This window comes from Acidovorax sp. T1 (genome assembly GCF_002176815.1).
In the GTDB taxonomy this organism is placed as follows: Bacteria; Pseudomonadota; Gammaproteobacteria; order Burkholderiales; family Burkholderiaceae_C; genus Acidovorax.
Genome location: NZ_CP021648.1, coordinates 791,614 through 1,015,486, shown reverse-complemented (window position 1 = coordinate 1,015,486; position 223,873 = coordinate 791,614). Strand labels below are relative to the sequence as shown.

The 223,873-nt window shown below is 62.4% G+C and carries 219 protein-coding genes, 7 tRNA genes and 3 pseudogenes (2 of these 229 running past the window's edge); 103 read left to right on the top strand and 126 right to left on the bottom strand.

Annotated features, from left to right (window positions below; all coding sequences use genetic code 11):
- Together CCX87_RS04870 and CCX87_RS04865 are read left to right on the top strand one after the other, a co-directional pair.
- A protein-coding gene (locus CCX87_RS04870; RefSeq protein ID WP_087744227.1) for a multidrug effflux MFS transporter crosses the window boundary here: on the top strand, positions 1-1,080 show its 3' portion. The gene continues 153 nt to the left of window position 1, outside the view; only the last 1,080 of its 1,233 coding nucleotides appear in the window; its start codon lies off the left edge, out of view; its stop codon occupies positions 1,078-1,080.
- A gap of 110 nt (positions 1,081-1,190) precedes the next feature.
- Positions 1,191-2,375, top strand: a complete 1,185-nt coding sequence (locus CCX87_RS04865; protein WP_232476487.1) for an HD-GYP domain-containing protein — start codon at positions 1,191-1,193, stop codon at positions 2,373-2,375.
- Positions 2,376-2,445: 70 nt separating this feature from the next.
- Here CCX87_RS04865 and CCX87_RS04860 read toward each other — a convergent pair whose 3' ends face one another.
- Positions 2,446-4,311: a DEAD/DEAH box helicase gene (locus CCX87_RS04860; RefSeq protein WP_087744225.1), complete on the bottom strand. Its 1,866-nt coding sequence runs from the start codon at positions 4,309-4,311 to the stop codon at positions 2,446-2,448.
- Positions 4,312-4,627: 316 nt separating this feature from the next.
- On the bottom strand, positions 4,628-5,206 hold the full coding sequence (orn, locus tag CCX87_RS04855; protein ID WP_087748185.1) for an oligoribonuclease: 579 nt from the start codon (positions 5,204-5,206) through the stop codon (positions 4,628-4,630).
- 38 nt (positions 5,207-5,244) lie between these two features.
- Here orn and CCX87_RS04850 point away from each other — a divergent pair, with 38 nt between their 5' ends.
- From CCX87_RS04850 to rsgA, 3 genes are read left to right on the top strand one after another with little or no spacing between them, the layout of a single operon-like run.
- A complete protein-coding gene (locus tag CCX87_RS04850) occupies positions 5,245-6,552 on the top strand; it encodes a M48 family metallopeptidase (protein ID WP_087744223.1) in 1,308 nt (435 codons plus the stop codon).
- On the top strand, positions 6,549-6,884 hold the full coding sequence (locus CCX87_RS04845) for a 4a-hydroxytetrahydrobiopterin dehydratase (protein WP_086913114.1): 336 nt from the start codon (positions 6,549-6,551) through the stop codon (positions 6,882-6,884). The genes CCX87_RS04850 and CCX87_RS04845 overlap by 4 nt, the downstream gene beginning before the upstream one ends.
- Positions 6,885-6,902: 18 nt before the next feature.
- Complete coding sequence (rsgA, locus tag CCX87_RS04840; protein WP_086913115.1) at positions 6,903-7,847, top strand: ribosome small subunit-dependent GTPase A; 945 nt, start codon at positions 6,903-6,905, stop codon at positions 7,845-7,847.
- A 42-nt stretch (positions 7,848-7,889) separates the two neighbouring features.
- Here rsgA and CCX87_RS04835 read toward each other — a convergent pair whose 3' ends face one another.
- The 6 genes from CCX87_RS04835 to rpsP all read right to left on the bottom strand — a co-directional run bounded on the left by CCX87_RS04835 (position 7,890) and on the right by rpsP (position 11,959).
- Positions 7,890-8,876, bottom strand: a complete 987-nt coding sequence (locus CCX87_RS04835) for a CobD/CbiB family protein (RefSeq protein ID WP_087744221.1) — start codon at positions 8,874-8,876, stop codon at positions 7,890-7,892.
- 56 nt (positions 8,877-8,932) lie between these two features.
- Positions 8,933-9,652, bottom strand: a complete 720-nt coding sequence (locus CCX87_RS04830) for a CoA pyrophosphatase (protein ID WP_232476486.1) — start codon at positions 9,650-9,652, stop codon at positions 8,933-8,935.
- A 95-nt stretch (positions 9,653-9,747) separates the two neighbouring features.
- The gene (gene rplS / locus CCX87_RS04825) at positions 9,748-10,134 is read right to left on the bottom strand and encodes a 50S ribosomal protein L19 (protein ID WP_086913118.1); all 387 of its coding nucleotides are present in this window, start codon (positions 10,132-10,134) and stop codon (positions 9,748-9,750) included.
- Between the two features lie 140 nt (positions 10,135-10,274).
- The gene (gene trmD, locus CCX87_RS04820) at positions 10,275-11,033 is read right to left on the bottom strand and encodes a tRNA (guanosine(37)-N1)-methyltransferase TrmD (RefSeq protein WP_087744217.1); all 759 of its coding nucleotides are present in this window, start codon (positions 11,031-11,033) and stop codon (positions 10,275-10,277) included.
- Positions 11,034-11,062: 29 nt separating this feature from the next.
- Positions 11,063-11,632 (bottom strand): ribosome maturation factor RimM, encoded by a 570-nt coding sequence (gene rimM / locus CCX87_RS04815; protein ID WP_087744215.1) that lies wholly within the window; start codon positions 11,630-11,632, stop codon positions 11,063-11,065.
- A gap of 75 nt (positions 11,633-11,707) precedes the next feature.
- Positions 11,708-11,959 (bottom strand): 30S ribosomal protein S16, encoded by a 252-nt coding sequence (gene rpsP / locus CCX87_RS04810; RefSeq protein ID WP_087744213.1) that lies wholly within the window; start codon positions 11,957-11,959, stop codon positions 11,708-11,710.
- Between the two features lie 147 nt (positions 11,960-12,106).
- Between rpsP and CCX87_RS04805 the strand changes: the two genes are divergently transcribed.
- Together CCX87_RS04805 and CCX87_RS04800 are read left to right on the top strand one after the other, a co-directional pair.
- On the top strand, positions 12,107-12,628 hold the full coding sequence (locus tag CCX87_RS04805) for a GNAT family N-acetyltransferase (RefSeq protein WP_087744211.1): 522 nt from the start codon (positions 12,107-12,109) through the stop codon (positions 12,626-12,628).
- Between the two features lie 90 nt (positions 12,629-12,718).
- Positions 12,719-13,165: a hypothetical protein gene (locus tag CCX87_RS04800; protein ID WP_087744209.1), complete on the top strand. Its 447-nt coding sequence runs from the start codon at positions 12,719-12,721 to the stop codon at positions 13,163-13,165.
- Positions 13,166-13,246: 81 nt separating this feature from the next.
- On the opposite strand, the gene CCX87_RS04795 is transcribed toward CCX87_RS04800, so the two are convergent.
- The 10 genes from CCX87_RS04795 to CCX87_RS04750 form a co-directional block, all read right to left on the bottom strand.
- Positions 13,247-14,257, bottom strand: a complete 1,011-nt coding sequence (locus tag CCX87_RS04795) for an inorganic phosphate transporter (RefSeq protein ID WP_086913123.1) — start codon at positions 14,255-14,257, stop codon at positions 13,247-13,249.
- Positions 14,258-14,274: 17 nt separating this feature from the next.
- Complete coding sequence (locus CCX87_RS04790; protein WP_086913124.1) at positions 14,275-14,922, bottom strand: DUF47 domain-containing protein; 648 nt, start codon at positions 14,920-14,922, stop codon at positions 14,275-14,277.
- 148 nt (positions 14,923-15,070) lie between these two features.
- Positions 15,071-15,433, bottom strand: a complete 363-nt coding sequence (locus tag CCX87_RS04785; protein ID WP_087748184.1) for a DMT family protein — start codon at positions 15,431-15,433, stop codon at positions 15,071-15,073.
- A 184-nt stretch (positions 15,434-15,617) separates the two neighbouring features.
- Positions 15,618-16,346, bottom strand: a complete 729-nt coding sequence (locus tag CCX87_RS04780; protein WP_087744206.1) for an ABC transporter ATP-binding protein — start codon at positions 16,344-16,346, stop codon at positions 15,618-15,620.
- 2 nt (positions 16,347-16,348) lie between these two features.
- Entirely contained in the window at positions 16,349-17,131 is a 783-nt protein-coding gene (locus tag CCX87_RS04775) for an ABC transporter ATP-binding protein (protein WP_087748183.1), read from the bottom strand.
- A gap of 20 nt (positions 17,132-17,151) precedes the next feature.
- Positions 17,152-18,228 (bottom strand): ABC transporter permease subunit, encoded by a 1,077-nt coding sequence (locus CCX87_RS04770; protein ID WP_087744204.1) that lies wholly within the window; start codon positions 18,226-18,228, stop codon positions 17,152-17,154.
- Between the two features lie 12 nt (positions 18,229-18,240).
- Positions 18,241-19,170, bottom strand: coding sequence for a branched-chain amino acid ABC transporter permease (locus CCX87_RS04765; protein ID WP_087744200.1), 930 nt, complete (start codon positions 19,168-19,170; stop codon positions 18,241-18,243).
- A 347-nt stretch (positions 19,171-19,517) separates the two neighbouring features.
- Entirely contained in the window at positions 19,518-20,885 is a 1,368-nt protein-coding gene (locus CCX87_RS04760) for a replication-associated recombination protein A (RefSeq protein ID WP_087744198.1), read from the bottom strand.
- A 104-nt stretch (positions 20,886-20,989) separates the two neighbouring features.
- Positions 20,990-21,622 (bottom strand): outer membrane lipoprotein chaperone LolA, encoded by a 633-nt coding sequence (gene lolA / locus CCX87_RS04755; RefSeq protein ID WP_087744196.1) that lies wholly within the window; start codon positions 21,620-21,622, stop codon positions 20,990-20,992.
- Between the two features lie 54 nt (positions 21,623-21,676).
- Positions 21,677-24,013 carry a DNA translocase FtsK gene (locus CCX87_RS04750; protein ID WP_087744195.1) on the bottom strand — a complete coding sequence of 779 codons (2,337 nt, stop codon included), beginning with the start codon at positions 24,011-24,013 and terminating at the stop codon, positions 21,677-21,679.
- Between the two features lie 336 nt (positions 24,014-24,349).
- Between CCX87_RS04750 and trxB the strand changes: the two genes are divergently transcribed.
- The 3 genes from trxB (at position 24,350) to rpmG (ending at position 25,905) form a co-directional block, all read left to right on the top strand.
- On the top strand, positions 24,350-25,303 hold the full coding sequence (gene trxB, locus CCX87_RS04745) for a thioredoxin-disulfide reductase (protein WP_087744193.1): 954 nt from the start codon (positions 24,350-24,352) through the stop codon (positions 25,301-25,303).
- A gap of 186 nt (positions 25,304-25,489) precedes the next feature.
- Complete coding sequence (rpmB, locus tag CCX87_RS04740; RefSeq protein ID WP_086927950.1) at positions 25,490-25,723, top strand: 50S ribosomal protein L28; 234 nt, start codon at positions 25,490-25,492, stop codon at positions 25,721-25,723.
- Between the two features lie 11 nt (positions 25,724-25,734).
- Entirely contained in the window at positions 25,735-25,905 is a 171-nt protein-coding gene (rpmG, locus tag CCX87_RS04735) for a 50S ribosomal protein L33 (protein ID WP_008904999.1), read from the top strand.
- Positions 25,906-26,023: 118 nt separating this feature from the next.
- Here the strand turns inward: rpmG and CCX87_RS04730 are convergent, their stop codons facing one another.
- Together CCX87_RS04730 and CCX87_RS04725 are read right to left on the bottom strand one after the other, a co-directional pair.
- The gene (locus tag CCX87_RS04730; RefSeq protein ID WP_087748182.1) at positions 26,024-27,238 is read right to left on the bottom strand and encodes a DesA family fatty acid desaturase; all 1,215 of its coding nucleotides are present in this window, start codon (positions 27,236-27,238) and stop codon (positions 26,024-26,026) included.
- Positions 27,239-27,394: 156 nt separating this feature from the next.
- Complete coding sequence (locus CCX87_RS04725; protein ID WP_087744191.1) at positions 27,395-28,669, bottom strand: RsmB/NOP family class I SAM-dependent RNA methyltransferase; 1,275 nt, start codon at positions 28,667-28,669, stop codon at positions 27,395-27,397.
- A 133-nt stretch (positions 28,670-28,802) separates the two neighbouring features.
- Between CCX87_RS04725 and CCX87_RS04720 the strand changes: the two genes are divergently transcribed.
- Positions 28,803-29,069: a DUF1653 domain-containing protein gene (locus CCX87_RS04720; protein WP_087744189.1), complete on the top strand. Its 267-nt coding sequence runs from the start codon at positions 28,803-28,805 to the stop codon at positions 29,067-29,069.
- A gap of 81 nt (positions 29,070-29,150) precedes the next feature.
- Here the strand turns inward: CCX87_RS04720 and purN are convergent, their stop codons facing one another.
- Positions 29,151-29,732 (bottom strand): phosphoribosylglycinamide formyltransferase, encoded by a 582-nt coding sequence (gene purN, locus CCX87_RS04715; protein WP_087744187.1) that lies wholly within the window; start codon positions 29,730-29,732, stop codon positions 29,151-29,153.
- Between the two features lie 24 nt (positions 29,733-29,756).
- Between purN and CCX87_RS04710 the strand changes: the two genes are divergently transcribed.
- From CCX87_RS04710 to CCX87_RS04700, 3 genes are read left to right on the top strand one after another with little or no spacing between them, the layout of a single operon-like run.
- A complete protein-coding gene (locus CCX87_RS04710; protein ID WP_087744185.1) occupies positions 29,757-30,458 on the top strand; it encodes a YceH family protein in 702 nt (233 codons plus the stop codon).
- Between the two features lie 47 nt (positions 30,459-30,505).
- Positions 30,506-31,687 carry an acyl-CoA dehydrogenase family protein gene (locus CCX87_RS04705; RefSeq protein ID WP_087744184.1) on the top strand — a complete coding sequence of 394 codons (1,182 nt, stop codon included), beginning with the start codon at positions 30,506-30,508 and terminating at the stop codon, positions 31,685-31,687.
- Between the two features lie 24 nt (positions 31,688-31,711).
- The gene (locus CCX87_RS04700) at positions 31,712-32,827 is read left to right on the top strand and encodes an acyl-CoA dehydrogenase family protein (protein WP_087744183.1); all 1,116 of its coding nucleotides are present in this window, start codon (positions 31,712-31,714) and stop codon (positions 32,825-32,827) included.
- Between the two features lie 77 nt (positions 32,828-32,904).
- On the opposite strand, the gene CCX87_RS04695 is transcribed toward CCX87_RS04700, so the two are convergent.
- Together CCX87_RS04695 and CCX87_RS04690 are read right to left on the bottom strand one after the other, a co-directional pair.
- Entirely contained in the window at positions 32,905-33,846 is a 942-nt protein-coding gene (locus tag CCX87_RS04695) for a bestrophin family protein (protein ID WP_087744180.1), read from the bottom strand.
- Between the two features lie 96 nt (positions 33,847-33,942).
- Positions 33,943-34,500 carry an HNH endonuclease gene (locus CCX87_RS04690; protein WP_087744178.1) on the bottom strand — a complete coding sequence of 186 codons (558 nt, stop codon included), beginning with the start codon at positions 34,498-34,500 and terminating at the stop codon, positions 33,943-33,945.
- 256 nt (positions 34,501-34,756) lie between these two features.
- Here CCX87_RS04690 and CCX87_RS04685 point away from each other — a divergent pair, with 256 nt between their 5' ends.
- The 3 genes from CCX87_RS04685 (at position 34,757) to lspA (ending at position 39,269) form a co-directional block, all read left to right on the top strand.
- Positions 34,757-35,806 carry a bifunctional riboflavin kinase/FAD synthetase gene (locus tag CCX87_RS04685; RefSeq protein WP_087744176.1) on the top strand — a complete coding sequence of 350 codons (1,050 nt, stop codon included), beginning with the start codon at positions 34,757-34,759 and terminating at the stop codon, positions 35,804-35,806.
- A gap of 108 nt (positions 35,807-35,914) precedes the next feature.
- A complete protein-coding gene (ileS, locus tag CCX87_RS04680) occupies positions 35,915-38,758 on the top strand; it encodes an isoleucine--tRNA ligase (RefSeq protein ID WP_087744174.1) in 2,844 nt (947 codons plus the stop codon).
- 1 nt (position 38,759) lies between these two features.
- Complete coding sequence (lspA, locus tag CCX87_RS04675) at positions 38,760-39,269, top strand: signal peptidase II (RefSeq protein ID WP_087744172.1); 510 nt, start codon at positions 38,760-38,762, stop codon at positions 39,267-39,269.
- 42 nt (positions 39,270-39,311) lie between these two features.
- Here the strand turns inward: lspA and lolD are convergent, their stop codons facing one another.
- Complete coding sequence (gene lolD / locus CCX87_RS04670; RefSeq protein WP_442857478.1) at positions 39,312-40,046, bottom strand: lipoprotein-releasing ABC transporter ATP-binding protein LolD; 735 nt, start codon at positions 40,044-40,046, stop codon at positions 39,312-39,314.
- Entirely contained in the window at positions 40,039-41,292 is a 1,254-nt protein-coding gene (locus tag CCX87_RS04665) for a lipoprotein-releasing ABC transporter permease subunit (RefSeq protein WP_087744169.1), read from the bottom strand. Before CCX87_RS04665 ends, lolD begins: the two co-directional genes overlap by 8 nt.
- Positions 41,293-41,372: 80 nt before the next feature.
- On the opposite strand from CCX87_RS04665, the gene CCX87_RS04660 reads away from it, so the two are divergent.
- From CCX87_RS04660 to pstS, 11 genes are all read left to right on the top strand, one after another.
- Entirely contained in the window at positions 41,373-42,329 is a 957-nt protein-coding gene (locus CCX87_RS04660) for a phosphoglycerate mutase (RefSeq protein WP_087744167.1), read from the top strand.
- Positions 42,326-44,098, top strand: coding sequence for a single-stranded-DNA-specific exonuclease RecJ (gene recJ, locus CCX87_RS04655; RefSeq protein WP_087744165.1), 1,773 nt, complete (start codon positions 42,326-42,328; stop codon positions 44,096-44,098). Before CCX87_RS04660 ends, recJ begins: the two co-directional genes overlap by 4 nt.
- A gap of 164 nt (positions 44,099-44,262) precedes the next feature.
- Complete coding sequence (locus CCX87_RS04650) at positions 44,263-45,126, top strand: 3',5'-nucleoside bisphosphate phosphatase (protein ID WP_087744162.1); 864 nt, start codon at positions 44,263-44,265, stop codon at positions 45,124-45,126.
- Positions 45,127-45,151: 25 nt separating this feature from the next.
- On the top strand, positions 45,152-45,787 hold the full coding sequence (locus tag CCX87_RS04645) for an L-threonylcarbamoyladenylate synthase (RefSeq protein WP_087744160.1): 636 nt from the start codon (positions 45,152-45,154) through the stop codon (positions 45,785-45,787).
- Between the two features lie 101 nt (positions 45,788-45,888).
- Positions 45,889-46,551 (top strand): site-2 protease family protein, encoded by a 663-nt coding sequence (locus tag CCX87_RS04640; protein WP_087744158.1) that lies wholly within the window; start codon positions 45,889-45,891, stop codon positions 46,549-46,551.
- Positions 46,552-46,587: 36 nt separating this feature from the next.
- Positions 46,588-47,892 (top strand): tryptophan--tRNA ligase, encoded by a 1,305-nt coding sequence (locus CCX87_RS04635; protein ID WP_087744156.1) that lies wholly within the window; start codon positions 46,588-46,590, stop codon positions 47,890-47,892.
- Between the two features lie 110 nt (positions 47,893-48,002).
- Positions 48,003-49,094 carry an IS630 family transposase gene (locus CCX87_RS04630; protein WP_087744154.1) on the top strand — a complete coding sequence of 364 codons (1,092 nt, stop codon included), beginning with the start codon at positions 48,003-48,005 and terminating at the stop codon, positions 49,092-49,094.
- 99 nt (positions 49,095-49,193) lie between these two features.
- Entirely contained in the window at positions 49,194-49,628 is a 435-nt protein-coding gene (locus tag CCX87_RS04625) for an acyl-CoA thioesterase (RefSeq protein WP_087744152.1), read from the top strand.
- A gap of 92 nt (positions 49,629-49,720) precedes the next feature.
- Entirely contained in the window at positions 49,721-51,700 is a 1,980-nt protein-coding gene (locus CCX87_RS04620; protein ID WP_232476485.1) for a phosphate transport regulator, read from the top strand.
- Complete coding sequence (locus CCX87_RS04615) at positions 51,697-53,328, top strand: PEP/pyruvate-binding domain-containing protein (RefSeq protein ID WP_087744148.1); 1,632 nt, start codon at positions 51,697-51,699, stop codon at positions 53,326-53,328. Before CCX87_RS04620 ends, CCX87_RS04615 begins: the two co-directional genes overlap by 4 nt.
- A gap of 613 nt (positions 53,329-53,941) precedes the next feature.
- Positions 53,942-54,958: a phosphate ABC transporter substrate-binding protein PstS gene (gene pstS, locus CCX87_RS04610; protein ID WP_232476484.1), complete on the top strand. Its 1,017-nt coding sequence runs from the start codon at positions 53,942-53,944 to the stop codon at positions 54,956-54,958.
- Positions 54,959-55,102: 144 nt separating this feature from the next.
- Here the strand turns inward: pstS and CCX87_RS04605 are convergent.
- Together CCX87_RS04605 and serS are read right to left on the bottom strand one after the other, a co-directional pair.
- Positions 55,103-55,192, bottom strand: a tRNA-Ser gene (locus CCX87_RS04605).
- 33 nt (positions 55,193-55,225) lie between these two features.
- Positions 55,226-56,542: a serine--tRNA ligase gene (gene serS, locus CCX87_RS04600; protein ID WP_087744144.1), complete on the bottom strand. Its 1,317-nt coding sequence runs from the start codon at positions 56,540-56,542 to the stop codon at positions 55,226-55,228.
- A gap of 149 nt (positions 56,543-56,691) precedes the next feature.
- Between serS and CCX87_RS04595 the strand changes: the two genes are divergently transcribed.
- Complete coding sequence (locus CCX87_RS04595; RefSeq protein ID WP_087744142.1) at positions 56,692-57,390, top strand: CBS domain-containing protein; 699 nt, start codon at positions 56,692-56,694, stop codon at positions 57,388-57,390.
- A gap of 93 nt (positions 57,391-57,483) precedes the next feature.
- Here CCX87_RS04595 and ispH read toward each other — a convergent pair whose 3' ends face one another.
- A complete protein-coding gene (gene ispH, locus CCX87_RS04590; protein WP_087744140.1) occupies positions 57,484-58,479 on the bottom strand; it encodes a 4-hydroxy-3-methylbut-2-enyl diphosphate reductase in 996 nt (331 codons plus the stop codon).
- A gap of 3 nt (positions 58,480-58,482) precedes the next feature.
- On the bottom strand, positions 58,483-58,947 hold the full coding sequence (locus tag CCX87_RS04585; protein ID WP_087748181.1) for an FKBP-type peptidyl-prolyl cis-trans isomerase: 465 nt from the start codon (positions 58,945-58,947) through the stop codon (positions 58,483-58,485).
- Between the two features lie 90 nt (positions 58,948-59,037).
- Between CCX87_RS04585 and radC the strand changes: the two genes are divergently transcribed.
- The 4 genes from radC to CCX87_RS04565 all read left to right on the top strand — a co-directional run bounded on the left by radC (position 59,038) and on the right by CCX87_RS04565 (position 61,546).
- Complete coding sequence (gene radC, locus CCX87_RS04580) at positions 59,038-59,748, top strand: RadC family protein (protein WP_087748179.1); 711 nt, start codon at positions 59,038-59,040, stop codon at positions 59,746-59,748.
- 65 nt (positions 59,749-59,813) lie between these two features.
- The gene (locus CCX87_RS04575; protein WP_087748180.1) at positions 59,814-60,464 is read left to right on the top strand and encodes a Smr/MutS family protein; all 651 of its coding nucleotides are present in this window, start codon (positions 59,814-59,816) and stop codon (positions 60,462-60,464) included.
- A gap of 206 nt (positions 60,465-60,670) precedes the next feature.
- Positions 60,671-61,360 (top strand): DUF3334 family protein, encoded by a 690-nt coding sequence (locus tag CCX87_RS04570; RefSeq protein WP_087744136.1) that lies wholly within the window; start codon positions 60,671-60,673, stop codon positions 61,358-61,360.
- A gap of 98 nt (positions 61,361-61,458) precedes the next feature.
- A tRNA-Ser gene (locus CCX87_RS04565) sits at positions 61,459-61,546 on the top strand.
- Positions 61,547-61,692: 146 nt separating this feature from the next.
- Here the strand turns inward: CCX87_RS04565 and CCX87_RS04560 are convergent.
- From CCX87_RS04560 to CCX87_RS04550, 3 genes are all read right to left on the bottom strand, one after another.
- Positions 61,693-63,024 carry a hypothetical protein gene (locus CCX87_RS04560; RefSeq protein ID WP_087748178.1) on the bottom strand — a complete coding sequence of 444 codons (1,332 nt, stop codon included), beginning with the start codon at positions 63,022-63,024 and terminating at the stop codon, positions 61,693-61,695.
- Between the two features lie 152 nt (positions 63,025-63,176).
- Positions 63,177-63,788, bottom strand: coding sequence for a hypothetical protein (locus CCX87_RS04555; protein ID WP_087744132.1), 612 nt, complete (start codon positions 63,786-63,788; stop codon positions 63,177-63,179).
- 3 nt (positions 63,789-63,791) lie between these two features.
- A complete protein-coding gene (locus CCX87_RS04550) occupies positions 63,792-64,118 on the bottom strand; it encodes a type I restriction endonuclease subunit M (RefSeq protein ID WP_087744129.1) in 327 nt (108 codons plus the stop codon).
- Here CCX87_RS04550 and CCX87_RS20715 point away from each other — a divergent pair.
- On the top strand, positions 64,117-64,482 hold the full coding sequence (locus CCX87_RS20715) for a hypothetical protein (RefSeq protein ID WP_143218412.1): 366 nt from the start codon (positions 64,117-64,119) through the stop codon (positions 64,480-64,482). The two genes, CCX87_RS04550 and CCX87_RS20715, sit on opposite strands and share 2 nt — an antisense overlap.
- A 331-nt stretch (positions 64,483-64,813) precedes the next feature.
- The gene (locus CCX87_RS04545; protein WP_087744127.1) at positions 64,814-65,086 is read left to right on the top strand and encodes an H-NS histone family protein; all 273 of its coding nucleotides are present in this window, start codon (positions 64,814-64,816) and stop codon (positions 65,084-65,086) included.
- Positions 65,087-65,218: 132 nt separating this feature from the next.
- Here CCX87_RS04545 and CCX87_RS20710 read toward each other — a convergent pair whose 3' ends face one another.
- The 3 genes from CCX87_RS20710 to CCX87_RS20705 are packed head-to-tail and all read right to left on the bottom strand — an operon-like array spanning position 65,219 to position 69,511.
- Entirely contained in the window at positions 65,219-65,956 is a 738-nt protein-coding gene (locus CCX87_RS20710) for a hypothetical protein (protein WP_143218413.1), read from the bottom strand.
- Between the two features lie 5 nt (positions 65,957-65,961).
- Entirely contained in the window at positions 65,962-69,000 is a 3,039-nt protein-coding gene (locus CCX87_RS04540) for an HsdM family class I SAM-dependent methyltransferase (protein ID WP_087744125.1), read from the bottom strand.
- The gene (locus tag CCX87_RS20705; protein ID WP_143218414.1) at positions 68,987-69,511 is read right to left on the bottom strand and encodes a hypothetical protein; all 525 of its coding nucleotides are present in this window, start codon (positions 69,509-69,511) and stop codon (positions 68,987-68,989) included. The genes CCX87_RS04540 and CCX87_RS20705 overlap by 14 nt, the downstream gene beginning before the upstream one ends.
- 280 nt (positions 69,512-69,791) lie before the next feature.
- Between CCX87_RS20705 and CCX87_RS04535 the strand changes: the two genes are divergently transcribed.
- Positions 69,792-70,712 (top strand): restriction endonuclease, encoded by a 921-nt coding sequence (locus tag CCX87_RS04535; RefSeq protein ID WP_087744123.1) that lies wholly within the window; start codon positions 69,792-69,794, stop codon positions 70,710-70,712.
- Between the two features lie 18 nt (positions 70,713-70,730).
- On the top strand, positions 70,731-71,219 hold the full coding sequence (locus CCX87_RS04530) for a DUF4124 domain-containing protein (RefSeq protein ID WP_232476483.1): 489 nt from the start codon (positions 70,731-70,733) through the stop codon (positions 71,217-71,219).
- A 1-nt stretch (position 71,220) separates the two neighbouring features.
- Here the strand turns inward: CCX87_RS04530 and CCX87_RS04525 are convergent, their stop codons facing one another.
- A complete protein-coding gene (locus tag CCX87_RS04525; RefSeq protein ID WP_158212003.1) occupies positions 71,221-72,873 on the bottom strand; it encodes a flagellin N-terminal helical domain-containing protein in 1,653 nt (550 codons plus the stop codon).
- Positions 72,874-73,255: 382 nt separating this feature from the next.
- Positions 73,256-73,867, bottom strand: coding sequence for a hypothetical protein (locus tag CCX87_RS04520; protein WP_087744119.1), 612 nt, complete (start codon positions 73,865-73,867; stop codon positions 73,256-73,258).
- A 127-nt stretch (positions 73,868-73,994) separates the two neighbouring features.
- Between CCX87_RS04520 and CCX87_RS04515 the strand changes: the two genes are divergently transcribed.
- The 7 genes and pseudogenes from CCX87_RS04515 to CCX87_RS04485 all read left to right on the top strand — a co-directional run bounded on the left by CCX87_RS04515 (position 73,995) and on the right by CCX87_RS04485 (position 80,494).
- Positions 73,995-74,303, top strand: coding sequence for a helix-turn-helix domain-containing protein (locus tag CCX87_RS04515; RefSeq protein WP_087744116.1), 309 nt, complete (start codon positions 73,995-73,997; stop codon positions 74,301-74,303).
- Between the two features lie 218 nt (positions 74,304-74,521).
- Complete coding sequence (locus tag CCX87_RS04510) at positions 74,522-76,033, top strand: recombinase family protein (RefSeq protein WP_255378705.1); 1,512 nt, start codon at positions 74,522-74,524, stop codon at positions 76,031-76,033.
- A complete protein-coding gene (locus CCX87_RS04505) occupies positions 76,030-76,917 on the top strand; it encodes a plasmid partitioning protein RepB C-terminal domain-containing protein (RefSeq protein ID WP_087744114.1) in 888 nt (295 codons plus the stop codon). The genes CCX87_RS04510 and CCX87_RS04505 overlap by 4 nt, the downstream gene beginning before the upstream one ends.
- The gene (locus tag CCX87_RS04500; RefSeq protein WP_087744113.1) at positions 76,914-77,552 is read left to right on the top strand and encodes a ParB/RepB/Spo0J family partition protein; all 639 of its coding nucleotides are present in this window, start codon (positions 76,914-76,916) and stop codon (positions 77,550-77,552) included. Before CCX87_RS04505 ends, CCX87_RS04500 begins: the two co-directional genes overlap by 4 nt.
- Positions 77,553-77,657: 105 nt before the next feature.
- Positions 77,658-79,241 (top strand): annotated as a pseudogene (gene istA / locus CCX87_RS04495) (IS21 family transposase); the annotation flags it as partial.
- A 79-nt stretch (positions 79,242-79,320) separates the two neighbouring features.
- The gene (gene istB / locus CCX87_RS04490) at positions 79,321-80,085 is read left to right on the top strand and encodes an IS21-like element helper ATPase IstB (protein WP_056269326.1); all 765 of its coding nucleotides are present in this window, start codon (positions 79,321-79,323) and stop codon (positions 80,083-80,085) included.
- Positions 80,086-80,134: 49 nt separating this feature from the next.
- The gene (locus CCX87_RS04485; protein WP_257789736.1) at positions 80,135-80,494 is read left to right on the top strand and encodes a plasmid partitioning protein RepB C-terminal domain-containing protein; all 360 of its coding nucleotides are present in this window, start codon (positions 80,135-80,137) and stop codon (positions 80,492-80,494) included.
- Between the two features lie 25 nt (positions 80,495-80,519).
- Here the strand turns inward: CCX87_RS04485 and CCX87_RS04480 are convergent, their stop codons facing one another.
- The 7 genes from CCX87_RS04480 to CCX87_RS04450 all read right to left on the bottom strand — a co-directional run bounded on the left by CCX87_RS04480 (position 80,520) and on the right by CCX87_RS04450 (position 90,150).
- Entirely contained in the window at positions 80,520-81,269 is a 750-nt protein-coding gene (locus CCX87_RS04480; RefSeq protein WP_087744109.1) for a M48 family metallopeptidase, read from the bottom strand.
- A gap of 2 nt (positions 81,270-81,271) precedes the next feature.
- Complete coding sequence (locus CCX87_RS04475) at positions 81,272-84,586, bottom strand: type I restriction endonuclease subunit R (RefSeq protein ID WP_087744106.1); 3,315 nt, start codon at positions 84,584-84,586, stop codon at positions 81,272-81,274.
- Complete coding sequence (locus CCX87_RS04470) at positions 84,583-85,884, bottom strand: restriction endonuclease subunit S (RefSeq protein ID WP_087744104.1); 1,302 nt, start codon at positions 85,882-85,884, stop codon at positions 84,583-84,585. The genes CCX87_RS04475 and CCX87_RS04470 overlap by 4 nt, the downstream gene beginning before the upstream one ends.
- The gene (locus CCX87_RS04465) at positions 85,874-86,971 is read right to left on the bottom strand and encodes a virulence RhuM family protein (RefSeq protein ID WP_087744102.1); all 1,098 of its coding nucleotides are present in this window, start codon (positions 86,969-86,971) and stop codon (positions 85,874-85,876) included. Before CCX87_RS04465 ends, CCX87_RS04470 begins: the two co-directional genes overlap by 11 nt.
- Positions 86,964-88,505 (bottom strand): type I restriction-modification system subunit M, encoded by a 1,542-nt coding sequence (locus tag CCX87_RS04460; protein ID WP_087744100.1) that lies wholly within the window; start codon positions 88,503-88,505, stop codon positions 86,964-86,966. Before CCX87_RS04460 ends, CCX87_RS04465 begins: the two co-directional genes overlap by 8 nt.
- Positions 88,506-88,527: 22 nt before the next feature.
- Positions 88,528-89,133 (bottom strand): restriction endonuclease subunit S, encoded by a 606-nt coding sequence (locus CCX87_RS04455; RefSeq protein ID WP_087744098.1) that lies wholly within the window; start codon positions 89,131-89,133, stop codon positions 88,528-88,530.
- A gap of 177 nt (positions 89,134-89,310) precedes the next feature.
- Complete coding sequence (locus tag CCX87_RS04450) at positions 89,311-90,150, bottom strand: hypothetical protein (protein ID WP_087744096.1); 840 nt, start codon at positions 90,148-90,150, stop codon at positions 89,311-89,313.
- Between the two features lie 279 nt (positions 90,151-90,429).
- Here CCX87_RS04450 and CCX87_RS04440 point away from each other — a divergent pair, with 279 nt between their 5' ends.
- Complete coding sequence (locus tag CCX87_RS04440) at positions 90,430-90,747, top strand: helix-turn-helix transcriptional regulator (protein WP_335622380.1); 318 nt, start codon at positions 90,430-90,432, stop codon at positions 90,745-90,747.
- 282 nt (positions 90,748-91,029) lie between these two features.
- Positions 91,030-92,424 carry a hypothetical protein gene (locus CCX87_RS04435; protein ID WP_087744093.1) on the top strand — a complete coding sequence of 465 codons (1,395 nt, stop codon included), beginning with the start codon at positions 91,030-91,032 and terminating at the stop codon, positions 92,422-92,424.
- A gap of 133 nt (positions 92,425-92,557) precedes the next feature.
- Here CCX87_RS04435 and CCX87_RS04430 read toward each other — a convergent pair whose 3' ends face one another.
- From CCX87_RS04430 to CCX87_RS04415, 5 genes are all read right to left on the bottom strand, one after another.
- Positions 92,558-93,577, bottom strand: coding sequence for a hypothetical protein (locus CCX87_RS04430; RefSeq protein WP_087744091.1), 1,020 nt, complete (start codon positions 93,575-93,577; stop codon positions 92,558-92,560).
- Between the two features lie 30 nt (positions 93,578-93,607).
- The gene (locus CCX87_RS21065) at positions 93,608-94,105 is read right to left on the bottom strand and encodes a hypothetical protein (RefSeq protein WP_198314816.1); all 498 of its coding nucleotides are present in this window, start codon (positions 94,103-94,105) and stop codon (positions 93,608-93,610) included.
- Entirely contained in the window at positions 94,096-94,350 is a 255-nt protein-coding gene (locus CCX87_RS04425; RefSeq protein WP_232476482.1) for a helix-turn-helix domain-containing protein, read from the bottom strand. Before CCX87_RS04425 ends, CCX87_RS21065 begins: the two co-directional genes overlap by 10 nt.
- Before the next feature lie 121 nt (positions 94,351-94,471).
- The gene (locus CCX87_RS04420; protein ID WP_087744089.1) at positions 94,472-95,314 is read right to left on the bottom strand and encodes a KilA-N domain-containing protein; all 843 of its coding nucleotides are present in this window, start codon (positions 95,312-95,314) and stop codon (positions 94,472-94,474) included.
- 184 nt (positions 95,315-95,498) lie between these two features.
- Entirely contained in the window at positions 95,499-96,731 is a 1,233-nt protein-coding gene (locus tag CCX87_RS04415; protein ID WP_087744087.1) for a tyrosine-type recombinase/integrase, read from the bottom strand.
- 497 nt (positions 96,732-97,228) lie between these two features.
- On the opposite strand from CCX87_RS04415, the gene CCX87_RS21255 reads away from it, so the two are divergent.
- Both CCX87_RS21255 and CCX87_RS04405 read left to right on the top strand, forming a co-directional pair.
- Positions 97,229-99,580, top strand: coding sequence for a putative bifunctional diguanylate cyclase/phosphodiesterase (locus CCX87_RS21255; protein WP_232476481.1), 2,352 nt, complete (start codon positions 97,229-97,231; stop codon positions 99,578-99,580).
- On the top strand, positions 99,577-100,452 hold the full coding sequence (locus CCX87_RS04405) for a phosphate/phosphite/phosphonate ABC transporter substrate-binding protein (protein WP_157667104.1): 876 nt from the start codon (positions 99,577-99,579) through the stop codon (positions 100,450-100,452). Before CCX87_RS21255 ends, CCX87_RS04405 begins: the two co-directional genes overlap by 4 nt.
- A gap of 26 nt (positions 100,453-100,478) precedes the next feature.
- Here the strand turns inward: CCX87_RS04405 and arsB are convergent, their stop codons facing one another.
- The 5 genes from arsB to CCX87_RS04380 form a co-directional block, all read right to left on the bottom strand.
- Complete coding sequence (arsB, locus tag CCX87_RS04400) at positions 100,479-101,504, bottom strand: ACR3 family arsenite efflux transporter (RefSeq protein ID WP_087744082.1); 1,026 nt, start codon at positions 101,502-101,504, stop codon at positions 100,479-100,481.
- A 70-nt stretch (positions 101,505-101,574) separates the two neighbouring features.
- Complete coding sequence (locus CCX87_RS04395) at positions 101,575-102,075, bottom strand: arsenate reductase ArsC (protein WP_087744080.1); 501 nt, start codon at positions 102,073-102,075, stop codon at positions 101,575-101,577.
- Between the two features lie 150 nt (positions 102,076-102,225).
- On the bottom strand, positions 102,226-103,470 hold the full coding sequence (arsJ, locus tag CCX87_RS04390; RefSeq protein ID WP_198314763.1) for an organoarsenical effux MFS transporter ArsJ: 1,245 nt from the start codon (positions 103,468-103,470) through the stop codon (positions 102,226-102,228).
- Between the two features lies 1 nt (position 103,471).
- Positions 103,472-104,515: an ArsJ-associated glyceraldehyde-3-phosphate dehydrogenase gene (locus CCX87_RS04385; protein ID WP_087744076.1), complete on the bottom strand. Its 1,044-nt coding sequence runs from the start codon at positions 104,513-104,515 to the stop codon at positions 103,472-103,474.
- Positions 104,516-104,625: 110 nt separating this feature from the next.
- Positions 104,626-104,949 carry an ArsR/SmtB family transcription factor gene (locus tag CCX87_RS04380; RefSeq protein WP_087744073.1) on the bottom strand — a complete coding sequence of 108 codons (324 nt, stop codon included), beginning with the start codon at positions 104,947-104,949 and terminating at the stop codon, positions 104,626-104,628.
- Between the two features lie 92 nt (positions 104,950-105,041).
- Between CCX87_RS04380 and arsA the strand changes: the two genes are divergently transcribed.
- Both arsA and CCX87_RS04370 read left to right on the top strand, forming a co-directional pair.
- On the top strand, positions 105,042-106,802 hold the full coding sequence (gene arsA / locus CCX87_RS04375) for an arsenical pump-driving ATPase (RefSeq protein ID WP_087744070.1): 1,761 nt from the start codon (positions 105,042-105,044) through the stop codon (positions 106,800-106,802).
- A gap of 216 nt (positions 106,803-107,018) precedes the next feature.
- Complete coding sequence (locus tag CCX87_RS04370; RefSeq protein WP_232476480.1) at positions 107,019-107,369, top strand: I78 family peptidase inhibitor; 351 nt, start codon at positions 107,019-107,021, stop codon at positions 107,367-107,369.
- Between the two features lie 148 nt (positions 107,370-107,517).
- On the opposite strand, the gene hemW is transcribed toward CCX87_RS04370, so the two are convergent.
- From hemW to CCX87_RS04345, 5 genes are all read right to left on the bottom strand, one after another.
- The gene (gene hemW, locus CCX87_RS04365; RefSeq protein WP_087744067.1) at positions 107,518-108,768 is read right to left on the bottom strand and encodes a radical SAM family heme chaperone HemW; all 1,251 of its coding nucleotides are present in this window, start codon (positions 108,766-108,768) and stop codon (positions 107,518-107,520) included.
- Between the two features lie 7 nt (positions 108,769-108,775).
- Positions 108,776-109,375: an RdgB/HAM1 family non-canonical purine NTP pyrophosphatase gene (rdgB, locus tag CCX87_RS04360; protein WP_087744065.1), complete on the bottom strand. Its 600-nt coding sequence runs from the start codon at positions 109,373-109,375 to the stop codon at positions 108,776-108,778.
- A 45-nt stretch (positions 109,376-109,420) separates the two neighbouring features.
- Positions 109,421-110,149: a ribonuclease PH gene (gene rph, locus CCX87_RS04355; protein ID WP_087744064.1), complete on the bottom strand. Its 729-nt coding sequence runs from the start codon at positions 110,147-110,149 to the stop codon at positions 109,421-109,423.
- A 110-nt stretch (positions 110,150-110,259) separates the two neighbouring features.
- On the bottom strand, positions 110,260-111,162 hold the full coding sequence (locus tag CCX87_RS04350) for a PP2C family protein-serine/threonine phosphatase (RefSeq protein WP_087744061.1): 903 nt from the start codon (positions 111,160-111,162) through the stop codon (positions 110,260-110,262).
- An 82-nt stretch (positions 111,163-111,244) separates the two neighbouring features.
- The gene (locus tag CCX87_RS04345) at positions 111,245-112,261 is read right to left on the bottom strand and encodes a serine/threonine protein kinase (protein WP_087744059.1); all 1,017 of its coding nucleotides are present in this window, start codon (positions 112,259-112,261) and stop codon (positions 111,245-111,247) included.
- A gap of 76 nt (positions 112,262-112,337) precedes the next feature.
- On the opposite strand from CCX87_RS04345, the gene CCX87_RS04340 reads away from it, so the two are divergent.
- The 4 genes from CCX87_RS04340 (at position 112,338) to CCX87_RS04325 (ending at position 116,507) form a co-directional block, all read left to right on the top strand.
- Positions 112,338-113,255, top strand: coding sequence for a YicC/YloC family endoribonuclease (locus CCX87_RS04340; protein ID WP_087744057.1), 918 nt, complete (start codon positions 112,338-112,340; stop codon positions 113,253-113,255).
- Between the two features lie 36 nt (positions 113,256-113,291).
- Entirely contained in the window at positions 113,292-113,912 is a 621-nt protein-coding gene (gene gmk / locus CCX87_RS04335) for a guanylate kinase (protein ID WP_087744056.1), read from the top strand.
- Positions 113,913-113,928: 16 nt separating this feature from the next.
- The gene (gene rpoZ / locus CCX87_RS04330) at positions 113,929-114,132 is read left to right on the top strand and encodes a DNA-directed RNA polymerase subunit omega (RefSeq protein ID WP_005794722.1); all 204 of its coding nucleotides are present in this window, start codon (positions 113,929-113,931) and stop codon (positions 114,130-114,132) included.
- A gap of 95 nt (positions 114,133-114,227) precedes the next feature.
- Positions 114,228-116,507, top strand: coding sequence for a RelA/SpoT family protein (locus tag CCX87_RS04325; protein WP_087744054.1), 2,280 nt, complete (start codon positions 114,228-114,230; stop codon positions 116,505-116,507).
- A 25-nt stretch (positions 116,508-116,532) separates the two neighbouring features.
- Here CCX87_RS04325 and greB read toward each other — a convergent pair whose 3' ends face one another.
- Entirely contained in the window at positions 116,533-117,105 is a 573-nt protein-coding gene (gene greB / locus CCX87_RS04320) for a transcription elongation factor GreB (RefSeq protein WP_087748173.1), read from the bottom strand.
- A gap of 80 nt (positions 117,106-117,185) precedes the next feature.
- Positions 117,186-117,262: transfer RNA gene (locus CCX87_RS04315), tRNA-Arg, on the bottom strand.
- 431 nt (positions 117,263-117,693) lie between these two features.
- On the opposite strand from CCX87_RS04315, the gene CCX87_RS04310 reads away from it, so the two are divergent.
- From CCX87_RS04310 to CCX87_RS20695, 6 genes are all read left to right on the top strand, one after another.
- Positions 117,694-119,025, top strand: coding sequence for a tyrosine-type recombinase/integrase (locus CCX87_RS04310; protein WP_087744050.1), 1,332 nt, complete (start codon positions 117,694-117,696; stop codon positions 119,023-119,025).
- A 50-nt stretch (positions 119,026-119,075) separates the two neighbouring features.
- Complete coding sequence (locus CCX87_RS20700; RefSeq protein ID WP_143218320.1) at positions 119,076-119,516, top strand: hypothetical protein; 441 nt, start codon at positions 119,076-119,078, stop codon at positions 119,514-119,516.
- A 356-nt stretch (positions 119,517-119,872) separates the two neighbouring features.
- Positions 119,873-120,352 (top strand): hypothetical protein, encoded by a 480-nt coding sequence (locus CCX87_RS04300; protein ID WP_087744047.1) that lies wholly within the window; start codon positions 119,873-119,875, stop codon positions 120,350-120,352.
- Positions 120,345-123,029, top strand: coding sequence for a hypothetical protein (locus CCX87_RS04295; protein ID WP_143218321.1), 2,685 nt, complete (start codon positions 120,345-120,347; stop codon positions 123,027-123,029). Before CCX87_RS04300 ends, CCX87_RS04295 begins: the two co-directional genes overlap by 8 nt.
- Positions 123,030-123,579: 550 nt before the next feature.
- Positions 123,580-124,317, top strand: coding sequence for a hypothetical protein (locus tag CCX87_RS04290; RefSeq protein WP_087744042.1), 738 nt, complete (start codon positions 123,580-123,582; stop codon positions 124,315-124,317).
- A gap of 202 nt (positions 124,318-124,519) precedes the next feature.
- On the top strand, positions 124,520-125,023 hold the full coding sequence (locus CCX87_RS20695; RefSeq protein ID WP_143218322.1) for a hypothetical protein: 504 nt from the start codon (positions 124,520-124,522) through the stop codon (positions 125,021-125,023).
- Between the two features lie 54 nt (positions 125,024-125,077).
- On the opposite strand, the gene CCX87_RS04285 is transcribed toward CCX87_RS20695, so the two are convergent.
- Positions 125,078-125,362, bottom strand: coding sequence for a hypothetical protein (locus tag CCX87_RS04285; protein WP_087744040.1), 285 nt, complete (start codon positions 125,360-125,362; stop codon positions 125,078-125,080).
- Positions 125,363-125,669: 307 nt separating this feature from the next.
- Between CCX87_RS04285 and CCX87_RS04280 the strand changes: the two genes are divergently transcribed.
- Entirely contained in the window at positions 125,670-125,933 is a 264-nt protein-coding gene (locus tag CCX87_RS04280) for a hypothetical protein (protein WP_143218323.1), read from the top strand.
- A 157-nt stretch (positions 125,934-126,090) separates the two neighbouring features.
- Here the strand turns inward: CCX87_RS04280 and CCX87_RS04275 are convergent.
- Both CCX87_RS04275 and hrcA read right to left on the bottom strand, forming a co-directional pair.
- A tRNA-Ile gene (locus tag CCX87_RS04275) sits at positions 126,091-126,167 on the bottom strand.
- A 48-nt stretch (positions 126,168-126,215) separates the two neighbouring features.
- Positions 126,216-127,220: a heat-inducible transcriptional repressor HrcA gene (gene hrcA / locus CCX87_RS04270; RefSeq protein WP_087744035.1), complete on the bottom strand. Its 1,005-nt coding sequence runs from the start codon at positions 127,218-127,220 to the stop codon at positions 126,216-126,218.
- Between the two features lie 28 nt (positions 127,221-127,248).
- On the opposite strand from hrcA, the gene CCX87_RS04265 reads away from it, so the two are divergent.
- From CCX87_RS04265 to rapZ, 3 genes are read left to right on the top strand one after another with little or no spacing between them, the layout of a single operon-like run.
- Positions 127,249-128,145, top strand: a complete 897-nt coding sequence (locus CCX87_RS04265; RefSeq protein ID WP_087744033.1) for an NAD kinase — start codon at positions 127,249-127,251, stop codon at positions 128,143-128,145.
- A gap of 2 nt (positions 128,146-128,147) precedes the next feature.
- Complete coding sequence (gene recN, locus CCX87_RS04260; RefSeq protein WP_087744031.1) at positions 128,148-129,812, top strand: DNA repair protein RecN; 1,665 nt, start codon at positions 128,148-128,150, stop codon at positions 129,810-129,812.
- A 5-nt stretch (positions 129,813-129,817) separates the two neighbouring features.
- Entirely contained in the window at positions 129,818-130,681 is an 864-nt protein-coding gene (gene rapZ, locus CCX87_RS04255; RefSeq protein ID WP_087744028.1) for an RNase adapter RapZ, read from the top strand.
- Positions 130,682-130,712: 31 nt separating this feature from the next.
- Here the strand turns inward: rapZ and mutY are convergent, their stop codons facing one another.
- From mutY to mutM, 3 genes are all read right to left on the bottom strand, one after another.
- Positions 130,713-131,765 carry an A/G-specific adenine glycosylase gene (mutY, locus tag CCX87_RS04250; RefSeq protein WP_087744027.1) on the bottom strand — a complete coding sequence of 351 codons (1,053 nt, stop codon included), beginning with the start codon at positions 131,763-131,765 and terminating at the stop codon, positions 130,713-130,715.
- On the bottom strand, positions 131,762-133,723 hold the full coding sequence (locus tag CCX87_RS04245) for a dynamin family protein (protein ID WP_087744025.1): 1,962 nt from the start codon (positions 133,721-133,723) through the stop codon (positions 131,762-131,764). The genes mutY and CCX87_RS04245 overlap by 4 nt, the downstream gene beginning before the upstream one ends.
- A gap of 105 nt (positions 133,724-133,828) precedes the next feature.
- Complete coding sequence (mutM, locus tag CCX87_RS04240; protein ID WP_087744023.1) at positions 133,829-134,644, bottom strand: bifunctional DNA-formamidopyrimidine glycosylase/DNA-(apurinic or apyrimidinic site) lyase; 816 nt, start codon at positions 134,642-134,644, stop codon at positions 133,829-133,831.
- A 29-nt stretch (positions 134,645-134,673) separates the two neighbouring features.
- Between mutM and CCX87_RS04235 the strand changes: the two genes are divergently transcribed.
- From CCX87_RS04235 to pth, 7 genes are all read left to right on the top strand, one after another.
- Positions 134,674-136,458, top strand: a complete 1,785-nt coding sequence (locus CCX87_RS04235) for a tetratricopeptide repeat protein (RefSeq protein ID WP_087744021.1) — start codon at positions 134,674-134,676, stop codon at positions 136,456-136,458.
- Positions 136,458-136,994: a lipoprotein insertase outer membrane protein LolB gene (locus CCX87_RS04230; protein WP_086913203.1), complete on the top strand. Its 537-nt coding sequence runs from the start codon at positions 136,458-136,460 to the stop codon at positions 136,992-136,994. The genes CCX87_RS04235 and CCX87_RS04230 overlap by 1 nt, the downstream gene beginning before the upstream one ends.
- A gap of 9 nt (positions 136,995-137,003) precedes the next feature.
- A complete protein-coding gene (ispE, locus tag CCX87_RS04225) occupies positions 137,004-137,867 on the top strand; it encodes a 4-(cytidine 5'-diphospho)-2-C-methyl-D-erythritol kinase (RefSeq protein WP_087744019.1) in 864 nt (287 codons plus the stop codon).
- A 23-nt stretch (positions 137,868-137,890) separates the two neighbouring features.
- Positions 137,891-137,967: transfer RNA gene (locus tag CCX87_RS04220), tRNA-Gln, on the top strand.
- A 47-nt stretch (positions 137,968-138,014) separates the two neighbouring features.
- Positions 138,015-138,989: a ribose-phosphate pyrophosphokinase gene (locus CCX87_RS04215; protein WP_087744017.1), complete on the top strand. Its 975-nt coding sequence runs from the start codon at positions 138,015-138,017 to the stop codon at positions 138,987-138,989.
- Positions 138,990-139,169: 180 nt separating this feature from the next.
- Positions 139,170-139,808 carry a 50S ribosomal protein L25/general stress protein Ctc gene (locus CCX87_RS04210; RefSeq protein ID WP_087744014.1) on the top strand — a complete coding sequence of 213 codons (639 nt, stop codon included), beginning with the start codon at positions 139,170-139,172 and terminating at the stop codon, positions 139,806-139,808.
- 103 nt (positions 139,809-139,911) lie between these two features.
- Complete coding sequence (gene pth, locus CCX87_RS04205; protein ID WP_087744012.1) at positions 139,912-140,520, top strand: aminoacyl-tRNA hydrolase; 609 nt, start codon at positions 139,912-139,914, stop codon at positions 140,518-140,520.
- 59 nt (positions 140,521-140,579) lie between these two features.
- Here the strand turns inward: pth and CCX87_RS04200 are convergent, their stop codons facing one another.
- Complete coding sequence (locus tag CCX87_RS04200) at positions 140,580-140,837, bottom strand: YfhL family 4Fe-4S dicluster ferredoxin (RefSeq protein WP_087744010.1); 258 nt, start codon at positions 140,835-140,837, stop codon at positions 140,580-140,582.
- A gap of 220 nt (positions 140,838-141,057) precedes the next feature.
- Here CCX87_RS04200 and CCX87_RS04195 point away from each other — a divergent pair, with 220 nt between their 5' ends.
- The 7 genes from CCX87_RS04195 to CCX87_RS04165 all read left to right on the top strand — a co-directional run bounded on the left by CCX87_RS04195 (position 141,058) and on the right by CCX87_RS04165 (position 148,647).
- Entirely contained in the window at positions 141,058-142,020 is a 963-nt protein-coding gene (locus tag CCX87_RS04195; protein ID WP_087744007.1) for an ABC transporter permease, read from the top strand.
- A 142-nt stretch (positions 142,021-142,162) separates the two neighbouring features.
- Positions 142,163-143,035 carry an ABC transporter permease gene (locus CCX87_RS04190; RefSeq protein ID WP_087744005.1) on the top strand — a complete coding sequence of 291 codons (873 nt, stop codon included), beginning with the start codon at positions 142,163-142,165 and terminating at the stop codon, positions 143,033-143,035.
- Between the two features lie 27 nt (positions 143,036-143,062).
- The gene (locus tag CCX87_RS04185; protein WP_087748171.1) at positions 143,063-144,070 is read left to right on the top strand and encodes an ABC transporter ATP-binding protein; all 1,008 of its coding nucleotides are present in this window, start codon (positions 143,063-143,065) and stop codon (positions 144,068-144,070) included.
- Positions 144,067-145,008 carry an ATP-binding cassette domain-containing protein gene (locus CCX87_RS04180; RefSeq protein ID WP_087744003.1) on the top strand — a complete coding sequence of 314 codons (942 nt, stop codon included), beginning with the start codon at positions 144,067-144,069 and terminating at the stop codon, positions 145,006-145,008. Before CCX87_RS04185 ends, CCX87_RS04180 begins: the two co-directional genes overlap by 4 nt.
- Positions 145,009-145,085: 77 nt before the next feature.
- Positions 145,086-146,576: an ABC transporter substrate-binding protein gene (locus CCX87_RS04175; RefSeq protein ID WP_087744001.1), complete on the top strand. Its 1,491-nt coding sequence runs from the start codon at positions 145,086-145,088 to the stop codon at positions 146,574-146,576.
- An 18-nt stretch (positions 146,577-146,594) separates the two neighbouring features.
- Positions 146,595-148,004, top strand: a complete 1,410-nt coding sequence (locus CCX87_RS04170; RefSeq protein WP_087743999.1) for an amidase — start codon at positions 146,595-146,597, stop codon at positions 148,002-148,004.
- A 7-nt stretch (positions 148,005-148,011) separates the two neighbouring features.
- On the top strand, positions 148,012-148,647 hold the full coding sequence (locus CCX87_RS04165; RefSeq protein WP_087743996.1) for a hypothetical protein: 636 nt from the start codon (positions 148,012-148,014) through the stop codon (positions 148,645-148,647).
- On the opposite strand, the gene CCX87_RS21245 is transcribed toward CCX87_RS04165, so the two are convergent.
- The 18 genes and pseudogenes from CCX87_RS21245 to CCX87_RS04080 form a co-directional block, all read right to left on the bottom strand.
- Positions 148,634-148,744 (bottom strand): histidine phosphatase family protein, encoded by a 111-nt coding sequence (locus CCX87_RS21245; protein WP_232476478.1) that lies wholly within the window; start codon positions 148,742-148,744, stop codon positions 148,634-148,636. The two genes, CCX87_RS04165 and CCX87_RS21245, sit on opposite strands and share 14 nt — an antisense overlap.
- A gap of 66 nt (positions 148,745-148,810) precedes the next feature.
- Positions 148,811-149,461 carry a LysE family translocator gene (locus tag CCX87_RS04160; protein WP_087748170.1) on the bottom strand — a complete coding sequence of 217 codons (651 nt, stop codon included), beginning with the start codon at positions 149,459-149,461 and terminating at the stop codon, positions 148,811-148,813.
- Between the two features lie 59 nt (positions 149,462-149,520).
- Positions 149,521-150,363 carry a DUF429 domain-containing protein gene (locus CCX87_RS04155; protein WP_087743993.1) on the bottom strand — a complete coding sequence of 281 codons (843 nt, stop codon included), beginning with the start codon at positions 150,361-150,363 and terminating at the stop codon, positions 149,521-149,523.
- A gap of 212 nt (positions 150,364-150,575) precedes the next feature.
- Complete coding sequence (locus CCX87_RS04150) at positions 150,576-150,998, bottom strand: BLUF domain-containing protein (protein ID WP_087743991.1); 423 nt, start codon at positions 150,996-150,998, stop codon at positions 150,576-150,578.
- A gap of 1 nt (position 150,999) precedes the next feature.
- Entirely contained in the window at positions 151,000-151,725 is a 726-nt protein-coding gene (folE, locus tag CCX87_RS04145) for a GTP cyclohydrolase I (RefSeq protein ID WP_087743989.1), read from the bottom strand.
- Between the two features lie 115 nt (positions 151,726-151,840).
- A complete protein-coding gene (gene clsB, locus CCX87_RS04140) occupies positions 151,841-153,049 on the bottom strand; it encodes a cardiolipin synthase ClsB (RefSeq protein ID WP_369825235.1) in 1,209 nt (402 codons plus the stop codon).
- Between the two features lie 16 nt (positions 153,050-153,065).
- On the bottom strand, positions 153,066-153,815 hold the full coding sequence (locus CCX87_RS04135) for an endonuclease/exonuclease/phosphatase family protein (protein ID WP_087743985.1): 750 nt from the start codon (positions 153,813-153,815) through the stop codon (positions 153,066-153,068).
- On the bottom strand, positions 153,812-154,294 hold the full coding sequence (gene nudB, locus CCX87_RS04130; protein ID WP_087748169.1) for a dihydroneopterin triphosphate diphosphatase: 483 nt from the start codon (positions 154,292-154,294) through the stop codon (positions 153,812-153,814). Before nudB ends, CCX87_RS04135 begins: the two co-directional genes overlap by 4 nt.
- A gap of 66 nt (positions 154,295-154,360) precedes the next feature.
- Complete coding sequence (gene aspS, locus CCX87_RS04125; protein WP_087748168.1) at positions 154,361-156,175, bottom strand: aspartate--tRNA ligase; 1,815 nt, start codon at positions 156,173-156,175, stop codon at positions 154,361-154,363.
- Positions 156,176-156,215: 40 nt separating this feature from the next.
- Positions 156,216-156,842 (bottom strand): DUF502 domain-containing protein, encoded by a 627-nt coding sequence (locus CCX87_RS04120; protein WP_087743982.1) that lies wholly within the window; start codon positions 156,840-156,842, stop codon positions 156,216-156,218.
- Between the two features lie 8 nt (positions 156,843-156,850).
- Positions 156,851-157,192, bottom strand: coding sequence for an FmdB family zinc ribbon protein (locus CCX87_RS04115; protein WP_087743980.1), 342 nt, complete (start codon positions 157,190-157,192; stop codon positions 156,851-156,853).
- A 71-nt stretch (positions 157,193-157,263) separates the two neighbouring features.
- A complete protein-coding gene (locus CCX87_RS04110) occupies positions 157,264-158,709 on the bottom strand; it encodes a sodium:solute symporter family protein (RefSeq protein ID WP_087743978.1) in 1,446 nt (481 codons plus the stop codon).
- Positions 158,710-158,770: 61 nt separating this feature from the next.
- Complete coding sequence (gene ubiB, locus CCX87_RS04105) at positions 158,771-160,336, bottom strand: ubiquinone biosynthesis regulatory protein kinase UbiB (RefSeq protein ID WP_087743976.1); 1,566 nt, start codon at positions 160,334-160,336, stop codon at positions 158,771-158,773.
- Complete coding sequence (locus tag CCX87_RS04100) at positions 160,333-160,950, bottom strand: hypothetical protein (protein WP_087743973.1); 618 nt, start codon at positions 160,948-160,950, stop codon at positions 160,333-160,335. The genes ubiB and CCX87_RS04100 overlap by 4 nt, the downstream gene beginning before the upstream one ends.
- 39 nt (positions 160,951-160,989) lie before the next feature.
- Complete coding sequence (locus CCX87_RS04095) at positions 160,990-162,000, bottom strand: Tim44 domain-containing protein (protein ID WP_087743971.1); 1,011 nt, start codon at positions 161,998-162,000, stop codon at positions 160,990-160,992.
- Between the two features lie 43 nt (positions 162,001-162,043).
- Complete coding sequence (ubiE, locus tag CCX87_RS04090; protein WP_087743968.1) at positions 162,044-162,775, bottom strand: bifunctional demethylmenaquinone methyltransferase/2-methoxy-6-polyprenyl-1,4-benzoquinol methylase UbiE; 732 nt, start codon at positions 162,773-162,775, stop codon at positions 162,044-162,046.
- Positions 162,776-162,989: 214 nt separating this feature from the next.
- Positions 162,990-163,412 (bottom strand): gamma-butyrobetaine hydroxylase-like domain-containing protein, encoded by a 423-nt coding sequence (locus CCX87_RS04085; protein ID WP_087743965.1) that lies wholly within the window; start codon positions 163,410-163,412, stop codon positions 162,990-162,992.
- Positions 163,413-163,676: 264 nt separating this feature from the next.
- Positions 163,677-164,775 (bottom strand): annotated as a pseudogene (locus tag CCX87_RS04080) (IS5 family transposase).
- Between the two features lie 52 nt (positions 164,776-164,827).
- Here CCX87_RS04080 and CCX87_RS04075 point away from each other — a divergent pair.
- Positions 164,828-165,019 (top strand): annotated as a pseudogene (locus tag CCX87_RS04075) (helix-turn-helix domain-containing protein); the annotation flags it as partial.
- A gap of 112 nt (positions 165,020-165,131) precedes the next feature.
- Here the strand turns inward: CCX87_RS04075 and CCX87_RS04070 are convergent.
- From CCX87_RS04070 to serA, 5 genes are all read right to left on the bottom strand, one after another.
- Positions 165,132-165,650 (bottom strand): GNAT family N-acetyltransferase, encoded by a 519-nt coding sequence (locus tag CCX87_RS04070; protein ID WP_087743963.1) that lies wholly within the window; start codon positions 165,648-165,650, stop codon positions 165,132-165,134.
- Between the two features lie 7 nt (positions 165,651-165,657).
- Positions 165,658-165,933, bottom strand: coding sequence for a type II toxin-antitoxin system TacA family antitoxin (locus CCX87_RS04065; RefSeq protein ID WP_087743961.1), 276 nt, complete (start codon positions 165,931-165,933; stop codon positions 165,658-165,660).
- Between the two features lie 179 nt (positions 165,934-166,112).
- Positions 166,113-166,529 (bottom strand): HIT family protein, encoded by a 417-nt coding sequence (locus CCX87_RS04060; RefSeq protein ID WP_087743958.1) that lies wholly within the window; start codon positions 166,527-166,529, stop codon positions 166,113-166,115.
- Positions 166,529-170,443: a DUF3683 domain-containing protein gene (locus CCX87_RS04055; RefSeq protein ID WP_087743957.1), complete on the bottom strand. Its 3,915-nt coding sequence runs from the start codon at positions 170,441-170,443 to the stop codon at positions 166,529-166,531. Before CCX87_RS04055 ends, CCX87_RS04060 begins: the two co-directional genes overlap by 1 nt.
- A gap of 190 nt (positions 170,444-170,633) precedes the next feature.
- A complete protein-coding gene (gene serA, locus CCX87_RS04050) occupies positions 170,634-171,863 on the bottom strand; it encodes a phosphoglycerate dehydrogenase (RefSeq protein WP_087743955.1) in 1,230 nt (409 codons plus the stop codon).
- On the opposite strand from serA, the gene CCX87_RS20690 reads away from it, so the two are divergent.
- The 6 genes from CCX87_RS20690 (at position 171,862) to ugpQ (ending at position 177,371) form a co-directional block, all read left to right on the top strand.
- On the top strand, positions 171,862-172,014 hold the full coding sequence (locus tag CCX87_RS20690; protein ID WP_157667103.1) for a hypothetical protein: 153 nt from the start codon (positions 171,862-171,864) through the stop codon (positions 172,012-172,014). The genes serA and CCX87_RS20690 overlap by 2 nt on opposite strands.
- 157 nt (positions 172,015-172,171) lie before the next feature.
- Positions 172,172-173,488 carry a sn-glycerol-3-phosphate ABC transporter substrate-binding protein UgpB gene (gene ugpB / locus CCX87_RS04045; protein WP_087743953.1) on the top strand — a complete coding sequence of 439 codons (1,317 nt, stop codon included), beginning with the start codon at positions 172,172-172,174 and terminating at the stop codon, positions 173,486-173,488.
- Between the two features lie 137 nt (positions 173,489-173,625).
- Positions 173,626-174,507, top strand: a complete 882-nt coding sequence (gene ugpA / locus CCX87_RS04040) for a sn-glycerol-3-phosphate ABC transporter permease UgpA (RefSeq protein ID WP_087748167.1) — start codon at positions 173,626-173,628, stop codon at positions 174,505-174,507.
- Positions 174,508-174,681: 174 nt separating this feature from the next.
- Entirely contained in the window at positions 174,682-175,530 is an 849-nt protein-coding gene (gene ugpE, locus CCX87_RS04035; RefSeq protein ID WP_087743951.1) for a sn-glycerol-3-phosphate ABC transporter permease UgpE, read from the top strand.
- Between the two features lie 76 nt (positions 175,531-175,606).
- Complete coding sequence (locus tag CCX87_RS04030) at positions 175,607-176,611, top strand: sn-glycerol-3-phosphate import ATP-binding protein UgpC (protein ID WP_087743948.1); 1,005 nt, start codon at positions 175,607-175,609, stop codon at positions 176,609-176,611.
- 13 nt (positions 176,612-176,624) lie between these two features.
- A complete protein-coding gene (ugpQ, locus tag CCX87_RS04025; protein ID WP_087743946.1) occupies positions 176,625-177,371 on the top strand; it encodes a glycerophosphodiester phosphodiesterase in 747 nt (248 codons plus the stop codon).
- Between the two features lie 5 nt (positions 177,372-177,376).
- On the opposite strand, the gene CCX87_RS04020 is transcribed toward ugpQ, so the two are convergent.
- On the bottom strand, positions 177,377-177,655 hold the full coding sequence (locus tag CCX87_RS04020) for a hypothetical protein (RefSeq protein ID WP_087743944.1): 279 nt from the start codon (positions 177,653-177,655) through the stop codon (positions 177,377-177,379).
- Positions 177,656-177,727: 72 nt separating this feature from the next.
- Here CCX87_RS04020 and hemA point away from each other — a divergent pair, with 72 nt between their 5' ends.
- From hemA to CCX87_RS03990, 6 genes are all read left to right on the top strand, one after another.
- Positions 177,728-179,056, top strand: a complete 1,329-nt coding sequence (gene hemA / locus CCX87_RS04015; RefSeq protein ID WP_087743939.1) for a glutamyl-tRNA reductase — start codon at positions 177,728-177,730, stop codon at positions 179,054-179,056.
- Between the two features lie 111 nt (positions 179,057-179,167).
- The gene (gene prfA / locus CCX87_RS04010) at positions 179,168-180,256 is read left to right on the top strand and encodes a peptide chain release factor 1 (protein WP_087743937.1); all 1,089 of its coding nucleotides are present in this window, start codon (positions 179,168-179,170) and stop codon (positions 180,254-180,256) included.
- Positions 180,257-180,327: 71 nt separating this feature from the next.
- Positions 180,328-181,170, top strand: a complete 843-nt coding sequence (prmC, locus tag CCX87_RS04005; RefSeq protein ID WP_087743935.1) for a peptide chain release factor N(5)-glutamine methyltransferase — start codon at positions 180,328-180,330, stop codon at positions 181,168-181,170.
- A gap of 49 nt (positions 181,171-181,219) precedes the next feature.
- On the top strand, positions 181,220-181,543 hold the full coding sequence (gene grxD, locus CCX87_RS04000; protein WP_087743933.1) for a Grx4 family monothiol glutaredoxin: 324 nt from the start codon (positions 181,220-181,222) through the stop codon (positions 181,541-181,543).
- 169 nt (positions 181,544-181,712) lie between these two features.
- On the top strand, positions 181,713-182,720 hold the full coding sequence (locus CCX87_RS03995; RefSeq protein WP_087743931.1) for an AAA family ATPase: 1,008 nt from the start codon (positions 181,713-181,715) through the stop codon (positions 182,718-182,720).
- 127 nt (positions 182,721-182,847) lie between these two features.
- Positions 182,848-184,188 (top strand): hemolysin family protein, encoded by a 1,341-nt coding sequence (locus tag CCX87_RS03990; RefSeq protein ID WP_087743929.1) that lies wholly within the window; start codon positions 182,848-182,850, stop codon positions 184,186-184,188.
- 42 nt (positions 184,189-184,230) lie between these two features.
- On the opposite strand, the gene CCX87_RS03985 is transcribed toward CCX87_RS03990, so the two are convergent.
- Both CCX87_RS03985 and CCX87_RS03980 read right to left on the bottom strand, forming a co-directional pair.
- Entirely contained in the window at positions 184,231-184,917 is a 687-nt protein-coding gene (locus CCX87_RS03985) for a lytic transglycosylase domain-containing protein (protein ID WP_232476476.1), read from the bottom strand.
- Positions 184,914-186,656, bottom strand: coding sequence for a proline--tRNA ligase (locus CCX87_RS03980; RefSeq protein WP_087748165.1), 1,743 nt, complete (start codon positions 186,654-186,656; stop codon positions 184,914-184,916). The genes CCX87_RS03985 and CCX87_RS03980 overlap by 4 nt, the downstream gene beginning before the upstream one ends.
- A 92-nt stretch (positions 186,657-186,748) precedes the next feature.
- Here CCX87_RS03980 and CCX87_RS03975 point away from each other — a divergent pair, with 92 nt between their 5' ends.
- Positions 186,749-187,429 carry an RNA pyrophosphohydrolase gene (locus CCX87_RS03975; protein WP_087743927.1) on the top strand — a complete coding sequence of 227 codons (681 nt, stop codon included), beginning with the start codon at positions 186,749-186,751 and terminating at the stop codon, positions 187,427-187,429.
- 94 nt (positions 187,430-187,523) lie between these two features.
- Here CCX87_RS03975 and proB read toward each other — a convergent pair whose 3' ends face one another.
- The 4 genes from proB to rplU all read right to left on the bottom strand — a co-directional run bounded on the left by proB (position 187,524) and on the right by rplU (position 190,582).
- Positions 187,524-188,666 carry a glutamate 5-kinase gene (proB, locus tag CCX87_RS03970; protein WP_087743925.1) on the bottom strand — a complete coding sequence of 381 codons (1,143 nt, stop codon included), beginning with the start codon at positions 188,664-188,666 and terminating at the stop codon, positions 187,524-187,526.
- Positions 188,667-188,759: 93 nt separating this feature from the next.
- Positions 188,760-189,830 (bottom strand): Obg family GTPase CgtA, encoded by a 1,071-nt coding sequence (gene cgtA / locus CCX87_RS03965; protein WP_087743922.1) that lies wholly within the window; start codon positions 189,828-189,830, stop codon positions 188,760-188,762.
- Between the two features lie 167 nt (positions 189,831-189,997).
- Positions 189,998-190,255 (bottom strand): 50S ribosomal protein L27, encoded by a 258-nt coding sequence (gene rpmA / locus CCX87_RS03960; protein ID WP_087743920.1) that lies wholly within the window; start codon positions 190,253-190,255, stop codon positions 189,998-190,000.
- Positions 190,256-190,270: 15 nt separating this feature from the next.
- On the bottom strand, positions 190,271-190,582 hold the full coding sequence (rplU, locus tag CCX87_RS03955) for a 50S ribosomal protein L21 (protein ID WP_024814187.1): 312 nt from the start codon (positions 190,580-190,582) through the stop codon (positions 190,271-190,273).
- A gap of 230 nt (positions 190,583-190,812) precedes the next feature.
- On the opposite strand from rplU, the gene CCX87_RS03950 reads away from it, so the two are divergent.
- From CCX87_RS03950 to CCX87_RS03915, 8 genes are all read left to right on the top strand, one after another.
- Positions 190,813-191,742, top strand: coding sequence for a polyprenyl synthetase family protein (locus CCX87_RS03950; protein ID WP_198314762.1), 930 nt, complete (start codon positions 190,813-190,815; stop codon positions 191,740-191,742).
- Positions 191,743-191,788: 46 nt separating this feature from the next.
- A tRNA-Pro gene (locus CCX87_RS03945) sits at positions 191,789-191,865 on the top strand.
- A gap of 124 nt (positions 191,866-191,989) precedes the next feature.
- A complete protein-coding gene (gene pilB / locus CCX87_RS03940) occupies positions 191,990-193,726 on the top strand; it encodes a type IV-A pilus assembly ATPase PilB (protein WP_087743918.1) in 1,737 nt (578 codons plus the stop codon).
- Between the two features lie 20 nt (positions 193,727-193,746).
- A complete protein-coding gene (locus tag CCX87_RS03935; RefSeq protein ID WP_087743915.1) occupies positions 193,747-194,967 on the top strand; it encodes a type II secretion system F family protein in 1,221 nt (406 codons plus the stop codon).
- On the top strand, positions 194,967-195,839 hold the full coding sequence (locus tag CCX87_RS03930) for a prepilin peptidase (RefSeq protein WP_087743913.1): 873 nt from the start codon (positions 194,967-194,969) through the stop codon (positions 195,837-195,839). The genes CCX87_RS03935 and CCX87_RS03930 overlap by 1 nt, the downstream gene beginning before the upstream one ends.
- Before the next feature lie 2 nt (positions 195,840-195,841).
- Positions 195,842-196,450, top strand: coding sequence for a dephospho-CoA kinase (coaE, locus tag CCX87_RS03925; RefSeq protein ID WP_198314761.1), 609 nt, complete (start codon positions 195,842-195,844; stop codon positions 196,448-196,450).
- A gap of 83 nt (positions 196,451-196,533) precedes the next feature.
- Positions 196,534-197,289 (top strand): cell division protein ZapD, encoded by a 756-nt coding sequence (zapD, locus tag CCX87_RS03920; protein WP_087743909.1) that lies wholly within the window; start codon positions 196,534-196,536, stop codon positions 197,287-197,289.
- A 13-nt stretch (positions 197,290-197,302) separates the two neighbouring features.
- Positions 197,303-197,521: a DNA gyrase inhibitor YacG gene (locus CCX87_RS03915; protein ID WP_087743907.1), complete on the top strand. Its 219-nt coding sequence runs from the start codon at positions 197,303-197,305 to the stop codon at positions 197,519-197,521.
- Positions 197,522-197,611: 90 nt separating this feature from the next.
- Here CCX87_RS03915 and CCX87_RS03910 read toward each other — a convergent pair whose 3' ends face one another.
- The 4 genes from CCX87_RS03910 to secA form a co-directional block, all read right to left on the bottom strand.
- Positions 197,612-198,046 (bottom strand): NUDIX domain-containing protein, encoded by a 435-nt coding sequence (locus CCX87_RS03910; RefSeq protein WP_087743906.1) that lies wholly within the window; start codon positions 198,044-198,046, stop codon positions 197,612-197,614.
- Positions 198,024-198,896 (bottom strand): ATP-binding protein, encoded by an 873-nt coding sequence (locus CCX87_RS03905; protein ID WP_087743905.1) that lies wholly within the window; start codon positions 198,894-198,896, stop codon positions 198,024-198,026. Before CCX87_RS03905 ends, CCX87_RS03910 begins: the two co-directional genes overlap by 23 nt.
- Before the next feature lie 56 nt (positions 198,897-198,952).
- Positions 198,953-200,182: a bifunctional glutamate N-acetyltransferase/amino-acid acetyltransferase ArgJ gene (argJ, locus tag CCX87_RS03900; protein WP_087743903.1), complete on the bottom strand. Its 1,230-nt coding sequence runs from the start codon at positions 200,180-200,182 to the stop codon at positions 198,953-198,955.
- A 97-nt stretch (positions 200,183-200,279) separates the two neighbouring features.
- Positions 200,280-203,033, bottom strand: coding sequence for a preprotein translocase subunit SecA (gene secA / locus CCX87_RS03895; RefSeq protein ID WP_087743900.1), 2,754 nt, complete (start codon positions 203,031-203,033; stop codon positions 200,280-200,282).
- Positions 203,034-203,261: 228 nt separating this feature from the next.
- Between secA and CCX87_RS03890 the strand changes: the two genes are divergently transcribed.
- Positions 203,262-203,561 carry a hypothetical protein gene (locus CCX87_RS03890; RefSeq protein ID WP_086913258.1) on the top strand — a complete coding sequence of 100 codons (300 nt, stop codon included), beginning with the start codon at positions 203,262-203,264 and terminating at the stop codon, positions 203,559-203,561.
- A gap of 48 nt (positions 203,562-203,609) precedes the next feature.
- Here the strand turns inward: CCX87_RS03890 and CCX87_RS03885 are convergent.
- The 6 genes from CCX87_RS03885 to petA all read right to left on the bottom strand — a co-directional run bounded on the left by CCX87_RS03885 (position 203,610) and on the right by petA (position 207,816).
- A tRNA-Thr gene (locus CCX87_RS03885) sits at positions 203,610-203,685 on the bottom strand.
- Between the two features lie 52 nt (positions 203,686-203,737).
- The gene (locus tag CCX87_RS03880) at positions 203,738-204,253 is read right to left on the bottom strand and encodes a ClpXP protease specificity-enhancing factor (RefSeq protein ID WP_086913259.1); all 516 of its coding nucleotides are present in this window, start codon (positions 204,251-204,253) and stop codon (positions 203,738-203,740) included.
- A gap of 46 nt (positions 204,254-204,299) precedes the next feature.
- On the bottom strand, positions 204,300-204,911 hold the full coding sequence (locus tag CCX87_RS03875) for a glutathione S-transferase N-terminal domain-containing protein (RefSeq protein ID WP_086913260.1): 612 nt from the start codon (positions 204,909-204,911) through the stop codon (positions 204,300-204,302).
- 101 nt (positions 204,912-205,012) lie between these two features.
- Positions 205,013-205,774, bottom strand: coding sequence for a cytochrome c1 (locus tag CCX87_RS03870; protein WP_087743898.1), 762 nt, complete (start codon positions 205,772-205,774; stop codon positions 205,013-205,015).
- Between the two features lie 18 nt (positions 205,775-205,792).
- Entirely contained in the window at positions 205,793-207,208 is a 1,416-nt protein-coding gene (locus CCX87_RS03865; RefSeq protein WP_086913262.1) for a cytochrome b, read from the bottom strand.
- A gap of 11 nt (positions 207,209-207,219) precedes the next feature.
- Positions 207,220-207,816 (bottom strand): ubiquinol-cytochrome c reductase iron-sulfur subunit, encoded by a 597-nt coding sequence (gene petA, locus CCX87_RS03860; RefSeq protein ID WP_086913263.1) that lies wholly within the window; start codon positions 207,814-207,816, stop codon positions 207,220-207,222.
- A 144-nt stretch (positions 207,817-207,960) separates the two neighbouring features.
- Between petA and mscL the strand changes: the two genes are divergently transcribed.
- The gene (mscL, locus tag CCX87_RS03855) at positions 207,961-208,389 is read left to right on the top strand and encodes a large conductance mechanosensitive channel protein MscL (protein WP_086913264.1); all 429 of its coding nucleotides are present in this window, start codon (positions 207,961-207,963) and stop codon (positions 208,387-208,389) included.
- Between the two features lie 78 nt (positions 208,390-208,467).
- On the opposite strand, the gene pdxA is transcribed toward mscL, so the two are convergent.
- Positions 208,468-209,496: a 4-hydroxythreonine-4-phosphate dehydrogenase PdxA gene (pdxA, locus tag CCX87_RS03850; RefSeq protein ID WP_086913265.1), complete on the bottom strand. Its 1,029-nt coding sequence runs from the start codon at positions 209,494-209,496 to the stop codon at positions 208,468-208,470.
- Between the two features lie 97 nt (positions 209,497-209,593).
- Complete coding sequence (locus tag CCX87_RS03845) at positions 209,594-210,346, bottom strand: Nif3-like dinuclear metal center hexameric protein (protein ID WP_087748163.1); 753 nt, start codon at positions 210,344-210,346, stop codon at positions 209,594-209,596.
- Positions 210,347-210,482: 136 nt separating this feature from the next.
- On the opposite strand from CCX87_RS03845, the gene CCX87_RS03840 reads away from it, so the two are divergent.
- A complete protein-coding gene (locus tag CCX87_RS03840) occupies positions 210,483-211,628 on the top strand; it encodes a S1C family serine protease (protein ID WP_087743896.1) in 1,146 nt (381 codons plus the stop codon).
- Between the two features lie 136 nt (positions 211,629-211,764).
- Here CCX87_RS03840 and tatC read toward each other — a convergent pair whose 3' ends face one another.
- From tatC to hisD, 16 genes are all read right to left on the bottom strand, one after another.
- On the bottom strand, positions 211,765-212,562 hold the full coding sequence (tatC, locus tag CCX87_RS03835) for a twin-arginine translocase subunit TatC (protein WP_087743894.1): 798 nt from the start codon (positions 212,560-212,562) through the stop codon (positions 211,765-211,767).
- Between the two features lie 56 nt (positions 212,563-212,618).
- Positions 212,619-213,080, bottom strand: coding sequence for a Sec-independent protein translocase protein TatB (gene tatB, locus CCX87_RS03830; RefSeq protein WP_087743892.1), 462 nt, complete (start codon positions 213,078-213,080; stop codon positions 212,619-212,621).
- Positions 213,081-213,100: 20 nt separating this feature from the next.
- Positions 213,101-213,343 carry a Sec-independent protein translocase subunit TatA gene (gene tatA, locus CCX87_RS03825; RefSeq protein ID WP_086913273.1) on the bottom strand — a complete coding sequence of 81 codons (243 nt, stop codon included), beginning with the start codon at positions 213,341-213,343 and terminating at the stop codon, positions 213,101-213,103.
- Positions 213,344-213,432: 89 nt separating this feature from the next.
- On the bottom strand, positions 213,433-213,789 hold the full coding sequence (locus tag CCX87_RS03820) for a histidine triad nucleotide-binding protein (RefSeq protein ID WP_087743890.1): 357 nt from the start codon (positions 213,787-213,789) through the stop codon (positions 213,433-213,435).
- A 42-nt stretch (positions 213,790-213,831) separates the two neighbouring features.
- Positions 213,832-214,863 (bottom strand): patatin-like phospholipase family protein, encoded by a 1,032-nt coding sequence (locus tag CCX87_RS03815; RefSeq protein ID WP_087743888.1) that lies wholly within the window; start codon positions 214,861-214,863, stop codon positions 213,832-213,834.
- On the bottom strand, positions 214,856-215,242 hold the full coding sequence (locus CCX87_RS03810; protein WP_087743886.1) for a DUF4870 family protein: 387 nt from the start codon (positions 215,240-215,242) through the stop codon (positions 214,856-214,858). The genes CCX87_RS03815 and CCX87_RS03810 overlap by 8 nt, the downstream gene beginning before the upstream one ends.
- The gene (locus CCX87_RS03805) at positions 215,239-215,613 is read right to left on the bottom strand and encodes a phosphoribosyl-ATP diphosphatase (protein ID WP_087748161.1); all 375 of its coding nucleotides are present in this window, start codon (positions 215,611-215,613) and stop codon (positions 215,239-215,241) included. Before CCX87_RS03805 ends, CCX87_RS03810 begins: the two co-directional genes overlap by 4 nt.
- A gap of 20 nt (positions 215,614-215,633) precedes the next feature.
- On the bottom strand, positions 215,634-216,023 hold the full coding sequence (hisI, locus tag CCX87_RS03800) for a phosphoribosyl-AMP cyclohydrolase (protein WP_087748162.1): 390 nt from the start codon (positions 216,021-216,023) through the stop codon (positions 215,634-215,636).
- Between the two features lie 122 nt (positions 216,024-216,145).
- Positions 216,146-216,946 (bottom strand): imidazole glycerol phosphate synthase subunit HisF, encoded by an 801-nt coding sequence (hisF, locus tag CCX87_RS03795; protein WP_087743884.1) that lies wholly within the window; start codon positions 216,944-216,946, stop codon positions 216,146-216,148.
- Positions 216,947-217,024: 78 nt separating this feature from the next.
- Entirely contained in the window at positions 217,025-218,047 is a 1,023-nt protein-coding gene (gene galE / locus CCX87_RS03790; RefSeq protein ID WP_087748160.1) for a UDP-glucose 4-epimerase GalE, read from the bottom strand.
- A 221-nt stretch (positions 218,048-218,268) separates the two neighbouring features.
- The gene (locus CCX87_RS03785) at positions 218,269-219,147 is read right to left on the bottom strand and encodes a D-hexose-6-phosphate mutarotase (protein ID WP_087743882.1); all 879 of its coding nucleotides are present in this window, start codon (positions 219,145-219,147) and stop codon (positions 218,269-218,271) included.
- Positions 219,137-219,883: a 1-(5-phosphoribosyl)-5-[(5-phosphoribosylamino)methylideneamino]imidazole-4-carboxamide isomerase gene (hisA, locus tag CCX87_RS03780; RefSeq protein WP_087743880.1), complete on the bottom strand. Its 747-nt coding sequence runs from the start codon at positions 219,881-219,883 to the stop codon at positions 219,137-219,139. The genes CCX87_RS03785 and hisA overlap by 11 nt, the downstream gene beginning before the upstream one ends.
- A 67-nt stretch (positions 219,884-219,950) precedes the next feature.
- Positions 219,951-220,628, bottom strand: coding sequence for an imidazole glycerol phosphate synthase subunit HisH (gene hisH, locus CCX87_RS03775; RefSeq protein WP_087743877.1), 678 nt, complete (start codon positions 220,626-220,628; stop codon positions 219,951-219,953).
- A gap of 52 nt (positions 220,629-220,680) precedes the next feature.
- The gene (hisB, locus tag CCX87_RS03770) at positions 220,681-221,316 is read right to left on the bottom strand and encodes an imidazoleglycerol-phosphate dehydratase HisB (protein WP_087743875.1); all 636 of its coding nucleotides are present in this window, start codon (positions 221,314-221,316) and stop codon (positions 220,681-220,683) included.
- Complete coding sequence (gene hisC, locus CCX87_RS03765) at positions 221,313-222,449, bottom strand: histidinol-phosphate transaminase (protein ID WP_087743873.1); 1,137 nt, start codon at positions 222,447-222,449, stop codon at positions 221,313-221,315. Before hisC ends, hisB begins: the two co-directional genes overlap by 4 nt.
- Positions 222,450-222,540: 91 nt before the next feature.
- Positions 222,541-223,873, bottom strand: partial view of a histidinol dehydrogenase gene (gene hisD, locus CCX87_RS03760; protein WP_087743871.1) — the 3' portion only. It continues 38 nt past the right edge of the window; 1,333 of the gene's 1,371 nt are visible here — the last part of the coding sequence; its start codon lies off the right edge, out of view — the gene reads right to left on this strand; the stop codon is at positions 222,541-222,543.

Here is a 223,873-nt window from a genome sequence, read left to right as displayed (position 1 = left end):
ATGCAGCAGACCCTGTCCGCCTATTTGTTCGGCTTTGCCTTCATGAATCTCTTTCATGGCGCGCTGGCAGACAGCTTTGGCCGCAGACCCGTTGTGCTGACGGGTATTGCCATCTTCACCATCGCATCGGCTGGGTGTGCACTCTCCCAGAGCATTGCGCAACTGGTGTTCTTTCGCGCCTTGCAGGGCCTTTCCACCGGCGCAGGCATTGTGGTGTCACGCGCCGTCATCCGTGACATGTTCCCGCCTGCCCAGGCACAGCAGGTCATGAGTCAGGTCACCATCTACTTTGGTGTTGCGCCGGCCCTTGCACCCATCGTGGGCGGCTGGCTTTTTGTGCATCTGGGCTGGAACAGCATTTTTTGGTTCCTGACGCTGGTGGGCGTGGCACTCTGGATCGCCAATCTGCGCTTCCTGCCAGAGACGCTGCAAGCGAGCCATCGCCAGCCCTTCAACATACCGCACCTTCTTCGAGGCTACTGGGAGCTGGGGTCGAGCATGCGCTTTCTCCTGCTGGCCTTCGCCAGCGGGGTGCCGTTCAATGGCATGTTCCTGTATGTACTGGCAGCCCCGGCTTTTCTGAGTGACCACCTGAGGCTTGCACCCACGCAGTTTTTCTGGTTCTTTAGCCTGACCATCTGCGGCATCATGGGTGGCGCGTGGCTAAGCGGTCGGCTGGCCGGGCGCATTGCGCCCAAGCGGCAGGTCCGGCATGGTTTCGTGATCATGTGCGTGGTGGCGGTTGCCAACGTGATCGCCAATGCATTGTTTACAGCGCATGCCAGCTGGGCACTGCTCCCCATTGCCGTTTTCGCTTTTGGCTGGGCACTGATGGTGCCAGTGGTGACCTTGCTGGTGCTGGACCTGTACCCGCAGCGGCGCGGCATGGCGTCGTCGCTGCAGGCGTTCGTCGGCTCCGCTGCCAACGGCGTGGTGGCCGGCGTGGTGGCCCCGCTGGTCATGCACTCCACGGTTTGGCTAGCGGTGGCATCGTTCTTGATGATGGGCGTGGGCATGCTGGCCTGGATCTACCTGCACCATCGCTGGCCCGAGATCGGACGCATCTCCGCCCGTGCCTGACGACGGTGCCACGGCCAATCGTCGGCCACTCTGCAACAATCGTTGGGAGAGACACCACACCGATGTGAAAGATTGACGACACAGATGACGCGATCAACCAAGGGCCGGCCGTGCAATTATTGAAACTGGTGGAGTCCGAAATCCAGATGGACGCTCCGCTACCGTGGAACGTTCGCAATCATGATTGCACGCTGCTTCTCGCACGCGGGCATGTCATCAGCAGCGAGACCCAAATGCAGGCACTGCTAGAGCGTGGCATGTACGTGGACCTGGAGGAAAAGAGGGCGGTAGAAGCCCTTGCTTCGCCCAAGCCTGCGCCCACCAAGAGCATCTATGTGCACTGGACGGATGCCATCGACACCCTGGAGTCGCTGCTGCACAACCTGCCAGATGCACCTGACTTCCTTGCAAAGATAGATGCACTGGCCCAGGAGTTGATCACATTGGCGGAACTGGATGCCGACATTGCCATCTTCATGGCCGTCCGCCAGGACCAGGCAAGACACCTGCGGTACGGCTTCAGCCACAGCGTCTACACCGCGCTGCTGACCATCCTCATGGCACAACGCATGGAATGGACTACTGCAAACATTCGCCTCGTCACGCTGGCCGCGCTCACCATGAATGCCAGCATCGCCGACCTGCAGGGCCAGATGGCGAGCCAAGACTACCCCATGCTGGATCGACAGCGCGCCCAACTGCGCGCCCATCCCTTCGACAGCGCTGCATTGCTCGTCCAGGCGGGCATCACCGACACCCAATGGCTGAATGCGGTGCGCCAGCACCATGAACAAGCCAATGGCAAAGGCTACCCCACCGGCACCACACAAATCAGTGAACTGGCGCAGATGCTGCGCATGGCCGATGTTTTCATGGCGCGCATCAGCCCCCGCGTGATCCGTCCGCCGATGAGCGTCCAGGATGCCGCCCGCCAGATGTTTCGGGACGACAAGGGGGGAGCGATGTCGTCCGCCATCATCAAGGTGTTGGGGATTTACCCGCCGGGGAATCTGGTGAAACTTGCATCCGGAGAGCTGGGCGTGGTGATGCGCCGCGGCGCAGAAGCCCGCACACCTCTGGTGGCAGCCGTTACCGATGCACAGGGACGAAGCGTCACCACCACCCTGCACCGCAACACTGCCGAACCTGCCTTTGCCATCACCGGCCCCGCAACAAACGACAAAAACCTGCTGGCGCGAGTGCCGCCCGAGCGGCTGTATGGCTATGCCCAGAGGGTGCCCAGCGGCCCTGACCCGAGCACGCATCGGAGGGACGGCAGCACCCATGACGGATAAAAAAGGGCTGGCTCCTTACGGAACCAGCCCTTTTCAACGTGTCAGTGAGGCCTGAGCAGTCGTTGATGACTCAGCGTGCAGGGCGCGCAGGGCGCTTGCGGGCATCATGGGGCACAAATGGCTTGCCGCCACCAGCACCAGCTGGCTTGGAGAAAGCGGGCTTGCGGGGAGCGAAGTCGCCGCGCGGTGCGCCCGCATCGCCACGGGGAGCGAAACCACCCCGGCCAGCGTCGCCAAAGCCGGGCTTGCGGCCATAGGAGTCGCCATCACGGCGGAGAGCAAAACCACGATCACCGCCGCGGTCGTCACGGCCAGCGAAACCGCCACCTTCAGCACGGGCAGGAGCGCCGCGGTTATCGCGACCGGCAAAGCCGCCGCCAAAACCACCACCGAAGCCGCCACGGTCATTGCCACCACGGGCAGGGCCGCCAAACTTGCGCTCACGGCTATCGCGGTCGTAGCCACCACCACCTGCGCGACCACGGCCGCCAAAGTCACCACCGCGGGGGGCCTGGGGTGGGCGCGCCGACGGCTCCATGCCCGGAATCACTTCGGCCTTGAACTGCTGGCGGCTGTACGACTCAATGTCGTAGATCTTGCGGCGATCGCGGAACTCGGCAAAGGTGATGGCCAGACCATCGCGGCCCGCACGGCCGGTGCGGCCGATGCGGTGGGTGTAATCCTCGGCCTTCATGGGCAGGCCAAAGTTGAACACGTGGGTGATGGTGGGCACGTCAATACCACGTGCCGCCACATCGGTTGCCACCAGGATCTGCACCTGACCGGCGCGCAGTGCCATCAAACGGCGGTTGCGCAGGCCCTGGCTCAGGGCACCGTGCAGCGCCACGGCCGAGAAGCCTTCTTGCTGCAGGTCGTTGGCCAGGCCGTCGCACTCCACCTGGGTGCTGGCGAAAACGATGGCCTGGTTGATCGTGGTGTCACGCAGCCAGTGGTCCAGCATCTTGCGCTTGTGTTGGGCGTTGTCGGCCCAGTACAGCATCTGCTTGATGTTGGCGTGCTTCTCTTGCGGAGAATCGATGGTCACCTTTTGCACCGACGAACCACCGTCGTGCATCACACGCATGGCCAATTGCTGGATGCGTGGCGCGAACGTGGCGCTGAACATCATGGTCTGCTTGCGCTGGCTGGTCAGCTGGTTCAGCTCGGCCAGGTCGTCCGAGAAGCCCAGGTCGAGCATACGGTCGGCTTCGTCCACAACCAGGAACTGCACCTTGTCGAGCTTGATCTGCATTGAACGCTGCAGGTCCAGCAGGCGGCCAGGCGTGGCCACTACGAGGTCGGCGTTCTGCAGCTTGGCGATCTGCAACTGGTAGGGCATGCCGCCCACCACGTTGGCCACGCGCAGGCCACGGCAATGCTTGACCAGGTCGATGGCGTCGTGTGCGACCTGTTGCGCCAGCTCACGCGTGGGGCACAGGATCAGGGCGCCGGGGGTGGCGGCCTTGAAGTTGCGCGAGCTGGTAGGGTCCTTGCGCTTGGCGCGCTTGGGAGCGGGTTCGCCACGGGCAGCGGCCTCGGCCACGGAGCGGTCGAACGCAGCGCGTTCTTCAGCTTCGGCGGCCGCCTGCTGGTTGATCAGCGTATTGAGCACCGGCAGCAGGAAGGCGGCGGTCTTGCCGCTGCCGGTCTGGCTGGAGACCATCAGGTCGATGAAGTGCTTGGCATCCGCGCCAGCGCCCATGGCCAGGGGGATGGCCTTGAGCTGCACGCTGGTCGGCTGGGTGTAGCCCAGATCGGCCACGGCTTGCACCAGTTCGGGGGCCAAGCCCAGTTCGATGAAGCCATTGGGCTCGGCAGTGACTGCCTCGCTGGTGGATTCCACAGAAGATTCAAGGGTGGACTGCACGGAAATATCGGCAGCAATAGAAGTGTCTGCAGGCGCGAAATCGCCCTGCACCAAAGAGGTGTCGGTCATGAATTTTTCTCTCACGAAGACGGTCGCAAGCGCAGCCTGCGATGGCTTCGTCAATGGTTAAAAAACATCAACCATCAAACGAAGCCTGCATGCGCTCTGGGCGGATGCTGGTGGGCGTTGTTCGCCAGTCCTGCGCTGTCTGAGACAGCCGGCTGGCAAGCCCGGTGTGTGAGGGGAGATGCACAATCTGCGTACAGTTTCCTGCGCAGCTCGCAATTATGGCACGGATAGGGGTTTCCCCGCAAGCCCCTACTCCTAACATACCGCCATGACAGAGGATTGAAGTCCGCCGCGGCAACGCGGCGTCCAGCCACCATCAAACCGACAGCAGCTGCTTGCGATAGTGCGCCAGCTCGTCAATGCTTTCATGCACATCGGCCAGCGCCGTGTGCTTTTGCGCCTTTTTGAAGCTGCTGTAGGCCTCGGGCTTCCAGCGTTTGGCAAGCTCCTTGAGAGTGCTCACGTCCACATTGCGGTAGTGAAAGAAACGCTCCAGCCTGGGCATATAGCGCACCAGAAAGCGCCGGTCCTGGCCAATGCTGTTGCCACACATGGGCGCGACCCCCTTGGGCACGTAACGGGCCAGAAAATCCAGTATCTGCTGCTCGGCCTCGGCCTCGGTCACCGTGGAGGCTTTGACCTTGTCGATCAGGCCGCTACGGCCATGCGTGCCCTTGTTCCAGGCGTCCATCTTGTCCAGCAGTTCATCCGCCTGGTGAATGGCCAGCACCGGGCCTTCGATGCGGGGCTCCAATTGGGGGCCGGTCACGATCACGGCAATTTCCAACAGGCGGTCGGTATCGGGCTCCAGGCCGGTCATCTCGCAATCCAGCCAGACCAGGTTCTGGTCCGATTTGGAAAGCACGGGGGGTACGGGGTTGTTGGCTTCAGACATGGCGGGCATTGTCGCTGATGGCCTAAACTCGCCCCCACATGCCCATTTCCGACGCCGTTTCGCCCTCCACCGCCCTCACACTCGCCTTTGCTGCGGTGATCTGTGCCGGCCTGTTGCTCAAGTTCTGGCTGGCTTCGCGCCAGATTCGCCATGTGGCCCAGCACCGGTCCAGCGTGCCCGAGGCCTTTGCCACGCGCATTGCGCTGGCCGCCCACCAGAAGGCTGCCGACTACACCATCACCAAGGCCCGTTTCAGTCTGCTGGAGATGGCGCTGGGCGCCGCCGTCTTGCTCGGCTGGACACTGCTGGGCGGGCTGGATGTCCTGAACCGGGCCCTGCTGGACGCCCTGGGCGGCGGCATGTGGCAGCAACTGGCCTTGCTGGCCGCGTTCGTGGTCATCAGCGCCGCCATCGACCTGCCGGTAACGCTGTACCAGACCTTCGTGATCGAGCAGCGTTTCGGCTTCAACAAGATGACGCCCGCACTGTGGCTGGCCGATCTGGCCAAGTCCGCCCTCGTGGGCACCCTGATTGGCCTGCCCGTTGCGGCGCTGATCCTGTGGTTGATGGGGGCGGCTGGCCCGCTGTGGTGGCTGTGGGCCTGGTGCTTCTGGATGGGATTCAACCTGCTGCTGATGGTGATCTATCCCACCTTCATCGCGCCGCTGTTCAACAAGTTCCAGCCACTTGCAGATGAATCGCTCAAGGCCCGCGTCACGGCGCTGATGCAGCGTTGCGGCTTTGCGGCCAAGGGGCTGTTCGTGATGGATGGCAGCCGCCGCAGCGCCCACGCCAATGCCTATTTCACGGGCTTTGGCGCCGCCAAGCGCGTTGTTTTCTACGACACCCTGCTGCGCCAACTCTCGCCGGGCGAAGTCGAAGCCGTGCTGGCCCATGAGCTGGGGCACTTCAAGCACCGCCACATTCTCAAGCGCGTGGTAAGTCTGTTTGCCCTGAGCCTGGCCGGCTTTGCCCTGCTGGGCTGGCTGTCCGCCCAGGTGTGGTTCTACACCGGGCTGGGAGTGCGCCCCAACATTTCGCTGGACCTGACCGTAGCCCCGGCGCCCAATGATGCGCTGGCCCTGCTGCTTTTCCTGCTGGCCGTGCCTGTTTTCACGCTGTTCATTGCGCCCCTGTTTGCCCAGCTGTCGCGCCGCCACGAGTTTGAAGCCGACGCGTATGCCGTGGCCCAGGCCAACGGGGGCGACCTCGCTGCGGCGCTGCTCAAGCTCTACGAAGACAACGCCTCCACGCTCACCCCCGACCCGGTGTATGTGAAGTTCTACTATTCGCACCCGCCCGCTTCCGAGCGGCTGGCGCGCATGCCATCACCCGCCCAACCATGACCACGATGTTGAAGAAAAAAGACTGGTTAGCGCACACTCGCCGTGCGCTGACAGCTACAGAAATAGTAGCAAATCTGGCCAAGATCGAAGGCTGGTCGCTGGCTGGCGATGGCGCCCAGGTGGCCATCGAAAAGACCTTCCATTTCGCCAATTACTACGAAACCATTTCGTTCGTGAATGCCGTGGCCTTTGTTGCCAATGCACAAGACCACCACCCCGACCTGTCGGTGCACTACAACCGCTGTGTGGTGCGCCTGAACACGCACGACGTGCAGGGCATCTCCGCCACCGACTTCGATTGCGCGTCCCGGTTCGACGCCCTGCTGGCATGAGCATCGCCGCCCGCCCCCATGACTGAACGCAGCGCCCTGATGGAAGGTTTCGTCGTGGCCGGCCACGGGCGCCACTGCATGGTGGAGACCGCCGACGGGCAGCGCCGCATCTGCCATCCGCGGGGCAAGAAGAGCCAGGCCGTGGTGGGCGACAGGGTGCTGTGGCAGGCCCCTCCCAAGGGACAGGGCGAGGAAGGCACCATCGAAAAAGTGCTGGAGCGGCGCAACCTGTTCTACCGCCAGGACGAGATCCGCACCAAGTCCTTCGCCGCCAATCTCGACCAGATCCTGATCCTGATCGCCGCCGAACCGGTGTTCTCGGAAAGCCAGCTGGCCCGCGCGTTGATCGCGGCCGAGGCTGCCGGCATCCAGCCGCTGATTGCACTCAACAAGAGCGACCTGGTGGAGCCCTTTGCCCGCGCCTGGGAGCGCCTGCTGCCCTACCGCCACATGGGCGGCGGGCACCACTATGGCGTGCTGCCGCTGTCGCTCTCGCTGTCGGGCGACGTGGACCGCGCGCTGCTGATGCAGCACCTGCAAGGCAAGACCACGCTGGTGCTGGGGCCCTCGGGATCGGGCAAGAGCACGCTGATCAACCTGCTGGTGCCCGGCGCCACCGTGCTGACGGGCGAAATTTCACAGGCTCTGAACTCGGGCAAGCACACTACCACCAGCACCAACTGGTACTGGGTGGACAGCGCCCGCACCACGGCCCTGATTGATTCGCCAGGTTTTCAGGAGTTTGGCCTGCAGCACATCGCCCCGATGCAGCTGGCCTCCTGCATGCCCGACATCGCTGCCCACGCCACGGACTGCAAGTTCTACAACTGCACCCATCTGCACGAACCGGGCTGCGGCGTACTCAATGCGCTCCAAAATGGCTCTGGCGCAGATGGAATAAGCGCAAGTCGCTATCGAATTTATAGCGACCTGTTTGCCGAATTGAGTCACACCCGCTACTGACCCACTACCACATCGGCCACACGGCCGTGGAAAGCCGGCCGATCAGCCGAGCAAACGCGCCAGGGTCAACAGCGCCAGCAGCAGCATCCACACCACCACGGAGCGCCAGACGAGGCCCACCACGCTGCGCAGATGCCCCACCTCGGGCTCGCGGCCGGGGGTGCTGTCGCTGTCGCCCATGTCGGCCTCGATTTCCAGCCCCTGCGGTGTCTGCAGATCGGCGCGGGCACGCAGGGCCTCGCCACCCAGCCGCACGTTGATCGCGCCCGCCGTGGCGGCCAGCACCACGCCGTCGTTGTCATTGGGAAAGCGCTGCGCATGAAAGCGCCAGCCTTCAATGGCCTCTTCAAAGCTGCCCACCACCGCGAAGCTCAAGGCGGTCATGCGCGTGGGCAGCCAGTCCATCAGGGTCCAGGCCCGGGCCGAGGCGCGGCGCAACGCCGGGCTGGCCAGTTGAGCGCCCGTGCGCTCCTTGTACTGCCAATAGCGCGAAACAAATTCGGCCATCCGGTACAGCACCGCGCCGGTGGGCCCCAGGCCCAGCGCCGCCAGCACAGAAAACCACGCCAGCACGCCAAACACATGGCGGTGTGCCGACAGCACGGAATACTCAATCACATGGCGCACGATCTCGCTGCGTGGCAGCGCACCGACGTCCACCTGCTGCCAGTCAGCCAGACGCTCGCGCGCGCGGTCTTCATCGCCTTCTTCAAGCGCATCGCGAATGCCGGTGAAATGGTGGCTGAACTGGCGAAACCCCAGGGTGACATACAGCACCGCCACGCTCCAGACCACCGCAAACGGCCAGCCCAGTGCCAGCATCAGCAGCCAGTGCATACCCAGGGTGACCAGGGCGGGAACGATGACCGCGAGGCTCCAGGCCACCCAGCCGTGGTGAGGCTTGCCCGCGTCGAAATTGCGGCTGACCGATAAGGCCCACGCCCGCAGTCCCGCATGTATGGGGTTGGTGCGGGCCAGGGGACGGGCCTGCTCGATCAGCAGCGCGAACAGGATGGCGAAGAAGCTCATGGAGGGCAATGATACTGGCGTGGCGCGTATTTGGGCCACACAGCATCGCCGCGCCCTCACGCCTGCATGAAGCGATAAAAGTTGCGCAGCATGCCGGCCGTGGCGCCCCAGATGTAGCGGCTTTTGTCGCCATCCTGGTAGGGCATGGAAAACCACTCGCGGCGAATGCCTTGCCACTCAAAAATGTGGCGCTGGTGGTGGGCCGGATTGAGCAAAAACGCCAGCGGCACCTCGAACACATCGGCCACTTCATAGGGATTGGGGTGCAGCGCGCAGTCTGGTTGCACCAGCGCGACCACCGGCGTGATGATGAACGAAGAGCCGGTGACATAGGTGGGCAGCACGCCCAGCACTTCGACAAAGCGCCGCTCCAGCCCCACTTCTTCTTCGGCCTCGCGCAAGGCGGTGTCGGCCGTAGAGGCATCTTCCGCATCCGCCCGCCCGCCCGGAAAGGCCACCTGGCCTGAGTGGGTGGACAGATGCGCCGTGCGCTCGGTGAGCAGCACCATGGGCTGGTCGCGCAGCACGATGGGCACCAGCACGGAGGCATGGGCCGGTTCGCGGTTCATGAATTTCTTTTCCAGCACCACCTCGGGCGTCCACACAGGCGGGTGGGCAAAACGCGCCCGCAGGGCCTGTGGCGTCTGGGCCTGTGCCGGTACGGCGGGCAGATGCGCGTCCACCCCCACCACCGGGACGGCGCGAGGGTCGAAATCGGGCAGCGTTGACAGCGACACAGGGAGGGCCGATGGAACAGAGGTGGGCAACGGATTCACGACAAGCCTGGAACACAAGACCCAAGGGGCCGCAAAAACAAAAAAGCCGCTACAGGCAGATGCTGTAGCGGCTCCGGTCAGGGATAGCCAGTGCCTTATGCGGCGACGGGGGCTGCCACCTTGACGCGCGAAGGCAGCTTTTCCTTGATACGCGCCGACTTGCCGCTGCGTTCACGCAGGTAGTACAGCTTGGCGCGGCGCACATCACCGCGGCGCTTGACTTCGATGTTGGCGATCAGCGGGCTGTAGGTCTGGAACGTGCGTTCCACGCCTTCGCCGCTGGAGATCTTGCGCACGGTGAAACCGCTGTTCAGGCCGCGATTGCGCTTGGCAATCACCACGCCTTCGTAGGCCTGCACGCGCTTGCGCGTGCCTTCAACCACGTTCACGCTCACGATAACGGTGTCGCCAGGGGCAAACACGGGAATCGTCTTGTTCAAGCGGGCAATTTCTTCCGCTTCCAGGGTCTGGATCAGGTTCATTTGGGTATCCAACGATCTTGTCCGCGCCAAAAATGGCAGCGTCGGGATTGACGATTCAGGGTTTTGCGGCAGGCTTTGCAGGCAAAGCCTCTGGGCAAAACGGCCGGCCAGAGGATCGAAAAGCCTTTGATTATAGCAATTCAGGCCAGCTTGGCCAAGAACGCCTCATCGGCGGGCGCAAGGCGCCCCGCTTTGCGTGCAGCATCGATCAGGTCGGGCCGGTGCTGGGCGGTGATGGCCAGGCGCTGGTCGCGCCGCCAGCGCTCGATCTGGGCATGGTGGCCAGACATCAGCGGCGCGGGCACCGGACGCCCCGCCCACTCCTCGGGGCGGGTGTAGTGGGGGCAATCGAGCAGGCCATCGAGCGCGGGGTTGAAGCTGTCGAGCTGGTGGCTGCCCTCGTCATTGAGCACGCCCGGTTGCAGGCGGGCCACGGCATCGAGCAAGGCCATGGCGGCAATTTCACCGCCCGACAGCACGAAATCACCCAGGCTCATCTGCAGATCGACATGGGCATCGATAAAGCGCTGGTCGATCCCTTCGTAGCGCCCGCACAGCAAAACAGCGCCGGCACTGGCCGACCAGCGCTCCACCGCAGCGTGGTTGAGGGTGTCGCCGATGGGCGAAAAAAGAACCAGCGGCGCCTGGCCGTCTTCAGGCTCGCCGCGTTCGGCCCGGATGGCCACCAGGCAACGCGCCAGCGGCTCGGCCAGCATCACCATGCCCGGGCCACCGCCAAAGGGGCGGTCGTCCACGCGGCGATAGTTGCCCTCGGCATGGTCGCGTGGATTCCACAAATGCACATCGACCTGCCCGCTGGCGTAGGCGCGGCGGGTCACACCGCTGGCCAGAAACGGCGCGAACAACTCCGGAAACAGGGTGATGATGTCAAAACGCATGGTGCGCGGCGCGCCAAGGCGCGGGCCGATCAGTAGTCCGGCTGCCAGTCCACCGTGATGCGCTTTTCGGGCAAATCCACCTGGTCAACAAACGCCGAGACGAACGGAATCATGCGCTCCTGGGTCTTGCCGTCTTGCGCGTAGGCCAGCACCAGCACGGTCTGCGGTCCGGTGGACATCAGCTCCTGCACCTGGCCCAGCGCCACACCTTCGCGGTTGACGACCGAGAGGCCGATCAGATCCACCCAGTAGTACTCGTCTTGCGTGGTGGCAGGGAAGCCCGACCGCGGCACAAAAATGCGCGCGCCCCGCAAGGCCTCGGCGGCATCGCGGTCGTCAATGCCCTGCGCCCAGGCCACCACTGTGTCGGAATGGTCCTTGGCCTGGCGAATCTGCAACTGCACCGTGCCGGAAAACGTCTTGGCACCGCGCTCGGATGGCTGCAGATACCAGCGCTTGGCGGCAAACAGGGCCTCGGGCGTGGTGCTGTGCGACACCACCTTGAACCAGCCCTTGACGCCCCAGGCATCGGCAATGCGCCCAACCTCGACGGCATCGGCAGGGAGTTCGGCGGGTTCGAGCGTCAGGGGTGCAGCCATGGTGTATTTCGTGCAAAAAAGAAAAGGGCGGGTTCCGCCGGGCAAGCCAACGGAACCCGCCCTTTTCGGGGAGCTTTAAGCAGTCTTCTTGGCGGCTTGCTTGATCAGGCGGTCCACCGTGGGCGAGGACTGGGCGCCCACGCTTTGCCAGTACGTCAGACGGTCTTGCACGATGCGCAGGCCTTCTTCGGATTCCTTGGCGGTGGGGTTGTAGAAGCCGATGCGCTCGATGAAGCGGCCATCACGGCGCACGCGCTTGTCAGCAACGACGATGTTGAAAAAAGGACGACCTTTGGAGCCGCCGCGGGAAAGTCGAATGACGACCATGATTTATCCTTCGGGTGGTGAACTCCGGCAACATTTGCCTTGAGCCACAGTATTTGCAACCATATTCGCAACGCTTGAGACACGCGACATGGCCACCCGGCCAGCGACACGCTGCAAAGCCCGCGATTATATCCATTTCCCTCCTCCATGCCCATTATTCGTCCAAGTGCCGACAGCGACCTGCCCGCGATCACCGCCATCTATGCCCACCATGTGCTGCACGGCACGGGCACGTTCGAGATCGACCCACCCTCCGAAACCGACATGGCTGCACGCCGCGCCGACGTGCTGGCGCGCGGCCTGCCCTGGCTGGTGGCCGAAAAAGATGGCCAGATTCTGGGTTTCGCCTATGTCAACTGGTTCAAGCCGCGCCCGGCCTACCGCTTCTCTGCCGAAGATTCGATTTATGTGGCCGACAGCGCACGCGGCATGGGTGTGGGGCGCAAACTGCTGGCCGAACTGGCGGTGCAGGCCGAGGCTGCCGGCGTGCGCAAGCTGCTGGCCGTGATTGGCGACTCGGCCAACGCGGGCTCGATCGGATTGCACCGCGCGCTGGGCTTCACCGACGTCGGCGTGCTGCGTTCAATGGGCTGGAAATTCGGTGCCTGGCGCGACATCGTGCTGATGGAAAAGACCCTGGGCGCCGGTGACACCACTTCACCGGAATAATCGGGACATGAACAATAACCCCCACGCTCCCCACTTCGTGTGGTCACTGCCCCAAAAGTGGGCCGCTTTTCATCTTGGGGCGGCCCGGCGATGAAAAACAAGACCGTGGCCGCCTGGCTCGCCTTCGTGGGCGGGCCTTTGGGCCTGCATCGCTTTTATCTTCATGGCCTTGGCGACATGCTCGGCTGGCTGCTGCCCATTCCCACGGCGCTGGGCCTGTATGGCATCCAGCGGGTGCAGGAGCTGGGGCAGGACGATCATTACAGCTGGGTGCTGATCCCGCTGCTCGGGTTCACCATCGCCGGCTGCGCCCTGCAAGCCATTCTGTTTGGCCTGACGACGCCGGAAAAATGGAACGCCCGCTTCAACCCGACGGCTGCGCCCGATGTGCCTGCCGGCCGCACGCGGTGGGCCACGATTTTCGCCATCGGCCTGGCGCTGATGTTCGGAACGACCGTGCTGATGGCTAGTCTGGCCTTCAGCTTTCAGCGCTATTTCGAGTACCAGATCGAGGAAGCCCGCAAGATCTCGCAATAGCGACGGATTTCAAGGAAAAAGAGCTTCCAGCGCTTGTGTATCAAACGCTGGAAGCTCTTTTTTTAATAGCATCTTGCGGCTTCAGTACAGCTGCAGGCTGACCCAGTAGGCAATGGCCGCAACGAAGGCGCTGGCCGGAATCGTCAGCACCCAGGCCCAGATGATGTTGCCCGCCACGCCCCAGCGCACTGCGCTCGCGCGCTGCGTGGAACCCACGCCGACAATGGCGCCGGTGATGGTGTGGGTGGTGGACACGGGAATCCCCAGCGCGGTGGCCAGGAACAGCGTCAGCGCCCCGCCCGTTTCCGCGCAGAACCCGCCCACGGGCTTGAGCTTGGTGATCTTCTGCCCCATCGTCTTGACGATGCGCCAGCCGCCGAACATGGTGCCGAGGCCAATGGCCACGTAGCAACTCGCGATGGTCCAGGTGGGCGGCGAGGCGTCCGACGCCGACGCATACCCCGTGGCAATCAGCAGCAGCCAGATGATGCCAATGGTCTTTTGCGCATCATTGCCACCATGCCCCAGGCTGTAGGCCCCGGCGGACACCAGTTGCAGGCGGCGAAACCACTTGTCCACCTTGCTGGGACGGGCGCGCCGGAAGATCCACGACACCGCCACCATCATGAGCGAGCCGAGCAGGAACCCCAGCAGCGGCGACACAAAAATGAAGGCCACCGTCTTCAGGATGCCCGAGGACACCAGCGAACCAGACCCCGCCTTGGCGATCACGGCGCCCACAATGCCGCCGATCAGCGCATGCGATGAGCTGCTGGGAATGCCGTAATACCAGGTGATCACGTTCCAGGTGATGGCCCCCACCAGCGCGCCGAACACCACATGGGTGTCCACCACGCCGGGCTGGACAATGCCCTTGCCCACCGTGGCCGCTACGCTCAGGTGGAAGACAAAAATGGCCACCACGTTGAAAAACGCGGCAAACAGGACGGCCTGGGCCGGCTTGAGCACGCCGGTGGACACCACCGTTGCAATCGAATTGGCAGCGTCGTGAAACCCGTTCATGAAGTCGAACAGGATGGCCAGCGCCACGAGCAGGACCACAACCCACAGGGCTGTTTGTGCGGTTTGCATGTTTCAGGCCCGGCAGATCAGGAGTTTTCGAGGACGATGCCCTCGATGCAGTTGGCCACGTCCTCGCACTTGTCGGTGATGGTTTCCAGCAACTCGTAGATGGCCTTGAGCTTGATCACCTCGCGCACATCGGGCTCTTCGCGAAACAGCTTGCTCATGGCACTGCGCATCACGCGGTCGGCGTCGCTTTCGAGCCGGTCGATCTCTTCACAGGTCTTGAGCGCGGCCTCGGCCACGGCCGGGTCGGCGATGGTGCCGAGCAGCTTGACGGCATCGCGAAGGCGCTCGCAGCATTTCACGCTCAGATCGGTCAGGCGCGTGATCTCCTCGGTCATGTGGTGCACGTCATACAGCGCCATGGTTTCGGCCGAATCCTGGATCAGGTCGGCCACGTCGTCCATGGTGTTGATGAGCGTGTGGATCTGCTCACGGTCGATGGGCGTGATGAATGTCTTGTGGATCAGGCGGTTGACGTCCTGGGTGACGCGGTCGGCGGCACGCTCGGCGTTGTCCACGTCCTGGTTGTACTTGTCGCGCAGGTGCAGATCGTTGTAGTTCGCCACCAGCTGCGAAAAGGCCCGGGCAGCCTCGACGATGCGGTCCGCATGCTGGTTGAACATCTCAAAAAAATTGCCTTCGCGCGGCAACAGTTTGCCAAACAGCATGGGGGGCTCCTAGGGCGGAATCGGAATAAAAATGGCCACTTAACACCCGTTCGTGACGGGCGAGTGACCAATTTGTGAAATTTACCAAGCCCCCGAGTTTAACCGCCCGCCGCTCCACACCCCTCGCGCCCTGCCATCGCCGCCGCCGTCAGCCCCCGCGGAAGATGAAATACACCGCGCCGAACATGCACAGGCCGGCCCACAAATAGTCCCATTTGAGGGGCTGATCGAGATACAGCACGGCAAACGGCACAAACACCGACAGCGTGATGACTTCTTGCAGGATCTTGAGCTGCCCCACATTGAACTGGGTGTAACCAATGCGGTTGGCGGGCACCTGCAGCAGATATTCAAACAGCGCAATGCCCCAGCTGACCAGCGCCGCCACGTACCAAGGCGAGGTGGCCAGGTTCTTCAGGTGGCCATACCACGCAAAGGTCATGAAGATGTTGCTGGCCACCAGCAACACGATGGTTTGCAGGCTGACGGGAAGCGATTGCAGAGAGTTCATGGACACCATGCCACAGGGCAGCAAATACAAAAATACAAGCCAAATAGCGCTCTATCCCTTGCTGGATAAGCGGAAATAGCTATCAATTATGAAGCTTTTTACACATACCGCGCGACCAACAAAAAAGGCACTGCCGCCAGTGCAGTGCCTTTCAAAACAACACCAGCGCCCGCAGGCGCCGCGTTCACTCGCCCAGGTAGGCGGCGCGCACGCGCGGATCGCTCAGCAGCTCCTGGCCGGGGCCGGTCATGGTGATGAGGCCCGACTCCATGACGTAGCCACGATCGGCAATGGCCAGCGCGCGGCTGGCGTTCTGTTCGACCAGCAAGATGGTGACGCCCAGCGCGTACACGTCGCGCACCACCTCGAAGATCTTGTCCACCATGATGGGCGACAGGCCCATGGAGGGCTCGTCCAGCAGCAGCACCTTGGGCTGGCTCATCAGCGCGCGACCCATGGCCAGCATCTGCTGCTCGCCGCCCGACATGGTGCCGGCCAGCTGGTCCTTGCGTTCGCGCAGGCGCGGGAAGATGGTGAACATCTTCTCGATGTCGGCCGCAATGCCCGCCTTGTCGTTGCGGATGTAGGCGCCCATCTGCAGGTTCTCGGTGATCGTCATGCGGGCAAACACGCCGCGGCCCTCCGGCACCATCACCAAGCCTTTCTTGACCAGATCCCAGGCGCCCTTGCCCTTGATGCTTTCGCCCAGGTACAGGATATCGCCATCGTTGATGGGCAGCGTGCCGGTGATGGCCTTCATGGTGGTGGTCTTGCCGGCGCCGTTGGAGCCGATCAGCGAGACCAGCTCACCTTCGCGCACTTCAAAGTCCACGCCCTTCACGGCCTGGATACCGCCGTAGGCCACCTTCAGCCCCTTGACCCGCAGCAGTACCTTGTTGGATTTTTCGGCCATTCTCAATGTCCTCCGGTGCCCAGATAGGCCTCAATCACTTTTTCGTTCTTCTGCACGGTCGCAGGCGTGCCTTCGGCGATCTGCTTGCCGTAGTCGAGCACGGTCACGCGGTCGCACAGGCCCATCACCAGCTTCACGTCGTGCTCGATGAGCAAGATGGTGCGGTTGTCGTTGCGGATGCGGTCGATCAGCTCGCGCAGCTGCACCTTCTCGGTGGCGTTCATGCCAGCGGCGGGCTCGTCCAGGGCAATCAGCTGCGGGTCGGTGGCGAGCGCCCGGGCAATCTCCAGGCGGCGCTGGTCACCGTAGCTCAAGGTGCGCGCCTTGTAATCGGCAAACTTGCCGATGCCCACGTAGTCGAGCAGCTCTTGCGCGCGCTTGGCGATGGCGGCTTCTTCCGCCTTGAAGCCCTTGGTGCGCAGCACGGCGCCCAACAGGCCCGATTGGGTACGAATGTGGCGGCCCACCATCACGTTTTCCAGCGCCGTCATTTCTGCAAACAGGCGTATGTTCTGGAAGGTGCGGGCAATGCCCGCCTTGGCCACTTCATGCACGGTCGTGGGCTCGTAGGGCTTGCCGGCCAACTCGAAGCTGCCGCTGTCGGGCGTGTACAGGCCGGTGATCACGTTGAAAAAGGTGGTCTTGCCCGCGCCGTTGGGGCCGATCAGGCCATACACCTGGCCCCGTTCGATGGTGATGCCCACGTCGGACAATGCCTGCAAGCCGCCAAAGCGCTTGGAGATGCCGGCAACCCGCAGCACCACATCTTTGTTTTGTTCTGCCATGTTTTCGCTCTCTGTGGTGTTCAGGTCTTCTGCGTGAGGCTCTTGCCGCGCTCGGGCGCTGGCCACAAACCACGGGGACGCAACAGCATGATGATGATCATGGCCAGCGCAATCAGCAGCTGGCGCAGGATGGCCGAGTCGATGCGGCCGTCGGTCATGGCCTGCAGCGGGCCGGCCACATAGCGCAGCACTTCGGGCAGGGCCGACAGCAGCACCGCGCCCAGAATCACCCCAGGAATGTGGCCAATGCCGCCCAGCACCACCATGGCGACGATCATGACCGACTCCATCAGGCTGAACGACTCGGGCGAGACAAAGCCCTGGAACGCACCAAACATGGCGCCCGACACGCCGCCGAACGAGGCCCCCATGCCAAAGGCCAGCAGCTTCATGTTGCGGGTGTTGATGCCCATGGCCTTGGCGGCGATTTCGTCTTCGCGGATGGCCATCCAGGCACGGCCGATGCGCGAGTCCTGCAGGCGGTAGCAAATGATGACGGAGATAACCACCAGCACCAGGAACAGGTAGTAATAGAGCGTGACGGAATTGATGTCAAAACCGAACAGCTCCAGCCGCTTGCCCAGATCGAGCCCGAAGATCTTGACCGAGTCGATCTGGCCCATGCCCTTGGGGCCGTTGGTCAGGTTGACGGGGTGGTCCAGGTTGTTCAGGAAGATGCGGATGATCTCGCCAAAGCCCAGCGTCACGATGGCCAGGTAGTCACCGCGCAGCTTGAGGGTGGGCGCGCCCAGCAACGCCCCGAAAAACGCCGCCACCAGCGCGGCCAGCGGTATGACGATCCACAGCGAGGTGTGCAGCCCGTTGGGAAACATGGCGGCAAAGGCCGCAAAGTTATCGGCCAGGTGCGGCGAGGCCATCAGGGCGAACAGGTAGGCGCCCACGGCGTAGAACGCCACATAGCCCAGGTCCAGCAGGCCGGCGTAGCCCACCACGATGTTCAGGCCCAGGGCCAGCATCACATAAAGCAAGGCCAGGTCCGCAATGCGCACCCAGGCGTTGCCAAAGTACTGCAACAGCAGTGGCAGGACCAGCAGGGCGATAGCGCCCAGGATCCAGTTGATTTTGGTGTTCTTCATGGCAATAGGTCCTCAGGCACGGTCGGCCACGCGTTCACCCAGCAGGCCCGAGGGGCGCAGCGTGAGAATGATGATGAGCACGATGAAGGCAAAAATGTCGGTGTAGTGGCTGCCCAGAACGCCGCCCGTGAGGGTGCCGATATAGCCCGAACCGATGGCCTCGATCAAGCCCAGCAATATGCCGCCCACCACGGCGCCGGCCAGGTTGCCGATGCCACCGAACACCGCCGCCGTGAAGGCCTTGAGCCCCGGCAGAAAGCCCATGGTGTGCTGTGCCGTGCCGTAGTTGGAGGCATACATGATGCCGGCGATGGCGGCCAGGACGGCGCCGATGATGAAGGTGGCCGAGATCACCATGTCGGGCTTCACGCCCATGAGCGAGGCCACGCGGGGGTTTTCTGCCGTGGCACGCATGGCGCGGCCGAGCTTGGTGTAATTCACCAGGTACATAAGCGCAGCCAGGGCCACCACGGTCACGCCCAGAATCAAAATCTGGGTGGATGTGATGACCGCCCCGCCCACCTGGAACGGCGCGGCCGGCAGCAAGGTGGGGTACGACTTGTAGTTGGGCTTCCAGATGATCATGGCCAGCGTCTGCAGCAGGATCGACATGCCGATGGCCGTGATCAGCGGCGCCAGGCGCGGGCTGGTGCGCAGCGGTTTGTAAGCAACCTTCTCGATCACGAAATTGAGCGTGGCAGCCACCACGCAGGCAATGATGGTGGCCAGCAGCAGGATGAGCCAGCCGGGGGCGCCCGGCATGGCGTCCTGCATGAGCCCTATGCAACTCCAACTGGTGAGAGCGCCGACCATGAGCACTTCGCCATGGGCAAAATTGATCAGCTGAATAATGCCGTACACCATCGTGTAGCCCAAGGCTATCAAGGCGTACATGCTGCCGAGAACCAGACCGTTGATGATCTGCTGCAGCAAAATGTCCATAAGAGAAGTCCTTCGTTTGTGACGTACCCACCGCTTTGGCACCGAAATCGGTACAGCCTTGTGGGCCCGACTGCCATGTAGCAAAAAACCCGCCAGGAGTGCAGCTGTGCGGGTTTGAGGACGGGATTGTAGCGAGTAGTCTGTGGCCGCCCGGGCCCCGGTCGGCGGGGTTTTCCCTTGGGTTTCAGGCCCATCAGCCAGGGACGCCGTGCATAAGCAAGGTTGATGGACCTACCGCACAAGACGTTCAGATTTATCACCGCAAGCGTACCCATGCGGCCGCCACACCGCCAACGCCCATCGCGGCGTCTGCGGCCATGGCATTCAGTGCAGCCCGCAGGTTGCGTTCAAGGCGTCTGCGGATCCGGGTCGATGGCAGCGGCTGTGACAGCGACGGCCGCATTGCGCGCGCGCATGTCCCGCAGCTTTTGCGCAATCTTGATTTCCAGGCCCCGCTCGACCGGCTGGTAGAAGCCCGGCTCGTCCATGCCGTCAGGCAGGTAGCGCTCGCCGGCGGCAAAACCGCCCTCCTCGTCGTGCGCGTAGCGGTAGCCCTTGCCATAGTCCAGCGCTTTCATGAGCTTGGTGGGCGCGTTGCGCAGGTGCATGGGCACGGGGCGCGTGCTGTCCTGCTTTACCAGGGCGCGGGCGGCGTTGTAGGCCTTGTAGACGGCGTTGGACTTGGGCGCCACGGCCAGGTAGACCACGCATTCGGCCAGCGCCAGCTCGCCCTCGGGGCTGCCCAGGCGCTCGTACACCTCGGCGCAGTCGAGTGCCAGGCGCAGCGCGCGCGGGTCGGCCAGGCCAATGTCTTCACTGGCCATGCGCACCAGGCGGCGCGCCATGTAGCGCGGGTCGGCGCCGCCGTCGAGCATGCGCACCAGCCAGTACAGCGCCGCGTCGGGGTCAGAGCCGCGCACCGATTTGTGCAGCGCGCTGATGGTGTCGTAGAACTGCTCGCCGCCTTTGTCATAGCGTCGCATGCGCTCGCCCAGCACCTTGAGCAGCCAGGCGTCGGTGATCTCGGTCAGTTTTTCCTGCGCGGCCGCCATGGCCAGGGTTTCGAGCGTGTTGAGCAGACGCCGCGCGTCGCCATCGGCGTAGGCCACCAGCCGCTCGATTGCTCCCTTTTCGATAGCTTGAAGCGCTTGCTCTGATTGGGCCAGGGCCACAATTTGCTTCAAATCCTGTTCCGAGAGCGGCTGCAGCACATACACCGCCGCACGCGACAGCAGCGCGGAATTGACCTCGAACGACGGGTTCTCGGTGGTGGCGCCGATGAAGGTGAACAGCCCGCTTTCGACATGCGGCAAAAAGGCGTCCTGCTGGCTCTTGTTGAAGCGGTGCACCTCATCGACGAACACGATGGTGCGCTGCTGCATCAAGCCATCGCGGGCGGCCTCGGCGCGCTCCACGGCCTCGCGGATGTCCTTGACCCCACCCAGCACGGCGCTGATGCTGATGAACTGCGCATCGAACGCATCGGCCATCAAGCGCGCAATCGTGGTCTTGCCCACGCCCGGTGGGCCCCACAGGATGCAGCTGTGCGGTCGGCCCGATTCAAAGGCCAGGCGCAGCGGCATGCCCGGCCCCAGCACATGCTGCTGGCCAATGACTTCAGAGAGCCGGCGCGGGCGCAGGCGCTCGGCCAGGGGCCGGTGCGCGGGGTGTGCGTTGTGCGCGTGCGAGGGTGCGGAGGCACTGCGTGCTGCCATGTTCTTGTCCCGTTTACATCACGCTGTTTTTTGAGCCAAATGTGCCTCTAGCGCTTTACCAGAAAGCGCTTGAAGCTATCATTTACGTAGCATTTACGTAGCATTTACTGCTTCACCACGTCTGCCCCTTGCGGCGGCCTGAACTGGAAGCTGGCCGCTGGCAGCGCGGCGTTGGTCTGCATGCCGGTAAAGCGGATGGCCGAGCGCTGACCGAAGCTGTCCAGGATGTCAAGCGCGGCCAGTTGCTCGCCCGCAAAGCCCACACGTACGCTTTGCAGCTGGCCGTCTTTGGCCTTGGGGCGAGCCAGCACCCATTGCAGGCCATCCTGGTCGGGTGCGGCTTCAAGCGTGAAATCTGCCCGCAAGGCCGACAGGTCGGGCGCCGATGCCAGCAGCGCGGCGGGCGTGCTGCCCAGGGCCTGGGACTGCGAACGCTGCGTGACCTGGTTCAGGTCCACGTCGTAAAGCCACAGCGTCTGCCCGTCGGCCACGATGGTCTGCTCGAAAGGCTTTTTATAGACGAACCTGAAACGCCCCGGCCGCTGGAACTCGAAGGTGCCGCTGCTGGTTTTGGTGCGCGCGGCCTGGCCGTCCTTTGGGGGCGAGGTGACGACCTGGGTGAAGTCGGCGCGGCCCGTCTGGCTGCCCTTCATGAAGGATTCGAGGCTTTTTAGCCCGTCGGCGCTTGCCAGTGTTGCGCTAGCAGCTATCAAAATTGCAGTAACGATCTTTTTCAACAAAAACTCCTTGGTTTGGAGACCCACGGAACCAGGCCCGTCGCCCTGCCCGGGTCATTCGCTGCGTGCGGGCACCAGCACTTCGCGCTGGCCGCTGGTGGTCAGGCCGCTCACCAGGCCCGCCTTTTCCATGTCTTCGAGCAGACGCGCCGAGCGGTTGTAGCCAATGCGCAGCTTGCGTTGCACATACGAGATGCTGGCCTTGCGGTCTTTCAGCACCACTTCGACGGCCTGGTCGTACATGGGATCCTTCTCGCCGCCATCGCCACCGCCGCCTTCTCCTGACAGATCACCGTCGCCGTCCACAGTTCCGCCTTCGAGCACGCCCTCGATGTAATCGGCTTCGCCCTGGGTCTTGAGGTAGCTCACCACGCGGTGCACTTCCTCGTCACTGACAAAGGCGCCGTGCACGCGAATCGGCAGACCGGTGCCGCTGGCCATGTAGAGCATGTCGCCCATGCCCAGCAGCGCCTCGGCGCCCATCTGGTCGAGAATGGTGCGGCTGTCGATCTTGGAGCCCACCGAGAACGCGATGCGGGTGGGAATGTTGGCCTTGATCAGGCCGGTGATCACGTCCACGCTGGGGCGCTGGGTGGCCAAAATCAGGTGGATGCCGGCCGCGCGCGCCTTTTGCGCCAGGCGGGCGATCAGTTCTTCGATCTTCTTGCCCACGACCATCATCAGGTCGGCCAGCTCGTCGATGATGACCACGATGTGTGGCAGGCGCTGCAGCGGCTCGGGCTCTTCGGGCGTGAGGCTGAAGGGGTTGTAGATGAACTCCTCGCGCGCCTTGGCCTCGTCGATCTTCTGGTTGTAGCCAGCCAGGTTGCGCACGCCCAGTTTGGACATGAGCTTGTAGCGTCGCTCCATCTCGGCCACGCACCAGTTCAGGCCATGGGCGGCCTGCTTCATGTCGGTGACCACGGGCGCCAGCAGGTGCGGAATGCCTTCATAGACCGACATTTCCAGCATCTTGGGGTCGATCATCAAGAGGCGCACATCGCGTGCCTCGGCCTTGTAGAGCAGCGAGAGGATCATGGCGTTGATCCCCACCGACTTGCCCGAGCCCGTGGTGCCGGCCACCAGCACATGCGGCATCTTGGCCAGGTCGGCCACCACCGGGTTGCCCACGATGTCCTTGCCCAGGCCCATGGTGAGCATGCTCTTGGCCTCGTGGTAGATGTGCGAACCGAGGATTTCGGACAGCCGGATCGACTGGCGCTTGGCGTTGGGCAGCTCCAGCGCCATGAAATTCTTGCCTGGAATGGTTTCCACCACGCGGATGGACACCAGGCTGAGCGAGCGCGCCAGGTCCTTGGCCAGGCCCACGATCTGCGAGCCCTTGACGCCGGTGGCGGGCTCGATTTCGTAGCGCGTGATCACCGGGCCGGGCATGGCGGCCACCACGCGCACTTCCACGCCGAAGTCCTTGAGTTTTTTCTCGATCAGGCGGCTGGTCATCTCCAGCGTCTCGGGCGCCACGGTTTCCTGGCGCTGCAGCGGGCCGTCGAGCAGGTCCACCAGGGGCAGCTTGCTGTCGGGCATTTCGGTGAACAGGGGCTTTTGCCGCTCTTTCACCACACGGGCGCTTTGCGGCACATCGGCCAGCACCGGCTCGATGATCTGCACCGGCTGCGGGTGGTGCTCTTCACTCTCGGTGCGCTCTTCCAGCACCACCACGGCGCGCTCGCGCGCGGCCTTGCGGCCCACGGCCACGTCCTTGGCCACCTCGCGTCGGGCCAGACGCGACTGCACCAGGGCATCAATGCGCGCCCCCAGCACCTCGGCCACATGCCCCCAGGAAAAGCGGAACACCAGGGCGGCCCCCAACACCAGCGCCACGATGCCCAGCAAGCCCGAGCCGGTAAAGCCCAGCCATTTCACGCTGGCGGGCCCCACCAGGAAACCCAGCACGCCACCCGCGTGGCCGGGCAGGAAGCCTTCAAGGCGATACAGGCGCGACCATTCCAGCGCCGTGCTGGCGCACATCAGCAGCACCAGCCCGCCCCAGAACAACGCACGGCGCGCGAAGGGGCTGGCAGCACCCGCCGCCAGTTCACCACCGCGCATCCACCGCGCCAGCGAAGCGATCCAGGCACGCACCCCTGCCGCCACGCACCACCACACCGAAAACCCCAGCGCGAAATAGCTGCCATCGGCCAGCCAGGCGCCCGAACGCCCTGCCCAGTTGGCCACCAGCAGGTCGCCGCGCGTGCCCGAGGTGGACCAGGCTGCGTCCTGTGCGGAATAGCTGGTCAGTGCCAGCAGCCAGAAAACCAGCGCCAAAAGGCCGACAACAAGGCCTATTTCCTGGCCGAAGCGGGCGGCGCCAGTGCGTGGCGCGGACTTGGCCGCAGAGGATGCATTCAGGGTATTGAGGGAGTAGGTCATAAGCGTGCCGGGCAAGCTTACCCCATGCATGGCAGGGGTAACGCCACCCTGCAGCCGTGCGCCGAGCTGGGCCATTCACATCCTGTAACGCCCGTGACGCAATCTTGCCGCTTTATTGCTTGCGGCCACTGGACGCCCGCACATCGCGACTTGCAGCAACACCAGCCGCGACACCACGCAACCGGTGCCGCAACGGGGTTTTCATGGGTTCTTACAATCGCGGTGATTGATAAGGGCCCACCTGAAGAGGCCGCACACGGTGGATACTTCGCCACCGATCCCGAATTTTCTCAACAGCATCCGCTCTGTGGCGGATGCAACACACAGGTTTTTTCCATGTCCACCACCCAACACGCGAAAGTTCTGATCCTCGGATCTGGCCCCGCAGGCTACACGGCGGCCGTCTATGCGGCACGCGCCAACCTGAACCCGGTGCTCATCACCGGCATCGCCCAAGGCGGCCAGCTCATGACCACCACCGAGGTGGACAACTGGCCGGCCGACGTGCACGGCGTGCAGGGCCCGGACCTGATGCAGCGCTTTCTGGAGCACGCCGAGCGCTTCAAGACGCAGATCATTTTTGACCACATCAACAAGGTCGATTTCAGCCAGCGCCCCTTCACGCTCACGGGCGACAGCGGCACCTACACCTGCGACTCGCTCATCATCGCCACCGGTGCATCGGCCAAATACCTGGGCCTGCCCTCGGAAGAAGCGTTCATGGGCAAGGGTGTGTCGGGCTGCGCCACCTGCGACGGTTTCTTCTACCGCGACCAGGACGTGTGCGTGGTGGGCGGCGGCAACACGGCCGTGGAAGAAGCCCTGTATTTGTCGAACATCGCCCGCAAGGTGACGCTGGTGCACCGGCGCGACAAGTTCAAGGCCGAGCCCATCCTCGTGGACAAGCTCCATGAAAAAGTGGCCGCCGGCAAGATCGAGCTCAAGCTGTTCCACACCCTCGACCAGGTGCTGGGCGACAACACGGGCGTCACGGGCATCCGCATCAAGAGCACGCAAGATGGCAGCACCCAGGACATCACGCTGCAGGGCTGTTTCATCGCCATTGGCCACGCGCCCAATACCGAGATCTTCCAGGGCCAGCTCACCATGGAAAACGGCTACATCGTCACGCAAGGCGGCCTCAAGGGCTTTGCCACTCAGACCAGTGTGCCCGGCATCTTTGCCGCGGGCGACGTGCAGGACCATGTCTACCGCCAGGCCATCACCAGCGCCGGCACGGGGTGCATGGCAGCCCTTGATGCGCAGCGCTTCCTCGAACAAGAGGCTTGATGAAAAAATAAGCTGCAGGTTATAATCTGCGGCTTTGCTGAATTCGGGCCGGTTTTTCAATCGCGCTTACGGGCAGGCAAATCGGGTTACCGCCACCCTTTCTGGCGAGGTGAGGCCGCAAGCAGGCCTTCGGGATCAAGCCCGGGGGCGCCAGCAAACGGCCGTTAAAAAGTATCGGATGTCCTCATGGCACGCGTCTGCGACGTAACGGGCAAGAAGCCCATGGTCGGAAACAATGTTTCCCACGCCAACAACAAAACCAAGCGCCGGTTCCTGCCGAACCTGCAATACCGCCGTTTCTGGGTCGAGACCGAAAACCGTTGGGTGCGCCTGCGCATCTCCAACGCCGGTCTGCGTCTGATCGACAAGAACGGTATTGATTCTGTGCTCGCAGACCTGCGCGCACGTGGCCAGGCTTAAGGAGAAACACCATGGCAAGCAAAGGCGGACGCGACAAAATCAAGCTGGAATCCACTGCGGGTACCGGCCACTTCTACACCACCACCAAAAACAAGAAGACCATGCCCGAGAAGATGCTGATCATGAAATTTGATCCAAAAGCTCGCAAGCATGTGGAATACAAGGAAATGAAGCTGAAGTAATTCAGCCTCCGATCTTTCGGAAAAACCGCCCTGCCGCAAGGTTGGGCGGTTTTTTCATGCCCGCGCCCAACCCACCCAAATGACCCACCACCTTCACAGGCTGCGGGCGGGCATGAAATCAGGCCTTGGCAGCGCGCAAGCGCATCGAGAAATCACGCAGTGCCGCAATGCCGCTGTCTTCGGCCCGGCGGCACCAGGCCTGCAGGTCCGCCGTGAGCTGCTCGCGCGAGTGCGAGGTGTTGAGCCACAGCTGGCGCAGCTCTTCACGCATGGTGATCATCGTGTCGAGCACCGGTGACGCGGCGCACGCCTGGGCCAGCTGCGGCAAAGCCACGGCGGGCACCTTCTCCGCATCCCGGTGCAGCCAACGCCTGGCCGCCTGGAGCACCGACGCATCGGCCTGGCGCGCTTGCAGCGCGGCCATCTCGGCCTTGCAGGCCTGGCGCACACCGCGCGCATAGGCGGCCATGACCTCGTAGCGGTTGGCTATCAGGGCCTCCAGCGTCTTTTCATCGGCCACGGGCTTCACCTCGCCCAATTGCAGCCTGGGTGGCACCTTCTTCACCGTAGCCCAACCGATCACCTGCATCAGGCGGATGTAGGCCCAGCCAATGTCGAACTCGTAGGGCTTGACCGAGAACCTGGCCGATGTGGGATAGGTGTGGTGGTTGTTGTGCAGCTCTTCGCCGCCGATGATGATGCCCCAGGGCGAGAGGTTGGTGCTGGCGTCGTGCGCCTCGAAGTTGCGGTAACCCCAGTAATGGCCCACGCCATTGACCACGCCGGCCGCCCAGAACGGAATCCAGACCATCTGTACGGCCCACACGGCCGCGCCGAGCGCGCCGAACAGTGCCAGATCCAGGACGAGCATGAGCGCCACCCCCTGCCAGCTGAAGCGGCTGTACAGGTTGCGCTCGATCCAGTCGCCCGGCGTGCCATGGCCGAACTTTTGGAGCGTTTCCAGGTTCGTCGACTCGGCGCGGTACAGCTCGGCGCCGCGCCACATCACGGTGGCCAGGCCTCGCGTCTGGGGGCTGTGGGGATCGTCCACGGTTTCGCATCGGGCGTGGTGCTTGCGGTGGATGGCCACCCATTCCTTCGTCACCATGCCCGTGGCAAGCCACAGCCAGAAGCGAAAGAAATGCGCGGGAATGGCGTGCAGATCCAGCGCACGGTGCGCCTGGGCGCGGTGCAAAAAGATCGTGACCGCCGCAATGGTGATGTGGGTGGTTGCCAGGGTGTACAGCACGATCTGCCACCAGGTCAGGCGCCACAAGCCATGGCCCAGCCAGTCAATGGCGGCGTTCAGGACAGCCCAATCGGGTAACAGCATAGTCAAATCACCTTGCTCCAGAAGAAACATCCCCCAACACGGTGGGATGCTGGCGTTGGAATGCCGCACCCCGCTGGAGTTCGGGGCGCGGCGCTGTTTTCAGGACCATTGTGCGGCCGACGGGGCGGGCACATTCATGCCCCCGCCAGCGCCACCTCAGGGCTTTTTAACCCAGACCGCTGCAAAAAATCCGTCCGTCTGGTGCAAATGGGGCCACAGGCGCAAATAGCCAGTGCCCGAGGCGCCGCCGCTGCACAGGCTGCGGGCGTCCGCCACCTTCAGCTGCTCCAGCAATTCGCCGACATCGAGCATCTCGAAATCCGGGTGCGCGGCACTGAAGGCCTCGGCAATGGCCTCGTTTTCCTGGGGCAGGATGCTGCAGGTGGCATACACCAGGCGCCCGCCTGGCTTGAGCAAGCGCGCGGCGCTGTCGAGGATGGCCGTTTGCTTGGCCACCAGCTCCTGCACGCTTTGGGCCGACTGGCGCCATTTGAGGTCAGGGTTGCGGCGCAGCGTGCCCAGGCCCGAGCAGGGGGCATCCACCAGCACCCGGTCGATCTTGCCGGCCAGGCGCTTGATGCGCTCGTCCCGCTCATGGGCGATGGCGGCAGGGTGCACATTCGACAGGCCACTGCGCGCCAGCCGCGGCTTGAGCGCATCGAGCCGGTGGGCCGACACGTCAAACGCATACAGGCGGCCCGTGCTGCGCATGGTGGCGCCAATGGCCAGCGTCTTGCCGCCCGCGCCGGCGCAAAAATCCACCACCATCTCGCCGCGCTTGGCGTCCAGCAGCAGGGCCAGCAGCTGCGAGCCTTCGTCCTGCACCTCGATGGCGCCGCGCGTGAAGGCATCCAGTTTGGTCAGAGCGGGCTTGTCGTCAATGCGCAGGCCCCAGGGCGAATACGGTGTGGGACTGGCCTTGATGCCCGCCTTGGCCAGTTCTTTTTGCACATCGGCGCGCTTGTCCTTGAGCGCGTTGACGCGCAGATCGAGCGGGGCCGGTTGCGACAGGCTCTGCGCCAGCGGCCAGAAACCCGCGCCCAGCTGCTCCTTGAGGGGCTGAACCAGCCACTCGGGCAGGTTATGGCGATGGCGCTCCATCAGGTCATCGGGCTTGACGGCGTCGCACTGGGCCAGCCAGTTTTTTTCCTGCTCGGTCAGGCCGCCCAGCAAAAAATCGCGCGGGCCATGGAAGCCCAGAATGGCCAGGCGCCGCTCTTTGGGGCCGGAACCCGAGGGGGCCATGTGGTCAAACAGCAGCTTCTTGCGCAGCACGGTGTAGACCGTCTCGGCCAGCGTGGCCCGCTCGCGGGGGCCCAGGCCCCGGTTATCGCGAAAGAAACGCGACACCACGGCATCGGCGGGGTGTTCAAAGGTGAGGGTGAGCCTGATGAGTTCTGCACAGGCATCGATAAGTACTTTGGGGTGCATGCCCCGATTGTCCCACCGACACCGCGATCGGCACGCACACACCACCCCAGCGGCAAAGCCGCCACAGTCCACCGGCAGGCGCGCACAATCGGCGCATCCTCTCTCTGCGGCCCCTACGGCCCGCTCTTGCCACATGACCGACGACGACCTGCCCACACTCATCCACACGCCGCCGGGCCTGTACCGGCACTACAAGGGCGGGCTTTATGAAGTGATCGACACCGTGCGCCACAGCGAAACGCTGGAGCCCATGACGCTGTACCGCGCGCTATATGGCCAACGGGGCCTATGGGTGCGGCCTGCGGCCATGTTTCTGGAAAACGTGTCGTTCAACGGGCAGATGCGGTCGCGCTTTGAGCGGTGCAGCGAAGGCGCAACCCCTGGCAACGAATTTGAATGAAAACAGGCTCTAGCGCTTATAAATCAAACGCAATATGCTACTAATTAGATAGCATTTCATGCTGCCACCCCGCGCTCAAGATCACAGCGCCTGCACCAGCGCCCGCACGGCGCGGGGGTAGATCACATGCTCCTGGGTGAGCACGCGGGCCGCCAGCGTTTCGGCGGTGTCGCCTGGCAGCACCGGCACCACGGCCTGGTCCAGGATCGGGCCCACGTCCAGCTCGGCGGTCACCTGGTGCACCGTCACGCCCGCGAACTTGCAGCCCGCATCGATGGCGCGCTGGTGCGTGTGCAGCCCAGTGAAAGCGGGCAGCAGCGAAGGATGGATGTTGATCAGCCGCCCGGCGTAATGCGCCACAAAACCCGGCGTGAGGATGCGCATGAACCCGGCCAGCACCACCAGCGCGGGCTGGTGGCGGTCGATGGTTGCGGCCAGCTCGGCATCGAACGCTTCGCGGCTGGCAAAGGCCTTGTGGTCCAGCACGGCAGTGGCAATGCCCTGCTCGCGGGCAAAAACCAGCCCTGCGGCATCGGGCTTGTTGCTGATGACGGCCGCCACCTGGGCGCCGTAGCGCCGGGCCCAGTTCTCTTGTTGTGCGGTGCGAACGATGGTGGCCATGTTGGAGCCGCCGCCAGAGATCAAAATGACGATGTTCTTCATAAATTGCCCCGGATTATCCCTGCCATGCCTTTTGATCCTGCGACCCGTCCCCTCACTCCCAACGAAGCCCGCGTGCTCGCCACCCTGATGGAGAAGGCCCGCACCGTGCCCGACAGCTACCCCATGTCGCTCAACGGCCTGCTGACGGGCTGCAACCAGAAAACCAGCCGCGACCCGGTGATGAACCTCAGCGACGCTGAGGCGCAAGAGGCGCTGGATTCGCTCAAGCTGCTGACCCTGGCGTTTGAGAGCAGCGGCAACCGCACCACGCGCTGGGAACACAACTTTCAGCGCGGCGTGGGGGTGCCCGAGCAGTCGGCCGTGCTGCTGGGCCTCTTGATGCTGCGCGGCCCGCAGACGGCGGGCGAGTTGCGCATCAACGCCGAGCGCTGGTACCGGTTTGCCGACATTTCGTCAGTCGAAGCCTTTCTGGACGAACTGCAGGAGCGCAGTGCCGAAAAGGGCGGCCCGCTGGTGGTGCAGTTGCCCCGCGCCCCCGGCGCCCGCGAGCAGCGCTGGGCGCACTTGATGTGCGGGCCGGTGGACACCACCGCCAGCCATGCGCCCGCAGGCAGTGCGGGCTCCAACCCATCGCCCGCATTGCATGCCCGCGTGGACGCCCTGGAGGCCGAAGTGGCGAGCCTGCGCAACACCGTGCAGCGGCTGTGCGCCGAGCTGGGTATTTCACCTGACTTCAGTCCAATGTCACCACCCGGACAGGCCTAAAACGAACGACCGTGCTACAAACACAGAATCATTAGGAGACGCACCGCATGGATCTCGCATTCACCCCCGAAGAGCAGGCCTTCCGCGAAGAAGTTCGCGCCTGGGTTCACGCCAATCTGCCCAAAGAAATCTCTCACAAGGTCCACAACGCCTTGCGCCTGACCCGCGCAGACATGCAGGGCTGGGCCAAGATTCTGGGTAAAAAAGGCTGGCTGGGTTTTGGCTGGCCCAAAGAGTTTGGCGGCCCCGGCTGGACGGCTGTGCAAAAGCACTTGTTTGAAGAAGAGTGCGCGCTGGCTGGCGCGCCCCGCATCATCCCCTTCGGCCCCGTGATGGTGGCCCCGGTGATCATGGCGTTTGGCAATGCCGAGCAGCAAAAGCGCTTCTTGCCCGGCATCGCCAGCGGCGAGGTGTGGTGGAGCCAGGGCTACAGCGAACCCGGCTCGGGCTCGGACCTGGCCAGCGTCAAGACCCGCGCCGAGCGCGTGGGCGACAAGTACATCGTCAACGGCCAAAAGACCTGGACCACCCTGGGCCAGCACGGCGACTGGATGTTCAACCTGGTGCGCACCAGCACCGAGGGCAAGCCCCAGACCGGCATCTCCTTCCTGCTGCTGGACATGAAGTCAAAGGGCGTCACTGTGCGCCCCATCAAGCTGCTGGACGGCGAGTGCGAAGTCAACGAAGTGTTCTTCGACAACGTCGAAGTACCTGCCGAGAACCTGATTGGCGAAGAAAACAAGGGCTGGACCTACGCCAAGCACCTGCTGAGCCACGAGCGCACCAACATCGCCGACGTGAACCGCAGCAAGCGCGAACTGGAGCGCCTCAAACGCATCGCCAAGACCGAAGGCGTGTGGGACGACCAACGCTTCCGCGACCAGATCGCGCTGCTCGAAGTGGACATCGTCGCGCTGGAAATGCTGGTGCTGCGCGTGCTATCCAACGAGAAGTCGGGCAAGAACTCGCTCGACATCGCGGGCCTGCTCAAGATCAAGGGCAGCGAGATCCAGCAGCGCTACGCCGAGCTGATGATGCTGGCCGCTGGCCCCTTTGCCATGCCCTTCATCGAAGAGGCCATGGAGGCCGGCTGGCAGGGCAACTTCCCTGGCGGCGTCACCGCCAACGCCCCGCTGGCGTCCACTTACTTCAACCTGCGCAAGACCACGATTTACGGTGGCTCCAACGAAGTGCAGCGCAATATCGTGGCTCAGACCGTCCTCGGCTGATCCCAAGTTCCAGGAGACAAGAACATGGATTTCGATTTTTCTGACGACCAGGAACAACTGCGCGACGCCGTGCGCAAGTGGGTGGACAAGGGCTACACCTTTGAGCGTCGCCGCGCCGCGGTGGCCGCTGGCGGTTTTGACCGCGCCGCCTGGAACGAGCTGGCCGAGCTGGGCCTGACCGCCCTGACCGTGCCCGAAGCACACGACGGCATGGGCCAGGGCGCCATCGACGCGATGGTCGTGGCCGAAGAGCTGGGCCGCGGCATCGTGCTGGAGCCCATTGCCCAGGCCTTCATGGCCAGCAGCGTGCTGTCGCACTACGCCCCCGCCGACGTGCAATCGGCCTGGCTGCCCCGCGTGGCCAGTGGCGAGGCGCTGGTGGTGCTGGCGCAGCAGGAGCGCAAGGCGCGCTACCGTTTGGACGTTTGCGAGGCAAAAGCGGCCCCAGCGCAATCAGGATATGCGGTAACAGCTATCAAAAGCGTAGTGGCAGCCGGTGACAAGGCCGACGCCTTCATCGTGCCCGCACAGCTCGGCGGCCAAATCGCCCTCTTCCTGGTCGAGCGCACGGCCACTGGCGTGACCACGCAGGGTTACGTCACGCAAGACGGCAGCCGCGCCGCCGAGTTGAAGCTCAACAACGCCCCCGCCACCCTCATCACCACCGACGGCCTGGCCGCGCTGGAGCTGGCTGTGGACACCGGCATCGCCGCCACCTGCGCCGAGGCCGTGGGTGTGATGGACAAGACCGTGGCCATCACCGTCGAATACATGAACCAGCGCAAGCAGTTCGGCGTGTTCATTGCCAGCTTCCAGGCCCTGCGCCACCGCGTGGCCGACATGAAGATGCAGCTCGAATTGGCCCGCTCGATGAGCTACTACGCCAGCCTCAAGCTGGGCGCCCCCACCGCCGAACGCCGCGCCGCCATGGCCCGCGCCAAGGTGCAACTGGGCCAGTCGATGCGCTTTGTGGGCCAACAGGCCGTGCAACTGCATGGCGGCATCGGCGTGACGGACGAATACATCGTGAGCCACTACTTCAAGAAGCTCACCCAGCTGGAAGTGACCTTTGGCGACACGCTGCACCACCTGGGCGAAGTGTCCGCTCGCATGCAAGACACCGCAGGCGTGTTTGCCTGAAAGTGCGGGTCTGGCCCAACGGAAAACCGCCCGAGGGCGGTTCTTCGTTGCCGCGCCACCCCGCCCGCAGCCATCGTTCAGGTCAGCCTGAAATTCACGGGCAGCAAGGGCGCCGGCAGGTCTTTCTCGCCCAGCGATTCCCGCAAATTGATCTCGATGGCCCGGCACAGGGTGTCGAGCGGTAGGTCGTTGCTTTCCAGACCGAAGGGCTCCTCGATCTCGTCGCCCAGCGCATCCAGGCCAAAGAAGGTGTAGGCCACGATGCCCACCACAAAGGGCGTCATGAACCCCGTGGTATCCACCAGCCCGAAGGGCAGCAAAAAGCAATACATGTACGCCGTGCGGTGCAGCAGCAGAGTGTAGGAAAACGGCACCGGCGTGTTCTTGATGCGCTCGCACGATGCGCCAGCAGCGGTGAGGGACGACAGCGTGGCATCCACCGATGCCGCCAGACAAGGCTCGATCTGGCCCCGGCGCACGCACTCGCCCAGGTCGCGCCCCATGTGCAGCATGATGGTGTCGGCGGGGTTCGACGTGCTGCGCGCCTTTTCAAACTCGGCTGCAGTCAGCCAGCGCTGCAGCACCGCGTCATCGCGCTGATCGCGCAGTTGCAGCCGCAGCGCATGCACAAAGGCAATGGCCCGGTGCACCATGCGCACCCGCACATCGTCGTCACGCCGGGCGGCGTCCAGCGGCGCGGGCAGGTTCATCAGGCCCAGGCACTGGCGCGACAGCGAGCGGGTGCGGTGCACGATCTCGCCCCACAGCTTGCGGGCTTCCCAATAGCGGTCGTAGGCGGTGGTGTTGCGAAACCCCAGAAAAATGGCCAGTGGCAGGCCAATCAGGGTGAAGGGAATGGCAGTGAGCGTGATCTTGAGCGTGAACAAGTTGCCATGCAGCAGGGTGACCAGCGTCGCCAGCAGGATGTTGAGCAGCAGGGTGAGGCGAATGCGCTGCAGCACCGAGCCGCGCAGCACCAGAAACAACCGTAGCCCGGAGGGGCGATCACGAACGATCATGCCAAAAAACCAAGGGAAAACGCCTATTGGACCACAGCCAAACGGCCTGGGACGAAGGCCGTGTGCGCCGCAATAAACAGGCGGCCGGCAGCCCCTTCACACCAGCAGGCGCGACGATTTGGGCACATGCGCCATCAAAAACTCCATCTGGTCGGCCAGGATGCGCCGGTTGCGCAGGATGAAGTCTTCCCACAGGCTGGGCACATAGGGCGCATACAGCAGCGGCATGTGGGCCTGCTCGGGCGTGCGCGGGCCCTTGCGGTGGTTGCAGGGGCGGCAGGCGGTGACCACGTTCATCCAGTGGTTCTGCCCGTTGCGCGCAAAAGGCACGATGTGCTCGCGCGTGAGGTCTTCTTCGTGAAAGTGCCCACCGCAATAGGCGCAAATGTTGCGATCGCGCGCAAACAGCTTGCTGTTGGTGAGGCTGGGCTTGAGATCGAAGGGGTTGATGCCCGGCACGCCACGCGTGCCGATGATGCTGTTGACGGCAATCACCGATTGCTCGCCCGTGATGGCGCTGTAGCCGCCCCGGAAACGGGCGATCTGTCCGCCCGATTCCCAGCGCACCTCTCCGGCGGCATAGTGAATCACCGCCTGCTCCAACGTGATCCACGATTGGGGCAGCCCTTGGGCTGACAGCTTCAAGACCTTCAAAACACGCCTCCTGGAACAAAAGTACACAAGGACATGACTTACGCAAAACAGGACTCTCACAAGTGGCTCGCCCCTGGGAAAAGGCGGTTGTTGCATCCCGAATTGCGCAAGTCCTAAAGGATTCTGAACGCAGATGTCTCGCGGGCAGCCCTGCGCGGGGCAAGCCATGGGTCACAATATACTCCGATTTCATGACAAATTGGCGTCTCGTGCTTGATGCATCAGCGCAAGCTGCTATCAAAACAATATCAAACCGATGAAGATTTTTCGCGGCTTTCACCACCCGGGCATCGCCCGCGCCTGCGCGCTGACCATTGGCAATTTCGACGGTGTGCACCGGGGCCACCAGGCCATGCTGGCCTTGCTGAACAGCGAAGCTGCGCACCGGGGCGTGGAAAGCTGCGTGCTGACCTTCGAGCCCCATCCGCGCGACTATTTCGCGGGCGTGCACCACAAGCCCGATCTGGCCCCGGCACGCATCGGCACGCTGCGCGACAAGCTCACCGAACTGCAGCGCTGCGGCGTGCAGCAAACGGTGGTGCTGCCGTTCGACGCCCGGCTGGCTGCCCAGCCGCCCCAGGCCTTCATCGACGAAGTGCTGGTGCGCGGCCTGGGGGCACGCTATGTGCTGGTGGGCGATGATTTCCGCTTTGGCGCCCAGCGTGCGGGCGACTACGCCATGCTCGACGCCGCCGGCCCAGCCCAGGGCTTTGACGTGGCACGCATGAACAGTTACGAGGTGCACGGGCTGCGCGTGTCCAGCTCGGCCGTGCGCGATGCCCTGCAGCGCGGCGACATGGCTGCCGCTGCCCGCCTGCTGGGCCGGCCCTACACCATCAGCGGCCATGTGGTGCATGGGCGCAAGCTCGGGCGTGCCCTGGGCGCCAGCAACGCCGAGGCCGGGGATGGTTTTCGCACCCTCAACCTGCGCTTTGCCCACTGGAAGCCCGCCGCCAGCGGCATCTTTGCCGTGCTGGTGCACGGCCTCGGTGACGCGCCGCTGCCAGGTGTGGCCAACCTGGGCGTGCGCCCCTCGCTCGATCCGGCAGATGTGAACGGGGGCCGCGTGCTGCTTGAAACCCATTGCCTGACCTGGCCCGCCAATCTGGGGCCCGAAGGGGCGTACGGTAAAATCATCCGCGTGGAACTGCTGCACAAACTGCACGACGAGCTGAAATACGACGGTCTCGATGCCCTGACGGCGGGCATTGCCAAAGACTGCGCCGATGCGCGTGCCTACTTTGCCTCGGCCCACGCCCCCTCCGATACCGAGACCCGGCGCCAGACCACGCGCGACCGAATTTGAGGTGGCTGCCCTGCGCAGCGCCTGCTCGGGCGACCCCCTTCGCCTCTCTTGCCCTCTTCCCGTTTTGACCCGGGCCCGCCCCGCAATGCCCCGCTTTAAGGCTTATCCATGTCCGACAACGCCAGCCCCGCACCCACCGACTACCGCAGCACGCTGAACCTGCCCGACACGCCCTTCCCAATGCGCGGCGACTTGCCCAAGCGCGAGCCAGGCTGGGTCAAGGAGTGGGAAGACCAGGGCATCTACAAAAAGCTGCGCGACGCGCGCTGCGGCAAGCCCAAGTTCATCCTGCACGACGGCCCGCCCTATGCCAACGGGCAACTGCACATCGGCCACGCGGTCAACAAGATCTTGAAGGACATGATCACCAAGGCGCGCCAGCTCGAAGGCTTTGACGCGCTGTATGTGCCCGGCTGGGACTGCCATGGCCTGCCGATCGAGAACGCCATCGAAAAGCTGCATGGCCGCAACCTGCCGCGCGACGAGATGCAGGCCAAGGGCCGCGCCTTTGCCACCGAGCAGATCGCGCAGCAGATGGCCGACTTCAAGCGCCTGGGCGTGCTGGGCGACTGGGACAACCCCTACAAGACCATGAACTTCGCCAGCGAGGCGGGCGAGTTGCGCGCCTTGAAGCGCGTGATGGAGCGCGGCTACGTGTACCGCGGCCTCAAGCCCGTGTACTGGTGCTTTGACTGCGGCTCGTCGCTGGCCGAGTTCGAGATCGAATACCAGGACAAGAAAAGCCAGACGCTGGACGTGGCCTTCAAGGCGCACGACCCGGCCCGGCTGGCCGCCGCCTTCGGCCTGTCCGCGTTACAGAAAGACGCCTTCGCCGTCATCTGGACCACCACCGCCTGGACCATCCCCGCCAACCAGGCGCTCAACCTCAACCCCGATCTGCCCTATGCGCTGGTCGACACCGAGCGCGGCCTGCTGATCGTGGCCGAAACCCTGGTCGAATCCTGCCTGCAGCGCTGGAACCTGCAAGGCCAGGTGCTGGCCGTGGCCCAGGGCGAAAAGCTCGCGGGCATCGAGTTCGAGCACCCACTGCACGATGTGGATGCCGGCTACCGCCGCCTGTCGCCCGTGTACCTGGCCGAATACGCCACGGCCACCGACGGCACGGGCCTGGTGCACTCGTCGCCCGCCTATGGCGTGGAAGATTTCAACTCCTGCATGGCGCACGGCATGCCGTACGACGACATCCTCAACCCGGTGCTGGGCAACGGACGCTATGACGAATCGCTGGCGCTGTTCGGCGGGCTCAACATCTGGAAGGCCTGCCCGATCATCATCGAGGCGCTGCAGGCCGCGGGCCGCCTGCTGGGCACCACCACCATCACCCACAGCTACCCGCACTGCTGGCGCCACAAGACGCCCGTGATCTACCGCGCCGCCGCCCAGTGGTTCGTGCGCATGGACGAGGGCGAAGGCGTGTTCACCACCGACAAGGCCCCTGGCACGCTGCGCCAGACCGCCCTGGCCGCCATCGAGCAGACCCACTTCTACCCCGAAAACGGCAAATCGCGCCTGCGCGACATGATCGCCGGCCGGCCCGACTGGTGCATCTCGCGCCAGCGCAGCTGGGGCGTGCCCCTGCCGTTTTTCCTGCACAAGGATTCGGGCGAGCTGCACCCGCGCACCATGGAGATCATCGACCAGGCCGCGTCCATCGTCGAGGAGGGCGGCATCGAGGCCTGGAGCCGCATGACGGCCGAGGAAGTGCTGGGTGCTGAGGACGCCGCGCACTACACCAAGAGCACCGACATTCTCGAAGTGTGGTTCGACTCGGGCTCGACCTTCTGGCATGTGATGCGCGGCACGCACGGCAGCATGCACCATGACGAAGGCCCCGAGGCCGACCTGTACCTCGAAGGCCACGACCAGCACCGCGGCTGGTTCCACAGCTCGCTGCTGCTGGCCAGCGCCATCTATGGCCGCGCGCCCTACCGCGGCCTGCTCACGCACGGCTTCACGGTGGACGGCCAGGGCAAGAAGATGAGCAAGTCGGTCGGCAACACCGTCTCGCCGCAAGAAGTGAGCGGCAAGCTCGGCGCCGAAATCATCCGCCTGTGGTGCGCCGCCACCGACTACTCGGGCGACCTGGCCATTGACGACAAGATCCTGGCGCGCGTGGTCGATGCCTACCGCCGCATCCGCAACACGCTGCGCTTCTTGCTGGCCAACGTGAGCGACTTCGACCCCGCCAACGATGCCGTGCCGTTCGAGCAGATGCTCGAAATCGACCGCTATGCGCTGGTGCGCGCCGCGCAGTTCCAGGAGAACATCCTGGCCCATTACAAGGTGTACGAGTTCCACCCGGTGGTCGCCAAGCTGCAGCTGTATTGCTCGGAAGACCTGGGCGGCTTTTACCTGGATGTGCTCAAGGACCGCCTCTACACCACCGCCCCCAAGAGCCTGGCGAGGCGCAGCGCCCAGACCGCGCTGCACCAGATCACGCACGCCATGCTGCGCTGGATGGCGCCATTCCTGAGCTTCACCGCCGAAGAGGCGTGGAAGATCTTTGGCGATTCCGAGTCGATCTTCCTGGAGACCTTCTCGGCGCTGGGCCAAAGCGACGACGGCCTGCTGGCCAAGTGGAGCCGCATCCGCGAGATCCGCGATGCGGTGAACAAAGAAATCGAAGCCCTGCGCGCCGCCAGCCAGGTAGGCTCGTCGCTGCAGGCCCGCGTCACGCTGACGGCGGCACCCGAAGACCACGCCCTGCTCGCCAGCCTGGGTGACGACCTGAAGTTCGTCTTCATCACATCCACTATCGAATTAATAGCTGGAGACGCTTTGCAGGTAAGCGCCAGTGCCAGTTCTGATGCCAAATGCGAGCGCTGCTGGCATTACCGCGACGACGTGGGCCACGACGCGGCCCACCCCACGCTGTGCGGGCGCTGCACCAGCAACCTGTTTGGCAGCGGTGAAGACCGCAAGGTGGCCTGAGATGGCCCGGGGCAACACCTCGCTCGTGCGCGGCTCGGGCGCCAGCCTGTGGCCCTGGCTGGCCTGGGCGGTCATCATCCTGATCGCCGACCAGTTCACCAAGACGCTGATCCTGGGCTACTACCAGTTGGGCGACACCACCACCATCACCAGCTTCTTCAACATCGTGCGGGCGCACAACACCGGCGCGGCCTTCTCGTTTCTGGCCGACGCGGGCGGCTGGCAGCGCTGGCTGTTCACGGGCATCGGCGTGGCCGCCACGCTGTTCATCGTCTGGCAACTGCGCGCGCACCCAGGGCAAAAGCTGTTCTGCTTTGCGCTGTCGAGCATCCTTGGCGGCGCCGTGGGCAACGTGGTGGACCGGCTGATGCACGGCTATGTGGTCGATTTTCTCGACGTCCATGTACGCGGCTGGCATTTCCCGGCGTTCAACATTGCCGATGCAGCCATCACCGTGGGTGCGATCTGCCTGATCCTGGACGAGCTGCTGCGCGTGAGGAACGCGCGCTAAGGGCCACCGGCCCTACGCCACTGGCCAACGACGCCTACGCCCTCACTCGCTCAGGTGCCCTGCCACCAGCCGCACCACGCGGTCGCAGCGGGCGGCGAGCGACTCGTCGTGCGTCACCATCACAAACGCGGTGCCCTGGTCGCGCGCCAGCTGCAGCATCAGGTCAAACACGCCATCGGCCGTGCTGCGGTCGAGGTTGCCGGTGGGCTCGTCGGCCAGCACGCAGGCCGGCCGCGTCACCAGCGCGCGGGCAATGGCCACCCGCTGGCGCTCGCCGCCCGACAGCTCGGCCGGGCGGTGCTGCAGGCGGTCTTTCAAACCGACGGAGGTAAGCACCCGCTCGGCCTCTGCACGGCATTGCGCCAGCGGCAGGCGGCGGATGCGCAGCGGCATGGCGACGTTGTCGAGCGCGCTGAACTCGGGCAGCAGGTGGTGGAACTGGTAGATAAAGCCCAGGTGCTGGTTGCGCAGCTGGCCCTGGCGTTCGGCCGACAGCGCGGACATTTCTTCGCCCTTGAGGCGCACCGTGCCCGAAGTGGGCGCATCCAGCCCGCCCAGCAGGTGCAGCAAGGTGCTTTTGCCCGAGCCCGAGGCGCCCACGATGGCCAGCGTTGCGCCGGCATGGATCTGCAAGTCCACGCCCTGCAGCACGGTCACATCCAGGCGGCCTTCGGTGAAGCGCTTGGTCAGGCCCTTGGCCTCCAGCACCACGTCATTTTTCAAGCCATTTTGGCCTTTGGCGCTTTCTGGATAAGCGCTAGCAGCTACATTATTCATAGCGAAGTGCCTCGGCGGGATTCACACGGCTGGCGCGCCAGCTGGGGTAGAGCGTGGCCACGAAGGCCAGCACGAGGGAGATGACCGTGATCGGCACGATGTCGCTGCTCTGTGGCTCGCTGGGCATCTTGCTGATGAGGTAAATATCCTTGGGCAAAAAGCTGGCATTGAGCGCGCGCTCGATGGCGGGCACGATCACGTCGATGTTGCTGGCAATGGCCAGGCCCAGCAGCAGGCCGGACAGCGTGCCGATCACGCCCACCATGGCGCCCTGCACGACAAAGATGCCCATGATGCTTTTGGGGCTGGCGCCCAGCGTGCGCAGGATGGCGATGTCGGCGCGCTTGTCGGTCACCGTCATCACCAGCGTGCTCACCAGGTTGAACGCGGCCACGGCCACGATCAGCGTGAGGATGATGAACATCATGCGTTTTTCGAGCTGCACGGCGGCAAACCAGGTGCGGTTTTGCTGCGTCCAGTCGCGGATCAGCAGCTGGTCGCTCAGGCTGCCCGCCAGTTGCTGGGTCACCTCGCGCGCCTGGTGCAGGTCCTTGAGCTTGAGGCGAATGCCCGTGGGGCCCTCAAGGCGGAAGATGCGCTGCGCGTCCTCGTGGTGCAGCAGCACCAGCGCCGCGTCGTATTCATAGTGGCCCGAATCAAACGTGCCCGCCACCGTCATCTGCTTGAGGCGCGGCACCACACCGGCGGGCGTGACCTGTCCGGCCGGTGCGATCAGCGTCACGGCGTCGCCCGCGCGCACGCCCAGGGCGCGGGCCAGCTCGCCGCCCAGCACCACGCGAAACTCGCCGGGCACCAGCAATTTGAGCGTCTCTTCGTTGGTGGCTGCCAGATCGGTCACCGCGCCTTCGAGCGCCGGGTCGATGCCGCGCACCAGCGTGCCCTTCATGTCCTCGCCGCGCGCCAGCAAGGCCTGCGCGCCCACAAAGGGCGCAGCGCCGATCACGTTGGGGTTTTGCTTGGCCTCGGCCAGCGTGCGCGCCACATCGGGCAGGGCCGCGCCCTGGGGCGCAAAAATCTCAATATGCGAGACCACGCTCAGCATGCGGTCGCGCACCTCTTTCTGAAAGCCGTTCATCACACTGAGCACGATGATCAGCGCCGCCACCCCCAGCGCAATGCCCAGCATGGACACGCCCGAGATGAACGAGATGAAACCGTTGCGCCGCGTGGCGCGGCCCGCGCGCGTGTAGCGCCAGCCCAGGGCCAGTTCGTAGGGAATTTGCATGGTTTGAAAAGAAGGTCTGCGCCCTACGCGGATGGCAAGCGCCAGACAGATCCGATTGTGGCATCCCGGACAATAGAGCCATGTCGGACACCACCCATTTGCTCATTCCCTACGCCGCCAGTGCTTCCGAGGGAAGCCAGCAAGCCCTGCAGGGCCTGAGCCTGCCCCACCTGGACCGGCTGCTTGCCCGGCTCAGCCCCCACACACCCCACATCCATACCGGCGAGGAAACCAGCTTCTCCGCCCCGCACGAGCGCGCACTGGCGCAAGCCCTGGGCCTGCCCGTTGAAGATGGCCGCATCCCCTGGGCCGCCTGGCACCGCCACCAGCAGGGCCAGCCCACCGACGGCCAGGCCTGGGCCTTTGTCACGCCCTGCCAGTGGCATGTAAGCACCGACCACATCACCCTGCGCGACCCCGAGCACCTTGCGCTGGATGAAGCCGCCTCGCGCGCGCTGCTGGCCATCGTGGCGCCCTGGTTTGCCGACGATGGCGTCACCCTGCACTACGACCAGCCCACGCGCTGGCTGGCCAGCGGCGCGCTGTTTGCCGACCTGACCACCGCATCGCTGGAGCGCGTGCTGCTGCGCGACGTGCGTGCCTGGATGCCCGATGCGAAACAGGCCCGCACCCTGCACCGCCTGCACAGCGAGATGCAGATGCTGCTCTACACCCACGCCTTCAACGGCGAGCGCGCCGCGCGCGGCCTGCCGGAGGTCAACTCGTTCTGGGTGCATGGCACGGGCCCCCTGCCCACGCCCGCCCCGGCAACCACCACCGCGCCCACGGTGGCCACCACGCTGCGCGATGCGGCGCTGCGCGAAGACTGGCGCGCCTGGGCCACGGCCTGGGCGGCACTCGACGCCGGCCCCGTGGCCGAACTGCTGCGCCAGGCCGAAAGCGGCGCGCCCGTGCAACTCACGCTGAGTGGCGAGCGCCATGCGCTGGGCTTCCGCAACGCGCCGCGCGGCCTGGCACAACGCATTCAAGGCTTTTTCAGGCCCCAGCGCTTTATCGACCTGCGCAATAAGCTATGAAAATAGTAGCAAGAGACATTCCCCCCCGCGCCGCCTGGGCGCTGGAACAGGCCGGCGTGCACCCGCTGCTGGCGCGCCTGTATGCCGCGCGCGGCGTGCGCGCGAAAGACGAGCTCGACGATGGCCTGGCCCGCCTGTTGCCCCCCAGCGGCTTGAAAGGCATCGACGCCGCCGCGCGGCTGCTGGCCGACGCCATGGCACACCACAAGCGCCTGATGATCGTGGCCGACTACGACTGTGACGGCGCCACCGCCTGCGCCGTGGCCGTGCGCGGCCTGCGCCTGCTGGGCGCAACCAACGTGGACTATCTGGTGCCCGACCGCGTGACCGATGGCTACGGCCTCACCGCTTCCATCGCCCGGCGCGTGGCCGAGCGCGGCGCCGACGTGCTGATCACCGTGGACAACGGCATCGCCAGCGTGGAGGGCGTGGCCGAGGCCAAGGCGCTGGGCCTGCAAGTCCTCGTCACCGACCACCACCTGCCCGGCCCCGAGCTGCCGGTGGCCGACGCCATCGTCAACCCCAACCAGCCCGGCTGCACGTTCGAGAGCAAGTCCATGGCCGGTGTGGGCGTGATGTTCTATGTGCTGCTGGCGCTGCGGGCCGAGCTGCGGGCACGTGGGGTTTTTGACGTGCCGAGCGCCCCCTCGGGGGGCAGCGAACCACGCGCAGCGGGGAGCGTGGGAGCGCACAAGCCCTTACAACCCAAGCTCGACCCGCTGCTCCCCCTCGTCGCCCTGGGCACCGTGGCCGACGTGGTCAAGCTCGACGCCAACAACCGGCGCCTGGTGGCACAGGGCCTCAAGCGCATCCGCGCGGGCCAGATGCCCGCCGGCGTGGCCGCGCTGTTCACCGCCGCTGGCCGCAAGACGCCCGTGGCCACCACGTTCGACTTCGGCTTCGCTTTGGGCCCGCGCATCAACGCCGCAGGCCGCCTGGCCGACATGACACTGGGCATCGAATGCCTGCTGACCGACGACGCGGGCCGCGCCGCCGAGCTGGCCGCCACGCTCGACGGCATCAACCGCGAGCGCCGCGAGATCGAGGGCGGCATGCGCGACCAGGCCCTGCTGATGGCCGAAAGCCTGTTTGACGAGAGCGAGGAGCCCCCGCCCGCCATCAGCGTGTTCAACCCCGACTTTCACGAAGGCGTGGTCGGCATCGTGGCCTCGCGCATCAAGGACAAACTGCACCGCCCCACCTTCGTGTTCGCCGCCAGCAGCGCGCCGGGCAAGGCGCACGAGCTCAAGGGCTCGGGCCGCTCCATCCCCGGCTTTCACCTGCGCGATGCGCTGGATCTGGTGGCCAAGCGCCATCCGGGCGTGCTGCTGAAGTTCGGCGGCCATGCCATGGCGGCCGGCTGCACGGTGGCCGAAGAAGCGTTTGACGTGTTCGAGCAGGCCCTCGCCCAGGTGGCGCGCGAATGGCTCGATGGGGCCGCGCTCACCCGCCGCATCGAAACCGACGGCCCGCTGGCGCCCGAATACTGCCGCGCCGACATGGTGGACACCCTGCACCGCGAGGTCTGGGGCCAGGGCTTTGCACCGCCCACCTTCAGCGAAGAAGTGCAGGTGCTGAGCCAGCGGCTGGTGGGCGATGGCAAGAACCACCTGTCCATCAAGCTCATCCATCAGGGCCACCCCATCGACGCCATCTGGTTCGGCCACACCGAGCCCCTGCCCGCGCGCGTGCTGCTGGCCTTTCGGCTCGACGTGAACGAGTGGAAGGGCGAGCGCAAGGTGCAGTTTCTGGTGGAAGGGGCGGGTTGAATATGCGATGAAAAATGCCTGTAGCGCTTACTGGTAAAGCGCCTACAGCTATTAATTCAGAAGCATTCTGGCATCTCGCGCATGCCCGGTTTGCGCAGGCACCATGGCGGCGGCGCGGGTCGCCAACGCCAGCGCCCGCTGCAGCAAACCCGTAGAATTGATCAGTGACCACTTACCTCAACGCCGACCTGCACTCCCACTCCGTGGTATCGGACGGCACCATGGCACCCGAAGACTTGGCCGCGCGTGCCAAGGCCAACGGCGTAGAGCTGTGGGCCCTGACCGACCACGATGAGATCGGCGGCCAGCACCGCGCCGCCGCAGCCGCCCGCGCCCTGGGCATGGCCTACCTCACCGGCACGGAAATCTCTGTCAGCTTTGCCAGCGCCACGGTGCACATCGTGGGCCTGGGGTTCGACCCCGACAACCCGCAGCTTGCGCAAGGCCTGGCCGCCACCCGGGGTGGCCGTGGCGGGCGTGCCCGCGAAATGGCCGCGCAGCTGGCGCAGGTGGGTATCCACGGCGCCTACGAGGGCGCCCTGCAGTTCGTGGGCAACCCCGAGCTGGTCTCGCGCACGCACTTTGCGCGTTTTCTGGTGGACACCAAGGTCTGCCGCGACACCTCGGAGGTGTTTCGCAAATACCTGGTCGAAGGCAAGCCGGGCTATGTGCCGCACCGCTGGGCGGCGCTCGGTGATGCGGTGCGCTGGATCACCGAGGCCGGGGGTGTGGCGGTGATTGCCCACCCGGCCCGCTACAAGCTCACGGCCAATGAGGAATACGCGCTGTTCTCCGAATTCAAGGCCCATGGCGGCCAGGGGGTAGAAGTGGTCACCGGCAGCCACAGCGCGGCCGAATACATCACCTACGGGGCCATGGCACAAGAATTTGGCCTGGCTGCCTCGCGCGGCAGCGACTTTCACAGCCCCGACGAATCCCACACCGACCTGGGCGCCCTGCCCCTGCTGCCCGGCACCCTGACCCCCGTGTGGGAACTGCTGGCCGAGCGGGTGCGCCCGGCCGCCTGACAACTACCTGGAGGCGTTGGCTGCCATGGCCCAGTATTTCGAAGTTCACCCCGAAAACCCGCAACCGAGGCTGCTCAAGCAGGCGGCGGCCCTGCTGCAAAAAGGCGGCATCGTGGCCGTGCCCACCGATTCGAGCTACGCCCTGGTGTGCCACCTCGATGACAAGGACGCCGTTGATCGCCTGCGCCGCATCCGCCAGGTGGACGACAAGCACCACCTGACCCTGCTGTGCCGCGACCTGTCGGAGCTGGCCAACTACGCGCGCGTCGATAACCGGCAATACCGGCTGCTCAAGCTGGGTACGCCGGGGCCCTACACCTTCATCCTGGAAGCCACCAAAGAGGTGCCGCGCCGCGTGAGCCACCCTTCGCGCAAGACCATCGGCCTGCGCGTTCCCGACCGCAAGGGGCTGCAATTGCTGCTGGAGCTGCACGGCGCGCCGCTGCTGGCCACCACGCTGATTCCAGCCGGCGAGACCGAGCCGCTCAACGATCCGCAGAACATCCGCGAGCGCTACGAAAAGCTGCTGGACGCCATCGTGGACGCGGGCGCCTGCCCGCAGGAGCCCACCACCGTGATCGACCTCACGCCCATGGGCGCGGGCGGCGACCCCGAAGTGCTGCGCGAAGGCCGCGGCAGCGTGCAGGCGCTGGGGCTTTGAGCCTGTATACGAATTCAAGCAAAATCACCCTCCAGCGCTTATACAGAAAGCGCTGACAGCTCTCTTTTTTGCAGCAATCTACAGCCTGAGACAATCGCCCGGTGGAAAACATCATCCAAACTGTTCTGATCTACGCCCTGCCGGTGTTGTTTGCCATTACCGTGCACGAGGCGGCCCATGGCTACGCCGCGCGCCACTTTGGCGACAACACGGCCTATATGCAGGGCCGCATCACCCTCAACCCCATCAAGCACATCGACCCGGTTGGCACCATCCTGATGCCGCTGCTGCTGTATTTCGCCACCTCGGGCGCCTTTTTGTTCGGCTACGCCAAGCCGGTGCCGGTGAATTTTGGCAACCTGCGCAACCCCAAACGCCACATGGTGTGGGTGGCGCTGGCGGGACCGGCCTCCAACTTCATCCAAGCGGTGCTGTGGGCCATTTTGCTGGTGGTGCTGGTGGGCACGGGCGTGGACGAGCGCTTTTTCATTGAAATGGCGCGCGCCGGCGTGCTGGTCAACCTGGTGATGTGGGCGTTCAACCTGTTTCCGCTGCCACCGCTTGATGGCGGGCGCATCCTGGTGGGCCTGCTGCCCTGGAAGCAGGCGCACATGGTGTCGCGCATCGAGCCCTGGGGCTTCTTCATCGTGATGGGGCTGGTGATTGCCGGTGTGGTGGGCGCGCTGTGGCTGCGCCCGCTGATGGGCCTGGGCTACGCGGCCATCAACCTGCTTCTCACACCGCTCACCGCCCTGCTGCGCTGAAGCGTTTCTTTCCCTTTATCTGCTGATTTCGCCCCCATGAGCACCACGCGCTTTCTCACCGGCATCACCACCACGGGCACGCCCCACCTGGGCAACTTCGTGGGCTCCATCCGCCCCTCGGTGGCGGCCAGCCTCACGCCTGGCGTGCAGAGCTTTTACTTTCTGGCCGACTACCACGCGCTCATCAAGTGCGAAGACCCGGCGCGCATCCAGCGCTCCACGCTAGAGATCGCCGCCAGCTGGCTGGCTGCGGGGCTGGACCCCGAGCGCGTCACGTTCTACCGCCAGTCCGACATCCCCGAGACGACCGAGCTGACCTGGCTGCTGACCTGCGTGACCGGCAAGGGCCTGCTCAACCGCGCGCATGCCTATAAGGCTGCGCAGGACAAGAACGCCGCCGCAGGCCGCGAGCCCGACGACGGCGTGACGGCCGGCCTGTTCATGTACCCCGTGCTCATGGGTGCCGACATCCTGATCTTCAACGCCCACAAGGTGCCCGTGGGCCGCGACCAGATTCAGCACATCGAGATGGCGCGCGACATGGCGGCCAGCTTCAACCACCTTTACGGCGAGCACTTCACGCTGCCCGAGGCCGCCATCGACGAGCATGTGGCCACGCTGCCGGGGCTCGATGGCCGCAAGATGAGCAAGAGCTACGACAACACGATTCCGCTGTTCTCCTCGCGCGAGCAACTCAAAAAGCTGATTGGCGGCATCCTGACCGATTCGCGCGCCCCCGGCGAGCCCAAGGACGTGGAAGGCTCGGCCCTGTTCCAGATCTACCAGGCCTTTGCCACGCCCGCTGAAACCGAGGCGCTGCGCAAGCAATATGCCGAGGGCATTGCCTGGGGCGATGCCAAGCAATTGCTGTTCGAGCGCATCGACCGCGACGTGGCCCCGATGCGCGCGCGCTACGACGACCTGATGGCCCACCCGGAAAAGATCGAGCAAACCCTGCTGGCGGGTGCCGAGCGCGCGCGCCAGATTGCCACGCCGTTTGTGCGCTCGCTGCGCTCTGCCGTGGGCCTGCGCAGCCTGGCCCAGGCCAGCGCCGCCCCCAAGGCCGCCAAAGCAGCCAAGGCCGCACTGCCCAGCTTCAAGCAATACCGCGAAGCCGACGGCCAGTTCTATTTCAAGTTCGTGGCCGCCGACGGCCGCTTGCTGCTGCAAAGCACGGGCTTTGCCGCGCCCAAGGATGCGGGCCAGGCCATCGCCCGCCTGCAGCAGCAGGGCGAAAGCGCCCTCACCGCCCTGGCGGGCCAGCTGGCACCCGTGGAAGGCGTGCTGGCGCAGGAATTGATCGCCGCGCTGCAGCAACTGGCCGAGGCCGCCAACGCCTGACAAGTTGTCACAAAATGCTATTATTTCAATAGCTGCTAGTGTCCCGTCCTGCAAATAACTGGCATTAGTCTTGCATGCCAGTGCGGTATCTTTGAAATGGAGATACCGCGATGAGAACAGGCAGACCGAAATCTGAATTGGTACTGAGTGACGAGGAGCGATCGCAATTGCAGTTGTTTGCGCGCAGCCGCTCGTTGCCTGCGGCATTGAGCAGCCGGGCGCGCATTGTTCTTAGCAGCGCTGAGGGCGAGCCCAACAACGCGATCGCCGCGCGGCTGAAATTGACCAACGCCACCGTAGGCAAGTGGCGCTCGCGTTTCATCGAGCGGCGCATCGCCGGTCTGTACGATGACATTCGCCCCGGCGCGCCACGCACCATCGACGATGAGCGGATCGCCGAGTTGATCAACACCACGCTGCACACCAAGCCGGTAAACGGCTCGACGCACTGGAGCGTGCGCGGCGTGGCCGCAGAGACGGGCATCTCCAAGACCAGCGTGCAGCGCTACTTCCAGCTCTTTGGTCTGCAGCCGCATCGCACCGAGGGCTTCAAACTGTCCAATGATCCATTCTTTGTGGAGAAGTTGCGCGACGTGGTGGGTCTGTACCTGAGTCCCCCGGACAACGCCTTGGTCATCTGCGTGGACGAGAAAAGTCAATGCCAGGCGCTGGAGCGCACGCAGCCGATGCTGCCCATGGGCTTTGGCTACGCCGAAGGTGTCACTCACGACTACAAGCGCCATGGCACCACAACGTTGTTTGCCGCGTTGAATGTACTCAACGGCGCGGTGCTGGCCAGTTGCAAACCGCGCCATCGGCATCAGGAGTTCCTGTCGTTTCTGCGCGAGATCGAGACCGCTGTGCCACCCGAGCTCGACATCCATTGCATCGTGGATAACTACGCCACGCACAGTCACCCAAAGATCAAGGCTTGGCTGGCCACCCGGCCGCGCTGGCACATGCACTTCATTCCGACCTACAGCTCCTGGCTGAATCAGGTTGAGCGTTTCTTCGCACTGATCACCGACAAGGCCATCCGGCGCGGATCGTTCACCAGCGTCAAGCAGCTCGTGCAGCGCATCGATCAGTTCGTCGCTCACCACAACGCCAACAGCCAGCCGTTCAAATGGACGGCCACCGCAGATTCGATTCTTGAGAAGTTGCATCGACTTTGCTCACGTATCAGCGGGACAGGACACTAGCGCTTTATACATATCAGCCACAGCGGTCTTTCCCGGCTCTCTTCCCCGCCGCATAAAGCGGGCACCGGTGGCTTCACGGCGCAGGCGACAATCACCCACATGCCATGGGACTATCCACAACCGTTCACCCAGCCCGCCATGCCGCAGGCACCGGACATTGACGGACTGAACCACACCAACAACGCCGTCTATGTGCAGTGGTGCGAAAAAACCGCCTGGGCGCACTCGCGGGCCCTGGGGTTGGACCTGCACGATTACCACCGCCTGGACCGGGCCATGGCCATCCGCCGCAGCGAATACAACTACCTGCTGCCGTCGGTGGAGGGTGACGCGCTCACCTTGGGCACCTGGCTGGTGGCCAGCGACGGCAAGCTGACCATGGACCGGCGCTTCCAGCTCATCCGCAACCGCGACCAGGCCACCATCCTGCGGGGCCACTGGGAGCTGGTGTGCATCGAGCTGGGCAGCGGCAAGCCGCGGCGCATGCCCGAGGAATTCTGCCGCGCCTACCTGCCCGCCCTGACCACCCGCTGAGCAGGTGTTGACGATCTGAGGCACGCCTTGGCCCTGCCCGTGCAAGGGGGCCCTGCAGGGCTGTCATCAGCCTGCCATCCGCACGGGCGTAAATGCCCCTTGAACTTGCGGAGAATGGATCGATGCTCAAGGAAAAAGCGGTTGCAACCCTGGGGCAGCCCTCGCTTCTGATGCCCGCGTGGATCAAGGCGGCACTGGCGGCCAATGACCGGCTCAAGCTTTACCTGACCTTGCTGCAATCGGCGGCGCAGCATGCCTCGGCGCCCGATGGGCCCGTGGGGCGTTGGGAAAAGGACATCGCGCAAGGCGGGCTGCAGGACGCCCCCTGGGCCCAGGAACTGGTGAGCGGCGCTTATTACGACGACGACCTGCTGATCCTGCCCCGCATGGAGAGCCTGCTGGATGCGCTGGCCAACGATCTGACCGCCATGGCCCGCCCCGTGTGCGACACCGGGCAGGCCAGTGCCGCCCCGCTGGCTAGGCGGCGCGACCACTGGCTGCATCAACTGCACGCCCTGGCCGACGACGAAGGCTTGCGCCGCACTGCCCTGAACGAACTCACCCACGGCGACCACCAGCGCGGCGACAGCCTGCACCTGCTGGTGATGGACCTGCACAAGCAGATCAACGCCCTGTCGAGCGAACTGGCCACCGAAGATATCGACGGCGCCCACGCCTGGCAGGTGCACGACGACGACCGGCCGCTGATCCAGGCGTTCATGCGCGGCCTGCACCGCACCGCCCCCCTGAAGTTTTCACACCCCGGGCTGGACACTGCCGTCACGCGCGACGGCCAGCGGCTGCTGATCCAGAACGACATCGGCACCAACGACGTCCATGTGCTGGTCATCGAGGTGCAGGACAGCACCATCGCGTTGACCTATTCCGACCTGCACCCGGGGCGCTTCGGCTTTTTCCGGCAGATGCTCGAAGACATGGGGTTTGCCTGGAAGGTGTTCGACCCGCGGGTCTCCGAAGGGCTCAATGCCGGCAAACCCTACGTGGTGGGCCAGGCCTGTCTGGAGGCGCAGAGCAACGCCCAGCTGCAAACCGGCCTGGAAAACGTGGCCTCGCGCATCGTCTTCGTGATCGACTGGAACCGGGCGCGAAAGCGTCTGCAGCATTTCGTGGGCAAGGCCCGGGCCATCGAGCTGCTCACGCAGGCCGCGCACAACAACTGGGGGCACATGGCCTGGCTCATGGCGGGGGCCGAGCGCCTGGTCTACAACGCCATGCAGGCCGTGGACAGCGAGGCCTTCCATGTGGGCGACCGGCTCGACGACGTGCTGGGTGAGGCCGCCGCCAGCAACTATCTACTGGAGTTGCTGCGCATCTCCAGCGTGTTGCTGCGCCAGCAGCAACCCTTGTCGCTGGTGGCCGACGAAGCGCGCCTGCTGCTGGCCCGCGTGCTGCGCCAGCGCACCTTCGAATTCGACCTGCTGGCCGAACACGCCGCCTTCACCCACGCGCTGGCCGAGGGCCTGTGCGATGCCCTGGAAAACCCCGGCGACGCCGCCCAGACCCAGGCCCAGGTACTGCGCGCCAAGAACTGGGAGCGCCAGGCCGACCACCTGCTCATGGATGCGCGCCAGCGGGCCGAACGCCGGCCCCGCTGGCAGCCGGTGATGGACTGCCTGGCCAAAGCCGACGACGTGGCCGATGCGCTGGAAGAAGCCACCTTCATGCACTCGCTGACGCTGATCCATCCAGCGCCCGGCTTGCCCGCTGAAGTGCGCGCAGCGCTGTGCCAGCTGGCAGCCACCACCCTGGCGGCCATCCAGGATCAGGTCAAGGCCATCGAGATTGCCCGCCAGGTCAGCCAGCGGGCCGATGGCCCCGACAGCGAACTGTTTTTGCAGACCCTGTGGCGCATGCTGCGCGCCGAGCGCCAGTGCGACGAACTGTTTCGCCAGGCACGCGCCACCATGGTCAAGAACCTGCGCAACGCCCCGGTGGACCTGATGCTCGCCAACGACCTGGCCGCCACGCTGGAAAAAGCCACCGACAACCTGCTGCGGGTCGGCTATGCCTTACGCCAGATGGTGCTCAACAAAACGGGAATGTCGGCATGAAATCGAGCTCCAGCCTGCCCAAGCATCTGTACCTTGTTCGCACGCCGCCCAGCCAGAACCTGCACAAGCCCTCGCCCGCCACCATGGGCGGCAAGGGCTACAACCTGCACCGCATGACCCAGGCCGGGCTGAATGTTCCCGTCGCGCTGGTCATTGGAACGCACTACACCCATGCCCCGCAAGATTGCTTTTTGCCGGTGTTTTCCGTGGGCCTGCACGCGCTGGAAGAAAGCACCGGCCTGCTGTTTGGCGACGAGCGCAACCCGCTGATCCTGTCGGTGCGTTCGGGCGCCCCGGTGTCGATGCCAGGCATGCTGGAGACCCTGCTCAACATCGGCCTGAACGACCACACCCTGCCCGGCCTGGTGCGCCAGACCGGCAACCCCCGCATGGCCTGGGATGCCTACCGGCGCCTGGTGGCCAGCTACGGCGAGGTGGTGCAAGGGCTGCCTGCAGCGCTTTTCGAAGCCGAAATCGACCGCCTTACCCAGGGCGAGGACGAACGGCTGCTCGACTTCAGCCAGCTGCGCCAGCTCACGCGCACTTTTCTGGCCCTTTATGAAACCCATGCCGGCCGGCCCTTCCCGCAGGACGCCCGCGAGCAGCTCTCGGGTGCCATCGAGGCGGTGTTTGCCTCGTGGAACGCCGACAAGGCGGTGGAATACCGGCGCATCCACCAGATCGACCACGACATGGGCACCGCCGTGATCCTGCAGCGCATGGTGTTCGGCAACACCGGTGGGCATTCAGGTGCTGGCGTGGGCTTCACGCGCGACCCCAGCACCGGCGAGAGGCGCCTGTGGGTGGATTTTCTGGCCAACGCGCAGGGCGAAGACGTGGTCTCGGGCCGGCGCAATGCCCACGGCCATGCCACCCTGGCGGCGGTGGCGCCCGATGCCTGGCAGCAGCTGCAAGCCTCGGCCCAGGCACTGGAGCAGCATTTCAAGGACATGCAGGATTTCGAATTCACCGTGCAGGACGGCGTGCTGCACATGCTGCAAACCCGCGACGGCAAGCGCACCCCGCTGGCCGCCGCGCGCATTGCCCTGGACTTGCTGGAAGAAGGGCTGATCGACAGCACCGAGGCCCTGGCGCGCACCCAGGCCATCGCCATGGACGCGCTGGGCACCGTGCGCATGGTCGCCGGCGACGACCCCGACAATGCCCCCGCCCCGCTGGGACTGGCCAACCCGGCGTGCTCTGGCGTGGTGTCGGGCGCCATTGCGCTGGATGCGCAGGCCGTCGAGCGCCTGGTGCAGCGCGGCGTGCCAGCCATCCTGGTGCGCCAGGACGCCGAAACCAGCGACATCGCCGCCATGCAAGGGGCGCAAGGCCTGCTCACCCAGCGCGGCGCCCGCACATCGCACGCCGCCGTGGTGGCGCGGCAAATGGGCAAGACCTGCCTGGTGGGCTGCACGGCGCTGCACATCGACGAAGCCGCGCGCACCGTGCAGATGGGCGGCCAGACCCTGGCCGAGAACGAGCTGATCACCCTGGACGGCAACGACGGCGCCATCTACGCGGGCCAGGCCACCAGCGCCCTGGTGCCCGACACCGCGCTGCGCGCGCGGCTGGAAGACCTGCGCAACCACAACCATGACAAGAAAGCGCGCCACCACAAGCATTGATCGCAACCATCTGACGGCCTTGGGCATTGAAAACTGGCGTCCGCCCCGGCAATGAGGGCTTTTTGCCGGATTCACGGTCGCATGGCGGTGTTGAACGAACACGGCAACGAAAGGCCTGTTGCAGGGGATTTGCGGGGCGATTCTCAAGTCGAACCTGCTGCAGGGGGGGCCGCCCTGATCCCCGCTTCAGTTGACTATTGAGGTCACGCAAGGCGTGGAAAAGCACAAGGACGCTCATCGGTCCCCACCGTTGCGCACGAGGGCCAACACAGCTTGCGAGACGGTCGGCAGTCGCCGCAGCCTCGCCGCACCGTGCACGAGCCCCATTGAATCCCATTGCAACCAACCTGGTTTCCTGACCTCCACAAGGGAAATAGGGGCTCTGTTACGATTCATTTCTTCGTCATTGGCATGGCAAAAATTTCAATGCCCCATAAATGCCAGCAGGCATTCAAGTGCGCAAGATAACCTTGTCCGCACATTGACCCACTCCACCTCCATTCCAATAAAGCGTCTCATTTATTTGATGCTTTAAATACATACAGAGATTACAACAATCGTCATGAATCGCATTTGTTTCGTATTGGTTTTTATCATTTTCACGGTGGGTTCCATGAGCACAATGGCCCAAAGCATTACCGGTGCTGGCTCTTCGGCAGCCGCGCCCATCTACCGCAGCTGGGCCAAGGCGTACGCCCACGCAACAGGCGTAACGGTTGAATACGATCCCGTGGGATCATCGAGCGGCCTCCGGAAGATCCGCCAAAACGACGTGGGATTCGGAGGATCGGATGTGGCGCCTGCCGCCAAGGAACTTACCGAAGGTGGCCTGGTCACCTTCCCGGTTGCCATTACCGGGATATCACCCGTATTCAATCTGACCAAAATATCCGATGGCCAACTGCGCCTGTCTGGCGAATTATTGAGTCGCATCTACATGGGAGAAATCAGTCGCTGGAATGCGCCAGAAATCACCGCACTCAACCCCGGCGTCGCACTGCCCGACGAGGCAATCAAGGTCATAGTGCGCTCGGACGGTTCGGGCACCACCTACAACTTTGCGGATTATCTCAGCAAGGTTTCTTCCAAATGGAAGACGACCTATGGTGCAAAAACAAGCATCCAATGGGCTGACGGATTTATCGGCGCCAAAGGCAGTGACGGTGTCGCCAAGGCTCTGAAGGACACTCCGGGCTCCATTGCGTATATCGACCACGGTTATGTAAAGGAATATGGACTTGCCACCGCCCAGATGAAAAACGCAGAAGGCAATTTTGTCCGCCCATCGGTTATTGCATTCAAGGCCGCGCTGGCCAACAGCGAATGGGCCACATCCGGGTCGTTTTCAGAAACATTGACCCAGAAATCAGGCAAAGGCTCGTGGCCCATCACCATGGGTACTTTTGTTGTCGTCCCCAAGGTGGCCAACAACCCGGAGCAAACGCTGGCGGCCCTCAAATTCTTTGCCTGGGCGTTCCTCAATGGCGATACGCTGGTGCAGGAAAACAATTTCGTCCGCTTGCCAGACCGCGTACAGGCCACCGCCTTCAAGACAATCACGTCCATCAAGGACAAGTCGGGCGCCCCCATTGGCATGAACCTGATCTCATCCTTGCTGAGCACCCGGTGACGCCAAAGCCCTGCGCCGAGCGATCACAGCCACACGGCTGGATCATTGTCCAGCGGCTTTCTTCAGGCATCTGCGCAAACGAAGCCGTGCAAAAAGCAAAAAAGGTTTGCTGCTAAATATATAGCAGCAAACCTTTGTGCATACTGGCGGAGAGGGTGGGATTCGAACCCACGGTAGTGTTGCCACTACGCCTGATTTCGAGTCAGGTACATTCGACCACTCTGCCACCTCTCCTGTGTGTCGAAGCCTGCGAGTATAGCAAGGTTTTCAGGGCGCCAAAACAGCAATGCCGCCCATGTAGGGGCGGAGCACTTCAGGCACCGTCACGCTGCCATCGGCCTGCTGGTAGTTCTCCAGCACCGCCACCAGCGTGCGGCCCACGGCCAGGCCGGAGCCATTCAGGGTGTGCACCAACTCGTTTTTGCCCTGGGCGTTCTTGAAGCGGGCCTGCAAACGGCGGGCCTGGAAGGCCTCGCAATTGCTGACCGAGCTGATTTCGCGGTAGGTGTTCTGCGCGGGCAGCCACACTTCCAGGTCGTAGGTTTTGGCGGCGCCAAAGCCCATGTCACCGGTGCACAGGCTCATCACGCGATAAGGCAAGCCCAGCTTTTGCAGCACGGCCTCGGCGTGGCGGGTCATGTCCTCCAGCGCTTCGTAGCTTTTTTCGGGGTGCACGATCTGCACCATCTCGACCTTGTCGAACTGGTGCTGGCGGATCATGCCGCGCGTGTCGCGGCCATAGCTGCCGGCCTCGGAGCGAAAGCATGGCGTGTGGGCCGTGAGCTTGATGGGCAGCTCGGACTCGGTCACCACCACGTCGCGCACAAAGTTGGTCAGCGGCACTTCGCTGGTGGGGATGAGGTACAGCGCTGCGTTGTCGGGCACGGGCTCTCCGTCCTGGCCGCCCTTTTTGGCGGCGAAGAGGTCGCCTTCGAACTTGGGCAATTGCCCGGTGCCTTTGAGCGAATCGGCATTCACGGCGTAGGGCACGTAGCACTCGGTGTAGCCGTGTTCGCCGGTCTGCACGTCGAGCATGAACTGGGAGAGGGCGCGGTGCAGGCGGGCGATCTGGCCTTTCATGACGGTGAAGCGCGAGCCCGAGAGCTTGACGCCCATGTCGAAATCCAGGCCCAGCGGGGTGCCCACATCCACATGGTCCTTCACCTCGAAGGCGAAGGTGGCGGGGGTGCCCCAGCGGCGCACTTCCACGTTGCCGGATTCGTCGCTGCCCACGGGCACGCTTTCGTGCGGCAGGTTGGGCACGGCGACCAGCATGGCCAGCAGCTCGGACTGGATCTGCTCCAGGCGGGCGGCGGATTGTTCCAGTTCTGCCTTGCCCGCAGCCACCTGGGCCTTGACGGCTTCGGCGCCGTCCTTGTCGCCACGGCTCATCAGCATGCCGACCTGTTTGGACAGCTGGTTGCGCTGGGCTTGCAGCTCTTCGGTGCGGGTCTGCAGCGTCTTGCGCTCGGACTCCAGGGCCTGGAATGCGGAGACATCCAGGAAGGCCTGGGGCTTTTTGCGGGTTTCCAGCCGCGCAATGGCGGTGTCGAGGTCTTTGCGGAGGAGAAGGATGTCAAGCATGGTGGGATTTTAGGGGGTGGCGTGTCTGCCCCAGTGCAGGGTGGGCCACGCGGGGTGCAACACACCGATACACACAGCACTGCTGTGCGCGGCCGAACCTGTCGATAACATCGGTCATATGGGCTGCACGCGGCCTGCAGGAGGCATGCATGTTCTTTGTATTCGGCCCGTCGGGCCAGATGTACCGGGGCGGGCCAGAGAATCTGGCGCACATCGCGGCCGTGCGGCGGGTGGCGCGCCCCCAGGCGCTGCGCACGCGCGGCCCGGAGGTGGATGGCGCGCTTTCGCCGCCCGCACCTGCGCCCATGCCGCACTCGGCGGCCGCCACCGTCAACCTGCGCATGCAAGGCGCGGTCAGCGCTTATTCGCAGGCCGGGCAAGGTCCCCAGTTGGCACGCCAGCCCCTGACCCAAGTGCGCGACGTGATGACCACACCCCCCCTCAGCGTGCCCCCCGACCTGCGCGTGAATGATGCCTGGCAGATCCTGGCCGAGCGCCAGGTGGCGCAGGCCCCGGTGGTGGATGCGCTGGGCCGCGTGATCGGGCTGCTGCTGCGGGCCGACATGGCGCCGCTGGATTTGTTGCCCGAACCCGGTGCCGTGAAAAAGACCATCGAGCTGGCGCGCCGCCCGGTGTCCGAGGTCATGGTGAACCCCGTGCCCACGGTGGCGGCCGACACCGAGCTGCGCCGCGTGGCCGCCGTGCTGCTCGACACCGGGCTGCCGGGCCTGCCGGTGACTGACGAAGCCGGCGTGCTGTCAGGCTTCATCGCGCGCACCGACATCTTGCGGGCCGTTGCGGCCGACCCGCCGCTGGATTTGTGGAGCGGGCCTGCGGTGTTGCTGTAGCGTCATCCCGGCAGGAATTTGAACCAAACAAGCCTCCAGCGCACGTCCAATAAGCGCTAGCAGCTATCAATTCAGTAGTTGCAACCTACGGGCTCAATGCCCCGCTGGCCCCGTCTCGGGCAGGCGCTCGGAAATTTCGAGGCCGGTGGCCGCGTCGATCTTGAGGCCTTTGGGCAGCGGGAACTTGATGGTTTCCTCGATGCCGTGCATCTTGCGCACCGACACCGCGCCCAGCGCCTTGATGCGTTCGATCACCTGCTGCACCAGAATTTCGGGGGCCGAGGCGCCAGCCGTGAGGCCCACGCGGGCGATGCCGTCAAACCATTCGTGGCGCAGCTCGTCCGCACTGTCCACCATGTAGGCCGTGGTGCCCAGGCGGGCCGCCAGCTCGCGCAGCCGGTTGCTGTTGGAGCTGGTGGGGCTGCCCACCACGATCACCACGTCCACCTGCGGGCTCAGCAGCTTGACGGCATCCTGCCGGTTTTGCGTGGCGTAGCAGATGTCCTGCTGCTTGGGTTCGCGCACCGTGGGGAAGCGCGCCCGCACGGCAGCGGTGATCTGGGCCGCGTCGTCCACGCTCAGCGTGGTTTGCGTGACCACCGCCAGCTTTTCGGTCTGCCCGGGCTGCACACGGGCCACATCGGCCACGTCTTCCACCAGGTGAATGCCGTGGTCGAGCTGGCCCATGGTGCCTTCCACCTCGGGATGGCCCTTGTGCCCGATCATGATGAACTCGTAGCCCTCTTTGGCGAGCTTGGCCACCTCGACATGCACCTTGGTCACCAGCGGGCAGGTGGCGTCAAAAATGCTGAAGCCGCGCGCCTGGGCCTCTTGCTGCACCGCGCGACTCACGCCGTGGGCGCTGAACACCAGCGTGGCGCCGGGCGGCACGTCAGACAGCTCTTCGATGAAGACAGCGCCCTTGGCCTTGAGGTCGTTGACCACATAGGTGTTGTGCACGATTTCATGGCGCACATAGATGGGGCGGCCAAACTTTTGCAGCGCACGCTCGACGATCTCGATGGCGCGGTCCACGCCGGCGCAAAAGCCGCGCGGCTCGGCCAGCAATATTTCTTGAGGCTTCTGCATGGCTCAGAGCACCCCGATGATCTGCACTTCAAACGTCACCGGCTGGCCCGCCAGCGGATGGTTGAAGTCGAACAGCACGGCGCCATCTTCACGCACCTGCATCACGGCGCCCGCGTAGCTGCCCTGCCCGTCGGGCGTGGGGAACTGCACCACATCGCCCACGTTGTAGCGCTCGTCAGGGTCGCCCAGCTCATTGAGCAGCTTGCGCGCCACCCATTGCTGCATGTCGGCGTTGCGCTCGCCAAAGGCTTCGCCGGCGGCCAGCTCGAACGTGGCGTGCGTGCCCTCGGGCAGGCCCAGCAGGCGCTGCTCCATGGCGGGCGACAACTCGCCCGTGCCCAGCGACAAGGTGGCGGGCTTGTCCTCAAACGTGTTGATCACATCCCCGGCCGGACCGGCCAGACGGTAGTGCAGCGTAAGGAAAGAGCCGGACTGGACGGAGGGAAGGGAGGCAGCGGTAGATGTCATGAAATTCCCGATAAACTGGCCCATATTGTAGAAAGCCGGGCAAAGCCCTACGCCCCTCGCTCCTTGGCGGGCGCCCTGCCCTCCAGCGCCATGCCCCTCAAAGACCTGCCCGCCGATGCCCAGCCCCGCGAAAAACTGCTGGCACGCGGCCCCGCCGCGCTGGCCGATGCCGAACTGCTGGCCATCTTGCTACGCACCGGCATCGTGGGCAAGGGCGTGCTGCAGATGGCGCAAGAGCTGCTCGACCCACCCGCGGTCAATGCCACCGGCCAGCTCAGCGGCGGCTTTGGCGGCATTGCCGGCCTGCTGCACACCAGCGCGGCCGACCTGGAGCGCATCAAAGGCCTGGGCCCCGCCAAGCGCGCCGAGCTGGTCGCCGTGCTCGAACTGGCCCGCCGCGCCCTGGCGCAGCAACTGCGCGAGCGCGAGGTGTTCGACTCGCCCGACGCCGTCAAGCACTACCTGCAGCTGCACCTGGCGGCCAAGGGCCACGAGGTGTTTGCCGTGCTGTTTCTCGACAGCCAAAACCGCCTGCTGGCCATGGAAGAGCTTTTCCGGGGCACGCTCACGCAGACCAGCGTGTACCCGCGCGAAGTGGTGCTGCGCGCCCTGCACCACCAGGCCGCCGCCGTGGTGCTGGCGCACAACCACCCCAGCGGCAGCGTGCAGCCCAGCCGGGCCGACGAGGCCCTGACGCAAACCCTCAAAACCACGCTGGCGCTGGTGGACGTGCGCGTGCTCGACCATGTCATCGTGGCGCCGGGCCAGGCCTTGTCGATGGCCGAGAAAGGGCTGGTGTGATACCGTCCAGGCCTGCCGCGCCAGCCCCAACCCGCCGCACCACCCCGGCGCCGCGCCGCGCCAGCCTGCGCATCCAGGGCCTGCACGACCTGGCCAGCGTGGCCCGCCAGCTGCGCGAAGAGCGCGAGCGCGCCGAGGCGCAGGCCCAAGCCCAGCGCGAGGCCGCGGCCCGGCTGGAGGCCGAGCGCCACCTGTTCAGCCGCAGCGTGGGGCCGGTGACCGCACTGCGCAGCCCCAACCTGGCGCGCCTGCGCGATCGCCAGCCACCGCCACTGCCCGTGCAGCACTGGATGGACGAAGAGCGCGTGCTGCTCGAATCCATCAGCGACGATTTCGATGTGAGCACCCTGCTCGACACCGACGACCAGCTCAGCTTTCGCAGCCCCGGCATCGGCGTGGAAGTGACGCGCCGCCTGCGCGCCGGGCACTGGAGCATTCAGCGCCAGCTCGATCTGCACGGCCTGCGCGTGGACGAGGCCCGCGAGGCGCTGGGCCAGTTCATCCGCCACGCGCACAAAACCGGCCTGCGCTGCGTGCGCGTGGTGCATGGCAAAGGCCTGGGCTCACCGGGCAAAAGCCCCGTGCTCAAAAGCCGCGTGCAGCGCTGGCTGGTGCAAAAAAACGAAGTGCTGGCCTTTGTGCAGGCGCGGCCCATGGATGGTGGCGCGGGGGCCTTGGTGGTGCTGCTCAAGCCCGTACACAACAGAAATACATAGAAAATATGCCTCTAGCGCTTACTGGATAAGCGCTAACAGCTATACAATTAATAGCAAATACCAGCCATAATCAGTCACGCATCGGTTGACATCACCCTGGCCAGGCGCCAGCCCAGGGCCAGCACGCATATCGTTGGTGCCCCAAGCCATTCGTCACCTATGCTGTGCACACCCGTCATCTTCCAAAGCCCCCCACATTTCGCACCATGAGCACCCCAGAAACCTCCGTCGTTTACGGCACCGAAGATCTGCTGATCAGCCTGTGCAACTCGGTCACCCGCGTGCTGAACGTGGCCACTCAGGGCCAGATCCACTATTCCGGCATGGTGCAGCGCATCAGCAAGACCTGCCTCAAACCCGACATTGGCTGCTTTGTGCTGTTCGACGGCGGCTTCTCGGGCCTGGTGATCATCAACTTCTCGGCACCAGCCGCCATGGAGCTGTACCAGAGCTATCTGCTCAACATGGGCATGTCGAAAGACGACCTGGTCACGTCCTACACCTCGGACGAGGTGAGCAACGTGATGGGTGAACTCATGAACCAGGTGGTGGGCGACTTCACCGGCAAGGTGCGGCGCGAGCTGCAAACCCACATCACCCAGAACCAGCCCAAGATGCTGGTGCTGAACAAGCAGGTGATGCTGAGCGTGGACGCCAACCTGGACAAGCCCGAGGCCCGGCGCGTGACCTTTTACACCGGCAACAACAACATCTTCTATCTGGAGCTGGCCATCGACCGCACCGAATTCATCAAGCTGTATGACTTCGAGCCGCAGGAAACCCCCGATCCCGACGCACTGATGGCGCAGACCCGCGCAGATGCAGACGCAGAAGCGCCCCTGCCCCCCGTGCCCTCCAGCGACACCGACGAGCTGCTCAAGTCACTGGGCATGTGAGCCACAGGGCCTGGCGAGCGTGGCGGCCTTTGTCTGCGCCAAGGGCCGGCAACAGAAAACGGTGCAGGCGGGCAGCTAGAATATGTGGCTTCCAACCCGGAGACTTGGGTGAGTGGTTTAAACCAGCAGTCTTGAAAACTGCCGACGGGCAACCGTCCGTGAGTTCGAATCTCACAGTCTCCGCCAGATACAGCTCTAAGTTGTTGATTTTAAACAACTTTTCAGCAAGTCATCAAATCGTTATACGGCTGGTTATACGATTGCTTTCAGCCAGTAAATGGCATCGAAAGTGGCACCCACACCAGCATGAAGAAGTTCTAGCGCCCCCGGCTCTAGAACTTTTTTTCATTGCTGGCTTCCCTTTTTACATCACCAGCCACCAATGCGGCCTCCGGCCCCAGCGGCCTTCCTGCCAGCGCCACCATGCCGCGCATCAGCAGCCAGTGCTCGGCAGCGTTCAGCGCCGTATCCTGCGCCCAGCGCCTGACATCGGCCACCGCCATGTCGCGGGACATCCACACAGCTTCTTCCCAGCGCCATGTCGCCAGCCATGTGGCGCGCTGGCTACCATTTGCACTGGCATATCGCACCTGCGGCGCCCGATGCCCAGCCGCCTCAAACCGCTCGGCAATCGCCGCTTGCTGCGCAGCCGACAGCCGTCCCTCGCCCTCGATCTCCAGCCAAAGCCCCAACCCCTGGGCCCAGCTCTTCTGGCGCAGCCGCAGCGCCGTGGCCATCGGCGTATCAGTTCGCAGCGCCCGCGCCTGCGGCTCCAGCACCACCCCCGCTTCGGCGTAGCGCAATGCCGCAGCCGGTGACAGTTCGACGCGCCATTCATCGCTGTTGGCCATAGTGCCGCTTCCGGTGGCTTGGTCGGTATCGGCGGCATCAGCGGTTTGATGGCTTGTGCCATCCATATCGGCGTTGCCCAGTTCCTGGGCGATATGCATGTGCAAAGCTTCGGCGACACACTGCCACCACAACACACGCAGGCCCGGCGCATCGCCAATACTCATCGTTGCCCGTTCCAGATGAGTCACCCTGCGCGCCAGCATCAATTGCGGCGTGCCCATTGCCTCCGCCGCATCCCGAAACGCCAGCATGGCATGGCCCTCGCTGACCGAGCGCCCCAGCGCCCTGCGGGCGAACCGCAGTACCCAGGCATGGTCGGTGCGCCCTGACTTGGCTTGCCACAAAAGCACCACCGCCACAGCGCCCAGCGTATCGAGCGACTCGCGCAAGGCTTCCTCAAAACCGGGCGTGCCCATCCACGCCTGCCACTGCACCCGCTCGGTGATGTCGTACGCAGCCATGAACCACAACAGCACGCGCAGCGCACGCACATGCCCCCGGGCTTCCACATTCCAAAGCAGGCGAGCCACCTCGGCATCGCTTTCGTCACCTTGCGGGTACTGCGCCAGCAAGGCCTGCAAATCCAGCAAGGACTCCAACCCCAGGCGGTGTCGGGCATGCTGGCAGAAATACCGCACCGCCGCCATGCGCTGCGGCCACGCTGGTGGTGTGTGCAGCGCCGTATCAATCACTTCGAGCAGCAGTTGTGCCGCACCCTCACCAGATTCATGGGCCGACTGCGACGGCGGTAACTCCAGCAGTGCGGTCAGTAGCCGCTCAAACGGCTCGGGCGTCAAGGAATCGTCGAGCATGGAAAGCACCTCCAAAGAAGCGAGAAAACGCAGAAAAGAAACTCCCGCCCATGCAGCAGCGGCACCTTGCACAAAGCTCGGCGCGACCAAAGGCGGAAATCCAGAAAAGAAAAGGAGAAAGAAAACCGAAAGGACGAATGTGCCGAATCGAGTTATTCGTCCCCTTGGGCCTGCGCCACAGGCGATAGCACCAGCACGGCGTCGATGTTCACGCGTTCACTGAAGCTGGCGACCACACGCCGTGGCTGCTTGCTCGTCCAGCCAGTCAGCATGGCATTCCACGGCACCAGCGGTATCGGCGCCATGGCAGGGTCGAGGACCAGCAAATCGCTGCGCTCTCCCGCCTCGCAGCGCACCCCCACGGCCAGCACCCAGTGCATGTAGCGCTCGGTAGAAAAGCACACCAAACACAGCTTGCCTTCTTCCAAGGCATCCAAGGTGCGTTCGACCACGCGCGAGCGCAATTCCTTGCAGTGCACCCGCTCCGCATAGGGAGCCAGTTGCTGCTGAAGCTGTTCGACCTCGCAGCCATCGAAGTAGTAGCGCTGCGCCACCTTGCGCAACGCTTCGAGCCGCGCATCCTTGGTGTCCCAAATCAGCGCATTGCGCCGCACTTGGCCAAACAGCATCAGCGCCATCAATACGCAGTGGTAGCCACACGTGGCATCGACCTCGCCCTGGCGTACATGCAGCCGCTGGTTGCCCACCATGGGGCCGTGCATGCCAGCGTCCAGCCGGGGATGGCAATGGTAGGAATGCTGCATTACTCAGTATTCCTCCGGCAGCAGCAACGTGGTCGAGCGCCGGTCGGCCTCGGTGATGATCCAAAGCCGGTGGTTCGGCGGGATGTCGTAGGCGGACAGCACACGGCTGCCATACGTGAGCGCTGCAGCATTCGCTTGCTTGTCCTCGTCGCACAAGTCACCCCAATCCCCCGTGACATGGCGCAGCACGAACGGCAGTGGCGCGAGTTCGAGCGCTTCGAGCATGTCGAGCGCACCGGGCGTGATCAGCACTTGGCCCAAGGTGAACAAGGGACGGCGTTGTTGTTCGTAACGCGCCAATGCCGCGGCCTGACCAGGCGAAGAGGTCATGGAAATGCTCCTGAAAAGAAAGAGAGAAAAGGAAGTGAAAGGAAAAGACGAAAGCGCTGTGCCGAGTGCCAAGCACCGAACCACGCGCGGCGCGGCACTGCACTCGCTCCTTCCCGCTACAGACCCTGGCGCGATACGCCGCCATACCGCCACGACCACAGCGATGACCACGGCCACGGCAACGCCATGCGTGCTGTCATGGCGACAGCCGCGCGCAAGCGAGCCGCCGTGGTGGCACGGCGTTCGGTGGAATCAAACGGGGGAAATAGGCCTGGGAGTGCAGGCAGGAAGAAGGGCGATATTGATTTTTCGATTATCAACAGCAAAAAATGCAGCCAACGAAATCAATATTTACGCGAAATAATTATACCACATTCGCAATATCATCAAAATAACCAGCAAAATGCACCTTATATTCAATATATGAATTGACACATTATCCAAGCTAGCCCTTCAGCTCGGCAAATACTGCAAGCGCGCATCCTGCGCAAGAGTTGGCTGCGACTGTACTGGCGCCACTATGGAGTGGGTCAAATCAGCGATCAACGCTCGAAGCGAAATGCCGGTTTATTGTCGATCTCTGTTCATGATTCGCAGCAGTCGAGCGACTCCATGAAAAATTCATGCAGAGAGAAAGAGACCACAACGTTTGACGCTATCCTCGTCGGATTGACAGGAAATACAGACGAAGAATCATGAGTACCTACCGAGAACTGCTGGAGCAGAAAAGCGCGCTGGATCAACAGATTGCTATCGCGCGCAAGGCTGAAGCCAAGCAAGCGCTGGATGCCGTCCATTCCCTGATAGCCGAGTTCGGATTCACTGCGCAACAGGTCTTTCCGTGGAAGCCTGCAGCCAAAAAGGTTGAGGCCAAGTACCGCGATCCAAAGACAGGGCGGACCTGGAGCGGCAGAGGGAGAGCGCCGAAATGGATCGAAGGGAAAAATCGCGAGGAGTGTGTGGTGTGACCTGCACCTCATGGGACCTTGACGGCATGCATATGCCCGCTTTAGGCTGGCAGCCGACCCGTCGTGAACGACGGCATAGGCCCATATCGGTCCTTGTTACCTAGGTGATGATTCGCGAAAGCCGCTTCAAGGCTAAGAAATCGGAGTAGCGATTAGCCATAAGTGCCTGAGCGATATCACGCCCATCTTGCCACTTAAGACAGGGACAGTACGAAAGTGTTTGCTTTCGGCAACGTCGGATACATATACAGTTTTGGCCTTCTCCACCGAGGTCGGGGCGATGAATGCTCCGAGTTCGCTACCTATTGTTTTTCCTGCCTTATTGACATGAGAAAAATAATCGGTAAGAGCCGTAGTGGGTGAAATTTCAGAGCTCTCGAGCACATACGCCACCATCCCAGCGTGCGGCATGCGCCATGCGTAACGCCCTTGGGTAAACCGTTCTATGCCTTGTGACCTGTATAAGTTTAAGCCACGGGTTTTATCCAGCACCTTGCATTCATAGAACAAGGCATCATGTCGCTGATCAGCGATGTTGTGACGAGGTATCGCGGGATATATTGTTATGTCCGGCATCTGATCAATTGACTTACCGTCCCAGCTAGGTACTTTTCCGTCACGAACTGGCATACCGAATAATCCCGCATGAAATCCAGCTGGGCATTCAATACTTCTTAAGACGACAAGTTCGGTCATCAATTGATTCGTGATGGCATCTTCGTTGCCTCCAGAAACCAGCGCCGAATGATCACGAAGGAGGCGCAGCCATGCCTCACTTAATGCCTGTTCCACTACCTTAACTAGCTTTATTCCCCATGAGGGATAGGGGGCCAGTGATGAGGGCGGGACGCCGATATTTGAGAACGACACGTTTATCAAACCGTTTCGCTGAGCGAGACATCACCTTGCAGCCACTCCAGCGCTAACAAACGCGCCTGAGTTTTGCTCCAATATCTTCGTTGATCGAGATAGCCAACGACCGCACTGCCATCAGATAGCCGCACATTGAGGCGCGAAGCCCAGTAGCTTTCAGCTAATGCGGCCAATTGACGCGAATCCTTTTCCAAGATAGTTGCAGCGCCCAAATCACGCTCTGCTGTTCGTCCGATGTGGACGTGCCGCCAACCTTCAATCACAACACTATTTACATCAGCGATGCGAGTTGGCGGGGCATTATCTTCTGCGAATGGTTTAACAAGGATATTGAACGTATTTCTGAAGGCTGAGCGGTATTCAACGGTCGTTGGCATACTCGCACGTTGAGCGTTGTCGAGAAAAGGAAGCTCAAACTCCAACGTGTCGCGAATCAACTGACAGTCCCATGACGTGAGGCCGTAGAGCTCCGATACAAGTTCATCGACCTGCTTCCAGCAAGGGTCGCCCTTTCGCAAGCGGTCCGACAAGCCTCTGATTGCAGCAACTTGAGAAATGGACATTGATTCTGGGTTTACAAGTGGAAAGTCCTCTAAATCCGCCTGCAAGCTGGACTTCCGCTCCACGCCGAACTTTGGACTTGTTAGTAACTGAAAGTACAGTAGTAAATCACTGTAGGAAAGCACATGCAGCAAGTTAGCAACTGGCCGTAGCTCAGGACGCTCAGCGAGCGAGAGCCCGAAAAAAGCATTAGTGTATGCAACGTCGGTTTCATAGAACAATGCACCACGTAAATGTCTATCTCTCTTTGGCGATGCACGAAGCAAGAGCAATGGGCTCTTAAATATTCCGGAGTCACGCGGCCATTCAGCAAATGGGTAACGGAAGAGCTCACCGTTTTGTTCACTTACTCCAAACGGAGACATATCTGTCGTGACCACGGGTAGCCCGATCAGATGCTTCGCGTCACGGGTGCGTTTTTCAGGTTTACCGAGCTGGTATCCATTGGATAACTCGGTATTGTAGTGCCGTGATAAAAATTCCCGCACCGGGATCACCCTGCCACTTCGAATACGCCTTAGGAGGTCCGCACCCAATATCCCGCCCTTGTAGATGGCTCGAATCGCAAAGGGATCTTCCTGCACTGCGGCAAGCGATATTGGCGTCGCAGCACACGGGTCAATGCGGAACTGACCAGTAGCTGAAAGTTGAGACTCGTACTTAGGACTTATGAAGTAAAAACTGTCCCCATTACCGGGTAGCTCATTGCGTGCTACCAAAAGCATAAATGGGGCAGAGTTGCTTGGCCACAGTCTCGAATCTTGAGATAGGGCTGCGAAGTTCATTATCCCAGTGATACGGATCGATTTGAATACGTGTCTTCGCAATTCAAATGACTCGGGTTGGAACGCGAAGCGCGCATGTAGAGCAAAACCGAGCGCGCCCCTGGGTTTGGCCCATCTAGTGGCGGCGAGTAAGAACGGGATGTCAGGCGATCCATAACGTGCTCGCACAGTTACATTTATTTTGTCTTGGCTGGATTCGACACTTGGCTCCATCATCAAATCACCCAGCGTCTTATTAAGAGCCGTTTTACTCATGCTCTTAAAGCCAGTCCAGGGTGGGTTACCTATGACGATATCAAATTGATGCCGAAAACTATTTAGCATGATTGACGACAGGCTGCCGAGCAATGAGTCGCCATCATTGCTACCTAGCCCTTCTTGGTCCACCGCATGCAAAACGGTGCCGATCAGTTTCCGGAACTTCAGATCGGACAGTGGACTTGGCCTTGGGTCGAGTTCAAGTGCGGCCAAGTACAAGCTGAGAGCGGTAATGTTGAGGGCATCTCGATTAATGTCAAAGCCTGTGAGCTGCGTCATCAATATTTCGCGAATCACTGCCCGTGTTGGTCGTACGCCCTTTTCAAGCCAGCGTTCGGCAACAAGTCGGCGAAACGCGAGCACAAGAAATACTCCACCACCAACGGCCGGGTCAAGAACCTTCGCTTTATACGGCTGCGCGGACTGCACTGCGCTGAATGCCCCATCAAGCACTATTTCAGCCAACCGTCTTGGCGTGAAATGAATGCTCGTAGCTTGTGCCAAATCCGGTACAAACTCATGAGCGAAGTCTTCATACACTTGACTGAGCATATCGACGGGTACGTGACGGAATTCTATACCCCCCCAATCCAGCGGCAATTGACCGCCAACGGCGCGATACTGGATATTGCCTAGTTGTCGGCATACCTCATTCACCCCATCGCCAATGGTTGCTATCAGCGCTTCGTAGTCCTTGCCACCGATAGACAACAAGTCACCATTGAATGTGCTGTCCATCCAGCGACACACTTGTACGAGATTGGCCGGTGTCGAGAACATTTCGACCAGTCGATTGACATTCTTTGCAATGGCTGTCGCATCCATTTCGACCACTATTCGGCGGTCAACGAGAAAGCGAAAAAACAAAGCGCGTCCGACCAAAGCAATTACCTGCTGTTCCGATAACTTTGGAGCAACGAGCTTGATGCCACGTGCGGCGTCAGTCAGCAAGCGAAACAGCAGGGCTTCGAGCCACTGTTTAGCGATTTTTGAACTCCCGGCGTTCATATCATGCGATGCGAAAGTTGCACCAGTAAGTAGGCCCCGCAAGTCGGCGCTTTTGCTGTCACTCGGACCCGACAGCATGGCATCCGGCACATTTTCAAAGAGTCCTACAGGATAAACATCTATTGAACCGGGTTTCACTACTGCAAGAAATCGCGCATCCGAACGGCAAGCAAGAATGCGAACCAGCCCCGCGAGATGAGTTTGAGCATGGCCGGAATCACCCAGACGGTCATGACGTACGACATAAAGATATGGCTGCCCAGAAGATTCGATTACCGCGTCAGGAAACACCGTTTCGCTGTCGTCTCTCCCGCCAAGTAGGTCCAGGTAGCGGATATGTCTGGGTGTCGCAGCCTCGTCAAGGCGAACCAAACTTTCGGGCAGTACGCCTGCCTTGTTTAGCTCTTCGTAAAGGTCAACCGGCTGCATTTTTTGAACGCGGTCGTTGTTGATAATTTTTCGCCACCTTCGTCGGGCGAGTCGTCACGATAGGCAGCAAACCGAGATCAAGATTGCGCTGACCATCGACACCGACTGCTTGGTCGCCCAATAGGTAGACGTCAATCCTATTCAAAATATCACTCAATGGCACAACAGTACCTTTTCTCAAATTTGAAATGCCATCAACGTAATGAGCGCTAGGCGGATTTAGACCAACGACAAGAAGTGCATCGGTGGCTACTGACCGGAGCAAACCGAGTGCTTTGCGAATTTCCGGCACAAGTTGAGCAATAACTTCACGGCGTAACCCGTAACCATCCTCCAACTCACAGCAAACTGCAATGATCGTTAGTTCCTGACGGCTGTACTCACGCGCGACTCTTGCAGTGACTTTTTTGTCAGAATACTCTGGCAGATCTTTTAAAAAGCCCCGTAGCCGGTGACGCGAAAAGCCAGTCACTTCCACCAAGTCTGTAGATGTAATGCGGCGGGAACTCATATTTGTGAATGGTAACGCACTTCTGCGTCATTTTGACGCAGAAGTGCGTTAGAGTTACTCAGTTCTACTGATGCTTCGTGAACGTCAGCTATCGCTGCCTGCCAGTCGCTAGATGTCGCGCATCGCATACTCGCAACGAGCCCACAGAGCTCCTTCACAACCCAGCAAGCAGGTGTGCTGGAGCCATTCCGAGTTTTCGCCTGCCCCACGCTAGCCTTGAGCCATGTTCAAATGCACGCGCCAAAATAGTGCAAACACCACACCAACAACGGGAGGAAGCATGGCCAGACGCAAGAAAACCAGTCCCTTGGAGGATGTGCTGGACCTGCTTGCAATGCTCCCTTGGTGGGTCTGCGTGGTGCTCGCTGCGGTGAGCTATTTCCTGCTGCACCGCCTGGCAACTCCCATTCAAGCGTCCGACATTCAGGGTCAAGGGGGCGCCATGGTGGGGGCCATGATGCAAAAGGCCGTGATCCATGGCCTGGCAACGGCCGGTCAGTACATCGTGCCGATTCTTTGCCTCGCAGCGGCAGCTCTCTCCGCCTGGCGACGCAAACAGCGTCAAACCTTGGTCTCGAATGTGGTGCAAGCACGTAATGCCGATGCCTTGGACGGAATGAGCTGGCGGGAATTTGAGCTGTTGGTCGGTGAAGCCTATCGTCTGCAGGGATACCGCGTTACCGAAATCGGCGGCGGCGGGCCGGATGGCGGCGTCGATCTCGTACTCGCCAAGGGCAGCGAGAAATTATTCGTGCAGTGCAAGCAGTGGAAGGCCTACAAGGTGGGTGTCACCACCGTGCGCGAACTCTATGGCGTCATGGCGGCCAAGGGAGCCACGGGCGGCTTCGTTGTCACCTCGGGGCGCTTTACCGCCGATGCCAAAGATTTTGCGCAGGGTTGCAACATTGAACTCATTGACGGCCTCGGGCTCTTCGCGTTGATTCAACAAGCACGGCAGGCGCAAAGCCAACCAGCGACCGCGCAACGCGAAGCTCCAAGCACGACTGGTACCTCAGAAGCCCATGCCAGGACTGCAGCCCTCGAACCATCAGTCGCCGCCAAGGCAGTATCCCAGCCTGAATGCCCGCGTTGCGGTGCCGCCATGGCGCTGCGTACCGCTCGACAGGGTGCCAATGCGGGCAATGCATTCTGGGGGTGCTCAACCTATCCGAAGTGCCGTGGAACGATTGCGGCTGGCTAGTTTTCAGTTTGTGAATCTATGCGCTTCTTTCTATCTCCACGACTGCAACAAAACCGCCGATTTCGTTGGTTGTTCGCCCTGCTGGGCCTTCTGTGCTTTGGTTTCCATGTTCACGCGCAAAAACCCGTCTACCGCTGCGAGACGGCGGGCAAGGTGAGCTACTCGGATGCGCCTTGTGTTGGGGCCAGGGAAATCGACGCAACGCCCACGCAGGGCATGGACAAGATGACCGGCACAAGCCGCAAGGGTGCCGATGTGCGACGGGATGAACACAATGCCGTGATGGCCGATGCACTGAAGCCTTTGACGGGAATGAGCGCCGATCAATACCGCGTGTACAAACACCGATTCAAGCTCAGTCCAGGGGACAAAGCGGAATGCGCGCGACTGGACACCCATCTGCCGGAACTCAAGCAGCGCGCCGCTACGGCGCTGTCCAGCGAAAAAGCCAGGGCCGACGTGGAGCTGTACAAGGCGCGCAAACAGTTCAACGACCTGAATTGCTAGCTCAGATCCCCTTGAGCAGGGTCAAAACTTGCTCAGGCATGGAATTGGCCTGCGCCACCATTGCTGTACCTGCGTTTTGCAAAATTTGATGTCGTGCCAGTTGCGCCGTCTCCTGTGCAAAGTCGGCATCCACAATACGTGACTTTGCAGCAGCAGTGTTTTCCGATGCAATATCCAAGTTGGCAATCGTGGCTTCAAAACGCGACTGTACCGCTCCGAGTTGAGCCCTTGCGCTACTCACTGCATTTATTGCGCCATCAAATGTCAGCAGTGCAATGCCTGCCGAACGCGCATCGTCAAAGGAAATATCTTCAATTGGTTTGAGTTTGGAATCTTGGAAATCCGAAAATGGAGTGGCAACAAGTCCAAAGGTTTCACCAGTATCCCAATCCTCTACGGTGTCACCCTTTATTTTGAACTCGCCGGACGAAACGACCGACATAGAGCCAATGACGAAAGCATCGTCCTTGCCAAGCACACCCCCACCTCCAACATCTGAAATAGGATTTCCGTAGACTATGTCTGAGATAATTGAACCGTTAGGGCTGACGAAACCGTTCGAGTTCCAACCGCGTTGCTGCATCAACAACTGCGCACCGTTCCCCGAAACGTTCATGACATGTAGGTTTTCACCCTCGTCATTTACAAGCTGAAAGTAGGGTGTCAAGTTCGGGATCGGAATAGTTGTCGATTTTTCGACAGGCAGCAAGTTGTCGGCACGTACTCCCGTCTCTGCTGATACCGCGTTGATTGCTTCAACCGCAGCTTGAGCGGCAGCCGTCGAACCATCCCACGGAAAACTCACCGTTTTGGCCTTCGAGTAGTCTTCACCTGCCACGATGGTGAGCGTGAGGTTCTGACCTGCTGGTAGCGGTGCTGCACCAAAGCCCATCGTGGTCTTCGCGTAGGCGATAATCTCGGGATCGAAGGACGCCGCATTGATCTTGTCGGCGTAGGCTTTGATCGAACCGTCATTTACGTCAACAGGGATTTCGGTGCCACGGATCACCATTGAACGTGGCATAGGGTGCGAATTCATGTAGGCAATATTGCCTTCGTAGTTTTGTTCACTTACTGCTGTGAACTTTTGAGTCCACTCGGTCGCAGCCAATGAACCTTGGGCGTAAATTCCAAAGTCGAGTTGGTGATGGCCAATGTCGGTCTCTTTCAAGGAGGAGATAGAGGCATCAATGGTCTGCCCCGCATTGGCACCGACTTGGAACACCTGGGACGTGAAGCTGCCATCCAACAGATTGTGCCCATTGAAGTTTGATGTACGCGACATGCGCTCAAACTCTTGCAGCAGTTGAGAGTACTCAGCGAATAGTGCCTGTCGGTCGCTCTTGGAATTGGTGCCGTTTGCTGCCTGCACAGCCAACTCGCGGCCACGTTGCAGGATGTCGGTCATCTTCTGCATTGCCCCCTCGGCTACCTGAGCAAGCGAGATTCCATCGTTAGCGTTTCGCCTGGCAACCTCCATGCCCTTGATCTGCGTGAGCATGCGTTCACTGATGGCAAGTCCTGCCGCGTCGTCCCTGGCGCTGTTGACGCGCAGGCCCGATGACAGGCGCTGCATCGTCGTCACAAGCCCTGCTTGGTTCGCGCTCAAATAGCGCTGGGCATTCAGCGAGGGAATGTTGGTGTTAATTGTCACCACGACTGAGCTTCACCATGGCTCAGCCCATAGGCAGCGCTTGCCGCTCGCGCATCGACTTCAGGCCAAGTCCTGGACGAGGGCAAGCTCCCCCATCGCATCCACTTCATCCCCATTGCTGCCACCTTTCTCCGCCGCGTTAGGCCGTTTCGATGCCTCATCGCTGGCAAAACTACGTATTTCGTAGCTCAAAGAATACTTGGACACACTGGTGGCAATGGCATGAATTGCGCCGCAAAAACTACGCAATACGTAGCATTGCGATGAGCGAAAAACAGCGAATTGCGGGGCCCTGAGTACCAAGGCGCATGCGGTCGATCAGTGCAGGAGGTGGGTCGCGCCAGTGCCGGGAAGATGCGGGAACTCGGTGATGCGCGTACAGCTACTCCAATTCGGCCATCACCTTGAGGCGGCCTTTGCTGCGTGCCGTTAGCAGGTGGATGCACTCGTCGCGCTTGAGCTTGTTGGTGAAGGAGATATGGCGTGAACCGAACTCGCCATGGATGAACACTCGTTTGCCAGCTTGGCGCGTGATTCGATCAATGGCGCTCAGCGGCACGCTGTCCAGCGATGTGAACTGGCGCAGCAGCGGCACCACCAGAAGCATGTCTCCGATGTCCAGGCTTTCCTCGTTAGGACGGAAAAATACGACCCCCTTGTCGTAATCCACGATCACACCCAAGAAAGCGTAAGCCTGCGCCTTGCCCATCCAGATCAAAAGCACAAGCCCCAGCGGCAGCGTGAGCACCAGCGTCAATGGGACGTAGTGCCACAGCACCACGGCAATCATGTAATACAAATAGCCCAACACACCGCTGACGAGAAGGGACGTGCCTTGCGCTCCGATGTCAAAAATGCGACGGGCATGCGGACCCGTCAGGTACTGCTTCTTTAGACGCGAGAAGTAGTACAGCGAAAACACCAGCGTCGCCAGGACCGCTGGAACGATGAGGAACAGGAAAACGCCATCGTGTTCGTCCTTCTTGGTTGCCATCTTTTCCCTCTGTATTTATTTGATGCCCGAGCACCACGGCGCAGCCCCATGCCGCCACGTAGCTACGTAACTCGTAGTATCGAGAATAGCGCAGAACTACGAGTCTCGTAGCCTTTTAAGGCGCGAGATGAGCGATGCGGATCAACAGTGGGGCGCGAGGCTGAAGCAAGCGAGGCTGGCGGCGGGCCTGTCCCAGAAGATGCTGGGGATCGAGGCGGGGATTGATGAATTCGTGGCGAGCGCGCGGATCAACCGCTATGAGCTGGGCGTGCACCGGCCAGATTTGCTCACGGTGCGCAAGCTGGCCCAAGTGCTGGGCGTTCCGATGGCATACTTTTATGCCGATGAGGAAGACGAGATCGCGGAGCTGCTATTTCGCTACGGCAAGGTCGAACCAAGTGTGCGCAAGGCGGTTCGGAAACTGCTGGCAGAGTAGCAGGAGTACATTGATCAACTCCATGGACACTCGCCACAAGCAAAGATTCAGAAAACGTTACACAAGAAAATGTTTGTGTTGCATGCGGTTTTTTATACCCTTTTCCTTGAATATATTGCCATACTGAATAACCACTGACATCCCTCGCCAGTTGGGAGGTCAGTTTGACCCATCTAAATGCCACAGCGGAGACAACCGAGACTCACGGCCTGATACCGATGGCTGCGTATGTGCGCATGTCAACCGACCATCAACGGTACTCCACGGAGAATCAGACCCTCGCGATCAATCAGTATGCCGAAGCCCACGGCATGGTTGTCGTAAAAATCTATGCCGACGAAGGTAAGAGCGGTTTGAACGTTGGAGGGCGTGAACAGTTTCGGAAATTGCTCATTGACGTACAGGGTCGTCACGCCGTGTATCGCGGAATCCTTGTGTATGACGTGAGCCGTTGGGGTCGATTTCAAGACACCGACGAAAGCGCGCATTACGAATATCTCTGCACCCAAGCTGGTGCCCCCGTCTCCTATTGCGCGGAACCCTTCGATAACGATGGGACACCAATGGCCGCCGTTTTCAAAAACTTCAAGCGGTCCATGGATGGTGAGTTCAGCCGAGTGCTATCCACGAAAGTCTTCATTGGCCAGTGCAATCTCGCCGGACGAGGTTTTTATCAAGGGGGAATCCCTGGCTATGGTTTACGCCGTGAATTGATCAACGAGCAACGCGAGTCGAAGGGGCAGCTCCAATCAGGGGAGCACAAGAGTATTCAGACGGATCGCGTGATCCTGGTGCGTGGCCCGCCCGAAGAAGTTTCCGTGGTGCATCGCATCTATCACGACTTCATTGAGATTGGTAAACCGGAGCGGGAGATCGCCAGTGCACTCAATGCCGAAGGTCTGCTCACGGACCTGGGAAAGGCATGGACACGTGGCACCGTCCACCAAATCCTGACTAACGAAAAATACATCGGCAACAACGTCTACAACCGTCGGTCATTCAAGCTGAAACAAGTGCGAGTTCGGAATGCGCCCGAACTATGGATTCGTTGCGACGGCGCCTTCGAGGGGATCATCTCGGCATCTCTATTCGAGAGAGCGCGCGAGATCATTGTGGCGCGCTCGCATCGACTCGATGATTCGCAGATGCTGGCGCTCCTTCGCGAGCTACTGACACGGGCTGGTACGTTGTCAGGCCTGATCATCGACGAGCAGGAGGACATGCCCTCTAGTTCTGCCTATCAGGAGCGATTTGGCGGACTGATCACCGCTTACGCATTGGTCGGATTTCACCCTGATCGGGACTACCGCTATCTGGAAATCAATCGAGCACTTAGAAAGCAACGCCCCGATTTGGTGGGCCAGATCATCCAGCGACTGCATGAAGTCAACGCTGATGTTCATCGCGATGCAGGCACTGATTTACTCACCATAAATGGGGAATGGACCGTCTCCTTGGTCATTGCAAGATGCCAAACAACGCCAGTTGGAACACTGCGTTGGCGGGTCCGCTTCGATACCAGTCTGGAGCCCGACGTCACCATTGCGGTACGGATGGACAGCTCGAACACAAATGTCAGGGACTACTACCTTATTCCACGCATCGACACTGGCGCATGGCCTGAGAGGCTCAGCGAAGAGAACTATGGGCTGATTGACAGCTACAGGTTCGACACTCTAGACATCCTGAACGAGATGGCTGCCAGATACAGCCTGAAGGACGCAGCATGACTCATCAAAGCGTGGAGATGATTCCCATCAATTTGGTTGACGTCCTCAACCCTCGTACACGCAACAAACGGCAGCACGAGGCTATCGTGGAGAACATTCGCTGTGTCGGCCTCAAGCGGCCAATAAAGGTAAGCCGTCGAGCGCTGAAAGATGGTTCGTGTCGATACGACCTGATATGCGGCCAAGGCCGCCTAGAGGCTTTTCAGATGCTGAACCAGGGGGAAATTCCTGCATTTGTGACAGACGCTCCAGAGGACGACTGCTTGGTGATGAGTCTGGTTGAAAACATTGCCCGACGGCAGCATCGTCCTATCGACCTGATGCGCGAAGTGGGCAGCCTCAAAGAACGCGGCTTCAACGACACCCAGATAGCGCAGAAAATTGGCGTTACCCCATCCTGGGTGAACATGATCAGCGGCCTACTGCACCGCGGAGAAGAGAAGCTGCTTGTTGCAGTAGAGAATGGGGCAATTCCTCTGAGCATGGCAACGACCATTGCCAGGAGCAGTGCGAGCGAAATTCAAGACCTGCTTTCCGACGCCTACGAACAGGGGTTTCGCGGCAAGAAGCTATCCACACTACGCCGACTTCTAGAACAGAGAGCAAATCGCAGCAAGTTGGTTGGCAATGCCCCGCTTGGGAGAACTGCCAAACGCAAGAAACTAACCCCACTTGAACTGAGGCGTATCTTCGAGCGCGAGGCGGAAAACCAGCGGCTCGCTGCAAAAAAGGCCGATTTCACGCACGACAAGTTGATTTTTGCGACCCAAGCGTTGAAGGAGCTATTTGCAGATAACGGCTTTGTTTCCATTCTTCGCGCCGAGAAAATGGACTCAATTCCGAAGCTCATCAAAGATCGTATGGCGGCTGGAGACAGACCATGAGCAAGAGGGACAACGATGCCGACGATGGGCAATCTACCGCTCCATCGGATAAAACCAAAGCCGCCTTCTTGAAAGATTGCGTGGTGATTCCCCTGCCGAATCTCATCTACCTTAAAACACTACGGCCCCGCGTCAAGGACAGCATCACCTTCCAGCAGATCCTGTCATCAGTGAAAGACGTCGGCTTGGTCGAACCCCCAGTAGTTTTTCCCGACCCGAGTCACAAAAGTCATTACTTCGTGATGGATGGGCATCTGCGCATTGAAGCACTGAAGGCTTTGGGAGCCACTGAGGTGGCTTGCCTGATTGCAACCGATGGCGACACATACACCTATAACAAGCGTATCAATCGAATGACGGTTGTCCAGGCACACAAGATGATCGTCAAAGCCATGGAACACGGCGTCTCTGCTGAGCGACTAGGAAAGACACTGCATCTCTCACCGTCAACGATCAAGAATCACTTCCGACTGCTGGATGGCATTTGCCCGGAGGTCATTGAACAGTTGCAAGACAAACCCTGTCCAGCCAAGACATTCACGATACTGCGTCGCATGAAGCCCATCAGGCAAATTGAAGCGGCCGAGTTGATGTCTGGCCAGAACAACTTCACCACTGCTTTCGCGAACCCCTGATGGCCACCCAAATTCCCCCGTCTATGGCCACCTCAAACTCCCCCACCTGAACTGATCGGGGATAGGGGTTTAACGCCGGCGTCGTCGGCACCTGTTGGCAGGACATTGATCCAGTCTTCCCCGAGGGAAGGCCAAGGAGTGAATGTCTTGAAGTCCAACCAACGCGCCACCATAGAGACACTGCTGGAGCGCAACACATCGCAACGCGAGATCGCCCGCATCACGGGCATCGACCGCAAGACGGTCAGGAGCTACCACCAGCGCTGGCTGGAGCAACTGCAGTCAAATTCCCCCGGGGTGGCCACCGGCTCGGCAGGTCAAATTCCCCCACCCTGGCCACCGGCTCCTGGGCCGGTGGCCACCTCCCTGTGCGAACCCTGGCGCGAGTTCATCGAAGCCCAGCTGCGGCTGAAGCGAAACGCCACGGCCATCTACCAGGACCTGGTCGACCAGCACGGCTTTGATGGCCAGTACAACTCGGTCAAACGCTTCTGTGCAAAGTTGCGGCACAAGGAGCCCGAGCAGTTCGATCGCCTGTCCTTCCTGCCCGGCGAGGAGATGCAGGTGGACTACGGCGAGGGCGCGCCCACCCGCGTGCCCGGCAGCGACCGGTACCGCAAGCCCCGCCTGTTCGTGGCCACCTTGCGGTATTCCCGTGCCAGTTTCCGGTGCGTGGTCTGGAAGTCCAGCCAGCAGATCTGGGCCGAGCTGCACGAGCGGGCCCTGCGGTACTTCGGGGGCTGCCCCCAGTACGTGGTGCTGGACAATCTGAAGGAAGGCGTCCTCAAGCCCGACCTGTACGAGCCCGATCTCAACCCGGTGTACGCCGCCGCCCTGGCGCACTACGGCGTGGTGGCCGACCCGGCGCGGGTGCGAGACCCCAACCGCAAGGGCACGGTGGAGCATGCCATCGGCCATACCCAGGCCACGGCCTTGAAGGGCCGGCGCTTTGAGTCCATCGAGGCCCAGAACGAGTTCCTGGCGCACTGGGAGAAGAGCTGGGCATCCAAGCGCATCCACGGCACCGAGCGACGCCAGGTGCAGGCCATGTTCGAGGAAGAGCGCAGCCACCTCAAACCCCTGCCAGTGCTGGGAATGCAGTATTTCGACGAGGCGGTGCGCACCGTCTGCGACGACAGCTGTGTGCGGGTGGATCACAGCAGCTACGCCGCTCGCCCGGCGAACATCGGCTCCAAGGTGTTGGTGCGCATCTACGCCCAGCGCATCGAGATTCGTGACATGCACACCCGTGCCTTGCTGCGCACCCACGCCAAGGCCGAGCGTCCCGGCACGGTGATTCTGCCCATGGAGGAGCGGGTGTTCAATCCGTCTCGCGAGACCCGCCTGATCCTGCGTCAGGCCGGCGAGATTGGTGAGCACGCCAGCCGGCTGTGTGAGCTGCTCTTTGCCATCGAGGGTCGTGTCGGGCAGCGCAAGCTCTGGGGCATTGTGGGACTCATGCGCCGTTACCCGGCGCACTGCATCAATGCCGCCTGCGCCCAGGCCCTGGAGCAAGGGGTCTACAGCTACAAGCGCGTGCTGGCGCTGACCGAAGCCCTCTTTGCCCAGGCGATGGCGGCCATCGAGGCTACCTGCGGCGAAGCACCCGCCGCCGGTGCCCACGCGCTGACGCAGCAGCATGAGCTCATCCGAGACGCTGAGGAGTACAGCGATCTCTTCGCGCTCGCCGCCGCCACGGCAAACACCACCACCACCACCACCACCACCACCAACAACAACACCACCAAACGCCACCGGGAGTTCAGCCATGAACATGATCGAGATCGAACGCGCGCTGCGCGAGCTGCGCCTGTCCGGCATCGCCGAGACCCTGTCCACCCGCGTGATGCAGGCCCAGGCCGCCCAGCAGCCTTTCCTGGAGACCTTCGCCGCCATGCTGCAAGACGAGCTGGACCGCCGGCGCTCTCGCCTGACCGAGCGCCGCTTCAAGCGCTCGGGTCTGGATGAGCGCCCCTCGCTGGCTGACTTCGACTGGCGTTTCAACCCGAAGCTGCCGCGCAGCGCCTGCTTCGAGTTGCACACCCTGAAGTTCATCGGCGAGGGGGCCAACGCGCTGATCATCGGCAAGCCGGGCACCGGCAAGAGCCATGTGGCCAAGGCCGTGGCCTACCAGGCCACGCTGCAGGGCTATGACGTGCGTTACCTGGAAGCCGACACCGAGTTCGCCCGTTACGCGCTGGCCACTACGGCAGAGCGCACCGAGCTGCTCAAGGACTGGGTCGCGCCGGACCTGCTCGTCCTCGATGACCTGTTCCTGGCCAGACGCATCAGCGAGCATGCCGCTGAAGTCCTACAGGCCATCGTGCACCAGCGCTACAAGCTGCGCCGCGCTGTTCTCATCACGTCCAACCGCGTGGTGCAGGACTGGGGCAAATACCTCGGCGACGCCACCATGGCCAGCACCATCCTGGATCGCCTCATGCACCGCTGCGCGATGCTGGAGTTCGAGGGCAAGAGCTACCGCCTCAAGGAGGCCGCTGCACGCATCGCCATCACACCCGAGTCGTCATAATCCGACCGTCCTGCCTGGGGGAATTTGGGGTGGCCAAGGGTGGGGGAATTTGACCTGGCCATCGGGGGCGAACGCACTCCTCTACAACACGCAATCAAACATGTTGGTCGCGCAAGCCGCTGCCAATGACACCATTTCAGTGGAGTCCATGGCAAAAATGGAACGCGAAATGGCTGCGCTGCAAGTACAGAACAAAGCGGTCGAAGAAACATATGGCCCTGACGTGCTACACCTCACAGTGATGAAGCGATTTTTAGAGAAGTGGATGGACTGCGCACCGATTGTTCGTTGGTTAGCAGAAAATCAGCCAGAGTACTTCAGGGAGTTTCAGAGCATCGCAGGAACGACGCAGATTGATAGCACATTGGGCGGCGCCACGTCTCAACAAAGTCGCGGAAAACGCGCTTAAAGTGCGCCACCACTGAACCAACACTTCAGGCGCGAAACACCGCTTCCACCATGTTGTCCAACTTTTCCTTCACACCACGCCAGTTCGGCATGTGCCTGTCCAAGGCCCTGTAGAACTTTGGGCTGTGATTGTGGTGAAGTAAATGACACAGCTCGTGCAGCAGAACGTAGTCAATGCACTCGCGCGGCGCTTTGACCAGCAGAGGGTTCAGCGTAATACGGCCAGAGGGTGAACAGCTTCCCCATTGAACCGTCATGAACTGGAGGCGTGTTGGCGGTAGATGCTTGACCCAGCGCAGCGGCGCGGCCACGGCTGCAAGACGAGCAGCGAACAGATCACGCGCACGCTGGCGGTACCAGTCATCCAGGGCAGTTCTGATCGTGTTCGGGGCGTGCTCCGGCACAGTCACGGTGATGAATGCGCCGCGCATGCGGGCCTCCACCTTGGCCTCGGCGTTGACGATGACACGCAGGCGATAGCGCCGACCCAGGTAATGCAGTGACTCACCGCTCACGTATTCGCGCGGGAGTACGTGGGCCATTCGCGCTTTGGCGGAGCCTACGTGCTGGCTGATCCACCGTGACCGTTTCTTGACGGCCGCCAACACGTCAGCCAAGGGGGCGGTGTCCGGCGCATCCACCAAAACACGGCCATCAGGCTCAACGTGGATCGCGATGCGTTGCACAGTGCGCGATGGCTGGCGACGCACGCTGAAAACAATGACTTCATCGCCGTAGGTCAACCGATGTTGAGAGGTGCGCTCCAGTAACGGCATGCTCAAGACTTGCTAAGACCAACGCGCGTTATCTGAATGACCTGATCTACCACCTGTTTGGCGCTGTCGAGACCCAGAGTGCCGAACAGCAGGGGCAGCAGGCCCTTTCGGATAGCCGCTTCGATGTTCTGCGGGTTGAGCGAGTTTTCAGCCACCGCGTCGCGCACCATGGTGTCCATCGCCATGGCTTGCTGCACCATGTCATCCACGGCCATGGCACTCAAGCCAGCAAAGGCTTCATCGCCCAGCACCAAGCGGATCGCACCAAAGTAGGCCTTGGCGTGCGGCTTTTCCGCCAACACGTCGGGTACGCCCGGTGTTGCGCGGGACACCAGCTTTTGCTCGAAAGACTGAAACAGTGCGTATTGCTTCAGCGGGTGGTCAAACATGGCTTCAGCCTCGGCAATGGCCTGCTTCAGCAGCTCGCCGAACACCTTTTGAGCATAGGGGTCTTCGGCCAGTTCCTGTTCGATGGTCTTGCGCAGGCGCGTGCGGATCATGTCCGTTTCGTTGCGCGTTTTCTCGTCTGACCAATCCTTCGGGTCTTCGGCTTTGCCCAACTGGTGCACCAGATACACACCCTCGGGCTCACGCACTTCGGTGCCAATCACTTGCTTGTCCACCAGCTTACGGATTTGCTCCTCATAGGCGCTGTAATCCACCGTTTCCATGGCATCGCGGCGGGCCGTCTGCCGCAGCTCGGTGAAGAATCGCAGATCGGCTTTGTAACGGGTAATCAAGCCTTCAGAAAAGCTCTTGTCCTCAAAGAAACTGCGGGAAGACAGCGCGGTTTGCAGGCAGAGGCCAAATGCGGTCAAGGCCTCATAAAAGTCATCGCGCAGCTTCTGCCGCTCGTCGTAGTCCTCACCATCTTCACCCTTGACGAACTTGGGGGTCAACAACTGGCGGTACTGTTCGCGGTCGAGCTTGTTCGCCACGGACTTGAAAAACGACCACAGCTTGTCGTGCAAGGCAGGTAGCTGCTTGTACTCGGTGCTGAACTGCTGGTAGAGGCCTTCGAGGTCGCTCACGTCAAAGCCTCCTTGGGTGCGTGTCTCCAGGTCTTGGTAGGCGCGGATGGCGGTGTCCAACTCCTTCAAGATACCTCGGTAGTCCACCAGCACGCCATACCGCTTCGCGTCGTGCAGGCGGTTAACGCGCGCCACCGCCTGAATCAGGTTGTGGCCCTTCATGGGTTTGTCGATGTAGAGCACGGTGTTACGAGGCTCGTCGAACCCGGTCAGTAGCTTGTCCACCACGATCAGCAAGTCGGGGGCGCCGTCCGTGCCAAAGTCCCTGACGATCTGCTTTTCATAAGTCTCCGGGTCATGGCCCCAACTCGACGATCCCGTGGCCATGTTTTGCTTCCACCACTTCTGCACCTCAGGCAGGGTGTCCTCATCCACATCGGAATTGCCTTCGCGCGTGTCGGGGGCCGAGATCACCACTGCGCTGGTGACCAGGCCGGTGTCGTCCAAGGCTTTCTTGTAGCGGATGGCGTCGAGCTTGCTATCCGTGGCCACTTGACCTTTCAGGCCCAGGTCGAGTTGCTTTATGTTCTCGTTGAAGTGGGTGGCGATGTCCCAAGCGATCAACTCGATGCGGTTGGCCGCGCCGTAGATAGCGCCCTTCTTGGCGAATTTCCTTTTCAGGTCGGTGCGTTGCGCATCACTGAGATTAACGGTGATCTTGTCGAACCAGCGGTTGACGGCATCTTCGTTGATGTCGAGTTCGGGCACGCGCTCTTCATACAGCAGCGGGGCCACAGTCTCGTCTTCCACGGCGCGCTGCATGGTGTAGGCATGCACGATGGGTCCGAACTTGTTGGCGGTTTTCTCGTTCTTCAGCAGGGGCGTGCCGGTGAAGGCGATGTAGGCTGCTTTGGGCAGCGCGTTCTTCATGCGCTCGTGCGTCTCGCCGCCATGGCTGCGGTGGCCTTCGTCCACCAGCACGATCAGGTTCGGCGAGTCGTTGCGACACTCCGGCAACTTGGACGCCGTGTTGAACTTGTGCACCAGCGTGAATGAGATGCGCTCCGTGCCGCTTCCGATGCGCTTGGCCAGATCCCGGCCAGACAGGCTGCGGCTCTTCTCGCCCTCCTTCTGCGTGGCAATGCTGGAGCCAAACGCACCGCCCGTCATAAAGTTGCGCGAGAGCTGGCTTTCCAGATCAATGCGGTCGGTCACCACCACCACGCGGCATTCTTTCAAGGCGTCCACCAGTAGCAGCGCCTTGGTCAGGAACACCATGGTGAAGCTCTTGCCAGACCCGGTGGTGTGCCACACCACGCCGCCCTCGCGACCACCGTCTGGTCGCAGCAGGCTGATGCGCGCCAGCAGGGCACGGATGCCAAAGAACTGCTGGTAGCGCGCCACAATCTTGCCCACCTTGCGGTCGAACAGCACGTAGCCGCGCAGGAACTCCAGCAGCCGCGCGGGCGTGAGCAGGCTCACCAGCAAGCGATCCTGGTCGGTGGCCTGCATGGGCGCACTCCACAGCGCATCGAAGTAGGCGGTCAGGTCGGCGGGCTTGCCATCAAACAATGCGGCGTGCGTTGCAGGATTCAGGGCTACGTTCTTAACGGTTTGCATGTGCGTGTCGTCGAATTCCTCTTCACGCCACTTGGCCCAGAACTTCGCGGCCGTGTGCGTGGTGCCGTAGCGCCCCTCGGTCTGGCTGATGGACAGCAGCAACTGGGCATAGCCAAACAGGTTCGGAATTTCGTCGGGCCGCTGGTTGCGCAAATGCTGGCTGATGCCCTCGTTCACCATGGCTTTGGCCGGGTGGCTGCCGCCGCCCGACTCGGGCCGTTTGGCCTCAATCACCACCAGCGGGATGCCGTTGACGTAGCACACCACATCGGGCGTGCGGTGGTGCGTTCCCTGTGCGGCCAGCACCTCCAGCTCTTCGGTCACGTCCCAGCGGTTGGCGGTGGCTTCCGCCCAGTCGATCACGTGGATCGTGGGTTGGTGCTTCTTGCCATCGGGCATGAACTCGGTCACCGTGATGCCCAGCGCCAGTTTGCCGTACAACCGCTCGTTGGCGGGCATCAACCCTTCAGCCAGACTGAGCGCCGACAACTCCCGCACGATCTGGTCGATGCCGCTGGGTGATAGCGGGTACCACTCGCCCTTGTATTCATACCTTCGGGTCTGCAACACCTCGATCAGCCGGGGCTTGAGCAGCACCTCGCGTGTGCTGCCGCGCAAGGCCAAGGCCTGGGCCGTGGTCAGGAAATTCCAGCCCAGGTTGCACAGCAGGTGCAGCGCGGGCAGGTGGGCGCTGTATTGCTCGCGGGAATTGGGCGTGGTGGTCATGCCCGCGCTTTCATTTCGGCTTCGGACAGCTTGACACGGCGCTTGCCGGTCAGCAGTTGGGCCATCAACGCGGATTTCTCGCGCTTGAGTGCCTTCAACTGCTCGGCGATAGCGACAACCTCCCGGCTCGCCGTGTCCAAGATTTCGACAATGTGCTTCTGCTGTGCCAGTGGGGGAATATTGAATGGCCAGTTGAGCCAGTGGTCGGTCTTGAAAATCATCTTTTCAACATGTACGCCAATGCTGGAGTGAAAGCACGTCTGTTGAAAGTACCGTGACTCCGACAGATATCGCAAAAACTGCAGGTCGATCTCACCGTCCGAGTTGAGAACCGCGTATTCATTGGAAACCACCGCACCGTCTAGTTCTGGCGGTACAACGCCGCACGCTCCATGCACGATCTGGCGTTTTGAAATCAGGAAATCACCCGCCTGAACATAAAACTGTGTCGGCGTTTTTACCTCGTTGCCTCGCAAGTTTGCACGCAATTCAACACCACCACGGGAGCGTTTGACAGTCACCAGCGAGTACGACTCCTCGTCCACCAGGACTACGGGGCGGCGCACTTCCCCCAGGTGGTCGCGCAGGTGAATGCGCCGCCAGCCTGAAGGTGTTGCTGGCAAGTTTGGTATGCCCGGCTGCACTGAGGCTGGGAAGCCGCCGTTGTCTGCAGGCGCCAGAGCATCGGGGTTGGCGGAAGGGAGATGCAAGGTGATGCCGATCAGCGCTTGTCTCTGCGTTCGGCTGTTGGCCAGCAACCGCTCCGAGGTGGCTATGGCTTGATCCCAGATGGAGAGAATGCGTGCGATCCGATTCTGTTCGGCAAGTGGCGGTAACAAAACAGGAAATGACTTCAACTGTGAAGAGTTGATGCTTGCCAAGTTGGTACTTCGTTTTGCACAACTAAGAAAGTACACCCGCCCGTACTCGCTCCCCGACAAAGCCGACAAAAACTGCGGATTGACCAACTCATTCCTGGCTCGGACAGAAAAAACGTGGTTCTGATGAAGGCAAGGGTCAATCTCACCGTCCCACACTGCCCCACGCCCTAACTTGTCGAAATCGCCACCCTCGGTCATCAATATGTCGCCCCGCTTTAGCGAGTAGCGTTCAACCTGTAGCCGTTCTACAGCAATGCTCTTGACCTCAGCGAGATCAATAAAACCATCTTGCACATTGGCTACCCGTAGATATGGCAATTCCACCGGATCAAGCAAACCTGTCTTGCCCTTCGCCAATCCAGTTCGTACTTCGGCAACCTCATGAAGGGGGCGACGACCCCAACCTTTAGGCAGCATCGCGCCCTCCCTTCTTCTTCGTCAGCCGTTTTGCTACCTGTCCCAGTTCGGTAAGGGTCTTTTCATCCGTTGAACCCATGCCCAGCATGCGCACGGCATACGCCTCACCGTCGGCCTCTAGCGCCGCGCGTCGTTGAGCAGCAAACTGCTCGTACTCGCCCTGCGCATGGGCCACTGCCTGCTTGTGCGACACCTTGCCAGCGCCCACCAGCACTTGCCGGTCGTTGAAGCTGAGGAAGGCGTCGAGCTTCTCGGCCCAGTCTTTCAGGAAAACCTCTTTGCGGCGCGTGGCCTGGTCTTCGGCAAAGTCCAGCCACATGGTGACGATGCGGTTGAGTTCGCTGATTTCACTCTCGGCCAGGTAGTTCTTGGCCACGCTGACATCGGCCTTTTGCACCTGACCCTTGCGGGTGGTGGTGAGGCCCATGTTGGGCTGGGTATGGTTGGCGCGGGTGCGGATGATTTCAGCCGCTGTCTGGCCGCACACGGCGTAGTGCAGCTTGTTCTGGATGGTGCGGAAGAAGGCGGTGGTTTCCGGCAGCGTGGGGGCATAGTCGGCGGCCAGGGCAAAGATTTCGCGCACACGCAGGTACATGCGGCGCTCGCTGGCGCGGATGTCGCGGATGCGCTCCAGCAGTTCGCCAAAGCGGTCGGGCACCACGGAATCACCCACAGGCGGGTTCTTCAGGCGCTCGTCGTCCAGCGTGAAGCCCTTGAGCAGGTACTCGCCCAGACGCTCGGTGGCCCAACGACGGAACTGGGTGCCACGGGCTGAGCGCACGCGGTAGCCAACGGCCAAAATGGCTTCCAGGCTGTAGTAGTCGATCTGGCGGTTGACCTGCCTAGCGCCCTCCTGGCGAACTATTCGGAATTTCCTAATAGTTGCCTCGGGTTGTATTTCGCCATCGGCAAACAGCGTTTTCAGATGCTCGTTGACGGTGGGTACAGACACCTGAAACAGATCCGCCATAAGCGCTTGCGACAGCCACAGCGAATCATCCACAAACCGGCATTCCACGCGGGTGCGCCCGTCTTCGGTTTCGTACAGCAGGAATTCAGCTCCTGGCACTGGCGTGGATTCACTCATAGCCCAGCTCCTTGAGGTACACGGCCATCTGAGCTTCCAAGCTCACCAACTGAGCCTTGAGCTGTTCGCGCTCCTTGCGCACTGCCATCAGGTCGATTTCAGCCTCTTCCTCGAAGGTGTCCACATAGCGTGGGATGTTGAGGTTGAAGTCGTTCTCGGCGATCTCAGCTGGGGTGGCAAGGTAGGCGTATTTATCAACGCCCTGCCTTGCCTGGGCTGTGCTCAGGATGCGCTGCAGGTCGACTTCCCGTAGGACATTTTGGTTCTTACCTGCCTCATAGTCGCGGCTGGCGTCGATGAACAACACCTTGTCATCCGCCTTGTTCTTGCGAAACACCAGCACAGCGGCTGGGATACCCGTGCCGTAGAAGAGCTTTTCAGGCAGGCCAATCACCACGTCGAGAAGGTTTTCTTCGATCAGCTTCTGGCGGATGCGCCCCTCGGCCGCGCCACGGAAAAGCACGCCGTGCGGAACGACGACGGCCATGCGGCCGGTGCCGGGCTTCATGGTTTCGATCATGTGCAGAATGAATGCGTAGTCTCCCTTGGTGCGCGGCGGTACGCCCCGACGAAAACGGCTGAACTTGTCGGCGTCGGCCCCTTCGAAGCCCCACTTTTCCAGACTGAAAGGCGGGTTGGCCACCACGATGTCGAAGTGCTTGAGGCTGGCTGCGCTGTCGAGCAACTTGGGGTTGCGAATGGTGTCACCCCACTCAATGCGGTGGTTGTCCTCACCATGCAGAAACATGTTCATCTTGGCCAGGGCCCAGGTGCTGCCAATGGCTTCTTGCCCATAGAGCGCGTACTTGCGCGAGCCTGTGTTCTCGCGGATCAGGCGACCACACTTCATCAGCAGCGAGCCGGAGCCACAAGTGGGGTCGCAAATTTCGTCGCCCTCTTGCGGTGCCATCAGGCGCGCCATGAGCGAGGACACCTCGGGTGGGGTGTAGAACTCGCCCGCCTTCTTGCCGCTGGTGGAGGCGAAGTTCTTGATGAGGAATTCGTAGGCATTGCCGATCACATCGAGTTGACCAACGCGGCTGGGGCGCAGGTCAAGTGCAGGCTTGGAGAAGTCTTCCAGCAGGTGGCGCAGGATGTCGTTCTTCTGCTGTTCGTCGCCCAGCTTGTTGGAGTTGAAGCTGATGTCCTGGAACACATCGCGCAGTTTCGTAATGTTGGCTTCCTCGATGGCGTGCAGGGCCTTGTCGATGCGCTCGCCATTGCCGGGGCTGTGCCGCAAAGTGTGCAGTGCGTAGAAGCTGGCGCTGGCGGGCAACACAAAGCGCTCGTTCTTGAGCATTTCCTCGATCAGTTCGGGGTGGTCGCCGTACTGCTTTTTGTAGGCGTCGTAGTGGTCTTGCCAGACGTCCGACACGTATTTCAGGAACAGCATGGTCAGGACAAAGTCCTTGTAGATGCTCGGGTCTACGGTGCCGCGAAAGGTGTCACATGCGGCCCAGACGGCGGCATTGATGTCATCCTGGCTGACCGTTGAGCTTGAAGTGGATACGGTCTGGATGGCGATGTCGTTCATGGTCTTGAATTTCCTGAGATGTTCAACGGGCGGCCTGTGCGGTGTGAGCGAGGCCTTCGGCGAGCGCTTGAAGTTGCCGCTCGCGGTTGTGAATGAGTTGGTGGAGGGCGTGGCGCTCGCTACGCGCGAGGTCGGTCAGGGCAACGATGCGCTGCTGGTCCGCCAGCGATGGCACTGAAAGCGATAGCGATTCCAGCACCGGGCGGCGGATGCTCAGTTGGCTGCTGCCCTCTGCCGCCTGTTGAAGCTGGCGCTGGAATGGTGGCTGATTAATCTGCCACGCCAGGAAGGCTGGCAGCAGAGGTGTTTGTGGGGCAACCTGGAGATGGAAGAAGTGCGGGCTACACACTGCTTGGTTGGGTGGCTCGTCGATGCAGACCGCGTAGAAGCGTGCACCTTTGGAGACAAACAGCACGTCGCCCGCCTTGAGCCAATCCGGCTGCTTTCTACCAGCGAGTGCGGTGCGCGTGACGCCGGACCAAGACACCCCATGTTCGGGGTCAACGTCCTTCATCTGAACAGCCAGGACGTGCGCGTCGGCAGCCTCCTCAATGGAGCCGCGGAAAGGATAGCCACTCTTAACAACGGCCAGCGCCCCTAGGCTTGAAATTATTGCGTCAATCGACATGACGCAAATGTATCAGAACATCTTTTGATTTTCAATAGAAACAGCATCAATGACATTGATGCAAAATTAAATCATAAAAATCTTGCGGAGATGGGGTCCGGGGGTTGAGCAGTCAGCAGCGTGCAAATGTGGTGGGCATGAGAATGCTGGTGCAGCCCGTCTTACCAAGGCGTTGAATCAAGAACACTTGACGTACAGCCTTACAGCCTTCGCCACGACTTCATCAGAACGGGTGGAGACGGGCGAATTGTTCAGAGATTTAAGGTGCCTGGCGAGCGCCAAGGCTGCTCCTTGGTACTGATACGCACGGTGCTCGCCCTTCGGTGCCTTCGCGCGCATGGTGGCGCACATCGGCGACAGGCGAGGTATGTGTTGCTCTTTCGACATTGCCAGCATGGCTGCCACGTTGCGGCAAACCTCCTTGCCGACATTTGCGATGCGATCTTCTAAGGTTGCTTTGCGTACGCGTTTTAATGGCTTCGCCTTCTTGACCTTGGCAGCGGTGGCTAGGGTGCGCTTAGCAACGCGACGCAGTCTCCACTTGTAACTAACCTTCAGATTCAGTTCTTCGATACCCTGCAGCAAGAACAGATCCATGGCATAAGAGCGCCACTTCCCCGTGTCAGGATTTTGGCGCTTGACGACAAGCTGCGAATTGCCATGTGAATCTCGCCACTTGCCATAGCTGGCATCCATGATTTGGAAACGCAGCCCCGCACGCTCGCCCACGAAATGCAGTAGCCGCAGCCACACGGCAGGGTGCAGCTTCATCTCCATGTCCACCGTCATTTTTTCGCGCTTGATCAACTCGCGTAGCGCTTTTTGCACCCAAGCGAGCACGCCCCCCGCTTTCTCATAGGCTGCATCTTGATTGAGTGCAATGACGATCTCTCGGGAGCACCTATCCAGCACCTCGAATTCACGCAGTAAAAAGGCGTTGAAGACCTCGGCTAGCGACCAAGCCGCGGCGTCCCAATCAGTCTCGATTTGGGCCCGCATCAGTTCGTCATCGCGCATATCACACCCTCCTTCTCAGTGTCCTTCAAGACGCCACAGGCGTTGGCGCACTGCACCTCAAATCTTCCGGCAGACGCCCACTGGTCGAAAGCGCCAAGGCATAGAGCATTCATCGTACATCCATATTCATCCATCACTTGCCTCAAACCCCTCATAAACAGGCGCTTTGCAACGATTTTTTCTGTGAATGAGCACCGTTTCATTTTTCTGATGTGAACCACTAGTAGCTTTCGGTAGTGCCACATGTCGTGGCCCCGAGGGCTGTATGGAGTTCACATGATGAGCAATCACACCGCAGCCGCTGCCGCATCCTCGATGGCGGCCGCTTTTTCAACCAATGCTGTAAACACCAATGGCGTGGCAAGCACGCCGGTGGTGCCGAAGTCGCTGCGCTATTTCGACCAACTGCCCGACTCGGCGAATGTCCGACTCCCTGTGGTCATGGCGCTTTTCGGCTGCTCACGCGCGACGGTGTGGCGCCGCGTGAAGGCGGGGCTGTGGCCATCGCCCCTGAAGTTCGGCGGCCGCTTGGCGCTTTGGAACGTGGGCCAGATTCGCAAGCTTCTCAACGAGGGCTGTGGACTTCAAACCTCTTGACGTCCCAGCGCGGTTGACAGAGGCCGCTTTCACTGATGCACGCGTCAACCAAAAACACGAACCGTAATTTGGTTTGTTATGAAATTTTGGTCGAGGGGCGCGGATGGCACGAATGACGTGCCCCGCAGCCAGCGCTGGTGCATCGCGGGCCCTGTTGGCTGCATCGCTGGCATGCGGGAGGTGGTTGGCGTACCACGGCTATGTAGTAATGAACGTACTAATCAACTACTCATAGCACATGGCCAACCGACCTCTTCATGCCAACGCCAACCAACCATTGACATGAAAGAACAAGATATGTGCGATTCAATTGAACTGAGCTTTTCCGTAGGCCACATCGACACCACCAATCACCCCAAGTGCTGGCCCCTGGTGATCAACAGCAAAGCCACTCACGATGGAGAACTACTGAACCGCCGCACTTCGCGCGTGACCGCCAAGTCGCCGCTGACAAAGGCCAAATACGAAATTCGGCCAGAGGTCACGCCGGTGGAAGGCGGTAACTACGCGGTACGGGGCTATACGGTGAGCGTCAACATGCCCGCCGGCACGGTGAACACCAATGCGTTGCTGGACATTCTGGTCTTCATGGCCGCCCTCTGCGCGCGCCGTATGTTGCAGTGCTATCTCTTGGACAACCATTGTCCTTGGGAGGTCGTCAAACAGGTCTCGCTCAGCGAGGCTGCACTCACGAGCGTTGACCTGACGAGCCTGATGCTGGGGTCCGAGAAAGTTTCTGCCGAGGTGATGAAGAAGGATCTTGAGAAGCGTGCAAGTACCTTATTGCTGTCTTCACGCATGCGCCGCGAGAACAGCCTTTCCAAAGTAACGAGCTTCACAGAGGACAACATCTACACCGTCTACGTTCATCACTCGCGTGGTATGCGGCTCAAGGCGTATGTCAAGGATCGCCCCACCTCGAAGTCCTTCTGCGACCTGCCAAAAGATGTTGAGAAGGCGGTCTTCCTGGAAAGCGCGAAATACCTGCGCGTGGAAGCAAAGCTGGGGGCGGCGTGGTTTAGGCAGCACCCGGAGTTTTCATCTCTGCAATCCTGGAAGAACCCGAAGAAGGCACGTGCCATGCAAAAGGCGGTGTTCGTCGAGCTTCGCAACATGCTGGGGCTGGACATGGAGTTTCGCAAGCGTGCGCCGAAGCCTAAGTACGAGGAAAAGCTCACTCCAGCTCAAAAGGAGGTGCTGACAGCCTATCTGAAAGGCGAGGACATCCTGGAACACGAGGCCTTGAAGGGAATGACAAAACAGTACGTGTCGAAGGTGAAGAAGGCGATTTGGGAGAAGCTGCACATTGATGTGGACATTCCGTGGAAGGAGCATGCTCGGATCCCGAAGCTGGAGTGGTTCGAGTACCCCGGCCGTTATGTGCTGCCCAAGCACTTGGCGCATCTGGCGGAGTACGCGTTCGTGCGCGAGACGGTGAACGAGAAGCTGGTGCTTTTGCGCGAGGAGGTTCGTCGCCGTCGCATGCAATCCGAAACCGTCCCAGTACTTGAAACTGTTAACCCGCTGCCGACAGTCCACGCGGTGGCACCCTTGGTCGCCAAAGCCTCACCATGCACGCCGGGGGTGAAAGCATCGGTACCCGTGGCCAAGGTCGCCGCCGAGTGGGTTGCCCGGATGAAGCACAAGCACAATATCGGCACCGGGTTGAAGAAGTAAAGACCGAGCGGGAGACCACGTGGCCGATTCGTACTGACCGAATCGGCCACCTGGTCAAACCACCAAGGGGGCAATGTAGGCATACAAGCTCAGCCACTGTGACCCAGCCCTCGGGGCCAATAAATACTCGCTACTAAGCAAGCGCTGCCAGTTGATTCGCTTCTTCCGCCAAAGTGAACTTGCTCGATACAAGACGCCAGTACTGTGGCGCCTGAATGGTGCCTAATTGCTGGCCGCACTTCTCATGAAGAGCCCGCGTCAACGCGTTCAAAGAGTCATACGTCTGCCCGTCCGCGCACCACGTGAATCGACCACCACCTGCGAATGTGGCGGCTCGATCAAGCGGCGTGGTCATGTTCAAAGCCTTGAATGCCCCCTCAACGACGACGATCTTGTCGTCTAGTTTGAGACGCCCAGCAGACACCAAGAGTGAAACGGTCCTTGCCCTCTTCGCTTTGGCCTGTTTTTTGGCGCTGTCCAATTCCTTGGCTCGTGCCCGAACCTGGTACTCCTCGGCCTGCGATATCGGAATGATCTGGTCGAAGTGCAGCGCCCTCTGACCACCCAGCTCATAAACAGACACCTCGATGCACATGATGTACATGCCCGGAACGCCTTCTTCCACCGCCCCAAATCTGTCGTTGAGCCACAGCACGGTTGTGGTGATCTCTTTGTTAAACTGGCTGGAAATCAGAACGATGCGGGGAATGCGACCCAACTCGATTGTGTCGGGCGCAGACTCCCCGAGAAATTTGAGGAGTTCCGATTGCCAAACTTCCACCTGAATGGATGCGTCTATCTTCTTGCGGTACTCGTACCCGGCTTGAATCAAGTCATCGAACTCAAGAACCGATAGCATTGCCGCGTAGCGTATCGCTTGAAGTTCGGCATGGGCCGCATCGTTATCACGTTTGAACTCGATGACGTAGAGGTTGCGCTCCTTATCAATGGCCAAAATGTCTAAACGACGCAAGCTATCCTGCCAACGACTGAACTCTGTCGCAACAGTCATCAGACCAGGAAGAAATGTTCCGATGTTGGCGGCAACCAAATCGCGAACCTCATTCTCGGTGTACCCGGCCTGCTTGATTGACATCTTGGGCACATCATGCGCCTGTGAAACAGTGTTGTTGGGTAACAGAAAAAAAGTCATGATGCTGAAATCAATGAATGGTCAATCGGGTCAAAGGCGTTCGTAGAGGTCAGCACCGCGATCCATTCTTTCAGACAACTGCTCTAACACCCCCGCGCGAAGTGCGTCATAGATGAAGCTGCCGTAACCATAACTTGCTCGCTCAGAACGCATCAGCGTATGAACGTAGTGACGTAGGCGGGGCAAGCTTGCCCCTTGAATTGCCTCAACTGGACGTTGTTTAACCGCGTCAAGATCTGCATCGGGTTTGAGATCCGCACAGACAAAACCGCAGGCATAAACACCTGTCGTAAAGAGCCCGTACTCAGGCATCTCAGTGAATGACTCCCAGCCCTCTTCAGACAACCCTTCTACCGATTCCACTTCAAAGTATTCAAGAGTCCGCTTGACCAACAGGCGGCACAACTCGCAAAAATGTCGCGCCTGGAACTCGTTCACCACCGAGCGCTTACTGGGCGCGCGCCGCACCACCAATGAGGACGGTAACTGTCTGACTTTGGCGTCCGGCATCGTTTCGCTCATGTCCATAACACCCCCATCGCTTGGATGTCACTGCGTAGCGTAGATAAATACATGTCCGTGCGCTTCTCCATCTTGATGATGGAGGGCTGCTGCACATGAAGTACGTCCGCCAGCATCTTTTGCGATAGCCCCCGAGCTTGGCGCAGCTCGTGCCGCGGCATTTCATTCAACATGGTTTGCGCGAGTTCGGAGGCCTGCGAGCGCGCTTCAGGGCTCATTGCAGCCCGCAATTCAGAAAACCTCTTAGCCATCTATTTCTCCTTCACGGCGAAGCTGCTCAAGATGCTCGCCATACAACCGATCAGCAATCGGCACATCAGCGCCAACATCGCTCATCGCTGGCTGTGTGAGCAGGCCGCGCAACCCGTGGAATCAAGCACGCCCCTTGCCAGCCTTGGGGGAACTCAGTTGCTTGATTTCACTCATGCCCACCAACGAGCGCATCTGCGTGATGGCGATGGCATTCAACTGCGCCAGTCGCGCGGGGGCGGCCAGACCTTGATGAATCAAAACCGCATTGATGCTTTCGAGGTTTGACAGCACCACGAGTTGCTCAAGGGTGGCGGCGTCGCGCATGTTACCGCTCTGGTCTGGGTTGACCTGCCGCCACTGAGCCGCCGTGATGCCGAACATCGCAACGTTGAGCAAGTCAGCTTCGCTGGCGTAGATGATGCCCGTCTGTGTCGGCGCGAGGCGGGGCGGAATCAGCCGCTCCTTGATGGCATCAGTGTGGATCTTGTAATTGACCTTGGCCAAGGTGCGCTGAAAGCTCCACTCCAAGGACGTGGCGCGGGATTCTTCATCCTTGAGGCGTTGGAACTCTTTGATGAGGTAGAGCTTGAACTCCGGGCTGAGCCAAGAGCCGAACTCGAAAGCGATGTCCTTGTGGGCATAGGTTCCGCCATACCGCCCGGCCTTGGCATGTAAGCCGACGGCGCCGGTGGCCTCTATCCATTTCTTCGCCGACAAAAAGAAGCTGTTGCGCCCAGCCTCGTTTTTAATTCCCTCGAATTCGAGGGAATTAAATCCGGGGTTGTTCAGTTGTTCCCACACGCCCAAGAACAGCACGGTGTCCTTGTTCTTCAGCCATTGCTCGATCAGGGCACTGCCGCCGTCGAAGTTCCTCACCATGTCGGTCAGCGAGATGTAGTCCTGCTCGTGACGTGTGGCGATGGTGACTTCCGCACCTTTGACGTTGATGACCCGATTCTTCATGACACTTCCCATTCCGCGGCAAACAGCTCAACTTGAGCAACCAACAATGCGCCAGCCATCGAGCCACGGAGTCCGAAGCAGCACGCGGTGTGAGCTACTGTCGTGATGGATTTACCCCTCATTTCCCGATTACTTTTCATATTTACCGCCGTATATCCAGCGATTCAGCCCAGGCAATTATGGGCTATTGATGAGGAGCGGGAGTCGCGTTTGGGCCGGTCTGCGTCGGTTCAGCGTGTACCGCCCACGCCTCCATCATCGCGCGCCGCTTTTCCAGCATGTCCCCGCGCCGGTAAGCTGCCTCCACCTTGTTGCCCACGATGTGCGCCAGCGCCATTTCGGCCATTTCCTGCGGGAAGTCGGTGGCTTCAGCCGCCCAGTCCCGAAACGACGAGCGAAAGCCGTGCACCGTGATGTCGCTGCGCTGCATGCGCCGCAGCACGACAGTGAGCGTCATGTCGGAAAGGGGCTTGTGATCGCGCACGCTCGGAAACACGGTTTCGGTGTCCGCCAGCTTTACCGCTTTCAGTTGCTCAAGCAGCTCGACTGCTGCATTTGACAGCGGTACGCGGTGCTCCCGCCCGGCTTTCATGCGCTCGCCAGGGACGGTCCACAGCCGTTGCTCAAAATCCACCTCGTACCATTCCATGCCACGAACTTCGCCCGAACGGGCCGCGGTGAGGATGGTGAACTGCAATGCAAGCGCACCAATGCCGTTTTGCTTGCGCAGCTCGGCCATGAACGGTTTCATATCGCGCCACGGCAGTGCAGCAAAGTGCTTGGCCTTGGAGACTTTGGAGCGCGCGGGCAGCAGCGCTTCGAGGTGGCCTTTCCAGCGGGCCGGGTTGTCTCCTGTACGGTATCGGTGCACGGTCGCCCAGTCGAGGATGGCTTCCACGCGGCCCCGCAGGCGCGAGGCGGTTTCTGCCTTGGTGTGCCACACGGGGTCGAGCACCCGCATGATGTGTGCGGTTTCAATCAGGGCGACATCCATCTTGCCGATGACGGGGCCTGCATAGGCTTGGAGCGTACTGGTCCACTGCTCGGCGTGTTTGGCGCTTTTCCAGCCCGAGCGGTGTGATTCGATGTAGCGCTGGGCACAACTCTCGAATGTGACCGTTTTGGCTTGCTCGGCCCGCACGGCGGCTGCCGCTTGATGCTTGACCTGCATGGGGTCGATGCCCTGGCGCACCTCGCGGCGCCACGTTGCGGCTTTGTCACGCGCTTCGGCAAGGGAGACATCGGGGTATGGCCCGAGCCCCGTCCAGCGCTCACGGCCATTGAATGCATAGCGCAGAATCCATGACTTGGAGCCCCCTTCGGTGACCTTGAGCCACAGGCCCGCGCCGTCGCCATGCATTCCGGCTTCCTTGAGCTTGGTGGCTTGCAGCTGAGTGAGTTTGTTGGCTTTGACCATGAGTAGAGTTCGACGGAGACGAGACCCAAATTTTGACCTCGTTATACGGAAAAGTATACGGAAAAAACACGAGATTGGGAGATATCGTCGGAAACGATGTGAGACGATGAAATCTATAACCTATTGTTTTTATTGAGTAATTTATAGATTCTTGCGACGTCATGGAAAAATATGAAACGCGGGTTCGACTGCCACAGTCTCCGCCAGATCCCGGTATTCCTGCGGTTTTCAAGGCGATCATCGCGCCTTCCCCCCCCATGGAACCCGCCACAAGCCAAACAGGTTGAGGCAAGCGCCGCAAAGCCCCAGCAATGGGGCTTTGTTGTTTCTGGTCTTGGGCGTGCTCCGCAAGCGCGCTGCACGAATGCAGGCGCCCCAAACACCCAGCCGTCGAATGCCATTGCGTGGGGCGGCAAATGACAAGCCCCGGAATTGACATGCGCTCGTCACAACTTTGTCGCACGATCGGCAGTTGACCTTACAGATCGCTCCGTCGCTTGATCCCCCACAAATTTCGTTCCGTCATCGCCAAGCGGCTCACTGGCCCCGTCGGCAGCTCTCAACGATTGCAGTGGATCAGCATTGCGGCTTTGCTGATCGTGCTGGCCTTGATCTGGATCTTGACCTGGCAGCGCTTGCGGGCCGAGGCAGCGCTGCTGGAGAAGAATGCCGAGCTTCAGCAACGCAGTCTGGCCGCCATCATTGCGGAAAACTTGGCCCAGGTAGTGGATCGCAGCCGATTGATGGCGGTTACCGTGAACCATGCCGCAGACGAAGGTCAGTCCAGCGCATCTGCCCGATTGACGTCGATGCTGGCGTCGGACCGCACTTTTCTCAGGCTTGCACTCTATGACAGCGCGCTGAATCGACTGAGCTCGTCGTCTCCGTTTGTGGATGGCCCGGAAATCAAGGCATTCCTGCAGCGGGCGGGCAACTCCACGGATGACATTCTGGCAACAGACCCGGATGTTCAGGTCGGCCCGCTGCTCAAAGAAAACGCCTGGCAAGTTCCGCTCCTGGTATCGGCTCCCAATGGGCACCCCCCGCAATCGGGCTACCTGCTTGCCATGCTGGACCTTGGTTATTTTCTGCAGCTTTACCGCAACATCGATATGGGCACCACGGGGTCCATCCATATCCTGGGGCTGGATGGCGTTGAGATCGCCGAGGCGCGCCCAGAAGGGCTGTCGTTAAGTCAGCAGCCCCGCCGCCTGCCGCAGTTCGCTCCGGCGAATTCATCCGAGGGCCTGTGGAGAGGCGTCCTGCCCGGGCACGAGGGTGAGCAATTGGCACGCTTTCAGCGGGTAGAGCGTGCGCCCTTCATCGTTGCAGTCAGTCGCGGAATGCAGGAGATTCACAGCAACGGCAGCAGTCTGCGCGTATGGGGCATCCTGGGCTCTCTCAGCTTCATCTTGGCTGCCGCTGCTTGGGGGCTGGTGCGCAGCACGCGCCGCCAGCAGACGTTGCTGGAAGCGCTGCACGCATCTGATGAGGAAAAGCGTGAGTTGATCGTGCACCTGGAGAGCGAGACGACTCGGGCAATGACACTGGCATCCTTCGACCACTTGACTGGATTGCACAACCGGCGGATGTTCAATGAAATCGCCGCCAGCCATCTGGAAGGGGCCCGGCGCAGCCGCAAGCACTACATGCTGATGTATCTGGATCTGGATCGGTTCAAGCTCATCAATGACACCCTGGGTCACCATGTGGGCGACAAGCTGCTGCGCGCCATGAGTGAGCGCCTTCGAAGCAATGTGCGCAGTTCCGATGTAGTCGGCCGCATGGGCGGCGATGAATTCGCTGTGCTGATAACGTCCCTTGATCGGCCAGAGGACATGGACGCACTGGCTTCCAAGCTGGTAGCGCAACTGAGCCTTCCGTATCTCGATATCGATGGTCATGAGATCAAGGCCAGTCCGAGTGTCGGCATTGCATCGTTCCCGCGTGATGGCCACGACGTGACCACGCTGTGCCGGCATGCGGATGCAGCGATGTACGAGTCCAAGCGCATGGGGCGGGGGCGCTTCACCTACTACAACGCCAGCCAGAATCCAACGAACGATCGAATCCTTCAACTGGAGCGGCAACTTCCCATCGCGATCGATAAAGACGAACTGGTGCTTCACTTTCAACCCAAAGTGGATTTGGCCGACTATCGCATCACAGGCCTGGAGGCTCTGGTGCGATGGCAGCACCCAGACCATGGACTGGTATATCCCGGCGATTTCATTGCATCGGCTGAAAAGTCCGGGCTGATCGTTCAGCTTGGCGATTGGGTCATGAAGGCGTGCTGCATTCAGCAAGCCCAATGGAAAGCCCAGGGCATACCGCTGGTGCCTTTGGCGTTCAATGTGTCGCCAAGGCAGTTGCGTGACGGCAGCCTGGCAACAAAGATTGCGCAGTTGTTGCAAGACCATGATTTAAGCCCCGGCGATCTGGAAATAGAGATTACCGAGAACTGTCTGGTCGAGCCAGTTGACCAGGCCGTCAAGGTCCTTGAAGACCTTCGCAAGCTGGGCATACGCATCGGTCTGGATGACTTTGGCAGCGGTTTTTCCAGCCTGAGCCAGATACGTGACCTGCCCATCAGCACGGTCAAGATTGATCGGTCATTCATCAACGACATTCGCAGCCACAAGGACGTTGGCGTGATCGTCACTTCGATCATTACGCTTGCGCACGGGTTGCAGATGCGCGTTGTCGCCGAGGGCGTTGAACTGATGGATCAACTGGTGCAACTGAAAATGGCTGGATGCGACGAGGTCCAGGGCTACTTCCTCAGCAGGCCGGTGCACAGCGCCGAGGCCGAGAAACTCTTGGTACAAGCAACTATCGTCCCGACATGAGCCACTTATTCTTTTTCATCGTTTTTGTGGCTGCAATTTTGGTGCCCTTACGGGCGTCCGCGTCGGATGCCGCCTGTGATGACCCCCACGTCCTGCGCGTTGCCTTGATCCCCAAGGGCAACAACCAAAAGCAGTTGCAAGAATTCAGCCCCATCCAAATGGAACTGGAGAAGGCACTACAGCGCCGTGTGGCGCTTGTGCCATCGCCCTCTTATGCGGCCGTCATGGAAGGGCTGCTGAACGAAAGCATTGATCTGGCCGAGCTGGGCCCCGCTGCCTATGCCATGCTGATGGACCGCAACGCAGCCGTGACACCGTTTGCCGCCACCTCTGGCCGTGGCCCGGCCGGCGCCAACATGCTTGCGACGTACCGTTCCATTTTGATTGTGCGATCCAACCGGGGGATTGCCGGAATCAATGACCTGCGCGACCGGTCCCTGAGCCTGACCGACCCGGCAAGCACCTCCGGCAACCTGGTGCCAAGGCAGTTCGTGAAGAAAAAGACGGGCCAGAGCATCGACAACTACTTCGGCCGCATCTCGTTTGCCGGCTCGCATGACCGCGCCATTGAAGTGGTTCAAAAAGGCCTGGTGGATGCGGGGTTTGTGTCCACCGCACGCTTTGAAGAGGCCCTGAAAATGGGGCGCATTGCCCCCGGCGAACTGGCGGTTCTTTGGCAATCTGGGCCCATACCATACGACCCATTCGTCTTGCGCAATCGCCTGTGCAAAACGGTCGTGGAGAAAGTTCACCGCGTGTTTTTCAACGCCGCGCCCTTGCGAGCCATGCTGGATTCCAGGGGCGCCAAGCAATTTGTGCCGGTCACCAACGCTGACTATCAGGTGATCAGGGATCTTTTCTCGGAGCGCTGAAACCCCACGGGCAACTGCTCACCAGCTCATGCACGCGGGGCGTGCACATGCGGCCGCCATGCATTGACCATCGCCACGAGTGAAAGCATCACGGGCACCTCGACCAGCACGCCGACCACCGTGGCCAGGGCGGCGCCAGAGTTCAACCCAAAAAGCGAAATCGCCACCGCCACCGCCAGCTCAAAGAAGTTGGATGTGCCGATAAGGCAGGCGGGGCCCGCCACATCGTGGGGCAGCTTGAGCAGCTTGGCGCCCCACCAGCTGATGAAAAAGATGCCATAGGTCTGCAACACCAGCGGAATGGCAATCAGGCCGATCACCGCGGGTTGCTCGACGATGGTGCCTGCCTGAAAGCCGAACAACAGCACCACCGTGGCAATGAGGCCCACGATGGACCAGGGCTTGAGCCGTGCCACGAACGCGCCGACCGCCTGCGGCGAGCGCCGGGCCAACTGGTGGCGGGTCGCCATGCCAGCGGCCAGGGGCAGCACCACATACAGCACGGTGGACAACACCAGGGTCTCCCAGGGCACGGTGACGTTGGTCACGCCCAGCAAGAAAGCGGCGATGGGAGCAAAGGCCACCACCATCACCAGATCGTTCACCGAAACCTGGACCAGCGTGTAGTTCGCGTCGCCTTTGACGAGCTGGCTCCACACAAACACCATGGCGGTGCAAGGCGCAACGCCCAGCAAAATCATGCCGGCGATGTACTCGCTGGCCGATTGCGGGTCCACCCAGGGGGCGAAGAGGTATTGGAAGAACAGCACACCCAGCGCAGCCATGGTGAACGGCTTGATCAGCCAATTGACGGTCAGCGTCAGCAGCAGCCCTTGCGGCTTCTTGCCCACGTCCTTGATGGCGGCCCAGTCGATCTGGATCATCATCGGATAAATCATCACCCAGATGAACACCGCCACCACGAGATTGACCTGCGCAATCTCCAGGCCGGCAACGGCCTGAAAAAGCCCCGGAAAAACCAGCCCCAGCCCCACACCGGCAGCAATGCCCAGCGCAACCCAGATCGTCAAATACCGCTCAAACAGCCCCATGGTGGTTCCCCTCGCTCAATGAAAAGGGCCTGGACCATCGCATGTCCAGGCCCGTCTGCATGTGGATTTTTCAGTCGTTGGTTTGTCCAATCTGGACCAGTTCTTTGTGCAGCGCCAGTTTGTCGAGCTTTTCCAGCGGCAGGCTCAGAAAGAGCGCAATGCGGCGGTTCAGCACGATGAAAGCATCTTTGAACGCGTTGTTCACGGCTTCTTCATCGCCCTCGACCGCTGCCGGGTCAGGCACACCCCAGTGCGCCGACATCGGCTGGCCCGGCCAGACGGGGCACACCTCGCCCGCCGCCTGATCGCATACCGTGAGCACGTAGTCCATCACCGGTGCGTCGGGCGCCGCGAACTCATCCCAGTTCTTGCTGCGCAAGCCCTGCGTCGAAAAACGATTCCGCTCCAGCAGATCGAGCGCACGCGGGTTGACCACGCCCGCGGGGTGGCTGCCGGCGCTGAAGGCACGGAATCTGCCAGCGCCGTTCTGGTTCAGGATGGCTTCGGCCAGAATGCTGCGCGCGGAGTTGTGCGTGCAGATGAAGAGCACGTTGTAGATGCGATGGGACATGTGAATACCTGCTTTCGGCACCAAGGGTTGAGGGAATGGGAGAGTGAATAATTTGCGGCGCTGCGCCAGCCCGGCGGCGCAGCAGTGGGGTTTTGCAGAGTGTGGAGCGCCATGGTTACTTGCGCGTTACGTGGTGCCCATGCGCAGCCCTCAAGCCGCTGCGGCTGTTTTTTTGTCCTTTGTCACCGGCAATGTGAGCGTGACCAGCCAGCAGACCACCAGCATCACGGCAGAGCCGATGAGCGCATACAGCAACCCGCCCCACTGGTACAGCAGGCCCGACAGCAGCGTGCCGCCAAAGCGCCCCAGGGCGTTGGCGGCGTAATAAAAGCCCACGTCTTCGGCGGCTTTTTCCGAGCCGGCGTAGGCGAGGATCAAGTACGAGTGAACGGACGAATTGACGGCAAACGCAAAGCCAAACAGCCCCAGGCCGCCCACCACCACCCATTGCAGGTGCGGCACCTGCAGGGCCACTGCCACGGCGATGGCAACGGGAACCACCGCCAGCAGGGCCGACCACCGCCGCGCGGCAGGCACCTCGGTGCTCAGGCCGTCGGTGCTGCGTTTCACCAGCTGCGGCGCCATGGCCTGCACCAGGCCATAGCCGATAGTCCAGGCGGCCAGAAAACCGCCCACCATGGTGAACGTCCAGCCCTGCGAATACAAAAACACCGGCACGCCCACCACAAACCAGACATCGCGCGCGCCAAACAGCACCACGCGGGCGGCGGCCAGGGCGTTGATGCCGGCGTTCTTGGCAAACAGTTCCTTGGCCGATTGGGAGGCCTTGCTCTTGCCCATCATCCGGGGCAGCGAAGTGACCACCCCCACCAGCACCAGCGCCAGCAGCGCCGCCATGGCCCACAGCGCGAGCTGAAAGCCCAGCGCCTGCAGCAGCAGCCCGCCCAAAAAGAAGCCCACGCCCTTCATGGCGTTCTTGCTGCCGGTGAACCAGGCCACCCATTGGAAAAGCTGGCCCGCGCCCTGCTCTTTGGCTTGTGCCGAAGTGACCTTGATGGCCGATTTGCTGGCGGTCTTGGTCAAATCCTTGGCCACACCGCAGATGCCCTGCGCCAGCACCACCCAGGCCACCGACAGGGCCACCGACCAATCGGGGTTGAGCTGCGACAGCAGGGTAAAGCCGATGATTTGCGTCACCAGCCCCACCGTCAGCATGCGCGTGATGCCGTAGCGCGTGGCCAGCCAGCCGCCAATCAGGTTGGCCAGCACGCCGGCTGCTTCATAAAGCAAAAACAGAAACGCCAGCGTGAACGGCGAGTACCCCAGGCGATAAAAATGCAGCAGCACCAGCATGCGCAGCGCGCCATCGGTGAGGGTGAAGCCCCAATACGCCGCGGTGACGATGGCGTAGTTGCGCGTGGCGTGGCTTTGCATGTCAGATGCCCACTTCCTGCATGTGGCAGGCCAGATCGACCATGCGGCAGGCATAGCCCATTTCGTTGTCGTACCAGGCGTACACCTTGAGCAGCGTGCCGTCGGTCACCATGGTCGAGAGCGCATCGACGATGGAGCTGCGCGTGTCGCGGGCGTAGTCGGCGCTCACCAGCGGCAGCGTTTCGTAGCCCAGAATACCCGACAGGTACGAGCTAGCGGCCTGCTCGAACAGCGCGTTCACTTCCTCGGCCGTGGTGGGGCGCTGCAGTTCAAACACGCAATCTGTCAGCGAGGCGTTGAGCACCGGGGCGCGCACGGCATGGCCATTGAGCTTGCCCTTGAGTTCGGGGTAAATCAGCGCAATGGCGGTGGCGCTGCCGGTGGATGTGGGCGCCAGGCTCTCCATGGCGCTGCGGGCGCGGCGCAGGTCTTTGTGCGGCGCGTCCACCACCAGGTTGGTGTTGGTCGGGTTGTGGATGGTGGTGATCTGCCCGTGGCGGATGCCGATGTGCTCATGCACCACCTTCACCACCGGCGCCAGGCAATTGGTGGTGCACGACGCTGCCGTGACGATGCGGTTTTTGGCCGGGTCGTACAGCGTGTGGTTCACGCCGACCACGATGTTGAGCACGTCGCCCACCTTCACCGGCGCGGCCACAATGACGCGCTTGGCGCCGCGGTCCAGGTGGCCCTGGATGGTCTCGGGCGTCAAAAACTTGCCTGTGCATTCCAGCACCACGTCCACCCCCAAGTCGCCCCACGGAATGTCTGCCGCCGTGGGGTGCGCGCTGAACGAGAGCCGCTGGCTGCCGATGGTGATGGCGTGGTCGCCCTCCGCCTGGATGCGCTCGCGCCACTTGCCTTGCACGGTGTCAAAAGCCAGCAGGTGGGCGGTGGCCGCGGCGCCACCCTTGATTTCGTTGAGGTGCACCACCTCCAGGCGGTTGCCGGCGCGGGGGTCGTCTTGCGGGCGCTCGGCAGCGCCCATGGCGGCGCGCAGCGCCAGGCGGCCAATGCGCCCCATTCCGTTGATGCCCACTTTCATGATACGGCTCTCTTATTCAATTCTATATTCATTGAAATATTGCATTATTTAATGGCGAATGGATGACACATGGCTGATGTGCCCACGCACAAGCGCATGCCACTCCTGCGTCAGCAACCACAGGACGTTGCCTGGGGCGCCAGGCACTCAGCACCCTGGCAACAGTTTTCGGTCAAAAAGCCCAGCAAGTCGTTCATGGTGGTGATGGAGGCGCGGTAAATCAGGTTGCGGCCCTGGCGCTCCTGGCTGACCAGGTTCGCATGGGTCAGCTCTTTGAGATGAAACGACAGGGTGTTGGGCGCCACATCCAGTTGTTCCGCCAGCGCGCTGGGCGTCAGCCCCTGGTTGCCCGCAACCACCAGCGCACGAAACACCCGCAGGCGCATTTCCTGGGCCAGGGCGGCGAGCGAACGGACAGCGTCGGTTTCATTCATGCAACAACTATACAACGATTATTGAAATATTGTAAAGTGCAATCCATCGGTGCATAGCCAGTAGCGCGCGCCCCGGCCCACCCAGGAATCACATGCCCGCACCCATCCACCTTCTCGAACAGCCCACCAAATACCTGTTCTTCACGGGCAAGGGTGGCGTGGGCAAGACCTCGGTTTCCACTGCGGTGTCGATCGCGCTGGCAGACGCGGGCAAAAAGGTGCTGCTGGTCAGCACGGACGCCGCCTCCAACCTCGATGAAATGCTGGGCATCGAACTGCGCAACCAGCCCGTGGCGGTGCCCGGCGTGCCGCGCCTGCAGGTGCTCAACATCGACCCCGATGCCGCTGCAGCGGATTACCGCGCACGCGTGGTTCAGCAGATGGGGCCACAGGCCAGCGACCAGGACATTGCCACGGTGCGCGAGCAACTGTCGGGCGCCTGCACCACCGAAATCGCCACCTTTGACGAATTCTCCAACCTGCTGTCGCAGGGCGGTGCCGCCTATGACCATGTCGTTTTCGACACGGCCCCCACCGGCCATACGCTCCGGCTGCTGAGCCTGCCCAAGGCCTGGAGCGGCTTCCTGGAAGGGAACAACCGCGGTGCGTCCTGCCTGGGGCCGCACTCAGGCCTGAAGATGCAGGAACAGCTTTTCAACGCAGCCCTGGCGGCACTCAATGACGCCACGCAAACCACCGTGGTGCTAGTGGCCCGGCCCGACAAAGGCGCGCTCGATGAGGCGGCCCGCACCTCGGATGAACTGCGCGCGCTGGGCCTGACCCACCAGCGCTTGGTGGTGAATGCCGTGTTCCATCGCACCCATGCGGACGACCCGATCGCCGCGGCCATCGAAGCACTGGGGCGCAAGGCGCTCGACGAACTGCCAGCCGCGCTGCGGCCGCTGGTGGCCGACCACATTCCGCTGCGGGCGGTGGACTCGGTGGGTTTGCCCGCACTGCGCGGGCTGCTGGCCGCCGAGCCCCCATGCACCACGGGCGCAGCCACCCCCGCAGCGCCCGCCATGGAGCACCACAAGCTGTCCGAGCTGGTGGCCGAGCTGGCCCAGGGCGAACGCGGCCTGATCATGGTCATGGGCAAAGGCGGGGTCGGCAAGACCACCATGGCCGCCGCCATTGCGCTGGGTCTGGTCCGCCACGGCAAATCGGTGCACCTGACGACGACCGACCCGGCTGCGCACCTGACCGTCACACTCAACGCCGAGGTGCCAGGGCTCAGCGTGGACCGCATCGACCCCCAGGCCGAAACGCAAAAATATGTGGACAAGATCGTGGCCTCCCGCGCGGCCACGCTGACCGAGGACGAGAAAGCCCTGCTCATTGAAGACCTGCGCTCGCCCTGCACCGAAGAAGTGGCCGTCTTTCACGCCTTCTCGCATGTGGTGGCGCAAGCCCGAAGTTCGTTTGTGGTGCTGGACACCGCGCCCACCGGGCATTCGTTGTTGCTGATGGATGCCACTGGCGCCTACCACCGCCAGATGGTGCGGGAATTCGAGGGCAAGGCGGCGGGGCGCATCGTGACGCCGCTGATGCGGTTGCAAGATGCGGACTACACCAAAATCATTCTGGTCACACTGCCGGAAGCCACCCCGGTTTCGCAGGCCGCCGCGCTACAGGACGACTTGCGCCGGGCCCAGATCGAACCCTTCGCCTGGGTCGTCAACAAATCGCTGCTGGCCACCGGCACGGCCGACCCCCTGCTGCAAACCCGCCTGCACAGCGAGCTGCAGCAGATGCAGCGGGTGGCCGCGCACACCCGCCACGCTGTGCTGGTGGTGCCGTGGACGGCGCAGCCACCCATTGGCCCCGACGCACTCGGCAAGCTGCTGGAATGACTGCACGGTTGGCCATTGCAGCCCTCTGACGACGGCCCGCCGAGCCGCACTGCTGGCACAGGCGCGCACGACAGATCCAGCCCAGTGAAGGTTGATGCGCCAAATGGCCGGATCACCAAGCGATACGGTTACCTGTCGTGACAGCCAGGAGGGCTGGCGCACGATAAGGTGTCCTACAACCGGCAACCCCCGCCACCGATCCCCCAGGAGAAAACCATGCAGATGACCCGACCGCATACCCTCACCGCCAACCTGACCACCTGCCTGTGCGCTGCCTTGCTGGCCGGCTGCGCCGGCTTGCCGGGGGGAACAGGCGGTGCGGGCGGTGCGGCGCCGCCCTCGGTGGGCCCGGGGCCACGCGGCGGCGTGTGCAATGCGGCGCCCGCCCAGGGGGTGATCGGCAAACAGGGCACCCCGTCGGTGATCGAGCAAGCCCGGGTGGCATCGGGCGCGGCCATGGCACGCCTGCTGCACCCCCGCCAGGCGGTGACGCTGGAGTTCAACACCGAACGACTGAACCTGGTGGTGGATGGCAATGGGCGCATCACGGCGGTGCGCTGCGGCTGAACGAAGCCCCACCGCTGCCGGCAAAACAGCGTGGGGCGCTGCCTATTTGCTCATATTTACATAGCACATAGCGCTTTATCCATAAGCGCTAGAGCCCGATTTAACGCAAACTCATCGCACCAGCTGCGCCCGTGTGGGCGCCGCGCTGTCAGTCGGCCAGAAACAGCGCCTGCAGATCGTTCAAAAAGTCGAACCCGCGCTCGGTCGGGCGCACATGGGCCATGTCGCGGGTGATCAGGCCCTTGCGCTCGGCCTCGTCCAGCGCCTTGGCAATGGCGGTCAGCGGCAGGCCCGTGCGCTCGACAAAATCCTGCAGCGCAAAACCCTCGCGCAGGCGCAGCGCATTGAGCATGAATTCGAACGGCAGGTCGGCGCGGCGCACATCCTCGTCTTGCGCCACGGCGTGGCCCGCCAGCGCGTTGTCCATGTACAGGCGGGGGTCGCGAAACCGCGTCTGGCGCACCACGCGGTGGGCAAAACTGAGTTTGCTGTGCGCGCCCGCGCCCAGCCCCAGGTAGTCGCCAAACTGCCAGTAGTTGGTGTTGTGAAAACACGCATGGCCCGGCCGGGCGTAGGCCGATATTTCATAGCGCGCCAGCCCCGCCTGCGCCGTCATCTCGGTGATGCGGTCGAGCATGGCGTAGGCATCGTCGTCCGGCGGGATGGCGGGCGGAAACTTGGCGAAGTAGGTGTTGGGCTCGATGGTGAGGTGGTAGATGGAAATGTGGGGCGGCGCCAGTGCCAGCGCCGTGGCCATGTCCTGCTCCAGCTCTGGCAGCGTCTGGCCGGGCAGCGCGTACATGATGTCCAGGTTGAAGGTGTCGAAGGCGCTGGCCGCCTCCTGCACAGCGGCCAGCGCCTGCGCGCGGTCGTGCACCCGGCCCAGCGCCTGCAGGTGCCGGTCGTTGAAACTTTGCACGCCCACCGACAGCCGCGTAACACCGGCCGCGCGGAAGGCGCGGAAGCGGTCTTTCTCAAAGGTGCCGGGGTTGGCCTCCAGCGTGATCTCGCAATCGGCGGCCAGCGGCAGGCGCGCGCGGATGTCGCCAATCAACCGGTCGATGGACTGCGGCGAAAACAGGCTGGGCGTGCCGCCGCCGATGAAGATGCTGTGCACGCTGCGGCCCCACACCAGGGGCAGCGCCGCCTCCAGGTCGGCCACCAGGGCATCGAGGTAGCGGGCTTCAGGCAAGCCACCGGCGCCGCCAGCGTCGCGCCATTCATGCGAGTTGAAGTCGCAATACGGGCATTTTTTCAGGCACCAGGGCAGGTGCACGTACAGCGCCAGCGGCGGCAGGCTGGTGAGCTGCAAAAGCCCCGGGCGCATGTAATGCTGGATGTCGCGCTGCGGTGCGGGTGCGGCCTCGGCAGCAGGAATGATGGGGATGGAAACTGCCATGGCGAATTCAGAACCAGCGTTCGCGCATCAGCGCCAGCATCTGCTGCGCCGCGCGGCCGCGGTGGCTGTGGGCGTTCTTGACGTCGGGGGGCAACTCGGCAAAGGTCTGGCCGAATTCGGGGATGAACATCACGGGGTCGAAGCCAAAGCCATTGCGGCCGCGCGGCGCGCGGGTGATCTCGCCCACCACGCGGCCCACGGCAATCAGGGGCTCGGGGTCTTGCGGGCTGCGCACGGCGACCAGGGTGCTGACCATGGCGGCACGGCGGTTGTCCTGGCCCTGCATTTGCTCCAGCAAGGCGCGCACGTTGGTGTCATCGCCTTTTTCGTAGCCGAACTGGGTGGCGTAGTAGGCCGTGTCCACGCCCGGCAGGCCGCCAAAAGCGTCCACGCACAGGCCGGCGTCGTCGGCCAGCGCCGGCAGGCCCGTGTGCTGCGCGGCAAAACGCGCCTTGGCCAGGGCGTTTTCGACGAAGGTGCGGTGCGGCTCTTCGGCCTCGCCCACGCCCAGGTCGGCCTGGCGCACCAGCTCGATGCCCAGGGGCGCGAGCATGGACTGCAGTTCGGCAAGTTTGCCGCGGTTGTTGGATGCGAGAACCAGTTTCATAGTCAAATTGGCTTGTAGCGCTTATGTATAAAGCGCAAGCAGCTATTATTTTAATAGTGAATGTTGCTGCAGGCGCACCAGCTCGGCGATGCCCTTGTCGGCCAGCGCCAGCAGCTGGTCCATCTCGGCGCGGGTGAAGGCCACGCCCTCTGCCGTGCCCTGCACTTCCACAAAATGGCCGGCGCCCGTCATGACCACATTCATGTCAGTGTCGCAGCCCACGTCTTCCCCATATTCCAGGTCCAGCAGCGGCGTGCCCTGCACGATGCCCACCGAAATGGCGGCCACCGGCCCCAAGATGGGTGTCGCGGTGATCTTGCCGCTGGCCAGCAGCTGGCCCACCGCATCCTGCGCCGCCACCCAGGCACCGGTGATGGCGGCGGTGCGCGTGCCCCCGTCGGCCTGGATCACATCGCAGTCGAGCTGGATCGTGCGCTCGCCCAGCAGCTGGAGGTCAAACACCGCCCGCAGCGAGCGGCCGATGAGGCGCTGTATCTCTTGGGTGCGGCCGCTTTGCTTGCCCTTGGCCGCCTCGCGGTCGCTGCGCCGGTGCGTGGCGCGTGGCAGCATGCCGTATTCGGCGGTAACCCAGCCCGCGCCGGTGCCGCGCTGGTGCGGGGGCACTTTTTCCTCGACCGACGCGGTGCACAGCACCTTGGTATTGCCAAACTCGATCAGCACCGAGCCCTCGGCATGCATGGTGTAGTGGCGGGTGATGCGCACGGGGCGCAGCTGGTCGGCGGCGCGGCCGCCCGTTCGGGTAAAGGAGGTCATGTGGATCAAAGGTAAGAAGGCAATGGACCCGGTGGGCAACAGGTGGTTCCCGAAGCCGGGCACCGGGGCGCGGTCAGACGCACGGGCTTGGTCGGCGCGGGCGCGGGGGGTCAGGCCTTGCGCGCAGCCGAGCGGCGGATGGCTTCGTTGATCTCGGCAATCGAACGCTCGATGGCCTCGTCATCCAGATCGTCCACCAGCCCATCCAGGGGCCCCGCCTGGATGGTCGAGGCAAAAACATCGTCGCTGATGCTGTCGGTCGAAACCCCTTGCGTGGACTCGAAGGCGTCGGGGGTTTCCCATTCGAGCGCCACCACCGTGACGTTGTCGCTGCCCTCGCCTGCCTTGCGCAAGGCGGCCTCCACCAGATCAGGCACCACGTTCGACACCGTCTGCCGGCCCAGCTGGGAGGCAATTTCTTCATCGCTGAGCGCGCCCCACAGGCCGTCCGAGCACAGCAAAATGCGATCGCCCTGCTCCAGGTGCACGGGCCCGGTGCTGTCGTAAATGGGTTTGGTGGGCGAGCCCAGGCAGGTGAACAGCACGTTGCGGTTGATGCGGTCCAACCCGAGCGGCGGCGCATTGCGCAGTTCAAGGTAGGAATGGTCGCGCGTGCGGGTCAGCAGCTCGCCACCACGCACCATATACAGGCGCGAGTCGCCGCAGTGGATCCACGACGCAGCGCCCGCCTGCACCACGACAGCCACCAGCGTGGTGCGCGGCGTGTCAAGCATGCCTTTGCCCGAGGCATAGCGCAGGATCTGGTGGTGGGCCGCCAGCAGGGCCGACGACAGGAACTCCTGCACATTGTCGAGCTGCGGCTTGGCCTGGCGCTGGAACAGGGCCGAGATGGTTTGCAGCGCGATCTGCGCGGCCACTTCGCCCTCAGGGTGCCCGCCCATGCCGTCCGCCAGCACAAACAACCCCGATTCGCGCGTGTAGCAGTAACCCATGCGGTCTTCGTTTTTCTCGCGCCCGCCGCGGCGGCTGATCTGGAATACCGAAAACTTCATAGGGACTCACGCAAACAAGGATGCGCCAAGGCATCGGAAATGACCATGCCGCTCGCCAGAACCCGCTTTGCGCAAGTCGTGCTCATTTGGGCTTGGCCCCGATGCCCGTGGCTTCACCCATTTTTTGCACATTTTTCTTGGTGTCGGACACCAGGGTGTCAAGCTGCAGCCGCATCTTCTCGGCCACCGACAGCTTGGTGTAGCGGCGCTCGCCCTCGCGGCTGAGCTCTTTTTGCAGCGCAAACACCGACTGCGGGCGCGACAGCGGATCGAGCGCCATGCACCACTCCACCACCTCGATGAGGTTGTCCGAGTACACGCCGCGCAGCTTGGTCAGCGCCAGCGACAGGCGGTCTTTCTCGATGCGCTGGGGCGCCTCGTTGGGCGGAAAGCCCTGCATGCAGGCGTAGATGCAGGCGCCAATGGCATAAATATCGGTCCACGGGCCCATGGAAGAATCGCGCCGGTACATCTCGGGCGCGGCAAAGCCGGGGGTGTACATGGGGCGGATGAAGTTGCCCTCTTTGGACAGCACCTCACGCGCCGCGCCAAAGTCGATCATCACGGCCTTGTTGTCGTCGGTGATGAAGATGTTGGCCGGCTTGATATCGAGATGCAGCATCTTGTGCTGGTGCACGATGCGCAGACCGCGCAGCACCTCGTCAAACAGCGAGCGGATGGTGGATTCGCGGAACACCTTCTGCGTCTTCAAATCACGCGCGGTGATGATGAAGTCCTGCAGGGTCGCGCCCTCCAGGTAGTTCATCACCATGTAGACGGTTTCGTTCTCGCGGAAAAAATTGAGCACGCTCACCACCGAGGCGTGCGAGATCTGCGCCAGCGAACGGCCTTCCTCAAAAAAGCTCTTGAGCCCCAGACGGTACAGCGACAGCTTTTCGGGTGGAACCTTGGGCAACAACTCCCCCGGGGCCCGGGTGGCCAGGGAAGTGGGCAGATATTCCTTGATGGCGATCTGCTGGCCCTCGGCGTCGAGCGCCAGATAGACCACACCAAACCCGCCGGAAGACAATCGGCGCACCACACGGTAGCCCCCAATAACGGTATCGGGCGGCAATGGCGCCGGCTTGATTTTTGACATATTTTGCGAAGATGACCCGGGTGTAGAGCGGAACCCGGATAATCACCGGATCGCAAGCAACCATCAAAAAAGTCCAATGCCAGTTTACAGCATGACCGGATACGCCAGCGCACAGCACGGCGCCTCTGCCACTGGCGCTGACACCGACACCCGCCCCCCTGCCGCCCGCCGGCTGGGGCTCGAAATCCGCTCGGTCAACAGCCGCTTTCTGGACCTGTCGTTCCGCCTGCCCGACGAGCTGAGAGCCCTCGAACCCGTTTTGCGCAGCCTGCTAACCTCGCGACTCAAGCGCGGCAAGGTGGAAGTGCGTGCCGCGCTCGAAAACGACGATGGCAACAGCCTGCAGGATCCGGCACCCCGCCTTTTGCAACGCATCAATTCGCTGCAGGACGCCGTGAAGGCCTGGCTCCCCCAAGCCGCGCCCCTCACGGTCGCCGATGCGCTGCGCCTGTGCGCCAACGCCAGCGCGGGTCCCGAGGATTGGAGCGAGGCCGTGCCGCCCCTGGCAGAGCAGGTGCTCGCGCAGTTAATGGCGGCGCGTGCCCGCGAAGGAGATCGTCTGGCCGCCATGCTGTACGACCGGCTCGGCCAACTGCGCAGCCTGGCGCAACAGGCGGGCCCCATGGTGCCCTTGCTGGTTGAACAGCAACGCCAGCGCTTCATGGAGCGCTGGAAAGAGGCCATGGCCCTGACCGACGGCTCCACCCTGCCAGAGGCCGCACGCGACCGCGCACTCACCGAGGCAACGGCCTTTGCCATCCGCATCGATGTGGCAGAAGAAATCACCCGCCTGAACTCGCACCTGGACGAGATCGAGCGCTTGCTCCAAAAAGGCGGCGAAGTGGGCAAACGTCTCGATTTCCTGATCCAGGAACTGCACCGCGAAGCCAACACACTGGGCTCCAAATCGGCGGCCCTGGACCTCACGCGCATCAGCGTCGACATGAAGGTGTTGATCGAGCAGATGCGTGAGCAAGTACAAAATATCGAGTAACACTCATTTTTTGATAGCACCCAGCGAACATCACCCATGGATTACCCTGGAAATCTCTTTGTAGTGGCCGCCCCCAGTGGCGCTGGCAAATCCAGCCTGGTCAAGGCACTTCTCGAACTCGACTCCCACGTTCACCCATCCATCTCGCACACAACGCGCGCGCCGCGTGGCCAGGAAAAGCATGGTCGCGAATATTTTTTCGTGTCAGAGCCGGAATTCGACGCCATGGTGCAAGGCAATACCTTCGTGGAATGGGCCATCGTGCATGGCAACCGCTACGGCACGTCCAAAAAGGCCATCGAAGAACGCATCGCGCAGGGATCGGACGTGATCCTGGAAATCGATTTCCAGGGGGCACTCCAGATCAAGAAAGCCTTTGCCAACGCCATCCTCGTCTTCATCCTGCCCCCCAGCTGGGAAGAACTGCGCTCGCGCCTGGAGCGCCGAGGCGAAGACTCGGCGGATGTCATCGAAGTCCGCCTCAAGAACGCCGCCATCGAGATGGCCCAGGTGGGCAAATTCGACTTCGTTATAATCAACGAGTTGTTTGAGCGCGCGCTTTTCGACCTGAAAGCCGTAGTTCACGCCCAGCGACTCAAGTACGCCGCCCAGCGCCGCGCCCGTGCTGACACCTTCCAGTCGCTCAATATCACCTGATTCCCGGAGAAACCCGATGGCACGCATCACCGTAGAAGATTGCCTGGAAAAGATTCCTAACCGATTCCAACTCGTGCTGGCCGCCACCTACCGCGCCCGCATGCTGAGCCAGGGCCATGCCCCGCGCATCGAGAGCCGCAATAAGCCTGCCGTAACCGCCCTGCGCGAAATCGCCGAAGGCAAGGTTGGCCTGGAGATGCTCAAGAAGGTTCCCGGTTGATCTTTTCGACTGGCACCTTGGACAAATGGCACCGCACAGCGGTGCTTTTTTTTGCGCCTTGGGCTTCTCGCGCACGACCGCGCTACATTTAGGCTATGAACGCGGTGCTTAATTCCTATTCTGCGACGCAGATTCGACCCGGTGACAGCCCCGCTTCGGGTACGGTCAGTGCGTCAGCGGCAGCCGCCAATGCAGCGGCGGCCAGCTTTGCCGCGCTGACAGACAGCCTCGATTACCTGGATCCAGCCAGCATTGAACTGGTACGGCAGGCCTACCGCTTCGCCGACGAGGCGCATCTAGGTCAGCTGCGCAACAGCGGTGAGCCCTACATCACCCACCCGATTGCGGTCGCTGCGCTGTGTGCCAGCTGGAAACTGGACGCCCAGGCATTGATGGCAGCACTGCTGCACGACGCCATGGAAGACTGCGGCGTGACCAAGGCCGACCTGATCGACCGCTTTGGTGCCCCGGTGGCCGAGCTCGTGGACGGGCTCACCAAGCTCGACAAGCTTCAGTTCAATACGCGCGAGGAAAACCAGGCCGAGTCTTTTCGCAAGATGCTGCTGGCGATGGCGCGCGACGTTCGTGTGATTCTCATCAAGCTGGCAGATCGCACGCACAACATGCGCACGCTGTCGGACATGCCGCGCAGCAAATGGGGCCGGATTTCTTCTGAAACGCTGGAGATTTACGCACCGATCGCCCACCGCCTAGGCTTGAACCAGACGTATCGCGAACTGCAGGATCTCTCCTTCCGGCATTTGCATCCGTGGCGCTACCACACGCTCTCCAAGGCCATCAACAAGTCGCGCAACCGGCGCCGTGATCTGGTGCAGAAGGTGCAGGCAGAAGTAGATGCGGCGTTCTCGCGCATTGGCATGCCGGTGCGCCTTGCCGGACGCGAAAAAACGCTGTACGCCATCTACCAGAAGATGGACATCAAACACCTGAGCTTTGCGCAGGTCACCGATATCTATGGCTTTCGGGTGATTGTTCCCAGCATCACGGACTGCTATACGGCCCTCGGCATCCTGCACCAGATGTACAAGCCGGTACCCGGGAAGTTCAAAGACCACATTGCCATCCCCAAGCTCAATGGCTACCAATCCCTGCACACCACTTTGGTCGGTCCCTCGGGCGTGAACATCGAATTTCAGATGCGTACCGACGAAATGCATGTGATTGCCGAAGCAGGCGTTGCAGCCCACTGGCTCTACAAAGCGCAAGACAGTGAAGGCAACTCGGCCGAGCGCCTAGGCACCAAATGGCTGCAGTCCCTGCTGGACATCCAGAACGAAACCCGGGACGCCGCTGAATTCTGGGACCATGTCAAGGTCGACCTGTTCCCGGACGCGGTATATGTCTTCACACCAAAAAGCCAGATCATGGCCATGCCACGCGGTGCTACCGTGGTCGATTTCGCCTATGCCATCCATAGCAACGTGGGTGACCGCACCACAGCAGGCAAGATCAACAATGAACTGGTGCCTCTGCGCACCGAGCTGAAAAACGGCGACGTGGTGGAAATCATCACCGCCCCTGTCTCCACACCCAATCCGGCATGGCTGGGATTTGTACGCACGGGCCGTGCACGCTCCAAGATTCGCCACTATCTCAAAACACTAGCACAGACAGAGTCGGAAGGACTGGGCGAAAAGCTGCTGACACAGGCGCTGCGTGCAGAGGGTCTGGTCAGCCTCCCGCCCATGGACGCCGAAACCCAGCCCCTGTGGGACAAGCTGCTGCGCTTCACAGGAAACCGCACGCGCAGCGAACTGATGACAGACCTGGGCCTGGGCAAGCGCATCGCCAGCATTGTGGCCAAGCGCCTCATGGTGCTGATGTCCGAGCATGGGCACCGGCCCGATGCGCTGCTCATGACCCGAGAGCGCTATACATCCCACGAATCACTGTCCCAGGGCGCAGTGACACTCGACGGAAGCGAAAACGCCTCAGTCCAATATGCACACTGCTGCCGCCCCGTACCGGGCGACAGCATTGTTGGATATCTGGGCCGTGGAGAAGGTTTGGTGGTTCACAATGCACATTGCAGCGTGGCCAAGCGGCTACAGCACAAAGACAGCGAGCGCTTCATTGCCGTGGACTGGTCGGACGAGCCCTCGCGCATGTTCGAGACCGGGGTAGTGGTTACCGTAAGCAACGGAAAAGGCGTGCTGGCGCGCGTGGCCGCAGAACTGGCCAACTCGGAAGCCGATATCACCCATGTGGACATGGATGATGAGGTGGCACTCGATACCACAGACCTGCGCTTCGTGGTGGCAGTGCGAGACCAAGCTCACCTTGAAACAGCATTGCGCGGCCTACGACGCACTCAAGCTGTGATTCGAGCGTCTCGAATCATTCCCCAGGCCTGAACCAGAACGATGGGCAGTATCACCGTCAGTTCCCGGTCTCTTGCGCTGGTTTACCGGGATACCAAACAGCCATCACCTCCAGCCGATGCACGCCCCCCGGGGCGGCCAATGTAATTTCATCCCCAACCCTGGACTTCAGGAGCGCGCGCGCGACCGGTGCCATCCAACTCACTTGGCCCTGGTTGCTTTCTGTCTCGTCAATTCCGAGTATGGTGATCGTTCGCTCCACGCTGTCATCTTCCAGGTAAGTGACGGTCGCGCCAAAAAACACCTGATCACTTCCATGGTGGATGGCCGGATCGGCGATCTCTGCGATCTCCAATCGCTTGGTTAGAAACCTGATGCGCCGGTCAATTTCGCGCAAACGCTTCTTGCCATAGAGATAGTCCCCGTTCTCCGATCGGTCTCCATTGCTGGCAGCCCAATGAACGATGTCCACGATCTTGGGACGCTCGGAGTCAATCAAATCGAGGAGCTCTGACCGCAATCGAGCGTAGCCTTGGGGGGTGATGTAGTTTTTTCCACCGACCGGAAGCGCAGGCGATGCCAGCTCGTCATCATCCTCGACATCCGTTTCCTTGGTAAAGGCTTTGCTCATGGCTATATCTTGCATGAAAGCTGAAAAGCAATTCACAAATGAAAAAGCCTCCCGTCTTTTCAGACGGGAGGCTTACCAAATGGTGCGGCTGGCAGGAATCGAACCCACGACCCCTTGGTTCGTAGCCAAGTACTCTATCCAGCTGAGCTACAGCCGCTAAGCTTTGAATTATAGCATGAAATTTAGAGCAATCTAAAAATCAAACCACTTCTGATAAGTGATTGCATTACCTGCATCATCACCTACCTATCCAAATCATGGGTGCAATTGTAATGCACCCGGAACGCCCCTTGACCCAGATTCATGAAATTCTCGTGAAGAATGCGTGAGGGCAGGCCATGATCGTGCAGACAATCATTGGTAGGGCGTGTTGGACTTGAACCAACGACCAAAGGATTATGAGTCCCACCAATTCCACACTTCGCAACGTTGATTGATGCTGATAGAATCAATATAAATCAACAACTTAGTCAAAAAACACTGGACAAGCGAACAGCCTAAGCGTTGATTGAAATTCGGCTTTTTCTGGCAAATCGTCTTACATCCACCCTTACATCCTTGTCGATGTAAGACGGCAAGGGGCACCGCATGGCAAAGATTGCATTCACCGCTGGCCGGGTTTCGGGGTTCAAATGCCCGCCCGACAAGAAACAGGCTTTCATGTGGGACGCAACCGCGCCGGGGCTTGGGCTGAGAGCAACGCCAGCCGGAAAGCCTGCGTATGTGTTCCAGAGCGTGTACCTAGGCAAAGACCTGCGCCTAACCATTGGGAGCCCTGCCGCTTGGAGCATTCCAGACGCCCAAGCCAAGGCGCGCGAGCTGCAACGCCTGATTGATGAAGGCAAAGACCCGCGAGACTTGAAACGCGATGCCGTGGCCACGACAAAAGCGCAAGCCGCTGCACTGGTAGCCGCCGCCGCAGAGGCCGCATCCCAAGCCGTGACAGTGGGCGAAGCATGGGGCGCCTATGTGGCCGAACGCACCCCACACTGGGGCGACCTGCACCGCAATGACCATGCGCGCCTGACCCGAGCCGGTGGCGAAGCGGCCAAGCGTGGCACCCGTGGCCGGGGTGTGACCATCGCCGGGCCATTGCATCCGCTCATGGCGATGGCGCTGCGTGACCTGACGCCCGCCGTTATCGAGGCATGGGCAGCACGTGAGGCGAAGACACGCCCAACCGCTGCCCGGCTGGCATGGCGCCTGCTGAAAGCGTTTTTAGGCTGGTGCGCAGAACAGCCGGAATATGTGCCAGTGCTGCCCAGCACGAACCCCGCCAAAACCAAGAAGGCCCGCGAGGCACTGGGCAAGGCGAAGGCAAAGGACGATTCACTACTGAAAGAGCAATTGCCCGCGTGGTTTGCCGCCGTGCGCAGCATCGGCAACCCTGCCGTGTCCGCATACCTGCAAACGTTGCTGCTGACCGGTGCGCGCCCTGGCGAGGTGCTGGCGATGCGCTGGGATGACTTGAACACGCAATGGCGGGGCCTAACTATCCGCGACAAGGTGGAAGGCGAGCGCGTTATCCCTTTGACGCCCTACGTTCACAACCTGCTGGCCGCCCTGCCCCGCCGTAATGAATGGGTGTTCTCCAGCCCCCGCAACAAAGGCACACCGCTGACTGAGCCCAACCATGCGCACGACAGAGCGTGCAAGGTGGCCGCCATTGATGCCCTGACCCTGCATGGCCTGCGCCGCAGTTTTGGCACCTTGTCGGAGTGGCTGGAGGTGCCTGCTGGCGTGGTGGCGCAGATTCAAGGCCACAAGCCGAGCGCCACAGCGGAAAAGCACTACCGCGTGCGACCGCTTGACCTGCTGCGCGTACACCATGAGCGCATCGAGGCGTGGATTCTGGAACAGGCCGGGATTGTGTTTGATGCCAAGGCCGCGCCGGGCGCGCTGCGCGTGGTGGTGCAGTGAACGGCGATATGCAAAAGCCGAAACGGGGAAGACCGCCGAAGGAGTCACCTGTGAACGTGCCGAATGCCTCAGACGCATCCATTGAGTTGCTCAATGCGTATAAGGCACAAATTGCAGACCTGATGCGCAAAATGCCGGGGTTTGAAAGTTGGGTTACTCAAACCGAAGCGGCAACAGTTGACGCGCTTTTGGACGCCCTTGCGCACGAGGTGGCGTTTTACCCAGCAATGGCGGGACTTATAGAAGCCACCCCACAGGGACGCACCGGACCAAAAGCTAAAACGGCACAGGCGTTACTGCTTGCTCAAGTCCGCAACACCCTTGCAAAAGTTGACGCCCATCTGCCGCAGTGGAAGAACGGGCGAGACCAGCGTACCTACTTAACCGACTTCTGTGCCCAGCTGATCAGTATGTCGGGGTATCGAGCAGGGGGTATCAGCAGCAGAACAGCCGACAACGCCCCAGTGAACGGATGGGAGCCGTTGCCGTAGGTGATCCTATTTTTCGGCAAATACGTGTGACCACGAAAGAGCCACAAAAAAACAAACTCGCGGCCATGTTCAACAAACCCACATGGGGGACAACATGCCCGAGAAACAGCCTACGCAAAACAGCGTCCAACTGCCCGGCGCTGCATCCGCGGTCCTGCGATTCCCGCCGCTTGAATCAGTCACGCAACCCAACGTAACGACTGAGCAAGCCGCGCACTATTTGAATCGCCGACCCCAGACCATGCGGGGCTGGGCCTGCTTCGAGCACGGTCCCCTGCGCCCCTTACGCATCAATGGTCGCCTTGCATGGCCCGTGGCAGAAATCCGCCGTATCACTGGAGCCGAGGGCAGCGCCAATGTCTGACCTGACCCACTACGAAAAGACGGTGGCCGAGCGTATCCGGCTGGTTGCAGAGTACGACCCTCCCGATATGGCCGGGGTGGCGGGCCTGCTGGAACTCACACAAGCCGACGCAGCCGACTTTGTTGCTGCCCATGCTGAAGCCATCGACGCCACTGCTGAGCGAATGGCACTCAAAGGCGAACTGTTGGTGCCCAAGGCCCGAAAGCTGGCGCAAAAACTGCTGGACCGCATAGTGGTTGATGTGGACAGCCTGGACCCACTCGAAGCAGCCGACCTGATCAAGCATCCGCTGCGCATCATCGAGAACGCCGACCGCGTCCGCCTTGCCCAGAAAGCAGACCCATACGCAAACCTGCCGGTGTTTAACTTCATCATCCACCGTGGCGGCATCAGCGCCGAACTGGTGGAGCCCGGCAACGTTGTGGACGTGCCAGCGAAGCACGTGAACGGTAAGGAGGGTGCTGATGAGTAAGTGGTCGGCGATGGCCGCTCAAACAAAAACAGCGGGGGGTGCTGTAACACCCGAACCGCTGCAAAACGCCGAAGCTGAGAGCTGGGATGGCGAAGCATACCCGCGAGGCAGCTCGCGCTACAAGGTGCCATTATTCGACAGCGTGAAGGCCACAAGGGTTAGCGGATTCATAGAGGCTGACGCCCCCCGTGCGGTACTGGAGAAACTCGCGGCAGTGCACGAGGTGCGCGCCAAAGAGGAAGCAGCCATGTTCGGCATCGGTGTGATGCGTGACAACTTGGAGCCCGGCGTAAGCATGGCTGCGGGTGCCGCGCATAAAGGTGTCTGGGCTGTCGTTCTGGATGTGGACTCTGCGACGCCAGAACAGATTGCCACCTTGGATGCTGCACTGGGCCGCAAGGGATGGATTTACCTCAAGGCCCCCACCTACAACTGGGCACCGGACGCACCGCGCTTTCGTTACGTCGTGCCCTTGTCGCGCATTACAGATGGTGGGCAAGAGTACACCCAGGGAGTGTGGGCAGGCTTGCAAGCTCTGTCTGGCGGCATCGGGGACACCGGGGCCAAAGATGCGACACGGCGCTCGTATCTCCCAAGCTGTCCCGTCGGGACGCGACACTCGCGCCCACCTCCTACCGTCATGGGCAACCATCCCGCCGACCCCGACGAGATCGCGGCTGCGGCCCAAGGGGCCAGCGGCCCAGTTGCGTCCTCGCGGGTGTATGACTTGAGCGTCAACGCCGATGTGCTGCAGCAGTACGACTCCGCGCCGGCCGACTTTGAATTGATCCGCGCAGAGTGTGAGGCGGTCCGCTGGGCGGCTGAGCCCGATAACCAGCAGAAGGTGACGGAACCATATTGGCGTGCCATGCTGGGCATCGTGAAGCACTGCGCGGGGCCTGATGGGCTGGCCGATGACGTCAGCAAACACCACCCCGAGTACGACCCACGCAACACGGCCCGAAAAATGGCGGCTTGGGGTGCTGGGCCAACCACGTGCAGCGAGTTTGGCAGCCATTCAGCCGCCTGTGCTGCCTGCCCGCATCGGGGCAAGATCAAATCCCCCATCGTCTTGGGCCGAGCACATCAGCAAGCAAGCCACGAAGCGCCGACTACTACCGGGCTCACCTCAGCCGTCGTGTCGGGCGCGCTGCGCCCCATCGTTGATCAAGACGGCGTCTTGAACTACGTCGAAACCTACACGAAGGACGGGCGCACGTGCCGCCAAGTGGTCCGCAGCGGCAGCGGGACAGCCAACGATCTGATTTTGACCACGGCAGCGGCTGGCGGCGGCAAAGCACCCAGTCAGCAGGCAATCGTAATGTTCGAGGCGCAACTACGCACAAAGGCCAAACGGGCAGGTCAAGTGACTTCTGTTGCACTTCGCGTAGCGCAGGACGGAGACGCTCGCTACGTGGACCTGGGACCGGGCCGCATCGTCCGCATTGACCCGCAAGGGTGGGCGCAGGTGGACGAGTCGCAAGACACCCCTCTATTCCGGCGCGGCGCGGGCGCGGGCGAACTGCCAGACCCAGAACCTTTTGACGGAGACGCACGCGCAGCACTCGCACATTGCATGGGGTACTTTGAAGCCTTGTTCCAAACACCAACGGATCAGGCAGTGATTCGCACTGCGGTCGCACTTGATCGGCTCGATCCGGAAACCACCCACCCGGTGTGCGAATACGTCGGCCCGGCAGGGTCGGGGAAAAGCACAGCAGCCGAGCACGACGTGGGGCTGATTGACCCACCATCAAAACACGGGCTGCGCACCTGTGGTGCCAAGACGGAAGACATCGCGGCAGTGGCCCAGCAGCAATACGTGCTGTCTATGGATAACGTGAGCCGTTTCGACAAGGCCACGGCAGACACCCTGTGCATGGCCAGCACGGGCGGTACGTTAACGGTGCGCAAGTTGTACGAGCAAACGGAGACCGCCGCCCTACATCTCCTGCGCCCCGTAGCAATCACCGCTGTAAGCCCTGTCTGCACGCAGCCAGACCTGCAGAACCGTACACTGCGTTTCGATTTCCGGCCCAACGCGAACCGTGAGGTTCTCAGCGAGGGAGAAATCCGCACCATGACAGAGGCACGCCTCCCCGCCCTCCTTGGCGCGCTGTATTCGCTGAAGGCCGCGACGTTGCGCACATTGCCCGAGGTTCGCCAGCGCAAAGGGTGGAAACACCGACTGGTGACCTTCGACCAGACCGGGGAGGCCATGCTCTGTGCAGCCGGTTACCCGCCGGGTGGGTTCCTCAAGATCGTGGATGCACTGCGCGAGGCCATGGCGCGGCGTAGCGCATCGGGGGATGTGTTCCTGCTCAAGGTCTGCGCCGCGATCAAGGGTGTGCAGTCTTGGCCCAAGGACGATAGCGAACCCGGCCTACGCCACATCATGAGGCGCCCGCGACCGGCCGCCGTGTTCAACACTACCGAGGGGCTAGGCGCCCTGATTCGCCCCAGTGTCTTGCTTGGGCTGCTACCGCGCCCAGATCCTTGGGACCGTGACTCACCCATTCCGAAGACCGAGCGGGCGTTATTGGATGCGTTACGCCGCGTGCAGCCAATCCTGCACGCCATGGGTGTTTTGTACCAAGAGTTTACTTATGGCACCCGGCCGGTGCTCCGCTTTGACTGGCGACCGTCTGACGGGGACGACTTCGGGGCAACTCTATGACCCCGGCGCAGCACTTTGTGCATGAAGTGTGCAGGGTGCGGGCGCCTTGCCTGCACGCCCTGCTACAGAGGGAAAACAACCAAAACGTGCAGGTTTGCAGGGTTTGCAGGCAAGCCCCCCCCCTTCTCTTTAGAAAAAAGAAAGAGAGAAAAGAGAGAAAAGAGAAAAGAAGCCCTCCCATGCCTGCACACCCTGCACACCCTGCACAAACGACATGAAACGACCCAAGCAACTGACCGCCCCTATCCCAACTGCGCGAGCCCGGCGCCGTCTGGCCCGTCGTATGTCCACCGTGGCCACGTGGTGGGCTTCACTACCCTACCCAAAGCCAACCGCACTCACACCGACCACCCTGCAGCGCATTACCGGCACGGACATGCAGCGACTCGCCCCCGCACTCCACGCACTGGGCTGGCAGCGCATCCTGCGCCGCGTCCACGGAAAACCGACCACGTTGTGGTTGCCCCCGAGTAGCCCGGTAACACGCCGCCCGCGTGGCCGCCCACGCCTTCACACCCTCACGCAACCCCACTGACAAAGGAACCTAATGATGCAAGACTCCACCAGCACCACAACCGCCGCCGCTCTCATGGCACCCGCACACGTCGTGTTCGACTTCAACGATGGTAGCCCTGCCTTAGAGGGCATCATGTCCCCAGCACGTGCCCAGGCACTGATGGCCTTGATGAAGGCAGACACGAACAAACGCACGGTCCGACAGAGCGATGGGCTTCACTACGGCTGCGGTTCTTCCCAACCATCAGCGCGTGACATGTCAGCACGCCTACTGCAACTTACAGACCTGCTCTCATCCCTTGCGCATGTAATGCGCTCAGCACGCTGGCATAACCAACCAGCCGCGCGTCTGCGTGATGCGTTTTTTCCGAAGGATGACGGCCTCGGCCTCGGCATCGGCATCGGCCGGACATGGGACGTTATCTCTACTCTGGTGTGGATTCAAGACGCAGCCGAAAAGCTGGCTGCTCAAGGCTGCGAACAGACCCGCGCCGAAGTGATGGGCGTCATTCAAGCAGCCAACCGCTACCCCAACATGTCACCGCACACGGAGGCAAATCTCGCTGCCAAGGGGCACACAACCGCCGAGTACCTGATATTAATGGCTTGCACTGTCGCCGGGCACATTGCCCAAGCGTTTGAGCAGGTACAAGGCCCAGCGTATCAGCAACTTCGCAAAGATGCTCTGCAAGCCCGCGTGCTACTCACCGAGGCCCAAGCGGTTATTGATGCAGGGGTGGCCTACACCTTGGGGCTTGATGACCTGCACTAGCCCGTGCGGTATGAAGTAGCATGGGTCGGGGAGGATTCACGCTATGGGGTGTAACGCTTGGAACCACGCCCCCGACTGCGACTGTGGTTGGGGTGGGACATTCCACGGGCACAGCGCGGGCCTTTCCCAAGCCCTAGCGTGGCCGCTGACCCCCGGCAGTTGGGTCAACCCCAAAGCGCGATGCCCAGTGTGCAACGCGACGGTGTTTTTCTACAAGTCGCCATCAGGCGGGCGGGTGTACTTTGATGCATTGGGTGCGCCGTGGCCAAAACACCCTTGCGTATCTGGGGTCAGTGAAGTGCCCGACTCGACATATTGGCGTGCTCGGGAGTATTTTCTGACGTGGAGGCGTAACCTGTTAGGGCGCGCAGGCATTTCAGCACTTGGTCTGCCGGACAAGAAATTCGCTCGGTGGTTTGTAGAGAATGGGTTTCTGCGCGGTATCCGCAACAACAAATACCCCCCGACCGTCGCGTTTTGGGTTCTACAACTCCCGTATGCGGTGTTAGGTGACGTGGATGGAGATTTCTACCGGATCAAGAAGCCAACGGTGGTTGCAATGGCACAGCGCATATTGAGCCATTTCGAGGGGCATCCCCCTCGCGGGCTCGACCAAAAGATATGTTTGGAGACAGCGCAGGCTTTACTTTCGCAATGCACGATTCCACCCAGCAGCGCCGAAACCAACTCAGGTGCCATGCCGTGATCTGACCACGCCCAGCGCACCATCAATCATGCGATGGAAGACTACGATTAATTCCTATTTATCCTGGAAGCGTGGGTAGGTTGGTATCCCCGTCCTAATTCTGCTGGCGTCAATGGTGACGGTCTTGCCCACATGCATGGCCGCGCAGGCATCCGGGATGTACCGCAGCAGGAGCACCAGTTGCCCAGTATCCCGGCAGAAGTACACATCCTTATTGCAGGCACCGCAGTTTCGAACGCTCGCATCGTAAGTGGTCGCTAACTTGAACCAGTCAAGCGGGCATTCGTATTCAAACTCGCAGTTGATGACCTCTGCCTTGCCAATGTGCTGGGTATCCATGCCGCGCCCTCCTGTTAAGCATCATATTTAACACGCGAAAACTGAAAATACCACCCCAATACAGAGCCAGAGATAAGGGGTGGGGGCGGGGGTGCGGTGGGTTGGTCCAGTCCCCCGTGGTGGGGTGGGGGTCACCCGTTTTTAAGCTCGCGCCTGCCTCGCGCGCCCCTCGTCTAACACGTTAGATTGCTATAATTTACATAGCGCAAAGTCATCTAACAGCATAGGTTTCAAGCGAAAAGTGTAGTTTGATAAGCGCTGCCTATTCGTCACAATAGGCGTCATGTCAACCAACACAAACCACACCATGCAAACGACCTCAGAACACGGGACCGTGACCGACTTCGACACCACCACCGAGACACTGGCAACCATGCCCACCGGCGAACTCATGGAACACGGTTGGACCTCACCAGAGCTGACCCCCCTCACCGTGGCCCTGCTGGACCGCCTGGAGCTCTACGCGGATGAAATTGGCCGCCTGGAAGATGAACTGCGCGCAGCTGGCCGAATGCCCCGCAAGCAACCCGGCAAAGTGGTGGACCTGCGCACCCGGCGCGCACTGATTTGAGGGGCACCTCTGCAACCACCACAAGCCCTCACCGTGGGGCTTTTCTTTTGTCTGGTGCTGGGTGGCATTGCCGAAATCGTCTTACATCCGCCCTTACATCGGACGGGAAAGAAAAAAGCCCGCTACCGCATTGATAGCAGGCTTTCCTTATCTAGCTTGGTAGGGCGTGACAGACTTGAACTGTCGACCAAAGGATTATGAGTCCTCTGCTCTAACCAACTGAGCTAACGCCCCTCGCACCAACACTGAATCAAACGGGACACCGCAAGTATTGTAGGGCGTTTATTTGCGGTAACTCAGCGCGTTGGACACCAGCTTGGAGGTAATGTCGACGATCTGGATCATCCTGTCATACGGCATACGGGTGGGGCCGATCACTCCCAGAGTGCCTACCACCCGGCCATCCACCTCGTAGGGCGCGCTGACGATCGAAAGCTCTTCAAACGGCACCACCTGGCTTTCACCGCCGATGTAGATACGGACACCCTCAGCCTGGCTGGAGATGTCCAGAAGACGCAGTATCTGCGTCTTCTGCTCGAACAGATCGAAGGCCCTGCGAAGGTTGCCCATGTCACTGGAAAAATCGCTCACGGCCAACAAATTTCTTTCGCCCGAAATGACAACCTCATCCTGCGCTTCGGAAAGCGCCTCCGAACTAACGTTGACAGCAGCCTGCATCAATGACGCGATCTCCCCGCGAAGCATGTCAACCTCTGCCTTGAGCCTTTCCCGCACCTGCTCTATGGCCAGGCCAGCATAGTGTGCATTCAGGAAGTTGGCTGCCTCGATCAACTGCGACTGGGAATAGTCCACATCGGTGAAGATGACACGGTTTTGCACATCACCTTCAGGTGAAACAATGATCACAAGAAACCGGCGCTCTGAAAGCCGGAGAAATTCGATGTGACGGAACACGGAGGTACGACGCGGTGCCATCACCACACCCACAAACTGCGAGAGGTTTGACAAAAGGTGTGCCGCATTGGCAATCACTTTTTGCGGCTGCTCTGGCGCCAGCTGTGGCGGCGTCAATGGATCACGTTGCACCGTTAGCATAGTGTCCACAAACAAGCGGTAGCCACGCGCCGTGGGGATCCTGCCAGCGGACGTGTGCGGGCTGGCGATCAATCCCAGTTCCTCGAGATCCGCCATGACATTGCGTATCGTTGCCGGAGAGAGCTCCAGGCCGGACGCACGCGAAAGGGTGCGCGAACCCACGGGTTGCCCATCGGCGATGTAGCGCTCGACCAGCGCTTTCAGCAACAACTTGGCACGGTCATCGAGCATGGGGTGATTTTAATGATGTAATTTCGCGATGACGTCCAATTTCCGCCATGTTGCGCTTATCGGCAAGTATCAGGCAACGGCTGCCGGCGGCATGACCGACAGCTCTCGCCACGCCCTGGGAGAGATCGCGCAGTTTCTGGTCCGCCTGGGATGCCAGGTGGTGCTTGAAAAAGAAACCGCCATCAATGCCAACCTGACCGACTACCCCGCCTTGGACGTCGACGCCATTGGCACCCAATGCGATCTGGGCCTGGTAGTGGGGGGAGACGGCACCATGCTGGGCATCGGGCGTCGGCTGGCACGCTACGGCACCCCGCTGATCGGGATCAACCAGGGACGCCTGGGTTTTATTACCGACATCCCCTTCGACAGTTACCAGATGGCACTCACTCCCATGCTGTGTGGAGAGTATGAAGAAGACTTGCGCCCCCTGATGCGAGCGCGGGTGGTTCGGGAGCAGACCACGGTTTTTGAAGCCCTGGCCATGAACGATGTGGTGGTGAATCGCGGCGCCACCTCCGGCATGGTGGAGCTGCGCGTGGAGGTGGGCGGGCGATTGGTTGCCAATCAAAGGGCTGACGGGTTGATCATTGCTTCGCCAACGGGGTCAACGGCGTACGCGCTGTCCGCTGGAGGCCCCATGCTTCACCCATCCATTCCCGGATGGGTGCTGGTTCCCATTGCACCCCATACCCTGTCAAACCGCCCGATCGTTTTGTCCGATGCCACCGAAGTGGCGGTCGAGATCGTGAGCGGCAGGGACGTCAGCGCCAATTTCGACATGCAGTCACTGGCGTCACTGCTGCATGGTGATCGCATTCTCGTGCAGCGCTCCGAGCACAGCGTCCGGTTTTTGCACCCGCACGGCTGGAACTACTTTGCCACCCTTCGCAAAAAGTTGCGCTGGAACGAAGGGGGCTCCTGAACATGGCGCTCAAGCGGATCACCCTGCGAGACTTCGTGATCGTTCAAGAACTGGCGCTTGATCTTGAGACAGGCTTTACCGTGCTGACTGGGGAAACGGGTGCTGGCAAGTCGATTTTGGTAGATGCTCTGCAACTTTCACTGGGTGCACGCGCGGATGCAGGATACGTGCGCGAAGGCGCCCCCCATGCGGATGTGTGCGCAGAGTTCGATTGCCCCAGCCACTTGCAGCCGTGGTTCGAGGAAGCAGGAGTCGAAACCAACGACAGCCTACTCCTGCGCAGAACCGTTGACACCCAAGGAAAAAGCCGCGCATGGATCAATGGCACGCCGGCCACCGCAACACAACTGCGCTTCCTCGGGGATCAGTTATTGGATATCCATGGGCAGCACGCATGGCAAAGCCTGACCCGCCCGGACTCCGTGCGGGGTTTGCTTGACGCCTATGCAGGCATCTCGCTGCAGGAATTGGCTGCATGCTGGGCAAAATGGCGTGCCGACCAGAAGATCCTGGAGGATGCGCGCACCGCACAAACAACCCGCCAGCAAGAGCGCGAGCGGCTGCAATGGCAAATTGCGGAAATCAGCAAACTGGCACCCGCGGAACATGAATGGGCCGAACTGGAAGCGCAGCACAAACGGCTCTCGCACGCCCATACACTGCTGGAAGCCGCCCAAGGTGCACTTACGGCGCTCGAAGTGGAGGAGTCGGGCGCACACTCCCGCCTGACGCGCGCTGCCTCACTTTTGCATAGCCAGGAGCAGCTTGAACCCGCTTTCAGCGAACTGGCCGACATCCTCTCATCCAGTCTTGCGCAGACCAGCGATGTCATCCGATCGTTACAAGCCTATCTGAGACACACCGAGCTGGACCCGGACCGCCTCGTCGATCTCGACGTGCGCCTGTCACAGTGGATGACGCTGGCGAGGCGCTACAAGCGCCAACCCGCGGAATTGCCCGCCTTGCTGCAAGTATGGAAAGCAGAGCTGCAGCAACTGGACGCTGCAGCCGACCTCGCCAGCCTGGAAGCTGCGGAAGCGAGCAGCGCCAAAGCCTACCAATCGGTTGCACGAGCCATTTCCCTTAGGCGAGCAAGGGCAGCGCCCCAACTGTCTGCAGCCATCACACAGGCAATGCAGGGCCTGGGCATGACGGGAGGCATTTTTGAGGTATCGGTGACAAGAACCTCTGCGCCGGCGCTCCATGGATTGGACGACATCGCGTTTCTCGTGGCGGGTCACCCCGGCATGACTCCCCGCCCCATCGGCAAGGTCGCTTCTGGCGGTGAACTGTCACGAATTTCCCTGGCGATTTCTGTGACCACCAGCGAACTCGGCACGGCTCCCACCTTGGTCTTTGACGAAGTCGATTCGGGCGTCGGCGGGGCCGTGGCCGAAACCGTGGGGCGTTTGATGCGGCAACTCGGGCGCGACCGGCAGGTGCTCGCAGTTACCCATTTGCCGCAGGTGGCGGCCTATGCCGATCACCATCTCATGGTGTCCAAGCGGCGAAATTCAGCCGGGACCACCAGCACAGTCACGCCCGTTCTAGGCGAGCATCGCGTGGTGGAAGTGTCCCGCATGCTGGGCGGTGAACGCCCAACAGGCACCAGCCTGGCCCATGCAAGCGAAATGCTGAGCCTGGCAAACACCCTGCATAAAAGCTGAAGTTCATGTCCTTGGAAATTGTGCTGATCACAGGGATGTCCGGTTCCGGAAAATCCGTGGCACTGCACGCCATGGAAGATGCGGGCTATTACTGCGTAGACAACCTGCCCCCCGAACTGCTCCCCGCCTTTGTGGCTCTGGAGCACAAGCACCACGGAAACCGCGTGGCCATTGCCATGGATGTGCGCAGCGCCACGTCGCTGCCGCAGGTGCCGCGGGAACTGGAACGCCTGCGAAACCAGGGGGTGATCATTCAGTCCATCTTCCTCGATGCCACCACGGAGACCCTGGTTCGACGTTTTTCTGAAACGCGGCGCCGCCACCCTTTGTCGCATGACGACACTCCAGACGGCCGGCGGGCACTCACACAGGTGATTGAGCTGGAGCGCGAGTTGCTGGCCGACCTCCGTGAGCAGGCACATGTCATTGACACCAGCACGATAAGGGCTTCCCAGCTTCAAAGCTACGTCAAGGATCTGATCCCGGCGGCGCCAGGGCAACTGACACTGGTTTTCCAGTCGTTCGCCTTCAAGCGCGGAATCCCAGTGGACGCCGACTATGTGTTCGACGTCCGAATGCTCCCCAACCCACATTACGAACCGGCATTGCGTGACCTGACAGGACTGGACGCGCCCGTCGCAGAATTTCTGCGGCAACAGCCAGATGTGGCGCTGATGCGCCTGCACATCGAGCAGTTCCTATCGCACTGGCTGGAGATGCTGGACCGAAACCACCGAAGCTATGTGACGGTAGCCATCGGGTGTACAGGCGGTCAGCACCGATCGGTCTATCTCGTGGAGCAATTGGCCCACGTATTCAGCGACCGATGGACCGTATTGCGACGCCATCGGGAACTGGACGGCCGTTGAACGCGCGCATCCAAGCGGCGTCCTGCTGAATCTACAGCCCTGCCAGCAGTTTGCGAACGGGTGCCGGAAGGCCCAGTGCTCCGAACTGTTCGGCAGTACACCACGCACCACCATCGTCTGGCGTTGCTTGACCATATTGACGAGCGATGACGGTATGCAAATGCAGATCCCGATGGGTCAGCACATGCAGGAAAGGTGCCACTTCCTCCATGGTTTGCACTGAAATTGGCCCTGCGCCATCGAGAAACACCAACACATCCGAGCGCAGCGGAAACACAGGCACGCAATACAGCCCCGCCCAGATGCCCGACGCAGGACGGCGAGACAACCAGACCCGCCCCACGGGATCTTGGAGCACCAGAAGCCACCACGATTCAGAGCAGCGCTTGAGCGTGCGCGTTCTGACGGGATAGCGCTCGGGCGCCCCCTCACGGTGTGCAACGCACAAGGTGTGCAAAGGACACTGTGGGCAGGCTGGATTGCGCGGTGTGCACAGGCTTGACCCTAAATCCATCAATCCCTGGGTGTAGCGCGGCATGGCCGAGTCGATGTCCACAGAGGGCAGCAAGGACTGCGCATGCGACCACAATGCGCGCTCATTCCGACTCAAAGCCAGATCGGCATCAAAGCCCAGCACGCGTGTCAGCACCCTTCGCACGTTGGCGTCCAAAATGGGGGTGCGTTCCGAAAAACAGAAAGCTGCAATCGCTCCGGCCGTCGAACGCCCAATGCCGGGTAAGGTGGCCAGCACCTGCGCGCTGCGGGGAAAAAGACCGCCATGCTCGTTGACCACGCTCTGGGCACAGCGGTGCAGATTGCGTGCACGGCTGTAGTAGCCAAGGCCGCTCCAGAGCGCCATCACATCATCCTGCGGTGCTGCGGCCAATGCATTTACATCGGGAAAACGCTCCAGGAATCGCGCGTAATACCCCAGCACCGTGCTGACCTGTGTCTGCTGCAGCATGATTTCAGACAGCCAGACCCTATACGGATCGCGCGTCTGCTGCCAAGGCAAGTGATTGCGTCCATGGATTGATTGCCACCGAACAACTCGCGTGGCGACATCCGTTGCAGATAGACTCATGCAGGCATAAGCCCTGTGTCCTCTGTACCTTCGGCCAGGACGGGCAGTGCTATCAACTGGGCTGTCAGTTCGGTCAAGCGTCGTTCCAATTGAATGAGTTCCTCTTCACCCGCCTCGATCTCGGAAATCCGCTCCACCAGACCCGTGGCAGCGTGCTGAATCCGGTCGACGGCCTCGATGCGCCGTGCAAAACTGCGGCGACGCTCACGCAACTGGGCATCCAGTTGGGCCGTTGCGGACTTGCTCCACAACTCCAGGTCATTTGCCGCCGACTCGTACACCGTGCGCAAACGCATGGCCAAGGCACGAACCAAACGATCGGCGAATTCCGGCTGCACAAGCTTTAAGACATTGCCAACACCCAGATATTGCAAATGGCTTTGTTCAATCTGCGAGAGATCTTCAGCAAAGTGTTCGAGCTGCGGAGGGGGCGGTACCTGCAGAGAAAAACCAAATTCCGCATTCAGCTGGCGAAACGTGCCGCCCAACATCGCCTGAATTTCAATGCCGGATGCCTGCGCCTTGTCCAGGGTGCCCCTCAGTTTGTCAAAGGTCTGGGCATAGATTTTTCGCACACCCAACTTCAAGCCCTTTTGCTGAAGCGTCTGCGCCAAATCGGCCAACTCCACTTTGAGAGACTTGGCCCCCAACTGATGGAAAACGTCCCGCAGCAACTTCAGATGCACCGCCCGAACCGCCTGAATCTTGGCGGTGCTCATATCGAACTCGCGCTGTTCCTGCACCACACGGTGGCGCATCGACTCGATCACCGACGCATTTTTGCCCCGGAGACTTCGCAGTTCCGCCATCTGGTCGTCCAGATCCCGGCGACGAATATTGATCACACGCGAAGTCTCGGCACGCAGCCCCGCCACCCCCGTCGCTACGGCAGCACGCAAGATGGCTTGGCGGCGCCCCATGATCCCCTTGGCTAGCGCCTCCTCCAACACGGTCAGGCCACTGGATTCAAGCAGCAGATCGTCACATGTGATTTTTGCAACGAGCCCCTTTTGCGCAGAAACCGGCACCACCTGCGCCAGCGGCACGCCCAGCATGTCGGCAGAGGTCATGCATTGCCGGTTCATCTGCGCGAGTATTTCGTCCTGCGAATTGAGCGTATCCCACAGGGTGTCGATCTTGTTCAGCACAACCAGCCGCGCGTCAAGACTGTCCGGGGACGCTGCCAGATGCTCGCGCCAGATGGACAAGTCCGAACGGGTGACCCCCGTGTCCGCACTCAAGATGAAGACCACCGCATGGGCCTGCGGGATGAGATTGACGGTCAACTCGGGCTCGGCACCCACCGCATTCAACCCGGGGGTATCAAGAATCACCAGCCCTTGCTTGAGCAGGGGATGGGGAATATTGATGATGGCGTGTCGCCACATCGGCACTTCCACCAAGCCATCGGCATCAGGAACGGGGTTGTCATCCGCCAGCTCATCGTGCCAGAACCCCAGCGCCCGGGCGTTGTCCAGTGTGACTTTCCGAACCTCTGCGACCTTCTCAAGCGCTTTGGCGATTTGATCCGCATTGTTCACATCCAGCGGGATCTCAACCCAGCGATCGTGCTTCACGCGCCATTCAGCAAGTCCCTGCAATTGCAAGCGGGTATCGATGGGCAGCAGCCGCAGACTGGGAGCCAATGAAGTGTCGTAGCCCAATTCCGTGGGGCACATCGTCGTGCGGCCGGCACTGGCAGGCATGATGCGGCGGCCGTAGTCAGCAAAGAAAATGGCATTGATCAGCTCGGATTTGCCACGCGAAAACTCCGCGACGAAAGCCACCATCACCTTGTCGCTGCGCACCTGGGCTTCCAGGCGATGGAGCCGCTCCTGCACCGCAGCGTCCATGAGCTCGTGGTCGGTCATCCACTCGGACAGACGGTGAATCTGGTGGGCAAACTCACGCCGCCAGGCACCATGCTGGTCGAACTGTTCGTTGAAGGATGGTCCCACTTTGCTCCCGAAGTGCGATGAATGACCTACATGCAGGTAGGCACAAAATATAGCATTGCCTGCACCGCGGGAGCGATCCCCAGGGCGATTGCCATCCGCCCGGCGTCATGCACGCTGGCAGCGGGGGCAAAAATAGCTGCTGCGTTGCCCCTGGCGAAGCAGCTGGATGGCCGTGCCACAGCGATGGCAAGGGGCGCCGTCGCGACCATAGACATCCGCCGCATGCTGAAAATGCCCGGCCATCCCGTCGGCACTGGAAAAATCCTTCAATGTGCTGCCCCCCAGTTCCACTGCGCGCGCAAGCACCGTCGTGATGGCGGAAAAAAGCCTGCGCGCCCTCACGGGGCCGATGCGCTGCGCGGCAACAGTGGGCCGAATGCCGGCAAGAAACAACACCTCGGACGCATAGATATTGCCCACACCCACGACCAGCCGGCCCGCCAGCAGCACCTGCTTGATCGGCGCTCGACTCGCCTTGAGTCCCGCCGCGAAGGCGGGAAACGTAAAAGTATCGGACAGCGGCTCCATTCCCAAACTGCCAAGCAACTTCTGGGCGACCGCGTCCTGCTCGCTTGCCGCAAACACCACAGCACCAAAACGCCGGGGATCATGCAGACGAAGGGTCCCTTGAGAGGTGACCATGTCGAAATGGTCATGCGCCCCAAAAGGAGGTAGATCGCTGCTGAAACGCAAGCTGCCCGACATCCCCAGATGCACAAGCAACATGCCGCAGTCCAGATCCGCCAGCAAATACTTGCCCCGCCGGCGCAGCGAGAGCACCTTGCGCCCCACCAGCGATTGCGGATCACATCCCAGCGGCCACCGCAATGGCTTGCCCATGCGAACCGAATCGATCCGAGCCCCGGCAATGGCCTGCGCAAAGCTGCGACGGGTGACTTCCACTTCGGGCAGCTCAGGCATGCCGCGGCCTTTGGAACAGGTTTGAAAGCATGGATTATTATGATCCGATGGTGCAATCTCATCGCTTTCGAACCGCCCTCCTCACTGCCGCTCTGTTGGCTGCATCAACCACGGTATGGGCGCAGTACAGCGATCAAGAGCACCCCGCCAGCACCGAAGCCGCGACCCTCCCCGATCCCGGCGCGCAGCTGGATGCCGAACTTTTTTATGAGATCTTTCTGGGCGAGCTGACCACCCGGTCTGGGGACCCTGGTGCTGGTTATTCGCTGATGCTGGAAGCCGCACGGCGCAGCGGAGACAGCGCCTTGTACCGGCGCGCCGCCGATATTGCCTTGCAAGCCCGGTCGGGCGACTACGCTTTGGCGGCGGCACGGGCGTGGAAAGAGGCGCAACCCCAGTCGCGCGAAGCCAACCGTTACACGCTGCAGATTCTGATTGCGCTCAACCGGATCGGTGAGACCCCGGAACTGCTGCGCCAGGAATTGGCGCAGATACCCCCCGCTTCCAAAGCCGCGGCCCTCTCGGCGCTGCCCCAGATGTATGGCCGCGCCAGCGACAAGACATTGGCGGCGAATGTGGTCGAGCAGGCGCTGGCCGATGAACTTCGCCACCCCGCCACTGGGCCCGCCGCCTGGACCGCACTGGGTCGCATGCGGCTGGCGGCAGGAAACAAGGCCGGCGCACTGGATGCGGCGCGCCGGGCCCTCGCGCTGGATGGAGCAAGCGAAGTGGCCATGCCGCTGGCCCTGGAACTGATGGAAGAAGGAGTGAGGGAGGCGGAATCGCTGGTGACAGCCCATCTTGCCAAACAACCGGCCCCCGAATTGCGCACGGCATATGCCCGCGTCCTTTTAAGCCAGCAACGTTACCCTGCCGCACGCCAGCAACTGGAGACCGTGACGCGCGACAAGCCCGACTTCAGGGAAGCGTGGCTTGCCCTTGCAACACTGCAACTCCAGGACAATCGACTGCCCGATGCAGAAAAATCACTGCAGCGCTACATCGAGCTGGCCAATGCGGCCACGTCAGATCCCCACATACAGCGGCGCGGCCTGACCCAAGCCTACCTTCTCTATGCACAGCTTGCCGAAAAGAAAAAGGACTACGCGGCAGCGGAATCGTGGCTCGCACGCATTGACAATTCCGAAGAAATGATCAGCGCGCAGCGGCGCCGAGCGTCGTTGCTCGCACAGCAGGGAAAACTTTCAGAAGCGCGCGCGCTACTTCGCGGCCTTCCAGGCAGTACCCCCGACCAGACCCGCCTGAAACTGCAGGCAGAGGTGCAGCTTCTGCAGGAAATGCGTTTGTACAAGGAAGCCCTGACCGTTCAGACCGAACTGGTGGCGCAGAATCCGGACGACAACGAAATGGTCTACGACCAGGCCATGCTGGCCGAGAAGACGGGCGATGCGGTCATGATGGAACAGTTGCTGCGGCAGCTGATTGCGCGGCAACCCGATTTCCACCACGCCTACAACGCCTTGGGATACTCGCTGGCCGAACGTGGGCTGCGCCTGGAGGAGGCCAAGGGTCTGATCGCCAAGGCGCTGGAATATGCTCCCGGCGACCCCTTCATTACGGACAGCCTCGGCTGGGTTGAATTCCGCCTGGGCAACAGCGCAGAGGCCTTGCGGCTGCTATCGGCCGCCTTCAAGACCCGGCCCGATGCCGAAATTGCAGCCCACCTGGGCGAAGTCCTCTGGTCCACCGGCGACCGTGCGCGCGCCTCCAGCGTCTGGCGCGAAGGTTTGCGCCTGAATCCAGACAACGAAACGCTCAAAGACACGCTGAAACGCCTGGGAGCCAAGCCCTGATGTTGCGCGCGATTCCACAGGGACGGCAACCGCAACGCGCCGTCCAAACGTTGCACCATGGGCTGGTAGCCCTGCTGGCATTTGTGGTTTTGCTGCTGGCAGGCTGCGCCCAGCCGCAGCCCGCGCCTTCGAACGCACAGCGCACGCTGTGGACAGGACGCCTTGCATTGCAGGTAGAAGAACAGGCGTCTCAGTCATTTTCGGCATCATTTGAGCTGTCGGGGTCGGCGCAGCAGGGCCAATTGGTCTTGCTCAATCCCCTGGGCAATACCATGGCACGAATCCAGTGGCATGCCGGCCATGCAGAGATCACCACAGGGCAGAACACCCGAGAGTCCGAATCACTCGATGCCTTGCTTCGGGATGTCCTGGGCACCCCTATTCCCGTTGCGGCGCTGTTCAGCTGGCTGGAAGGCACCCATGTTACGGCCGTTGGCTGGCAAGTGGATCTGTCGGCCATTGACGCCGGGCGGCTGGTGGCACAACGCCACACGCCAACGCCGCAAGCCACCCTGCGCATCGTCCTGACCCGATGATCCCGTTTCATGCAAGCTCTTTACGACGTGCCGGCTCCGGCCAAACTCAATCTGTTCCTGCATATCACGGGCCAGCGCGCCGACGGCTATCACCTGATGCAGTCCGTCTTCATGCTGATCGACTGGTGCGACACGCTGCATTTCGAACTGCGCCACGATGGCCTCGTCATCCGCGAGGACCTCGGCCCCGCGCTTCCTGCCATGGACTTGACGGTGCGCGCAGCGCAGGCCCTGCGGCAGGCCGCCAACTGTGACATGGGCGTTCACATCGGTGTGCACAAAAAAATCCCCGCGCAGGCAGGCATGGGTGGCGGGTCGTCGGATGCAGCCACCACGCTACTCGCACTCAATCGCCTCTGGAACCTGCACCTGCCGCTCTCCGCGCTCGAAGCAATCGGACTCACCCTGGGCGCCGATGTGCCGTTTTTTTTGCGTGGCCACAACGCCTGGGTGGAGGGAATTGGTGAGATAATCACGCCGCTCGAGAACGCACATCAGCTACCGCGGGCACGTTTTGCGGTGGTGAAGCCCGAGGCGGGTTTGGATACGAAATCAATTTTTTCCGATCCAAACCTTAAACGCGATTCTGATAGTGCTACAATCTTAGGCTTTGCTGCAGCACAATACAATTTCGGTTGTAATGACTTGCAACCAGTTGCCCAGGCCCTGTGCCCCGAAGTGACCCAAGCCCTTGACTGGCTTGAATCGCGCGGTTTGCATGGTCGAATGACCGGTTCGGGAAGTGCAGTGTTTGCGCAAATCCCGCATGCCGTTGATCTTCAAAACGCCCCCGGCGCTTGGCAGGTCAGAACATGTGAAAATTTGATGGATCATCCTCTGACAGGGTGGGCGTCAGACAAGAGTTTCGGTTGATTGCTTCTGCAATCGACCTGTGTAGGGGAGTCGCCAAGCTGGTTAAGGCACCGGATTTTGATTCCGGCATGCAAAGGTTCGAATCCTTTCTCCCCTGCCAAATTTCTTTTCGCGTACGGGCTTTTTTTTCAGACTGCTGGGACGCTCATGCAAGCCAACCAACCCGACTTCATGGTTTTCACCGGCAATGCCAATCCTGGCATGGCAGCTGAAATTGCCCAACACCTTGGCACCACCCTGGGTGCGGCCGATGTGGGCCGATTCTCTGACGGTGAAGTCACCGTCGAAATCAAACAGAACGTGCGCGCACGCGACGTTTTCGTGGTGCAGTCCACCTGCGCACCCACCAACGAAAACCTCATGGAACTGCTGATCATGGTGGACGCGCTCAAGCGCGCCTCCGCCGAACGCATCAGCGCCGTGATCCCCTACTTTGGCTACGCCCGCCAGGATCGCCGTCCCCGCTCCAGCCGGGTGCCGATCTCTGCCAAAGTGGTGGCCAACATGCTGCAGGCGGTGGGCGTGGCCCGCGTGCTGACCATGGATCTGCATGCCGACCAGATCCAGGGCTTCTTTGACATCCCGGTCGACAACATCTACGCCTCGCCCGTGCTGCTGGGCGATCTGCGCCAGAAGAACTACGAAGACCTGATCGTCGTCTCGCCCGATGTGGGCGGCGTGGTGCGTGCCCGCGCTCTGGCCAAGCAGCTCGGCTGCGATCTGGCCATCATCGACAAGCGCCGGCCCAAGGCCAACGTGTCCGAAGTGATGCATGTGATCGGTGAAATCGACGGTCGCAACTGCGTGATCATGGATGACATGATCGACACCGCCGGCACGCTGGTGAAGGCCGCCGAAGTGCTCAAGGAGCGCGGCGCCAAGAAGGTGTACGCCTACTGCACCCACCCCATTTTTTCGGGCCCCGCCATTGAACGCATCGCCCAGGGCTCGGCCCTCGATGAAGTGGTGGTGACCAACACCATTCCCTTGAGCGACAACGCCAAGGGTTGCGCAAAAATCCGCCAGCTCTCCGTGGCCCCGCTGATCGCCGAAACGATCCAGCGCATTGCCAAGGGCGAGTCGGTGATGAGTTTGTTCTCGGACCAAGATAATCTTTTCTGAACGCCGGCCCGCGCCCCTCGCGAGGCGCGGCTGGGTTGTTCAGTCAGATACTTGCCAAGCCTCCTTCGGGAGGCTTGCCTGTTCGGGAGCATTGTTGTGGGCTTGCCGCCATCCGGGCGCAACAAGCCTTTTTTCAACAGGGAATGACTGGTCGCGGTCGTCCCTTTTCAGGAGCTAACTATGAACTTCGTCGCTTTTGAGCGCGCCAAGCAGGGTACGGGTGCGAGCCGCCGTCTGCGCAATTCGGGCAAAACGCCTGGCATCGTGTATGGCGGTTCCGCTGAACCCCAGCTGATCGAGGTGGACCACAACGCACTGTGGCACGCCCTCAAGAAAGAAGCATTCCACTCCAGCGTGCTGGACATGGAACTGGCCGGCACAACCTCCAAGGTGCTGCTGCGCGACGTGCAATACCACCCCTACAAGCAACTGGTGCTGCACATCGACTTCCAGCGCGTGGATGCCAAGACCAAGCTGCACATGAAGGTGCCACTGCACTACAGCGGCGCGGAAGAGTCCGATGCTGTCAAGGTGGACAAGTGCACGGCGAACGTCATCGTGAACGAACTCGACGTGACCTGCATGCCTTCCGACCTGCCAGAGTTCATCGCCGTGGACTTGAGCACGCTGAAGAAGGGCGTTTCTTTGCACCTCAAGGACATCAAGCTGCCCAAGGGCGTGAGCCCCGTGATCCGTGGCGGCCAGAACAACAACCCCGTGCTGGTTTCCGTGGTCAACCCCGTGGTGGTCGTTGAAGCGCCTGCCGCCGACGCAGCACCTGCCGCCGATGCCAAGGGCAAGGGCAAGGGCAAGAAGTAAGACCGGCGCACCGGTCTGAAGCGGCCTGCCCTCCCGGCAGCGCCGCATCCAACGGCCCACCTGTGTGGGCCGTTTTCATTGGCAGCTACCGATAATTGCGCACATGATCAAACTGTTTGTGGGCCTGGGCAACCCAGGGCCCGATTACGAGGCCACCCGCCACAACGCGGGCTTCTGGTGGATCGACGCACTGGCGCGGGAACTCAAGGCCACGCTGGTGCCCGAACGCAGCTACCACGGCCTGGTGGCCCGCACCAGCGTGCATGGCCAGAGCGTCTGGCTGCTGCAGCCGCAGACCTTCATGAACCTGTCGGGCAAGTCGGTGGCGTCCCTGGCGCGGTTCTTCAAGATTCAGCCCGAGGAAATCCTGGTGGTGCACGATGAACTGGACATTGCCCCCGGCCAGGTGAAGCTCAAGCGCGGCGGCAGCCATGCCGGGCACAACGGCCTGCGGGACATCCACGCCCAGCTTGGCTCGCCCGACTACTGGCGCCTGCGCATTGGCATCGGGCACCCGGGCGTCAAGGCCGAAGTGGCCAACTGGGTACTGAAAAAACCGTCACCCGACCAGCGCACGCTGATCGAGGACAGCATCGCGCATTCGCTCAAGGCCCATCCCGCCATGCTGGCCGGAGACATGGACAAAGCCACGCTGCTGATCCACACCACCAAGCCCCCGCGTCCCAAGCCCCCACGACCGGAAGAGAACTAAAAGCTACTATTTTTATAGCTATCAGCGTTTGATGGATAAGCGCCAACGGCCAAAAATGCTCAGATTTTGCTGACCGCCTGCAGCCTTTGAAACTTCTGCCACAGCGTCTCCCGGCTCTCCACATGCTGCGGGTCCACCGGGATGCAGGCCACCGGACACAGCTGCACGCACTGGGGCTCGTCGAAATGGCCTACGCATTCGGTGCATTTGTGGGGGTCGATCTCGTAGATCTCCGGCCCCACGGAGATGGCCTGGTTCGGGCACTCGGGCTCGCACACATCGCAGTTAATGCACTCGTCGGTGATCATCAGCGCCATGCGGGCCTCCCTGCGGATGGCAAGAGCGCCAGGCGCGAATGCAGCGATTTCAAGGAGGCAGTGTTCATGCCGCGTATTATCCCGCGCCCCTGCCCTGCACCGCCTTGCCCGCGGCACAACACACCACCGCCACCATGGGTGCTTTGTCGGTATGCTGCGCAGGCTCCTCTGCCTTCCAACCTTCCGAAGCACCCGCCCGGCCCTGCCCGCACCACCATCCATGGGTTTCTTTCTTCTCAAGCGGTTCCTGACCCTCATCGCCACGCTGCTCGGTGCATCGGTGGTCGTATTTGTGGTGCTGGATGTGCTGCCGGGCAATGCCGCCCAGGTGCTCATGGGCCCCGATGCCGCACCCGATGCGGTAGCGGCGCTGGCCACCCAGCTGGGGCTGGACCGACCCGCCGCGCAACGCTACGGGCAATGGATAGGCGGCGTGCTGGTGGGCGACCTGGGCGAGAGCTACGCCTATGGCAGCCCGGTGCTGGATCTGGTGCTGGAGCGCCTGGCGCTCACCGTGCCGCTGGCGTTGCTGGCCATGGCGCTCAGCACGGTGCTGGCGCTCGCGGCCGGCCTTTACGCCGCATCGCGCCACAACCGCTGGGGCGACCTGGGTGTGATGGGCCTGGCCCAGCTGGGCATTGCCATTCCCAACTTCTGGTTCGCCATCCTGCTGATCTTGCTTTTTTCGGTGAAGCTGCAATGGTTTTCGGCGGGGGGCTTCCCGGGCTGGACCGAAGACAGCGGCGGCGGCCCGCTGGCCGCGCTGAAGGCGCTGCTGCTGCCCGCGCTGGCGCTGGCGGTGGTGCAGGCAGCCATACTGGCGCGCATCACGCGCTCGGCCGTGCTGGATGTGCTGCGCGAAGACTTCGTGCGCACCGCGCGGGCCAAGGGGCTGTCGCGGCGGGCTGCACTATGGAGCCATGTGCTGCGCAACGCCATGATTCCGGTCGTGACCGTGATGGGCCTGCAGTTTGCCAACCTGCTGGCGGGCACCATCGTGGTGGAGAACGTGTTTTATCTGCCCGGCCTGGGCCGGCTGATCTTCCAGTCGATTGCCAACCGCGACCTGATCGTGGTGCGCAACTGCGTGATGCTGCTGGCGGCGATGGTGGTCCTGGTCAACTTCTTCGTGGACCTTTTGTATGCGGTGATCGACCCCCGAGTGAAGGCCAACGATATATGAGCTGCCCCCCTGAGTCGCTTCGCGCCATCCCCCCAGGGGGACGCCACCCGTGGCCTGGCAGAGCCAGTTCCACGGTGGCACTGGCCTTCGGGCGCGCCGGTTTCCAGCACCAGAGGCTTCACAAAAAGCTGTCAACCAACCCATGAACGCAGCGCTTTCATCCTCCATTCCCTCGTCGCACCCCCACTGGCTGCGCCGCGCCCTGGGCCACCGCAGCTTTGTCGCGGGCGCCGTGCTAGTGGCGCTGCTGCTGGCCGCGGCAGCGCTGTCGCTGGTCTGGACGCCCTGGTCGCCCTATGAGATGGACCTGCCCGCCAAGCTGCAGCCCCCCAGCGCCCAGCACTGGCTGGGCACCGACGCCTTTGGCCGCGACGTGGCGTCGCTGCTGCTGGTGGGCGCGCGCAACTCGCTGCTGGTGGGCGTGATTGCGGTGGGCATTGGCATGGGCCTGGGTGTGGCGCTGGGGCTGATTGCCGCCGCGCGGCGCGGCTGGGTGGAGGAAACCATCATGCGGCTGGCCGACTTCACGTTTGCGTTTCCGGCGATTTTGTCGGCCATCATGCTGACGGCGGTGTTTGGCGCGGGCATCGTCAACTCGATCATCGCCATCGGCATCTTCAACATTCCCACCTTTGCGCGGGTGACGCGCGCATCGGCCAACGCCGTGTGGTCGCGCGATTTCATCCTGGCAGCGCGGGCCTGCGGCAAGGGCCGCTGGCGCATCACGCTCGAACATGTGCTGCCCAACATCGCCTCGGTGCTGATCGTGCAGGCCACGGTGCAGTTCGCCATCGCCATCCTGGCCGAGGCCGCGCTGTCGTACCTCGGCCTGGGCACGCAGCCGCCGCAACCCTCGTGGGGCCGCATGCTCAGCGATGCGCAAACCCTCATGTTCCAGGCCCCGCTGCTGGCCGTGTGGCCCGGCGTGGCGATTGCGCTGGCCGTGCTGGGCCTGAACCTGCTGGGCGACGGCCTGCGCGATCTGCTCGACCCGCGCCTGGCACGCAAGCGCTGATCCGTCCCCCACATGCCGACCGCACCCATACCCCTACTGCAAGTAACCGATCTGCGCATCCGCCTGCAGACGCACCACGGCGCGGCCGACGCGGTGCGCGGCATCGACTTCGCGCTCCAGCGCGGCGAAACGCTGGGCCTGGTGGGCGAATCGGGCTGCGGCAAGTCGATCACCGCCCTGGCGCTCATGGGCCTGCTGCCTGAGGCCGCGCAGGCCAGCGGCAGCATTCTTCTGGACGGGCAGGAACTGCTGGGGCTGGACGAGCGCGCGCTGTGCCGCCTGCGCGGCAACCGCATCGGCATGGTGTTCCAGGAGCCCATGACGGCGCTCAACCCCGTGCACACGATTGGCGACCAGGTGGCCGAGCCGCTGCGCCTGCACCGCGGCATGGATCGCGCCGCGGCACGCCGCGAGGCCCTGGCCCTGCTGGAGCGCGTGGGCATTGCCGATGCCGCGCGGCGCCTGGATGCCTACCCGCACCAGTTCTCGGGCGGGCAGCGCCAGCGCATCACCATCGCCATGGCGCTGGCCTGCGGGCCCGACCTGCTGATTGCCGACGAGCCCACCACGGCGCTCGACGTGACGGTGCAGCAGCAGATCCTGGACCTCATCAGCGAGCTGGTGGCCGAGCGCGGCATGGCGCTGATCCTGATCTCGCACGACCTGGGCGTGATCTCGCAGAACGCCGACCGCATGCTGGTGATGTATGGCGGCAGCGTGGTGGAAAGCGGGCCCACGCAGGCCGTCTTCGCGACCATGGCCCACCCCTACACGCGCGGCCTGTTTGCGGCGCGCCCGCAACTGGTGCCGCGCAGCCCCGGCGAGCGCACGCGCCTGTCCACCATCCCGGGAACCGTGCCCGAACTGGCCAACCTGCCCGCTGGGTGCCCCTTTGCGGGGCGCTGCGGCTTCACGGTGGACGCGTGCCACACGGCCCCGCCGGCCCCCGTGCAGGTTGGCACTTTGGATGCGGGGCACATGGCGCGCTGCATCCGGCTCGATGCCATGCCCGCCGCCATCGAGGCCAGTGCATGAACACCGCAATCACTACTGATTTGATAGCTGATAGCGCTTATCCCATAAGCGCTACGGGTCAATTTGACTCAAAACCACTCGCCGATTCCCATCCACCGCTGCTGGAGGTGACGCAACTGGTGCGCCACTACGCGCTGCCGCGCACGCACCTTTTTCAGCCGCCGCAGCAGGTGCAGGCGCTACAGGGCGTGGACTTCACCGTGGCGGCGGGTCACAGCGTGGGCATCGTGGGTGAATCGGGCTCGGGCAAATCCACGCTGGCCCGGCTGGTGATGGCGCTCGACACACCTACCAGCGGCGCGGTGCACCTGCTGGGCCGTAACCTGCACCGCCTGCCGGCCGCCGAACTGCGCCGCGCGCGGCGCGACTTTCAGATGGTGTTCCAGGACCCCTATGGCTCGCTGGACCCGCACCACCAAGTGCAGCGCATCGTCACCGAGCCGCTGCAGGCCCAGGGCGCCACCAGCCGCGCCGAGCAGCGCGAGCAGGCCGCCCAGGTGCTGGCGCAGGTGGGCCTGCGCAGCACCGACCTGGACAAATACCCGCACGAGTTTTCGGGCGGCCAGCGCCAGCGCATTGCCATTGCGCGCGCGCTCATCACCCGCCCCCGCCTCATCGTGGCCGACGAGCCCGTGAGCGCGCTGGATGTGTCGGTGCAGGCCCAGGTGCTCAACCTGATGCTGGACCTGCAGCAGCAGTTCGGCATCACCTACCTGCTCATCAGCCACGACCTGGCCGTGGTGAACCACCTGTGCGACGAGGTGCTGGTGCTCTACCAGGGGCGCATCGTGGAGCGCGGCACGCCGCAGGAACTGTTCCACCACCCGCAGCATCCCTACACGCGTGCGCTGGTGAACGCCGTGCCGCGCATCGAGCCCGGGCGTGCCCGCGCGCGCCGGGCGCTGCTGGCCGACAAAGCGGCGCGCACCATGGTGTAAAAAGCCTTCCACCCCAGCCGGCCGTGCACCTGCCGGCCCGGGCCCGATCCACAGGTATTCCTCCGGAGATTTCCAACATGCTGAGCCGCCGTTCCATCCTCACCACTGGCGCCATCGCCGCAGCGCCCCTGGCCGCGCCCTGGGGCGCCCTGGCCCAGGGCCGCAAGGACACGGTGGTGCTGGCCATGACGCTGGAGCCACCCGGGCTGGACCCGACGGCCGGCGCCGCCTCGGCCATTGCCGAGATCGTGCACTACAACATCTTCGAGACGCTCACCAAGATCAACGCCGACGGCAGCGTGTCGCCGCTGCTGGCCGAGAGCTGGGAGGTGGCGCCCGACCTGAAAACCTACACCCTGCGCCTGCGCCGGGGCGTGAAGTTCAGCAACGGCGTGCCCTTCACTGCCAAGGCGGTCAAGTTCTCGTTTGACCGCGCAGGCAGCGACAAGAGCACCAACAAGGACAAGCGCACCTTCGCCAACCTCACCACGCAGGTGGTGGACGACCACACCGTGGTGCTGATTCACAAAGACATCGACCCCGATTTTTTGTTCGTGCTGGGCCAGGCCACGGCCATCATCGTCGAGCCCCAAAGCGCCGCCACCAACGCCACCCGGCCCGTGGGCACCGGCCCCTATGTGCTGGGCGCGTGGAACCGGGGCGCGTCGATCACGCTGAATGCCTGGCGAGGCTTTCGCGCCCCCGCCACCATCAAGATGCGCCGGGCCACGTTCCGCTTCATCTCCGACCCTGCCGCGCAGGTGGCGGCGCTGCTGGCGGGCGATGTGGATGCGTTTGCCCGCGTCACGCCACGCAGCGTGGCCCAGTTCAAGGCCAACCCGCGCTTTCAGGTGGTGGTGAGCGGCTCGCGCGCCAAGACCATCCTGGCCATCAACAACGACCGCAAGCCCCTGAACGATGTGCGCGTGCGCCGTGCCATTGCCGCCGCCATCGACCGCAAGGCCGTCATCGAAGGCGCGGGCGACGGCTTTGGCGTGCCCATTGGCAGCCACTATGTGCCGGGCGCGTTCGGCTATGTGGACACCACGGGCATCAACCCGTTCGATATCGACAAGGCCAAAAAGCTGCTGGCCGAGGCGGGCGTCAAGACCCCGCTCACGCTCACCCTCACGCTGCCCCCGCCGCCTTATGCGCGCCAGGGGGGCGAGGTGATCGCCGCGCAGCTGGCCAAGATCGGCATCGTGTGCAAGATCCAGAACGTGGAATGGGCCCAGTGGCTCAGCGGCACCTACGGCAACAAGAACTACGACCTGACCCTGATCTCGCATGTCGAGCCCTTCGACCTGGCCAACTTTGCCAAGCCCGACTATTACTGGGGCTACCACTCGCCGCAGTTCAACACGCTGTTCGAAAAAATCAAGAACACCCCGCGCCCGGCCGACCGCGCGCGCCTGCTGGGCGATGCGCAGCGCCTGCTGGCCGAAGAGGCCGTGCATGCTTTCCTCTACCAGCCGCAATGGGTCACGGTGGCCAACAAGAACCTCAGGGGGCTGTGGAAAGACATGCCTATCTTTGTGAACGACCTGTCGGCCCTTTTCTGGTCCTGAAACCGGCGAACCCGCACCATGAGCGCGCTACACGACCTGCCCGCCCACGCCCTGCTCGCGGCCTACCGCCAGCGCACGCTGTCCCCGGTCGATGTGCTGGCTGACCTGCTGGCCCACATCGAGCGCTGGGAGCCCCACATTCGGGCCACCTACCTGCTGCGCCCCGAAGCCGCCCTGGCGCAGGCGCGGGCCTCCGAAGCCCGCTGGCTGCGCGGCGAACCGCTGGGCGCACTCGACGGCGTACCCGCCACCATCAAGGAAAACATCGCCACACTCGGCGACCCCATGCCGCTGGGCACCGCCGCCACCGCGCTGATGCCCGCCGCTGCCGACGCCCCGCCCGCCGCGCGCCTGCGCGAAGCCGGCGCGGTGATCGTGGCCAAAACCACCATGCCCGACTACGGCATGCTGTCTTCGGGCCTGTCGAGCTTTCACGCGCTGGCGCGCAACCCCTGGGACTTATCCAAAGGCCCCGGCGGCTCCAGTGCCGGTGCGGGCGCTGCGGCCGCCGCCGGCTATGGCCCGCTGCACATCGGCACCGACATCGGCGGCTCGCTGCGCCTGCCCGCCAGCTGGTGCGGCATCTTCAGCTTGAAGCCCAGCCTGGGCCGCATCCCCATCGACCCGCCCTACACCGGCCGCGCCGCCGGCCCCATGACACGCACGGTGGCAGACGCCGCGCTGATGATGCAGGTGCTGAGCCAGAGCGACGCGCGCGACAGCATGGCCCTGCCCGCGCAGGACATTGCCTGGAGCCAGTTCAATCAAGGGGCCGAGCGCCTGCGTGGTTTGCGGATTGGCCTGCTGCTGGAGGCCGGCTGCGGCCTGCCGGTAGAGCCCGAGGTGCGCGCCGCCATCGAGCAGGCCGCCCGCTGGCTGGAGCAGGCCGGCGCCCACATCGTGCCCATGCAGCCGTTCATGACGCAGACCATGCTCGACGGCATGGACCATTTCTGGCGCATGCGCTCGCACACCGATCTGCTGGCCCTGCCCGCCCGGCAGCGCGACCGGGTGCTGCCCTACATCCGCGCCTGGGCCGACAGCGCCGCTGGCCTGAGCGGCACCGAGGTGTTCGACGCCAGCCAGCAGTTTCACCTGACCCGTGTGGCCACCGTGCGCGCCTGCAGCGCGTTCGACTACGTGATCTCGCCCGTGGCACCCATGCCGGCGTTTGCGGCCGAGCTGCCCTCGCCCACCAACGACCCGCTGCGCCCGCTCGAGCACATCGGCTTCACCGTGCCCTTCAACATGTCGGAGCAGCCCGCCGCTTCGGTGAACTGCGGCTACACCAGCGGCCTGCATCCCTTGCCAATTGGCCTGCAGATCGCCGGGCCGCGCTTCGACGACCTGGGCGTGCTGCAGGTGGCGCATGCGTTCGAGCAGATCCGCCCCCCTCAAAAAGCGTGGCCCGAGCCGCCGCAGCTATAAACGAGCCATGGACATTCTCACCCTCGCCCTTCTGATCGCCATCGGCAGCTACATCCTCAACCACCGGCAACAACGCAAGCGCATTGCCCTGCTGGCCAGCCACCTGGGCCACTACCAGATCGAAAAGCTCATGGAGACCCTCACCGAGGGTTATCTGCGGGCGCTGGGTGAAAGCACGCCCGAGCGGCGCGAGCAGATCTGGCGCCTGCTCGCCACCACCGAATCGCAGCTGAGCGAGCAGTTCAACCGCTTTGCCGCCGAGTTTGCCCAGGTGAACGAGGCTGACGCCCGCGTCAGCCGCTTTGCCATGGCGATTCCCTTTGCCAGCCAGCTGTTTCCCGGCACCACCTTCGACATGCGCAAGGCCCTGGCGATCCACGCCCGGGGCATCGAGGCCATGGCCCGCAATGCGGCGCACCTGACACCCCGCGACAAGGCCTTCACCATGTCGGCCGAGCTGTTCCTGATGCAGCACACCTGCCACTGGTTCTGCAAATCAAAGACCATCGCCACGGCGCGCATGCTGGCACGGCATAAGACGCCTTACGAGCAGCTGGTGGATTCGGTGTCGCCGCAAACCCGCAGCGCTTATCTGGCCCTGGTCAAGGGCGGCAAGGACGACAGGGGAATCAAGGGCGCGTGACGCCTTCGCTGCGCTGCAGCCGGGTCTGGTTCCAGTCGGTTTCGCCATGGCGGATGAGGAGGAGTTCGGTCATGCATTCATTGTGAAACCTGCGCATGACACTTCAAGCCTTTTATGGCTCTAGCGCTTATACACAAAGCGCTTACAGCTATGTTTTTTATAGCTACCGCTCCGCCGTGGCCAGCCGCAGCGCCAGCCCCAGAAACACCAGGCCCGCCACCCGGTTGAGCACCGTCTGGGCGCGCGCCGAGCGTTGCAGCAGCGCCCCAAAAGCGCCAGAAAAGCAGGCGATGGCACCAAACACCAGCAACGTGGCCAGCATGAACACCACCCCCAGCACCATGAGCTGCAAAGCCACACTGCCGCGCGCCGGATCAGCGAACTGCGGCAAAAAGGCCAGAAAGAACACCAGCACCTTGGGGTTGGTGAGGTTCATGACCATGCCGCGCCCCACCATGCGCCAAAGGCTGCGGCCGCCTTGCTTGCCCTGGTTTCCTTGGGTGGAGGCGGGCTGCTGCGCCGTGGCGGCGGGCGCCCGCAGGGCCTGCCATGCCAGATAGGCCAGATAGGCCGCGCCGCAATATTTGAGCACCGTGAACGCCATGGCCGACGCGGCAAACACGGCTGCCAGCCCCAGGGCCACCGCCGTGGTGTGCACCACCAGGCCAGCGCACAGGCCCGCCACCACCGCCATGCCGGCGCGCCAGCCGCGCTGGGCCGATTGCAGCAGCACGAACAGGTTGTCGGGGCCGGGCGTGAGCCCCAGCAGCACCGACACGCCAAAAAAAGTGAGCAAAGTTTCGAAAGCAGGCATGGCGGTGGACATTGGCAAGGGCTGGGCCGTCCATTGTGCCAACACCGGGGCCGGCGAAATCAGGCCGTGACAATCCAGCCTTCGAGGCCATCGAACCCCGTCGGCAGACCATAAAGCGCATCGCCCTCCTCATGGCGCTGCTGCGCCCAGGCGGCCTGCAGCAGGCACAGCACGGCGTCCAGACGGTCGCCGCTGGCGTCATCCACCAGGGCATCGCGCTGGGCGTGGCTGAGCTTGAGGCGCAGGCCCAGGCGGGTCTGGCCCATCTCCAGCGCATGCACCAGATCCTTGCGGGCAATCAGCCGCTCGGGCGTCTGTTGGGCGCGGTCGTCACTTTTGTAGCTGCGGCGCGCCAGGATTTCGCGCGCCAGCAAGCCGGGGTAGGCCTCCAGCGCCACGCGCTGCGGGTCGCCGGGGTGCAGTCCGGGCAGATGCACCCCCGCGTCCAGCAGCAGCGGCACGCCGGCGTGCAGCATGTAGGCCACGGGCGGGTTGACCCATTTCATCGATGGGCTGGAGCCGGCCGGCCCATCGGTGGCCCGGTGCGCGAACTTGCCGCCCACGGGCCGCGCGGCGCAGAAGGCGGCAAAGCTGTCGCGGATCTGCGCCCGCGAGAGCGCGCAGTAATGCTGCATGCACGCATGCCACTGCAGCGGCCAGCCCAGCGCCTGCACCAGCTCGCGCGGCAGGCCAAAGGGCAGGTCAAAGCCGCCCACCCAGGCGCGCGGCGCGGCCAGCCAGCGCGCCAGGCCATCAAGGGTGTCAAAGGTTTCCAGGCCCAGCAACTGCACCCGCGCCGCCACGCGCTGGCCCAGCGCCAGCACAATGGGTTTGCGCCGGCCGGGGCTGCTGGAGAAATCACAGCCCAGCAGCAAGGATTGTTCGGCCAAATCGGTCGTCATGGCTGTGGTCACAGATCGGGGCGCTGGAATGCAAAAAGCCGCAGCGTCGGCAACGACGGCCTGCGACCCAGAGAAAAATCACCGAAGCAGAAAGGTGGGGCGATTTGCGTAGCGAGCGGCCTCAGCTTGCGTTGAGGAATGCAGCCGCACTCTCGTGCGGCGAGTACCGCAGGCGCAAGATCAGGCCGCGCAGTAGCAAAGCGCTCCGCCTTTCAGGCACGGCCGATGATGGAGGCTGTCGCCATCAGCTCTTCAAGCAGCGCAAACGACACCTTGCCCGACACCGCATACGGATCGAGCTCGGGTTTTTCGGAATACTTGAGCAGGATGGAGTGGTTGATCTTGGACAGGTTCACCTGCCCCATGATCCAGCCGCCAAAGCGCCGCTCGGCAATCTCTTCGTAGTGCAGCAGCTCCACATTCTTGTGGCGCGGGTCGCGCTGGATGTGGCCGTACAGCTCGTTGACCGGCGAGCGCCCGCCCTCGATGGCCTGCAGGAAGACCCCGCCGCCATAGCACAGGATGCCCGTGATGCCGCTGCCCGGGTTGTGCTGGCGCGACTGGGTGAGGATGGCTTCGATGGCGGCGGGCGAAGTGTCCACCGCGCGGCTGGCATACAGCAGGCGTACGAGCATGTCAGTTCCTTCCTGGAATGAGCGAGAGGAATTCGCGGCGCAGGGCGCTGTCTTTCAGGAACACGCCGCGCATCACGGAGTTGATCATCTTGCTGTCCATGTCGCGCACGCCGCGCCAGGACATGCAAAAGTGGCTGGCTTCCATGACGATGGCCAGGCCGTCGGGCTGGGTTTTTTCCATGATCAAGTCGGCCAGTTGCACGACGGCCTCTTCCTGGATCTGCGGGCGGCCCATGATCCAGTCGACCAGGCGCGCGTATTTGGACAGGCCGATCACGTTGGTGTGCTCGTTGGGCATGATGCCGATCCAGATCTTGCCCAGCACGGGGCAAAAGTGGTGGCTGCAGGCACTGCGCACCGTGAGCGGGCCCACGATCATCAGCTCGTTGAGGTGCTCGGCGTTGGGAAACTCGGTGATCGGGGGCGCCTGCACATAGCGGCCTTTGAACACCTCGTTGAGATACATCTTGGCCACGCGGCGCGCGGTGTTGTGGGTGTTGTGGTCGTCCTGGGTGTTGATCACCAGGCTGTCGAGCACGCCCTGCATCTTGACCTCGACCTCGTCGAGCAGCTGCTCCAACTCGCCGGGTTCGATGAAGTCGGCAATGTTGTCATTGGCGTTGAAGCGCTTGCGTGCGGCGGCGATGCGCTCGCGGATCTTCACGGAAACGGGCGTACCTTCATCCGGCGGAATGGGCGTCATATCGGCAACTGGTTGACTGGACATGGCTGCATCCTACCAGCGAACGCCTGCCTGCAATTTTCAAGGGTTTTAGGGCGCAAGCGCTTATGGAACAAGCGCTATTAGCTATATATTCAATAGCAAATCGACGCACTGGTGCTCAGTATCGGTTTCCCGTAACCCACAAGGCCAGGCGCATCAGGCCAAAGGCCACGCGATCGAGCACGCGCTGGCGCAGCGGGCGGCCGGCATAGCGGGCCGGGTCCATGCGCCGCCCGGCATGCTGCATGGCGTGCACGAGGCGCTGGCGCAGGTCGATGGCAAAGGCGGCATCTTCGACCACCACATTGGCCTCGCGCGCCAGCAGCAGGCTCAAGGGGTCGAGGTTGGACGAGCCCACCGTGGCCCAGGGCTTGTCGCTGTGGGCGTCGATCACCGCCACCTTGGCGTGCAAGAAGCTGGGCTCGTATTCGTGGATCTCCACGCCAGCGGCCAACAGCGCGCCATACACCGGCCGCGCCGCGTGGTACTGCATGAAATATTCGTAGCGCCCCTGCAGCAAGAGCTGCACGCGCACGCCCCGGTTTGCCGCCAGAATCAGCGCGCGGCGCAGCTTGCGGCCGGGCACGAAATACGCATTGGCGATGATGATGTCGTGGCGTGCCGCGCCAATGGCGCGCCGATAGGCCTTTTCGATGCGGCTGCGGTTGCGCACGTTGTCGCGCAGCACCAGCGCGGCCCGCATGCCGCTTGCGTCCGGGTCCTGCTGTCTGGCGTGCCGGGTGGCGCTGGCGGCGCGCAGGTCGCGCACGGCTTGCGGCAGGCGGTGCAGGCGCACGTCGCGCACCGCCTGCAGGCGCCACCACAGGCGCTCCATGGTCTGGCTGGCCTGCGCCGCGATCGAGCCCGTCGCCTGCACGGCAAAATCAAAGCGCGGCGCATCGAGCGTGCCGTAGTTGGGGTCGTAAAGATCGTCCAGCACATTGATGCCGCCGCAAAACACCAGCAGGCCATCGACCACGCACAGCTTGCGGTGCAGGCGCCTCCAGCGGTGGGGCAGCAGCAGCCCCAGCGGCCCCAGCGGCGAATACACCCGTACCAGCACCCCCGCAGCCTTCATGCGCTGCTGCCAGGTCTTGGGCAGCGGCCCGGTGCCCACGCCGTCCACCACCAGATGGGTGCGCACGCCGCGCTCTGCGGCGCGAATGAGCGCCTCGGCCACCTGCGCCCCCGTCCCGGTGAAATCGAAAATGTAGGTCTCGAACTGGATGTCGGAGATCGCCGCATCCATCGCCTCGATCATGGCGGGAAACAGCTCCTGCGCACCCTGCAGCAAGCGCACGCGGTGGTCTTTGGCGAAATCGGCCATCCGTTTCATCCGCCGGTCAAAGCCTGAACTCGGCAATCAGCGGCAGGTGGTCGGACATGCGCCACCAGATGCGCCCCCGCGGCACATGCAGCCCAAGCGGCTCCAGCCCACGCACATAGACATGGTCGAGCTGCACCAGCGGCAGCCGGGCGGGGTAGGTGAAGGCGCGCGGCGCATCAAACTCATACAGGCCGAAGCCCGAGAGCATGCGCTTGATCTGCGCCCCCCAGTCGTTGAAGTCACCGGCCACCACCACCGGCGACCCCGCGGGCACCTCGCGCTCGATGAACTGCTGCAAACGCTCGACCTGCCGCACCCGGCTGCCGGGAATCAGCCCCAGGTGCACCACGATCACATGCACACGGCGGCCATGCGCATCCACTTCCACATGCAGCAGGCCGCGCTGCTCGAAGCGGTGGTCGGAAATGTCCTCATGCTGGTGCCCGATCACCGGCCAGCGCGACAGCAGCGCGTTGCCATGCTCGCCATGGCGCGTGAATGCATTGGTGCGGTACACCGCCTCATAGCCCTCGGGCGCCAGGTACTCGGCCTGCGGCACATCGGGCCAGCGCTGGAAATAGGCAGCTTCACGGCGGTGCATCTTGCGCACTTCCTGCAGGCAGACGATGTCGGCATCGAGCTGCTCCACGGCCAGGCCCAGGTTGTGGATCTCCAGCCGGCGCGCCGGGCCCAGGCCCTGCACACCCTTGTGGATGTTGTAGGTGGCGATGCGCAGAATCTCGGAAGCGTGGTGGGATGGGTTCATGGCAAGGCAAATTGTGGCAGCAACAGGATGGCCTCGGCATTCGAAGGCGAGAAGCAGCGGTCCGCCGCCTCGCGCCAGGGCCACCAGGCCCAAGCGGTGTGCTCGCGCGGGCTCAGCACCACCGGCATGGCGGCGGGCACCTGCAGGCCAAACAGGCGCTCGGTGTTGCGCCGCACGCCGGGTGCGTAGCGGTGCAGCCATTGCGGGTAAATGTCGTACCGATTTTCCAGGCCCCAGTCGCGCAGCGTGCAACCCGGTGCATCCGCGCGGATGCCGGTCTCTTCCAGCACCTCGCGCACCGCGGTTTCACGCCAGTCTTCCTGCAGGCTGTCCTTGCTGCCAGTGACCGATTGCCAGAACGCCTGGCCGTCGGGGGCATCGACCGCGCGGCGGATCAGCAGCACATCCAGCGCCGGCGTGTGGATCACCACCAGCACGGACTGGGGGATTTTGAACACCGGCTCCGGCAAGGTCGGCATCTGGTTTTCCTTAAAAGAAAGGGCGCCCGAAGACGCCCTGTCGATCTGCACGCAGGCCTGATGCAATCAGTCTGCCTTCACCGCATCCGGATTGCGCAGGCGGATGTGCAACTCGCGCAGCTGCTTTTCGTCCACGATGGACGGCGCCTGGGTCAGCAGGCACTGGGCGCGCTGGGTCTTGGGGAAGGCGATCACGTCGCGGATGGACTCGGCGCCCGTCATCAGCGTGACGATGCGATCGAGGCCAAACGCCAGGCCGCCGTGCGGGGGCGCGCCGTATTGCAGGGCGTCGAGCAGGAAGCCGAACTTCTGCTGCGCTTCTTCGGGCGTGATCTTGAGGGCGTCAAACACTTTTTGCTGCACGTCGGCGCGGTGGATACGCACCGAGCCGCCACCCATTTCCCAGCCGTTGAGCACCATGTCATAGCCCTTGGAGATGCACTTCTCGGGCGCGGTGACCATGTAGTCCTCGTGGCCATCCTTGGGTGCGGTGAAGGGGTGGTGCACGGCAACCCAGCGGTCGTTTTCTTCGTCGTGCTCGAACATGGGGAAATCCACCACCCACAGCGGTGCCCAGCGGTCGTCAAACAGGCCGTTCTTCTTGCCAAACTCGCTGTGGCCAATCTTGATGCGCAGCGCGCCAATGGCGTCGTTGACGATCTTTTCCTTGTCTGCGCCGAAGAAAATCAGGTCGCCGTCTTGTGCGCCGGTGCGCTTCAAAACTTCGGCCAGCGCCGCGTCGTGGATGTTTTTCACGATGGGCGATTGCAGACCGTCACGGCCCTTGGCCAGCTCGTTGACGCGGATGTAGGCCAGGCCCTTGGCGCCGTAGATCTTGACGAACTCGGTGTAGGCGTCGATCTCGCCGCGGCTGATGCCGCCGCCTTCGACCGAGCCACCGGGCACGCGCAAGGCCACCACGCGGCCGTTCTTCATGTTGGCAGCGCCCGAGAACACCTTGAAGTCCACGTCCTTCATCACGTCGGTCAGCTCGGCAAATTCAAGCTTGACGCGCAAGTCGGGCTTGTCGGAGCCAAAGCGGTGGGCAGCTTCCTGGTAGGTCATGACCGGAAACTCGCCCAGGTCCACACCCAGCGTGTTCTGGAACACCGTCTTGATCATGCCCTGGAACATGTCGCGGATTTCCTGCTCGTCCATGAACGAGGTTTCGATATCGATCTGGGTGAATTCGGGCTGGCGGTCGGCGCGCAGGTCTTCGTCGCGGAAGCACTTGGTGATCTGGTAATAGCGATCAAACCCCGACACCATCAACAGCTGCTTGAACAGCTGGGGCGATTGCGGCAGCGCAAAGAAATGGCCGTCGTGCACGCGGCTGGGCACGAGGTAGTCGCGCGCGCCTTCGGGCGTGCTCTTGGTGAGCATGGGGGTTTCGATGTCGATGAAGCCGTTGGCATCAAGGAACTTGCGCACTTCCATCGACACGCGGTAGCGCAGCTTCAGGTTGTTCTGCATGTAGGGGCGGCGCAGATCGAGCACCCGGTGCGTGAGGCGCGTGGTCTCCGACAGGTTCTCTTCGTCGATCTGGAACGGGGGCGTGACCGAGGGGTTGAGCACGTTCAACTCGTGGCACAGCACTTCGATCTTGCCGCTTTGGAGGTTGTCATTGGTGGTGCCTTCGGGGCGCGCGCGCACCAGGCCCTTGACCTGCACGCAGAACTCGTTGCGCACGCCTTCGGCGGTCTTGAACATCTCGGCGCGGTCGGGGTCGCAGACCACCTGCACCGAGCCTTCGCGGTCACGCAGGTCGATGAAGATCACGCCACCATGGTCGCGGCGGCGGTTCACCCAGCCCGACAGGGTGACGGTTTGGCCCAACAGGGCTTCGGTCACAAGACCGCAATAGTGGGAACGCATGGCCATGGCAAAACTTCCGGCGCCGCTGTGGCGCATTAAAGGGGATTCACTTGGAGGAGACAGGGGCAAGGGCGGGGTCGGAAGGAGCGACCACGCCCATCGAAATGATGTATTTGAGCGCGGCGTCCACGCTCATGTCGAGCTCGACGCAATCGCTCTTGCGCACCATCACAAAATACCCGCCGGTGGGATTGGGGGTGGTGGGCACGTACACGCTGACAAACTCATCGCGCAGGTACGCCGCCACTTCGCCGTTGGGCGTGCCCGTGACAAAGGCCACGGTCCAGACCCCGTCGCGCGGCCATTGCACCAGCACGGCGGTGCGAAAGGCGTTGCCGCTTTCAGAGAACAGCGTGTCGGAAACCTGCTTGACGCTCGAATAAATAGAGCGCACCACCGGGATGCGGCTGACCAGGCTGTCGCCCAGCTGCACCAACTTGCGCCCGGCAAAGTTGCTGGCCGTAGCACCCACCACCAGCAGGATCAGCAGGGTCAGCAGCACGCCAAAGCCTGGGATGTGAAAGCCCAACAGCTTGTCGGGTTGCCAGGCGCCCGGCAGGATTTGCAGGGTCTGGTCGAGCGTGCCCACGATCCAGTTGAGCACCGCAATGGTGATCACCCCCGGAACAATCACCAGCAAGCCGGTGAACAACCATTTGCGCAAGGCGGACATGGATGGGCTCAGTCTGAAGAAGCGGCGCTGGCGCCAGTGGTGGCCGGGGCTGCGGCCACCTTCGTGGCGGCGCCGGTATCGGCTGCGGCAGGCGCGGAAGCCTGGGTGCTTGCAGCTCCCGGGCCGTCGCCCTTGGCGTCAGTGGCAGGGGCAGAACTGCCGCCGTTGCCGCCACGAAAATCCGTCACATACCAGCCAGAGCCCTTGAGCTGAAACCCTGCAGCAGTCACCTGCTTGGTGAAGGCTTCGGCGCCACAAGCGGGGCACACCGTGAGCTGAGGGTCGGAGATTTTTTGCAGCACATCCTTGGCATGGCCACAGGAGCCGCATTTGTAGGCGTAAATAGGCATGACGAAAGTGTTGGGAAGAAGTGCAAAAACCTTCAATTATAGGCGGCTGCCCTGCCTTCAACACCCCGGCCTCATTCCACGCCCACCATGCGATGGTGCCCGGCATGGTGGTTGCCAATCGCCTGGGGGCCCAGCGAGCCCGCCAGCATGCCCACCAGTGCCGCCAGCAAGCCGGCCAGTTGCGCCGGAAACACCTGGCCCGCCGGAGTTGCCAGAAACAACACCCAGGTCAACAAGCCCAGCACGATGGCAAACACCGCCCCCTGGGTGGTGGCCCGCTTCCAATACAGGCCAAACACCAGCGGCACAAAGGCGCCGACCAAGGGCACCTGGTAGGCGCCCGAGACCAGTTCATAGATGGAAGTGCCCTCCATGCGAATCGCATAGGCCAGCACCAGGCCGCTGAACACCAGCGTGGTGATGCGCATGGTGCGCAAATGCTGCTGGTCGGAGGCATGCGGACGGAACTGGCGCCAGATGTTCTCGGTAAACGTCACGCTGGGCGCCAGCAAGGTGGCCGATGCCGTGGACTTGAGCGCCGACAGCAGCGCGCCAAAAAAGAGCACCTGCATGACAAACGGCATCTTCTCCAGCACCAGCGTGGGCAGCACTTTTTGCGGATCGTCCTTGAGCAGCGCTGCCGTTTCCGTGGGCATGATGATGAGCGCGCTGGCCACCAGAAACATCGGCACAAAGGCAAACAGGATGTAGCAAATGCCGCCAATCACCGGCCCGCGCGTGGCGGCCTGGATGTTGTTGGCCGACATGACGCGCTGAAACACATCCTGCTGAGGAATCGAGCCAAACATCATCGTGATGGCCGCCGCGATGAAGAACACGATGTCGTGGAATTTCGGCTCTGGCAGAAAGCGGAACAGTTCACGGCTGGAGGCCAGTTCGATGACCTTGCCAGCCCCGCCGGCCATGTTGCCCGCAAACACGGCGATCAGCGTCAGCCCCACCACCAGGATGATCATCTGGATGAAGTCCGTCACAGCCACTGACCACATGCCGCCAAACAGCGTGTACGCCAGGATGGAAACCACCCCGATCACCATGCCCACGGGAATGCTGATGGCACCGCCCGACAGCAGGTTGAACACCAGCCCCAAGGCGGTGACCTGGGCCGAAACCCAGCCCAGGTAGCTCAGCATGATGATCAGCGAACACACCACCTCTACCACGCGGCCGTAGCGCTCGCGGTAGTAGTCGCTGATGGTCAGCAGCGTCATGCGGTAGAGCTTGCCCGCAAAGAACAGGCCCACCAGAATCAGGCAAAACCCCGCGCCGAACGGGTCTTCGACCACATTACCCAGCCCGCCCTCGATGAACTTGGCCGGAATCCCCAGCACCGTCTCCGAACCAAACCAGGTGGCAAACGTGGTGGTGACGATCATGTACAGCGGCAGGTGCCGCCCGGCAATCGCAAAATCGGCGGCATTCTTGACCCGCTTGGCGGCAACCAGGCCAATGGCGATGGTAATCAACAGATAGACGATAACCAGGGTCAACAGCACGGCATGCTCCTTGATGTCGCGAAAAGCAGGAAAAAAGAGAAAAAACCCGGCCCAGCCGGCGTCAGAAGAGCCGGACCCTGACCATCAGCTGCATCACCAGCAGGCCCAGCACAAAGCCCAGCCCCCCATAAATGATGCTTTGCAACAGGCGATTGGTGCGCTTTTGCGCCTCCAGCAACTCACGCAGGGCACTTTGCGACTCCGCAGGCCGCCGGCTCAGATAGTCATACAGCAGGCGCGGCAGCTCGGGCAAGAGCTTGGCATAGTGCGGCGCCTCGGCCCGCAGCTCACGCCACAGGCGTTGCGGGCCCATCTGCTCCAGCATCCACTTTTCGAGGAAGGGCTTGGCCGTGCTCCAGAGGTCGAGCTCCGGGTCGAGCTGGCGGCCCAGGCCTTCGATGTTGAGCAGGGTCTTTTGCAGCAGCACCAGTTGCGGCTGGATTTCGACCTGGAAGCGCCGCGACGTCTGGAACAGGCGCATCAGCACCATGCCCAGCGATATTTCCTTGAGCGGACGGTCGAAATAGGGTTCGCACACGGCGCGGATCGCCGATTCGAGGTCGTTGACGCGGGTTTCCGGGGGCACCCAGCCGCTTTCGATGTGCAGCTCGGCCACGCGCTTGTAGTCGCGCCGAAAAAAGGCCACAAAATTTTGCGCCAGGTATTCCTTGTCCACTTCAGTGAGCGTGCCCACGATGCCGAAATCGAGCGAGATATAGCGCCCAAAGGTAGCCGACTCCAGGCTCACCTGGATGTTGCCCGGGTGCATGTCGGCATGAAAGAAGCCGTCGCGGAACACCTGGGTGAAAAAGATCGTGACGCCATCGCGCGCCAGTTTCGGGATGTCCACCCCCGCTTCGCGCAGGCGCTCAATCTGGCTGATGGGCACGCCGTTCATGCGCTGCATCACCATGACCTCGGGGTGGCAGAAATCCCAGTAGATTTCCGGAATCAGCACCAGGTCCAGCCCCTGCATGTTGCGGCGCAGCTGCGCGGCGTTGGCGGCCTCGCGCACCAGGTCCAGTTCATCGTGCAGGTAGTTGTCGAATTCGGCCACCACCTCGCGCGGCTTGAGGCGCTTGCCATCGGCCGACAGGTTCTCCAGCCACCCGGCCATCATGCGCATGAGGCTCAGGTCTTTTTCGATCACCGGCAGCATGCCCGGGCGCAGCACCTTGACGGCCACTTCGCGCTCCACGCCGCCCCGGTCGCGCAAGGTGGCGAAATGCACCTGCGCAATCGAGGCACTGGCCACCGGCACGCGGTCGAACGCAACAAACACTTCGCCCACCGGGCGGCGGAATGCGCGCTCGATGGTGGCAATGGCGATATCCGGATCAAACGGAGGCACGCGGTCTTGCAGCCGCGCCAGCTCGTCGGCCATGTCGGCGGGCAGCAGGTCGCGCCGGGTCGAGAGCACCTGGCCAAACTTGACAAAGATGGGCCCGAGTTGCTCCAGCGCCTCGCGCAGGCGCTGGCCGCGCGGCGCCTCCAGATTGCGGCCGACCGAAAGAACGCGTGACAGCAGGCGCAGCCAGGGTTTCTGGAAGCTGTCCAGCACCAGGCCATCCAGCCCATACCTGAACACCACCCAGACAATGGTGGCACCCCGCAGAAAACGCTTCATGGAGCAGTCCGGTCGGCAGTGCCCGACGGTGATGCTGGCGCAACAGGGGCCGCTGGCGGGGCAGCAGCCGGCACCGGGGCAGCATCGGCCGATGCCATGCGCGTGCCCACGAACTGGCGCAACGCCTGCGCCGCCTTGCGCACCACCTGGCCCAGCGTGTGCGCGGGCGCGTCGCCAATCACGCGGGCAACGTCTTCTTCCAGGTCCCAGCGGACATGGTCGACCAGCCAGTTGATCTCGGCCGCCAGTTGCACATCGCCCTCAATGCGGATCGCCGGCTTGTCACCCCTCAGGGCAACACTTGCCAGCGCCAGTGGAGAGGTTTCGGTGACTTCCAGCTGCAGATCCGGCGCCGCGCCTTCAGGCGCCACGTTGAACAGGCCCGCTGGCGTGATCAGCAAGGCCATTGAGTAGGAGCGCCACTGCACACGTGCCACGCGGCCGCGCTGGCGCACCAGGCGGTCCATGGCTTCCTTCTCCTGCATCAACACATGGTTGAGAAACAGGACCAGGCGCTGCTGCACCTCGTGCACCAGCCACTGCGGTGGCTGCGGGCCGGCGGCCACGCGGTCAAGAAGACCATCCAGAAATGAAAAAGGGGACTGTGTTGCCATAGTCCCCGATTATTCCCTGAACGGGATGGCCCTGCCGCTTTACTGCAGTGCTTGCACGCCCGCCACCAGCCAGCCGCTGTTGCCCGTCTTGGCCTTGGTCATGTTCCAGACCTCGCGGAAGGGGCTGGGCCCGGCCGAAAGTTCTTCGCGGATCATGCCCGAGAACTCCACGCTGGCCATGTAGCCGTCGTCCAGCTCTTCGATGCCCAGCAGTTGCGCCTCGATCATGACCACATCGGTGTGATTGGGCTGATCGCCGCGGTGCGATTCGCGCTCGGTCAGCTGCGTGCGAATTTCTTCGAGCATGCTGTCGGTCAGCATCGAACGCAGCGTGGCGAGGTCGGAGCGGTCCCAAGCGGCCTGCAGCGTGACGAAATTGCGCTTGGCCGCCGTGAGGAAGCCTTCGGCGTCAAACCCTTGCGGAATGCCCCAGTTCTGCGAGCCCGACAGGCCCGAGCCAATCATCGTGCCCGCGCCCTGTTGCTGGCGCGATGCATCAAACGCCATGCCGCTGCGCTCCCACGGGCGCGCCGAAGCATCGTTGCCCACGTTGGCGGGGCTGTATTGACGGGGAACCTGCGCAGCCTCTGGCGTAGCGGCGCCCGCGCCCTGAAAGGCGAAAGGCGCACCGCCCGCCGCCGCAAGGCGGTTGTTGCCGCCGCTGCGCGCGCGCATCACCAGCTTGAAGATGGCAAACGCGGCCATCGCCAGCAGCACGACCATCAAAATATTGCCAAACCCTTCGCCCAGGCCCAGCGAGCTGGCCAGCCAGGCAAGACCCAGACCGGCAGCCAGGCCGCCCAGCATGGCGCCCCAAGGCTTCTTGGCCGCTGCGGCAGGCGCTGCGGCGGCAGCAGGCTTGGCCGCCGCTGCGTTGGTCGCCGTCTGCGCCGGAGCGCCCGGCGTTGCAGGCGGCGTGGCCGCGTCACGCTGCGTGACGTTGCTGGACTGCTTGCCCACCGACTTGCCACCACCCATGCGCCGGGCATCCGCATCGGCATGCGCAAACGCCAGCATCGCCACCAACACCACAGACCACAGTTTCATCATGATTTCTCCGTCTCCGTTAATCCACTTTGAGCGAAACGCTCACTCAGCACTTGATTCCAACATGCAAGGCCACAATGCCCCCCGTCATGTTGTGATAGTCCACATGCCCAAAGCCATTTTTCTGCATGAGGCTTTTGAGCTCTTCCTGCCCCGGATGCATGCGAATCGACTCGGCCAGATAGCGGTAGCTGGCATCGTCGCCCGCCACCAGCTTGCCCAGCTGCGGCAGCACCTTGAACGAATACCAGTCATACATCTTCGTCAGCGGCTTGGCCACTTTCGAAAACTCCAGCACCAGCAGCTTGCCGCCGGGCTTGAGCACCCGGCACATCTCGGCAATCGCCTGGTCCTTGTGCGTCATGTTGCGCAGGCCAAAGGCCACGCTCACCACGTCAAAGTGCGCGTCGGGGAACGGCAGCTTTTCGGCATCGCACACCAGCGTGGGCAGCACCACGCCGGCGTCGATCAGGCGGTCGCGCCCCACGCGCAGCATGGCTTCGTTGATATCGGTGTGCACCACACGGCCCGATGCGCCCACCTTTTTGGAAAACGCCAGCGCCAGGTCGCCCGTGCCGCCCGCAATGTCGAGCACCTGGCTGCCCTCGCGCAGGTTGGCCACCATCACGGTGTAGGCCTTCCAGGCACGGTGCAGGCCCACCGACATGAGGTCGTTCATCACGTCGTATTTGGAGGCGACAGAGTCGAACACACCGCGCACGCGGCCTGCCTTTTCCTGCTCGTCCACCGACTGAAAACCGAAATGCGTAGTACTCATAAGAATCATGCTAGGCGCCTTGGCGCCAGAGGTACAGCGACAACCCCGCATGGGCTTGGGGCATCTGTCGCAATTTGAACGAAGCTATTTGAATGAAAACAGCCGCTAGCGCTTATACACATTGAGCCAAAAGCTATATATTCAATAGCACATTGAACCACCGGGGCAGCGGGCAAATTCTGCGCTTGGCCCGGCATGCGCCCCGCCAGCCACCTCAGTGGCTGCCGCAGGCGTGGCCCCCTGCCCCACCTTTGGGCGCCATGGGCGCATCGCGGTCGGCACCGGCAGCGGCCAGCCGCTCGGTGTACTGCGCCCACAGCGCATCCTGCTGCTGGCCCAGTTCATAAAGGTAATCCCAGGTGAAGATGCCGCTTTCGTGGCCGTCCGAGAACGTGGGCTTGACGGCATAGTTGCCCACCGGCTCCAGGTTGACCAGCGCCACATTGCGCTTGCCCGTCTGCAGCACCTCCTGCCCCGGGCCATGGCCCTGCACCTCGGCCGAGGGCGAATACACGCGCATCAGCTCAAACGGAATGCGGAACGTGGCGCCATCGGAAAACGCCACCTCAAGCACGCGCGACGCCTCATGCACCGTGAGTGCCTGCGGCGTGGGCGCACCCGCTTTCAAACCTGCCATGGATTCACCTGTAGAAAAACGATTGTCAAAACAGCCGCCATTGTCCCACCGCGCCCGTGGCTGCCAGACCCGACAGGCGCCAGCCTTGCCGCGCCAAGGGCTACAGCGCATCGAGCAGGTTGAGCAGCATCGGCACCGTGTGGATGAGAACCTCTAAAAACCGCCGTTTTCAGCCCGCCACTGACTCAAGCGGTTTGGAATCTTCAGGGTTGCCCGTTTTGTGAGCAATTCCATCTCTTTTTGGGGCTTTTTGTGCCTCGTTTCTCACGCATTCGCCCCTTGCAGGCGCACCTCGGTCTTTGATGGCCTGTTCCTGTAGAACGCATCCACCCCGTCATCAAGGAACTTCGCCAGGCGCTTGATGTTGTAGCACGCTGCCATCATGGTCATGGCCACCGTGGCGCGCGCCTGGCCAATGGTGCGAATGAGCTTGCCGCCCATGTGGCGCATCTGGGCAAAGGGGTGCTCCACCCGGGCCATGGTTTTTGCAATGCGCTTGTTGCGGCCCCTTCTGGCATTCGCTCAAAGGCTGGCCTGCCTTGGCCTTGCGCTGGATGTGCTCGCGATAACCCAGGGCCTTGAGCATCTCATTGCGCTGTGCGCTGGGGTAGCCCCGGTCGGCATAGACGTCGCGACTGGTGTTGTGTTCATCAAGCACTTCATCAAAGTGCGTGCTGTCGTGCTCGCTGGCCGTGCCGGTGGTGATCTTGCGGATGAACTTGTGGCGCACATCCACGCTGATGCTCAGCTTGTAGCCGTGGTAGGCCTTGCCGTGCTTCTTGGTGTGGGTGGCGTCCAGGTCTTTCTGCCTGCGTTTGGCCTCGTTCCAATCGGCAGGAATGTTGCCTTGTTCGAGCTGGGCCTTGTCTTGCTTGGTCAAGTGCCGGATGGGAGCAGGCACCAGGGTGGCGTCGATGATCTGTCCGCACCGTGCCATGTAGCCGCGCTGCAGCAACTGGCCGTCCACCGCCTGAAACAGGGCTGTGACGCCATCCACGCCCAGGCGCTGCTGGTAATGCCAGATGGTGTTGCGATCGGGAATGTTGGCACTGTCAGTGAGCAGGCAAAAGCGCTGGTAGCTCATGCGGTCAAGCAGTTGGTATTCCATCTGCTCATCGCTGAGGTTGTAGAGATACTTCAGGATCAGAATGCGCACCATGACCGCAGTGGGGTATGGCGGGCGGGCGCCCTTGCTGGCATCCCCTCTGGGCAGCAGCTCATCAACGACCTGCGTCAGGTGGTCAAAGTCGATGTGCTGGGCAATGACCTGCAGTGGATCGCCCAGCGTTTCGATCTTGTGCTTGCGCGCTGCATCAGCGAAGAGGTCGAACTTGATGGCGCTGCGGGCTTGGGGCTTGCTCATCGGGTGGGCGGATTCAAAAGTGAAGTGCAACACCAACCTGTAAGGTCCGCAGATGCCAACCACTTCCTCGCACTATCACCAGCTTCAGCCTGAAGACCGTGTCACCATCGCCAGCCTGAGGCAGCAGAACCACAGCGTACGAGCAATTGCCCGGCAACTGCACCGCTCCCCGGTGACCATCAGCCGCGAACTGGAGCGCAATGCATCTTCATCTGGCTATGGCAGCGCACATGCCCAGTGCCAGCCCCTGCAGACGGATTTGCCCCAGGCTGCGCAGTCGCGTGCCGGGGCTGGTGCCGTCGCTGGATTGTCGGATTTACAACGCCACCTTTATTAGCCTATCGACCGGCTGCCACTCAAGCCACCCCCGCAAAGTGTGATCGCGGCAGCATCCAGCGGCCGGGCTGGCCGGGCTGGCCGGGCTGGCCGGGAAGTTCGATGAAACCGAAGTGCGCATAAAACGCGGCAGCTTGGGGGGATTTGGCATCCACCACCAGGGCGGCCACTGCCAGCGTTTGGCTGGCGGCAAGCACGCGCTGGCATGCATCTGCCAACAGAATGGCGCCGAGCCCCTGCCCTTGGCACTGGTGGCTTACGGCCAAGCGGCCCAGCAATGCCACTGGCACCGGATAGCGCGCAAGCCTCTTGCGCCATTTTTCGGGCAGCGTTTGTGCGGCGATGCTGGCTGCGCTGAGGGTGTAGAAGCCCGCCACCGCCTGTGGCTGCTGGGCAGGTGAGGCCACAAAAACCCGCGCCACACCACGCTTGATGTCCTGGCTGGCATAGCGTTGCAGGTATTCGTCGAGCGCTTTCTCGCCACACGCGAAGTCAGCCGTTTGCACGTCGGCGTCCAGCGGGCGAATGCGGTAGGCCATTGGCTGTTTACTGCACTTGCTTGGCGTGGCGCTGGAACGCGCGCTGCAATGCCGGGTTGGCTGGGGCCGGCGCATCCAGCGCGTCCAAAAATGCAGCGAAATCGTTTTGCGACAAGGTGATGGCCTCATGCGCCTGCACGACCGACTGGGCTTGCTCGACCGCGTTCCTGAGCACAAATTCGGACACGCTCATATGGGCATACGCCGCTGCCTTGTCGAGCAGGCGGCGAATCTCCTGGTCGCAGCGGATGTGCAAACGGGTGTCTTTGGCAAGGGTCGGCATGGCGAACTCCTGTTGTTTACTTGATTCATTGTGTGCCACTTGTGCGCACAAAGTCAAACCAACAAAATCCCCTGCCCGAAAAGCTTCGACGCAAGTTGCCGCCAACGACAACACCACCACCACGGCGCCTGCAGTGCGCGACCTGAAACAAATGCGGCAACACCAGGAGCAGGCCGTCGTCAGCCCAAAGACGCCCGCAACTGCGCCTCCAGCGCGGGCAGGCGCGCGCGCAGGGCGTCTTCTTTCGCCGCATCGCGCGGGCGTTGGGCCGCCGCCCACACGGGCGCCGGAAAGTGGCTGTCCCAGTCAAAGCGCGCAATCACATGCCAGTGCAGGTGCGCCACCATGTTGCCCAGGGCTGCGATGTTGACCTTGGTGGGCGACAGGTGCTGGCGCAGCGCCTGCTCCACCAGGGTCACTGCCTCCATGCATTCAATGCGCTCGGCGGCTGACAGGTCCGAAAACTCGGCCACATGGGCGTTCCAGACGACGCGGTAAAACGCCGGAAAGCCCGCCTCGTCGGCACGGATCACGCGCAGCTTTTCGCCGCGCCAGACCAGCTGGCCGCCGTCTTGCGCGCACAGCGGGCAGTCCATCAGACCAGCACCCGCTCGATGCCGCCGTTGTTGGCGCGGTGCACGTAGTCGGGCATCCAGTTCTCACCCAGAATCTCGCGCGCCATTTCGACCACGATGTAGTCGGCTTCGAGCAAACCGTTTTGCAGGTCGCCTTCGTAGCGGTTCAGGCCCTGCAGGCAGCTGGGGCAGCTGGTGAGGATCTTGACGTTGTCCTGCGCGGCCACGGCGCCGCTCTCGCGCAGCTGGGCTTCGCCCTTCTTGATTTCTTCTTCCTTGCGAAAGCGCACCTGCGTGGACACATCCGGGCGCGTTACGCCCAGCGTGCCCGATTCGCCGCAGCAGCGCTCGCTTTTCAGCACCTGCTCGCCCACCAGCGCCTTCACGGTCTTCATCGAGTCCTGCAGCTTCATGGGGTTGTGGCAGGGCTCGTGGTAAAGATACGCGCCCTTGCCTTGCAGCGTGATGCCCTTTTCGAGCAAATACTCGTGGATGTCGATGATGCGGCTGCCGGGGAAGATCTTGTCGAACTCGTAGCCCTGCAGCTGGTCGTAGCAGGTGCCGCAGCTCACCACCACGGTCTTGATGTCCAGGTAGTTCAGCGTGTTGGCCACGCGGTGAAAGAGCACCCGGTTGTCGGTGATCATCTTCTCGGCCTTGTCAAACTGGCCGCTGCCGCGCTGGGGGTAGCCGCAGCACAAATAGCCCGGCGGCAGCACGGTTTGCACGCCCGCGTGCCACAGCATGGCCTGCGTGGCCAGGCCGACCTGGCTGAACAGGCGCTCCGATCCACAACCCGGAAAGTAAAACACCGCCTCCGTCTCGGCCGTGGTGGCCTGCGGGTTGCGGATGATGGGCACGTAGTCCTTGTCCTCGATGTCGAGCAAGGCGCGCGCCGTCTGCTTGGGCAAACCACCCGGCAGCTTCTTGTTGATGAAGTGAATCACCTGCTCCTTGATGGGCGCGGTGCCCACCGTGGCTGGCGGCTTGGCGGTCTGCTTGCGGCCCACCTTGCGCAGCAAGTCCACGGCCATGCGCTGGGCCTTGAAGCCCACGCCCACCATGGCTGTGCGCAGCAGCTTGATGGTGTCGGGGTTGGTGGCGTTGAGCATGGTCATGGCCAGCGCGTTGCCGGGGCGGAAGGTCTTTTTGCCCATCTTGCGCAGCAGGTTGCGCATGTTCATGGTGACGTCGCCAAAGTCGATCTTCACCGGGCAGGGGCTTTCGCACTTGTGGCACACGGTGCAGTGGTCGGCCACGTCTTCAAACTCTTGCCAGTGCTTGATGCTCACGCCCCGGCGCGTCTGCTCTTCGTACAAAAACGCCTCAACCAGCAGCGAGGTGGCCAAAATTTTGTTGCGCGGGCTGTAGAGCAAATTGGCGCGCGGCACATGGGTGGAACACACGGGTTTGCACTTGCCGCAGCGCAGGCAATCTTTGACGCTGTCGGCAATGGCGCCGATATCGCTCTGCTGCATGATCAGCGACTCGTGGCCCATCAGGCCGAAGCTGGGCGTGTAGGCGTTGGTCAAATCGGCGTGCAGCAAGGGTTTTGAAGCCAAATTGGGCTCTAGCGCTTGTCCACCAAGCGCTGGCAGCTCCTGATTTCGGAGCAATTTGCCTTTGTTGAAGCGCCCTTCCGGATCGACCTTGCGCTTGTAGTCGGCAAAGGGTTGCAGCTCTGCGTCGGTCAAAAACTCCAGCTTGGTGATGCCGATGCCGTGCTCGCCCGAGATCACGCCGTCCAGGCTGCGCGCCAGCACCATGATGCGTTCGACCGCCTGGTGCGCGGTTTGCAGCATTTCGTAGTCGTCGCTGTTGACCGGCAGGTTGGTGTGCACGTTGCCATCGCCCGCGTGCATGTGCAGAGCCACCCACACGCGGCCCTTGAGCACGCGCTTGTGGATGGCGGTGGCTTCATCCAGGATGGGCTGGAACGCCGCACCCGCAAAGATGCCTTGCAGCGGCGCGCGCAGCTGGGTCTTCCAGCTGGCGCGCAGGGTGTGGTCCTGCAACTGCGGGAACAGGGTTTCAACGCCCTGCAGCCAGCCCGACCACAGCGCGCGCACCTCGGCCACCAGCGCAATGGCCTGGGCCACGCGGTCTTCCAGCAGCTCGGCCGACGGAATCTCGTTGGCGTCGTCGTGCTTGCCCAGCGGCAGGTTGCCACGCTCGAAAAAGTCGGTGAGCGCGTCGCACAGCTTGATCTTGTTGCGCAGGGAGAGCTCGATGTTGATGCGCTCGATGCCGTCGGTGTATTCGGCCATGCGCGGCAGCGGGATCACCACGTCTTCGTTGATCTTGAAGGCGTTGGTGTGGCGGCTGATGGCGGCCGTGCGCTTGCGGTCGAGCCAGAATTTCTTGCGCGCCTCGGGGCTGATGGCGACAAAGCCTTCGCCGCTGCGCGAGTTGGCAATGCGCACCACCTCGCTGGTCACGCGCGCCACGTCGTCGGCGTTGTCGCCCGCGATGTCGCCAAACAACACCATCTTGGGCAGGCCGCCGCCGTGCTTCTTGCTCTTGGTGGCGTAGCCCACGGCTTTCAGGTAGCGGTCGTCCAGGTGCTCCAGGCCCGCCAGCAACACGCCGCTGCGCTTTTGCTCGGCGAACATGAAGTCTTTGATTTCCACGATGGAAGGCACGGCATTCTTGGCGTTGCCAAAGAACTCCAGGCACACGGTGCGCGTGTGCTCGGGCATGCGGTGCACCACCCAGCGCGCGCTGGTGATGAGGCCGTCGCAGCCTTCCTTCTGGATGCCGGGCAGGCCGCTGAGGAACTTGTCCGTCACGTCCTTGCCCAGGCCCTCTTTGCGGAAGGTCTTGCCCGGAATGGCCAGGCGCTCGGTGCGCACCGGCGTCTTGCCATCGGCTTCGAAATACTGCAGCTCGAAGGTGGCGGTTTCCACGTCATGGATCTTGCCCATGTTGTGGTCCAGCCGCGTCACCTCCAGCCACTGCGCCTCGGGCGTCACCATGCGCCAGCTGGCCAGGTTGTCCAGCGCCGTGCCCCACAGCACGGCCTTTTTGCCGCCCGCGTTCATGGCGATGTTGCCGCCAATGCAGCTGGCTTCGGCGCTGGTCGGGTCCACGGCAAACACAAAGCCCGCGCGCTCGGCCGCGTCGGCCACGCGCTGGGTGACCACGCCGGCTTCGGTCCAGACCGTGCCCACCTCGCGGTCCATGCCCGGCAGGCGGCGCATTTCCACCTCGGTCATGGCTTCGAGCTTTTCGGTGTTGATGACCACGCTTTTCCACGTCAGCGGAATCGCGCCGCCGGTGTAGCCCGTGCCGCCCCCGCGCGGGATGATGGTCAGACCAAGCTCGATGCAGCCCTTGACCAGGTGCGCCATTTCGGCCTCGGTGTCAGGCGTCAGCACCACAAAGGGGTATTCGACGCGCCAGTCGGTGGCGTCGGTGACGTGGCTCACGCGCGAGAGGCCGTCAAACTTGATGTTGTCCTTGGCCGTGAGGCGCCCCAGCGTGCGCTGGATCTGGCGGCGCAGCGTGGCGGCCTGCTCGAACGTGGCATCAAACTCGGCCACCGCGCGGCGCGCGGCCTGCGCCAGCTCGCCCACCAAGAGGTCGCGCTCGGCGTCGTCGGCGGGGGTGCGGCGCTTGTCGATCTCGCCCAGGCGGTGGTTCAAGGCATCGACCAGCAGCTTGCGGCGGGCGGGGTTGTCCAGCAGGTCATCCTGCAAGTAGGGGTTGCGCTGCACCACCCAGATATCGCCCAGCACTTCATACAGCATGCGGGCAGAGCGGCCGGTGCGGCGCTCGTTGCGCAGCTGGTCGAGCAGCTCCCAGGCGGGCGCGCCCAGCAGGCGGATCACGATCTCCCGGTCGGAGAACGAGGTGTAGTTGTAGGGAATTTCGCGCAGACGGACAGGCTCGGCAGCCTGCGTCTGCAGGGCAGCCAACGCAATCGGAACATTCATGGGATCAACCTGGGTGGACGCAGCGCGCCCTTGGGCCTTGGGGTCGGAATTTTATGCCACCGCCTCCGGGTGCGCCGCCCGGCGCTGAACGCCGGGGCGGCCCCCAAGGCAGTGAATGCGGATTTTTATAACAAATCAGGCCGCAGCGCTTTACCAGTAAGCGCCGTCAGCTATCTTTACAGGAGCAAACTTAAAACAGCACACGGCTGCGCAGGGTGCCGGGCACATGTGCCAGCTTGTCGAGCGCCAGGTCGGACGACGCAGCGTCGATATCGATCACCACATAGCCGATCTTCTCGTTGGTCTGCAGATACTGGGCCGCAATGTTGATCTGGTTGTCCGAGAAGATGCGGTTGATCTCGGACAGCACGCCCGGCACGTTGCGGTGGATGTGCAGCAAGCGGTGCTTGCCGGGGTGCGCGGGCAAAGCCACCTCGGGGAAGTTGACCGACGAGGTGCTGGTGCCGTTGTCGCTGTACTTCACCAGCTTTTCGGCCACTTCCAGCCCAATATTGGCCTGCGCCTCCATGGTGGAGCCGCCGATGTGGGGCGTCAGGATGACGTTGTCCAGGCCACGCAGGGGCGACAAAAACTCGTCCTTGTTGGTGCGCGGCTCGACCGGGAACACGTCGATGGCGGCGCCCAGCAGCTTTTTGGCCTTGAGCGCTGCGGCCAGCGGCTCGATCTGCACCACCGTGCCGCGCGCCGCGTTGATGAGGATGCCACCGGGCTTCATGGCGGCAATTTCGGCCGCGCCGATCATCCATTGGGTGGACGGCAGCTCGGGCACATGCAGGCTCACGATGTCGCTCTGGCCCAGCAGGTCGTGCAGGCGCTGCACCTGGCGCGCATTGCCCAGCGGCAGCTTGTTGACCACGTCAAAAAATGCCACATGCATGCCCAGCGCCTCGGCCAGCACCGACAGCTGGGTGCCGATGGAGCCATAGCCCACGATGCCCAGCGTCTTGCCACGGATCTCGTAGGCGTTGTCGGCCGACTTGAGCCAGCCGCCGCGGTGCGCCGCCGCGTTTTTCTCGGGGATGCCGCGCAGCAGCAAAATGGCCTCGGCCAGCACCAGCTCGGCCACGGATCGGGTGTTGGAATACGGGGCGTTGAAAACGGCAATGCCGCGCTCGCGCGCCGCGCTCAGGTCCACCTGGTTGGTGCCGATGCAAAAGCAGCCCACGGCCACCAGCTTGGGCGCGTGGGCAAACACGTCTTCGGTCAGCTGCGTGCGCGAGCGGATGCCCACGAAGTGCGCGTCGGCGATCTTGCGTTGGAGTTCCTCATCAGGCAGTGCGCCTGCGATGGCCTCGATTTGCGAATAACCGGCGGCGCGGATGACATCCAGCGCAGAGGGGTGTATGCCCTCGAGCAACAGGAATTTGATCTTGCTTTTGTCCAGGGAAGTGGTGGCCATGGCGGATGAAAAAAGGGTAAAAACCTGGCTTGCACATGCACACGACAGTGCAATCCATCAAGTTTGCAGCATGATGCATTGCAGCAAAAATCGCCACACGCTCCGCAATGGCCTTGACGCCATCCGTGAATTGACGGCAGTTGGTTTATGACCGTCACACTTTCGCCGCGCCTTGCAGCGCGCGGTTTCGTCGCAGCGGGTTTCCCCGGTTGCTGGGGAGAAAAGCCTGTGCGACAACGACACGCCACAGACACAAAAGTCGCCTAGCATCGCCCCTTTTGTGTCATCGTCCTCTTGGAGAAGTGTTCATGCAACTCAAGCACCTGGCCCTGTCTGCCGCCCTTGCCACCACCGTGTGCGTCTCTGCGCAAGCCCAAACTGAAATCCAGTGGTGGCATTCGATGACGGCCGTGAACAACGAGTGGGTCAACGACCTGGCCAAACAGTTCAACGAGCGCCAGAAGGAATACAAGGTCGTGCCCACCTTCAAGGGCGCTTATGACGAAAGCATGACGGCCGCCATTGCCGCCTTCCGCTCGGGCAATGCCCCGCACATCCTGCAGGTGTTTGAAGTGGGCACGGCGACCATGATGGCCTCCAAGGGCGCCACGGTGCCCGTGGGCAAGGTGATGACGGACGCCGGTGCCGACTTCAACCCCGGCAGCTACATCCCCGCCGTGGCCGCCTATTACACGGCCCCCAACGGCCAGATGATGAGTTTCCCGTTCAACAGCTCGACCACCATCTTTTATTACAACAAGGACGCCTTCAAGAAAGCCGGCCTGAACGCCGACAAGGCCCCTGCCACCTGGCCCGAAGTCTTTGAAGCCGCCAAGAAGCTCAAGGCCAGCGGCCACAGCTGCCCCATGACGCTGGCCTGGATGGGCTGGACGCAACTGGAGTCGTTCTCGGCCTGGCACAACGTCGAATTTGCCACCGAAAAAAATGGCCTGAGCCCGAACGGCTACAAGGCGCGCATGAAGATCAATTCGCCCCTGCACGTCAAGCACATCAACAACCTGGCTCAAGCAGCCAAGGCGGGCGAGTTTGTCTACAAGGGCCGCGGCTCGGCGGCCCAGGCATCGTTCACCTCGGGTGAGTGCGCCATGATCCAGACATCTTCGGGCTTCTACGGCGACGTGGCCAAGAACGCCAAGTTCGCCTACGGCCTGGCTCCGCTGCCCTACTACCCCGACGTGAAGGGCGCCCCACAAAACACCGTGATCGGCGGCGCCTCGCTGTGGGTCATGGCCGGCAAGAAGGCCGAAGAGTACAAGGGCGTGGCCAAGTTCTTCGAGTTCCTGTCCGATACCAAGGTGCAGGCCGCCAGCCACCAGCGCACCGGCTACCTGCCCATCACCATGGGCGCGTATGAGCTGACCGACAAGTCCGGCTTTTACGCCAAGCACCCCGGCACCGATGTGGCCGTGAACCAGATGGTGCGCAAGGTAACTGACAACTCCCGCGGCATCCGCCTGGGCAATTACGTGCAGATCCGCACCATTGAGGACGAAGAGATGGAACAGGTCTGGGCCGGCAAGAAGTCGGCCAAGGAAGCCCTGGACTCCATCGTGACCCGTGGCAACGAGCTGCTGGCCCGCTTCGAGCGCTCGTACAAGAAGTAAGCTGCGGCATCCTGTGACAGGCAAGGCGTTCCCATGAGCGCCCCTGCTTTGATCGGCGGCCCCTGCCTGGGGGCCGCTTTTTGTTTTTTCGTCAGTGCAGCAACGCTGCACCGGCGGTTTATCTGGTTGTGAACGTCATGGAAAAACGCGTACTTTTCCGCTCGGCGTGGCTGCCCTGGGTGCTGATGGCCCCGCAGTTGCTCATCATTGGTGTGTTTTTCTTCCTGCCTGCCGGACAGGCCATCCTGCAGTCATTCCTGATGGAAGACGCCTTCGGCATGAGCACCGAGTGGGTGGGGCTGGACAACTTCCGGCAGATTTTCAACGACCCGTCCTACCTCCACTCCTTCCAGCGCACCGCCCTGTTCTCGGTGCTGGTGGCGGGCATTGGCATCGTGGTGTCGCTGGTGCTGGCCATCTTTGCCGACCGCATCGTGCGCTTTGCGATGGTCTACAAAACCCTGCTCATCGTGCCCTACGCGGTGGCGCCAGTGATCGCCGGAGTGCTGTGGGTGTTTCTGTTCTCGCCCTCGCTCGGCGTGGCGAGCCATTACCTGGGCCGGCTGGGTTACGGCTGGAACCATGTGATGAACGAACATCAGGCGATGGCACTGATCGTGATTGCCTCGGTATGGAAGCAGATCTCCTACAACTTCCTGTTCTTCCTGGCGGGCCTGCAATCCATCCCCAAGGCGCTGATCGAGGCCGCCTCCATTGACGGCGCGGGCCCCTGGAGGCGCTTTTGGCACATCCAGCTGCCGCTGCTGTCGCCCACCACCTTCTTTTTGCTGGTGATCAACATCGTGTATGCCTTCTTCGACACCTTCGGCATCATCGACGCGGCCACACAGGGCGGGCCGGGCCAGTCCACCTCCATCCTGGTCTACAAGGTGTACCAGGACGGCTTCAAAGCGCTGGACCTGGGTGGCTCGGCGGCGCAGTCGGTGATTTTGATGCTCATCGTCATCGCGCTGACCGTGGTGCAGTTCCGTTATGTCGAAAAGAAAGTTCAATACTGAATATGGAACACCCCCCTGAGTCGCTTCGCGCCTTCCCCCCGCTCTCGCATTGCTGCGCAATGCGGGCAGGGGGACGCAGCCCTCGCTACGGGGCGGCCCTTGCTCGGCTGCCCTGGCCTGGGGCGCGCCAGTTTCATGCGGCGCGGTTAATGCGCAGCATCGTGGAAAGCCAAAATGATTGATCGCAACCCCTGGCTCGACTTTGTTTCGCACGCCGTGCTGCTGCTGGGCGTGGCCATCGTGGCCTTTCCGCTGTACCTGGCGCTGGTAGCCTCCACGCACACGGCCGCTGACATCGTGCAGTCGCCCATGCCGCTGCTGCCGGGCGTGCATACGTGGGACAACTACCAGGCCGCGCTGTTCGGCTCGGGCAAGCTGGGCTCCAACACCAACGTGGTGCACATGATGTGGGTGAGCTTCGTGGTGGCCATGGTCATCACCGTGGGCAAGATCGCCATCTCGCTGCTGTCGGCGTTTGCCATCGTGTACTTCCGCTTTCCGTTCAAGATGCTGTGCTTCTGGGCCATCTTCGTGACGCTGATGCTGCCCGTGGAGGTGCGCATCCTGCCCACCTACAAGGTGGTGGCAGACCTGGGGCTGCTCAACAGCTACGCCGGCCTGACGCTGCCGCTCATCGCCTCGGCCACGGCCACCTTTTTGTTTCGCCAATTCTTTTTGACGGTGCCCGACGAGCTGGTGGAGGCCGCGCGCATGGACGGCGCCGGCCCCATGCGCTTTTTCATCGACGTGCTGGTGCCGCTGTCGCGCACCTCGATTGCGGCGCTGTTCGTGATCCAGTTCATCTATGGCTGGAACCAGTACCTGTGGCCCCTGCTCATGACCACGTCGGAAGACATGTACCCGGTGGTGATCGGCATCAAGCGCATGCTGGCTGGCGGCGAGGCCGCCGTGGACTGGAACATCGTCATGGCCACCGCCATCATCGCCATGCTGCCACCCACGGCCGTCGTCATCCTGATGCAGAAATGGTTCGTCAAAGGCTTGGTCGATACCGAAAAATAAGCATAAAAACCACCTGCAGCGCATATATATAAAGCGCAAGCAGCTATCAAACAAATAGCAAAATCAGATAGCAAATATGGCATCCCTCACCCTCAGCAACGTCGTCAAGCACTACGGCAGCGGCAAGCACGCGGTGCCCGTGATCCACGGCGTCAACGCCGACATCCAGGACGGCGAATTCATCGTCATCGTCGGCCCCTCGGGCTGCGGCAAATCCACGCTGCTGCGCATGGTGGCCGGGCTGGAAGAGATCACCGGCGGCACCATCGCCATCGGCGAGCGCGTGGTCAACAACCTGGAGCCCGCCAAGCGCGACATCGCCATGGTGTTCCAGAACTACGCGCTGTACCCGCACATGAGCGTGTTCGACAACATGGCTTATGGCCTGAAGATCGCCAAGGTGCCCAAGGATGAGATCAAGACGCGCGTGGACAAAGCCGCCGCGATCCTGGAACTCGGCCATCTGCTCGAACGCAAGCCGCGCGCGCTCTCGGGCGGCCAGCGCCAGCGCGTGGCCATGGGCCGCGCCATCGTGCGCCAGCCCCAGGTGTTTTTGTTTGACGAGCCCTTGTCCAACCTCGACGCCAAGCTGCGCGCCCAGACCCGCATCGAAATCCAGAAGCTGCACCGCGAACTGGGCATCACCAGCCTGTTCGTCACGCACGACCAGGTCGAGGCCATGACCCTGGCCCAGCGCATGATCGTCATGAACGCGGGCGTGATGGAACAGTTCGGCACGCCCGAAGAGGTCTATCACACGCCGGCATCGGTTTTTGTGGCCAGCTTCATCGGCTCGCCGCCCATGAACCTGTTGCGCCATGCGCCCAACAGCAAGCCCGGCACCATTTTGGGCATTCGCCCCGAGCACCTGGACATCACCGCCACCGGCTGGGAGGCGCGCGTGGACACGGTCGAACTGCTGGGCGCCGAGCGCCTGGTGTACGCCACCATGGGCGGCGACAGCCTGATCGTGCGCATCGACGAGGGCAGCGCCTCGCCCAAGGCGGGCGACACCATCCACGTCACGCCGCGCGAGAACCGCCTGCACTGGTTTGACGCCCAGACCAGCAAACGCCTCTGACCGGCCCCAACCGATGACCCACCTGACCAACCCCTGGCCTTATCCCCGCTGGATCGCCCACCGCGGCGCCGGCAAGTTGGCGCCCGAGAACACCATGGCTGCCTTTCGGCTGGGGGCGCACCATGGCTACCGCATGTTCGAGTGCGACGCCAAGCTGAGCGCCGATGGCGTGCTGTTCCTGCTGCACGATGCCACGCTGCAGCGCACCACCAACGGCCACGGCACGGGCGGCGACCTGCCCTGGCATACCCTGTCGCAGCTCGATGCCGGCAGCTGGCATTCGCGCGCCTACGCGGGCGAAAGCATGCCCACGCTGGAGGCGCTGGCGCGCTGGTGCCTGGCCAACCACTTCTGCCTGAATGTGGAAATCAAGCCCACGCCCGGCACCGAAGCCGCCACCGGCCGCGCCGTGGGCGAGCTGCTGGCCCGCATCTGGCCCGCCACGGCCGTGCCGCCTTTGCTGACCTCGTTCCAGCCAGACGCACTGGCGGCGGCCCAGGCCGCCGCGCCCCAGCTGCCGCGCGGCCTGCTGATCGACACACTGCAGCCAGGCTACCTCGACCTGGCGCAACAACTGGGCTGCCAGGCGCTGGTGTGCAACCATGCGCTGTGGAATGCCGCACTGGTGCAACAGGTCCACGCACTCGGTCTGCGCGCCCTGAGCTACACGGTGAACGACGAATGGGCCGCCCAGCGCCTGATCGATCTGGGCACCGACGGCATCATCACCGACCGCGTCGATCTGTTCAGCGCGGCCTGAGCTCCTCAACCCCGCCAGCCGCGCACCAGCACCCACTGGCAACTGGCGCAGGCCAGCACCAGCGCCGCATAGGTCAGCATCTTGCCGTCGCGGCCCAGCACCACGAGCCCGGCCACCAGCACCGCGCAGCCCACTGCAAAATTAATAGCTAGTTGCGCTTTCCACGAAAGGGCTAACGCCCCTTTTGAGCGAATAAATCGCCCGCCCAGCACCAGCAGCAGGGCCAGCGCCGCTGCGGGCGCCATGAAATTCATAGCGTGGAGGAGAACGTCCAGAGGACCCATAAAACGTGACCCAGATCAAGACTTGGGCAGACACGGTGCCCGATGCAGCGAACAATTTTATAATCGCGGTCTATGGCAGTCTGGGCCCTCGGCATCAACCACACCACCGCGCCGCTCGATCTGCGTGGCCGGTTTGCGTTTGCGCTCGACCAGATTGCGCCCACGTTGCAGGGTTTGCGCCAGTCGCTGGGCAACTCTGCAGGCGGTGCCAGCCGCCACCCTGGGGTGGAGACGGCCATCATCTCCACCTGCAACCGCACCGAAATTTACTGCGCCGGCGACCAGCCCGCCATGGACCACACGCTGGGCTGGCTGGCGCAAAGCGGCGGCGTGAGCCCCGCGCTGCTGCGCTCGCACTCCTACACCCTCGAAGACAGCCTGGTGGCGCGCCACGCCTTTCGCGTGGCCAGCGGGCTCGATTCGATGGTGCTGGGCGAGGCCCAGATTCTGGGCCAGATGAAAGATGCCGTGCGCGCCGCCGAGACGGCCGGCGCCCTGGGCACCACGCTCAACCAGCTGTTCCAGCGCAGCTTTGCGGTGGCCAAAGAGGTGCGCACCAGCACCGAAATCGGCGCCCACAGCATCAGCATGGCCGCCGCCGCCGTGCGCTTGGCCAGCCAGCTGTTTGAAGACCTCTCCAAGATCCGCGTGCTGTTCGTCGGCGCGGGCGAAATGATTGAGCTGTGCGCCACGCACTTCGCGGCCAAGAACCCCAAGCAAATCGCGATTGCCAACCGCACGCTGGAGCGCGGCGAAAAGCTCGCCACCCGTTTTGGCGGCGAGGTGATGCGCCTGGCCGACCTGCCCGAGCGCCTGCACGAGTTCGACGCCGTCATCAGCTGCACCGCCAGCAGCCTGCCCATCATCGGCCTGGGCGCCGTGGAGCGTGCCCTCAAGAAGCGCCGCCACCGCCCCATCTTCATGGTCGATCTGGCCGTGCCGCGCGACATCGAGCCGGAGGTCAAGGCCCTGGGCGATGTCTACCTGTACACCGTGGACGACCTGGCCAGCGTGGTGCAGACCGCGCAGGCCAACCGCCAGGCCGCCGTGGCGCAGGCCGAGGCCATCATCGACGCCGGCGTGCAAAGCTTCATGCACTGGATGGAGCTGCGCAGCCCTGCCGGCACATTGGGCGCGGCAGGCGGCGTGGTGCCCCTGATCCAGCAGATCAACGCCCAGACCGACGAATGGCGCGCCCTGGAGATTGCGCGCGCCAAAAAACTGCTGGCCAAGGGCGAGGATGTGGATGCCGTGCTGGAGGCCCTCTCGCGCGGTCTCACGCAAAAGATGCTGCACGGCACCATGGCCGAGTTGCGGGCGGGCGACGCCGACATGCGCGCCCAGACGGCGCAGACCGTCTCGCGCCTGTTCCTGCGCTCGCAAAGCAAGACTGGCTTGTAGCGGCGCCCGCCCGCTCATGCCCGCACCGGTTTCAAGCCAAATCGGCCCCCAGCGCTTTATCCATAAGCGCTTCAAGCTACAAATAAAGTAGCAATTATTTTCCCCTCCCGCATGAAACCTTTTCTCCGAAGCCAGCTGGAACGCTACGCGCAGCGTCTGGGCGAACTGGACTTTCTGCTCTCGCGCGAAGACATCATGGCCGACATGGCGCAATACCGCGTGCTGTCGCGCGAGCATGCCGAGGTCACCCAGGTGGCAGGCCGCTATGCGCGCTTTGTGCAGCGCGAGGCCGACCTGGTCGGCGCGCGCGAGATGCTGGCCGACCCGGATATGGCGGAAATGGCGCAGGAAGAAATCACCACGGCCGAGGCCGAGCTGCTGCAGCTCGAAGATGAACTGCAGCGCCTGCTGCTGCCCAAAGACCCCGACGACGCGCGCAACGCGTTTGTCGAAATCCGCGCCGGCACGGGCGGCGACGAATCGGCGCTGTTTGCGGGCGACCTCACGCGCATGTACATGCGCTACGCCGACCGCGTGGGCTGGAAGGTGGAAGTGGTCAGCGAGAACGCGGCCGAGCTGGGCGGCTACAAGGAAATCGTGCTGCGCATCGAAGGGGACCATGTCTATGGCGCACTGAAGTTCGAATCGGGCGGCCACCGCGTGCAGCGCGTGCCCGCCACCGAAACCCAGGGCCGCATCCACACCAGCGCCTGCACCGTGGCCGTGATGCCCGAGCCCGACGAGACCGAGGCCATCAAGCTCAACCCGGCCGACCTGCGCATCGACACCTTCCGCGCCAGCGGCGCCGGTGGCCAGCACATCAACAAAACCGATTCGGCCGTGCGCGTGGTGCACTTGCCCACCGGCATCGTGGCCGAGTGCCAGGACGGCCGCAGCCAGCACAGCAACAAGGCCAAGGCGCTGCAGGTGCTGCAGGCGCGCATTCAAGAGAAAGAACGCAGCGAGCGCGCCGCCAAGGAGGCCGCGCTGCGCAAGGGCCTGATCGGCAGTGGCGACCGCAGCGACCGCATCCGCACCTACAACTTCCCGCAAGGGCGCCTGACCGACCACCGCATCAACCTCACGCTCTACAAGCTGCAATACGTGATGGATGGCGACCTGGCCGAGGTGCTGCAAGCCCTGGCGCATGCGCGCGAGGCCGAGCAGCTCGAAGAGTTGGAGATGGGCGCCGCCGTCTGAGCCCCAAAAAATTTGAATGAAATAGGCCTCTGGCGCTTGATTGACAAGCGCCAGCAGCTATCAAAAAAAGAGTGAATACCCCAGCCCCCACCCTGGCCCATGCGCTGGCCCAGGCCCGCTCCCTGGGCCTGGAACGCATCGACGCCCAGATGCTGCTGCTGCATGCCCTCGCCCGCCCCGACGCCAGCCGCGCCTGGCTGCTGGCGCACGACACCGATGCGCTGGAGCCCGCGGCGCACGATGCGTTCATGGCCCTGTGCCAGCGCCGCGCAGCGGGTGAGCCCGTGGCCTACCTCACGGGGTGCAAGGAGTTTTACGGCCTGCAACTGGCCATTGACGCCCGTGTGCTCGACCCGCGCCCCGACACCGAAACGCTGGTGGACTGGGCCCTGGAAGTGATCGCCCCCCTGCCCGCCCCGCGCGTGCTGGACCTGGGCACCGGCAGCGGCGCCATTGCGCTGGCCCTGCAACACCAGCGCCCCACGGCCCAGGTGCTGGCGGTGGATGCCAGCGCCGATGCCCTGGCCGTGGCGCAGGCCAATGCGCAGCGCCTGGCGCTGCCCGTGCGGTTTGCACTGGGCCATTGGCTGGACGGCGTGGAGGGACGGTTCGACGCCATCGTTTCCAACCCGCCCTACATTGCCGCCGCCGACCCGCACCTGGCCGCCCTGACGCATGAACCCTTGCAGGCCCTGGCCAGCGGTACCGACGGGCTGGACGATATCCGCACCATCGTGGCCCAGGCACCGGCGCACCTTGCGCCTGGCGGCTGGCTGCTGCTCGAGCATGGCCACGACCAGGCCGAAGCCGTCTGCGCGCTGCTGCGGGCGCAGGGTTTTGTGCAGGTGCAAAGCCGCAATGACCTCGCCGGCATCGCGCGTTGCACCGGCGGGCAGTGGCCGACAGTGAAATAATCCCCCCATTGCGGGCCCACGCCCGCCAGCCCTCTACAAGGAGAATCCCATGAGCGACACCCAACAACGCATCGACGCCCTCGTAAAATCCAGCGACATCCTGCTGTTCATGAAAGGCAATGCCAGCTTTCCGATGTGCGGCTTTTCGGGCCGTGCCATCCAGATCCTCAAGGCCTGCGGCGTGGACACCAAGGCCCTGACCACCGTCAACGTGCTGGAAGACGAGGAAATCCGCCAGGGCATCAAGGAATACAGCAACTGGCCCACCATTCCGCAGCTGTACGTGAAGGGCGAGTTCATTGGCGGCTCGGACATCATGATGGAGATGTACGAATCGGGCGAGCTCAAGCAGGTGCTGGGCACCCAGGGCTGAACGCCCCGGGCCACCGGCCCGGGCATACCGCGCTTCAAGGCCGCTTTCGGGCGGCCTTTTCGTTTTGCAGGGCGGCAGTATTTGCACCCATACAGGGCTTTTCCTGCGTGAAGGCAGGCATGTTGTGTGCTTGAATGATTGCGTGACCCATCCATCACAGGAGCATGCAATGAACCACCATAGCCTTGTTCCCCAGTCCCCGGCGCTGCACCTTCCGGTGGCGCAGATTCGCCAGGTGTTCCAGCCCGCCGATGTCGAGCGCAAGCTGGCGCGGCTGCAGGAGGCTGGCAACCAGCGCGAATATGAAGCCCTGCGCACCGTGTACGAACGCATGCTCGAGCGCGGCCCCGAGCGCTTTCAGGTCAAGCCCTCGGGCGTGCCCGACATGGCGGGCCTGTATGAGCAGCTGCCCAATTTCACCGAGGTGCTGGACGACGTGAAGCGCCATGTGGCGCTGGCGCAGGACAGCCGCGATGGGCTGGAAGTCACGCCCATGCTGCTGCTGGGGCCGCCGGGCATCGGCAAGACGCACTTTGCCCGGCACCTGGCCGAGCTGCTGGGCACGGGCATGAACCTGGTGTCCATGAGCTCCATGACGGCGGGGTGGCTGCTTTCGGGCTCGTCGTCCCAATGGAAAGGCGCCCGCCCCGGCAAGGTGTTTGAAGCCCTGGTGGACGGCGAGTACGCCAACCCGGTGATCGTGGTGGATGAGATCGACAAAGCAGCCTGCGATGCCCAGTATGACCCGCTGGGCGCCTTGTATGGGCTGCTGGAGCACGACACCGCGCAATGCTTCACCGACGAATTCGCCGAGGTGGCCATCGACGCCAGCCAGGTCATCTGGATCACCACCGCCAACGACGAACGCGGCATTCCCGAGCCCATCCTGAACCGCATGAACGTGTTTGCGGTGCAAGCCCCCACGCCCGATCAGGCCCGCGCCATTGCCCGCAACCTCTACCAGGGCCTGCGCGCCGGGCACGACTGGGGGCGCCTGCTGGACCCGGAGCCACTGGACGATGTGCTCGACCAGCTGGCGCAGATGGCGCCGCGCGAGATGCGCCGCGCACTCATGACCGGTTTTGGCAATGCGCGGCTGGACCAGCGCTCCACGGTGGAAGTGGCCGATCTGCCCCGCAGCGCTGCGGGCAAGGGCCGCATCGGTTTCGTGCAATAGCCGCGCGTGCGCGGGCGCGGGCCGGGCCATTGCGGTGGCCCCACCCTGGTCTGCGCCGGGCATGCACGCCGCTACACTCACAGGGCCCGGCGGGTCCGCCGCCCGGGTTTGCCCGGTTTTCCGCACCATGACCCTGACCCAAAGCCTGCTCGTTATTGGCCTGCTCATCGCAGCCAGCGCCTTCTTTTCCATGGCCGAGATCTCGCTGGCCGCCGCGCGCCGCCTGCGCCTGCGCCAGATGGCCGACGAGGGCGACGCCCGCGCCGACCGGGTGCTGCGCCTGCAGGAGCAGCCGGGGGACTATTTCACCGTGGTGCAGGTGGGCCAGAACGCGGTGGCCATCCTGGGGGGCATCGTTGGCGAAGGCGCGCTGAGCCCGCATTTCGCCGCGCTTGCCGGCCTGTGGCTGTCGGATGGCCATGCCCAGACCGTCGGGTTTCTGGCGTCGTTCCTGGTCATCACCTCGCTGTTCATCCTGTTTTCCGACCTGTTTCCCAAGCGCCTGGGCATGGCCGAGCCAGAAAACCTGGTGGTGCGGCTGGCGCAGCCCATGGTGTTTTTGATGACCGTGCTGCGCCCGCTCGTGTGGTTCTACAGCAAGGGCGCAGATGCGCTGTTCCGCCTGCTGGGCCTGTCGTCGCTGCGGGACGACCGCATCACCTCCGACGACATTCTGGCCATGATGGAAGCCGGTGCCCGCGCCGGCGTGCTGGCCGCGCGCGAGCAGCAGGTCATCACCAATGTGTTCGAGCTCGATACGCGCATGGTGTCGAGCGCCATGTCGCCACGCGACCGCATTGCCTTCTTTCTGCGCGATGAGCCGGACGCCGTGATCCGCCTGCGCATCGCCGCCGAGCCCTTCTCGACCTACCCCGTGTGCGAGGGCGACATCGACCATGTGGTGGGCTACGTGGACGCGAAAGACCTTTTCCAGCGCGTGCTGAACAACCAGCCCATCTCGCTGGCCGACGACAGCCTGGTGCGCAAGGTGCTCATCGTGCCCGACCGGCTCACCTTGTCCGAGGTACTGGAGCAGTTCCGCCAGGTGCACGAGGACTTTGCCGTCATCGTGAACGAATACAGCCTGGTGGTGGGCGTGGTCACGCTGAACGACGTGATGAGCACCGTGATGGGCGATCTGGTGGGGTCCGCCGATGAGGAGCAGATCGTGCGGCGCGACGAAAACTCGTGGCTCATCGACGGCGTCACCCCGGTGGAAGATGTGCTGCGCGCACTGCATCTCGACGAACTGCCGCACAGCGACGAATACGAAACCCTGGCCGGGTTCCTGATGGTGATGCTGCGCCGCGTGCCCCGGCGCACCGACAGCGTGAGCTGGGGCGGCTACAAGTTCGAGGTGCTGGACGTGGACAGCTTCCGCGTCGATCAGGTGATGGTGTCGCGCCTGAAGCCCGTGCTGGCGGACAACGGCAACGCGGCAGATCCTGTGGCGCCGGCTGCGCACTGACACTCCGCTTGCGCCGTCGCCTGGCCGCGCCGCCCTCGCCCGTCAGGCCGCTGCGGGCTTTTCGCTGAACTGCCAGTTGCGCTGGGCGCCAAACACGGCATCGGGATAGGGCGAGCGCCCCCGGCTGCCGTTGTAGCGGCCCAGGGCCATGAACAGGTCGCCACGTTCGCGGTCAAGGTAGTGGCGCAGGATCACGCAGCCAAAACGCAGGTTGGTCTGCATGTGAAACAGCTTGCCCGGGTCGCCGTCGCCGATCACGCGCGTCCAGAATGGCATGACCTGCATGTAGCCGCGCGCGCCCACGCTGGACACGGCAAACTTGCGAAAGGCGCTTTCCACCTGGATCAGCCCCATGACCAGCGACACATCGAGCCCCGCGCGCTTGGACTCGTACCAGACGGTCTGCAGAAAGTCGCGGCGCACTTCCCATTCAGGCTTGCGACGGCGCAGGCGGTCGCTCATGGTGCCCAGCCAGCGCAGGTAGTGGATGCGGGCTTCGGTGGTGAAAAACACCGGCTCGGGCGGCGCCTGGTTGGCAATGGCCGAACTGAGCGCCGTGCGCACCGAATCCATCAACGGCTCTTCCAGCTGCCCGCCCGCATGGGCCTGCGCAGGCGCCACCAGCCATGCGGCCGGCGTGGCCAGCGACACCAGGCATGCACGCCGGGAGACACCAGTCACGGGCGAGGCCATTGCGGGCCGATCGGGCAGATCGCGCGCGCTCGTCATACCGCCATGCGGCCCTTCACATGGGCCAGAATGTCGGCGACCGCCACCTTGGTGGCAGCCGCATCGCGGCGGTGCTGGTACTCGACCATGCCGTCCTTGAGGCTCTTGTCGCCAATGGTCACGCGGTGCGGCACGCCGATCAGTTCCCAGTCGGCAAACATGGCGCCGGGGCGCTCGCCCCGGTCGTCCAGGATCACATCGACGCCAGCGGCCAGCAGGTCGGCATACAGCGACTCGGCCGTGGCCTTGACGGCTTCGCTGCGGTCCATGCCCACCGGGCAGACCACCACGGTGAAGGGCGCAATTGCATCGGGCCAGATGATGCCGCGCTCGTCATGGTTTTGCTCGATCGCGGCCGCGGGCAGGCGGGTGATGCCGATGCCGTAGCAACCCATCTCCAGCGGCTGCGGTTTGCCGTTTTCGTCCAGGAAGGTGGCGTTCATCGCGCGGCTGTATTTATTGCCCAGATAGAAGACATGGCCCACTTCGATGCCGCGCTCGATGGCCAGCTCGCCTTTGCCGTCAGGCGAGCGGTCCCCTGCCACCACATTGCGCAGATCGGCCACGGCATCGGGCTCGGGCAAATCGCGGCCCCAGTTCACGCCAGTGATGTGGAAGTCGGGCTCATTGGCGCCGCAAATCCAGTCGGCCATCAGCGCCACTTCGCGATCGGCCACGATCTTGAGCGGCTTCTTCAACCCGATCGGCCCCAGATATCCGGGCTTGCAGCCGAAGTGCTCGTCAATCTCGCCCAAGGTGGCGAAACGGAAACCCTCCAGACCCGGCACCTTGGCCACCTTGATCTCGTTCATGTCATGGTCGCCGCGCAGCAAAAGCAGCCAGACCTGGGTCTTGACGATCTCGCCGAGTTCGTTGGTCTCGTCGGTGGCCAGCACCAGCGACTTCACCGTGGTGCTCAGCGGCACACCCAGATAATCGGCCACGTCGGCGCAGGTGCTCTTGCCCGGGGTGGCGGTCTTGGCGAGGGCTTTGGTGGCGGCAGCACGCGGGCCCACGGGCGCCAGCGCCTCGGCCTTTTCCATGTTGGCTGCGTAGTCGCTTTGGGGGCAGTAGACGATGGCGTCTTCGCCCGTGGCTGCAATCACCTGGAATTCCTCGCTCAGGTCGCCACCAATGGCGCCGCTGTCGGCGGCGACAGCGCGGTAAGTCAGGCCGAAACGGTCAAAGATGCGCCGGTAGGCCTGGGCCATGACCTGGTAGCTGGCCTTGGCTGCGGCAGGGTCGCGGTCGAAGGAATAGGCATCCTTCATGGTGAATTCACGTCCGCGCATCAGGCCAAAACGGGGCCGGCGCTCGTCGCGAAACTTGGTCTGGATCTGGTAGAAGTTCTTGGGCAACTGCTTGTAGCTGCGCAGTTCCTGGCGCGCGATGTCAGTGATCACTTCTTCGCTGGTTGGCTGCACCACGAAGTCGCGGCCATGGCGGTCCTGGATGCGCAGCAGCTCGGGGCCCATCTTCTCGAACCGCCCCGTTTCCTGCCACAGCTCTGCGGGCTGCACCACCGGCATGGTCAGCTCCACCGCGCCAGCGCGGTTCATTTCCTCGCGCACGATGGCCTCGACCTTGCGAATCACCCGCAGCCCCATGGGCATGTAGTTGTATATGCCTGCGCCCAGTTTCTTGATCAGACCCGCCCGCATCATGAGTTTGTGGCTGACCACTTCGGCATCGGCCGGAGCTTCCTTGAGGGTGGAGATAAAGAATTGGGAGGCTTTCATCGGAATCGATTTCAGGCAGAACGGAACGGCCCACTTGCCGCGCACTAGGCGCCGTGCATAATGGACGCAGTTTAAAAAATTGGGGTTTGATTATGCTTGACCGGGACGGCTTTCGGCCGAACGTCGGCATCATCCTGCTCAACCAGAAGAACCAGGTGTTCTGGGGCAAACGCATTCGCACCCACAGCTGGCAGTTTCCGCAAGGTGGCATAGACCGGGGCGAAACCCCTGAGCAAGCCATGTTCCGCGAACTGCACGAAGAGGTGGGACTGCATCCCAACCATGTGCGCTTGGTCGCCCGTACGCGGGACTGGTTGCGCTATGAGGTGCCTGACCGGTACATCCGCCGCGATGCGCGCGGACATTACAAGGGCCAGAAACAAATCTGGTATCTGCTTCAGCTCATTGGCCACGATTGGGATCTGAACCTCCGGGCCACCGACCATCCCGAGTTTGACGCCTGGCGCTGGCACGACTATTGGGTTCCGCTGGATGTGGTGGTTGAGTTCAAACGCGGCGTCTATGAAATGGCCCTGACCGAACTCGCCCGTTACCTTCCACGCCACGAGCAACGCAACCGCTACCTGCGCAGCGGCATGCGGGCGCGCGACACGGAGCCGCAAAGCGGCCCCATGCACCGCGCAGGCTCGCTGTTGCTGAACCCGGGTGTGGAGCTGCCTCCGGGCGCCAGTTTTGACCCCGATCCCCAAAACAGTGTGCCGGCAGAGCTTGAAGCCTTGCCGCCCCCAGGCATGGCGCCGCGCTCCATCTAAAGCGGCTTACCTGCAGAGCCCGCGTCAGCATGCGAATGCGTGCTCTCAACACCTGGTGGCTAGACGATGCACCCCATGACTTAACAAGGGCGCATCAGCCCGCTGTAAGCACCAGATTGTCGCGGTGCACCATCTCCGACTCCGCGACATAACCGAGCAGCTTTTCAACCTCGGAAGACGGTTTGCGGCACAACAGCCGGGCTTCCGCGCTCGCATAGTTGGCCAGCCCGCGCGCAATTTCCCGCCCCGACGGATCGCGCACCGCAATCACTTCGCCGCGCGAAAAATCGCCCTCCACTGCCGTCATGCCGATGGGCAGCAGGCTCTTGCCCTCGTCGCGCAGCTTGGCTGCGGCACCGGCATCAACGACGACAGCGCCGCGCATTTGCAGGTGGTCGGCCATCCACTGTTTGCGGGCCTGTTTTTTGGCCGTCTGGGCCACCAGCAAGGTGCCCAGTGCCTCGCCTTGCACCAGGCGCACCAGGACATTCTCTTCCCGCCCCCAGGCGATCACCGTAGACGCCCCGGACCCCGCCGCCCGCTTGGCAGCCAAAATTTTGGTGATCATTCCACCCTTGCCAATGCTGGAGCCCGCCCCCCCGGCCATGGCTTCCAGGGCCGGATCACCCGCTTGCGCCTCATGCACGAACTGTGCGGCAGGGTCTTTGCGGGGATCGGCCGTGTACAGCCCTTTCTGGTCCGTGAGGATGACCAGCGCATCCGCCTCGACCAGGTTGGCCACCAGCGCACCGAGGGTGTCGTTGTCGCCGAACTTGATTTCATCCGTGACCACGGTGTCGTTTTCGTTGATCACCGGCACCACACCCAGGCGCAGCAAGGTCAGCAAGGTCGAGCGCGCATTGAGATAGCGCTCACGGTCTGCCAGATCGGCGTGCGTGAGCAACACCTGCGCGCTGCCCATGCCCTGTTCGCGCAGCTTGGTCTCGTACATCTGCGCCAGCCCCATCTGCCCCACCGCTGCTGCGGCCTGCAGTTCGTGGATTTCCTGCGGGCGCGCGGACCAGCCCAGGCGCTTCATGCCTTCGGCGATCGCACCGCTGGAGACCATCACCACCTCACGGGGTGCACCGCCGCCATCGCCGCGCACCAGGGCTGCCAGCTGGCGGCTCCACTCGCCGATGGCGGTTTCATCCAGACCACGGCCTTCATTGGTCACAAGGCTGGAGCCCACCTTGACCACGATGCGGCGGGCATCTCGCAATACGCTGGAAACCATTTTTCGATTCATTTTGGCCTCTAGCGCTTATGAATCAAGCGCCATCAGCTATTAAACACATAGCAAAACAGATTGCGCGAAAGGCCCATGCCGTCAGACGGGTGCATCTCCAGCAAACCGTGGATCCACTTCCACCGGCTCGTTTTCGATGCGTTGCTCAGACTGCACATGGCGGAAGATCGCATGGATCAGCGGCTCGCAACCCTCGCGCGTCAGCGCAGAAATCTCGAACACCGGCCCCTTCCACTTGAAGCGTTTGACGAAGTCTTTGACGCGCGCCTCTCGTTCATCGGCTGGCACCATGTCGAGTTTGTTCAGCACCAGCCAGCGCGGCTTGTTGTAAAGCTGCTGGTCGTATTTTTTCAACTCGTTCACGATGGCCTTGGCCTGGGCCACCGGATCCACGGCGTCATCAAAGGGCGCCAGATCCACAATGTGCAGCAGCAAACGGGTGCGCTGCAGGTGGCGCAGGAACTGGTGGCCCAGCCCCGCACCTTCAGAAGCACCTTCAATCAGGCCAGGAATATCGGCCACCACAAAGCTCTGCTCGGGCCCCACGCGCACCACCCCCAGATTCGGGTGCAGCGTGGTGAAGGGATAGTCGGCGATCTTGGGGCGCGCGTTGGAGACCGCCGTGATGAACGTGGATTTGCCCGCATTCGGCATGCCCAGAAGACCCACGTCGGCAAGCACCTTCAGTTCGAGTTTCAGGTTCTTCTTCTCACCCGGCCAGCCTGGCGTCTTCTGGCGCGGCGCCCGGTTGATGGCGCTCTTGAAGCGCATGTTGCCAAAGCCGCCATCGCCGCCCTTGGCGATGGTGATGACCTCGCCGGGATTGAGCAGCTCGTACAGCACCTCACCCGTCTCCGCGTCGGTGATGATGGTGCCCACCGGCATCTTCAGCGTGATGTCGGAGCCTGCGGCACCAAACATGTCCGAGCCCATGCCATGCTCGCCCCGCTTGGCCTCATGGCGGCGCGAATAGCGAAAGTCCACCAAGGTGTTCAGGTTGGGGTCGGCCACGGCAAACACATGCCCCCCGCGCCCCCCGTCACCCCCATTGGGGCCGCCGAACTCCTTGTATTTTTCGTGCCGGAACGACACGCAGCCATTGCCACCATCACCGGCAGCAATGTCAATATAGGCTTCATCGACGAACTTCATGGGGTATCCAGTTTACAAAAGAGCGCGAGCCAGGCGGGCGATGCCTCCTGAAAGCGCAAAGCCCCGTCCATGCGGGGCACGCGGGCCAGCACCATAGCACCGGCACACGCCTTAAACAACAAAGCCCCGACAGGGCGGGGCTTCGATTGCTGCCAGAGGAATCAACCTCAGGCGGGAGTCACATTGACCGTGGACTTGGACAACGCACCCTTGGTGCCGAACGACACGTGGCCATCCACCAGGGCGAACAAGGTGTGGTCCTTGCCCACACCGACATTGCTGCCGGGGTGGAAACGCGTGCCGCGCTGGCGCACGATGATGGAGCCAGCACTGATCAGTTCACCACCGAACGCCTTGACACCCAGCATCTTTGGCTTGGAGTCGCGCCCGTTTCGCGTAGAGCCGCCGCCTTTTTTCTGTGCCATGACATCAGCTCCTTTTTAAGCAGCGATCACGCCGATTTGCAGTTCGGTGAACTGCTGACGGTGACCTTGACGTTTCTGATAGTGCTTGCGACGGCGCATCTTGAAGATGTGCACTTTGTCGTGCTTGCCGTGCGCCACGACGGTGGCTTTCACGGTTGCGCCGGACACCAGGGGAGTACCCACCTTCAGTTCAGCGCCGTTGCCGACAGCCAGAACCTGGTCGATCACAATTTCCTGGCCTACGTCCGCAGCAATCTGTTCTACTTTAATTTTTTCGCCGGAAGCAACGCGATACTGCTTGCCGCCGGTTTTTATGACCGCGTACATGTTGACCTCTTGATATGAGTTCTGCAGACGGATTTCCGCAGAGCCAAAAATTATACCACCGGACGAAAAATTAGCCAACCACTGCGCGCACTGTGCCGCAATCACATCGGCAATGGTCATCCTGTGCGCAGGCCTTCCTATAATTCGCAGCACTTTCTGCGTGCCACCCTATCTTGACCTCCCCCATCATCCCCGCCGCCACGTCGCCATTGACGATCATCACCGACGACATGCGCGAAGTGGACCGCGTCATTGCCCAGCGTCTAACGTCCAGCGTGCCCCTGGTGGCGCAAATCTCCCAGTACATCATTGCAGCCGGTGGCAAGCGGCTGCGCCCGGCCCTGCTGCTGCTGATATGTGGTGCCCTGGGTTATCGGGGGCAGCACCGGTTCAGCCTGGCTGCAGTCGTCGAGTTGATCCACACAGCCACCTTGCTGCACGACGACGTCGTGGATGCCTCCACCCTGCGCAGGGGACGCGCCACCGCCAATCAGACCTTCGGCAATCCCGCTAGCGTACTGGTGGGCGATTTTCTGCACTCGCGCTCATTTCAGATGATGACGGAGACTGGAAACCTGCGCGTCATGGATGTGCTGTCCGAGGCCACCAACGTCATCGCAGAAGGCGAAGTACTGCAACTGATGAACATGCACGATGCCTCCCTGGATGAATCAGGGTACTTGCAAGTCATCCGCTCCAAGACCGCCAAACTCTTTGAAGCCAGCGCACGGTTAGGCGCCATTCTTGCGGCAGCGCCCCCAGCCATCGAAGAGGCCTGCGCAACGTATGGGCAAGCATTGGGCACAGCGTTCCAAATCATTGACGATGTACTCGACTATGACGGGGACACGGCGGAAATGGGGAAAAACCTGGGCGACGACCTGCGCGAAGGAAAATCCACGCTGCCACTCATCGTGGCCATGCAACGAGGCTCTTCCGAGCAAGCTTCCATTGTGCGGCACGCCATTGAAGAAGGCTCCACAGATCGCCTGGACGATGTGGTAGCCATTGTCCGAACCACCGGAGCGCTGGAAGCAGCGCGCACAGCCGCCTTCGCGGAAGCCCGCCGCGCAATGGCTGCCGCGGAGCAGTTGCCAGCGGGCAACTACGCAACGAGCTTGCTACAATTAGCAGCTCAATTGCTTGAGCGCCGCGCCTGAATTTCTGCTGCATCGACCAGAAATTGTAATCAGCGGTATCAATGCACGGGGTGTAGCTTAGCCTGGTAGAGCGCTACGTTCGGGACGTAGAGGCCGGAGGTTCGAATCCTCTCACCCCGACCATTCTCAGCACACATCAAACACGTTCCACACACTGTGGCAATACAGCCATATGGCAGCGCTGTACAGGGCGCGAGTGTTCGGCGATGATAGGATGGTTTCTTCCACCACTAATTGCCCGGGTTACATGGCCGCTGTTGATACTGTCCAGAAAGAAGCCTCCTCAGTAGCCCTCCCAGGATTGGGCCGCGCGCTGATATCGGCGGGAAAGCTGACACAAAAATCAGCCGAGGAAATTTACAAAAAGTCACAAACAAGTCGCACCAGCTTTATCGCTGAGTTAACCGGCTCAGGCATCGTTTCCGCCTCGGATTTGGCGCACACCGTTTCGGCTGTTTTTGGCGCACCATTGCTGGACCTGGACGCCATAGATCCACTGCGTCTTCCCAAAGACCTGCTCGACGCCAAAATTTGCAACGCTTACCGGGTGGTTGTTCTCAGCAAAAGAAACAATCGGCTCATAGTGGCCACGGCAGATCCAACAGATCAGGAAGCCGCCGAGAAAATCAAATTCACCACCCAAATGGGGGTGGACTGGATTATTGCAGAATACGATAAGTTAAGTCGTCTGGTAGAAAACAGCACAAAATCCACCAGCGAATCCATGGATACGCTGATCAGTGGCGGGGGTGATTTTGAATTCGATGATGTCACTGTTGAAGAAGCCACGGAGAGTACGGATGCTGGAAGCGACGTTGAAGACGCTCCAGTCGTCAAGTTTGTGCACAAGATGCTGCTCGATGCTTTCAATATGCGGGCCTCTGATCTGCATTTCGAACCTTATGAGCACCAGTATCGGGTGCGGTTTCGTATTGATGGAGAATTGCGCGAAATTGCATCCCCCCCTATTGCCATCAAGGACAAATTAGCCTCCCGCATCAAGGTTATTTCGCGCCTCGATATTTCCGAGAAACGGGTGCCCCAGGATGGGCGCATGAAATTGAAAGTGGGTCCCGACCGGGTCATCGACTTTCGTGTGAGCACCTTGCCCACGCTGTTTGGCGAAAAAATCGTGATTCGTATTTTGGATCCCAGCAGCGCGAAACTCGGCATTGATGCGCTAGGTTATGAGGCCGTGGAGAAAGAGCGCCTACTGGCAGCGATCGGTCGTCCTTACGGAATGGTTTTGGTCACCGGCCCCACCGGGTCGGGCAAGACGGTTTCGCTCTATACCTGTTTGAACTTGCTCAACAAACCTGGTGTCAATATCGCCACGGCCGAAGATCCATCTGAAATCAATCTCCCAGGAGTGAACCAAGTCAACGTCAACGAAAAGGCCGGGCTCACCTTTGCGGTGGCTCTCAAGTCTTTTCTTCGTCAGGATCCGGACATCATCATGGTGGGTGAAATTCGCGATCTGGAGACCGCCGATATTTCTATCAAAGCGGCGCAGACGGGACACCTTGTTCTTTCAACCTTGCATACCAATGACGCGCCCACCACATTAACTCGCATGCGCAATATGGGAATTGCGCCCTTCAATATTGCGTCCAGCGTTATATTGATCACGGCCCAGAGACTGGCCCGTCGGCTTTGCCCTGTTTGCAAGACACCTGCTGATATTCCCCATGAAACACTGGTGGATGCAGGTTTTCCTGAGCATGAGATCGATGGCTCTTGGGTAACCTACCGCCCTGTTGGCTGCTCTGCCTGCAACAACGGATACAAGGGCCGTCTGGGGATTTATCAGGTCATGCCAATTACCGAAGAGATTCAGCGCATCATCCTGCGCGACGGCAGCGCGCTGGAAATTGCGGAACAAGCCAAACGGGAAGGCGTACGTTCTTTGCGTGACGCGGGTCTGCATAAAGCGAAATTGGGCCTCACTTCATTGGAAGAAGTGCTGGCAGTGACCAACGAATAACTCAAAACCGAGGGCGCTTTATGGCAACCGCAGCATCCAAACGCGACATCAAGGACTTCGTCTTTGAGTGGGAAGGCAAAGACCGCAACGGAAAGATTGTCAGGGGGGAAACTCGTGCCGGAGGGGACAATCAGGTACAGGCCATGTTGCGGCGCCAAGGGGTTTTCCCCACCAAGATCAAGAAGCGCCGCATGCGCTCTGGCAAGAAGATCAAACCCAAAGATATTGCCTTGTTCACCCGCCAACTGGCTACCATGATGAAGGCTGGGGTGCCATTGCTACAGGCGTTCGATATTGTGGGACGCGGCAACACCAATGCCAGCGTGACCAAATTGCTGAACGATGTGCGCTCGGATGTTGAAACCGGCACCTCATTGAATGGCGCATTTCGCAAATACCCCATGTATTTCGACAGCTTGTATTGCAACCTGGTCGAGGCAGGGGAGGCTGCAGGTATTCTGGAAGCGCTTCTCGATCGCCTGGCGCTTTACATGGAAAAGACCGAGGCCATCAAGTCCAAGATCAAGTCGGCACTCATGTACCCGATTTCGGTGGTGATCGTGGCGTTTGTGGTGGTCACCGTGATCATGATTTTTGTGATTCCGGCCTTCAAGGAAGTCTTCACCTCGTTTGGTGCAGATTTGCCCGCCCCCACCCTTTTCGTCATGGCCATCAGCGAAATATTCGTGAAGTGGTGGTGGTTGATTTTCGGCGTGCTGGGTGGCGGGTTTTACTTCTTCATGCAGGCGTGGCGCCGCAGTGAAAAAGTCCAGATGTTCATGGACCGCCTGATGCTGCGCATGCCCATTTTTGGCGCGCTGGTGGAAAAATCCTGCGTCGCCCGCTGGACCCGGACGCTTTCGACAATGTTTGCTGCAGGCGTGCCCTTGGTGGAGGCACTGGACTCCGTAGGGGGCGCCTCAGGGAATTCGGTCTATTCCATGGCGACCGACAAGATTCAGCAAGAGGTTTCTACGGGAACCAGCCTGACTGCGGCAATGGGCAATGCCAATATCTTCCCTTCCATGGTGCTGCAGATGTGCGCCATTGGGGAGGAGTCAGGTTCCATCGACCACATGCTGGGCAAGGCGGCCGACTTCTATGAAGCGGAAGTGGACGACATGGTGGCCGGGCTCTCCAGCCTGATGGAACCCATCATCATCGTGTTTTTGGGCACCCTGATTGGTGGCATCGTGGTGTCGATGTACCTGCCGATTTTCAAGCTCGGTCAGGTCGTCTGATGGGCGTAGATATCTGGGCAGAACCCGCCATCGCGGGCCTGGTGGGTTTGCTGCTGGGCAGCTTTCTCAATGTTGTGATTCACCGCTTGCCCCAAATGATGGAGCACCAATGGGCGCAGGAGCATGCGGCATTCGCGGCTGGCGGCGCCCATGCTCCGCCCGCGGCAAGCAGCGAAGCCACTTTCAATCTGTGGACACCGCGTTCACGCTGCCCCTCGTGTGGGCATGCGGTGCAGTGGTATGAAAACATACCGGTGCTGAGCTATCTGTTTCTGCGCGGGCGTTGCTCGGCGTGCCATGTGCGCATCAGCGCGCGCTACCCCCTGGTAGAAATTCTGACCGCGGCGCTTTTTGCATTTTGCGTCTACCAATGGGGCTTGACGCCCACGGGCCTGGCCTGGTGCGGTTTCTCGGCCGCCCTGGTGGCCCTGGCGTTCATCGATTGGGACACCACCTTGCTGCCCGACGACATCACGCTGCCCTTGCTCTGGGCGGGGTTGCTGGCATCGGCCGGGCGCTGGATCGATGTTCCGCTGCTGGCTTCCGTGACAGGCGCCGCAGCGGGTTATCTCTCGCTGTGGCTGGTGTACTGGGCCTTCAAGCTTGCCACGGGCAAGGAGGGCATGGGATATGGCGACTTCAAGCTGTTTGCCGCGCTGGGCGCCTGGTTTGGCTGGCAGGCGCTGGTCCCCATCATTTTGATGTCTTCCGTGATCGGTGCACTGGTGGGGATTGGCCTCAAAGTCTTCAACAACCTGCGTGAAGGCGGCTATGTGCCTTTCGGCCCCTTCCTGGTGGGCGCCGGCCTGACGGCCATGGTGTTCGGGCCCCATGCCATTTTGCAAACGGTGCTGAATCTGTTCGGCCTGTGATCATGCAACGGCCAACGCATGTGGGGCTGACCGGGGGCATTGGCAGCGGTAAAAGCACGCTGGGGCAGATGCTCCAGTCCTGCGGCGCAGCGCTGATCGATGCGGACGCGATTGCCCGTGGCGTCACTGCAGCCGCAGGCGCCGCCATTGCGGATATCCGGGCTGCCTTCGGACCGGACGCCATCGATGCCACCGGCGCCATGGACCGCGCGCGCATGCGCGCCCTGGCCTTTTCCGCCCCCCAGGCACGCGCCCAGCTGGAAGCCATCGTGCACCCCTGGGTCACACGGCTGGGCGACCAGCAAGCACAGGATGCATGGTCCGCAGGGCATCGCGTCATCGTCTTCGATATTCCCTTGCTGGTGGAATCGGGCCGCTGGGCACGCAAGCTCGATGCCGTGGTGGTGGTGGATTGCAGCGCCGAAACGCAGATCCACCGCGTCATGGCGCGCAACGGACTGCAGCGCGCTGCGGTGCAAGCCATCCTGGACACACAGGCAAACCGTCCAGCCCGGCGCGCCGCCGCAGACGCCGTGGTTCTGAACGATGGCATTGCGCTAGACACCCTGCGCAGCCATTCATTGCAACTGGCCCGCCTGTTCGGGCTATGATGCTATAGAGTTCTTGGCAACCACTTCCATGCCGTGCGCCACCGGCGTCAGAACATCCACTGAGCCTCCAGGAATCCGCCAGCGTGATCCTTTACGAATACCCCTTTAACGAGCGCATCAGAACCTATCTGCGGCTGGAGCAGTTGTTTCGCCGGCTGGGAGAGCTGATTCCTCGCCAGCATCCGCTGGACCATCACTTTGCCCTCGTCACCATCTTTGAGATCATGGACGTGGCGGCGCGTGCCGACCTGAAATCCGACGTTCTCAAAGATATCGAGAAGCACAAGCACCAGCTCGACAGCTACCGTGGCAATCCCTCCATTTCAGAGGCGGCACTCGATGCCGTGGTGGCGCAGCTGGACCACTGCTTTACATCGCTCAACCACCAGACGGGCAAGTCGGGCCACGCACTCACCGAAAACGACTGGCTGATGAGCATCCGCAGCCGCGTGGGCATTCCTGGCGGCACTTGCGGCTTTGATCTGCCAGCCTATTACGCGTGGCAGCACAAGGACGTGGCGGAGCGCCAGCACGCGCTGGAGCAATGGGCATCCACCCTCGCGCCCCTGGCGGAATCCATTTACGTGCTGCTCAAATTGCTGCGCGACACGGGCGTGCCGCAAAAGGTGGCGGCCGAGCGCGGCCAGTTCCAGCAGAACCTGCCGCAAGGCCGCACCTTCCAGTTGCTGCGCCTGCGCATCGATCCCGCGCTGGAGCTGATTCCGGAGATCAGCGGCAACCGCCTGATCGTGTCGGTGCGCCTGATGCGGCAGGAGCCCGATGGACGCCTGCAGTCGTCCACCGAAGATGCCGCTTTCGAGCTCACGCTCTGCGCCTGAAGGAGGCCTGCAGATGGCAACCGAAACCCCACCGGGTGGAGCCACCCGCCTTGTCACCTGCCCGCAGTGCGGCGGCGACAGCATCTACAGCCCCCAGAACCGCTATCGGCCCTTTTGCAGCGAGCGCTGCAAGCAGATAGACCTGGGCGCCTGGGCCAGCGAGGACTTTCGCATGCCCGCCGAGGCACCACCGGACGACGCACAGTACGGTGACCCGCGCCACCAGCACTGACGGCAGTTCGGTTGCGGGCAACCCAGGGATATGCATCAAATCCGACGCAAGCGCTTATTGGATAAGCGCTGGCAGCTATTAATTCAGTAGCTATTCCACTGAAAACTGCTGGCCACGTTCCTCGGCCAGCCATTGCAGCACAGGGTAAGCACCGGGCAACACCGGCGCCACGCTCAAAGGCATCTGCTGCCAGGCCATCGTCTGGCCCTCGCGCATCTCGAACGCTCCGGTCCACTCCGAAACCTTGCACCAGTGCAGGCGCACCAGGGCGTGGGGGTAGTCGTGCTCAGTCACCTTCCAGACGCTGGCGGGCCCGATGGTCACCCCCAGCTCCTCGATCAGTTCGCGGCGCAGGGCTTGCTCCACCGTTTCGCCCGCCTCCAGCTTGCCACCCGGAAACTCCCAGTAGCCCGCATAGGGCTTGCCAGGCGGGCGCGTGGACAAGAGCATCGCGCCATCCGCGCGCAGCAAGATGCCCACGGCCACCTCGGTGTGCTTGCGCTCAGCCACTGTGCCGCCCCGCATAGTCGCGCGCGAACTGGTAGGCCACGCGGCCGCTGCGCGAACCGCGCTCCAGCGCCCAGACCAACGCCTCAGGGCGTGCCGCCACGATGGCGGATGCCGGCACGCCGAGCGACGACAGCCACTGGGCCACGATGGTCAGGTACTCATCCTGGCTGAAGGGGTAAAAACTGACCCACAAGCCAAAACGCTCCGACAGCGAAATCTTCTCTTCCACCGCCTCGCCGGGATGGACCTCGCCATCGTCGGTGTGGGTGTAGGTGCGGTTTTCCGCCATGTACTCGGGCAGCAGGTGGCGCCGGTTGCTGGTGGCATAGATCAGCACATTGGGCGTGGCCGCGGCCACCGAGCCGTCGAGGATGGACTTGAGCGCCTTGTAGCCCGGCTCGCCGTCTTCAAAACTCAGGTCGTCGCAGAAGACGATGAATTTCTCGGGCCGGGCGGACACCACATCCACGATGTCGGGCAGATCCGTCAAGTCGGCCTTGTCCACCTCGATCAGGCGCAGGCCCTGGGCCGCATGGGCGTTCAGGCAGGCCTTGATGAGCGAGGACTTGCCCGTGCCGCGCGCACCGGTCAGCAGCACGTTGTTGGCGGGCAAGCCCTGCACGAACTGCTGGGTGTTGCGCTCGATCTTTTCTTTTTGCCCGTCAATTTCCTTGAGGTCCGCCAGCTGCATGGCCGCCACATGGCGCACGGGCTCTAGGGTGCCGTGCCCGCTGCTGCGCTTGCGGTAGCGCCAGGCAATGGCAGCCGACCAGTCGGGCGCGCCCAGGGGCTGGGGCAGCACGGATTCGATGCGCGCGATGAGCTGCTCGGCGCGCTCGATCAGGTGTTCAAATTTTTCGTTCATTTTGGCCTGTAGCGCTTATGGGTAAAGCGCTAACAGCTATTATTTGAGGAGCAAATTTACGAGCGGTAGTCCGCATTGATGGTCACGTATTCGTGGCTGAAATCGCAGGTCCACACCGTGTCCACGGCGTCACCCCGGCCCAGCAGCACGCGCACGGTGATCTCGCTTTGCTTCATCACGCGCTGGCCGTCTTCCTCGCGGTAGGCGGGGTTGCGCCCGCCTTGCACGGCCACATGCACGTCGTCGAGATAGAGGTCGATGCCGGTCTGGTCAAGGTCCGCGATGCCCGCATAGCCCACCGCCGCCAGGATGCGGCCCAGGTTCGGGTCGCTGGCATAGAACGCCGTTTTGACCAGCGGCGAGTGGGCAATGGCATAGGCCACCTGGCGGCATTCCTCGCCGGTCTTGCCGCCCTCCACCCGCACAGTGATGAACTTGGTGGCGCCTTCACCATCGCGCACGATGGCCTGGGCCAGCTTTTGCGCCACGCCCAGCATGGCGGCCTTGAGGGCCTTGCCGTCAGCGCTGTCCAGTGCCATGATGGGCGCGTGCGCCGCCTTGTTGGTGGCGACCACCACGAACGAATCGTTGGTGGAGGTGTCGCCATCGATGGTGACGCGGTTGAACGAGCCATCGGCCAACTCACGCGCCAGCTGCTGCATCACCGCGGGATGCACGCAGGCATCGGTGGCCATGAAGCCGAGCATGGTGGCCATGTTGGGGCGGATCATGCCCGCGCCCTTGCTGATGCCGGTGATGGACACCGTGGCACCACCGATCTGCACCTGGGCCGAGAAGGCCTTGGGCAGGGTGTCGGTGGTCATGATGCCTTCGGCCGCACGCGCCCAGTGATCCGGCTGCGCATCGGCAATGGCGGCGGGCAGGCCAGCTTCGATGCGGTCGTGGGGCAGCGGCTCCATGATCACGCCGGTGGAGAACGGCAGGATCTGCTCGGGCGCCACGTTGAGCTGGCGCGCCAGCGCAATGCAGGTGGCCCGAGCACGCACCAAACCGTCGGCGCCCGTGCCGGCGTTGGCGTTGCCGGTGTTGATCACCATGGCGCGAATGGGCTGGCCGCTGGCCAGGTGTTCGCGGCTGATCTGCACCGGGGCCGCACAAAAACGGTTTTGGGTGAAAACACCCGCCACGCTGGCGCCCTCGTCCAGCAGGAACACAGTCAGGTCCTTGCGGTGGGCTTTGCGGACACCGGCTTCGGCAACACCAATACGGACGCCGGCAATCGGATGCAGATCGGCGGCAACGGGGGCAAGTAGATGGACGGGCATGGGGGTCTTTCTCAAAAAACTGCGGACGATTATCCGGAAAACCGTGGCGCGCAAATGAAGACACGGGCCGCGGCCCGTGTCGTCTGGTTCTGGTCAATCAGGCCAGTTTGCCATGGCACTGCTTGTATTTCTTGCCGCTACCGCAGGGGCAAGGGTCGTTGCGCCCCACCCGCACGCCTTCGGGCAAGGCCTGGGCCAGCGTCTGGGCGTCCACCGTGGTCTCCACTTCGCCCGTTTCGGTGGGCGCGGTGTAGGTCACGTTGGCAATGCTTTCGGCACGGCTTTCCATGTCCTGCGCGGCCTGGTCGAGCTGCGCTGGCGACTGCACCTGCACGGTCATGAGGATCTTGGTGACTTCGTTCTTGACCTGGTCGATGAGCTGGCGGAACAGCTCGAACGCTTCGCGCTTGTATTCCTGTTTGGGCTGCTTCTGGGCATAGCCGCGCAGGTGGATGCCCTGGCGCAGATAGTCCAGCGCGCTCAGGTGGTCGCGCCAGTTGGAATCGAAGCTTTGCAGCAGCACCACGCGCTCGAACTGGGTGAAGTTGTCACGCCCCACCTGTTCGATCTTGGCGTCAAACGCCGCATGCGCCGCCTGCAGCACCTTCTCGAGAATTTCGTCGTCGGTGATGCTGTGCGCGCCCTCCACTTCCTGCTGCAGCGCAATCGCAACCTGCCATTCGTCGGCCAGCACCTTTTCGAGGGCCGGCAGGTTCCACTGCTCCTCGACCGATTCCGCCGGAACATACGTGCGCACCAGATCGGTAATGCAGTCCTCGCGCATCGCGGCAATCACGTCCGACAGCTCGGCCGCATCCAGGATGTCGTTGCGCTGCTGGTAGATGACCTTGCGCTGGTCGTTGGCCACATCGTCGTATTCCAGCAGTTGCTTGCGGATGTCGAAATTGCGCGCCTCCACCTTGCGCTGGGCCGACTCGATGCTGCGCGTGACAATGCCCGCTTCGATGGCTTCGCCATCGGGCATCTTCAGGCGGTCCATGATGGCCTTGACGCGGTCGCCGGCGAAGATGCGCATCAGCGAATCATCGAGACTCAGGTAAAAGCGCGAGGAACCCGGGTCGCCCTGGCGGCCCGAGCGGCCGCGCAACTGGTTGTCGATGCGGCGCGATTCATGGCGCTCGGTGGCAATGATGCGCAGCCCGCCCAGCTCTTTGACCTTTTCATGGTCGCGCGCCCATTGCGCACGCACTTCGGTAATCCGGGCCTGTTTGGTGGGCTCGTCCAGCGATTCGTCCGTCTCCACGGCTGCCAGCAGCTTTTCAATGTTGCCGCCCAGCACGATGTCGGTACCGCGCCCGGCCATGTTGGTGGCAATGGTGATCATGCCGGCGCGCCCGGCCTGGGCCACGATGTCTGCCTCGCGGGCGTGCTGCTTGGCGTTGAGCACCTGGTGCGGCAGGCCTTCCTTGATCAGGAGCTGGTCGATGATTTCGGAGTTCTCGATCGACGTGGTGCCCACCAGCACGGGCTGGCCGCGCTCATGGCATTCGCGGATGTCCTTGATGGCGGCTTCGTATTTTTCGCGCGTGGTCTTGTACACGCGGTCCAGCTGGTCGTCGCGCTTGCTGGGGCGGTTGGGCGGAATGACCACGGTTTCCAGGCCGTAGATTTCCTGGAACTCATAGGCTTCGGTGTCGGCCGTGCCGGTCATGCCGGCCAGCTTGTTGTACAGGCGGAAGTAGTTCTGGAAGGTGATGGAGGCCAGGGTCTGGTTCTCGGCCTGGATGGTCACGCCTTCCTTGGCTTCCACCGCCTGGTGCAGGCCCTCGCTCCAGCGGCGGCCCGACATCAGGCGGCCGGTGAACTCGTCCACGATTACGATCTCGCCGTTTTGCACCACATAGTGCTGGTCGCGGTGGTAGAGGTGGTTGGCCCGCAGCGCTGCATACAGGTGGTGCATGAGCGTGATGTTGGCGGGGTCGTACACCGAGGCGCCTTCAGCAATCAGGCCCTGGCTGGCCAGGATGCGCTCGGCCGACTCGTGGCCCTGCTCGGTCAGGAAGACCTGGTGGGTTTTCTCGTCCAGCGTGAAGTCGCCAGGCTTGGTCACGCCTTCGCCCGTGCGCGGATCGGCCTCTCCCTCCTGGCGCACCAGCAGCGGCACCACCTTGTTCATGGCGATGTACATCGCTGTGTGGTCTTCGGCCTGGCCGCTGATGATGAGCGGCGTGCGCGCCTCGTCGATCAGGATGGAGTCGACTTCGTCCACGATGGCGAAATTGAGGCCATGCTGAACGCGGTCCCGCGCTTCATAGACCATGTTGTCGCGCAGGTAGTCGAAACCATACTCGTTGTTGGTGCCGTAGGTAATGTCTGCGGCATAGGCGGCCTGTTTTTCCTCGCGTGGCATGTTGGGCAGGTTGATGCCCACCGTCAGCCCCAGGAAGTTGTACAGCCGCCCCATCCACAGGGCATCGCGGTTGGCCAGGTAATCGTTCACGGTGACCACATGAACGCCTTTGCCCGACAGTGCGTTCAGATAGACGGGCAGGGTTGCGGTCAGGGTCTTGCCCTCGCCGGTGCGCATTTCGGCGATCTTTCCGTAGTGCAAGGCCATGCCGCCGAGCAGCTGCACGTCGAAATGGCGCATCTTCATGATGCGCTTGGAGCCTTCGCGCACCACGGCAAATGCCTCTGGCAACAGGTCGTCCAGCGACTCGCCCTTGGCCACACGCTCCTTGAACTCCAGCGTCTTGGCGCGCAGCGCGTCATCGGTCAGCTTCTCATAGTCGGGTTCCATCGCATTGATGCGTGTGACCGTCTTGCGATATTGCTTGAGAAGCCGGTCATTGCGGCTGCCGAATAGTTTGGTAAGGAAGTTGGTGGCCATGCGAACAGGACCGCCCGCCATGCTCCAAAGAACATGTCAAGCGACCGAAACCCCTAAGATGAATTGATTTCAGGTGGGCCCACCGCCCGTGATTGCAAGCACTGCAACATCAGGCAACAGACTCCGGACCCAGGATTTTACCCGCCTGCTGCCAAGGCCCAGGGCAAAGCGGGTGTCCGCGATAATCCCATGCACCCTGACTTCACCACACCCCGTACAACAATACCCATGAACCGCCGCCACTACGCAATCACCTTGCAGCAAGCCAGCGAGGATTCTCCAACGCTGGCAAGGCTGGCGGCGCTCACGCGGGACTCCAGCGAACGATTTCAAGCCATTGAATTGCTAATCCCGGCAGCGCTGCGCTCTGCCGTACAAGCGGGTCCAATCGATGGAAACAGCTGGTGTTTGCTGGTCAAAAGCAATGCGGCGGCGGCAAAAATACGCCAATTGCTGCCTGCGTTGCAGGCGCATTTGCGAAGCCGGGGGTGGGATGTGAACTCCATTCGCCTCAAGATCCAAAACTGAGTCGCCCCGAGAAAAGGGGGGCGAGCCGCAAGACCGTTAGGGGACAAATGGTGCCGATTGTCGGAATCGAACTGACGACCTACCGCTTACAAGGCGGGTGCTCTACCAACTGAGCTAAATCGGCGAAGGCTGTATTTTATCCTGCAAATACAGCGCATTTTGGGGCGTGTGTTGCGCTATTTGATGCGTTTGAGGGCGGGGCGGGCGCTGCCCGAAGCGCGCGGAGGACGGGGATCGTCGCCACCTTCCTCGGTAGCCGTGCTGTCGCTGGGAACCAGTTGCACCACACGGTCGTCGGTGTTCCCCTCAGAGTCTTCCAGGATCGGGGCGGCCGAAACCGGCCCGCCGTCGAGCGTGGCAGCCGCCACATCCACCGGCGCAGGAAATGCCATGCCCTGCCCGTTTTCACGGGCGTAGATGGCAATCACCCGACCCACGGGGACCAGAATTTCGCGCGACTTTCCGCCGAAGCGGGCCTTGAACTCAATGAAATCATTGCCCAGCTGCAAAGAACTGGTGGCGTCGTAGCTGATGTTCAAAACAATTTCGCCGTCCTTCACAAACTCACGCGGCACCTGAACGGACCCATCCACCCGCACCGCCACGTAGGGTGTGAACCCGTTGTCAGTGCACCACTCGTAAAGGGCCCTGATCAGGTAAGGGCGCGTGGAGGTGGAGTCCGGGGCATTCATGGTGTGGCTAGGGTGCGAGTGTCGGGAGAGCCAGATGGCGCCAAGCTTACTTGCGCATCACTTTCTCTGATGGCGTGAGTGCTTCAATGTAGGCCGGACGCGAAAAAATACGCTCTGCGTATTTGAGCAACGGCGCTGCGTTCTTGCTCAGATCAATGCCGTAGTAATCCAGGCGCCACAGCAGCGGGGCGATGGCTACGTCGAGCATCGAAAAATTGTCGCCCAGCATGTACTTGTTCTTGAGGAACACGGGGGCCAGTTGCGTCAGGCGGTCACGGATGTGGGCGCGGGCTTTTTCCAGCGCCTTTTCATTGCCTTTGGTCGCGCGCGATTCCAGAATATTCACGTGCACGAACAATTCCTTCTCGAAGTTGAGCAGGAACAGGCGCACGCGGGCGCGGTCCACCGGGTCGCCGGGCATCAGCTGTGGATGCGGGAAGCGCTCATCGATGTACTCGTTGATGATGTTCGACTCATACAGGATCAGGTCGCGCTCCACCAGAATGGGCACCTGGCCGTACGGGTTCATCATGCTGATGTCTTCGGGCTTGTTGTACAGGTCCACATCGCGGATCTCAAAGTCCATGCCCTTTTCAAACAGGACGAAGCGGCAACGGTGGGAGAAGGGACAGGTCGTACCCGAATAAAGCACCATCATGGTGAGAGGCTCCTAAAAATCAAAAGAGTGGGACGCTAAAAAGCGCCCACTCTGTAAAGTCCCGCCGCGCCAGACTGGCGCGCGGTCAGCGGATCAAAGGCTTACTTGACGTCTTTCCAGAAGGCCGCATTGAGCCTCCAGGCGATGACCGTGAAGACACCCAGGAAGATCAACACCCACACACCCACCCGCACGCGGGTGTTCTGCGCTGGCTCGCCCATCCACTGCAGGTAGTTCACAAGGTCGCCAATGGTTTGATCGAACTGCAGGGGCGTCATGGTACCAGGGGTGACTTGCTCCCAACCCTTGAAAACCTGGGTTGTGTGGCCATGGCTTTCATGCGCTTCGAAAACCGGGCGGCGATCACCTTGCAGCTGCCACAACACATGGGGCATGCCCACGTTCTGGAACAGCAGATTGTTCCAGCCGGTAGCCTTGGTTTCGTCACGGTAGAACGTGCGCAGGAACGTGTACAGGTAGTCAGCGCCCGTGCCACCGTGGCCTGCGCGCGAGCGGGCGATCACGGTCAGGTCGGGTGGGTTGGCACCAAACCATTCCTTGGCCTGCTTCGGATCAATGGACGCCTTCATGGTTTCACCCACCTTTTCAGTGGTGAACAGGAGGTTATCCTTGATCTGCTGGTCGGTCAGGCCGATGTCGCGCAGGCGGTTAAAACGCATGAACGCGGCGGAATGGCAGCTCAGGCAATAGTTCACGAATACCTTGGCACCGTTTTGCAGCGAAGCCAGGTCGTTGGTCTTGTTAGGAGCCTTGTCCCATGCAATGGTGTTGCCACCGGCGGCATGCGCAGCACCTGCCGCCAGGCCCAGCACGGCCACCAACGTAAGGATGAGTTTCTTCATTATTGTTATCTCCAGGGCTCAATGCGCAGTGAAGTTGACACGGTCAGGCACTGGCTTGGTTGCGCCGATACGGCTCCACCACGGCATCAGCAGGAAGAAACCGAAGTAGAACAAGGTGCCAACCTGTGAAACGCGCTCACCCACCGGGGACGGCGGCTGCACACCCAGGTAACCCAGGATCAGGAAGTTGATCACGAAGATGCCGTACAGGTACTTGTGCCAGCTCGGACGATAGCGGATGGACTTCACGGCACAGTTGTCAAGCCATGGCAGGAAGAACAGGATGATCACGGCACCGCCCATCACCACCACACCCCAGAACTTGGCGTCAATCGACAGCATGAGCAGGACCGCCACGGCTGCAGCAATCACAATGCCACCCTTAAGAAAACCGGGCAGACGAGCCTTGACCACGCCGAGGACAGCACCCAGCAGCACGCAGGCAATCAGCGCATACATCATCTCGCTGGTGATGGCACGCAGCATGGAGTAAAACGGCGTGAAATACCAGACGGGCGCAATGTGCAGCGGCGTCACCAGCGGGTCGGCCGGGATGAAATTGTTGTACTCCAGGAAGTAGCCCCCGAACTCCGGCGCGAAAAACACCACCGCAGTAAACGCCATGAGGAACATACTCAGCGCAAAGATGTCATGCACTGTGTAGTAAGGATGGAACGGCACACCATCGAGCGGCTTGCCATTGGCATCCTTGGGTGCATTGGGCGCCTTGATTTCCACACCATCGGGGTTATTGGAACCTACGTCATGCAAGGCCAGCAAGTGGGCTACCACCAGACCCAGCAGCACCAGCGGCACAGCGATCACGTGGAAGCTGAAGAAGCGGTTCAGCGTGGCGTCGCCCACCACGAAGTCACCACGAATCAGCAGTGCAAGGTCAGGGCCAACGAAAGGAATGGCGGCAAACAGGTTCACGATCACCTGGGCACCCCAGTAGGACATCTGGCCCCAGGGCAGCAGGTAGCCCATGAATGCCTCGGCCATGAGCGCCAGGAAAATCGCGCAGCCGAAAATCCAGACCAATTCGCGCGGCTTGCGGTAGCTGCCATAGATGAGGCCACGGAACATGTGCAGGTACACCACCACAAAGAAGGCCGATGCCCCGGTGGAGTGCATGTAGCGGATCAGCCAGCCCCAGGGAACATCGCGCATGATGTACTCGACCGACGCAAACGCCAGCGCCGCATCGGGCTTGTAGTGCATCACCAGGAAGATGCCGGTGACGATCTGGATCACCAGCACGACCAGCGCCAACGAACCAAACACGTACCAGAAATTGAAATTCTTCGGAGCGTAGTACTCCGACATGTGCACGCGGTAGGCATCAAACGCCGTGGGGAAACGGTTTTCGAACCAGTTCGTGACCTTGGCACCAGCCGAGGCGTTGGGGGAGATTTCTTTGAATTCGTGGGCCATGTAGTGCTCCTTCAGGCCTTCTTGTCTTCGCCGATGATCAGACGCGTATCGGAGAGATACATGTGCGGAGGCACCTCGAGGTTGTCGGGCGCTGGCTTGTTCTTGAACACCCGACCAGCCACGTCAAACGTGGAACCATGGCAGGCACAGAGGAAGCCACCATGCCAGTCATCCGGCAGGGATGGCTGGGGACCTGTCTGGAACTTGTCTCCGGGCGAGCACCCCAGATGGGTGCAAATGCCCACACCGACAAATACTTCGGGCTTGATCGACCGATGCTGGTTCTTGGCGTACTCGGGGGTGGGATAGGCTTTGCGATCCGATTGGGGATCGGCCAACTGGGGCTCGGTCTGCGCCAGGGACTCCAGCTGCTCGGGCGTACGTTTCAGGATCCACACAGGCTTGCCGCGCCACTCCACGGTGATTTTCTCTCCGGGTTTGAGGGCTGAGATGTCCACCTCGACGGCTGCACCTGCAGCCTTGGCACGCTCAGAGGGCTGGAAAGAACTCACGAAAGGTACGGCAGCTGCCACGCCGCCCACCGCACCAGCGCAGGCAGACGTGATGATCCACGTCCGCTTGCTGGAGTCGATTGGAGTGTCACTCATGGGGATCCTCGATGAACATCGCTAGATTGGGGTCAACGGGGAATTGTAGCGGAGTGAAAATGGGTATTTCAATGTACTGGCCCGCCTTGACAGCGCTGCGAACTCGGCAATACTTGCGCATTCGCAACTAATCGAGAAATAACTATGAGCATGATGCAAGAGTTTCGTGAATTCGCAATCAAGGGCAACGTGATCGACCTGGCCGTCGGCGTGATCATCGGTGGCGCGTTCGGCAAGATAGTCGACTCGGTGGTTTCCGACCTGATCTTGCCCGTGGTGGGTCTGGTGTTCGGCAAGCTCGATTTTTCCAACATGTTCCTCGCGCTGGGCGAGGTGCCGGCGGGCACGGCGCAGACGCTGGATGCGATCAAAAAGGCGGGCGTCCCCGTGTTCGCCTACGGTAGCTTCATCACCGTAGCGGTGAATTTTCTGATCCTTGCGTTCATCATTTTCATGATGGTCAAGCAGATCAACCGTCTCAAGCGCGAAGCGCCCGCTGCGCAAGAGGCTCCTGCCGCCCCCGCCGAAGACATCGTGCTGCTGCGCGAGATCCGCGACAGCCTCAAGCGCTAATCGCTACAGGTGCGCGGCACCGCTGCCGCTTCACCACGGCCTGCGCCCTCTGCCCCCCCGCAGAGGGCGTTTTGGTTTTTATGGGGCCATCTGGCGCGCCACGCGCACGGCCTCCACCAGGCTTGCCGCGTCGGCAATTCCCTGGCCGGCAATGTCAAAAGCGGTGCCATGGTCGGGGCTGGTGCGCACCAGCGGCAGGCCCAGCGTCACGTTCACGCCTTTGTCCACCCCCAGGTATTTCACGGGGATCAGCCCCTGGTCGTGGTACATGGCCAGCACCACGTCGAACTCCCCGGCACGCTGCGCTGTGTGGCGCGCGCGCATGAACACCGTGTCGGGCGCCAACGGGCCGTGCACATCCATGCCCAGCGCGCGCGCATCGGCAATGGCGGGCGCGATGCATTCAATTTCTTCGCGGCCGAACAAGCCCCCTTCGCCCGCGTGCGGATTGAGGCCCGCCACCGCCATGCGGGGCACGCGCCCCAGGCTTCGCAGCAGCGCGGCGTGGGTGATCTGCAGCGTCTGCAAGACGTTGTCGCGCGTCACGGCGTCAATGGCGTCGCGCAGCGACAGGTGGATGCTGACCAGCACCGTGCGCAGTTCATCGCTGGCCAGCATCATGCGCACCGGCATGGCTGACAGCGGCACGCCACTATGGGCCGCCGCCTCGGCCTGCAGCAGTTCGGTATGACCGGGAAAGACCACCCCGGCGGCAGACAGCGCCTCCTTGTGCAGCGGCGCGGTGACCAGGGCGGCAATGCGGCCTTGCAGGGCTGCGCGCGCAGCCCACACCACGCAGTCGGCTGCCGCACGGCCGGCCGCTGCACTCACCTGGCCCCACGGCACGGGGCCGGGCAAGCCCGGCAGTTGCAAAACGGGCATGCAGCGCGGCGGCACCAGCCACGCGCCATCGGGCGATGTGATCAACGCCACCGGCAACTCCGGCACGCCGGGGCGCACGATGCACTGCGCGGCACGGCGCAGGGTTGCCAGATCGCCCACGGCAAAGCAGCCGCGCAGCACCTCGGGCGCGTCACGAAAGGCCTTGGCCACAATCTCGGGGCCGATACCGGCCGGGTCACCTTGGGTGATGGCGATGGCTTGCATGGTGATTTTTTGGTCAAATCAGCTTGTAGCGCTTATGTATTAAGCGCTACAAGCTATTAAATAAATAGCAAAAGACAAGCAGAGCATTCCGCAGCGCTCATGCCGGATTGTCAATCTCGATGAAATGGTGCTCCACACCCAGCTGCTGCGCAACCAGCGCGGCAACGGCGGGGGCGCCGTAGCGCTCGGTGGCATGGTGCCCGGCAGCGATGAAGGCCACGCCCATTTCCCTGGCCAGATGGGCCTGGGGCTCCGAGATTTCGCCGGTGATGAAGGCATCGGCCCCGGCAGCGATGGCCGATTCGAAATAGCCCTGCGCCCCGCCCGTGCACCAGGCCACGCGCTGGATGCGCCGTTGCGCCGCCGGCTGCACCAGCGTCACGGGGCGCCCCAGGCGCTGGGCCACATGGTCGGCCAGTGCCTGCACCCCATCAAACGTGGCCGGCCCGGCAAACCCGAGGTCCTGCTCGCCAAAGCGCTGGTCAGCCGTCCAGCCCAGAACGCGCCCCAGCTGGGCGTTGTTGCCCACCTCGGGGTGCGCATCCAGCGGCAGGTGGTAGGCAAACAGGTTGATGTCGTGCGCCAGCAGCAGGCGCAGGCGCTCGCGCATCCAGCCGGTGATGCGGCCATCCTGGCCGCGCCAAAACAGGCCGTGGTGCACAAAAATGGCGTCGGCCCGGCGGGCAATGGCGGCTTCGATCAGCGCCCGGCTGGCCGTCACGCCGCTCACGATGCAGGCGATGTCGGTCTTGCCTTCGACCTGCAGGCCATTGGGGCCGTAGTCCTTGAAACGCTCGGGTTGCAGCAGTGCATCGAAAGCCTGCTGCAGTTGTTGGCGGGAAATGCGCATGTGCCTATTGTCGCGCGCGGCCGCGGCCCCATCTGTGGTGGGCTTGGAGGACAATTGCGCCAGCGTGCAATTGCGCCATGCCCAGCGCGGCGTGCTGCGTTTTTCTGCCTTTTTATTAGCCAACCCTTCCCATTCCATGAAACGCTTCTGGCTGCTTTTTTCCCAGACCGTCACCGTGTTCGTAGCGGCCTATTTCGTTGTTGCCACGCTGCAACCTGACTGGATCCGCAGCGGCGCCATGCGCTCGGGCGCTGGCATTGCGCTGATCGAAGCGCCCGCCACGGCTTCGGCGCAGCCGCAAGCAGGAAGCCTCAGCAGCGCCGCCCGCAAGGCCGCGCCTGCCGTGGTCAGCATCAACACCAGCAAGGAAGTGCGGCACCCGCGCAGCAACGACCCCTGGTTCCAGTTCTTCTTTGGCGACCAGGGAAGTCAGTCCCAGGCGGGGCTGGGCAGCGGGGTGATCATCAGCCCCGACGGCTACATCCTGACCAACAACCATGTGGTGGAAGGCGCCGACGAGATCGAGGTCACGCTGACCGACAGCCGCCGTGCCCGCGCCACCGTGATCGGCACCGACCCCGACACCGATCTGGCCATCCTCAAGGTCGAACTCGACAAGCTGCCCGTGATCGTGCTGGGCAACTCCGACCAGGTGGCCGTGGGCGACCGGGTGCTGGCCATCGGCAACCCCTTTGGCGTGGGCCAGACGGTGACCAGCGGCATCATCAGCGCGCTGGGCCGCAGCCAGCTCGGGATCAACACCTTCGAAAATTTCATCCAGACCGACGCGGCCATCAACCCCGGCAACTCGGGCGGCGCGCTGGTGGACGTGAACGGCAACCTGCTGGGCATCAACACGGCCATCTACTCGCGCTCGGGCGGCAGCATGGGCATCGGTTTTGCCATTCCGGTGTCCACCGCCCGGCTGGTGCTGGACGGCATCGTCAAGGACGGCCGGGTCACCCGCGGCTGGATCGGCGTGGAGCCCAACGAACTCTCGCCCGAGCTGGCCGAAACCTTTGGCGTGAAAGCCACCGAGGGCGTCATCATCACCGGCGTGCTGCAGGATGGCCCCGCCGCCCAGGCCGGCCTGCGCCCCGGCGACGTGATCGTGCGGGTTGACGGCAAGGGCGTGGGCAACGTCTCCGAACTGCTCACGGCCGTGGCAGCGCTCAAGCCCGGCACGGCCACGCCCTTTGCCGTGCAGCGTGGCGATACCGTGGTGGACCTGAACGTCACCCCAGGCATGCGCCCCAAGCCGCAGCGTGCCGTGCAGCGCTGAAAAGACACCCATGAAGGCAATGGAACGCGCCTTCTGATGCTCCTAAAAAAATAGCTCCCAGCGCATGATGGGTAAGCGCTGGAAGCCTTTTTCTATCAAACCAGGGCCTGTATGACCCCTGTAAAGATCAGGAAAATCAGGAAGAGGAGGAAGCCGCTTCTTCGGTGTCCTCGGGCGCCTGGGTGTGCTTGATGAAAATCTGTGCCGCCCAGATACCCACTTCGTAGAGCAGGCACATCGGAATCGCCAGTGCCAACTGGGACACCACATCTGGCGGCGTGACCACGGCCGCGATGATGAACGCGATCACGATGAAATAGCCCCGAAAACCCTTGAGCTTTTCCACGCTCACAATGTTCATGCGGGCCAGCACGACCACCGCAATCGGCACTTCAAACGACATGCCGAACGCCAGGAACATGGTCAGCACGAAGCTCAGGTAGGCCTCGATGTCTGGCGCCGCCGTGATGCTCTTGGGCGCAAAGCCCTGGATGAAGCTGAACACCTGCCCAAACACAAAAAAGTAGCAAAAAGCCACGCCAATGAAGAACAGCACCGTGCTAGACACCACCAGGGGCAGCACCAGTTTTTTCTCGTGCGAATAGAGCCCCGGCGCCACAAAAGCCCAGACCTGCCACAGAACAAAAGGCAGCGCCAGCAAAAAGGCCGACATCAGCAAAATCTTGAGCGGCACCATGAAAGGCGAGATGACCGAGGTCGCGATCAACGTGGCGCCCTTGGGCAGGTGCGCCACCAGCGGCGCCGCCAGAAAATCGTAGAGCGCGCCAGGGCCGGGAAAGAAAAACAGCAGCGCAGCCGCCACACCGATGGCGATGATGGCCTTGACCAGGCGGTCGCGCAGCTCCATGAGGTGCTGCACAAACGGCTGCTCGGTGCCTGCCAGTTCGTCGTCTTTGGAGGGGGTTTCGGACATGTTGGAGTTTCGCGGGCGTCGTCAGCAACGCCAACGCTGCGCGGCAGGGCGCAGCATCAATGGAATTTCTGTGGCCGGTAGCGCGCAACGCGCGCCGCGCCCGACAGGGCCTTGGTACGAACGCCGCTGCGCGCCTTGTACCACTGGGGCATGGCGCCCTTTTTCAGGCGCCAGTTCTTGCCCGGATGCCTGTAGGCCGGCACCACGGCAAAGGAATCGTTCAACTCGCCACTGGCCGTGCTGCCGGCCTGCGCCAAGTCCTTTTCGAATTCGCTGGCGCTGGTCTGGATGGATTGCTCCACATCGCGCGCCGCACTTTCGACCGTGTCCTTCATCTTCTTGAGCTCGTCGAGCTCCATGGACCGGTTCACCTCGGACTTCACGTCCGCCACATAACGCTGCGCCTTGCCCAGCAAGGCGCCCACCGTGCGGGCAACGCGGGGCAGCTTCTCGGGCCCGATGACAATGAGTGCCACCACGCCGATCAGCGCCATCTTGGACAGGCCAATATCAATCATGGAAGCGCCAGCGTCCGGACTCAGCTTTTTTGCTTGGCTTCGACATCGATGGTGGTCTTGTCGGCGGCGGCCTGGTTGGCCACCTGACCGGCAGGGGGAGTGGCAGCGTTGGTGTCGGGCGAAGAGCCGTCCTTCATGCCGTCCTTGAAGCCCTTGACAGCGCCCCCCAGGTCGGAACCCATGTTCTTGAGTTTCTTGGTGCCGAACACCATCACGACGATCAGCAGCACGATCAGCCAGTGCCAGATAGAAAAAGAGCCCATGGAATATCTCCTAACGAATTGGAATCATTTTAGACGGGGGCTGTGACAGGCGTTCAAAGTCCCTTCACCGCCGCCAGTGACAAGCGCGTTCAGCCCTTCAGCCAGGGACGGGGACCGCCGATCACATGCATATGCAGATGGTGGATTTCCTGCCCGCCTTCAAGCCCCGTGTTCAACACGATGCGAAAACCACCGTCGGGATAGGGATTGCAGCCCTGCTCCAGCGCCAGGCGCGGCGCCAGGGCCATCATGCGGCCCAGCAGGCCTGCATGCTCGGGCGCCACCTGGGCCATGGAGGGAATATGCAGCTTGGGCACCATCAAAAAATGCACAGGCGCCCAGGGGTGGATGTCATGGAAAGCGAAGATTTCCTCGTCTTCATAGACCTTCTTCGAAGGAATCTGGCCTGCGATGATTTTGCAGAAAAGGCAGTTCGGATCGTGCATGGTAAAAAAAGGCTTGCTCAGCGCGCAATGGTGCACTGACAGCTACACATTGTCGGCGATGTTGAGGGTGGGTCGCACGCCCACGTCCTGGTGGTGCGCTTTGAGCCAGTCCAGGCCCGCTGCGCGCCCCAGATCGAACAGTTTGCGCACAAATACCATGTCGGCGCGCCCCTTGCTGTCGGCGCCAAAGGGGGCCAGAACCGCCCCGCCATCGATGCGGTGCATGCGCACATTCTTGTAGCGGCGCGCGTCCAGCTTGCCCTCGGCCAGCAGACGCCGCACGAATTCGATGGCGCGCAATTCGGCCAGCAGGCTGGCATTGAAGGTGACCTCGTTCATGCGCTCGATGATTTCGGGGGCCGTGTCGGGCAGCGCAAGGTGCTCGGTGGGGTTGATCTGCACCAGCAGGATGTCGGAAGTGTCGGTCTGGTAGATCAGCGGGTGCAGCGCGGGGTTGCCGGAATAACCGCCATCCCAATACCGCTCCCCATCGATTTCCACAGCCTTGAACAGCATCGGCAGGCAGGCCGACGCCATCACTGCATCGGCGCTGAGGCGTGCGCCCGAAAAGATTTCGCCGCGCCCGGTGCGCACATTGGTGGCGCACACAAAAACCTTGGGCCCCCGGGCGCCTTTGGCAGCGCACAGCAGGTCAAAATCCACCTCGCGCTCCAGCAGCCGGCGCAGCGGGTTGATGTCCAGCGGATTGGTCTGGTAGGGCGAAAACCACCGACTCATCATGCCCAGCATCGGATGGGCCGCCGCCAGCGGCGTGCCCCACATCAGGCTGCCCAGCGTTCCCACACCTTCCCACAGCCGCGCCAGCGCGGCACGGGCCAGTTCGCAGCCGGCGGCGTGCGCCTCTTTCGGGTCTTTGTGCTGCTGCGCCGCCTGCGCAAAACCATGCGCCAGCGCCACGGCGTTCATGGCCCCGGCGCTGGTGCCGCTGATGCCATCGATCATCAGGCGCCCGTCTTCCAGCAGCGCATCCAGCACGCCCCAGGTCAGCGCGCCATGCGATCCGCCGCCCTGCAGCGCCAGGTTGATGGGGGCCAGCGTGTCGCCCTCAGGCATCGATGGCCTGGCTCTTGTTCATGGCCACCATGCCGCGCACGATGCGGTACAGGAACCAGATCGAGATCAGCCCCCAGGCCACCCAGCCGGGGAAGAAGAACAGCAGCCACAGCGGCGCGGTAACGATATACAGCACCCCAGCCCACAGCACGGTGCGGATGCGCCACGCAAAGTGGCTGGCCTGCCAGGTGCCCGCGCTGTCGCCCTGCTTCACCAGGTCGATGATGAGCGCGATGATGAGCAGCGCAGCACCGGGCTGCGCGCCCGGAATGACCGCGCCCACGGCCACGATCAGGTGCAGCACATAGCTGACCCAGCCCCAGGCTTTCAGGCCCTCGGCCTTTTCGTCGTTGGTCTGCACATCGATGATGTCGTTCATGGCGATTCTTCCTCGGCAGCACGCGCAACGGCCTTGCGCAAGGCTTTTTCCTCGATGCCGCTGGTGCCCTCGCGGCGCTCCAGTTCGGTCAGCACATCGGCCGGCGTGAGGCCGTAGTGGGCCAGCGCGATCATGGTGTGAAACCACAGGTCGGCCACTTCATAGACGATTTTGGCCTTGTCGGCGCCATGGTCCACATCTTTGGCGGCCATGACCACCTCGGTGGCCTCTTCACCGATCTTCTTCAAAAACGCGTCGGGCCCCTTGTGCAGCAGGCGCGCGACATAGCTCTTGTCGGGGTCGCCGCCCTGGGCGGGCTTGCGGCTTTCGATGACGGCGGCCAGGCGCGCCAGGGAATCGTTGGAACTCATGGTCTTGTCGTCCATTGCCGTTACTTGTAGATGGATTCGGGGTCTTTCAAGACCGGCTCGACCGCCTGCCAGGCGCCGTCCTTGAGCACACTGAAAAAACAGCTGTGGCGGCCCGTGTGGCAGGCAATGCCGGGCGCGTGGCCGAGCTGTGTGACCTTGAGCAGCACCACGTCGTTGTCGCAATCGAGGCGGATCTCGTGCACCGTTTGCACATGGCCCGATTCCTCGCCCTTGAACCACAGCTTCTTGCGCGAGCGGCTGAAGTACACGGCGCGGCCCAGTTCGGCCGTCTTGGCCAGGGCCTCGCGGTTCATCCACGCAAACATCAGCACGTCGCCCGTGCCCTGCTCTTGCGCAATCACGGGCACCAGGCCCTGCGCGTCCCATTTCACTTCATTGAGCCAGTTCATGGGGGGATTCTCGGTGATTTGGGTGCCCATGCCGGGCGCCAACGTGGGTATTTGAAGCCTTTTGAGGCTCTAGCGCTTATGTATAAAGCGCTAGAAGCTATCAAATAATGAGCAAAAGAAGGTTACAGCCGCACCGGAATCCCGCGCTCAGCCATGTGCTGCTTGGCCTGCCCAACCGTGAATTCGCCGTAATGGAAGATGCTGGCCGCCAGCACCGCGTCGGCGCCGCCGATCTGGATCCCGTCGGCCAGGTGGTCGAGGTTGCCCACGCCGCCCGAGGCGATCACAGGCACAGCCACGGCGTCGCTCACGGCGCGCGTGAGGGCCAGGTCAAAGCCCGCCTTGGTGCCGTCGCGGTCCATGCTGGTCAGCAGGATCTCGCCCGCGCCGCGCCGCGCCATCTCGCTCGCCCAGGCCACGGCATCCAGGCCGGTGTTCTTGCGCCCGCCATGGCTGTAGACATCCCAGCCGGGGCCCACGGCCCGGCCATCGGGGCCCGTGCGCCGTGCATCGTCTTCGGAGCGACGCTTGGCATCGATGGCCACCACGATGCACTGCGCGCCGTAGCGTGCCGAGGCCGCACTGATCACGTCGGGGTTGGCGATGGCCGCCGAGTTGAAGCTGGTCTTGTCGGCCCCCGCGTTGAGCAGGCGGCGCACATCCTCGACGGTGCGCACCCCGCCGCCCACGGTGAGCGGAATGAACACCTGGCTGGCCACGGCCTCGATGATGTGCAGGATCAGGTCGCGCCCGTCGCTGGTGGCGGTGATGTCCAGAAAGGTGAGTTCGTCGGCGCCCTGCGCGTTGTAGCGCGCGGCGATCTCGACCGGGTCGCCCGCATCGCGCAGTTCGACAAAATTGACGCCCTTGACGACACGACCGCCGGTCACGTCAAGGCAGGGGATGATGCGTTTTGCAAGCATGGAAAGAAAGCTCTGTCAGCAAGGCTGGTTGGGGGCGACAAGATACCACGCAAGCGCCATGCCGCCGCCGCGCCGCCCTCACGCCAAAGTGCTCGCCAGCGTGCGCGCCACGCCGTTTTGCCAGCGCCAGACGTCCGCGCACATGCGCTCCACCCCGTGGCGGGCGCGCCAGCCCAGCAGCCGCTCGGCCAGCGCCGGGTCGGCCCAGCACTGCGCCACGTCGCCCGGCCGCCGCGCCACCACCTGGTAGGGCACGGCCCGGCCGCTGGCCTGCGCGAAGCCGCGCACCATCTCCAGCACCGAAACCGGCTGCCCGGTGCCCAGATTCACGGTGAGCAGCCCGGCATGCTCGCGCAGATAGCGCAGCGCGGCCACATGGCCGTCGGCCAGGTCGCTCACATGGATGTAGTCGCGCACGCCGGTGCCATCGGGCGTGGGGTAGTCGTTGCCATACACGCTCAAGACGGCGCGCTGCCCCACCGCCACCTGCGCCACATACGGCATCAGGTTGCCGGGCTCGCCCTGCGGGTCTTCGCCGATGAGCCCGCTCTCGTGCGCGCCCACGGGGTTGAAGTAGCGCAGCCGCGCAATGCGCCACTGCCCGGGCTCGGCGCGGTCCACATCCGCCAGCACCTGCTCCATCATGAGCTTGCTCCAGCCGTAGGGGTTGGTGGCGGACAAAGGGAAATCCTCGCGGATCGGCACCGATGCAGGCTCGCCATACACCGTGGCCGACGACGAGAACACCAGTGTGCGCACACCCGCTGTCTGCATGGCGCGCAGCAGTGTCACGGTGCCAGCAACGTTGTTGTCGTAATAACGCAACGGCTCGCGCACCGACTCGCCCACCGCCTTGAGCGCGGCAAAGTGGATCACGCCGGCGATGGGGTGCTGCGCGAACACGCGCGCCAGCACATCGGCATCGCGCACGTCGCCCTCGATGCACAGCGGCGGCGCGCCCGTGATACGCCCCAGGCGCTCCAGCACCGAGCGGCGGCTGTTGCCGAAGTTGTCAAGAATCAGATAGGGCATGCCCGCCTGGGCCAGCGCCACGCAGGTGTGTGAGCCGATGAAGCCGGCACCGCCAGTTACAAGAATCACAGACAAACCTTTCAAAAACCACTCAAGAGACAGAAGACTCGGCCAGAAGACAGCAATGCCCCGCCGCTCCAGGGGATCGGCACGGCTATCTTTCCGCGCCCTGGCGCGCCGAAACCGAACGCATCCAGACCATTTTCACCCAGCGTACATGCCCCCTGTCGCGCCACGGCACCGCCAATCGCCGTACCCAATGTGCCGCAAACAGACTCCGAGGCCGCCCCCTATAGTGCCGGCAGCAGGTTGAACTGCTGCCAGCCCTGCCACTGCTGCCCCGGCGCCAGCGCCACGGGCTGGTCGATCTGGGCCGCTTCCACGCACAGCATGGATCGGTAGCCATCGGGCGGCAGGTCGGCCAGCCGTGCGCACAGGGCTGCACCAGGGTTCCACACGACGGTGTTGGAAAGGCTGGCGCTCTGGGTGATCTGCAGGCCGTTGGCGCCATCGTGCAGGTGCATAGAGCCGGCCGGCGCGCTGAATACGCGGTCGTATTCGCCATCAAAGGACACAGGCCCTTGCTGAACGCCGCGCACATCGGCCAGGGCATCCCAGCGCGCGCAGCCATCGAGCCCGCTCAACTGGGCGCGCCCAACGTCATCCACGCGCAGATATGTGTGCAAAGCAGTGGTGAAATACCAGGCCCTGTCGTCGATGCTGCCGGTGTTGTGCACCGCCAGCTGCACCCGCAGGCTGCCCTCGCCCAGCACCACCGTGAGCTGCGCGGCAAAACACTCAGGCCACCAGGCGCGCGTGGCATCGCTGTCGGTCAGCTCCAGGCACACGGCCGACTGCGCATCCCCATCCTTGCCTACAGGGACACGCCGCCACGCCAGATTGCGCGCAAGGCCATGCTTGGGCAGGGGCCCGCGTTGGTTGAACTGGGGAAAACACAGCGGAATACCGCCGCGGATGGCCGACTGGCCATCGAACACGGCCTGCGGGCTCAGGTACAGGCGTTCGCGCCCGCCTGCCACCCATGAAAGCACCTGGGCGCCATGCAAGGCGACGAGCGCGGTGTCGCCCTGGGTGGTCGTCAAACGGATGCAGGATTGCCCCTGCAATGTCTCCAGGCTGTCTTCGGCAACCCCAGAGTCAGGCGCCATTGCCCAGCAAGTCGGCCCGTGCCTGGGCAGCCGCAAAGTCGAGGTCGCCGCTGTAGATGGCCCGGCCGCAGATCACGCCTTCGACGCCTTCGCGCTCCACGGCGCACAGCTGCTCGATGTCGGCCATGTTCGACAGGCCGCCGGAGGCGATGACGGGGATGGAGAGCGCCTGCGCCAGCTTGACAGTGGCGTCGATGTTGATGCCCGAGAGCATGCCGTCGCGGCCAATGTCGGTGTAGATGATGGACTCGACGCCCCAGTCCTCGAACTTCTTGGCCAGGTCCACCACCTCATGGCCCGTGAGCTTGCTCCAGCCGTCGGTGGCAACCTTGCCGTCCTTGGCATCGAGCCCCACGATGATGTGGCCGCCAAAGGCGCTGCAGGCGTCTTTCAGGAAACCGGGGTTCTTGACCGCCGCCGTGCCGATGATCACGTAGCGCAGGCCGCCATCGATGTATTTCTCGATGGTGTCGAGGTCACGGATGCCGCCGCCCAGCTGCACCGGGATCTCCTCGCCCACCTCCTTGAGGATGGACTTGATGGCGCCGTGGTTCTTGGGCACGCCCGCAAAGGCGCCGTTCAGATCCACCAGGTGCAGTCGGCGTGCGCCCTGCTCCACCCACTTGCGGGCCATGGCGGCGGGGTCTTCACCGAAGGTGGTGGATTGGTCCATGTCGCCTTGTTTGAGGCGTACACAGTGGCCGTCCTTGAGGTCGATGGCGGGGATGAGCAGCATGGTGGTGAAGTTCGGGGGAAAAAGGGCGAGCCAGGGCTCGGCCCGAACGGGGTTGAAAGTTGGAAGGTCAGGGGTTCCAGTGCAGAAAATTGCGGTACAGGGCCAAGCCGTGCTCCGCGCTCTTCTCCGGGTGAAACTGCGTGGCAAAAATATTATCGCGTGCAATGGCGGCGGCAAACCAACCGCCGTAGTCGGCCTGCCCTGCACAATGGGCGGCATTGTGCGGCACCGCGTAGAAACTGTGCACAAAGTAGAAGTAGCTGTTGTCGGGCACACCAGCCCACACGGGGTGCACCTTGCCCGCATGCGGCACCTGGCGCACCTGGTTCCAGCCCATCTGGGGCACCTTGAAGCGGCTGCCGTCGGGCTGGGTACGGCCAGCCAGGTCGAACTTGAGCACGTCGCCGGGGATCAGGCCCAGGCCGGGTGTTCCACCGTTGGGGCCCTCGGCGCTGTGGTCCAGCAGCATCTGCATGCCTACACACACACCAAACATCGGCTTGGTGGCGGCAGCTTCGAGCACTGATTCCTGCAGGCCCGATTCGCGCAGCTCGCGCATGCAGTCGGGCATGGCGCCCTGCCCTGGCAGCACGATGCGCTGGGCGGCGCGCACATCTTGCGGCCGGGAGGTGACCACCACGGTCCAGCCCGTATCGTGGGCTGCGGCCTGCACGGCCTGCGACACCGAACGCAGGTTGCCCATGCCGTAATCCACGACCGCCACGGTTTTTGCTTCCATATTCATAGCTGCTAGCGCTTATTCATCAAGCACCAGTACTTGATTTTTTCTAAAAATTTCACAAAGAACCCTTGGTGGACGGAATGACGCCCGCCGAGCGCGGATCACGCTCCAGCGCGGCGCGCAGCGTGCGCCCGAACGCCTTGAAGATGGTCTCGCACTGGTGGTGGGCATTGATGCCCTTGAGGTTGTCAATGTGCAGCGTGACGCCGGCGTGGTTCGCGAAGCCCTGGAAAAACTCGTACACCAGTTGCGTGTCGAGTTGGCCAATGCTGCCCGCCGTGAACTTCACATCGATGTGCAGGCCCGGGCGGCCCGAGAAATCGACCACCACGCGCGAGAGCGCTTCATCCAGCGGCACGTAGGCATGGCCATAGCGGCGGATTCCCTTCTTGTCGCCCACGGCGCGCGCAAAGGCCTGGCCCAGGGTGATGCCCACGTCTTCCACCGTGTGGTGGCCGTCGATGTGCAGGTCGCCATCGCAATCAATTTCCAGATCGATCAGGCCGTGGCGGGCAATCTGGTCGAGCATGTGGTCAAAAAAGCCGATGCCCGTGTGCAGCTTGGCCTGGCCGGTGCCATCCAGGTTGATGCGCACGCGGATGCGCGTCTCGGCGGTGTTGCGGCTGACTTCGGCGATGCGGTCGGCCAGGGGATCGGGGGACGTGGAGGTGACGAGTGCGGAGGAAGTCATAAGGAGGCCTGGAGTGCAGCCAGCATCTGTGCGTTGTCTTGTGCATTGCCCACCGTGAGGCGCAGGCAGTTGGCCAGCAATGGGTGCATTGTAGAAACGTTCTTGACCAGGACCTTGCGGGTTTTCATGCCCTCGTAGGCCTTGGCCGAATCTGCCACGCGCACCAGCACCATGTTGGCCTCGCTGTCCCAGCACTTTTCGATGCCGGGCATCTGGCGCAGCGCCTCGATCAGCACCATGCGCTGGGCCACCAGTTCGGCCGCCTGCGCGGCAAACACGTCGGCATGCTCCAGCGCGAACAGCGCGGCTTCGCCATTGAGCACGCTCACGTTGTAGGGCGGGCGCACCTTGTCGATCTCGGCCACCAGCGCGGCCGTGCCGATCAGGTAACCCAGACGCACTCCCGCCAGGCCAAACTTGCTGAGCGTACGCATGAGCAGAACATGCTGGTTGCGCTGGGCTTCAGCGCGCATGCGGTCGATAAAGGTGCGACTGGCAAAGGGCTGGTAGGCCTCGTCCACCACCACGATGCCGCCCTGGGCGCCCGCGGCGTCGATGATGCGCTGCACCGCGCCCTCGTCCCACAGCGTGGCCGTGGGGTTGTTGGGGTAGGCGATGTAGGTGATGGCCGGCTGGTGCTGTGCAACAGCGGCCAGCATGGCGGCCTCGTCCAGCTCGAAATCGGCCGTGAGCGGCACACCCACAAAGTCCAGCCCCTGCAGCTTGGCGCTCATGGCATACATCACGAAGCCGGGTACGGGCGCCAGCACCACCGGGCGCCGGCCCGCATCGGCCCCGGGCGGCAGCGCGCAGGCCAGCGAGACTAGGCTGATGAGCTCGTCCGAACCGTTGCCCAAAATCAGCGCGTTGCCATCGGGCATGCCGGCGTGGCACGCCAGCGCGGCGCGCAGGTCGTCGTTGCGTGGACCGGGGTAACGGTTGAGTTCCAGCGCGCCCAGGCGCTGGCCCAATTCAGCCTGCAACGCGGGCGGCAGGCCGAAGGGATTTTCCATCGCATCCATCTTGAGCAGGCCCGCGGCGGGCTGCACGCGGTAGGCATGCATGGCGCGCACGTCGGGGCGGATGCGGGCCAGGGCGTTGAGGGGTGTCGATGGAGCGGCGGCGGAGGTCATTCAGCAATGTCCAGTGTGTTGGGAGCCACAAAAAAGAATGGGTGGATCATGGGCACGGCAGCCATCCGGGCATCGTGCACCAAGGCCTCGGTCAGCGTTGCGGTGACTTTAGCGACGGCTGCAGCCGCATCTCCGCCGCGCGCGCATGGGCCTGCAGGCCTTCGCCATGGGCCAGCACGCTGGCGATGTGGCCCAGCGTCTGCGCGCCGGCTTCGCTCACTTCGATGAGGCTGCTGCGCTTTTGAAAGTCGTACACGCCCAAAGGCGAGCTGAAACGCGCCGTGCCGCTGGTGGGCAGCACATGGTTGGGGCCGGCGCAGTAGTCGCCCAGGCTCTCCGAGGTGTAGGCGCCCAGAAAGATGGCGCCGGCGTGGCGCAGCAAAGGCTCCCAGCGGTGCGGGTCGTTGCTGCTGACTTCCAGGTGCTCGGGCGCGATGCGGTTGCTGATGGCGCAGGCTTCTTCCATGTCTTTCGTGAGGATCAACGCGCCGCGGCCGGTGAGGCTTTTGGCGATGATCTCGGCGCGCGGCATGGCGGGCAGCAGGCGGTCGATGGCCTCTTGCACCGCGTCGATGTAGGCCGCGTCGGGGCACAGCAGAATGCTTTGCGCCAGCTCGTCATGCTCGGCCTGCGAAAAAAGGTCCATGGCCACCCAGTCGGGCGGCGTGCTGCCGTCGGCCAGCACCAAAATTTCAGAGGGGCCGGCAATCATGTCGATGCCCACGGTGCCGAACACGCGCTTTTTGGCGCTGGCCACATAGGCGTTGCCGGGGCCGGTGATCTTGTCCACCTTGGGCACCGTGGCCGTGCCGTAGGCCAGCGCCGCCACAGCCTGCGCGCCGCCGATGGTGAAGGCGCGCGTGACGCCGGCCACGTAGGCGGCGGCCAGCACGAGCAGGTTTTTGGTGCCGAGCGAAGTCGGCCAAGGGCCGTCCCTGCGGGCTGGCGTGGGCACCACCATGATGATCTCGCCCACCCCGGCCACATGCGCGGGGATGGCGTTCATGAGCACGCTGCTGGGGTAAGCAGCCTTGCCGCCGGGCACATAGATGCCCACGCGGTCGAGCGGCGTGACCTTCTGGCCCAGCAGCGTGCCGTCTTCGTCGCGGTAGCTCCAGCTCTCGCCCGAGGCCTTTTTCTGCGCCTCGTGGTACTTGCGCACGCGGGCGGCGGCGGCCTGCAAGGCGTCGCGCTGCACGGCGGGAATGGCATCGAACGCGGCTTTCAATTCGGCCTGCGTCAGCTCCAGCGCCGCCATGCCCGGCGCCGTGAGGCCGTCAAAGCGCTCGGTGTATTCCAGCACCGCCGCATCGCCGCGCTGCTGCACATCGGCCAGGATATCGGCCACGCGCTGCTCGATGGCCGCATCGGTGTCGGCAGACCAATGCAGCCGGGCGGCAAAATCAGCCTCAAAAGTGGCTGCA

Bases quoted from the DNA above. Each gene is read 5' to 3' on its own strand.
- CCX87_RS04860 (WP_087744225.1), bottom strand. From the start codon at position 4,311: ATGACCGACACCTCTTTGGTGCAGGGCGATTTCGCGCCTGCAGACACT.
- orn (WP_087748185.1), bottom strand. From the start codon at position 5,206: ATGTCTGAAGCCAACAACCCCGTACCCCCCGTGCTTTCCAAATCGGAC.
- CCX87_RS04850 (WP_087744223.1), top strand. From the start codon at position 5,245: ATGCCCATTTCCGACGCCGTTTCGCCCTCCACCGCCCTCACACTCGCC.
- CCX87_RS04845 (WP_086913114.1), top strand. From the start codon at position 6,549: ATGACCACGATGTTGAAGAAAAAAGACTGGTTAGCGCACACTCGCCGT.
- rsgA (WP_086913115.1), top strand. From the start codon at position 6,903: ATGACTGAACGCAGCGCCCTGATGGAAGGTTTCGTCGTGGCCGGCCAC.
- CCX87_RS04835 (WP_087744221.1), bottom strand. From the start codon at position 8,876: ATGAGCTTCTTCGCCATCCTGTTCGCGCTGCTGATCGAGCAGGCCCGT.
- rplS (WP_086913118.1), bottom strand. From the start codon at position 10,134: ATGAACCTGATCCAGACCCTGGAAGCGGAAGAAATTGCCCGCTTGAAC.
- trmD (WP_087744217.1), bottom strand. From the start codon at position 11,033: ATGCGTTTTGACATCATCACCCTGTTTCCGGAGTTGTTCGCGCCGTTT.
- rimM (WP_087744215.1), bottom strand. From the start codon at position 11,632: ATGGCTGCACCCCTGACGCTCGAACCCGCCGAACTCCCTGCCGATGCC.
- rpsP (WP_087744213.1), bottom strand. From the start codon at position 11,959: ATGGTCGTCATTCGACTTTCCCGCGGCGGCTCCAAAGGTCGTCCTTTT.
- CCX87_RS04805 (WP_087744211.1), top strand. From the start codon at position 12,107: ATGCCCATTATTCGTCCAAGTGCCGACAGCGACCTGCCCGCGATCACC.
- CCX87_RS04800 (WP_087744209.1), top strand. From the start codon at position 12,719: ATGAAAAACAAGACCGTGGCCGCCTGGCTCGCCTTCGTGGGCGGGCCT.
- CCX87_RS04795 (WP_086913123.1), bottom strand. From the start codon at position 14,257: ATGCAAACCGCACAAACAGCCCTGTGGGTTGTGGTCCTGCTCGTGGCG.
- CCX87_RS04790 (WP_086913124.1), bottom strand. From the start codon at position 14,922: ATGCTGTTTGGCAAACTGTTGCCGCGCGAAGGCAATTTTTTTGAGATG.
- CCX87_RS04785 (WP_087748184.1), bottom strand. From the start codon at position 15,433: ATGAACTCTCTGCAATCGCTTCCCGTCAGCCTGCAAACCATCGTGTTG.
- CCX87_RS04780 (WP_087744206.1), bottom strand. From the start codon at position 16,346: ATGGCCGAAAAATCCAACAAGGTACTGCTGCGGGTCAAGGGGCTGAAG.
- CCX87_RS04775 (WP_087748183.1), bottom strand. From the start codon at position 17,131: ATGGCAGAACAAAACAAAGATGTGGTGCTGCGGGTTGCCGGCATCTCC.
- CCX87_RS04770 (WP_087744204.1), bottom strand. From the start codon at position 18,228: ATGAAGAACACCAAAATCAACTGGATCCTGGGCGCTATCGCCCTGCTG.
- CCX87_RS04765 (WP_087744200.1), bottom strand. From the start codon at position 19,170: ATGGACATTTTGCTGCAGCAGATCATCAACGGTCTGGTTCTCGGCAGC.
- CCX87_RS04760 (WP_087744198.1), bottom strand. From the start codon at position 20,885: ATGGCAGCACGCAGTGCCTCCGCACCCTCGCACGCGCACAACGCACAC.
- CCX87_RS04750 (WP_087744195.1), bottom strand. From the start codon at position 24,013: ATGACCTACTCCCTCAATACCCTGAATGCATCCTCTGCGGCCAAGTCC.
- trxB (WP_087744193.1), top strand. From the start codon at position 24,350: ATGTCCACCACCCAACACGCGAAAGTTCTGATCCTCGGATCTGGCCCC.
- rpmB (WP_086927950.1), top strand. From the start codon at position 25,490: ATGGCACGCGTCTGCGACGTAACGGGCAAGAAGCCCATGGTCGGAAAC.
- rpmG (WP_008904999.1), top strand. From the start codon at position 25,735: ATGGCAAGCAAAGGCGGACGCGACAAAATCAAGCTGGAATCCACTGCG.
- CCX87_RS04730 (WP_087748182.1), bottom strand. From the start codon at position 27,238: ATGCTGTTACCCGATTGGGCTGTCCTGAACGCCGCCATTGACTGGCTG.
- CCX87_RS04725 (WP_087744191.1), bottom strand. From the start codon at position 28,669: ATGCACCCCAAAGTACTTATCGATGCCTGTGCAGAACTCATCAGGCTC.
- CCX87_RS04720 (WP_087744189.1), top strand. From the start codon at position 28,803: ATGACCGACGACGACCTGCCCACACTCATCCACACGCCGCCGGGCCTG.
- purN (WP_087744187.1), bottom strand. From the start codon at position 29,732: ATGAAGAACATCGTCATTTTGATCTCTGGCGGCGGCTCCAACATGGCC.
- CCX87_RS04710 (WP_087744185.1), top strand. From the start codon at position 29,757: ATGCCTTTTGATCCTGCGACCCGTCCCCTCACTCCCAACGAAGCCCGC.
- CCX87_RS04705 (WP_087744184.1), top strand. From the start codon at position 30,506: ATGGATCTCGCATTCACCCCCGAAGAGCAGGCCTTCCGCGAAGAAGTT.
- CCX87_RS04700 (WP_087744183.1), top strand. From the start codon at position 31,712: ATGGATTTCGATTTTTCTGACGACCAGGAACAACTGCGCGACGCCGTG.
- CCX87_RS04695 (WP_087744180.1), bottom strand. From the start codon at position 33,846: ATGATCGTTCGTGATCGCCCCTCCGGGCTACGGTTGTTTCTGGTGCTG.
- CCX87_RS04685 (WP_087744176.1), top strand. From the start codon at position 34,757: ATGAAGATTTTTCGCGGCTTTCACCACCCGGGCATCGCCCGCGCCTGC.
- ileS (WP_087744174.1), top strand. From the start codon at position 35,915: ATGTCCGACAACGCCAGCCCCGCACCCACCGACTACCGCAGCACGCTG.
- lspA (WP_087744172.1), top strand. From the start codon at position 38,760: ATGGCCCGGGGCAACACCTCGCTCGTGCGCGGCTCGGGCGCCAGCCTG.
- lolD (WP_442857478.1), bottom strand. From the start codon at position 40,046: ATGAATAATGTAGCTGCTAGCGCTTATCCAGAAAGCGCCAAAGGCCAA.
- CCX87_RS04665 (WP_087744169.1), bottom strand. From the start codon at position 41,292: ATGCAAATTCCCTACGAACTGGCCCTGGGCTGGCGCTACACGCGCGCG.
- CCX87_RS04660 (WP_087744167.1), top strand. From the start codon at position 41,373: ATGTCGGACACCACCCATTTGCTCATTCCCTACGCCGCCAGTGCTTCC.
- recJ (WP_087744165.1), top strand. From the start codon at position 42,326: ATGAAAATAGTAGCAAGAGACATTCCCCCCCGCGCCGCCTGGGCGCTG.
- CCX87_RS04645 (WP_087744160.1), top strand. From the start codon at position 45,152: ATGGCCCAGTATTTCGAAGTTCACCCCGAAAACCCGCAACCGAGGCTG.
- CCX87_RS04635 (WP_087744156.1), top strand. From the start codon at position 46,588: ATGAGCACCACGCGCTTTCTCACCGGCATCACCACCACGGGCACGCCC.
- CCX87_RS04630 (WP_087744154.1), top strand. From the start codon at position 48,003: ATGAGAACAGGCAGACCGAAATCTGAATTGGTACTGAGTGACGAGGAG.
- CCX87_RS04625 (WP_087744152.1), top strand. From the start codon at position 49,194: ATGCCATGGGACTATCCACAACCGTTCACCCAGCCCGCCATGCCGCAG.
- CCX87_RS04620 (WP_232476485.1), top strand. From the start codon at position 49,721: ATGCCCCTTGAACTTGCGGAGAATGGATCGATGCTCAAGGAAAAAGCG.
- CCX87_RS04615 (WP_087744148.1), top strand. From the start codon at position 51,697: ATGAAATCGAGCTCCAGCCTGCCCAAGCATCTGTACCTTGTTCGCACG.
- pstS (WP_232476484.1), top strand. From the start codon at position 53,942: ATGAGCACAATGGCCCAAAGCATTACCGGTGCTGGCTCTTCGGCAGCC.
- serS (WP_087744144.1), bottom strand. From the start codon at position 56,542: ATGCTTGACATCCTTCTCCTCCGCAAAGACCTCGACACCGCCATTGCG.
- CCX87_RS04595 (WP_087744142.1), top strand. From the start codon at position 56,692: ATGTTCTTTGTATTCGGCCCGTCGGGCCAGATGTACCGGGGCGGGCCA.
- ispH (WP_087744140.1), bottom strand. From the start codon at position 58,479: ATGCAGAAGCCTCAAGAAATATTGCTGGCCGAGCCGCGCGGCTTTTGC.
- CCX87_RS04585 (WP_087748181.1), bottom strand. From the start codon at position 58,947: ATGACATCTACCGCTGCCTCCCTTCCCTCCGTCCAGTCCGGCTCTTTC.
- radC (WP_087748179.1), top strand. From the start codon at position 59,038: ATGCCCCTCAAAGACCTGCCCGCCGATGCCCAGCCCCGCGAAAAACTG.
- CCX87_RS04570 (WP_087744136.1), top strand. From the start codon at position 60,671: ATGAGCACCCCAGAAACCTCCGTCGTTTACGGCACCGAAGATCTGCTG.
- CCX87_RS04560 (WP_087748178.1), bottom strand. From the start codon at position 63,024: ATGCTCGACGATTCCTTGACGCCCGAGCCGTTTGAGCGGCTACTGACC.
- CCX87_RS04555 (WP_087744132.1), bottom strand. From the start codon at position 63,788: ATGCAGCATTCCTACCATTGCCATCCCCGGCTGGACGCTGGCATGCAC.
- CCX87_RS20715 (WP_143218412.1), top strand. From the start codon at position 64,117: ATGGAAATGCTCCTGAAAAGAAAGAGAGAAAAGGAAGTGAAAGGAAAA.
- CCX87_RS04550 (WP_087744129.1), bottom strand. From the start codon at position 64,118: ATGACCTCTTCGCCTGGTCAGGCCGCGGCATTGGCGCGTTACGAACAA.
- CCX87_RS04545 (WP_087744127.1), top strand. From the start codon at position 64,814: ATGAGTACCTACCGAGAACTGCTGGAGCAGAAAAGCGCGCTGGATCAA.
- CCX87_RS04540 (WP_087744125.1), bottom strand. From the start codon at position 69,000: ATGCAGCCGGTTGACCTTTACGAAGAGCTAAACAAGGCAGGCGTACTG.
- CCX87_RS20705 (WP_143218414.1), bottom strand. From the start codon at position 69,511: ATGAGTTCCCGCCGCATTACATCTACAGACTTGGTGGAAGTGACTGGC.
- CCX87_RS04535 (WP_087744123.1), top strand. From the start codon at position 69,792: ATGGCCAGACGCAAGAAAACCAGTCCCTTGGAGGATGTGCTGGACCTG.
- CCX87_RS04530 (WP_232476483.1), top strand. From the start codon at position 70,731: ATGCGCTTCTTTCTATCTCCACGACTGCAACAAAACCGCCGATTTCGT.
- CCX87_RS04520 (WP_087744119.1), bottom strand. From the start codon at position 73,867: ATGGCAACCAAGAAGGACGAACACGATGGCGTTTTCCTGTTCCTCATC.
- CCX87_RS04515 (WP_087744116.1), top strand. From the start codon at position 73,995: ATGAGCGATGCGGATCAACAGTGGGGCGCGAGGCTGAAGCAAGCGAGG.
- CCX87_RS04510 (WP_255378705.1), top strand. From the start codon at position 74,522: ATGGCTGCGTATGTGCGCATGTCAACCGACCATCAACGGTACTCCACG.
- CCX87_RS04505 (WP_087744114.1), top strand. From the start codon at position 76,030: ATGACTCATCAAAGCGTGGAGATGATTCCCATCAATTTGGTTGACGTC.
- CCX87_RS04500 (WP_087744113.1), top strand. From the start codon at position 76,914: ATGAGCAAGAGGGACAACGATGCCGACGATGGGCAATCTACCGCTCCA.
- istB (WP_056269326.1), top strand. From the start codon at position 79,321: ATGAACATGATCGAGATCGAACGCGCGCTGCGCGAGCTGCGCCTGTCC.
- CCX87_RS04480 (WP_087744109.1), bottom strand. From the start codon at position 81,269: ATGCCGTTACTGGAGCGCACCTCTCAACATCGGTTGACCTACGGCGAT.
- CCX87_RS04475 (WP_087744106.1), bottom strand. From the start codon at position 84,586: ATGACCACCACGCCCAATTCCCGCGAGCAATACAGCGCCCACCTGCCC.
- CCX87_RS04470 (WP_087744104.1), bottom strand. From the start codon at position 85,884: ATGCTGCCTAAAGGTTGGGGTCGTCGCCCCCTTCATGAGGTTGCCGAA.
- CCX87_RS04465 (WP_087744102.1), bottom strand. From the start codon at position 86,971: ATGAGTGAATCCACGCCAGTGCCAGGAGCTGAATTCCTGCTGTACGAA.
- CCX87_RS04460 (WP_087744100.1), bottom strand. From the start codon at position 88,505: ATGAACGACATCGCCATCCAGACCGTATCCACTTCAAGCTCAACGGTC.
- CCX87_RS04455 (WP_087744098.1), bottom strand. From the start codon at position 89,133: ATGTCGATTGACGCAATAATTTCAAGCCTAGGGGCGCTGGCCGTTGTT.
- CCX87_RS04450 (WP_087744096.1), bottom strand. From the start codon at position 90,150: ATGCGCGATGACGAACTGATGCGGGCCCAAATCGAGACTGATTGGGAC.
- CCX87_RS04440 (WP_335622380.1), top strand. From the start codon at position 90,430: ATGAGCAATCACACCGCAGCCGCTGCCGCATCCTCGATGGCGGCCGCT.
- CCX87_RS04435 (WP_087744093.1), top strand. From the start codon at position 91,030: ATGAAAGAACAAGATATGTGCGATTCAATTGAACTGAGCTTTTCCGTA.
- CCX87_RS04430 (WP_087744091.1), bottom strand. From the start codon at position 93,577: ATGACTTTTTTTCTGTTACCCAACAACACTGTTTCACAGGCGCATGAT.
- CCX87_RS21065 (WP_198314816.1), bottom strand. From the start codon at position 94,105: ATGGACATGAGCGAAACGATGCCGGACGCCAAAGTCAGACAGTTACCG.
- CCX87_RS04425 (WP_232476482.1), bottom strand. From the start codon at position 94,350: ATGGCTAAGAGGTTTTCTGAATTGCGGGCTGCAATGAGCCCTGAAGCG.
- CCX87_RS04420 (WP_087744089.1), bottom strand. From the start codon at position 95,314: ATGAAGAATCGGGTCATCAACGTCAAAGGTGCGGAAGTCACCATCGCC.
- CCX87_RS04415 (WP_087744087.1), bottom strand. From the start codon at position 96,731: ATGGTCAAAGCCAACAAACTCACTCAGCTGCAAGCCACCAAGCTCAAG.
- CCX87_RS04405 (WP_157667104.1), top strand. From the start codon at position 99,577: ATGAGCCACTTATTCTTTTTCATCGTTTTTGTGGCTGCAATTTTGGTG.
- arsB (WP_087744082.1), bottom strand. From the start codon at position 101,504: ATGGGGCTGTTTGAGCGGTATTTGACGATCTGGGTTGCGCTGGGCATT.
- CCX87_RS04395 (WP_087744080.1), bottom strand. From the start codon at position 102,075: ATGTCCCATCGCATCTACAACGTGCTCTTCATCTGCACGCACAACTCC.
- arsJ (WP_198314763.1), bottom strand. From the start codon at position 103,470: ATGCAAAGCCACGCCACGCGCAACTACGCCATCGTCACCGCGGCGTAT.
- CCX87_RS04385 (WP_087744076.1), bottom strand. From the start codon at position 104,515: ATGAAAGTGGGCATCAACGGAATGGGGCGCATTGGCCGCCTGGCGCTG.
- CCX87_RS04380 (WP_087744073.1), bottom strand. From the start codon at position 104,949: ATGAATGAAACCGACGCTGTCCGTTCGCTCGCCGCCCTGGCCCAGGAA.
- arsA (WP_087744070.1), top strand. From the start codon at position 105,042: ATGCCCGCACCCATCCACCTTCTCGAACAGCCCACCAAATACCTGTTC.
- CCX87_RS04370 (WP_232476480.1), top strand. From the start codon at position 107,019: ATGCAGATGACCCGACCGCATACCCTCACCGCCAACCTGACCACCTGC.
- hemW (WP_087744067.1), bottom strand. From the start codon at position 108,768: ATGGCAGTTTCCATCCCCATCATTCCTGCTGCCGAGGCCGCACCCGCA.
- rdgB (WP_087744065.1), bottom strand. From the start codon at position 109,375: ATGAAACTGGTTCTCGCATCCAACAACCGCGGCAAACTTGCCGAACTG.
- rph (WP_087744064.1), bottom strand. From the start codon at position 110,149: ATGACCTCCTTTACCCGAACGGGCGGCCGCGCCGCCGACCAGCTGCGC.
- CCX87_RS04350 (WP_087744061.1), bottom strand. From the start codon at position 111,162: ATGAAGTTTTCGGTATTCCAGATCAGCCGCCGCGGCGGGCGCGAGAAA.
- CCX87_RS04345 (WP_087744059.1), bottom strand. From the start codon at position 112,261: ATGTCAAAAATCAAGCCGGCGCCATTGCCGCCCGATACCGTTATTGGG.
- CCX87_RS04340 (WP_087744057.1), top strand. From the start codon at position 112,338: ATGCCAGTTTACAGCATGACCGGATACGCCAGCGCACAGCACGGCGCC.
- gmk (WP_087744056.1), top strand. From the start codon at position 113,292: ATGGATTACCCTGGAAATCTCTTTGTAGTGGCCGCCCCCAGTGGCGCT.
- rpoZ (WP_005794722.1), top strand. From the start codon at position 113,929: ATGGCACGCATCACCGTAGAAGATTGCCTGGAAAAGATTCCTAACCGA.
- CCX87_RS04325 (WP_087744054.1), top strand. From the start codon at position 114,228: ATGAACGCGGTGCTTAATTCCTATTCTGCGACGCAGATTCGACCCGGT.
- greB (WP_087748173.1), bottom strand. From the start codon at position 117,105: ATGAGCAAAGCCTTTACCAAGGAAACGGATGTCGAGGATGATGACGAG.
- CCX87_RS04310 (WP_087744050.1), top strand. From the start codon at position 117,694: ATGGCAAAGATTGCATTCACCGCTGGCCGGGTTTCGGGGTTCAAATGC.
- CCX87_RS04300 (WP_087744047.1), top strand. From the start codon at position 119,873: ATGTCTGACCTGACCCACTACGAAAAGACGGTGGCCGAGCGTATCCGG.
- CCX87_RS04295 (WP_143218321.1), top strand. From the start codon at position 120,345: ATGAGTAAGTGGTCGGCGATGGCCGCTCAAACAAAAACAGCGGGGGGT.
- CCX87_RS04290 (WP_087744042.1), top strand. From the start codon at position 123,580: ATGCAAGACTCCACCAGCACCACAACCGCCGCCGCTCTCATGGCACCC.
- CCX87_RS04285 (WP_087744040.1), bottom strand. From the start codon at position 125,362: ATGGATACCCAGCACATTGGCAAGGCAGAGGTCATCAACTGCGAGTTT.
- CCX87_RS04280 (WP_143218323.1), top strand. From the start codon at position 125,670: ATGCAAACGACCTCAGAACACGGGACCGTGACCGACTTCGACACCACC.
- hrcA (WP_087744035.1), bottom strand. From the start codon at position 127,220: ATGCTCGATGACCGTGCCAAGTTGTTGCTGAAAGCGCTGGTCGAGCGC.
- CCX87_RS04265 (WP_087744033.1), top strand. From the start codon at position 127,249: ATGACGTCCAATTTCCGCCATGTTGCGCTTATCGGCAAGTATCAGGCA.
- recN (WP_087744031.1), top strand. From the start codon at position 128,148: ATGGCGCTCAAGCGGATCACCCTGCGAGACTTCGTGATCGTTCAAGAA.
- rapZ (WP_087744028.1), top strand. From the start codon at position 129,818: ATGTCCTTGGAAATTGTGCTGATCACAGGGATGTCCGGTTCCGGAAAA.
- mutY (WP_087744027.1), bottom strand. From the start codon at position 131,765: ATGAGTCTATCTGCAACGGATGTCGCCACGCGAGTTGTTCGGTGGCAA.
- mutM (WP_087744023.1), bottom strand. From the start codon at position 134,644: ATGCCTGAGCTGCCCGAAGTGGAAGTCACCCGTCGCAGCTTTGCGCAG.
- CCX87_RS04235 (WP_087744021.1), top strand. From the start codon at position 134,674: ATGGATTATTATGATCCGATGGTGCAATCTCATCGCTTTCGAACCGCC.
- CCX87_RS04230 (WP_086913203.1), top strand. From the start codon at position 136,458: ATGTTGCGCGCGATTCCACAGGGACGGCAACCGCAACGCGCCGTCCAA.
- ispE (WP_087744019.1), top strand. From the start codon at position 137,004: ATGCAAGCTCTTTACGACGTGCCGGCTCCGGCCAAACTCAATCTGTTC.
- CCX87_RS04215 (WP_087744017.1), top strand. From the start codon at position 138,015: ATGCAAGCCAACCAACCCGACTTCATGGTTTTCACCGGCAATGCCAAT.
- CCX87_RS04210 (WP_087744014.1), top strand. From the start codon at position 139,170: ATGAACTTCGTCGCTTTTGAGCGCGCCAAGCAGGGTACGGGTGCGAGC.
- pth (WP_087744012.1), top strand. From the start codon at position 139,912: ATGATCAAACTGTTTGTGGGCCTGGGCAACCCAGGGCCCGATTACGAG.
- CCX87_RS04200 (WP_087744010.1), bottom strand. From the start codon at position 140,837: ATGGCGCTGATGATCACCGACGAGTGCATTAACTGCGATGTGTGCGAG.
- CCX87_RS04195 (WP_087744007.1), top strand. From the start codon at position 141,058: ATGGGTTTCTTTCTTCTCAAGCGGTTCCTGACCCTCATCGCCACGCTG.
- CCX87_RS04190 (WP_087744005.1), top strand. From the start codon at position 142,163: ATGAACGCAGCGCTTTCATCCTCCATTCCCTCGTCGCACCCCCACTGG.
- CCX87_RS04180 (WP_087744003.1), top strand. From the start codon at position 144,067: ATGAACACCGCAATCACTACTGATTTGATAGCTGATAGCGCTTATCCC.
- CCX87_RS04175 (WP_087744001.1), top strand. From the start codon at position 145,086: ATGCTGAGCCGCCGTTCCATCCTCACCACTGGCGCCATCGCCGCAGCG.
- CCX87_RS04170 (WP_087743999.1), top strand. From the start codon at position 146,595: ATGAGCGCGCTACACGACCTGCCCGCCCACGCCCTGCTCGCGGCCTAC.
- CCX87_RS04165 (WP_087743996.1), top strand. From the start codon at position 148,012: ATGGACATTCTCACCCTCGCCCTTCTGATCGCCATCGGCAGCTACATC.
- CCX87_RS21245 (WP_232476478.1), bottom strand. From the start codon at position 148,744: ATGCGCAGGTTTCACAATGAATGCATGACCGAACTCCTCCTCATCCGC.
- CCX87_RS04160 (WP_087748170.1), bottom strand. From the start codon at position 149,461: ATGCCTGCTTTCGAAACTTTGCTCACTTTTTTTGGCGTGTCGGTGCTG.
- CCX87_RS04155 (WP_087743993.1), bottom strand. From the start codon at position 150,363: ATGACGACCGATTTGGCCGAACAATCCTTGCTGCTGGGCTGTGATTTC.
- CCX87_RS04150 (WP_087743991.1), bottom strand. From the start codon at position 150,998: ATGCTCGTACGCCTGCTGTATGCCAGCCGCGCGGTGGACACTTCGCCC.
- folE (WP_087743989.1), bottom strand. From the start codon at position 151,725: ATGTCCAGTCAACCAGTTGCCGATATGACGCCCATTCCGCCGGATGAA.
- clsB (WP_369825235.1), bottom strand. From the start codon at position 153,049: ATGGCCGATTTCGCCAAAGACCACCGCGTGCGCTTGCTGCAGGGTGCG.
- CCX87_RS04135 (WP_087743985.1), bottom strand. From the start codon at position 153,815: ATGAACCCATCCCACCACGCTTCCGAGATTCTGCGCATCGCCACCTAC.
- nudB (WP_087748169.1), bottom strand. From the start codon at position 154,294: ATGCCGACCTTGCCGGAGCCGGTGTTCAAAATCCCCCAGTCCGTGCTG.
- aspS (WP_087748168.1), bottom strand. From the start codon at position 156,175: ATGGCCATGCGTTCCCACTATTGCGGTCTTGTGACCGAAGCCCTGTTG.
- CCX87_RS04120 (WP_087743982.1), bottom strand. From the start codon at position 156,842: ATGTCCGCCTTGCGCAAATGGTTGTTCACCGGCTTGCTGGTGATTGTT.
- CCX87_RS04115 (WP_087743980.1), bottom strand. From the start codon at position 157,192: ATGCCTATTTACGCCTACAAATGCGGCTCCTGTGGCCATGCCAAGGAT.
- ubiB (WP_087743976.1), bottom strand. From the start codon at position 160,336: ATGAAGCGTTTTCTGCGGGGTGCCACCATTGTCTGGGTGGTGTTCAGG.
- CCX87_RS04100 (WP_087743973.1), bottom strand. From the start codon at position 160,950: ATGGCAACACAGTCCCCTTTTTCATTTCTGGATGGTCTTCTTGACCGC.
- CCX87_RS04095 (WP_087743971.1), bottom strand. From the start codon at position 162,000: ATGATGAAACTGTGGTCTGTGGTGTTGGTGGCGATGCTGGCGTTTGCG.
- ubiE (WP_087743968.1), bottom strand. From the start codon at position 162,775: ATGAGTACTACGCATTTCGGTTTTCAGTCGGTGGACGAGCAGGAAAAG.
- CCX87_RS04085 (WP_087743965.1), bottom strand. From the start codon at position 163,412: ATGGCAGGTTTGAAAGCGGGTGCGCCCACGCCGCAGGCACTCACGGTG.
- CCX87_RS04070 (WP_087743963.1), bottom strand. From the start codon at position 165,650: ATGGCCTACCGCATTCGCCCGCTGGACGCCGACGTGCAAACGGCTGAC.
- CCX87_RS04065 (WP_087743961.1), bottom strand. From the start codon at position 165,933: ATGCCGACCCTTGCCAAAGACACCCGTTTGCACATCCGCTGCGACCAG.
- CCX87_RS04060 (WP_087743958.1), bottom strand. From the start codon at position 166,529: ATGGACTGCCCGCTGTGCGCGCAAGACGGCGGCCAGCTGGTCTGGCGC.
- CCX87_RS04055 (WP_087743957.1), bottom strand. From the start codon at position 170,443: ATGAATGTTCCGATTGCGTTGGCTGCCCTGCAGACGCAGGCTGCCGAG.
- CCX87_RS20690 (WP_157667103.1), top strand. From the start codon at position 171,862: ATGGCGGATGAAAAAAGGGTAAAAACCTGGCTTGCACATGCACACGAC.
- serA (WP_087743955.1), bottom strand. From the start codon at position 171,863: ATGGCCACCACTTCCCTGGACAAAAGCAAGATCAAATTCCTGTTGCTC.
- ugpB (WP_087743953.1), top strand. From the start codon at position 172,172: ATGCAACTCAAGCACCTGGCCCTGTCTGCCGCCCTTGCCACCACCGTG.
- ugpA (WP_087748167.1), top strand. From the start codon at position 173,626: ATGGAAAAACGCGTACTTTTCCGCTCGGCGTGGCTGCCCTGGGTGCTG.
- ugpE (WP_087743951.1), top strand. From the start codon at position 174,682: ATGATTGATCGCAACCCCTGGCTCGACTTTGTTTCGCACGCCGTGCTG.
- CCX87_RS04030 (WP_087743948.1), top strand. From the start codon at position 175,607: ATGGCATCCCTCACCCTCAGCAACGTCGTCAAGCACTACGGCAGCGGC.
- ugpQ (WP_087743946.1), top strand. From the start codon at position 176,625: ATGACCCACCTGACCAACCCCTGGCCTTATCCCCGCTGGATCGCCCAC.
- CCX87_RS04020 (WP_087743944.1), bottom strand. From the start codon at position 177,655: ATGGGTCCTCTGGACGTTCTCCTCCACGCTATGAATTTCATGGCGCCC.
- hemA (WP_087743939.1), top strand. From the start codon at position 177,728: ATGGCAGTCTGGGCCCTCGGCATCAACCACACCACCGCGCCGCTCGAT.
- prfA (WP_087743937.1), top strand. From the start codon at position 179,168: ATGAAACCTTTTCTCCGAAGCCAGCTGGAACGCTACGCGCAGCGTCTG.
- grxD (WP_087743933.1), top strand. From the start codon at position 181,220: ATGAGCGACACCCAACAACGCATCGACGCCCTCGTAAAATCCAGCGAC.
- CCX87_RS03995 (WP_087743931.1), top strand. From the start codon at position 181,713: ATGAACCACCATAGCCTTGTTCCCCAGTCCCCGGCGCTGCACCTTCCG.
- CCX87_RS03990 (WP_087743929.1), top strand. From the start codon at position 182,848: ATGACCCTGACCCAAAGCCTGCTCGTTATTGGCCTGCTCATCGCAGCC.
- CCX87_RS03985 (WP_232476476.1), bottom strand. From the start codon at position 184,917: ATGACGAGCGCGCGCGATCTGCCCGATCGGCCCGCAATGGCCTCGCCC.
- CCX87_RS03980 (WP_087748165.1), bottom strand. From the start codon at position 186,656: ATGAAAGCCTCCCAATTCTTTATCTCCACCCTCAAGGAAGCTCCGGCC.
- CCX87_RS03975 (WP_087743927.1), top strand. From the start codon at position 186,749: ATGCTTGACCGGGACGGCTTTCGGCCGAACGTCGGCATCATCCTGCTC.
- proB (WP_087743925.1), bottom strand. From the start codon at position 188,666: ATGGTTTCCAGCGTATTGCGAGATGCCCGCCGCATCGTGGTCAAGGTG.
- cgtA (WP_087743922.1), bottom strand. From the start codon at position 189,830: ATGAAGTTCGTCGATGAAGCCTATATTGACATTGCTGCCGGTGATGGT.
- rpmA (WP_087743920.1), bottom strand. From the start codon at position 190,255: ATGGCACAGAAAAAAGGCGGCGGCTCTACGCGAAACGGGCGCGACTCC.
- rplU (WP_024814187.1), bottom strand. From the start codon at position 190,582: ATGTACGCGGTCATAAAAACCGGCGGCAAGCAGTATCGCGTTGCTTCC.
- CCX87_RS03950 (WP_198314762.1), top strand. From the start codon at position 190,813: ATGCGCGAAGTGGACCGCGTCATTGCCCAGCGTCTAACGTCCAGCGTG.
- pilB (WP_087743918.1), top strand. From the start codon at position 191,990: ATGGCCGCTGTTGATACTGTCCAGAAAGAAGCCTCCTCAGTAGCCCTC.
- CCX87_RS03935 (WP_087743915.1), top strand. From the start codon at position 193,747: ATGGCAACCGCAGCATCCAAACGCGACATCAAGGACTTCGTCTTTGAG.
- CCX87_RS03930 (WP_087743913.1), top strand. From the start codon at position 194,967: ATGGGCGTAGATATCTGGGCAGAACCCGCCATCGCGGGCCTGGTGGGT.
- coaE (WP_198314761.1), top strand. From the start codon at position 195,842: ATGCAACGGCCAACGCATGTGGGGCTGACCGGGGGCATTGGCAGCGGT.
- CCX87_RS03915 (WP_087743907.1), top strand. From the start codon at position 197,303: ATGGCAACCGAAACCCCACCGGGTGGAGCCACCCGCCTTGTCACCTGC.
- CCX87_RS03910 (WP_087743906.1), bottom strand. From the start codon at position 198,046: ATGCGGGGCGGCACAGTGGCTGAGCGCAAGCACACCGAGGTGGCCGTG.
- CCX87_RS03905 (WP_087743905.1), bottom strand. From the start codon at position 198,896: ATGAACGAAAAATTTGAACACCTGATCGAGCGCGCCGAGCAGCTCATC.
- argJ (WP_087743903.1), bottom strand. From the start codon at position 200,182: ATGCCCGTCCATCTACTTGCCCCCGTTGCCGCCGATCTGCATCCGATT.
- secA (WP_087743900.1), bottom strand. From the start codon at position 203,033: ATGGCCACCAACTTCCTTACCAAACTATTCGGCAGCCGCAATGACCGG.
- CCX87_RS03890 (WP_086913258.1), top strand. From the start codon at position 203,262: ATGAACCGCCGCCACTACGCAATCACCTTGCAGCAAGCCAGCGAGGAT.
- CCX87_RS03880 (WP_086913259.1), bottom strand. From the start codon at position 204,253: ATGAATGCCCCGGACTCCACCTCCACGCGCCCTTACCTGATCAGGGCC.
- CCX87_RS03875 (WP_086913260.1), bottom strand. From the start codon at position 204,911: ATGATGGTGCTTTATTCGGGTACGACCTGTCCCTTCTCCCACCGTTGC.
- CCX87_RS03870 (WP_087743898.1), bottom strand. From the start codon at position 205,774: ATGAAGAAACTCATCCTTACGTTGGTGGCCGTGCTGGGCCTGGCGGCA.
- CCX87_RS03865 (WP_086913262.1), bottom strand. From the start codon at position 207,208: ATGGCCCACGAATTCAAAGAAATCTCCCCCAACGCCTCGGCTGGTGCC.
- petA (WP_086913263.1), bottom strand. From the start codon at position 207,816: ATGAGTGACACTCCAATCGACTCCAGCAAGCGGACGTGGATCATCACG.
- mscL (WP_086913264.1), top strand. From the start codon at position 207,961: ATGAGCATGATGCAAGAGTTTCGTGAATTCGCAATCAAGGGCAACGTG.
- pdxA (WP_086913265.1), bottom strand. From the start codon at position 209,496: ATGCAAGCCATCGCCATCACCCAAGGTGACCCGGCCGGTATCGGCCCC.
- CCX87_RS03845 (WP_087748163.1), bottom strand. From the start codon at position 210,346: ATGCGCATTTCCCGCCAACAACTGCAGCAGGCTTTCGATGCACTGCTG.
- CCX87_RS03840 (WP_087743896.1), top strand. From the start codon at position 210,483: ATGAAACGCTTCTGGCTGCTTTTTTCCCAGACCGTCACCGTGTTCGTA.
- tatC (WP_087743894.1), bottom strand. From the start codon at position 212,562: ATGTCCGAAACCCCCTCCAAAGACGACGAACTGGCAGGCACCGAGCAG.
- tatB (WP_087743892.1), bottom strand. From the start codon at position 213,080: ATGATTGATATTGGCCTGTCCAAGATGGCGCTGATCGGCGTGGTGGCA.
- tatA (WP_086913273.1), bottom strand. From the start codon at position 213,343: ATGGGCTCTTTTTCTATCTGGCACTGGCTGATCGTGCTGCTGATCGTC.
- CCX87_RS03820 (WP_087743890.1), bottom strand. From the start codon at position 213,789: ATGCACGATCCGAACTGCCTTTTCTGCAAAATCATCGCAGGCCAGATT.
- CCX87_RS03815 (WP_087743888.1), bottom strand. From the start codon at position 214,863: ATGCCTGAGGGCGACACGCTGGCCCCCATCAACCTGGCGCTGCAGGGC.
- CCX87_RS03810 (WP_087743886.1), bottom strand. From the start codon at position 215,242: ATGAACGACATCATCGATGTGCAGACCAACGACGAAAAGGCCGAGGGC.
- CCX87_RS03805 (WP_087748161.1), bottom strand. From the start codon at position 215,613: ATGAGTTCCAACGATTCCCTGGCGCGCCTGGCCGCCGTCATCGAAAGC.
- hisI (WP_087748162.1), bottom strand. From the start codon at position 216,023: ATGAACTGGCTCAATGAAGTGAAATGGGACGCGCAGGGCCTGGTGCCC.
- hisF (WP_087743884.1), bottom strand. From the start codon at position 216,946: ATGCTTGCAAAACGCATCATCCCCTGCCTTGACGTGACCGGCGGTCGT.
- CCX87_RS03785 (WP_087743882.1), bottom strand. From the start codon at position 219,147: ATGGCGCCTGACTCTGGGGTTGCCGAAGACAGCCTGGAGACATTGCAG.
- hisA (WP_087743880.1), bottom strand. From the start codon at position 219,883: ATGCTGCTCATCCCCGCCATCGACCTCAAGGACGGCCACTGTGTACGC.
- hisH (WP_087743877.1), bottom strand. From the start codon at position 220,628: ATGAATATGGAAGCAAAAACCGTGGCGGTCGTGGATTACGGCATGGGC.
- hisB (WP_087743875.1), bottom strand. From the start codon at position 221,316: ATGACTTCCTCCGCACTCGTCACCTCCACGTCCCCCGATCCCCTGGCC.
- hisC (WP_087743873.1), bottom strand. From the start codon at position 222,449: ATGACCTCCGCCGCCGCTCCATCGACACCCCTCAACGCCCTGGCCCGC.